A 199,238-nucleotide genomic window follows, 5' to 3' on the forward strand; every position below is an offset into this window, starting at 1 on the left:
GTTTGCGTTCGGGCAAGTTACATCGTCAAATATTTTTAACTGGTTTACACACTGCTGTTATTGTACCTCATCTTTTTCGAGAAAGGCTATATAGCCTTTCTTAAAAAGGTGAGGTACGAATTTTGACCTGGAAAGCTTGACAATACAGGGTTCCTGTATACCTCTTTTATCTGAGAATCGCTATATATGAATCAACTAGCTCCCCGCAAGTGATTGCGGTGATAGCGACTATCTCCCTAGTAATTTGCACAATTAACTTTGGAGCAGGTAGAATTATAGGAGGAAATCAATTTGCTTTAGAAGCTAGCCAATCACTAGGTCAAAAAAATGCTACGTTCACTATGTGGCTAACGCTGTCATTTTTAAGTCCAATAGTAGCACTAGGACCCATGTTTTATATAATTTTTCAAAATTTATACACTTCTTATCAACTAATCAGCCTGAAAGACTCTAAGCAATAAGTCTTCATAATATCAAGAGTTACACATTCGAGCTGAGAATGTGGTAAAAAAGAAGGTATGCTTACTTGAAGGGTGATCTTGCCCTAAATATTTCTACTTAATCAAAAAGTGAGATGCTTCCGGCGACTTTTTTCTTAGGGAGAGCAATACTGAATCTTCAAGGAATATTTGAAATGAATATAGTTTTTTTGGATTGGTTAACGATGGGTTTAGATATTAGTCATACCGAATTGGCAACACTTGGAAATTTTGAAGTATACTTAACTACCAATTCAGACCAAAGATATGAGCGCATAAAAGATGCGGATATTGTGATTACCAAGAAAGTAATTTTAGATCAACCATTATTAGAAAAGTGTCCAAAACTAAGGTTGATTTGTTTGGCTAATACCGGAATGAACAATATAGATTTACAGTATACCAAAGAAAGAGGTATATCTGTAATAAATGTAGCGGATTATTGCACAGAAATTGTTGCTCAACATACTTTTGCCATGCTATTTTGGTTGTTAGAGAATTTGGAATATTATAATTCGTATGTGAAATCTGGTAGTTATATTCAGAGTCCTATTCATACACACTTAGATCGTACTTTTTGGGAATTATCTGGTAAAAGATGGGGCGTAATTGGCTTAGGAAATATAGGTAAGCAAGTGGCAACAATTGCGAAAGCATTTGGTTGTGAGGTAGTTTATTTTTCTACTTCAGGGCTAAATAATAATGTAGATTATCAAAAACTAAGTTTATCTGAATTGTTGCTAACTTCGGATATTATATCTATTCATGCTTCACTCAATGAAAAAACCATGAACCTGTTGAATTATGATCGGCTAAAGATGATGAAATCATCAGCCTATCTGATCAATGTCGCCAGGGGAAATATTGTGAATGAAGCGGCTCTTGTAAAAGCATTAAATGAGAATAGATTAGCGGGTGCAGGTTTAGATGTACTGTCAGTAGAGCCGCTCAAAAGCGATAACCCATTATTGGCTATTAACAACAAAGAAAAATTGTTGATTACTCCTCACATTGCTTGGGCCAGTATTGAAGCACGTAATCGTTTGGTGAAAAGAGTTGCCCAAAATATCAGAAATTTTTTGAAAGATGATTGAAGAGAAATTTGATCTCATTACTATTGTTAAATACTATCTTTGCATTTGTGTTGTTTAGCAAATTTATCCATGAATTCAATCAGAGTTTTCACAGCATCCTTGGTAACACCATTATAAATACTCACACGACACCCTCCCTTAGTTCGATGTCCAGCTATCCCAATCATACCTGCTTCAGTAGTTTCCTGAATAAATTGTTTTTCTAGATTTTCATTAGGAAGTGTAAAAACAATGTTCATTTTAGAACGAAAATCTTTGTCTATAGAACAATGAAAGAAAGGAGTTGAGTCAAGAAAATCATAAAGTAAATTTGCTTTGTCATTGTTGATATTTTCCAATTGTGTGATTCCACCCAGCTCTTCTTCAATCCAACGCAAAATATGCCAGGTTATATAAATTGAAAAACAGGGAGGAGTGTGGTAGTTAGATTTTCGTTTAATATGAGTACGGTAGTCTAAAAATTCAGGTAAATTATCCGTCATTTTATTTAACATTTCTTTCCGAATCAGAATGATTGTAGCCCCTGCTATTCCAATATTTTTTTGAGCATGAGCATAAATAAAACTCAAATTATCAGTATCAATTACTTTGCTCATAAAGTCAGAAGTCATATCAACAGCGATCGGGATTGGAAGTTTAGGAAAGTTATGAAATTGAGTACCAACCACCGTGTTATTGCTACAAATATGTAAAAACTTAGCTTGAGGATGAGCATCTTGGTAGATCTTGGTTAAATCAGGAATATATGTGTGATTGCGATCGGATGATGAAGCAATAATTTTTAGCTCTCTATCTAAACTTTGTGCAGCTTGAATGGCTTTATTAGCCCAGTATCCAGTATCAACATAATCAATTTCATCACCTGGATGAGAAAAATTCATAGGAAGCATCAGAAATTGCAGAGAGCTACCCCCTTGCATAAAAATGACTTCAAATTGATTACTCAGTCCCATTAATCGCTTAATGCGTTCAACACTATCATCAATAATATCCTGTATTTCTTCACTGCGATGACTCAACTCCATCACACTCATTCCTGTACCATTAAAATTAAATAGTTCTGCATGAACTCGTTTAAGTACAGGTAGAGGTAAAGCACCGGGACCTGGATAAAAGTTGATCACCCGTTCTGCATGGAAACTTGAAGGCTCAATAAATAAAGGGCTATTCTGCATAATACTCATTTGAATTATTTGGGTTAAAGACACTGAACAGTGAAAAGTTTATCCCTCAACTAAGTATTATCCAGTTTTTTAGAGCAACGAGAAATAGATAAAGTTGGTATGTTTGTGTAAAGTTATATTGGGACAAGCCCAAAAATTCATAATTAGTTACTTTTGTCAATATACTAAATTGGTCAATTAATCCCCCAACTAGAATCTCAGGTTGATTCCGATAGGCACTTCGGACGAATTACAGATACTCGCGTCAGCAGTCGTTTAACCTCTGTTGGGGCGATCTACTGCTATGAGCGATTGCACCCCCTTCCCCTCACACCCAATTAATCGGAAAAGTAGAAAAAGTAGGAGAAATATATCTACTTGGCCGGATCTCGCAGAATCGCTGATATTATCCAAATATCTTGAAAAGCTATCAAAAGAGTGGGAACTATGATTGAGATTGCACAATTCACCACTGAGCAGGCAAAGATTTACTGGCAAACTCTAAATCAGCTAAATCTTAATTTTATTTGCCAAAATCAACCATTTCAGTATGGCTTTCCGCTCATCATTTCTGCGGAACTTGCTGACCAACTGTACCAAGCTTCTCAGGAAGTTGAAGATTACATACTAGCCTTGGCAACTGATGTTGATGCCCTTAACGAGCGGATAACTGAGAGATTTAATAGCGTTGTGGGACAACATCTGAACCTAAAGACTATCAACTCCCAATTAGTTAAACATCTTCAATCAGGCTTAGGAATTCCTATAGCGTATGATGTACTCGTCAGCGACAATTGCCAGAATAGCTTAATTATAAAAGCTACTGAGGTGCAAGGTGGGATTACTTATCTAGGTTGGATACGTCTAATTTTACAGGCGACAAGAACAGCACTAGGGGAGCATCCAGAAGAGTTATTGGATAAACTTTTTGAGCCAGAAAAAGGCTTAGAAGCTATTAATCGGCTAAGCCAAACCCCTGAGATTTTTATCGTTGATGTCGATCCGGTCAGACAAGCTAGTAAAATAGATCTACAAGCCATGTCAGACTTAGTATCTGGATCTAGTTCTCATCTAGTGTCGATTTACGAGATTTATCGTCAGGGAAACAACTGGCTAGCTGACATCCATGATGGCGCAGGTAGGTTGTTAAAGACTGTAAAAATCGTTAATATCATCTGTCGGCTGGTGCCTGATGAAATCAGAGAGGTTCTAAGTACGCTACAAAACCAACCTGATAGAATCCAAGAAATTTTAGATTTCTTTTCAGACTCAAGCTTAAATTGGATCTGGCATCCAGCTTGGCAGAACATTTTTGATAAACGAGATTTAGGAGTCCTAAAAAATTTGCCAACGGCTCGCCAGCATTATGTAGAAACTATTCAACAAGGTGACGTTCCCTCTGGAGTATATTTCCAAAAATCAGTGGATGGTCATGGGGGTGCAAATCAGTCAATAGTCAAAGTCCAAGATAACTATTCAGTACCAGAAGGTTTTATCCTACAGCCCTATCTGGTCAAAAAGCGTTTTGAATATATTGTCCCCGAACAGGGATTGAATTTTAGCTGTTCTGTTGAATTGCGAATTATGCGGAATTTATCATTAGGTACTCCCCGAAATCAGAGCGGAGCTTACTTCATGGCAAGAATTGCTCCTTATGAAGTAGAGGGTGAGAGTGTGAAAAACGGTATGAAGGAAATTCACAAGGCTGTGTCTCACATTCTGGACCAGTATAAACAAAGCTCCAGAAACATACACCATTGGCAGTTGCCCTGCGGTATGAGTCCGGTTCTAATTCAAGCATAGACTTTTGCCAAATGCCTGTTGACTACCAAGGGTAGCAATTCTATTCGTGCAAAAACATGGGCATCGCCCAACAGTTCTCCTTGGCAACTCTCTAGGATTTGTTGGAATGTCTTAAAATTTAATGCGATCGCCCTTATAACTTCATTAAAAAATCAGGAAACGAATATTACCCTCTAACCCCAAAGTTCGTCCAGCTTCATGTCGTTGATATCTATTGGGGAGATCGATCGCACAAATGTCTATCCCCCTCCACCACCTCCGCATTTGTCCGCAGATAATCTCGCACCCAATCGCAACCCGCCGCCACCACCTGATCTAGCTCTACAGACTGCTCTAAATTCCACAAAATTACCGTCTTGTCCTCAGAAGCCGAAGCCAGAGTTTTGCCATCAGCAGCAAAAGCTAATCCCTTAACCCCAGCACTATGTCCAATCAGATTTGCCAGGAATGTACCGTCAGACTTCCAGAGTTTAATCATCCCATCATTACTCCCTGTAGCAATTATCTGGCCATCAGGACTAAACGCTACACTCCAAATCCCAGAATCATGTCCCTTCAAAGTATGCAGTAACTTGCCGTCACGACTCCAAAGTTTAGCAGTCCTATCTTCACCCACTGAAGCAATGAATTCACCATTAGGGCTGAAAGCTACGTCAGTGACTACATTATTATGACCTTGAAAAGTCTTGAATAAGCTATCTTCACTTTTGACCTCTGATTGAAAATCTCGCTTTCCCTTGTTATTCAAAACTGAAGTCAAACGCCAAAGCTTTACTGTCTTGTCGCCACTGCTGGATGCAAGTGTTGAACCATCGGGACTAAAAGCCAGCCCCCAAACCCCAGCCTTGTGCCCTCTAAAAGTAGCGATTTCGGTGCCGTTGACGCGCCAAAGTTTGACTGTGCGATCGCTACTTGAAGATGCAATCATATTACCGTCAGGGCTAAAAGCTACTCTCCTAATACTGCCCTGATGCCCTTGGAGACTCCTTAACAATGTACCGTCCGGACTTCTAAGCTTGATTGAGCGGTCTGCACCAACAGTAGCGATCGTTTTCCCATTTGGACGGATAGCAACTGAACTAAGCTCCAGGTTAGACCCTTTTAAGCGCCTATAGCTAATCCCGTCCTTACGCCAGAGGATTGTCTCATTCAAACTTGATGAAGCCACGAACAGTCCGTCAAGGCTAAAAGCGACTCCCCAAATTCCAGCCGTATGTCCCCGCAGAATAGTCAACAACCGATTGTGTAATTTCCAGGCTTTGACAGTGCCATCCCAAGATGCAGAGAAGAGGGTGTTGTCGCTGGCACTAAATGCAAGATCTTTAATTGCACTGTCATGGCCTTTAATGGAATTCAAAGCAGTACCGTCCTTGCTCCAGAATTTTAGCATCTTATCGTTAGAGCCAGAAACGATGATCTGCCCATTCGGGCTAAAAGCTAGCGCATTAATTGCAGTATCGTGTGCGATAAAACTCCTTAACAAACGACCGTCACGCTGCCACATTTGCAGCTTACCGTCTCCATTGCCTGCTGCCAGGGTTTTGCCGTCAGGGCTAAAAGCAATGGATAAAACAGGAGGTTGAATATCTAAAAGTGTTTTCAGCAATGTACCATCCCGCTGCCAGAGTTTGATAGGGCCGTTATCAGAACCAGAGGCAATCAGTTGTCCATCAGGGCTAAAAACGACTTGCGTAACGATCTCGCCATGCCCTGTCAAGGTTTTTACCAATGTGCCATCGACACGCCAGAGTTTTATCGTACCGTCCGTATCAGACGAAATAATCTGTTTTCCGTCAGGGCTAAACTTGACTTTACCAGTTGCAGCTTTAAACCCTGTTAAAGTTTTCACGAGAGTGCCGTCACGCCGCCAGAGTTTGACGGTTGTATCTCCGCTTCCTGAAGCAATTAACTGACTGTTGGGGCTAATGGCTACTCCTATAACTGGGCCTTGATGTCCTTTGAGAGTACCCAGCAACCTGCCATCACGATGCCAAATTTGGATGCCATCTTGCAATGTTGCTACAACAATTATCTCGCCATCAGAACTGACATCTAATGCGTTATTGGCGGCACCATAACCCGAAAAGCGGTTAGATTCAACAGCTCCATAAATTGACCGCCGCAAAGCTAATTCCACCATTGTTTCTGTCTGCGGGTCGGTTGATGCCAAATGTTTTAGTTCTCTTCTTGCCTTAAGCGCTTCAATTAAAGCATCTAGCTTTTTATCTAAGGCAAAGAGAGCTGCCGAATATCTGGCCCTTCCTTGAATTTTTTCAATTTCCTCATTGCGTTGGCTAACAACCGCTTTTTGGTACTGGAAGAAAGCAAATATTCCCGCTGCGATCGCTCCTGCTAAAGCGAACGAAAGTCCCGCAATCAAATAAGTTTGGCGTTTGATACTTTTTTTCTTTAGCGCCAGCCTAGCTTCTACTTCTTTAAGACGTTCTGCTTCTAAAAAAAATTGCAATTCTTGTCTATCTACTTCTTGGCTAGCGGCTAAAAACTGATAGTCCAAATCGCTTAAACTTTTGCCCTGCGCCCACATTTGAGCATCTTTTAATGCTTGTACACGCAAGAGACGGGATTTATCCTGCTGCCCTGAACCTACCCAAGCCTCTAGCATCTGCGAGTAAGGCCGCAGGTTCCCTAATTTTTTTTCAACCCATTGCAGATTAAATACTTGTTGATAAATGGGATTTTTTACCTTTAATATTCCCTCGTGTCTAACGACTAAGCCACTAAGTAACAATTCAATTTGTTCTTGACTATCATCACTTTTTATGTCAATTCCTTGCAAAATCTTTTGATATATGCCTAGAATTCTACCAGCCCGCTGACCGTTACGTTCAATGCGATCGCGAATAGTTCTCAGGTGTTCCGGTTCATCCTGCGATTCCCAACGCTCAATAATGCGAGTCTTGACCAAGTTCTCAATCCAGAACGATTCCGTACCTGGTGGAATACTCATCTTGCCACCGTCCCCCATTGTCCCCTGACTCAATTGCACGACTAAATGACACAACTTCTGAGTCAAAAACGGTTGTCCAGCCGTCCAGTCTAAAATCGCCTTCACAACCGATGCCGACTGTTCCACCGTCTTTTCCAAACCTTGAATTAAGGGAGTCACTTCCTCCCACTCAAACCCTTTTAGTTCTACAGCTTGCCCAATATTGAACGGTGTCTTTGTTCTGTCTCGAATTAGATCCGAGGGAGTTGCCACCCCAAAAATGGCAAAGGTAATGCGTTGATATTCGGGGTTGATTGCCCGTTGGTTATAGCAGAAGCGAATTAAGGCAAAAAAGTCATCAATCGAAAAGTTAAGACCTAATAGACTGTCGATTTCATCGACAAAAATAAACAACCGTTGTTGGGGAAACTGCACCAGTAGCAACTCTTCAATAAACCACCGCAGCCGTTGCAGTAAACCCAAATCGTTGCGTTCTTGCCACCAAGTTTTCAGGTTCAAGGTTTCCAGTAGCCCCAATTGTAGCCATAAATCACCGACGAATCCCTTGTACCATTGCAGTGGAGTAATTTGTTCGCTCCCCACGACACTCAAATCGACGGCGGCGCAGCGAAAGCCATCTTTTTGAAGGCGATGCTTGGTTCGCACCAGCAGTGAGGATTTGCCCATTTGTCGGGAGTTGAGTACATAGCAGAATTCTCCTTGCTTCAAGGCTTCATACAGTTGGGAGTCGGCTTGGCGCTGTACGTAACTAGGTGCATCAATGGTTAAACTGCCACCGAGTTGATAGCTATCTTGGGGCATAAAACGTTGATTATTACAGTCAATGTTGAAACGTTTGTTGAAAAAGAAAGTTGAGGATATCTGTGAGAAATGAACCCATCCATTGATATTGAAATATAGGCAAGTTTTCTCAGGTTCGCAACAGTTCAATATATATGGCAACTTCACTCATTTTTGGGAGACGGTAATAACAATCAATCTAGGATAATAGGGCACATAGGTATAGTCAAATACCTTATAATTCTAAGCGACTATTCATCCCAATCTGGGAAAGCCCTTTACCCGTCTCTTTGTAGAGTTCATTTGTTGCATTCAGTAAGTTATTCCATAACCATCTGGCACAGCCGAAAGCTTGTGATAGTGCTTCCTTCTGCTCATTGGTTGGATAAATTCGTACTTTTGCAACGTTTTTCATTTGTCTAGTTTAACACGAATTGCATTCACCCTAAATCTAACAAACCCTAAACCACTTTGGACAAGCCTATCCTGAAGTTGCCGTGCGTTTCCAGGAGATGCCGCCTAGCGAACAAGTTAGAGCATTGCGAAATGGCTCGATCGATATTGCTTTTATGGGCAATCCACCTGATGAGTTAGACTCCGGGTTTACAGTCAAATGCGTTAAGAAAGTGCCGATCGCTGCTGTATTACCGGATACGCATCCATTGGCACGTGAATCCTCAATTAATCTAGCTTCGCTGGCATCAGAAAAATTTATTGGGATGTCTGAAGAACTCTTTCCAGGGCAGAACGATCGCATCTGCGATACTTGCCGACGTGCTGGCTTCATGCCAAATCTGCACCTGGAAGCTGATAGCCATGCCTCAATGATTGCTCTGGTTGCCGCAGGACAAGGGGTAGCAATCATGCCGCAGGAGGCAGAAGCACTGCCTCATCCTCAAGTTCTGTTTGTGCCGCTCCACCATCCCGTACACTACGCCCGATCAACTGCCATGTGGAGAAAAGAAACACCTCATAAATCTTTGGATAAATATCTCAAAATTCTGTTTGAGCATATTCAAGATTAATTGAAAATCTCCCGAATTGAATTCGCAAGATTCCTGCGGTAAAGGAGTTTTCTGCTTAACTCCTGGGTTGGTATCGATCGAGAGCTGTTTTGAAAATTAATAGCTCAGGTCGAGTCGCTTTATATAGTCGCCCAAGGAATCTTCCTACTTTTCCTACTTTACTTATTAAACAATAAGGATTAATATCCTTAATAAAGGTCTTCAAAATCCCGTTACCTCGGACATGATTTTGTAAAAAAGAGCCAAAAATAGCGAAGACCTCTCAATTGCGTTTCTACGCGATCGCACGGGAGGGCAACCCTTGACCTGGAATCGATTTATTGAAGTGCTGCTCGTGACTTAAAGAGCGATCGCCGCTTTAACATCATGCTAATTGTTGATTATTCAGGAGAACAAGTATGGATTCTTTGCTTCAGGATTCGCTCATAATAGAACAGTCTTCCCAAGAATACAAAGCAGACCTTCTCGTTGTTGCCGCTTTATACAAAGAAAAAAAATGGGTTCAAAAAGTTTTTGATGTTGAATGGATAAATGTTGAAAGAGAAGGGGTGATTTATCAAGTCGCCAACTATAAAATAGACGACAAAACATTCAAAATAGTTGCAGTCTCACAACTACACATGGGAATGCCGCAAGCCGCAATTTTAACGACTAAGAGTATTATCTTGTGGTCTCCTTCAGTGGTTGTCATGACAGGAATCTGTGCCGGAGTGGAAGGGCAAGTCACAATGGGCGATCTAGTGATTGCTAATAAGGTATTTGACTACGGCTCTGGTAAAGTTGTTAACGGAAAACTCCGACCTAATTTTGAACCTGTTCAGATTGATGCTTGGATTTGGCAACTTTTAGAACTATTCAGACATGATGAGGCTGTCATTGAAGAAATTGATCGAGAATATCCTCTCGATGATGGTCATCCTGGCAGTCCTTTAATTGCTCATATAGGTTCAATGGGATGTGGATCGGCTGTTGTGGCAGATGCAGCAATGATTGAAGAAATAGTGCTGACCGAAAGAAAACTATTGGCTCTTGATATGGAGTCTTATGCAGTTGCTTTAGCAACGAGCTTGAGTACAACACCAACAAAAAGGGTCGAATGTTTTATTGTGAAAAGTGTTGTTGATTTTGCCAACAGTTTAAAAGGAGATACTCATCATAACTACTCATGCTATGTAAGCGCCGCTTTCTTAAAAAAGTTTGTGGATCGGTATTATCGTCAATTGTTTTTGGACAATTCCTGAGATGTAAACTAATTGTGATAAGTTTAACTTAACTTCTGTCATCGCCAATAACACCTTACTTGAGTACCTTAAAACTAGGAATAGGACAATCTGCCAATGAAGTTAGACAAGTTTTTATTAGCCCAAAATATGGCATTTCTCATATCCATTTCACCAGAAAGTAAGTTAGCAAAATTGCTTTCATTTTGCTTGGCGACAAAGGTGAGAAAAAATATGACCGGAACAGACATCTTAAAGATTACCTGCGAACTAATGGAAAACCCCTCTAATTTGCCTTATTGGACGCAAGACGTGATGGGACTCGATTTAGATTACAGCAGTGAAGAGTGGAAAAAATTGGGAGAAATGGAAATCAAGGATGCAGATAAGTTTATGGCTACCCTGTGGCAAGAGTTGGAAAACTTGAGTTTGTAATATTTTGCCCTAGCGTAAGCGAAGATACTCTTAGATTCCCAACACTCTGTCAAAAGCATTCATCTGAGCTGTATCATTAAAAAACCCTGTCTTTATTAGATAAGGGGTTATCAACTTTCAAGTAAGGAACACGCATTATGTCTTTAAATGTTGAATTTTTAGAACAAAGTTTCGAGAAAGTTAAACCTCGTGCTGATGAATTTGCCGCTAGCTTTTACGATAATTTGTTTGCAGCTTACCCAGAATTGAAACCGCTGTTTGCCGAAACTAATATGGCAAAACAACGGAAACTTTTGTTAGCTTCTTTAGTGTTAATAGTACAAAATCTTCGCAAGCCAGAGGTTTTAGAGAAGGCTGTCAAAAATCTAGGAGCAAAACACGTTGGATATGGGACAATTCCCCAACATTATCCCGCCGTTGGAGAAGCCATACTGACAACTTTTGAACAGTATGTTCAGCAAGATTGGACACCTGAAGTAAAACAAGCTTGGGTGGATGCCTTTGGAGCAATTAGCACTTTGATGTTAGATGGTGCAAAAGAAGATTCTGCACTAGAAACTGTGTAAAAAGCATTAGTAAGCGCTCGACAACTCAGATATCCCTGTCTTACAACAGGGGAAAATTTATTCGTGATTTAGGGGGAAATATGTCATTAAATGTAGAACTTTTAGAACAAAGTTTCGAGAAAGTTAAACCTCGTGCTGATGAATTTGCCGCTAGCTTCTACGAAAACTTATTTGCAGCTCACCCAGAATTTAAACCGCTGTTTGCCAAGATTGATATAAAAATCCAACAGAAGAAGCTCATTAATGCTCTGGTTTTAGTAGTAGAAAATCTTCGCTCTCCAGAAGCTTTGGAACCAGTTCTCAACGCCTTGGGAGGCAGACACATTGGCTATGGGGTAATTCCCAAATATTATGATCCAGTTGGAGACGCACTGCTGATGGCTTTTGAGCAGTATCTACAGCAAGATTGGACTCCAGAAGTAAAGCTGGCGTGGACAGAGGCTTACAGAGCAATTACTGCTTTGATGCTAAAAGGTGCAGGTGTGGAAACTATACCAAATGTTGTCCGAGATGAAAAAGAAGTAACTCTTAAAAATACTTCAGCAACTCAGACACAATTAATAAACGAATCCCAGCCACTGCCACCACAAACAGAGCAACATAAAAAGCCTTTAGTATCCCTTAAATTGGATGGTGAAGTTATTCAAAAAATGCTCTCGAAAATAACTGATAGTTATCAGCAATTTCAGGGTCGATCGTTCATTCAACGACTAGGTGAAGTTCTCAAAGGAATTTTAGAAACATTTATTGATAATTTTTGGGCGCAACCAGCTTGGTTAGTCGCTAGTGTTTCAGCCATCTTGTTCCTCGTAATTTATGTGGGGGCGGATGATAATTCTTTACTTGCAGAGATTCTAGAAGGTGCTGATGCTCTCAGTCTTGTCGTTGCTTTAGTTTTATTTATTAAAGAAGCGCCCGATCGCCGCAAGCAATTTCACTACCAAGCTTGGAGTACAATTGATGCAGCACACGATGTCAAAGTTAGCTATGCCAGAATTTTGGCACTCCAAGATTTAAATGAGGATAATGTTTCTCTTAGAGGTTTAGATGCTCCTGGTGCAGAGTTAGTGGATATCAATCTTCCTGGTGCCAATTTGAGTCAAGCTAATTTGAATAAAAGCGATCTCAGTAATGCTAATTTGAGCCACGCCAATCTCGATAATGCAGTCCTCTCCCACGCTAAACTTAGCGGAGCAAATCTTAGTTATGCCAAGCTGAGTTTTGCGCGTTTAAATAAGGTTAATTTTAGTAGTGCCGACCTTAGTAGCGCCAACCTGATTTGTGCGGATTTGAAACAGGCTAACTTGAGCGGTGCGATTTTGAAAAATGCCAGTTTGAGTGGTGCAAACCTTGAGGGTGCTTACCTCACTGGGGCAAATTTAAAAGATGCTAAAGTGAGCGTTTCTGAACTCAGTGGTGCTTTCCTAGAAGGTGCAATTATGCCTGATGGCTCAAAATATAGCGATCCTAAAATTTCAACTTAGCTGATTCTCTCTTAATTAGGGTTCCTTGAGTTTCCTAGCTCAAATGAACGGATGGTAAGTCTTATGAAAATCTTTTCAGTCTACTGACAGTCCTCAATCAAGAACAATAATTGTGGAATAACTCTCGATATAGCTCGCAGCTAACAGTTGCTTGACTATCGATAAGATGCACCAATCCTAAACTTTTTAACTTAAACGCTACTTCACTCTCTAACTGGATTGGAGCAGTTAAAACCTGTTGAAAGGCGATAGCAAATTTAGGATACTGTTGAAGGTTCCACAACTGAGAACGATCTTTTCACCTATAGCGCTTTTGTCTCTCCTCCAACGCTATATATGGGAATTTATAAATTAGATGCGTTTACCCTGCCTACTCTTTTGGCATTTTCCTAAAGTTTCAGCCCAGTAAGTACGGAAGAACCTATTTTTTAGGTTAATCAAGTTTATTAATTCGGAACAATAAGGTAATATTAGCAGCAATGACTAATTTTTTTGATAAAACCCTGAGCCAAACTGCACATAACTCAGAATCACTTTATTCCCAGGATAAGTGTATCCATCAGTTATTTGAAGCACAGGTAGAGCAGAATATTAATGCAGTGGCGGTGATATTCGATCGCCAGTCCTGGACTTACCCTGAACTCAACGCCAAGGCAAACCAGCTAGCTAACTATCTCAAAAAGCGAGGCGTAAAGCCAGAAGTGCGAGTGGGAATTTGCGCGGAACGCTCCCTAGACATGGTTATAGCAATTCTAGGTATTCTCAAAGCAGGTGGTGCCTATGTTCCTCTAGACCCAGCTTATCCAAAAGAGCGCCTAGACTTTATTCTTAAAGAAACTAAAGCGCCATTGCTGTTGACTCAAAAGCATCTGGTTGAAAAGTTTATCCAAGAAGAAATTCAAGTCGTTTGTCTGGACGCAGATTGTGACACTATTGCCCAAGAGAGTGAGGAAACACCTAACACCGAGGTAACAATAGAAAACTTGGCTTACATCATGTACACTTCTGGCTCCACTGGCAAGCCAAAAGGAGTACAAGTTACTCATGCCAACATCTCGCATTATATTCCAGCAGTCAGCCAAGTGATGCAAATTCAGCCTGAAGATGTCTATCTCCATGTGGCATCTTTCTCGTTTTCTTCCTCAGTCAGGCAATTAATGGTACCTCTGTATCGAGGAGCCACCAGTATTATTGCCAATAGCGAACAAACCAAAAACCCCATCAGTTTGTTCGAGCTGATCCAGAAACAAGGAGTAACTATTGTTGACAGCGTACACTCAGTTTGGCGCTATGGACTTCAGGCATTAGAAACTCTCGATCAAAGACACACAGAGGCACTCACCAAATCTAAATTACGCACGATCGTGCTTTCTGGTGACTTACCGCCAGTTCAAATTTACAAGCAGCTACGAGACCTGTTTAAAGAGCGCTTAGACATTTTCAACGTTTACGGTCAAGCAGAAACTATTGGTAACTGTGCTTATTCGGTTCCAAAGGACTTTGACCCTGAACGAGGATACATTTATATACCCGTAGGCTATCCTTATTCCCATAACCAAGCTTATATCCTCGACGAAAATCTTGAGCCTGTGACACCAGGAGAAGTCGGTGAGCTTTATATGAGTGGTGCTTGTTTAGCTCGTGGCTATCTCAACAGTTTAGAGTTGAATGCCGAAAAATTTATCTCAAATCCTTTCAATAGCGATCCTGTTGATACGAAGGCAGGAGGCAGGAGGCAGAAGGCAGAAGGGAAGAATTTGGTGAGGGATTCAGACCCCCACCAAATAGATGCCATTGAAATCTTTGATTCAGTGGAGGACTCAAACCCTTGCTCCCGTTGGTCGCAGCAGAGGGCGCAGAGCAGTATTCCTTCTGCCTCCTGCCCTCTGCCCTCTGCCTTTCTTGTTCAGCGATTATTCAAAACTGGCGACTTAGCGCGCTACTGGTCGGATGGTGCTATTGAGTTATTAGGTCGTACAGATTTTCAAGTCAAAATTAGGGGGATGCGGGTTGAACTAGGAGAAATTGAGTCTACACTGGGACAGCATCCCAGCGTCAAAGAAGCTGTGGTCATAGCAGCAGAGAATGAACTAAAGGAAAACCACCTTGTAGCCTATGTAGTTCCCAACTCATCTTTATCCAAAATTACCCAAACAGAACTGCGCGCCTACCTCGATCGCAAGTTACCAGATTATATAGTGCCTTCTGCCTTTGTGCTGCTTGATTCTTTACCTCTAACCCCTAACGGCAAAATAGATCGGCTTGCTCTACGCAGTCGCAAAATTATACATCCAGAACGAGAAGCTGCTTATGTAAAACCTCAAACCGAGACAGAGGAAATCATTGCTACGGTTTGGCAAAAGGTACTTCTCTTAGAATATGTTGGCATTCACGACAATTTCTTTGAACTGGGTGGACATTCTTTACTTATGGCTCAGGTTTACAGTAAATTGTCAAGCATATTAGAATTGTCAAATATATTAGGACAACAACTATCAATTGTTGAACTGTATCAATACCCAACAATACACTTGTTAGCTGACTACTTAACCCACAAGCAAAATCTCCAATTAAATTCCTCCAAAAACCATGAAAAAGTACAAATGGGTCGCTCAAGGAAAGCTGCTTTAGAGCAACAGCGAGAACGAAGACAAAAATCAAAACAGGGATAGGTAAGTTCAGTCCTGATAGCGAAGCGTGTCGTCAGCCATAGGAATACGCTCCACTGCATACCAGAAGGGTTGTTAGCGAATAAATTTAATTAATTTAAGGACAAGCAGATGCAGGAATTAGATTCCCTTGATTTAGTTGATCGGTCAGCGATCGCCATTGTGGGGATGGCAGGTCGCTTTCCAGGGGCGAACAATCTCGATGAATTTTGGCAGAATCTTAAAAATGGGGTGGAATCTATTTCCCAATTCTCTGATGAGGAACTTCTAGATGCAGGGATCGACCCGACGTTGTTGAGTCAATCAAATTACGTTAAAGCTAACCCCTTTTTGTCAGATGTTGACCTGTTTGATGCTCGCTTCTTTGGCTTCAACGACCAAGAAGCTGCCATAACAGATCCGCAACACCGGATTTTCCTAGAATGTGCTTGGGAAGCTATTGAAAGCGCTGGCTGCGATTTAGAAACTTACGAGGGTTTGATTGGTGTTTATGCCGGTTCGTGCATGAGCACCTATATGCTCAACAACCTCTATTCAAACCCTGACCTAAAAGACTCATTTGACAGTTTCCAATCATTGAGCAGTTTCCAAATGAGGATTGGAAACGATAAAGATTCTTTGCCCACACGGGTTTCTTACAAACTGAATCTCTGTGGACCTTCTGTCAATGTTCAAACCGCCTGTTCGACTTCTTTAGTAGCTGTTCACTTGGCTTGCCAAAGCTTGTTGCAAGGCGAATGCGACATGGTTCTAGCTGGTGGGGTTACAGTCCGGTTTCCTCAAAAAGCAGGTTATCTCTATCAACAAGGAATGATTTTTTCTCCCGATGGCCATTGTCGCGCTTTTGATGCCAAAGCCCAGGGAACTGTATATGGCGATGGTGTAGGAGTTGTGGTCTTGAAACGGCTCACAGACGCGATCGCTGCGGGTGACTGCATACACGCAGTTATCAAAGGAACAGCTATTAATAATGACGGTTCCAAGAAAGTTGGCTACACAGCTCCTTCTGTCGATGGTCAAGCAGCAGTGATTTTGGAAGCTCAAAACTTAGCTGAGATTGACCCCGAAACCATTAATTATATAGAAACTCACGGCACTGGAACACCTATTGGTGACCCAATTGAAATTGCAGGTTTAACAAAAGCTTTTCGTACCAGTACCCAGAAAAAGGGTTTCTGTGCAATTGGTTCATTGAAAACAAATGTTGGACATTTGGTTTGGGCATCTGGTGTAGCAGGGCTGATTAAGACTGTCCTAGCACTTAAACATAAATTAATTCCGCCCAGCTTGCATTTTGAACAACCATTACCGAATATTGACTTTGCCAATAGTCCTTTTTATGTCAATACGAAGCTGTCGGAATGGAAAACTAACGGGACTCCCAGACGCGCTGGAGTTAGCTCCTTTGGCGTTGGTGGCACTAATGCCCATGTAATTTTGGAAGAAGCACCTGCGGAAAATGACGAGCAAAAGGCTACTGACGAAATTAATTCTGCTTTCCAGCGTCCGTTACATCTTCTAACTTTATCAGCAAAGACCCAAAAAGCGCTGCAAGAATTAGCACAACGCTATCAGGAGTTTTTAGGTAAAAATCCGATGATCGCCCTGGCAAATGTCTGTTTTACTGCTAATACCGGGCGCACCCATTTTAACTACCGCTTATCAGTAGTGTCTGAATCGATCGCACATTTGCAAGAGCAACTTGGTGCTTTTGCGGTTGGGGAAGAAACAGTTGGACTGGTAAGCAAACAAGTAAGCAGTCAGAAGTCTGCAAAAATAGCGTTTTTATTCACGGGTCAGGGTTCCCAGTATCTCCACATGGGAAGGCAACTCTACCAGACTCAGCCTACCTTCCGCAAAAGTCTCGATCGCTGTAACGAAATCCTGCGTTCCTACCTGGAAAAACCCCTGCTTGAAGTCTTATATCCAGAACCTGGAGAAACTTCACCCATCAACGAAACAGCATATACCCAACCCGCTTTATTTGCCTTGGAATATGCTCTGTTGCAATTGTGGAAGTCCTGGGGGATAGAACCTGATGTCGTTATGGGTCATAGTGTTGGCGAATATGTAGCTGCTGTAAGTGCAGGCGTATTCAGTCTCGAAGATGGTCTGAGGCTAATTGCGGCTCGGGGACGCTTAATGCAGGCTCTACCGCCTGATGGCAAGATGGTATCACTGTTGGCTTCCGAAGCGCAGGTGCAAGCGGCAATTCAACCCTACACAGATGAAGTTGCGATCGCTGCTGTCAACGGTCAAGAGAGCATCGTCATCTCCGGTAGAAGCCAAGCCATAGAAAATGTCTGTGCCACCTTAGAAGCTCAAGGGGTGAAGACCAAAGCCTTAGAAGTTTCCCATGCGTTCCATTCGCCCTTAATGGAACCAATGCTAGCGGAATTTGCACAAGTCGCCAAAACGATCGCCTACTCGGAACCGCAAATAAAGTTAATCTCCAATGTCACGGGAGAATTGGCCACCTCTGAAATAGCAACCCCCGAATATTGGTGCCGTCACATCCGCCAACCCGTCAAATTTGCAGCGAGTATGGAAACACTCGATCGACAAAGTTTTGAAGTGTTTGTGGAAATAGGACCGAAGCCAATCTTGTTGGGAATGGGTCGTCAGTGCATACCAGAAGTCGGGAGAGTTTGGCTTCCTAGTTTGCGTCAAGGACAGCAGGACTGGGAGCAAATACTCCACAGCTTGGGCGAATTATATGTGCGCGGCCTTAAGGTAGATTGGTCGGGTTTTGACAGTGATTATTACCGCAGCAAGGTAGAATTGCCAACTTATCCCTGGCAGCGACAGCGTTATTGGATTGAACCGACACAAAAAAATGCGATCGCGCCTTCCCCATCTTCGCTACCCAATTCATATCATCCTCTGCTCGGTCAACGGCTGCGATTACCATTTTCTCAAGAAATTCGCTTTGAATCCCTATTTAGGCTTGATCGACCTTCATATCTAAATGACCACAAGATATATGGAACAGTAGTCGTTGCTGCGGCATCCCATGTTTCAATGATTTTATCGGCAGTTAAGGAAGCTTTTGGCACCCAATCCTGCGAAATACAGGAGTTGTATATACCACAACCTCTGATCCTATTAGAGCAAAGTCATCGGCTCGTGCAATTGGTTCTAACGCCTCAAGCTGAAAAAACTTCTTTCCAGCTAGTCAGCCTCAAAGCAGGGGAAGAACAAAACGATAATGATACTAATTCCTGGATGTTACACGCAACTGGAAAAGTTCGGATTGCTGAAGAAATGTCAATTACAGCAGCGAGTTGGCTGAGTTGGCAAGAAATTAAAGAGCGATGCGATCGAGAGATGTCTGGACAAGAATTTTACGCAGCTTTTGCGAGGATTGGATTCAACATTGAAGCTTCGTTTCAATGGATGGAAACGATCTGGCGCAAAGGGGGAGAAGCTTTAGTAAAAATGCACGTTCCTGATTTACCAGAGGACGCTTTAAGTGGTTATCAGCTTCATCCAGGTTTGATTGATTCTTGTTTTCAATCGTCGGCTGTATGCTGGTTTGAGGAAAAAACCAGTAGCGATGCTATTTATGTTCCTTTTCAAATAGCGGGCTTTAAGTTCTACAAACGTCCCAGTAATTTTAGTCAGCTTTGGTGTCACGCTCAAAAGCGGGAAAAAGACAGAGCGAATCCTCAAAGCTTGGTTGCAGATGTCACTCTGTTCGATGAGAACGGACTGATAATCGCAGAAGTAATTGGGTACGAGTGTCGCCAAGCAAGTCGTGCTGTATTGTTACGCAGTCTCCAAAACAAGAATTTAGGGGACTGGTTGTACGAGTTTGCTTGGCAACCCCAGCCGATCGATCGCCCTTCAGAGCCGCTACCGACGGAGGTACTGGGCAGTTGGCTGATTTTTGCCGACGCAGCCGGGATTGGGATCAAGCTCGCCGAACGGCTGACAGAACGGGGCGCGTTCTGTGTCCTGGTCTCTGTCGGACTCGCTTACGAGCAGGTTTCGAGAGAGCATTATCGCCTTAATCCTGCCAATCCAAACGACTTCCAGCGCTTGCTAGAGGATATCGTCGGCGACAGTCAACCTCCTTATCGTGGGGTAGTTCACCTGTGGAGTCTGGAAGAGACACAGGCAGACTCCCTGGCGGCTTTACAAAATGCTCAAGTTTTGGGCTGTGGCAGCGTGTTACCTCTAGTGCAAGCGATAATCCAAGCTGGGTGGTCTGCTCTTCCCCATTTGTGGCTAGTAACTCAAGGATCTCAGGCTGTAGAACCAGCGCTAGGTTCCCTGCAAATACAACAAGCTCCTGTGTGGGGATTAGGTCGCTCCATTGCAATGGAGCATCCAGAACTGCACTGCACGTGTCTTGACTTACCGCCATTATTTGAGGAAAGCGACATCCAACTCCTGTTAGAAGAACTGTGGTTCCCAGATTCAGAAAACCAGATTGCTTACCGTCAGGGAGTCCGTCACGTTGCTAGGTTAGTGCGACGTACTTCTGACAAAGTAGAAACTGCAAGTAAAACGCCTCCGCTTTCCCAAGAGCCTTTGCAAGTGAGGATATCCAATTATGGGAGTCTAGAAAATCTTTCCTTGGTGCCAATGAAGCGCCAGCCACCTGAGCGGGGAGAGGTAGAAATTCAAGTCTGCGTCACTGGACTTAATTTCCGAGATGTACTCAACGCCTTGGGAGTGCTCAAAGAATATTATGCAAAGCATATGGGCATCTCTTGTGCTGCCGACATGACCTTTGGGTTTGAGTGTGCCGGGAAGATAGTGGCAGTTGGAGAAGGAGTTAAGAACCATCATGTGGGCGATGAAGTAATGGCAGTGATGCCCGTTCACAAAGCTTTAGGAAGTTTTGTCACGGTTCCTGCTGAGTTGACCGTCCCCAAGCCAGAGAATTTGAGTTTTGCCGAAACAGCCACTATCCCTCTAGCCTTTTTGACCGCTTACTACGGGTTAAACTATCTGGCGAAAATCAAACCAGGAGAGCGAGTGTTAATTCACGCTGCTGCTGGGGGTGTAGGTCAAGCAGCAGTTCAATTGGCTCAACGAGCAGGGGCAGAGGTTTTTGCTACGGCTAGTCCAGGCAAGTGGGAATTCCTCAAGTCAATGGGAGTGAAATGTGTAATGAACTCCCGCAGCTTGGATTTTGCTGATGAAATAATGACCATCACTGCCGGACAGGGAGTGGACGTTGTTCTCAACAGTTTAAATGGCGAATTTATTGCAAAAAGCTTTGAGGTGTTGGGAAAAAATGGTCGCTTTGTAGAAATTGGGAAAATTGGCATTTGGGATGAGAGCCGAGTGCTTCAATTTAGACCCGACGTTTCCTATTTTCATTTTGATTTAGGCGAGGTGAGGCGGCAAAACCCTGACTTCATCTCGACGAGGCTCCGGGAATTGATGCACGAGTTCAAACAAGGCCGTCTGAAACCGTTACCGTATAAAAATTTTCCTGTATCTGATGTGGTAAGTGCCTTCCGGTATATGGCAGGTGCCAAGCATATTGGCAAAGTAGTAATTTCAATGCCAGAAATTGAGAAGAGTGCTGATTCAAAGCAGTTTTCTATTAAAGAAAATAGCAGCTATTTGATTACTGGTGGTTTGGGAGCGCTAGGACTTAAGGTCGCTCAGTGGATGGTAGAGCAAGGAGCGAAGCATTTAGTCTTAATGGGTAGAAGTGGGGTAACGGCGATCGCACAAGAAGCGATCGCTCAAATAGAACAATCTGGAACTCAAGTTAATGTTGTCAAGGGCGATGTTGCTAATCCTTCAGATGTAGCTCGGATACTGGCGGAAATTCAAGCAAGCGGGATATCGCTGCGCGGGATAGTTCATGCTGCCGGAGTTCTTGACGACGGGGTGTTGTTGCAGCAGAACAGGGAGCGTTTTACTCAGGTAATGTCTCCCAAGGTGGAAGGAGCATGGAATCTGCATACCTTGACTCAGAACTTGCCCCTAGACTTCTTCGTCTGTTTTTCCTCAGTCACGGCATTGCTGGGCACGCGGGGTCAAGGAAACTATGCAGCAGCCAATGCGTTCATGGATGCCCTAATCCATTATCGTCGGGGATTGGGACTGCCTGGATTGAGCATCAATTGGGGGGCTTGGGCAGAGGCAGGAATGGCAGCCAACTTGGCGAGTCGCGACCAAATTCGCAGATCGGCACGCGGATCGGGCATGATTCCCCCCGAACTGGGATTGCAGGTGTTGGGAGAGTTGTTGGAACAAAATGCTGTACAAGTTGGCGTGTTTTCGTATGATTGGTCGAAGTATCTCCAGCAATTCCCAAATCATGCTTACCCAGCTTTATTCTCGGATTTAGCTCGCCAAGAGGTGCAGCAGCTAGAGAAAAGCAAGCAACTGCGAGTTAAACAACTTGAATTTTTGCGTCAAATACAACAGGTAAGTCCAGAAACACGCCTGGAACTTTTAATTGCTCATGTTCAAGAGCAAGTTGCTAAAGTTTTGGGGTTGAGTTCATCCCAACAAATAGCGATCGAACAATCATTAAATGAGTTGGGTCTCGACTCTTTGACCCTCATAGAGCTAAGAAATTTGTTGGAGAGCAGCTTGAGTGTTGTGTTGCCACCCAGGAAGTTGCTTGAAAATCCCAACATCGTTGAACTGGCAAAAGAGCTAACCCAGCAATTGACACCAAAAGGTTCATTAGAATCAATTAAACACTCAGTTGTAGTTAAACAGCCTGCAAGTAACTGGATAGCTTACCGTAAGTCAAAGCCAGATGCTCGTTTACGTCTGTTCTGCTTCCATTACCTAGGAGGAGCTGCTTCCGTATTTAGAGAATGGTCAGACCACCTACCACCAGAGATTGAAGTTTGCCCGATTCAGCTACCAGGGCGGGAAAATCGCATTAGCGAACAGCCCTTCACTCAGTTTGCGCCACTTGTGGAAACCCTGGCACAGGTTCTTATTCCCCATCTCGACAAACCATTTGCTTTCTACGGTCACAGCATGGGAAATTTGATTGGTTTTGAAGTTGCCCATCTACTTCGCCAACAGTATAGTTGTAGCCCAATGCACTTGCTCGTTGGTGGACTTTTCGCTCCTCAAGCTGTTACTGCTCACTGGCCCAAGGACAAGTCTTTTTCTGAAGAACGAATCCTGAAATCGATAGAAATACCTCGCTTTGTTCAGGAAGATCAACAGTTCATGGAGCATTTTATGTCTATTTGCAGATTAGACTATCAACTTGTGCAGAGTTATATCTACTCAAATAAAGAGCCATTGGACTGTCCAATTTCCGCTTGGGGTGGTGAACAAGATTCTTTGATTAGTCAGGACGATATCTCAGGTTGGCATCAGCATACCAAGAACACATTCCAACTGCATATGATACCGGGCAAACACTTGTTCCTAACAACCAATCGAAAACTGCTTTTGGAAACCATATCCCAAGAACTAATCTCGGATTTGTCACAAGTGAGAAAAAATCACTGGGATTAGCCAAATGTGAGATGATTTAACGTGAAACAATTTCTTTAAGTCACAGATAATGCTGCTCAAAAACAAAAAAAATAATGGCGGAAATAGTCGCGATATAGCTCACAGCTAACAGTTGCTTGACTATCGACAAGATGCACCAATCCTAAACGTTTTAACTTAAACGCTACCTCAGTCTCTAACTGGATTGGAGCCGTTAAGACCTGCTGAAATGCGTCAGCTAATTTAGGATGCTGTTGAAAATTCCACAACAGAGACTGAAGATGTTTTTGATAAATTCCCCTATCAATTGTAGCATCTTGCAGTAAAGTTTGCAGAGGGAGTTTCAAGCGAATACTGTGATACAATGCCAGTCGAATTAAATACGGAAAGCCACCAGTCAGCTTCATTAACTGATCGAGCTCAAGTTTCGTGAGTGGAAGCTGGTGGCGTTGAGCTAAATCCTGCACCTGTTCTGGGCTAAATGTCGGCAGTTCGATCGCCAATCCTACATTAAACGGAGAGCGATTAGTGGGTAACGGAATGTAAACCTCAACCGAATGAGCCATCACGACTCGTAACTTCTGCCAAACCGAAGTGTCCTTTGTTTCCTCATACCAGGAACGCAACAAAACGAAAAAATCACCAGCGAGTCCTGGATACTCAAATAATTGGTCGATACCATCTAGTGCTAAAATAATAGGGTTAGAGGTTTCCTTGAGGATATAACCTTGAAAATAAATCGTGCTGTTCATCAAGGCTCCCATATCCTCATCCCAGTAGTCATTTAATCTAGATGCCAAACCCAACTGTTGAGTGACATTGGTACAGAACCAGCGTAAGAAGCGATCGCTCGAAGCAAACACCTCTGTACCAGCGCAATGTAAGCTAAGTCTTACTGTGTGGTAATTCTGACTGCTCCCATAATCCAAAATGCGTGCGATTAAGGAAGTCTTTCCCATTTTTCGGGGTGCTTTAATACGAATAAATGCACGGGGTTGAAGAATTTCTTGATAACAGGTTTGTTCAATAGTCGATCGCTCAACGTACAGGCTCGAAGCGAGGGGAACCTGTCCTTCTGGAGATTCTAAAACGTAGTGTTCAGCAGTCAAGCCCACCCCAGACATTGCTGTTGTTGTCTCAGTCGGCGAAGGATTATTCTGATTTACCAAATGCTGTTCTAGCAGCGCCAAGAGATTCGTTTTATTAACTTTTTCACCAATCGCTTGTGAAAGCAACTGCCATAGTTTAGGGGCAACTGAAAACTTAATATAGCTTTCGGAGTAGTGATTTTCTTCAGCTTGTTGAGCGTAAGTTTTTTTGTTTTCAAGTAAAGATTCTCGCAAGATTACCTTTTGAATAAAGTTAAGTGAAAACCCTGTTTCTGTAGCAACTAACCCGATCGCAAATTCAACAAGTTCTTCAATATTTTTCATTCAAAAAACAATTTGCTAGTACATCACGGCGGAAATAACACCAGCTCAAAAAGGTTAAAAAGCTTACTGTACAAGCTTTCTTCCTTTTTGCCTCCTGCTTTCTGCCTCCTGCTTTCTGCCTCCTGCCTCTTACCTCCTGCCTCCTGCCTCCTATCTTCTGCCTCCCGCCTCCTGCCTCCTTGCACTAGGTTGGGATATTCAACGCTCCATTAGCTCTGAGCCACTGCTTCTGTTGGCAAGTTAACCCTTGAGCCTCTGTAAAACAGGCTTTTTTGACGCGAGAACCAGAGAAATCAGCACCCATTAGCTGAGTATCTTTAAAATTGGCGTGTCTGAGATCCGTCTCTCCGAGATTGGTATCTCGTAAAACTGCCCCCTTTAGATCAGCTTGAAATAGAGAGGCTCCTTTTAGAGTAGCACGGCTTAAGTCAGCGCCCACTAAGTTGGCTAACTCTAGAGCAGCTCGGCACAAAATTGCTTCTGTCAAATCCGCATATCTCAAATCAGCCCTCACCAAATCAGCCTCTGTCAAATCAGCTCTCTTTAAAATTGCCTCATTAAGCTGGCTCTCCTCCAGATCAACTCGCTGTAACGAGGCTTGGCTTAAGATAGCACCTTCCCAATTTGTCTGACGCAGATTTGCTTCATCAAGATTGGCTGCCGTAAAATCCGCCCCTTTCAAGTTTGCTTTCAATAAATTGGCTTGACTCAGAATTGCTTCAACCAAACAAGCGCCTTCTAAAGACGTTTCACTTAAATTAGCACCCTTTAAACAAGCCGAAGTTAGATTTGCATGATTTAGGAGAGCATGACTCAGGTTGGCGTTAACTAATGTGGCTGCCTTTAAATCCGCCCAAAAAAGGCTGCTGTGGAGCAGACTGGCTTTACTTAAGTTTGCCTGTTTTAAGTTGGCTCGATTCAAATCAGTCCAAATCAGATTTGTATCGCTTAAGTTGGCGGAACTCAAATCGGCACTATTAAGATTGGCATAACTAAAATCAATTCCCTGTAGGTTAGCACCCTTCAGGTCAACTCGATTAAGGTTAAGATTTTGAAAATTTCGTTCCTGCTCGGCATAGCGCTTAAGAATGTCACTTGAATTAATTACGTTCATGAGCATTAACGAGGCATTGCTCGGCTTAAAAATTATTTTTAAAGAAGCTGGCTTCTGAGGCTTTATATTCATACCTTTGTCATCTATACTAATACTTTGTTGTCGCTTGTTCCCAAGACTAAGGCTAGATTTAAGATTTTCATAACTTTTCGCTCAACTGGGCTGAATTTAGGGAGCGCTCTGTCTCGATTCACCAGCTTGATCTCCTCCACAAAGAAATTGATCTTGAACTGGGGAGCATCTCATATTTGTAAAAAGACTTCTTCGGGCTCCTTCCTTCTTCCTCCTGCCTCACAGCCTCGGGCCTCAAAAATCCAATTTTTAGGTGGGCTGCTTTCATTGAGATGATCCCTTGAACTGAACGCAAATTATACCATCACTATAATTCTTTGTCAAAAGTATACCTAATAGTTACATCAGGTTTCCTAGTGATTAGTCAGAGATTTACCGACTTTTTGTCAACCCCTCTATCTGATAGTTCCCGGCGAAAATTTTATTGTCGTCAATGCCAAAGGTATAACACAGAATGCTTAGAGTTTTTTAAGGGTGGCGTCTTGATACTAAGTGCAATAAAAAAAATAGGAATTCAACCAAAACCGGGAAAATATCTAGGGAGCATCTCATCTTTGTAAAAACGCTTATTCTGGCTCTTTCCTTCTGACTCTTTCCTCCTGCCTCAAAAGTCCAATTTCTAGCTTGGCTGCTTTCATTGAGATGCTCCCAATATATATTAGGGTAACTATCGAATATTCGTTTTTTATTTTTTAAATATAGATTGCCGGGATTGCAGATACAATTTGCCTGAGAATCCGATGACTTCAGATTCTCAGGCAACATCTATCTGCGCTCTGAATCCTTAAGTGTCAGCTTACTCGTAAGCACCAAAGAACAAGTTACCGGGCGCTTGTGGGTTGTCACTCAAGTAGAAATCAGCAACTAAATTCATGGCATCATTTTTACTGATTTTGCCATCCCCATCAAAATCCAGCTTTGCAAAAATTTCTGCGGCTAAACTTTCATCACCAACCCCGTGAATTTTGTACATAACTTTATATTCATTAAGGCTCAATGTACCGTCTTTATCGACATCCTGAACGTCGATAAACATACTTGCTACTTTGAGCCAGAGAAAGTCGCTTTTGGGATCGGTCAGTAACTTGTCTTGATAGGAAAGCCACTCATCTAAACTCACCTTATTGTCGGCATTTGTGTCTGCCTCTTTGGCAAGAGCCTCCCAGCGCTTACCATAGGTTGAGGAAATATATTGGTAGGTTTCTGAATCCTGTGCGATGTTGTAAGCTTCTGCAAAGCCACTGACAATTTTATCAAAATCCGACTTTTCCAAAGTCCCATTTTTATCAGCGTCAAATGTATGAAAGTAATAAGTCAATTTCTTTTTTTGAAGTTCAGTTAGCATGGGTTGACCTGTATTGTGAGAACTAAACCCATAATAAGCTACTTTTTGATTTTTTAATCGTGCTTAGAATAAGTTCCTACCTTTCCTACCTTTCCTACCTTTCCTACTTTAACAGTCAGAATAATTTACCTCCAAAAATCTTGGAAAATGGCTTGACTTAAACAAGTTAACGTGATATAGATAAGTAAGAATTATACATTCCCCACTAAAAAGCTTAAACAAGCCTAGAAAAAATATTGAATTTCTTGGCTTATTGGTATCTACATCACTATTTCTAGCTAGTAAAAAAGATGTTAAATCCCCTAAATCGCTTGCGTAAATTCCGTAATGACTCTCTAGGTAATCTAAAACTGGGTAATCTCCAACTACTCGGCGACTGGACAATTCAATCCAAAATGCAAGCATTGCTCCTAGGAGTTAGCCTCGGTTCTGTAGTGGTAGTTAGTGGGATTGGTTGGTATCAAACACAAGCGACCCTCAGAAGCAAAATCGCCGAGCAACTTGCAGGTATCAGCAGCACCAAAGCCGAGCAGTTTGAATCGTACTTTGAAAATTTGAACAACCAAGTAGGAATGCTGGCAGCAGACAGCAACGTTGTTAAAGCGATGGTGGATTTGAATGGGAGTTTCCGCAACCTGGAGCGCAACTTTGTTCCCGTCGAATGGGATACAGCGCTGGATACTTACTACACCGAGCAATTTTTCCCTAGGTTGAAAAGTAATCTATCCCCACAAGAACTCAACCCCAGTGTCTATCGTCCCACCGGACAAGCAGCTCGCTATCTCCAGTATCACTACATTGCTTCTAATCCCAATCCAGTCGGCAAAAAAGACAAGCTACTAGATGCTGGTGATGGCAGCGATTACAGCAAAGCTCATGCCAAATATCAAAAAATATTTGCAGGAATTATCCAAAAATTCGGTTATTACGATTTATTTTTGATTAATCATAAAACCGGGGATATCATCTATTCCTATTTTAAAGAAACAGATTTTGCCACTAATCGACTACAGGGTTTTTACGCCCAGAGTTCACTAACTGATTTGCTGCAGAAAGTCCAGTCAAATCCTACACAAGGTAGCATTCAGGTTGCTGATTTCCAACCTTACCGCCCCTCTTATAACGCTCCAGCCGCTTTCTTGGCAACGCCCATTTATAGCGGTTCTAACATGATTGGCATTTTAGCAGTGCAAATTCCCATTGAAAAAATCGACCAGGCAATTAGCCGGAGTAATAATTGGGAAGCCAGTGGTTTGCAGAAAACGGGGGAAGCTTATTTAGTAGGACCGGATTCCTTAATGCGTTCCACATCCCGTTTTTGGGTTGAAGACCCCAAAAAATATCAAAACGTGGTTCGTTACACGGGGACTGACCAGACAACTCTGCAACTGATGGAGAACTTCAACACTACCATTGGCTTACAGAAAATCAACTCTCCAGCCGCCCAAGCTGCCTTAGCAGGAAAACAAGGCATGATGGTAGACCGCAACTATCGGGGGGCAGAGGTATTGAGTTCCTACGCTCCTTTGAAGTTGAACGGCTTAAATTGGGCGATTCTGGCAGAAATGGAGGTGGGCGAAGCTTATCGTCCGCTTTACACTTTACAGGTGATTTTGTTGATTGCGGCGGTGCTTTTTCTACTGGGAACGGCGTTTTTAGCAGCAATTGCTGCAAAGATTTTTACCTCTCCCCTGCGTCGCTTGACTGATAGCGCCCGGAAACTTAGTGCCGGGGAAATGGATGTGGAAGTTGACGTGAAATCCCAAGACGAGTTTGGGGAATTGGCAACAGAGTTCAAAGAGGTGGCGAACAAATTACGCCAAACCCAGGAGCAACTGGAAACCAAGAAGCAAGAGAATGATATTCTCTTGCATAATATCCTACCCAGCGCGATCTCCGATCGCCGGAACGAAGGAGAGTTAGTAATTGCCGACAGCCTCAAGCAAGTAACCATTCTCAATGCCCATGTGGCAGGTATTGCTGAGTTGAGCAAGCAAATGTCACCGATAGAGGTAACAGAACTGCTTACGAAACTATTTGATGAATTTGACCAAACCGCAGAACATTTTGGCATAGAACGGCAAAACACTCTTAGTACAGATTACGTAGCAGTGTGTGGACTCACCCAAATCAGATTTGACCACAGCAAACGAACGGTTGATTTTGCTCTAGCCATGTTAGACATTATCCAACGCCGGGAAAATGGTCGCCGTAATTTTGCTTTGGGTTTACGCATCAGCATTCATGCAGGCCCAATCACAGCAGGAGTAGTCGGAACCCAGAAATTTGGATATAGCATCTGGGGCGAAACGGTATATTTGGCAAGCCGCTTACAGAGCAAAACTGAGTTGAACTATATTTTGCTAACTCAGAGTGTGTATGAACGGGTAGCAGATAGCTATACATTCGTGCAGAACCCATCGGTGAATATTGAAAACCTAGGAAATGTAGAAACCTGGACGTTAGTAACCACCCAAAAGTTGGCTACAAGTCAGGTGGACTTGGTTCAGTCATCTTTCGCCAAAGTCAAGCCTATTTCTGATAAGGCTGCCGAACTATTCTACAACCGGCTGTTTGAATTAGAACCTTCTTTTCGTTCTCTGTTTAAGGGGGATATGAAAGAACAGGAACGTAAGTTAATGGCTACGCTTGCTCTCGCAGTGGAAGGTTTGCGTCACCCCGATAAAATTATCGGTCCCGTCCAGAAGCTGGGTCGCAGCCATGCGGGCTTTGGCGTCAAGGCTGAATACTACGATATTGTCGGGGAAGCGTTGCTGTGGACGTTAGCGCAAGGACTGGGTGAAGAGTTTAGTACGCCAGTGCGAAAGGCATGGGAAGAAGCTTATAGGTTCCTGAGCGAAATTATGAAAGAAGCAGCAGCAGAACTTGAGTTGGAAAAAATAGGTGTGTAAAGGAGGCAGGGAGCAGGAGGCAGGAGGAACCCACTTTTAAAAACGTGGGATTCAAGCAAGGAGGATGCCACTTCACTCAAGTCAGGAAACCCGCCTACCTGAGTGGCTCATTTGTATCTCGTGGCACTTTCCGCTCGATATCATGCAAACTATCCCTATCTTCGTTGTTTATAGCAATCCTAAATCATTATCAAGACTATGATGCAATTATATGCAATACTTGATTGTAGTCCTAAAAAAAAGAATAACTTACAACAGCAACAAAAAATAGGGAAAAAGAATTAGCTCCTTTAGCAGCTTATGAGAGAATCTTTCATCAAAAGCGATATCGATATTTAGAGCAATCCATCTGGCGATAAAAAATCAACATTTAAATTCATAAAATACTTACCAAATAAATATAGAAATCGCAAGATTATCTTGATTTTGGATGGAGCTAGTTATCATAATTATGGAAAATTTAGAGACTTTTTATTAGAAGTAAATGGTGACAAAAAAACTGATGATTGGTCAATTACTTGTATTTTATTTGTTCCCAATGCTTCCCAACAGAATCTCGTTGAAAATATTTGGTTACAAGCTAAAAACTTTTTAAGAAAGTATTGGTATTTATGTAGGTCTTTTAAGATTGTCAAATTTTTGGAGAGAGTTTTTTACTAAGGAACATAAATTTGATTTCCCCAAAATACGTCAATATACTTACACACAGAAAATCATTTATGATTGCTCTAGATATAGAAAATCATTTATGATTGCTCTAGAGATTGTTGATAATAGCTAATCTCTCTTTTTTTTTTACCATAATTCGGTTCAACCTTTACATCACTTAAATTACGGGGCGCGTGTCGCTCTCCCAGAAAAATCCCACCATATCTGGTAGAGATCGTAGAATTGCTCCTCGTTGATCGAACTACTCTTTATATCGATATTCCAGGGCTTGTTAATGATATAGTGAAGATTATGAATATTCTGTAAATTCCATAAATCTGGATGAGCCACTTTCATTGTTTTCATAGCGTTATACACATAAGGGAGTCTGAGCCATTGGCTTTTGAAGTAATCATTCAGAAAATCCTGGTCTGGAAATAGATAACGGGATAAGTTTTCTGATGGGGTCTGTATCTTATTAACCATGTCATTTGCCATAGCAACATTGGGGTGAAAAACAAATAGACCACTGTTGAAGTACCCTGGGTTGGCGAGCGGTGTTATGCCTGATGTGACATGACTGTGACGACAATTTTCTGGCACCCACCAGGATGGGTAGTTGGGACGACCAAGGGGATTACACACGCAAGCATCCACCGCAGCCAAGAAAGGTAAGTTTGATCTTATTTCCGTTGGTAATGTCGAGTTAGAAAACACGAATTCATCTGAAGGAACTGCTAGTTCGATTTCAAACAGATGATCCATATTACGCAGCACCAACATATCTGCATCTAAGAAAACCAGTTTTGCGAATTCAACGAGTTCCCAACAGCGAAGTTTCGTCCACACCTCGCTGAACGTTGCATAAGCATACTCAGTATGTGCCTGTGGACTTGGCTGAATCGGAGACACAAGACGTTGGCGAATGTTAGGTTCTTGCGTCAGCGCACTGGCTGCTTCGTCTATCAGGAGGTCGTGGGTCACCATTACAACCAAGGGGTATCGCGATTGACATTGACGCAATGAGCGGGCTAACACAAGGATACCAGGGAGGTAAGATCGAGTTGTGCAAAGCGTGACCCAAGCGAATGAAGGATTGCTGGTAGATTGATTGATTTTAGAAACTATCATGGCTATCCTCAAGTTATATCAAGTACGGGAGCATCATTCTTGTATGTTACGTAGTCGCAAACAACTCTTTTTTCCCAAAGACCGATCATCTTACTGTTGCTATTTCAGATTCAAACTGAGCTTGGATCAGGTTAGGATTGAACTCACTCTTAGCAACAATTTGAGACTGATGTGCCATCTGAATCCATTTTTCTTTCTCTATAAGCTGATTGATAATTTGGAAGAGTTTTTCTTCATCCATTCTACTTAGATAGCTGTACCAGTTATGCTTTGTTGCCCAACTTCCCAAAGCTGTATCTGGGGGTGCCAAGATAAGAACTGGCAGACCTAAATGAGAAAACTCAACTAACTTACTCGGAAAAGAAGTAGCTCCCCAAGGAAACTCAGAGAGATTAAAGGGATAAAGCACTAGTATGCAACTTGCTTGATTTTTCAAAAAACTGATGACATCTGCATTTCTTGGAAATGGTTCTTGATACTCAATGTTGGGAAAAGCATTGAGCAACTCTACTACACCAGGTCTATTTTTGGGGGTAACTAGTAAAAAAGTGCCGTTGATTTTTTGTAAAGTAGAGGCAATGCTATAAATATAAGAAATTTGACTTGGATAGATATTTCCAGCGTAGGCAACGACAGGAGAAGCTGTAAATTTATCTTTCCATGTGGCAAAGCTTTGATTACTACCCTCAGGAATTGGAATCAGAGTACTGATTTTATCAGGGTTGTTCACTTTGTACAAATCACCGAGTTCTTGTGATACTGACCAAATTTTAGTAGCTTGGTTCAAAACACTTTTCCAGTTTTTTCTAATTAAATGGTGTTCCACCTCAGATTTGGCCCTAACTTCTTCTTGATCGTGAATAATTACAGACAGAGGAACCTGCCACGTTTTTGCAAGGTAAGCAGCAAATATAGAATAAATATCGTAAAGGACGGTGACAATTGCTGTTGGTCGCTTTTGTAATAGAACTCTCTCACATTCAAGTTGCCAATACCAAAAGCGAATTTCAAGTAATTTGGATATTTGAGGACAATAAGGAAGCCACCACCATCTACGCATTGGTAAGGGGATAGGCTGCCAAAAGTCTGGAAAATTTATGCCAGTAAAAGACTGTTGTGGTGCAACAATAGATATTTCCCAGTTGCTTGAAAGCCGCCTTAGATGTCGATTAACAATGATTGGGCTACCAAAACCTTGTTTTGGAGGACAACCGTATGAAAAGAGAATGTGCTGTTGTTTTTTCATTAAGAAAGAAGTTTTCCCGTGCAAATGTACTAAAATTTCCCTGAATTACTTGCTACCCAATAAATCTAGCTGGTAAACGCTAATATAGCGTACACAAAGCTGTCCAATTAGTGTCCAATACTGTTTCAATGAGGCGAGGAACAGTTTGAAGTAGCTTTACCCAGTCAGCGCTACTACTCCTTTAATATAGTCCGGTTCTAGGTGATCCTTAGTAAAGGCTTGAGGAATAGCTTCAAAGGACTGGTAACAATGGGTAATCCAGGAAGTCACATCGATGTGGTTTGTTGCAAGGAAGCTAAGTGCCCTTTCGTAAATTAATGGGCGTCCGTCACTACGGAACCCTCCTGACGCCCCGGTAGCAGCAACCAGCGTTGGTTCCATAAACTGCAAGTTATTGAGCACTCTCAAATCTACACCTGCATGACCGTAGCCGTACAGTAAAACGGTAGCCTGTTTGCGGATTAAGGCAGGAATAGAGTTGAAGATGGAACCAGCGCCGCAAGCATCAATTAAATACTCCACTCGCCGTCCACCAGTCTTTTCTTGCACAACTTCGACTAAATCAACAGTTTGGGGGTCAATAACTTCCGCACCGAAACTTTTAGCTAACTCCTGCTTTCGCTGATTCGGTTCGCTGACTAAAATCAAGCCATCATATCTCAGAACTTTGTAAAGATATTGAATGAATAATAGCCCTGCTGGTCCTGCACCAAAAATTAGGATTGACCGCACACGTTTATTACTATCTTCAGCGTTGATTTCATAACGTTTGTAACAGCGTGCAACCCTATCTGAGGCGTGAATGATACAACCAAGGGGTTCTGTCAGGGCTGCTGCAATATCTTCCAAATCAAAAGGAATAGGGATGGTATTTACAGCAGGAATCGCTATGTATTCGGCTAGTCCTCCTGGTAACCCAGTGATGCCATGTTCCTTGTAAAACTGACATTGATGGGAATCGCCACTGGTACAGTATTCACAATTCGGCTTTCGCCGTCTGCTAATGCAGTTTAACCCCTGATCAATAATTACATGATCGCCTACCTGTAAATCTTTAACTTCGCTCCCTACTGTTTCAATAACACCAACAATTTCGTGGCCTAAAATCTGCGGCTGTTCTATCAGTGGAATAACCTTTCCTCGCCGATCTATATTATAATTGGCTTGACCAGAAAAAATGTGAAAATCTGTGCCGCATAGTCCTACTGCTGAAACACGTACCAAAACATCATGTTCTTTTGCTTCAGGACGAGATATTTCACGCAATTCTAGCTGATTGATATTGCATAATACTAACGCTTTCATACTTATTTCCCTTCTATACTATTATCTATGATTCATCAAAAAATATCCTTTCAAGATAGTCATTGATAAACATAGATTTTGGATCAAGACTGTTACGTATAGTTAGGAATTCGTCCCACTTTGGATACAGTTTACGGAAATGATTTGTACTCTGATAATGGATTTTTCCCCAATGAGGACGCCCTTCCAAAGAAATCATTAGCGCATCCACCTGCTGAAAGTAATTATCATAAGGAATCTCCTGCCCAAAAGGGCGATAGATAATAACCCCTATGAAACAAGTTTCTCTTCCATAAGAAAGACTCAGCCAAGCATCATCTTTGGCTGAAAAACGAACTTCGATAGGGAAATGAACTTTAAATTTTGCCTCATTAATCAAATCACGCAGCTTACGAATAGCTGTAGCAGTATTTTCGATTGGAATAGCATATTCCATTACATACTGACGGAGTAGAATAGTTAGGTTAAAAATTTGGTAACTCAGAGCAATCCGCTCTCGTTGACTGCTAAAAAACAAGTAACGAAAGCATTGATTAATTGTTGGGACGATCCCAGGAACATGAACTGATAACCAGAGAGCAACTTCATGAAGGTAATTTCCCAATATTACGTCTTTAAACCAAACAACAATAGCATTTTTGGGAGGATCGATCGGTTGAGCTGTCCGATTACTACTCATCAAATAAACATAATTCGTATGAGGGAACCACCAAAATGCAAAGTGTTCCGATTGATTTAACTCTTCGAGATGTTCTAGTGCGTAGTCTAAAGTAGCTGGACTCCCCAGCCAACGTAAATTAAAAGCAGATTCACAAGAAATAGTTACTGTAGAAATAATTCCCAGACACCCCAAACTCACCAGAGCTGCTGCAAAAAATTCCGGTTCTTGTTCTTTTGACAAAGAAATTACTTCCCCATTAGCACATACCATAGTTAGAGCCGTTACCTGTTGTGAAATACCACCAAAGTTGATACCGGTTCCATGAGTACCTGTACTAATAGCCCCTGCAATTGTCTGTTCTGAGATAGTACCAATATTTGAAAGAACTAATCCGTGATGTTCAATAAAATTATTAATTTGTTTTAGGGTAATACCCGCTTGAACGGTAACTGTACAAGCTTCACTTTTAATTTCTAGTACTTTGTTATATCTGACTAATGAAACTAAATGAACTCCATTAGAAGCAGCAATTCTAGAACATGAATGACCAGAGCCAACTACCTTAATGCGCTCACCAACATTAGCTATAGACTTAACCAAAGAGACTATTTCATCTTCAGTCGTTGGCTCATGATAAGAAGTCGGTTGAGAAGAAACATTACCAGCCCAATTAACCCAGTATCTTACAGAACTCATAAAATAATTAACTCAAGTTGCTAGTACAGTTTGACAGCAAGTGCTGCCATGTCCACCTAGAAGCAAACACCGCGAGAGCGATAATCACCCAATCCTCAACAAGTTGCATCAACCCCTGCCAATTATCTAGCTCAAAGCAATGATTCAACTCTCTCGTCTAAGACTTCCCCTTTGGGATGTTGTGCGATCGCCACCTCAAGGGCTGACAGTAAGTTGTGAGAATCAACTGACCGTTCACCAGGGATGAACAACGCTTGGTATGCTGGACAGGAATTGTTGGCGTCTAAACCGGGAACGTCGTCTGGATCGACCCACTCATGGGGTTCATTATAGGTTTCTAGTTGGGCTTTCATGCGCTTGAGATTGGCGCGATCGCGATCGCCTGCACTGTTACCGATAATAAATGTCCCTTGTGTGGTAAATACCTCTTGCCCCGATGCCTCCCTCACGCTATCGAGCCAATCAGGGTAAATCTTCTGCGCTTTGATCCGAAACTCCAGTTCAAGCTGTTCTTCGAGAGTCTCTTGGTCGGCAGTAATCTCGCCGTATGCGCCCAACATAGCACCACTAGCCAGCGAGGCTCCATCACTATTCTGCTGTTGGAGATAGATCAGCACCACCTTCAAACCGGAACGGGCTAGTTCAAAGGCGATGGATTTACCAATAATCCCACCGCCAACAACCACAGCATCGAATCAGAGGTGACTGGTATCGTTGTCCTGTAAAGTCATTTGTTTTTTGCCATTTTTATTCTGCGTAACATTCTAGTTCCTTTAACCAACATCTCGATCAAGATTAGGTTTTTTTGCAAGCCTTTGTCAAGGCTATTAATCCTGATCGTCTAACAAATATACTAGGTTCCTACTTTTCCTACTTTTCCTACTTTTCCTACTTTTCCTACTTGGCCTCACAGAATAATTTACCTGCAAAAAACTTGAAAATAGCTTGACTTAAACAACTTAACCTGATATAGATAAGTAACCAATATAAATCCAGCAAGGTCTGGGTGAAAAGTTTACTACGCCCGTGCGAAAAGCATGGAAAGAAGTTTACATATTCTTGAGCAAAATTATGATACAAGTAGCAGAAGTTGAGTTGGGAAAAATAAGCGTTTAAACAGTAGACACTTGACTGTTGAGAGCGAGATGTTTAATACGGAAATTTAACCCTCCGCCCAGTTCTAAAAACAATCCGCCGATGAGAGGGCGTGACTAATCACCCTTAATATTCAGTAAAGCCAAATTCTAACTAATCGAAAGCTGCTGAAAAATACTTACTAATCACTGTGTATCGTTGGTTAAAAAACAGTCATGGATAAATCACTTCTGGGATGGTTATTGCTTTTAGGATTGGGATTCCCCTTGTTTGGCATACTGCTTGGCGAAGCCGCCTCAAGATTGGAACGCGAGCAACATCCCTTAGCCGTTGGTCTGCGTCAGGTGCGCGAGTATCTGTTACCGCCGTTAGCCGTGCTATTGGTAATGCGGCAGCTTTTGAACGTCGCTGGCAAAGATTCCTGGGCACGTTTTGTCGAAACGTTAACTTGGGTTGCCCTGATTGTAGCGGGACTTTCTTTAGTCAACGCCCTACTTACTACAAAAAAAGAAACTATCAAATGGCAAATTCATGTCCCTAACCTGTTCTTTCAAGTAGCTAGGGCTGTAGTAATCTTAGCCATTGGCTATCACATTCTCAATGGAGTTTGGGATATAAGTTTAAGTGGTTTGGGTTCCAGTGTGGGGATAGCTTCAGCGGTAATTGCCCTAGCGCTGCAAGATACCCTCAGCAACTTGGTATCAGGATTGCTGCTGCTATTTGCCAAACCATTCAGAACGGGTGACTGGATTGAGTTCGACGGAAAGCAGGGGCGGGTATTCGAGCAAAACTGGTGGTCGGTTACTATTGCATCTCCTGGCAAGACATTCAACGTTCCCAATGGAGTGTTGTCGAAGGCAAGCATTATCAATTACGGTCAGGGAGCAATTTGGAAAAATATTTCCGCCAGCTTTTCTTATGACGACTCTCCTAATCAAGTAATTCCAGCACTAAATAGTTTGGTGGAGGGCATAGATGCGATTGAAGACGAAGGTTTGGCTCAGGTTAGTTCCTATGGAGACTCCTGTATCACCTACGACCTTTACTATAAATTACTGCCTGAAAAAAATTTTGGCGTTTCTGGGCAACTCAAATCCCGACTTTACTATCTAACTCAACGTTATGGTTTTACCGTTCCCTATCCGATCGCAGTGCAGTACGACGTGGATACTAAAGAAGGAGTACCAAGCCGAATTCCTCAAGTATTAGAGAACCGCCAAGAGGAATTGGCAACGTATTTGCGATCGCTCCCATATTTCCTAACGCTCAATGACAATCAAATTGAAAAATTGGCCCAACGAGCTAGATTTAAAAGCTACGGCCAAGGTGAGCTAATTATTCAGGAAGGCAAAGAAGACGAGGGACTTTATATTATGTTCAAGGGGACGGGAGAGGCTTACCTAAAAGATGAAAAAGGCGATCGCAAGGTAGTGGACGAGCTTGAACTTAACGAAGCCTTTGGTGAAATGGCTATCTTTCCAGGAGAGGTCAGTCCAGTTACAGCGATCGCCCGGGAAGATGTTGAGGTTGTAGTGATTCCCGCCGAAAAGATTGTCGAAGCAATTGAATCTAACCACAAATTTGCCTCAGAATTTCTTCAATATATCGAAGAACGCAAAAAAATGGTTCTAGTTGCCAAAGGAATTAAGGAGGATGTAAAGCCACCGAGCAATAACAATGGTAGCCGAGTGCAAGTGAGAAGATAGTTAAACTGTTGACGGTGGACTCTTGACTGTGGACTGTTGACAGATAAAGCGTGAGGTCTTTCGGATGGATTTACAAAAACATTCCGCCCTGAAAGAGAAGTTTTTAACCCTGAATTTTGATAAAGTTATAGCAGCCACAAAGGGGATGCCGGACACGAGCGATCGCACAAACAGGTAGCTCTTATTACTTCTGTTTCCTTCCTCCTACCTTCGGCCTCCTGCCTCTTCCTATCCTTAAATTAGCGCTAAAAATAGTGATTTCTTTGGTAATTTTAGGCTTGACTTTTCCGGCTAAATAGTGTAGATTTTGTTTATGGTAAAGTTAAAATTTTACTTCAAATAAATACGCTACCTTCAGGTAAAGCAAACACTAGATTCTCCCGGAAAGGAGACTAAAAACACACTAAAATATTTGCTGTTTTTTTCATTTTTCTTCCTAACCACCTGGGTGGTTCCCATATATGTCATCAATGAACATGAGGAAAACTAGAGCAAATAATTACATAAATTACTTATTTTTGCTCAACATAGTTTTACTATTAACAGCCTGCGCTGGTCAATCCAAAACCTCACAAGCAAATATTGACAATAAAGCTAGTGGGAATCAAGCTTCCAAAGAAAACTTGGGTATTGAGAAAGTCGAGGGGAAATTAGTTAAATCACCCTCAAATCAAGACTCCGCTAAACAGGGAATTGTGTTACCCGAAGTCACCCCCCTGGAACTGGAGGGGACACTGGCGATATCGGGAAGTCAGGTAGTTTTGCCGATTAGTCAGGCTATTGCTCAACGCTTTATCCAAGACGGGTATCCCAGCAAGATTAATCTCGCTGGTATTGATACTCAGGTTGGCTTCAAGCTATTTTGCGAGGATAAAAAGGTAGATATTGTCAATGCAGTTCGCCCAATTACCAGTCAGGAGTTAGCAGCCTGTGCCAAATCAGGTGTTGAGCCGATCAACTTTCAAATAGCCACCGATGCTGTAACTATTGTAGTCAGTTCTCAGAATAGTTTCCTCCCAAACAGTCTGACCCGCGATGAACTAGCAAAGGTATTTACTGTTCAAAAGTGGTCAGATGTCAATCCCAAATGGCCAAAAGAGCTGATTAAACGCATTGTTCCAGCGGGGGCTGGTACTGGCGGCTCTGTTGACCTGCTTTCCCAAGCTATTTTCCAAGGGAACGTTAGCCAACTTACTAATGCTCCCAATACGGTATTTTATGAGTTTGTAGAGCAGTTGCACTCAGAAGCTTTAATTAATCCCTATATGATTGGCTTTTTAGAGTATAGCTCCTATCAACAAAACCGCGACAAGTTGAGGGCGATCGCTATTGATAGAGTAGACCCTTTTCTGTCAACATATCCGATCACTCGTCCGCTGTATATTTATGCGGATGCCAAAGCGATTCGGCAACGACCGGAAGTAGCAGGCTTTGTTAACTATTACTTGACTTATGTAAACGAAGAAATTTATAGTTTGGGCTACTTCCCAGTTAAACAAACCGTCTTGGATGAATCAAAAACTAAGCTGTTGCAAGTGAAGGCTAATTAATAGTTAACGATTGAGGAAAATGCAGATGGATAATGGTTATACTGGTTCCGAGTTTACCGATATTTTAGTCAAGATGATTGGTTTAGCAGTCAATCCCAGCTCCCTAAACAATATTCTTGGAATATCTGAGTCAGTCAGAGATACTGTCATTGAAAGAAATAAAGAGAAAGCGGAAAAACTCATATACGATAATATCCCTGGTTTAGAAGAGCTATTTCAAGAAAATTATAACCCCGTGCATCCTCTTGAAAGATTAATTAAGATGCCAACCAACACTCTCGGCTATATTTATGCTGAACACATGGCTCGTAATAACTTAGAAAATTTTCCTTTTATTTTTCAGCAAGAGCATGATAAATATCATTTTTTTTTCGGGAGGATCAGACAAACTCACGATATTATTCACGTTGTTACGGGATTTAAAACGGATAACTTGGGAGAAATCGGTATAGAAGGATTTTATCTCGGTCAAGCGACGATCGCCAATATATATTATCTGCTGATAGCGAGAATGTCTCATATTCTGTTTGACGATAAAATCTTTGACGGACAACTATATTTACAAAACCTAACCAAAGGTTTTCAAATGGGACAAAATGCTGAGAAAATATTAGGTTTAAGATGGGAAGATATGTGGCTGGAAGATATGGAAACGTTGAGAAATAAATTAGGAATAATTGGCTAATTGTGGTATGATATTAGAACTTTTTCCAACCTACTTCGACAAATGGAGCTAAATAATGGAGCTTAGTAAAGTGTCCTCAAAAATTTCACAAATTATCAACCTTGATAAATATCCTATCCACAACTTAGAGAGTGAAGCTGGAAATATCTTGCTCGAAAAAGCGCGTCAGGAATTCAATAGTAATAGTTTAACTGTCCTCAACGACTTTTTGCGTCCAGAAATTGTCAACCAGATCGCATCTGAAATACAGTTTGATGATGTAACCAAGAGCTTCTGTTTTACGGGGTCTAATAACGTGTTTTTAGGTACTGAGAATGTACAAAATCTTTCTCCAGACCACCCAAGTTATCTTCAAAAAATCTATACTAAACGTACCCTAGCATACGATCAAATATCTTCAGATTCTCCCCTCAAGGTATTGTTTCAGTGGAATCCTCTTGTTGCTTTTGTCTCATCTGTAGTTGGTCATGAAGTCTACAGATCCGCAGACAAACTTGGAGCAATGACAGTGCATATTCACCACAACAATGACGAGCAAGACTGGCACTTCGATGTGTCAGAATATACTATCGTCCTCCACATCTTGGCTCCACAGAATGGAGGAGTGCTAGAGTATGTACCTTGCTCTCGTTCGGAAGTAGAAAAAGATACAGAAGCACTGGCAAAGATTATCAGAGGAGACAGACATTCTCTCACTACAGACCTTCCCACGATTCCTGGTGTCTTTGTATTGCACTCAGGAAAGCTTTCCATGCATCGTGTGACTCCTGTAGAAGGCACTATCCCTCGCATCAGCGCTACCATGTCCTTCAATCGCCATCCCAATTTTCAACTAAACGAATACACCAGACAGTTGTACTTTGGAAGAAATGAATAATAAATGCAATCGGTATGAAGTTAACAAAATTTCCTTCGATCTTGCACAACTTAGATCGCAGAAAAAGTAGACATATTTCTCCTAATATTCCTACTTTTCCTACCTTACTTCCTTGGGTGTGGCGATGACATGGAAAGAGGGGTTGGTATCGAGATCAGTTGTGGCAACTGATAGATCAGATCGAGTTGCTGTGGAGAGTTTTCCTGAAGAATTTTCCTACTTTTCCGACTTTACTTATTGGAAAATACAGATTAAGATATTTAGCAAATACATTATATAAACATCTCGTCAGAGTAACGAAACAGAGGTTACTTGACTGGGTTAATGCAGGAGAGAAGGAACTGAGTGGCCGAGGATTTTTGCAGTTTAAAAAATAATGAACAACAACCAACACATTCAAAAACTGATGACTCTCTACACAACTACTTGGCGGAAATTGTTGACAATTACAGGAGTAGCCATGCTCACCACATCTGTTTATTTGGGTGATGCTCAGGCTCAGTCTTTCACTGACAGTGGAAGTTCATCTCCGAAAGCAGAAGGCAGGAGGCAGGAGGCAGGAGGAAAACGCATTGTAGAAATTCCTGCGCGACTTCTAGGGAGCAAAGGTTTAGGAACCCCACTGAAGGAAAGTTCAGTGGCTTCTTTCTCAGTGGGAGTTGAATCCCCTACTGAGAAAGCTCATAAGCCCTCCTGCCTCCTGCCTCCTGCCTCCTGCCAAGAGCCTGTTTCATTAATAGCCCAAAATCTAGGAGGAATAGTCCGAAAAATACCCCTGGAAGAAGTAGCACTTCCAGCAATGTCTTCAGCAAAGACAGCGACCAATGCGGCATTTAGCCAAGCTCGAATTGAACTAAAGTCAGATGGTTCATTAATATACATACTCAGAGGTAAAAACCAACAAGGCTTTGAAGTTGAAGTACAAGTTACTCCCAGTGGCACTCTGATTCAAGTTGACGAGCAAATAGAGTCCAGTGGAGTCCCTGAAATTGCTCTAAAAGCTTTCAAAAAATGGGCTCCCAATGACCCACTTATCAGCACTTGGCGGAGTACCCGTCTTGGCGAATTTTTCTATCAATTTGTCATTCGGGATTTTTGGTTAGAAATTGCTGCTGATGGTAATAAAGTCGTCATTTACCGCAAGAAAATCAATATTTAGCACATCAACAGTCAAAATATGCAATTTGGTGGCACAGATCCATGAAGACATTTACGATCGGTAATTGGCAGAGAATTATCGCTGCCACACTAACTGCAACAACAATTGCTTTCACTACTAATGCTGCTTTTGCTCAATTACTTAAGGGTGCTGGTGCTTCTTTTTCCGAACCTCTTTATCAGCGTTATAGCGCCGAATACGAACGGGAAACAGGCGTCAAGTTCAACTATAGTTCCATTGGCAGTGGAGGTGGCATTCGGTTGTTCATCAATAAAACACTGGACTTCGGAGGTACTACTTTAATTCCTACCCCAATTGAGAAAAATCAGATGGAAGATGGGCTGCTAATGGTACCCACAGGAGGAGGGGCAATAGCTATTGTTTACAACCTTGAAGATGTGACCTCCGATGTCAAGTTATCTCGCGAGCAACTGGCACAAATATTCACAGGTAAAATTGCCAATTGGAACCAAGTTGATTCTCGTTTTCCTAGCAAAAAGATTCAAGTTGTAGTTCAATCAGATAGTAGCGGTACTACCTTCACGCTCACTAAATACTTGCGAAAAATTACACGTGGAAAGATAGAAGCGACGCGGGAACCTAATTGGGGATTTCAGGTTTTCGCTGCCCTTCCTCAAGATAGTGCAGTGGCTGGAGAAGTACGAAGGATTGATGGTGCGATCGGCTATGTGCAAACAAGCTTTGCTCGTAAGAACAATCTCGCTATAGCTAGGATTGAAAATCGGGCTGGTCGTTACGTGGAACCGACTTTGGCAGAGACTGAAAAAGCCCTAGCTAATATAAAGTTTAACGATGACTTCACGACGGAAGATATTGATGACCCAGAAGATGGCTACCCCTTGGTTAGTTTGAGTTGGCTACTATTTTATGAAAAGTATCCCAATGAAACTCTTGTCCAAGCTAATAAGAACTTGTTGACATGGATTTTAACTAAAGGTCAAGCATTTAATCGAGAGCTAGGGTATACTAAAATCCCCGAAGATGTAGCTAATAAAGTGATTGAAACTGCCAATAATGAATTTAGAGTTCGTCCTTAATTAAGGAGGCAGAAGGCAAGAGGCAGGAGGCAGGAGGAAAGAGGAAAGAGGAAGAAGGAAGGAGCCAGAACAAGTGTTTTTACAAATATGAGATGCTCCCTAAGAGGCAGGAGGGAAGAGGCTTTATGAGCTTTCTCAGTAGGGGATTCGACTTCTCCTGCCTTCGGTCTTAAACCCTTGCTCCCTCCGATGTGGCAGGAAACAGAGGGCAGTTTTCCTTCTGCCTCCTGCCAAGAGCCTCCTGCCTTCGGAGATAAAAAGGTTTGTTATCCATTGTATGTACGATCGCAAAGAGAAATTATGAGCAAATTGAGTCTGCCGTTGCCGTTAAGCTCATTAATACTGGGTTGTAACTTGTTAATATTACCCCCTGTCTTGGGGCAAGCAAATTTTGCCGATATTCCATTACCAGACTTTCAAACGACTACAACTGCCAACTTGCCAGAGAAGAATGATGCTACTGAGCAAGTTATTAGATTGGCAGATACTTCAGGTGTTATGGTTACATCAACTGATGAAATTAACACGACTAACGAATCTCTGCGTCCATCATCTGTAACAACGTTCAACTCAAATAATTTTGGGGAAGAATCCCAAGACTTGTCGGTTAGTAATATTGAATCGTCGAATATCTCCCCAACTCCTATTGGAAAGGAGGAGGACTATGTTTCCCCCTCGTTAAGCCCGACCGAAGGTGAAGAAGTTAGGGAAGATCGAGTCTTATCCGAGAAGTATTGGGAAGAATTATTGAGTAATTCAAAGGTAATTTCTAACACATTAGAAAACCAAGTATCTTCTGGTAATAGGTTGCCCTCAGTCAACGCGGATGATGAACCTCAAGTCCCAAAAGTTCCTACTAACCAATTACAACCGCCCCAACTATATAGCCAACCACCCGATGCGATGGATGAAGTTACCAGTGTCACAGATTTGCGAGATGTTAGTCCGGGGGATTGGGCTTATGAAGCGCTGCGAAGTTTGGTAGAAAAATATCGTTGCATTGCTGGTTCTGGCAAAGCTACTTTCGAGGGTAATCGTGCTATAACCCGTTATGAATTTGCTGCTGCCTTGAATACTTGCTTGATTAAAGTTGGACGTATAATTTATAGCTTGAGCAATACATTCCCCAATAAAGAAGAGTTGGCAGTTGTACAAAGGCTACAAGCAGACTTTGCTACTGAATTGAAAACCCTCACAACTAAAATAGATAATTTAGAACAGCGAGTAACTTCTCTCAACGACAATCAGTTTAGCACTACTACAGTCCTCCGGGGGACAGTAGATTTTAATTTAATTAGTGCTTTTGGAGACGAGAAAGCTGTTCCTTCTGGGAAAAAGCCCAGGGAAGATTTGAATGAAAATCTCACCTTATCAGCGCGCCTAAATCTCAACTTTGATACCAGTTTTACAGGTCGAGACAGATTACGCACTAGCATTCGAGCTGGAAATGTCAGCAATTTTGGTAGTAGTGTTACTGGAACAGATATGACTAGCCTAATTGGTGCCGTTAACACTAGCAATAATCTTAGGGTGGGCTCGTTGTTTTATGAGTTTCCTATAGGTAAACGCGGTAAAGTAGCGATCGCACCTCTTGCAGATTTTCCGACTCGCATTTTTCCGGCCCTGAATCCTGTTTCTTCTATTTCCAATTTTGGTGCTGAAAGTCCTATCTATTCGTTTGCTTTTGGTACTGGTGCTGTAGTCTACTATAATTTCACCGATAAAATTGCCGCTGGTGTCAGTTATTTAACTACGAGTGGTAGCAATCCAGTTGAGGGACTGTTTGGCGGTCAATATACTGCTTTAACTCAGTTAACTTATACTCCATCTAATAGGTTAGCGATCGCTTTTACCTACGGTCGTTACTACGCTCCAGAACCGGGTTCAACTGTTAATGTAACTGGGAGTAAGGGCAGTAGATTTGCTCAGTTGCCTTTTGGAGAAAATACGGCGACTTCTTCTAACGCTTTTGGCTTACAGTCTACTTATAAGTTGAGCAATAAGTTGATTTTAGGCGCTTGGGTTAGCTATTTTAATGCCAGGGCTGAGTCTTCGCCCCGTGTTAATGGTTTAGATGGTTCAAAGGGATCTAGTGCGGACATCTGGAGTTGGGCAGTTACTGCGGTAGTGCCTGATTTGGGTAAGTTGGGGAGTCAGTTAAATTTTGTTTTTGGTATGCCTCCGAAGGTTACAAGTAATGATGTTTCTTCTCGCTTAGACCGCGATAGTTCGCTGCATTTTGAGTTGTCTTATCGTTATCCACTTACTAACAACATTTTTCTAACTCCGGGAGTTTTGTTGATTACTAATCCTGAGCATAATGCTGCTAATGATAGTATTTGGATTGGATTATTCCGAACTACTTTTACGTTTTAATTAAAACTAGGGTATTGCAAACGCTGAATTTCGATAATCGCTGCAGCGGCGACTTCTCCTGCTACTCGTTCATGAGTTCCTGTTGGTTGCATCTGGACAGCTACTCCATCACCTAATTCCAAGCGGTCGTAACCGTCTGGATACCAGTCCATAAAATCGTCTAAAGTAATTGTCATTAATTTTGGTAGGGCTTAAATCATCTATCATTCCTTCCTTCGAGCGTTGATGTCTTTTATTTTACCGACTGGAAGGGCGGATAAAATATTTAGCACGCCCTGAGAGAGGTTGAACAATCAACATTGTACCTATACGCTCCGATGAAACTTGACTATTAATTCAATTCAGATGCCACAACTTGACTATTAATTCAATTCAAATTTTGTTAAAAACGCTAAAAAATAGCTAATTGTTGCGGAGCGCTAAAGTCAGACATTTGCTGTACAAAATCAGGTGTTTGCTGTACAAAATCATCGAGAATACAGGTATTTGCAGGGACTGTACCATACCTGTTTCGATCTGAAAATGTCCAGCAAGAGCCGGCATTTGCGTGTCAAATTACTACTTTTTTGTGCCGAGAGTGCATTTGCTTGTTGAGGCTGGTTATAGCTTTTTAGTTTTGGTAGCAAGCAATGTTTTTGTCCGTACAAAACCTTTTGTTCAAATTGCTCCTACTGTTGTGACAACTTCGTAGCAGCGCTGGCATCAATTGCCGCAACTGTCCCATTGAACTTGGGTAGCGTCGGTACGGTCTTGAACTTAGAGTAGTTTGACGATCGCGCTCTCTCTAAAATCAAGTACAACTTTATCAATGCGAACGCAATTGTCACTACCTCCAAAGTGCCTAGTTTAACAAGTCAAGACTTACGCAACTGGCACACGGTGATGAGTACTCACGCTCCTACCTACAACGGCTTCAAGCAACCGGGGCGAGCGCTGTATTCGCTACATGGCTCACACCCTTCAATTAAGCCTTGCGGTAAATTAAAGTCGCCACCTCTTGAGTATTCGCTATTCGCGAATGTAGAATAAAGGAACAATGCGCTCGCTCATCCGCTATGCTAAAACCCCAAGATATCCTTGCAATACTCAAAGTCCACAGTTGGGATTCAACGAACTGGACGTACAGTTCTCTCGCTCAAAGCTTGGGCATGAGCGCATCAGAAGTTCATGCTGCCCTTGAGCGTTCTGAAGCTGCGGGTCTGTATTATGGCTCCGAGCGGAAAATCTTGAAGCAAGCGGTGTTGGAATTCTTGGTTCACGGGCTGCGCTATGTATTCTACGCCCAGCCAGGCCCCAAGCAAGCGGGGACTGCCAACTGCACATTCTGCGCTCGCCATTGAAAAGCAAGCTGGTTGCCTCACCGTCTGAGGTTTACGTCTGGCCTGACCCTGGCTGGTGTCGTGAGAGGGCAGGCAATCGCGCCTCTGTACCGTTCAGTCCCACAAGCTGCCAGTAACGATCCAAAACTTTATGCCTTGCTCAGCTTGATTGACGCTATTCGAGTTGGTCGGGTGCGGGAGCAACGTGACGGCCGCTAGCGAACTTGAAAAGAGGATCGTCGCTGCTCTATGAACCCGCAGATACTCATGCTGGAAATAGTTGCCAGGGTACTCTCTCAAGTACGCACTACCATGTAAGCCTTACACTCGCAAACAGCCTCAACGGAACGCAAAAACCAGATAGTCCAGCCTCAACTTTATTGCTGGCATAGTGGGTACTACGCTACAAAATCGCTTCATAAATTTTAGCTACCTGCCAATTTTCTCACACTTGCTCAACTTGATTTTTTATTCAATTCCGATGCCACAACTTGACTATTAAATCAATCCACTTGTTGTTAAAAACGCTAAAAAATTAGCTAATTGTTGCGTCAGCTAAAGTCAGGGATTTGCAGTATAAAGTCAGGGATTTGCAGTATAAAGTCAGGCAAGTGCAGGTATTTGCAGGAACTGCACTTTACCTGTATTTACCTGAAAATATCCTGCAAACGCCTGACTTTTTCGGTCAAATTACTGCTTTTTTGTGCTGTTCGTGCGTTTGCTTGTTGAGGTCGGTTATGGCGGTTCTTCCTCGGTAGCAAGCAATGGTTTTGCGATCGCAAAACGGACTTTTTCGTGCAGAAATAAAAACAATGCACCCTTATGAATGGGGAATCTTAGGTATCAAGGCGCTTGATTTTTACCCGATATTCGACTGTGCCGATTGCTCACATTGCTCCTGCTGTTGTGGCGATTTTTGTGGAGGTGATCGACGCCGACAACTGCCACAACAGCCGATGTTGTGGCAGTTGTCGGCGAGGCAGAACTTGCCCGGTTCAAGCGGAGTGCCGCTCGTTGCCCCGTTTTTTGATTTGTTCGTGCTGACACGGAATGAACCAGGCGATCGGGTTGATGTGAAAGCTCGATCGCCCGCCAGCAGACTTATCTGTTCGCGACTCGCACCGTCAATCGAAGCCGCCACCAAAAAAATTAGCTAATTTTTGTGTGTCCTAAAGTCAGGCAAGTGCCGTATAAAATCAGGCATTTGCTGTACAAAAGAGCGTGAGAATGCTGGCATTTGCAGGGACTGCACTCTACCTGTATTTACCCGAGAATGTCCGGCTTTCCGCCTGAATTTTTCGGTCAAATTGCTGCTTTTTTGTGTCGAGCGTGCATTGATTTGTTGAGGTCGATTATGGCTGTTCTTTGTTAGTAGCAAGCAATGGTTTTGTGATCGCAAACCGGGCTTTTACGTGCCGACAAAAAATATCCACCCCCCATCAATATTGAGCATATTGTTTACCCGCAGTTCAAACCTTATTGATATGGAATAAGGAACGACTCGCGAGTGGCTACTGAAGCCCAAATGCCTCAATAAGAGCGGTAAGGTATGGGACAGGCACTGCCAACTATTTTTTTGTGGGAATGTATTAGCGATCGCTCTTTACGCCTAGAGATTGCTGCCTGTATTAATCAGGTGGAGAATTATAACCGCCATTAATAGGTGGGAGTCGAGCGACTGCTGTAAACCGAGCGACTGCTGTAAACCGAGTCAGGCGGTAAATTTTTATCCGACTGTCAAGTTTTGTTAGACAACAACAGTTTAGCCGATTGCTTCATCGCGAGTCCGACAACAGCAATTTACGCGACTGTCAAGGCTGGTATAACGGCTGCTGTGTTGCCAATTTTCTCGCACTTGCTCAACTTGATTCTTAATTCAACTTACCATACTGTAACTTGACTATTAAATCAATTCACTTGTTGTTAAAAACGCTAAAAAATTAGCTAATTGTTGTGTCAGCTAAAGTCAGGGATTTGCAGTATAAAGTCAGGGATTTGCAGTATAAAGTCAGGGATTTGCAGGTATTTGCAGGGGGTGCACGTTACCTGCATTTACCTGAAAATATCCTGCAAACGCCTGACTTTTTCGGTCAAATTACTGCTTTTTTGTGCTGTTCGTGCCATAACCTGTTGGGACTGGTTATAGTTGTTCTCTATCGGTAGCAAGCAATGTTTTTGTGATCACAAACCGCACTTTTACGTGCAGAAAGAGAAATAATGCACCCTCCTTTTACGGAAGCCTAACCGTAAGGTCGGGTTTAATACTTTTTTAAGCTTTAATGACAATTGTAACTATTTGTACTACGATTTAAGCTGAATATTCTATAGCTCTAAGAAATTAGAGGGAGAAAATACTTCAAAAGCAATTCAACAAGCTCATCACTTATTCAAGTGCGATCGCACCTAAATCCACTATTCTATACAAATAAAGAAAATTATAGTCAGTCTCTACCTTAATAAACTGTCTAAACAGCCCTCTCCAATTGGGGGGGATAAATTCACCTGAATAGCGCTTGTCGATTACAGTTGTTAACTTGTATCTTGGCAAGAGGTTTTTACTGATTAAAAACTATGAAGACTTTACCGTCCGTCAAACCTAGAGAGCTGCTATCCAACCATATTCACATTCGCCTAACTGACTCTGACTACAATCAAATCAAAGCAAGAGCAGAGCAAGTCAATTTGAGCATGAGCGACTTCATGCGGCGTGCAGCTTTGAGGAGAACCATGCCGCGCCCTCTAGCTGCATTTGACTTGAAAGCCTATCAAGTGTTATGCAAGATTGATGCCCAACTTAGAATTGCCGGAAACAATATTAATCAGATTGCTAAAGCTTGCAATAGTGCTGTGGTATTGGGAGAACCCGTTATTGTCAATAGAGGACTCTTAGAAAGCGTACAGCACCTCATTCAACAAAACCAAACTGCTATTAAAACAATAGTTGCAAACCTTGCCAATTCTACAGTCCGCTAATTTTTAACCAGCCTGAGCAATTGATGTAATAAACCTACTGCGAAACGGTTATGATCGGCAAACAAATCAAAGGTACAGGCTTTCGGGGCTGTCTGAACTACGTGCTGGGCAAAAAAGACGCCGCTCTAATTGGCGGTACTATGTGCGGACAAACTCCTGAAGAACTCGCTGCTGAATTTGCCATCGCCCGACAACTAAGACCTAACCTGAAAGTAGCAGTTTTTCACGCCACTTTATCTGTCGATAGCACCGAAAAACTAGAAGATTCTGAAGAAAATGACCAACGCTGGCTGGCGATTGCAGCCAACTACATGAAAGCGATGGAATTTGACAACAACCAGTACGCAGTTGTCAAGCACAGCGATACAGAACACGACCACATCCACATCGTCGCCAATCGCATTTGCCTAGATGGAGGTGTTGTTGACGATAGCTGGGATTATTACAAAAGCCAAGAAACTATTCGCCAACTCGAACGGAACTACAACCTGGAAACTGTTACACCCAGTTGGGAAACAGACAAGCGGGCTCAGACTACAGGAGAACACAGGCAATTAAAAAGCAAGGGAAACAAGAGCGTCAGGGTGCAATTGCAAGACCTAATTGATGAAGTCACCCAAGACAACCCAAGTATGCCAGAATTCGTTGAGCGGTTGCAGCAACAAGGCGTAGAGGTGCAAGTCGGATTGACTCGAACTGGCTTCAGTAAAGGCATTTCTTACAATTTAGATGGAGTCGCTTTAAGTGGCACTCAGTTGGGTAAAGCCTACACTTTTTCTGGATTGCAGAAGCATCGAGGCGTTAGCTATGACCAAGGGCGAGATAACGCCCTAATTGAGGCTTTAATGCAGCCACAACACTTAGCTATCGCCCCCAGCGAGGCAGAGGCAAATGAGTTAGAGTCGTCACAATCTGAGCTAGAAACAACCGCACCTGCTACTCCTGCAATAGCAAATGAGTTAGAGTCGTCACAATCCGAGTTAGCAGCAACCGCGCCTGCAACTCCGGCAACAGCAAATGAGTTAGAGTTACAACTGTCAATCCTGCCTGAAAGGAATGAAACTCAGTGGCAAAAAGTGCGATCGCATCTAGCAGTCGAGTACAGTTTACCTTTAGAATTGCTTAATTTATTGCACTCTCATTCTTGGCTGTATGCCGGCTCAGAAAAGGCTATCTTCACGGCACGGACGCTTGACGGGGAAGCCCGGTTCGCTTTTGTTCTCGATGAAAGAGGCAACTTTAGTACAACTCATCCCCTATCATCTGAAGCTGCTTTCTGGGTAGCCACTACTGGAGAAATTGAGCGAGCTGTGATTGCCTGTAACCCAATAGAAGCCCTTTCAATTTTGCTTATTGAACAGGAAAATAACCCGGATAACTGTGCAACACCACCACCCACAATTTACCTAGGAATTGAACTAGCTTCACAACTTCCTATAGAATTCTTACAAGAACTCGATAGCGTTATTATAGCTATCGCAGAAGATTCTCATCTCGCTCGAAATGCACTCGCGCTACTACCGGATGCAGAACTTGTCAATCCACAGTCAAGTTGGAATGATATCTGGATACAATTAATTGAGCAAGAACAGCAAACTCATAAACAAAATAACCAACAGTATAAACAGCACACCCAAAACCTCGAACTGGATTAGTTATTGCCACTTAACAATTTGACTTTTATTAAATAAAAGCGCTAGCTAACAAATTTCCTGGTTGCGACATAAATTACTGGGTAGTTCGGCCATATCAGGGTTTTGATAACGGTGGGTCAACCGTTTTATCCCCCCAATTATTCTTACCAGGCAGGAATACCAATTACTGATATTGCTGCCACTAATTTTGACAGCTTTTTTAACGTATTTATCCACTATTTTGGCGTAACTATTAAGTAAATTGAGGCCGTGCTTGCTCAAATAATTTGTGAGTCAACATGGGTAAAAATAAATTATTTATACATTTTAGCGTACTCACTAACATTTACGAAAAAACCAACTTATGAGCGCTGTCGCGCCCAAAAATAAAGCATCGGAAAAAAAAATGGAACTATCGCAAACCTACACCTATTACTTCAATAATTTAACCTGCGTCCACCAAACAGAAAACGAACTGTACATCATGGGCCGGGAAACAACACTTGTACTGAATTTTCAACAAACAAGCTATCAAACGCTCGACAAAATAATCCACGCTCTGCGACTTGTGAGAGACAAAAAAGTCCAAGACCGAAAGTCAATTATTGAACAAGAACTGCTGGCCTTAAACTTCCAATTCCCTCTCGAAAGCAGCAACCGTAGCAACAACGACACCAACAATGGTAGCAGCAATGGTAGCAGCAATGGTAGCAGCAACCAAAACTGCGAGCTAAAAATCGACTGGTAATTCAATTATGCCGGAGAGACAAGTTTGTTTCTCCGGCAGCCAATAGCAAACATTAAAACCACATTCAAAAATGGCAAACAAAATGGCAGGATACGTGTATCTTCTGCACTTTGAAAAGCCGATATGTTCAACTCATCCAGCCCAACACTACGTCGGCTGGACAAAAGATTTGGACGAAAGGCTTTGGAAACAGAAAAAAGGCAGAGGTGCTAAATTTTGCGCCGCTGCCCGAGAACGCGGAATAAACTTTGTCTTGGCAGAATGCTGGGTTGCAGACAAAAGTTTTGAGAGGAGAATCAAAAGGCAAAAAAACCACAAACGTTTTTGCCCTCTGTGCAAAAATTGAAAGGACAAATCAGCTTTTTTGTAGGAAATGCAATTCCAATAGGAGGAAATATAACAGTTTTTAAACATTGTCAAATACAAGTGACCGATTACCTTTTATCCATTACCAAGAAGCTAATTTCCCGGTCTACACCGCTTTCATTAGCTTGCATAAATAGTTAGAACTGGGTGTTAGGTTTTGTACTTCAAGTCAACATCCAGTTGCTTGTGCCTAATTCCTGTATCTATTGCTTTCGCCAATGCGCCTCCACCCCTCGTCCCCGACATTGCAAACGTCCTGCATCCCTTTCCCGGCGCAATAGACGGCGAATCAAATCAATTCCCACTGTCGGACACCGTTCCTGCAATTCCCTAATAGAGAATTCTTGAGGCAAATTGTTAATCGCATCCAATACGATCGCCGTTTTAGTTCCTTTTGCGGATGTAACATATCCCACCCGCTGCTCAAACTCCCGATAAGCTGATAGCAGCATGACTCCCAAGAAATACTCCCACCAAGGTAACAGGTTATGCTGCCCTTCATGCCATCCTTGGGAAGATTGGTAAAGCGTATCATAATAGCTTTCCTTAGTTCTCTCTACAATCCGTTCCAAACTAATAAATCGCCCCACTTCATAACCGGCTTTGTATAGCAGCAACAAAGTCAGCAACCTTGCCATCCGTCCGTTTCCATCTAAAAATGGATGAATGCACAAGAAATCCAAAATATAGGTTGGAATCAGCAATAAAGGTTCTATTTCGCCCGATTCCCAGAGGCGATTAAACCGTTCTTGCAGGCGTTCCATTGCCGCAGGAGTAGCATAAGCGGGAGTAGGTTGAAACCTCACCACTTTAGTCCCGTCAGGATAAGTAGCGCTAATTTCATTATCCACTGTTTTCCAGCGCCCGCCTGTATTAACAGCAAATTGGTAAAGGTCGCGGTGCAGTTGTAAAATGACACCTGGACTAAAAGGAATGTGGGTATAACTGGTGTGAATTGTAGTTAGCACGTCCCGATAACCCGCAATTTCTTGTTCTGAACGATCGCGCGGCGTTGTTTTTTCTGTTACTAATTTCTTAATCCGTTCGAGCGGCACAGTAATGCCTTCAATGCGGTTAGAAGATTCGGTACTCTGAATAACTGCAGCTTGGCGCAAAGTGCCTAAAACTTGTGGGGCTTGTTGTTTGAATAACTCCTGCTTTCCCTTGTACTCTCCAAGCAAACGAATTGTTTGCAGAAGTCTTTGGTTGAGCTGTTGACTTTCAATGAACTCCTCTTCAAATGACAGCATATCTATTTTATCTCCTTTGTATTAATTATAAACATTTATTGCAGTCAATAAGTCGGATATTGCGTGCGCTCGCATCAAAACTTTGAAACCCGATCGCAAGCAGAACCGACGCCAAATCCAGATAAATAAGTAAGGCGATAGTTGCTTTTAGCCATAGCCCTTGCCTCTCTTGTTGTCCAAGGTTTGACGCTTAGCAAATCGGGCTCAGTTTCCAGTTGTTTTAAATAAGAGCGATCGCCCGTTACAAAGGCGATCGCAATCGCCAAGAACTTGCAACAGCTCAAAGGAGCCTGAACCACCTGCTTTTCAGTAAACCTAACCACAATCCAATTCCACTCTAAGAATAATTGATTGCGGCGCATATCCCTGTCAGCATCGCAGCAGTGAGTGGGCTTCTTAGATTTGCCAGAATAAGGTTCATCAATCTCGACATCAATTCCGAGTCCAGATGGAGTGTGAATTACAGTAAAATCTGCTGAATAGCTCCTCTGAGATAACGGAATTTTAAACTCTGCTGCTTGGACAACTTCCTCGAAATATTGCTGTAAGTATTGCAAAAAGCGTTGTTCACTCACTCCTTGCCGAGCTTGAGATGTGCCATTAGGACTAACGCGAAGTGACATCAAATCCTTGAGCAATCGATTTCTGGAATCTAACTCAAGTTTTGCGATTTTTAAACCTGTCTGCAACCCTTCTTTTTCCACCTTAAAATTAGAAAATTCTTGCTGTTTATTCGAGGATAAATGTTGATGGAATAATATATTTTGTTGCTTGTACTCAAGAATTTGCTGTTTATACCTGGATAGCAGTTTTTGACGGCAACCAAACACATAACTATAAGCAGCCGCAATTAAACATGAATAAGCAGCTACTACCAACAGCATTTCCCACCACAGCCAACCCCAAGAAATAGCTAATAGCGGAAGTGCGATCGCACCATAGAGCCAAAACACCCAAATTAACCACAGCAACTTGACAGGTAACACCACAGGTGGTTGAGGCGGAGTCAGCAAAACAACAGGTTGACCGAATTGTTGAGTTTCTTGAAGTTGGGATGAGGTGGCACAACTAGAAGTTGCCTCTGGCAAAGGATATTGATGGCAGAACTGCATTACCACTTTTGGGTAAAAAACTATAGGATAATTCATAACTTTAAATACTCCTTTTTTTAAGAGCGCGGTCGCGCTATTTTTAAGAAAGTTTTTTGAATTGTATGCAAAAAATTACCCAGTCAAACTCACAAAATTTAACTCATTCTCAACCAGGTAGCCGGATTCAAAAGGACAAACAAATCTCTCTTAAATCCGACCCGGAAACAATGGCTGCGCTTACTCAACTCGAAGAACGCCGCGATTATTATCACACCTGCATCAACGGAGGATACTAAGCATGAATTTAGCCACAGCGACGCTTGCTCAAAGTTCAATAACTGCGGCTCAAGTTTGGCATCAACTAGAATCAGCAGAAAGCTCAGAAGAAATCGATCAACTGCTGCAATCCCTTTGGCAAACCCAAGAAACCCAGGAACTCGCTGTTGATGCCCATGCCGACTTAGCCGACCAAATTGATGCCGAAATTGCAGGAATTACAGCCAGGATGCAGTATTTGATAGAACTGCATTCAAAAGCTATCAACAAACTCCAGGGGTGGAGAGAGCGCTTAGACAAAACCGTTCTCTACTTCAACGAGTGCGGCGTGTTAACTTCCGAAGTTATTGGCAAACACCGCCGCATTACTGTCAAGGAAAATCCGCCTACCTGTGAAGTTTTGATTGACCCATCTCAACTGCCAGAACCCTATCGCCGAGTCGAAACAAAAACCGTAATTTCTGCCGACAAAAAGGCGATTGCAGACGCTTGGAAACAAGGAATGCCTGTAGATGGTACTAAGGTTTTCCGCAAGCGCAAAGTGGTTTACAGCTTGCTTCCAGGTAACAATTTGCACTCTCTTCAAGCCAACCAGACGCTTGAGAGTCGTTCTTCGGATAAAACGCAGTCCAAAAAACGGCGTTAGCCATCTTTTCAGGTGTCAGAAATGCCTTGATTTGACACCTGAATTATTAGACATATCCGAGTTAGACACCTCCGAATTATACCATTTATGAAAAGTCATGCAACAGTAGCAACAGTAGGTTGATTTCGTGAAATAAACCCAACGATGCAAAGTGTAGCAAGACTTTTTAGAAATGGTATTACAATGTGACACGTTGTGACACGTTTGTTTTGTAAGAGCGAAGACTTAATTTCGGTCGGGATCTCTTATAAATCAATCCAGTATTGAGGGTTCTCCACTTGTTCTTCGGTGACGTTGAACAACGTTGATGCTCTACCTTTAATAACCCCGTTAGCGTCGAGGTTCAAACCTCCGAATTGCTGGCTGTTTTCACCTTCTCCAAAAGCAACGCGGGCAAGTGCATCGCTATCAGAGAAATAATCCCGTTGGCTTTCCATAGCCGTAGTTGTGCGAACTACTTTCACTTTTTTTCTCCACATTGGGATTGTCATCCTGATTGTAACACGCTACTTCTTTCTTCTAAACCCCTCCAATTGGAGGGGGTGAATATCACTCAGTAGCAGGAATTTGTGAAGCAACACCCTTGTCAAAATCTGGACTATTACTGTGCGTAAGTCCTAAAAATGTAAAAACTAGGATTCAGGAGCTAATCAATGAGCAGAAGAAAACTTACCCCAGAACATCGCTCCACAGAATGGGTAGCTGGGGAAGGACTAAAAATCCCAGTCTTTGATATGTCCTTGACTGACGGTAGAGCAAAGGGGCGGTATCAAGCTGAATCAGAAGTGCTGCGTAACTCCCTGCTTGAACTGCTTTTTGAACCTGAAGAATTAGCATCCCTAAGCATCGTTAAACCAGACCCAAATGATAGCAGCTTCGACCCTCTGAAAAACATCGATTTCGGAGATGGTATTACCAGAAGAGTTGCTTTCAGCTCCGGCAAAAATGTGTACTTTGCAGACATGGAACTCTCAACCAAACTGTTGAGCGTATTCAAAACCCAACCCGACCACGCCTGTCGCTACGGCTCACTGCTAGTTAGCAGTTGCAACCAAGGAGCCAAATTGTTAGATAGCTCCCTTGACGGCGAAACCTTGCGAGTCAAAATTGTTGATTCTCAAAGCGATGACCCGAGTGAAAAAGCGAAAGCTCATAAGTGGCAAACCGGAGACTGTCACGGTAAAATTTCACCGGCACTAGCCCAACAATTAGGAGGGAATTATAACCGACCTTTTCAATTCAGATTTGCCTGGATGCAGGAATGGGAACAAGAAGACTGCCGCACTCCAGAAATTAGCTTTCTTGCCAAAGGAACGCTGTTGCCTGATGCTAATTTAACCTCCGAATTGGATTATGATATCATCATGGATCGCTCCTCTATCAAAGGAGTTGCTAAAGAGCAATTAGCTGAACTTATCCCCTGTGGCGACTACGAATTTCCCAAAGCTATACTGGGAAATCGAGGCAACGCCAAAGTAACTGAATACGAAAATTCTTGGCAATTTTCGATTTGGTATTCCGAAGCAGCTATTGGGGCTGACATAGCCACACCGACCAAAATTGAAGCCCAAAAGCTAGCTGACTTGCAAAATAACCGACTGCAACTTGCCAAATACTTAGTAGAGCAACACGACAAAAAAGCTGCTTTTCAATCTAGCCTTCACGAAGACAGCAGCGGATTAGAAGATGAAGCAGATGAAAAAGCCCAGCGCAACGAATCCCGACTAATTTCAATTTTGAGGAACGACAAACTCGGTCAACTCCTCGACTTTCCCAAAGTCGTCGATTTCATGCAAGAACAACTGGCTAAAAAGTGGAAAGACTTAGCAATTAAAGGAGCAATTCATCACGGTTCAGCAATGGCTCAACCTTGTGAAAACCTCAAACCCGGTACAATTGTTGCCCCCCACTTGCGGCACGGCACAGAAGTTATCGTTACCCGATACCCAATTGTCAGTAAAGATAACATCCGCCGCTACACAGTAGACAACAAAATCCAGCCTGAATTAACGCAGTACAAAGGGTGCGTTTTCATTCGCTCTGACCAAGCCATGCAGCATCACCAATGCGATTTTGATGGCGATCAATTAGTAATTACGCCTGCTTCCCGAATGCCGAATATCGCCTCTGAAACCAGGCACGCTAATCAAGAGAATGAGTACGATGCTGTTGAGAAGCGAGAGAAAGTTGACTACAATAAAGCTACCGATAGTGATGGCGATCGCAAGTATACCAAATTGCGGCAAATTGCCGTAGCCATCGCCCAAAATAAAATCGGCTGGGTTGCTACCTTAATCGGGAGAGTGCAATCGTCAGCAGCAGAACCGGGACAGCCAGAAAGTTTATTCAATCAACAGAAGCGGCAGCTTCTTGGAAAGCTGTTTGATGCCCTGCAAATTGAAGTGGACAGTCCCAAAAGTGCTACTCGCACCGAAGACCACCACCCCACCTTGTTGTCCAAGGCTAAGCAGTGGTCAGAACAGCACCCAAGCTACCTATTTGACTACAAAGACGACCCCAGGCTTTACAAAACCGTGCCATTACCTATAGGAGACGGCACCGCTATCAATTGCATTGCTAGGGAGGCTGTTAACCCAGAGTGGGAACCGACTCGTCTAAAAAGCCGCCACCGCGACGAGTTTCGCTACTTGTTTGAGTCTCCTTCTGACTTAGATGAGCAAGAAAAATGGGAGAAACATTATGTCAGGTGGGCGCAAGATATTAAGGAACGTTATCGAGAAAGGATGGGCGAAATTCACTTGGAGTGCGGCGGCGATTCTAAGGCAATTAAAGAAGCCGTCAGCAAGTTATACGAGAGCTTAAGAGCCGATGTGACCGAAGCTTGGACTGACCCTGAAGAACGGTTTTTAGCTGCTAGTGCGATGTGGCACGTCGAAACCGCAAATCCCAACTTAGAAGTTCCTCGCAAAGCTTGTAAGGAACTTTCTCGCCAACTGCTGATTGAATTCAACCTTGAACCTGAGTACGAGCGACTGCACGAAGCAATGCCAAAAGACACTTACGTTCTGAGCGTCCCTTTCGAGGAATTGGAACGGGACAATAACGGTAAAACTGTCAGGGATAAGAAGCGACAGCCAGTTGGCAAAGACTTAGCTGGACATTGGAAAGAATTGTTAGACAGCAAAGGTATTAAATATGAAGCAACTTTGCATCCGAGCCTGCCAATGGTCAATTTTGCCTTAATTGAACCCAGCGACAAACTGGTGGGAATTCTTGAGAAGAAGTTTGGCGGCAATGCCAATGACATCGACAGTTTAGACTTAACTTACCGCGATGGTCTTGGTCGCACCAAAGATGTCAGTTCACGTATTGTAGCTCCTGCTGATTATACTTGGCTTGATTCCCAAAACCAAACACCTAAAGCAGCATTGGTTCTCAATTTGTTTACGGATGAAATTTGCCAGCAATTGCAAACCTTTCAGTTTGACAGAGCTGAACTAATTGGGCAGAAGTACAATGACTTAAAAGATGTTGACTTTAGCAGTCCCAAATGGAGGCAGAAAACATTGACTTTTGAGGTGGGTTCTGTTAGCGGTAGCGGTTCGAGGCGCGACGGCAGCCCTATTGTCCTCCTTGACGGACAAGAATTAGCTATGTTCTCTGCTAATTCACCTAAATTGCCGATCGGCACTACCTTTGAGGCCACTATTGAACCCTCGCATAAAGGCAGCGCTCTGATCTTAAACATCAACCCTAGCTCTGTGCAACTAATTGAATCAGTTGAGGAACTTTCAGAAGTCGCGCCAACCCCTACCCAAAAGCGATCGCAATCTGTATCGCCAACCCCTCGTCAAGGGCGATCGCTTGTATCGCCAACCCCTACCCAAAACAAACCGCCATCTCAACCCGAAGACATTGCTGCCAGCCTCGCCCACCTCTCAGAATTGCTGAAAGATGCGATTTCTGAAGCATATAACCAAACTGGAGAAACTAAAATCCCTGTGGGGAACTGGACAGCTTTTATTAGCCAATCTCGCAATAATGTTAGGTGTTTAGTCAGAGATGAAGCTGATAATCCGGTCTTGGCTGCTGACTTAAAAACAGGTCAAATCATTAAGGAGCTTTCTGAAAACAGCAGCGCTCACTTTCTCAAATACCTCTTAAAAGTAGATGCTGAATTAGCAGCCACATCCTCAAAACATAGAGTTGCCGACGCACAACTTTAACGTAATTTAGAAAGTCATATTATGTCCCCTAACTAGAACATAATTGCAATTCTATTACTTGGCTGTGGGGAATTCACAAATACCCGCTCACGCAAATCATAGAAAAAGCGCAAACCTTTTCAATACGTGTTGTCTAAATATGTCTTGCTTGTCGGAGGTCAAAGTCGAATGAGGCAAGAAAAGACACATTCGATTTTGACCTCCCTTGAGGACATTCGTACAACACACATTGAAGCCTGCGGTTTTATGGGGATTTTGACGGACATGATATGACACTTCTTTTGCTTCCGCTTAATTAATACCTTCCCCCTCCGATTGGAGGGGGTCAGTTTAACTCCCCAAAACCGCTCTTCCGAGTGAAGTCAGTAGCCATACTGCTCGAATTTCATGGGAAATATCCACTCACGCCGCCACAAAGATTATGGCTACAAAAACAGCATACCGAAGCCGAAGCCAGGGAAACTACATCACCCCTAACACAGCGGAGGGCAAGAAAATCCTCAACTACCTAAGAAATCGCTGCGAGAAAGCTTTAGATTACTGCCTGGACAACGGACTCACCAGCGTAGAAGATTTTGCCGATGCAATTGAAGAACTAACGGAAGCAGACGGCAAACCTGGCATTAGCGTGGAGGTCAAGCACAACGGACTCGTCCTCAGTTTGAGCGATCGACCCGAGTACGGCTCTACCACAGGAAAGTACATGATGGAGCACTTGGGAGAGCCGGACGACAACCGATTTACTAAAACAGGAATTGAAGCATTACTCGATTCGCCTCGAACTAAAACAAGGTCTAAGAAAGACGATTTACTAGATGAATTGGATGATGAGCAACCCTCCCCCAAGTCTAAATCTAAAGTTGCAACTAAGTCTAAAAAAGACGATTCACTAGATGACTTAGAGGATGAGGAATCGTTGCCCAGAACGAAATCTAAAACCACTACCAAATCTAAAAAAGATGAAATAAAAACTTGGGAGGATGACGAACCCTCAGCCACTTCTAAAAACAAAAATAGACATCGAAAAGATGACCTAGAGGAATTGGAGTCGGAGGAACTACTGCTTAAATCTAAACCCTTAACCCGCTCTCCGAGAGATGAACTAAGTGAACTAGATGAGTTTGAAGTCAAAGAACCTCAACCTAAAGCTAAGCCTCAAACTAAAAGCCACCTTAAAAACTCTGAGCGAGAAGATTTGGAAGACGAAGAATTATCAGCTAAATCCCAAGCCAAAAGAAAACTTCAGACAGATGAAGCGGTAGAAGTTGCTGAATCCTTAGCACGCACACCCTTAAAAAACCGAACGAGCCAACAGCGACCTCAAGGCAAAAAATCAAACGACCACAACATCGATAGTATCCTCGATGCTGCTGTACAAGTTAGTGGTAGAACAGCCATTTCTGGAAGTGAGGTAGAAGGTACTACTGTCAGCGGCCTGAGCGGTCAAGTTGCGGTTCTCGCTACTCTGATGGGGAAAAAAGCAGCTTCTCAAATTATAGAAGCTGCTCTTGGGGCTGGAAAAGAGCGCCAAGTTGCCGGTATTGTCAAAAGGCTCCAAGCTCAAAGCCAGCGAGCTGACTCGCTCTCGCAGCGGGTTACCAACTTGGTTGAAGCGGATTCAGTTGCAGATGCAATGGTCGAATCCGAAGCTTTACCAATAGCTGAACCGAAGCCAGAACCGGAACACAACATTTTACCTGAACCGGATGCCAAATTTGTCTCAACACCCGGTATGCTCTTAGCTAAAGCTGTTAGCAAAATCCACGAAAAAGTTGATAAAATTTCCGGTCCTGTGAGAGACAACAATTCTGAAAAAACGGCTTCTATTAAGATTGACACAGAGGCGAGTTTTGAAGAACAGCTCGTACAAATAAATGAAGCACTCAACCGACTTGAAAAGCGACTCGATACCCTAGAAGAGCGAATAGAAGCTTTAGAGAACAAACTTTCTCTTCAAAAAAGCGAGACAGGCGTTCAAGCTGGCGAGGCAAAATTAGAACCGCCCGACAGCTCGACTCCATCCCTCAGCGACCAATTCGTACAAAACGCAACAGAAATAGATGAAAAAATTTCATTAGAATCAACAATCCCAGCTAGCAGCAGCGCTAGCGCTACTGCTAAAAAAATCACTGTGACAGCCCAAAATCTTACTCAGGATGCCCAACTTGCAGCAACACTGGCAAAAATTTACAGCCTAGCTGAAGAAGAAGCAAATGCGGAAGGCATTGCATTAGAAAACGGGGTTGATTTTGGACAAGCCAAACTTTATGTAACAAATTTTGACTCCTCTACCGCTGTCAGCTTAAAAACTAAGGAAGGCGAGGATCTGTTTTCAGCAGTACAGGATAAAACTGGAGAATGGGAAGTTACAAACGACTTCCTGAAACCTGAAGAAAAAGAAGAACTCGACCGCTTAAATATTTTTCAACAAGCTCTCAACCAAGAGCGTCTAGCTGAAATGGTAAAGAGAAGCGGTCAGGATGAAATCAGCTTTACCGATTCCCAAGGCTCGCGCCTCGACTTTGAAGTCGAATTCAGCGATAAATCCAAGTCGAAGGGTACTGTCAAAGGCTTTAACTCTCACAGCGAGATAGTTTTTGAGGCCAGCCTCCAAAAAGGTAATGTTGAGGTTCTTCTGTGCGACATTCCACCCGAAGAAGTAGAAAATCTCCTCTCCCAACAACAACTCGCTCAAAACCATAACTCCAACAAGCAGGAAGCTAGAAAAACTGAAGCCGAGATGGAGATTTGAAATAACTTTTTTCACTTGCACCCTCCATTTGGAGGGGGTCACTGTCACTGTATAAAATCACCGTTTTTGGTGATTTTGCAGGCAGTAGATGCAGCTTAAATTAGCATTTAAGCAATAAATTTAGCGAGCAAGTGACATGGCTACTTACTTAGACAAAACAAGACATGAACGAAATCAAAACTCATTATTACGCTGGTTAAAACAACAGAAAATCAAACTGGGCGACATTCCCTTCATCGGCATTTGCCTGGCCTCACTCATCTACTTCAGCCTTCACGACCCGCTCTTAATTGCAACTTTAGGCTGCTCCAGCATAGTCTTTTTGAGTTTGTGGCACACCGCTAAAGCAATTCCAATTGTAGAGCGATATATCGGCTGCAAAATTCGATTTTGGCACGTTGCTACTGCCATCATTACCTCCACTGCACTGTGCTCCGTGCTCGATTCCCCCGCCAACGCCATCTTCCTCTCCGGCTTAGAAGAATTTATGACTGAGCTAGCAGAAGGAGCGGCTTCCGCAGGAGGTGAAGCTATTGATGCCGAAGTCATCGAACTGATTTTCAACTTAATTCGCGGAGCCTTCCTTTTGTTAGTAGCAGCCGCGTCTCTTTTTGCTTACAACCAAGCGCAGCAAGGCAATGACTGGCGACCAATTGTGACTCAAGTTGCCTTAGCTTTTGCCATTGTAATTGCCATTGACGTAATAACTTTCCTCTTCATTGGCAATGGCGGTGGCGGAGGTGGAGCTTAATTATCCAAAGGGGAAGGGTTTGTCTTCCCACATCTCAACCTCAAATCTAAACCCTTTAAATTATGCTCAAAGACCCAGATAAAGACTTTATTTCCGTCAACAAAATTCTCGGCAAACAAGCCAGCATCGGCATCATTCCAGCGGAACAGCTAATTCCCTGGATGCTAATAACTGTAATTTCCTACATCCTCACCAACGGCCTATTCAGCTTAGGAATGCCTTGGTTTTTCATCACTACTTTCTGGCTAATTGTAAGTTGGTGGCTCCTGACAGGTAACAAACCTCACCTTTTTGTAGACAGGTTTAGACCTCCGCCGGGGAATGAGTGGTACAACGGTAATCTTTTATACCTTTCTCCCGTTCCCCAACACCGACCAAACCCGATTCGCCACCGAATCAGCGATTCACAAGTCCGAGTCAAACTTAAACCCAAAGTTGCTCCCACTCAACAAGGAGGTAACAGCCGACTTATGCCCTTCCAAAACTACCAAAACCTCCTCTGTTTAGTCACTATCAAAAAGGATGGTCGGGAAGTTTCTGGTTACTTACTGAATGAAGGCAGTCAATACCAAATTGTATTCGGATTCGAGACGGCTGGCTTTCACAACATCCTGTACCGCCATGAAGTAAACAATGCAGCCACCGCCTTAGAAGAAGGGCTAAAAGACATTCCCCCAGGCGAAAAAATGACCTTTCACACCGGCTGCTACAGCAGCGATTGCCTTCGCCAGCAACAGTTAACTGAATTGGCTGACAACTGTCACCTCAAACCCATTTCTGTACTCGTTCGTAACGAACAGAAACGCATTCAAGAACTCAACTTAGCAGGCACCCGACAACTGTGGAACCAAACTATTTTCTGCACTTGGACATTCAACGCTCAATCTGGCTCCAAATCCAACGACCCTCTGAGTAAATTCATCAATGGAATTGTCAACACAGCCAACAGCATTGCTGCACAATTTACAGGCAACCAGCGCATCTACTCTGAACGCTTTTACAAACAACTGCTGCTCGACGCTTTCGAGCAAGGCTATATCCGGTGGGAACTCTTGCTAAACACCAAAATTGGACTGGAAATTCAACCCATGAATGCCCAAGCATTGTGGGGATGGCTGTGGCAAAAATTCAACAGCGCACCCGTACCCCCTATTCCCCAACTTCTCACCTTAAAAGAAACCGCGTCGGACTACAAACTAACCGAAACCCTCAACAGTCACAAACACGCCTGCACCATTTTAATTGAAGGTATGAGCGGCCGTTCGAGCTGCCCGGAACACAGAAAAGCTAGCTCACGCATTTTGCTTCCCGGCAGAAACGCAGAATGCGGCGTGCTAACAATGGAAGAGGGCCCCGGCGGCTGGCTCAATACCAGAGAGCAACTGCAATGGCTCTGGAAAATTATGAGCAACAGCTACGTCCGCGATACTGAAGCCGTTGTCGAAATTAGCGCCGCTCCCAACTTTATTATTCAAGACAACTTAGCAAGGCAAGCTAAACAATCTAAAAGTGCCAAAAAACGCGCTTTAGAAAAAGGTCAAGGTCGCGATGTAGGAGCAGAAGTCAAACAGGAAGAATCCTTTGAAGCCCAGAAAAAAATGTACAAAGGTGCAAGAGCAATTCACGCTGCTGTCACCTTCTTAGTCTACCGACCAACCCCGGAGCAACTAACACACGCTTGCCAAATGCTCTCTCACAGCTTCGGCTCTGCCAAGGTATTAAGAGAGCGCAATATTGCTTGGCAACTCTGGCTAGAAACTTTGCCCATTACTGTAAGCTGGCTGTTGCACAGCAGTTCGCTAATTAACGAACGCCGCCTCACCTTAGACACCGAAACTGTCCCCGGTATTTTGCCCTTAACTGCTGTAAGGGACATCGACTCAAAAGGAGTTGAATTCATCACCAAAGGCGGCAAACCCGTGTACGTTGACCTCATGCACAACCAAACCAGTCGCGCTGTCATAACAGGTGAATCCGGTTGCGGTAAAAGCGTTGTAGGATGGCGATTTGCCGTCGATGCTTTAGCCGCTAATATCCCTGTAGTCGGTATGGATATCTCAGCAGGAAGTGGTAGCACCTTTGAGACAGCAGTAAAACTGTTAGGCGACGACGGTGCGTACTACGACATCACCTCTGGCAGCTCGAATCTACTTGAAATACCCGATTTGAGGCGTTTTGACAGAGAAGAGCGATCGCGCCGACTAGACCAATGGAAAGAGTTTATCAGAAAAGCGCTGACTATTATCAGCATGGGCAAAGTCCGCGACCCAAAATTAGCGCAGCGAGTCGATGCCATTTTGCTGCTAACTCTGAAAAAATTTCTAGAAGACCCAGACATTATCGAGCGCTACAATACGGCCTTTGAAAAAGGCTGGAAATCGACCGCGTGGCAAGAAATGCCAACCCTCAAAAACCTCCTGAAATTCTGCACAAAAGAGCAACTAAATCTGCCAAACTTTACCGACTTCGACCGCATTGCCATCAACCAAATTACCACTCAATGCAACGCCTTACTAGCGTCACCTTTAGGGAAAGCAATTGGCAGACCGAGTACATTTTCACCCGAACCCGCTGTTAAGTTTTTTGCCCTTAGCGGTCTGGGCAACGAACAAGACCAGTATTTAATGGCCATTAACGCCCACGCTGCTTGCATCCGCAACGCACTTTCTCACCCGAAAAGCCTATTTATCGGAGACGAACTTTCGATTTTGTTTAAAAAAGATGGATTTGCTGAAGTAGTAGGCGAGCTCTGTGCAGTGGGTAGAAAGAATGGCATTTCAGTGCTCTTGCTATCCCAAGATATCGACAGTATTTGCGATTGTAGTGCGGGAACTATGATTATGCAAAACATGGTGTATCGAATTACCGGAAGATTGACATCAAACGGAGCCACTTCTTGGATCAAAAATTTGGGATATCCGGCTGAAATTATTAGCCAGAATGCCACAGAAGCTTTCCTTCCCAGAGCTGCCGACCTTTATTCCAATTGGCTAATTGAAAAAGGAGGTCGTTTCTGGCAAAGCCGATACTATCCAGGCGAAATGATATTAGCAAGTGTGGCTAACAATCAAGCTGAATTGATGGCTCGTGCGCGAGTGATGGCTCAATATCCCAATACGTTAAAAGGGCAACTGCTAGCACTCAAACAATTTGCCTCTGAATACGTACAAGCTGTTAAAGAAGGACGTTCATTAACCAATATTGGCAAGAATGGAGTCACTGATATCAATGGACACAAATCCCCTCAAGACCTTATTGCTAGCTAGACGGAGAAAAACCGATGAAATCACCGAAATTTCTTGTCAAACTTGCCCTCGGCATTCCTGCAATTTGGCTGATCTTAATACTAAATTCTGTTGAAGCAAAAGCTCAAACCTCTGACAGCAATCCGACTGCAACACAGCTTCCCACCTCAAACAATCCTAACAGCAGCACTTTCAACCGCTCCAGCTTCACAGTTCCCAATCAACAAATAGAAAGCCAAATCCAACAATCAGCTAATAACTTCTTGAGCAACCCGAAAGAAATAGGAGGTATAGAAAACACAATTAGCAACATAACAGGCGAAATTTCAGATACCATCTCCACCATCTCCGACAGCATTTCAGGCATCTGGGACAATTTGTTAAACCAAGTCGAAAAATTCAGTAGTGAAATAGAGTCAACCCTCTCTTCATTCCTGGGAGAACTGAAAGTTCCAGACCTAAAAGAAGCAGTTAAAAGCATAATGGACGGCAACACCTCCGAAAGCGAAGGGACAAAACTATCCGCTGCTTTAGAGAAGAGACCGCAAGATTCTTACAGCCTCAAAGAGAATACCGCAGAACTAGCAGAAAGAGAAAGTGCTGTCAGTGAAGCCAATAAAGCCACTCTCAGTAAAGAAGCTCAACAAAAGCAAGCGACTCTGAAAGAAATTGTCCAGCAAAACGTAGAGCAAACTAATCGCGAGAGCCAAAATTCAATGGAATTGGGTGCTGATTCAGAAGGTCAAGATGTCACACAGAACATTATGAGAAACATATCTCAACAAAGTGCGATCGCAGCTAAGCAAGCAGCCTTATCAGCAGAAAATCAAAGTGCCTTAGTCATGCAGGGCCAGCAAGCGCAAATTGACCGCAGTCTTGCCAACATTCTCAACGCTCAACAGGCAGAAGAACTTAACGAAATTAACACCGCCCAGAGACGGCAGGATGCTGCGGCTGCTACCGCTTCTTCTACTCAAGCTGGATTGTTTCAAATGCCGGGAGGCATCGCTCTAGGGGCAAACGAAGACTGAAATCACAGCAAGGAGACACCGCAATGCTAATACAATTTATTGCCCAAAGTAGCACAGCAGGACAAGCCCTCGACACTCTCTCCGACGCCGTAGAAGTCTCTCAAAAAACTGTCGAATCGTGGAATTTAGTTTGGTTTAACACCTTCAACACTCAAGAATCATCTCTCTGGATTGCCTTAGTCAAACTCGGACTAATTCTTGCCGGAATATCTGTTACTTACCTCGCTGTCACCAGTGGCAAAGAAATCATTGAAAAACAGTCTTGGTCAGAGCTAGTAGCCATGTTTATCTGGCCGCTTGTGATTGTAGTATTTCTGAGCAATAACGGCAAAGTTTTGGCTGAAAGTGTCAAATTAATCAAAGCTGTAGGCAGCACTCAAGTTCAAGAAATTATGAAAATTCAAGTCGGAGAAATGACCTTCAGAACTGCCCTGAGTGACGTTAACCTCACCAGTGCTGGAAAAGAAGAGATTGAGAAACTCTACAGCGAATGTCAGGGCAAAGTTGGAGCAGCTTTAGTGGAATGTTGGAACAGCAAAAAACAGCCAGCTCAACAAATCCTTCAGGCAGCCGAACAGCAAAATGGAAGACCTCTCAAAAGCTTGCAGCGATTTGTCGAAAACTTAGGCAATGTTGCCAATCTTCAGGATATAGGAAATGGCGATTTTGCAGGACAAGTTTTTAGGTCTACTGTCTTGCCCATCATTCGCTTAATTCTTAGAGCAGTACAGTGGGCATTTGTCAATATTTTAGAAGCAGCATTGTTGCTAACAGCTTTATTCGGACCTCTGGCAATGGGTTTATCACTATTGCCACTACAAGGAAAACCTATCTGGGCTTGGCTAATAGGATTTATGTCGTTATTTGGAGTGCAATTGGGGTACAACATCGTCGTTGGATTAGTCGCTGTAGTGATTGTCAAGTCCGATGCAGAGTTAGTTACAGATATCGCCTTTTTATTCTTTTTAGCTGTGTTTTCTCCCGTTCTAGCCGTGTTAATAGCCAAGGGTGGAGGAACTGCTTTGTACAGTGCGATCGCCAATAGCACCAAACAGCTTACAGATATTGCCAGTAACGCGATCGGCGTTATTGCGGGAAAACTGATCTAGGGGAAGGAAATTCCGATAGCTTTTTCTTCACCGAACCGAGTTGTTACTCACTACTCAAACCCAGTTTCCCAATCCATTCCCTCCCTATCTCCCTATTCTCTATCCCCCATCTCCCCATCCCCTTCGATAATATGAAATTTCCACAATCACAACCCTTACTCCCTGAATCTAAAAACACCTTAGCCTTGTGCTTTGTCCTGCTAACAAGCTTTGTTTTTCTCCTGACAATTGCTGTTTTAGTAAATACAGTCAGTTTGAGAGCCTTATCTCAAAGAAAAGTTACCTTTGTCCAGTTAAAAGACGGAACCGCAGCACGAATTGCAGAACAAGATGAACTGTACAGAGAGCCGAAAATCATCCAAAATTTTGTATCCAGTTGGGTAAATTTAACCTGGGCTTGGTCAGGCAAAATTCCCGGCACAAATGACCCCGACCCCGGCATTAAAGTTAAAGGTTCCCAAGTTCCTACAACTGCTTGGATGGGTTCCTTGATGATGGAATCAGAGTTTGGTAAAGCTTCCCTGGTCGAACTTGCCAAACTCGTTCCCAACACCATCTATTCAGGAAAAACCCGCTCTGGAGTCTATATCTCTCACATGGGGGAACCCAGAGAAATAAAAAGAGGAGTTTGGGAAATAGATGTAATTGCTACTCGCGTAGTGCTAGAGCAAGGCATTGGAGAAAGCCGAGAACAGTTTAATCGAACCTTCACCGTCAAAGCCGTAGAAATCCCCAAATCCCCTCTCAAAGAAAACGCTAATGAATTAGAGAAGACTATTCACTCTTTGAGAGCAGCCGGATTAGAAATTTCCCGAATTGTCGAATTCAAACCATAGAAGGGAAGAGTAGAGGAGAGGGGAGTGGGGGAGACGGGGAGTGGGGGAGAGAGGGGGAGTGGGGGAGACGGGGAGAGGGAGAATAATTGACGGTTTTTCCCACCCATTACACCAACCAAATCTGCAAATTTAATGCACGGCAGCTTAGAATTTTTAATTCCTTTGATTGAAAAGAGTTGCTATCTACTGCAATCTACTTAAAAACGGGAAATCTTCCTATTTACAGCATACCTCTAATCACTTTTCTCCCCCACTCCCCCACTCCCCCACTCCCCCACTCCCCCAATCTCCCACTATTCCACTCTCCCACTCCCCCACTCCCCCCCTCTTCCACTCTCCCTCTCTCTCCCTCTCTCCCCCTCGCTCCTCAATCTTCTATCTTTCGTTTTTCAAGTTGTTTGAAAACACAAAAATTTTAATCAGCAAATCATGAATAATTCAACAACCCCACCAGCCGAAAATCCAATGAGTATCAGCCCCGACAGCCCCAATTTCCACACAACAAAAAGTATGAATAACCATGCGAGTGCATCAGTCGAGACAAATAAAACTGACGGCAGCAACACAAACCCCCCACTCTCCCCCTCTTCCTCTCCCCCACTCCTTCCCTCTCCAAACCCTTCCCCTTCTGACGATGATATTGATGAAAACTTCATTGCTAATTTCGACCCCAATGCACCCCTAACACTTGAAACTCAATATCAACTCGCTCAAGATGAGGAAAGCCCACTGCCCCCGCCTGTTTCCGAAAGAGGCGTTCCTAGAGCAGTGACAATACTGCTATTGACTGGTGGAATACTATTGCTAGGACTGCTGATTTGGCAATTTATCAAACCTAAATCACCTCGCGAACCTATCGCACAATCAACACCAAAAGAAAGCTCTTCTGGCACCATTAAAGATGAAAAACCGGAGTTACTGGCTAAATTAGCTTACCAAGACCAACAAAAACTGTTAGCCGAAAAACCGCAAAAAACCGCAAAACCCAAAACAGAACCGTCGCCCAAACCGTCAAGAACCCCACGAACTCCGCGAACTCCGCGTCTAGTCGCTACCCGGAGCGCTGCACCGCCACCTACTCCTCTACGCGAACCCCTACCCGCACCCCGAACAGTAGTGCGGACGGTAACAGTACCCGCACCCATACCGCAAAGAACACCCGCGCCCCCACCAGCCCCCATACTCAAACCGTTAGTACCCCCACCTTTAATTCCAACTCCAACATCCGAAAAAATCGACCCGTTTGAGCGGTGGAACCAACTCGCCCAACTCGGACAAATTAGGGGAAATTTTGACCCTAACCGAATAGCGAATGCCGTGAGTGCAACACCAAGCACTTCAGCGACAACAAGGGCTACCGCCGCCGCTAGTACGAACCCAGCTCCAACAACTGAATTCCTAACAGTCAATATCGGCAACCAAAAGTCGCCACCCTCATACGTTTCTTTCGAGCAAATCCCAGAAAAACTATATAGCCACCCAAATAACGCCAGCGGGGAAAGGCTACACCCGGAGTTTCCTTATGGAGGGGACAGCCTCGAAACCACCGACAACTCCCAAAACCCCACTAACCAATTAACTCCGGCTCCCCTTTCCCCCCAAATAAGTTCCGATTCTACTGATAACCCAATCGAGACGGAGGCTCGACTGAGCGCTCGTCCAACGTCCTTGCCCGCCGATACAGAATTTCAAACCCTTTCCCCAGAAACTGCTCCAGAGGCTTCTGCCTTAACAAACTCCCCAACCCTAGAACAAGTAAATTCCCCAGGGGCAAAAGGCATTCTCAACCGCACGCCCCAAACAGCTCAGGTTCCCCTTGGAACCACAGCCAACGGCATAGTTTCGGTTCCCCTGTTGTGGGATGAAGGCTCAGGCAAACAGCTTTACGACAAATTTGCCGTCACCCTCACAGCCGACGTAACGGCAACTGACGGCTCTATTGCTTTTCCAGCAGGCACGGTTGTCATTGCCAAAGCCAGCACCGTCAGCTTGACCAATCGCATGGTACAAGCTACTGCTGTGGCGCTCGTCTACTCTGATAGAAACGGTCAGATTAAACAGCAGCCCATTCCAGAAGGCGCAATTTTGATTGCAGGAGAGGGCGGAGGGCCACTGATTGCTTCAGGCTACTTCGACCCAGGTTCAGATATTGCCGGACAGGATATCCTTACCGCAGTGCTGTCGGGAGTTGGACGAGTCGGTCAAGTATTCGCAGAGCCTAAAGTCAGGAGTTCTAGCAGTATTAGCGGTAGGTTTGGGGGCAGTACAACCACCGTTGAAAGTCGAGACCCGCAAATTTGGTCAGCCGTCCTCGATGGCTTCTTCAGCCCCCTGGCAAAACGGATGGAAAGCCGCTCAGATAGAGCAACTGAAGAACTTTTAAACCGCCCTAATGTAGCTGTGATTAACAAGGGAACCCCGGTTTCTATTACTGTTAACAGCTTTCTCAACATTTACCGATAACCAAACCGTTGGTAAACGGTTAAGTCGCCCCAACGCGACTGCGATTAGTAAATAAAATCCCCGTTTCTACTGTCAACAATTTTCTCAACATCAACGAATAACTGCCATGACGAATCGCATCCAATCTCCAATAATGCTTTCCCTCGGAGGGCTTTTGTTCACAGCAGTGTTCGCTACTGCAAGCTACCCCGACTGTGCTTTTGCTCAATCAAGAGTAACAGGCTATCAAACTGTGGGTCGAGATATTGCCGTCAATAGTGCGATCGATATTTTAGTCTATCCCGGTCGCGCGAGTGCGATCGACTTCAGCTCAACCGATGAAGCTCTCGCCTACGTTTTAATTGCCGACCCCTCAAAAATAGTTTTCAGCACCGACGCACAGTTGGCAAGTGGCCAAGCCAAAACTGTTTTCTTGCGTCCCATTCAAGCGCTCAATTTTCCGGGAGCTACCACAGCTACCATCACTAACCTTTCAATCAAAACTGTAGATTCAAAAGGGAAACAGCGACTTTACAACTTCAACATCGTTCCTACCAACAAAGAACCAGAACACTTAGGAATTCGCATCGCTCCCGTCACCCCAAGAATGGAGCCGACTGTGAACGTTGATAGAGGTCGCGCCCCCGCAGCATCAGATGTCGAAAAAGGATTGCTAATTGCCATTCAAAAAGGCTACACAGCAGCCAACGACCCAGTAGTCTACAGCGTGCGACAATTTTTAGCTCTGGTAAGAAATCAGAATCTATCGGCGGCCGATGCTGCTGCACGAGCCGGAGTAGACTTGTCTGTGATTATCGAACTAGCCAAAATAGTTTTTGAAGAACCAAACTAGCGCTCACACAAGCCTACTCATATCTAACTCATGTTAGACAGAGTTAGGCAAGTGCATTCGTTCCGGGGTCAAGCACAGAGCGGGATAAACGGCGAGCCATCAATTTAAAATCTCAAATCTCAAATCTCAAATTGTTCCAATTACCCATTACCCATTACCAGTCAAGAGTGGTTTTAAGCACGCAGCTTGGGTTAGTTGAGATGCCAATCATCTCCTTAATACTGCCCGCGCTGAGTCAGGCAGAAACCAGTTTTCCTAACCGCTCGCTCTGAGAATTTATGGCTTTTGACTGATTCAGATTCGTTTGAAGCTGCGCTACTAATAGGGATTAGTCAAGCAGCATAACGAGAGTGAGCGGGGATGGTGACCCAGAAGAGGAGAACTCTTCTACGGATGGTGTTACTCCCCTCTGAAGAAGAACGTTTTTTTCCTCATTCTCCACTCCTTTGTTCAACCAATGTTCCGCCCAAAAAGCTCTGTTCAAAAAAAGTCTGCCCTCCCGCTGCGCGTTGTGCTTACAGTCCCCAACGCTCTTTTGATTTCAATCTTACTAGCTCTAACGGGGTGGCTTTCTTTTCAAACAGGGCGACAGACAATGAATGACGTAGTTGCACACCTATTGGGAGAAGCAACGAGCCGTATCTCTGACCGCCTTGACAACTACTTAACAGAAGGGGTTGGGAAAGGAGAAGGGACTTACAATCAAATTCCAATTGGTTCGGTAAACCAACTTTCCCCAAGTCAAACAGCCGGAGTCACAATCAAACCAAATGGGGAAAGAAATGGGTCAGACTCTCCAAAAACAATATTGCCTCAACAAAAAACAAATTCTGCTTTTCCCACCCCAACCTCAACATTCAACTTGCACGATTTCCTCATTAGCCCTAACTGTCAAGCCTTTATCTTAGACCGTTCGGGACGTTTAGTGGCTCGGAACGAGGTAACTGAACCAAAACCGTCTATTTCTGTTGACGGACTGCAGCGAGAAAGCATCCAAGCTCTGCAACAAAAAGTAATCCAGCTTTCAACAGAGTATTTGCTTAAACATTATGGCAGCCTCGCTGCTATTAACAGCAGCCAAAATCTTAACTTTACTGCCAGCAACTCACTATACTTGCTACAAGTCAGACCTTTTAAAAACCCGAAAGGCTTAAATTGGCTGATTGTGGCAGTTGTACCCGAAACCGACTTCACCCAAAAAGTTCAGGCCAACACCCGCAACACTATTTTGCTCGTGCTACTGGCTTTGGTTCTTTCTATCTGCCTTTTGCTGTCCATTTCCCTAAGAATAGAACAGCGGCTGCTGCGGTTAATTTCGGCAACAGAGGCGATAGCTGGTGGCGACTTCGACTCAACAGTTTTAGGTAGCGGTATTGCCGAACTCGAAGCCCTAGCCTGTGCTTTCGAGCGCATGAATTGCCAGTTAAAAGCATCTCGCCAGCGGTTAGAAGAATATTCTGGCGATTTAAAGCGGCAAGTTGCACAGAAAACAAAGGAACTAAAACAAGCTAAAATTGCAGCCGAAAGTGCCAATCGCGCTAAAAGTACCTTTCTGGCCAATATGAGCCACGAATTGAGAACGCCTCTGAATGCGATTATCGGCTTTGCCCACCTTCTTGTCCGCTCCAAACAAACTGCCCCGGAACAGCAGCCGAGTTTAAATATTATCAATCGCAACGGCGAGCATTTGTTGAAACTAATCAACGATATTTTGTCGCTGTCCAAAATTGAAGCAGGTCAAATCACCCTCGAAGAAACTGCTGTTGACTTGTACAGTTTGCTCGATGACTTAAAACTTTTATTTCAGCTCAAAACTCAGTCGTCGGGCTTGCAACTTGTTTTTGAACGCAGTTCTGATGTGCCGCAATACATCCGAACTGATGAAAGCAAGCTGCGTCAAGTTTTGATTAATTTGTTAGGTAATGCTGTTAAATTTACTGAGGCGGGTAGGGTGAAGCTGACTGTAAAATGCCTTCAGCCACTGGCAAAAAAACCGTTACCCAAATTCTTTCTCCAGTTCTCAGTGAAGGATACAGGTCCTGGGATTGCGCCTGACGAGCTTAGCAGTTTGTTCAAGCCGTTCGTGCAAACAGCAACTGGCAGGAAATCACAAACGGGAACGGGCTTGGGATTGCCCATCAGCCGCTCTTTCGTCAAGCTGATGGGTGGCGATATCAAGGTCAAAAGTTCTGTGGGGAAAGGAACGGTTTTCAGTTTTTACATTAAAGTGAGTCGTGCAACACAGAGCGAAGTCCGTGACATCCAGCCTCAAAAACAAGTGAATGGACTGGCACCCAACCAACAAAATTATCGCATTCTGGTAGCGGACGATGAGTCTGCAAATCGGTTGCTACTAACTCAGATATTGAAGTCAGCCGGCTTTCTTTTGTGGTTTGCGGATAACGGAACTGAGGCTGTTAAATTGTGGCAAAAGTACAAGCCGGATTTAATTTGGATGGATTTGAAAATGCCGCTTTTAGACGGCTTTCAAGCTGCTCGAAAAATTCGTTCTCTGCCTGACGGCTCCAATACAAAAATTATTGCTTTGAGCGCTAATGCGTTTGTTGAAACCAAGAAACTCGCTTTGTCGAATGGCTTCGATGACTTTGTTGCCAAACCGTTCCGAGAAACAGTAATTTTTGAGAAGATGGCGCTTCATTTGGGTGTTCGCTATATCTATGAAGAGGAGTCGCCGAGAAAGTCCGAACAGGATGAGCCTTTTGTGCAACTGACTTCTGAGTCGCTGTCTGTGTTGCCGAGGGAGTCGATTGAGAAGCTTTATAAAGCAGCCGCTTGTGGAGATGAGCAAGCGGTAAGGCTGTTGATTGAGCGAATTCCCCTGTCGCAGAAGCCTCTTGCTGTGGCTCTGACTAAATTAGTTGACAATATGAGCTTAGATATTATCAGCGATTTAACTCAACACTACCTTTGAACGAACCCCACCCAAATCCAAGATTATGGGTAGGGACTGCGCTGAACATCTCTAGTTCAATGATAACTGCGATAGTTCAATGCTAACTGCGATCGCAGTTATCAGAGGCGGTTCTCAAAGTTATTTCAAAGATTAGCCTAGAATAAGCCGCAGTCCACTAATATTGTTGTTGAATCAACACGTTTATTGCGTGCTTAAAAATAGATGAGCAAAATTATTGCGCTGTTCAACCAGTCAGGTGGCGTCTCCAAAACCAGTTTGACAATGAATTTAGGCTACCATTTGGCGAAGCGTTCGCAAAAAGTCTTGTTAGTAGATATGGACCCCCAAGCCTCACTTACCGCCTTCATGGGCTTGGAGCCATCTGAGTTGCAGGAAACTGTCTACGAGTCCATTATGAACGGTTCTGACGCGGCGCTCCGCAAAAACCTTCACAACATGGACTTGCTCCCTTCTAATATTAATTTGAGCGGAGCAGAGCTGGAACTGGTGGTGGCTGACATGAGAGATAGTCGGCTAAAAGAAGTCATTGACCCCCTTAGCTCGAACTATGACTTCATATTGATAGACTGCCCTCCTTCGCTAGGCATCCTATCCTATATCAGTCTAGTTGCATCCACTCACGTCTTAATTCCGATTCAGACTGAATATAAAGCTCTCAAAGGAACCGAATTGCTGTTGCAAACCATTGCTCGCGTCAGGAAACGCGCTAATCGGAAATTGCAGATTGCCGGAGTGATTCCGACGCTGTACGATACCCGTACTGTACAGGCCTTTCAAAGTTTGCAGTCAATTACTACTTCTCTGGAGAAGATTGGTGCGATTTACCCTGCCGTGCCTCGGACTGTCGCTTTCGCCGATGCGTCACAGCAACACGTACCTCTGGCCGTGTACAATCCAAAACATCCAGCCGTCGCCGTACTCGATACTATTGCACAAGGACTCTTAGCTCTGGCATGAATCAAAAGCGCGACAGTCAGCCTTATCAAATCAAAGGGGTTGAGGCTCTATTAGGAACCAGCGACAGCGAAGATGCCGCATCCTCCCTTGTCTCAATACACAAAATTGTCTTGCCCCAGCAGCAGCCACGCCGCTATTTCGATCCGACAGCTATGCAAGAACTGGTGGAGTCAGTCAAGCAGCTAGGGATTCTGCAACCGCTCCTGGTACGCCCAATAGATGGCAACAAGTACGAATTGGTAGCGGGAGAACGGCGCTATCGAGCCGCTTCGTCGTTAGGTTTGACTGAGATTCCTGTTGTGATTCGGGAACTGACAGACACAGAGGCTCTGCAAATTGCACTGCTGGAGAACTTGCAGCGGGAAGATTTGAATGCGATTGAGGAAACTGAGGGAATTCTGCAATTGCTGGCAATGAAATTGAACTCTACCTCTTCGTCAGTTATTGCTTTGCTCGGAGCGGCCGCGCACCCGGAACGCGCCGGTGTGGATAACGTTATCCACAGCTCGGAGTGGGAAATAGTAAGCGATATATTTGCACTCGTCGGGAAGTACACTCCAGAGAGTTTCCGAACCAATCGCCTCCCGTTGCTGAACCTGCCAGATGATGTGATTGGAGCGCTGCGGAAAGGACAGATTGAGTATACCAAAGCCAGAGCGATCGCCCGAGTTAAGGATAGCTCAGAGCGCTCCCAATTGTTAGAAGAGGCGATCGCTCTCGACCTCTCCCTGACCCAAATCAAACAGCGCATTGCCGATTTAAAAGCCCAAAATACAGGGGAGGCGACTGCACCGGATCGCTCGCTTAAAAGTCGCGTAGATGCAGCTTTGCAGCGAGTGAAAAAGTCTAAGGTTTGGGATGACCCCAAAAAGCAAAAGAAACTAGAGAAGCTGTTAGCTGAACTGGAAGCTTTGGTGGGTGAGGGATTGGAAAAATGAAGCTGATTTTAAAGTAAAACTACATGAACTACCTACACTGTGCCTTGCGGGTACAATGTAGGCTTCTGTTGTTTTAGGAAAACTCCAAAAACGCTCTAAATTCCTTGGGCTGAACACGCCTTTGAGGCGGTTTTTATGGGTTTAAAGCGAACGACCTCAAAAAAGAGCTTTTCGAGGCGTAAGGTTGCTGCAATCCGATCGGCTGCTGGTGTCCGATCGCTACAATATGTCAAATGGGTTCTATAGCAGTCGTCATACTGCTATAGACAAGGTAGGGTTCATTCATGAACCCTACCAGACTTTGTGTTCTAACCGACGAAAGCGGTTGCTATATTTGTGAACTGCGAGTGCGGCGAAAGAAATAGGTTGAACAATTTATGCCTGATGAATTTCCCATCATTATTGTCACCCCTCAAGCTTACGAACTCTCCAAGACTGAGGCAATGGGAAGCAAGTATAAGTTTTGGTTTGAACACCCAGAACTCGGCCGCTGCCTGTACAAACAAGCAAGACTTGATTTAGGCGAAGATTGGGCAGAAAAAGTGGCCTCCGAATTGTGCGAATTACTGGGAATTCCTCATGCTAATTATGAACTGGCCGCCACGAGTGAGGGGAATCTCGGTGTAGTCTCTTCTTACTTTTTGCCTAACGGTGGCACCCTCGTTCACGGTAACGAACTTCTTACTCCCATCGTGCCAAATTACCCGACCTTTGCAACCTACAACCTGTCACAACATACAATTGATCTAGTGTTGAGAATTATCTCTGATGAATCTGTGAACTTACCCATTGGTTGGACAGTACCCAGTGGCATCCAAAAAGCTGTAGAAGTGTTTGTCGGCTATCTTCTGTTAGATGCGTGGATTGGCAATGGCGATCGCCACCACGAAAACTGGGGTGTTGTCCGAAATAAGGCAGTGCCTACTACATCCGAAACAGCACACCTAGCACCCATTGCATCCGAAACAGTAAATCTAGCGTCCACTACATCCAAAACAGCACACCTAGCACCCAGTTACGATCATGCTTCCAGTCTGGGGCGCGACCTCTCAGATCGACAAAGGCAAAAACGCTCAGTTGAGGCTTATGCTAACAAATGTTTCTCGGCGTTTTATGGCAGCGTTGATGATAAAAAGCCTCTCAAAACAATTGATGTATTTGACTGCGCTGCACGTCGATTTCCGAATGCAGCGCATATATGGCTTGAGCGACTTGAAAGTATCTCAAAGGCGAGTATAGTGGATATTTTTCATCGAATTCCTAACACTCGTATCTCACCGATTGCAGCCGAGTTTGCCCAAAAAATTATTGAATTCAATCAACACAGACTGCTTAACTTGAGGAAAACGCTACCGTGAAAACACACTCAACGCTTTTTTTGGCTTGGCAAGACCCAAATAGCCGCTCCTGGTTTCCCATTGGCAAGCTAACATTTGACGGAACCAACTACCAATTTACCTACACGCAAGGCGTTTTAGAAGCTCAACAGAAGTGCGGTTTTGAACCTTTACCCTCGTTTCCGTGCTTAGGTGAAGTATATACATCAACCTACTTATTTCCCGTATTTGCTAATCGGTTGATGCCGAAAAATCGCCCCGATTACTCAAGTTTTTTTCACTGGCTAAATCTGACTCAACATGAAAGCGATCCAATTGCCATGTTAGCCCGCAGCGGTGGGCGGCGAGAAACAGATACTCTAACTGTTTTTCCCATTCCTGAGCCAGATTCAGAAGGGCGGTATCGCCTTCACTTTTTCTTGCACGGACTGCGGTATTTGCCACCCTGTGCAATTGAGCGAATTAACCGCTTAGAGACAGGAGAAAAGTTGTGGTTAGCTCACGAATTTCAAAATCATTATGATTCTAAAGCCTTGACTTTAAATACAGAAGACCACTACATTGTCGGGTATTGTCCGCGATATTTGAAGAGTGAGATTTTTGAACTTCTCTTGAGGGATCCTAGTTTTGTAGAAGTGCGTGTAGAGCAAGTAAATCAACCGCCAACACCGTTTCAGTTTCGCCTGCTGTGTAATATAACTACTCAATGCTATAATGACTTCCGCCCATTTTCAAGTCATGAATATCAGCCCCTCAGCAGCTCTTAGGTACTGGAAAACCCCCGCAACTTCGAGTTAGACTCCTCTTGCCAAAGTTGAGCCAAACATTCATCACCGCAAGTCGCTCAGGAGCCTTTTCGCAATCCGGCCTGCTCGATCAGCGCTTTCTTCCCCAATCCGGTCTCACCGGAGTGCTACTGATGTTGACTCCCGCTCCCACGATCCATTCGTAGCAGACTTGACCCTCAAAGAGGATAGCTCTTGGGTGCTGAAAAGCCCCTGCAAAGATCGGGATTTACTCAGTTGCAGTTCTTTGCCCCACAATGTCCGACCTCTTTGCTATTATATGAGGGCGTTGGTTGCTGACCCTGCTGTTGCTTGAGATGAGGGTAAAAGGAGAGTCGGATAGCGAGTTTGTAAACCAGTTTCGTGGGTGCTTGGGATTAAAGTATACTCTATTCACCTGCAATCTGTTATAACTGTAAGCTCGACACCGACCTCCAGAGATGGTTTATTTTTGCGAACATGAAATGATATTTTGAATCATTCTACTTGTATGAGAATAATTTATCCCCTTAACCAGTGAACAATCCGCAACCATTTCTCATAAAAGAAGGAGCTAGTTCCCGTGAAAAATGAGTTAAAAGAAGACAGGAATGAACTGGCGAGGCTGGATTATAGCGACTGGCTAGCAAAAACTATTAACGAACTGAATCGAGAAACCGGAGCAGCAATATTTTGCTTAAAACAAGATATCCCTTCAGGAAGATTTAGGTTAATTATAGACATTCATTGTTTGGCTTTTCAACTCGCAAAAAATCAAGAATTAAGACCTCCATTAGAGCCAGGAGAAAAAGCCTATAAAGCGACAATAAACATGGTTGAAAAATGCCGTGAAACCTTCGGAGAAAAAATTCAAGAAATCAAAACGGCTTTATCAAATAGATTAATCGAGGCTATTAGGAAAGTCCACGGCTCAGAGCCTGATGAAGAAAGCTCAGAGCCTGATGAAGAAAGCTCAGAGCCTGATGGAGAAAGCTCAAAGCCTGATGGAGAAAGCTCAAAGCCTGATGGAGAAAGCTCAAAGCCTGATGGAGAAAGCTCAAAGCCCGATCGAGAAAGCTCTGAAGTGACCATTGATGAGTTAATCGAGTCAATGCTTGTACCCCTGGCATCAATGCCAAAGCAGCCCTCCTTGTTTGCTTGGCACTTCCCTTCGATGACTGGATTGAGTTCGCATGATTTGACCTTAGCTTCTGAATTAGCGACTCCTACAATCAGAAGTCACAAAGTAACAATAGAGATAAATAGTGCAACTCGCTTCCGCGAATTTGTGGTGACTGGGCTGGAAAATTATGTTCAATTTGTGAAAACAAAACAGGACTTGGATTATCCTGATTATGTAATTCAAAATGTGAGAACGAGCATCGAGTCACTCAAAACTAATGGTTCTAATGAATTATGCCAACTTGAAAAGTTACTCAATCAAGAAACAATCGGTCGCCTGAAAAGAGAGGCGGAAGTAATTTACTTGGAATCCTGGGCAAATATAATTGGTGAAGATTGCGATCGCGTTAGAGACTCGAAGCCAAAAAGTAAGTTAATACATCAGTTTGCCCTTAAAGGGAAACAACAGCCACGCGGAATATCACTCGACGAAGCCTCGTTTTATTTGAGGGACTACAGCCGGCGTCTTAGATCACTGGAAAAATTCATCAACGACAAAAAGAAACCAGAGGCTTATTACGAAGTAACATACCAGGGCGTACTTGTAGACATCCAAGAATTATTCTCTGGGCGGGATGCCTTCTCGGAGTTACCTCTTTTAGGTAAAATCGATGGCTGTATTGGAGAAACAGACGATCCACATCAGAGCATTACCTCAATAACTTTTGGACTCAAATTCAAGTTAAACGGGCGCGTCAGTAATCCGGTTCTTTACGATTCTTCATTTGTGTATGGGCTTGAGATGATTAAGCCGGATTCAAAGTTGCATAACATAGATTTGGACGATCTAACGCAGGAGAGGCGCAAGAAACACATTGAGAAAATACTTAAGTTTTTCGTTCTTTATTACTTTGCATTTGCTTGTCCCAACCCTCTAGCGCCAAATTATTGTTACCAGGAGGTGATCAATTTTGATGTAATCAAGCAATTTACCGAAGAAGTATTACCTCAGTTGAAAGAAGACTCTCTTAAGAGTGATGAGGCTAAGAAAGATTTAATGAGAAAGTTTGTTGGTGAAATGAGTGAATACTTAGTTGCTGACAAACTGGAAGCTACGGTCAAGGCTCTTAAGGAATACTTAAAAACGGAAAAAATTGGGTTTTCTGCCGAAAAAAATGTAAATATAGGGCTGTCACGAAAACTGCTCCTGTCAGACTTGAGCGAAATCAGCAATAGGAGTAGATTCTTCGAGAATGAATTGTCGGAAGATCTGAAGAAATGCCTCAAGTATGTTTTCATCTCCGCACAGGGGGCAAATAAAGACGCCATCATCCAGTTTCCTGTAGCGCTGACATTTGAGACGGATAACTTCTACCGCACGAGTAAGAAGCGCGAGTTCGACATGAGCTATCAAATTGGCGACATTCAAATGCTTCCCGTGTTCTATAGTTTTGCAAGTCAAGATCCAAGCAAGCAATTTGCTCGCGATAAAAAGAACATCGAAATGCTCGCACCCTTATTAGGGGAAAAACCTAACTTCCCCAAAAATGCTGATGAAGCATCGGAATACATGAGTAGCCTTGTATTTCCTGGCTCACTAATAGAGTTTAAAGTGACTGAAGTACCTTTAGAAAAAGCCACAGAACGGGGGCGTTTTATATACGAGCTTACTTGGCGGACGCTTGGCTTCATAATATTAGATATTCTGACATCTCAAGCGCGAAAAAATAAAAATATATTTGTAGGTCAGTGGCTGCTGCACCAAACACCAGAAGCCCAAACAACGCAGCAGGAAACATTGATTCATCAAATAGTGGAGGAATGGAGTTATGTATTGAGCGACTCCTTGTTGATGAATTCTCAAGGAATAGTGATGCCGAATATTAACCGTTATAAAATTCCCAATGCCAAGTGTTCGCTCTACTCAATGTTGCCACAGGAATACAAAATTAAGAACAATAACAATAGAACCATAGAGCCATTGTTAATAGTGATGGTTTCAAGCAACAAATGCGACGCCCGTTCCTCACGTTGGGGAGAAAACTACATTGCCAATTTGACGGGTGAAGTTGTGGCAGTGGAGCCTACAGAAACAGGTCTAAAAGTGAGGATGGTGAAAAGTCTGGCGGGAAATTACAGAGGGGATGAACTGCATCGCTGTCCAGCAGTGCTGGGCGACACAATTAGCGATATGTATCTCAAGGGGTTTCGCCACGTTATATACATAGCTAACACTCCCTTTTCTGAACACCTGCGCGTGACTGACCAACAAAATGAATTGTTCTTCATGTCGCAGGAACTCATCAAATACCTCAAGATTGCTGATGATCTGGTAATATATCCGGTTCTGTACGACAGTTACAGCGCCTTGCGGATTGATGGGGAACTGAAAGAAGAGACTTTGTACGTTCAGGACGTGCGCCAGTTGAGTAACGTATTTAATGACCCCAATCGTTCCCAGGTAGTATTTTTCAATTTGTTCACCGGAAAAGCTGTAGAGCGAGATCGTATTTTCTACAACACTGTGACAACTTATTCTACCTTGCTCAACGCCCACCCTGGCGACGTAATTGACGTGAATAAGGTAATGGACGGTCTCATCAAAGAGGGAGAACTAAAAAATAACCTCATGCTTGGGTTAACGCTCTTGCATTATTCAAAATACGAAAAAAGCCAAACTAAGGCAGAGAAATCGTTCCTCAAACTCGACCCCCTAAATGATATTATCGGCGACAATGCAATTGGCAGGTCAGCAGCAAAAAGTCGGCACTGCATCTCTTCGGTGCAAATGAATTCTATCGCATTTCTCACAGAAGTGTACAACGCATTGAGCGTTCCCATTTCTGAAGAGAATGCGATTAATAGCAACATTAATCTATCTCACTCCTCTCTCTTGCTTCTCGATGAAATTAAGAATTACTTAGTAGATCGTGAAGTAAGCGCTCCCGATGAGCTGCCTCAACATTATGTTGACTGCTTGGTTGAGTCCTATTCCAATCCGATGCTTAAGGAGCGAGTTGAATCGATAATCGCTCCCCAGTGGTGGGTTATTAGCAACGGCGATATTGTCCCGTTTTAAAGGATCTGTAAGTTTTAGAGGATCTGTAAATGCAAATAAGAGAGGCACAAGGACATCTTTTCGAGCTAGCATTTAACGCGGGAATATTGACGGCCATCCATCAAACAGGGATAAAATACGCCCACATGGGTTTATTCATTGATGATTTGAAAAAACTCAATCATCGAGGCGTCATCAATAGCCTCGTTCAAATGAAATTGAAAGAGGGATTTATTGACGCGGAGAGTCAGCGAATATGGGCAACATGGGGCAAGTTGTTACTTCTGCGGGGTCATCTTGGCGGTTTGGGTTTATGGCACGAACTGATGGATGCGTTCGGGTACTCCTCTAATACAAGCAGATATTGGGAATTGCTGTACGTGCAGTGCTGTCTTTCGGATGCAACCAGCATGAGAACGCTGGAAAAAAACGAATATGACCGCTATTCTCAAATCCTTTCCCAGTTGGACATTACCCCTGATCAGGTTTTCCGATACATAAATAAATACGCCACAACGGGGGAATTTTTAAAGGCGGACACATTAATGCTGATGTCGAAAGAGGGGGAGGGAGGCGGAAAAAAGGAATATCGCATCGTCTGCGTTGATTTGTCTGCATTCACCGTTGATAGCAATGACAGCAGCGAGTTGAACGAAGGGGAAAATCAGGGTGCAACTGAGGAACGAGAACATTGCGATTTGTGGAATTTATCGAGTGCTTTATCAATCCTTGAGTCTCTCGGAGTGGAACTGCATCGTTTAATGTCCAAAAGTGTTTATCATCACTTAAAAATTGACACAAAGGAAGGAAGCAATCGAGAATTAATAATTGGGCGTGACATAAAGGATTACCTGACAGCTTTTTCTTATTACGACAAGGACTTTGTTAAGTTGGTGCAGGCGGCATCGTACTCCGCTAGTTTTGTCAAGTTTCTCGAATCAGAGAACAGGATAGCAAAGGATGCAACTGTCCAAGTCACGGCGATCGGTTACACGACGCAGGGAATTAGCACTCTGAATGTCGGACGGGAAGATTTCGACATCCTTGATCGTTGCGCCGAAGCATATAAGTCGATGAAGAGACAGGAAAAGTCTGACACAGAGAATTCAATCGATAGTTATAAGCGGACGCTTGTTAAGATGCTCAATTTAATCAAGCGAAGTGTCGCCGATAGTTTATTGTACGCACCTGGTGGAATGGGAGTCAGCGTTGGAAACAGTGCAGCAGGAGAATATGAACTCAAGAGCGATCGCCAGGAACAGAAAGTAAAAGAATTTGTTGACTCGCTGTGCGATATGAATACCACTGCGGACAGAACCGTGTCTTTCACTGAAATAATTAGTAATTTTCACAATCCATCGGATTCTCTGGATGATTCGATTACTTCAAAATACAACCTCCCTCAGAAAATTACGCTAAGGAATGCTCATGCCCAAATAATAAAGGAACAACTGTCATCCGCCTGTCGCTATCTGTTCCTGACCGGAAATCCAGGTATTGGGAAAACAACGACAGTGGTGGATTTTCTTCGCGATCGCGTTAACGAGGGCTTCCTGCTGTTCTACGTCAGTCCGCGGCTATCGGTTAACGAAGACACAATCAATAAATTTAGAACTGAATCGCGGCGTTTGTTTGCTGATGACCTGTACTGCATTTATACAAGCCACGCTATCATTGCGGCCAATAACGGCTTGCCAACAGTCAAATATTCTTCTAATGCCGATACTAATACTTTTAATTGGTCAGGGGTAACTTTTATTGGCGTTGGAGATGAGGGAAAGCACCTCACAAGAGCGAGACAGGAAATAAGTCGTCTTTCAGGAAATTCGCTTGGCTACGATAAAAAGTCAGGGACGGGAGTGATTAGGAGCCTGTGCGATGCTGGTCACGTTCTCATCAATAAGGGCGTGAGTAAAATTGTGATTACCTGCTCTACTCAGTCCCTCCGTAAAGTGAATAAATACGGAGACTCCTTAGATAACTTTCATAGACTATTCCGTTCGGTTACAAATCAGAGTGAAGTGATTTCAGAGGAAATGATTAAATTATCTTCACGCCTGAGAAACATCATTGTTATGGTTGACGAAGTGACGGGCGATAGCGCTGGGGTTGAGTGGTTTCACGCCATGCAGAAATGGCTGGATAAAAAGCTTGAACTCTTCGATAAATCGCACGGTTTTAACACTAAACTGATTGTTGCTGACGCTTCCCTAATAGGTGTTGAAGTTGTTAAGCCGCACCTCGGTACAAGGGAAGCGGAGCCGGCTAAGATTTACTGTTCTCCTGTTGAGAATGAGCGAGAGCCACTAGAGCTTAGTTTTCAGTCGTTTACTGATGAGTCAGCACGGCGAGGAATTATTGATTCCACCATTATTAACGCCAACTCATATCCAGCAAGACTTATTGAACTCACTTACAAAGTTTTCTTCGAGACTTGTAAAATTAATGAGGATGGCTCCCTTAAAAATAAACTGGGTCAGTCAGCGCGGGACGATTCCCTAGTAACCGAAATAATCCACCACGTCTCTGAGCAAAATTCAGACCAATTACTGGTTTACATTCAGGACAAGCAACGTCTGATACAATTAATAGATTTGGTCAAAAAGAGGCGGCCTCGATTCGATAAAAATAAGGCTTATCTGGAAATACATTCCCTTTCAGATCCAGACAAGGAAAGCCGCCTTGAATGTAAAGACCAGGTTAGAGTAGTATTTATGACATCATCAGCTTCTCGCGGCATTTCCTTTCCTCATGCAAAACACATAATCGTCGAGCTACCTAGGTTTCAGATAGAAAACAACCTGATGGAAATTATTCAGACCATCTATCGAGGTCGGGGCGATTTTGCCGAGGGAAAAAATAACGATCGCGAACCTAAGAAAGTGACGGTGTACATTGTTGAAAAAGTATTCACCAATGTACCCAGCAAGCAACAAAGTCAGATCACTCGCGTCGCAAATTTGATAGGTTCCTTGCTCGTCTTGCGAACAGCGATAATGACGAGAATTACGGGTGCAGGATATCTCTGCGGACGCAACACAGCAATGATTCCCATTGGCGGAAAAGGGATGTATTCGGGGGGCGAGACGTTTAGTACCCGTATCAAGTCTCTCATGCAGCGGCTGCGGAGCCATCAACGTCTACATCCAGAAGATCGAGATGTTAAACTTGCTCTCGAACATTTGCCTTGTTTTTTTGAATCGGCGAAATTCTTTATACAGAAGTCTACTTGCTCACCCAATTCTGCTGTTTCCTACGAACAGACAAGGAAGAAAATCAGCTTACCGTCTCTATTGGAGTTAGGCGTTGATTTCTTATTTGACCAATGCTCTTGCATGGCTGACTTGTTGGAGATCGAACTCAGCCCGCAGGTTTTTTATGTGGATGGTTCACTGTTGCTCGTCCCAATGAATAATAACACGGTGACATCTCTTTACAGGTTCGACCCTTATTCCCAAGTCAGTAAATACGCGACACCAGAATTCATAAATGCTTTGGAAAATATTATGCGAAAAAATTACCCCGAAGATATAAAAAATGAAATTTACTTCGCTCTTGATTTTATCCAAAAGCTGAAGCAAAATGAGGAGACTACGCAGCAACTTAGCGACTCTAGCAATTTCAGCGATCAGTATTTCGCTGTCCCCCTACATTTCTTAGTCGCTGATGAAACTCTCCGACGCTCATTTACAGAAGAGAGTGAAAACTCGCCTGTGAGCCACAGGTTTCGTATGTTACTGGAGCGTTATGTCAAGGCTTTGTACCCTGCTACTGATTTTCTCCCCATCGGCAATGGCTTCGTTGATTTTCCTTGGGTGATTTTTAAAAGTTATGACTTGGCGCAGATTCGTCGGGGTTTGTTCAGAGCAAACTACTTTCTTAACTCTCGCTCCCTGAATCTACTCAATCTTATTTTGTTCAGGGGGTGACAAGCGCCTTCTGAATTTTAGTCTAACTGCTTTGCTGCATTACCTGCAACCGTCGCTCGTTGACTTGCCCCGCATCCCTTCTATCAGCTTGCCTGCTAATAACGCAGTTATGCACTGCTGTAACTGGTAAAGGTTCAGCCAGTCGCACCCAACTAATCTTAGAGTGTGAGACGAGAGTTAACAGTTTCGGTAAGTTTCCCCATAGTCTTGTATTCGATTATTATCCGAACATATAAATCTAAACTTAGCGCACTAAACTAGCCAGCAGCCCCGACGCTTCCCGCTGCAAACTCTGGCGATTATCATCGTAGCAATTAAGGACGTTCGAGCTGGTATGGCGGCTCAACTTCTGCGCCATTCGCGTATTACCGTTGCTTGTATCTAACAGCGTCGTAATTGCAGCGTGGCGTATTCTGTGCGGGCTGATTCTTTTAGGAATTCCCGCAGCGGAGCAAGTTGAGAAAACAAGCTTGTAAATAGCGTACCCGCTCAACCTCAATCCGTATTCACGCTTTGTCAAAGCGATAAATAAAGGATCGAGGGGCATTGCAGTTCCCCGCACGCTCAGCCAATCAGAAATCGCATCTGCGGTCGCGTTGTGCAAGTCAATTAGCTGCGCTTGAGTTCCCCTACCTTTGCCGTAAATGTTCAGAGTTCGGGCTAGCGGGTCAAAGTCGCCTATATTGGCTCCGCCGAGCTCCCCCCGGCGCAACGCATTGTCCCACAGCAGCCGGAGAACTGCATAGTCGCGCTTTCCCTGGGGTGTACTCCTGTCAGGAATGGACAACACCGACTGCATCGCCGCCACATTCTCAGAAGCAACTCGGCCAAACCCTGTAGTATCCCGGTAAGGAACCACCTTCTCTCCTTCAACATCTACCAAACTCCACTCGCACTCGCCCACCTTCCGAGCAAAATTCACCAAACTTTTGATAGCCGCCAGCCGCCGATTAATCGTCGCTTCCTTAAGTCCCTTGTCGATTAGTTTGGCTTTATACTTGAGAACCACCGCGACAGCGGCGAAGCGGTTCAGCCGTAGGAACTCGCGTACCAATGCCGGGTGAGGTTCCTGCCCCGTCATTGTCGCAAAGAAATCGTACAAGTCTTTCTCATAAGCACGCCTAGTGTTGACAGAGCGCTTGGCAGCTAACAGCTCTGCCACTAGGTCGCGCGTCGAAGCTATTTCTCCAAAGGAATTAGCAGCGTGTTCTAAGTCCATAGCCGGTCTGATAATTTGTCTTTCCAGACCAGATTACCCTCATTAGGGGTGCAAAAAGATGGATAATTTACCAGTCCGTTCGGCGAGCGTACTAATGATGAGCGGCGGGCTCCAAAACCTTGCAGGCGCAGCGGCGATCGCTGCAATTGAGTGAACGAGCATAAATTTTGATGGTCAAACAATTAAAGCTGCCTCTTGGGGAAGTTCTGCCGCTAGCGCCGCCCCCTGTCTCTCAAGAGGGCAACAGCACCTTTTCAACCTTTACAGACAACATCAAGTTGCCCGTTCACCGCTGGTGCGAGATGAGCGTGCGGGTTTCTCGGCCTCTTGGGTCGAAACCGTTATTGCTAGAGCTTTGGAACGGGGGAGTGCGACTGTCTTCGATCCATTTGCCGGTGCGGGGACGACGCTGCTTGCTGCTGAGAAAATGGGGGTTGAATGCTTGGGAGTAGAAGCTCATCCCTTCGTTGCTAGGATTGCTTCAGCCAAGTTGTTATATCGAACTGACCCCGCTCTTTATTTAGAGCATATAAGAAAGGTCAAAATACGTGCAGAAAATTTGTCGGGCTGTGTAGATAATTATCCGGCTTTGATTCGTTCTTGTTTAAGCGATCGCTCCCTTGAAGGCTTAAATCGATTGTGGCAGGCTTGGAAACAATTAGCTGACGATTCTCCTCAATCCGAGTTGGTATGGCTGACAATTATAGCCATTCTCTGCCATGTTTCCTGCGTTGGAACTGCCCCTTGGCAGTACATCTTACCAAACCAAACCAAAAAATCTGTATTGTCGCCGATGTCAGCTTTTGAGCTAATGGTTCAAACCCAGGTTCAAGACATGAGAATTGCAGGAAAAACAGCAGCTAATACTGCTAAGAGCGTTCGCTCTGATGCTCGGACTTGTCTTGGCGTACCGGATGATTTTGCTGATTTAATCATTACCTCGCCGCCCTATGCTAATAACTATGACTATGCCGATGCTACGCGCTTAGAGATGTGCTTTGCAGGAGAAATTAGTGGAAAAACCGGAAGCATAACGTCCCTCTGTGCGAAGGCTGTTTGTGGGTTAGGGGATGATCGAGATTTGACAATAGCTTGTATCAACAGTTCTTAGTTTCGGGCACAAATTAACAGCGATAAAGCAGGAAATTATTACTGGAAAATGTTAAAATAATAGCGTTATGGTAAACTGTAGTAACGAGCGAATTGGGACAGTATATGGGAGAGCTTTCGATCGTGAATTTAGTGAAAAAACATATTATTTCTCGCCACCACTGGAACGCAAATGCTTTGGGGATACAGGGCGTGGTAGTACGGAAAGTTCGGGTTACTCCTTACAAAACGGTTCGATAAAGCAAGTGAGATATTTGTCTATCAAACCTGTAACTATTATTGGCATGAAGAGGCTAGGCTATGGAGTTATCTACTACCACCACCACGATAGATGGCGAGCGCATTCAAGAGTACGCCAAGAAGCTACGCCAAGGGAATTTTTTAGAAACTTTGGCCTTGAATGTAGCAATGGGGATTCATACCGAAATTACTAAAAGGGATGAAACATTAGAAGGCTTTAGTCCTAAGTGTGTTGATGAACTCGAAAAATTTCTCAAAGAGCAGATAGTTGATGATGCTTTCTACTTGACAAAAGCAGAGGAGATATTAAATCATCTGACCCTCTGGCTTGAGGCAGGTAGAACCGAGGAAAATTTATGGAAAAACGTGGCACTTGATTCAGCTTTAATTTTTCTAGAGCCACTCGATTTATCCAATCGGACACTAGATGAGTTAACCGCTATGCTGGGGCTGGCTTCAAAAACAGTTCCCGCAACCGAACCCCAGGTATTTATCAGCACCACAATCACTCAAATACTCACCTCAGCCCCTCCTAGAACGGCTTGCAAGTCCTTATTACGAATTTGGGATTGGCAAGAAGATGCCCATAAAAATGTGTTTTTTCGAGATAATTACAACACGGGTTTTGTTAAGTTAGCCTTAAAGGATAAAGACCCAGTTACTAAAGAATATTTTTACTTTACAGGCAAGGCCGCCTGGGGAATTATTGAGGAATTTGGCAATTTGGGGAAAGATACTGCCAAACTCCACTGTTTACTATCTGCCTATGTTTTTCAACAAGCTGTGCCTTGGAGAACTGAAATTAAGCTAGCTGGAACTGGGAAAAATGGTGGCACTAACCTCATAGACTTAATGGGTTGGGGTGAGCGTAAAGATATGACCACTTCCCAGAAGTTACTCAGGATAGAGCAATGCCTGAAGCTTCTGAGAAGGCTGGACGCTACCATTAAATGGAATATCGGGAAGCTAGGATGCGATATGAATTCCCTCATTTGGGACGTTGCTGTGGAGCGCTACGGGCAGCGTAACATTTTCACAAATGAAATTGATGAACCAACAGAAATAGTAGCCTTCATTCGGGCGGGTAGATGGACTGAGTTTTTCTTTAATAAACCTGGCAAGAATGCCAAGCCTCCAGTGGCCTTATATGAGTTTGGTTGGATTTCAGAATCGACGCTCAAAATGAACCCCTATCATGATGAGCTAGCATTTTTAATTGCCATCAATATAACAACAGAAAGCGCCATTCATACAAATGGCAAATACACGGTTAAGACCGTCCTAGAGATGGTGATGCCGAAAAATCAAATTGAATTAATGCGGTCTGTTAAATACAAAGCTCAAGATATAAAGGAGCGGTGGGGTAAAGCTTTAATGCGATTGATTGAGTTAGATTGGCAGATTATATATGACTCTGAAACCTACCCTGAATGGTTGCGTCCTGGAAGTACAACAGGTAAACCCAAAGATTGCAAAAAAAGAATTATTGATTTACTGCTAGAAGCTGGCGTCACCATCAAGCCTCCCGGTAAAATTCCTGCCTTGATAGCTGCTAAAAAATCAGCATCTTTGCCCCGGAAACGGAAATCAGCATCTGCTGCCCCGTTAGAGTGGGAACCGATACAGAAGGCTTGTGAAGCAAAGGGTTGGACGAAGCAAAGAGCCATCGCCGAAAAGCTGGGCATATCTCAGCAGCTAGTCTCACAGCTTCAGCGCGGCAAGCCAATTAGCCCCAAAACCGCCGCCCACCTCAGAAAAATCTTGCCTAAAGTGCTACCGGAACTGTCAATCTAGCTTCCCATCCCTTTAACTCGAACTCCAGCCCCAAGCGTAGTAAGGCTGGAGTTTTGCGTAGTAAGGCAAAAATGACCTCAAAATCACCTTCAAACTATTATCAGGCAAGGCTTACGACTTTACTACGGACACACCCGGATCTAGCTACCAAAACACCCGGATCTAGCTACCAAAACACCCGGATCTAGCTACCTTTCAAATTTGAAACCGTTTTACAGCAAGCGTTTCAGAACTTTACTACGCCTGGATTATCTTAATTAATTAATTATCTTTGATCGGCGTGCAAGCAGCGATTTTCAGAACATGAGACAAAGGGATGTTGCCCACTCAAGGAATAGCCCGGTGAAGATTTATCGAGATAGCACAGGCATTGACCTTCAAAATCAGTCCTCACAGAGACTCATAGTCCACTTAACCCCATCTGACCCGTTCATGAGGCGCTCTGGCGGTAGCCAGATTCGGGTGCAACTTGGAGTGCCTTTCGCATTGCTACTAGGCCAGAAGGTCAACACAGCCAACATGGGGGTGCGTTATGGTCTTGTCTAAGTCCGCCCTCACTGAATGGCAAGAAAGCGGCGTAGACTCCGCCATCTTCGCCCTCAACGTGCAAACTCTTAGTGGCGACGCCCCCTACGCCTACCTCCTCTACGAAATTAACGCCGCCTCCGGCAGAGTCCACCCCGACGCACAATGGCGGTGGGCCAGAAAACACTACAGCCACATCGAGCACGGTGGTTGGTGGTGTTCGGGCCTTGACCCCCTCAACAACTGGCAGCCCATGTATTGGGGCTGCTTCAAACCCTATCAGCCCCGAAATGCCTTTGACCCAAACGGTAAAACCAAGCCCGTAAAATACGAACACCCCCCCAAAACCCCCACCAGAGCCTTCTTCCTGCAAGTCCCAGACCACATCTGGGCAAAAGTCGCAGAACGCCACGGTGTCCCCATCAACCCAGAAAACCCAGAGGACTTAGAGATGGGGAGCACAGGAACGGGGGAGACGGGAGACGAAAATCTCCCCTCTGCCCCTGTGCCCCTCCCCGGCGTCACGAACCCGCCTCAATTCTGGGAATGGGTTTGGCTCAACAACATCCCCGTCACCATCGTCGAAGGCGTAAAAAAAGCCGCCTGCCTGCTCACAATGGGCTACGCGGCCATTGCCCTCCCCGGCGTCACAATGGGTGTCAGAACCAAGAACGCGCTAGGGGAGAAGTGCAACCCCTATCTCATCCCCGAACTCCAACACTTCGCCACCCCAGGGCGGGAAATCTACATCGGCTTTGATCGCGACAGCAAGCACTCTACCGTCCTCAACGTCAACCGCGAGATTGACAAACTCGGCCGCCTGTTCACCACCGCCAAATGCTCCGTCAGCGTCATCACTCTGCCAGGACCGGAGAAAGGCATCGACGATTTCGTGGTAGCCAGAGGCGAGGATGCGCTCATTGCCCTCAAAAACGCAGCACGAGGCTTCCAATTTTGGCAGGATAGGGAATCATGGCTTTTAACCTATCCCGCGTCTTTAACGCTAAATTCTCGCTATCTGGGAGAACTCCCCTATCCAGAGGCCGGCTTAGCCTGCATCAAATCCCCCAAAGGCACCGGCAAAACCCGCTCCCTCGCCCACCTGGTTTCCCACGCCCTCAACACGGGCGAACGCCGCGTGCTAGTCATCACCCACAGGATTCAGCTCGGCCGCGCCATCTGCGCCGGGTTGGGAATCAACTACATCGACGAAACCAAGAACTCGCCGGAAGGCAAATTATTCGGGTACGGCTTGTGTGTAGACAGCCTCCACCCCCACTCAATGGCCCGTTTCAACCCCGAAAACTGGTCTGGGGCGATCGTCCTCATTGATGAGTGCGAACAAGTCATCTGGCACGCCTTGAACTCCAGCACCTGCCGCGAAAACCGCGTCGCCATCTTGCAAACCCTGCAAGAACTCATTCGCACCGTCTTAACCACCGGCGGCTTAATCGTTGCCCAGGATGCTGATTTATCTGATTGCGCGATCGACTACTTGAAGGCGCTTGCTGGCATCCCTCTCCAACCTTGGATTGCCGTCAACGAATGGAAACCTAAAAAAGAGCGGGACGCGATCTTCTACGCCACTCAAAGTCCCGCACCACTATTCGCTCAAATGGAGCAAATTCTGTCGCGAGAAGTCACCTGCTGCGACCTTGAAAGTCGCGCCCTCTGCTGCCCGCTCGATCGAAACAGGCCCCACATTATGGTTGTTGAAGACTCCCAAAAAGTCAAAGGAAAATGGTCGTGTCGCAACCTAGAAACACAACTGCAAAAACGATTTCCCAACAAGCGCATTCTCAGGATTGATAGCGAGTCAGTAGCCGACCCCAACCACCCTGCTTGTGGCTGCGTTGAGAAACTTAATGCCACCATTCAAAACTACGACATCATCATCGCTAGCCCCACCATTGGCACAGGAGTTAGCATCGACATTCGCGGTTATTTTACAGCCGTATTCGGCATTTTCAAAGGAGCAATTGCCGTCAACGATGCCTTGCAAGGTCTCGCTCGCGTCAGGGATGAAAATGTTCCAGTCTTTGTTTGGACAGCGCCCTTTGGCATTGGCAAAATTGGCAACGGCAGCGCTTCTTACCGAGCTCTCCTCGCTTCCCAGCAGAAGGTTATCAAAACCAATATTCGCTTGCTGCAAGGAGTTGACTTCGACATCGACGCGGCCCACGACCCGGTTCACCTGAGAACTTGGGCAAAAATGGCTGCTAGAATTAATGCCGGAATGTGGCATTACAGGGAGGCGATTAGGTACAGCCTAAAAGCTGAAGGGTTTCAGGTAAAACTGTGCCGAGAAAATCAGCTAGAACAACTCCTTTTAGAGGGATTAGCGCAGCAAATAGCAGCCAGCGCGGTCAAAAACTGGAAGCTCTTGCAGCAGCTTGTCCGGGAGGTTGATGCTCGGTTAAATGAATTAACTCTCCGAAATGTCGGAGCTGCTCTGGTTAAGGAAGAGGCTGAGTCAATTCAGCAAGAGAACCGCAGGGTAGAAGCGGATGCTGTTGCTGGTGCTCCTGATATTACTCTGTCTGAGTATCTGAAGTTGAAGGACAAGCGCTCCAAGACAAACGGCGAACTCAATCAAGAGCGCAAGTACCAACTGCAAGAGACTTATGGTGTGTCGGTGACGCCCGAGCTGAAATTGAAGGACGACGACGGCTGGCTGCCTCAAATTCGCCTGCATTACTATTTGACCCATGACCCAGAGTTTGTCAGGAAACGAGATAAAAATCACTTGGCAGGCCATCAAGAAAGAGGTCAAGGGAAGGTTTGCCCGCAAGATTTGCGCTTCCTGAAAGCTTCTGTGGAAGCTCTCAAGAAGTTGGGGCTGATGGAGTTCTTTGACTCAGACAGGGAGTATCGAGGGACTGACCCGGAGGTGATAGCCTTTGCTCAAAGGGTCAAGCAGTATTCTGCGGATGTGAAGGATTTTCTGGGTATCAGGGTTCACCCTAATGCCCAGCCAATGGAGGTGGTTCAGTACGTTTTGAAAGGGAAGCTAGGCTTTACCCTGCGACGGGTTCGCCAAGAAAGGTCGGAGGAACGAGATGCTTTGGGCAAGTCCAAGCGCATTCGAGTCTATCAGTTCCAGTTCCCCAACGACGACCGAGCGGCGATTTTTGCAGCTTGGCAGCAGCGGGATGAGAAGGCTATCTCTTTGGCAGAAGCCGTGGCTCCCTGTTTGGAAGGGGTTCCTGGCGGCACAGGGTCGGATAAAGATATAAAGATATCGGAGGGTGTGCCACCAATTGATGAAGCTGCGAACGCAGGACACTCATTGAAGGTGGGCGCGCTTGTGCGGTTTGTTGGTGAGGTTCAAAAATATGTGGTTAAAGCTGTCTCAGGCGCTCGAGTGATGGTGGAATCGTTGCTTTCGGGTGCTATCGTCCACACTTGCGATCGCCGCTTAGAGCTGGCGGATGGAGGAGCGACGTGAGAACGCTGCCAAAAAGTGTGATTCGTTTTTAGTCCAGCGCGACCTGAAAAGGGTCATCTGTTCTGCAGAGCCTACTCTGCTAAGGTATTGACAATCCTTACCCTCATGTAAAAGACTCATCTGAAGTCCGGTCGCGTCTCAGTACAGTATTGGACGCTCGCGGCGCCCGCTCGCTGAAAAAATACTCTTCAAACGTCAGCTTGACGGGAGCTTACGGATTGAACGATCGCCCTGGCAATTGTGTGCGGTCTTAGACAATATTGCCTTGAAAGACAGCTATACCCCTGTCGCAGGAGTTCTGTGGAGGGCGCAGTTCGCGCTGTTCAAAGTAAGTAATGCTGTGAGCGATCGCCAATAAACATATCTCAAGCCAATAAATAATAACTCCGACAGGTATCCGGTAAAAATTTGAAAAATTTCAATCGATCGCAAGTTAAATTAGAGATTTGTTTGATAGAGGATATTGTCTTTCCAAACGCTTCATCTCGGTCGGCATATCTGTCAGTCGTCGCGCGCTCAGCAATCGATGCTAACCTCCCATCATATCTTTGAATCGCGCGAAGATCAGACGATTGTGGTTGCATCCACTCGCGATCGATGCAGTATCTAATATTAGAGATTCCAATTGATTGATTTAAGGAAATATCGCGCTGCAATTTCTTTATCAAGAAATTGGCCTAAAAACCTATCAAAACAAATCTGTTGCAGTCGATGCACAGTTAAAAACTCATGTCAATCTCAAAAGTAAAGCGAGATTTGATTTCGGCCCGACCACTAAAACATTTGAATGATATACCACCTTCAATTGAGCTGCCTGCAAGTTTTGCCAAAATTCATCCCCCGCGCTTTGAGTGTGGCGAGATGGTGCGCTGGATCGATGTTGGCGAAGAAGCCGATTGGGGAATAGTTATCGGCCAATTTTACAACTACGAACCGCGCCGTTGCTGCTGGATGTGGTGCTACATAATTTGGCTGGCTCCTAATTCCAAGAGTACAGCTTGGTGTCAATTTGACACGGCGTGGGAAGAAGATTTAGAGAGGTATGAGGATGAAAAAGCCGCCTACTTTGACAGATAGAGAACGCAATTTGATTGCAGTTTACAGCCAATGCCAATTGGGAATGACGCCGAAACAGTTTTATGTCAAGTGGGGGGTAAGTTACGAGCAAATTGCCTCCATTTGTTCCCGCTCTGATTCGACGGTACAGGGTTGGTTTAAACGCGGAAAAAATCGAAGATTTCCTACTGCTGTTGATTTGCGCCATTTGGCAGTAATGGATTTTCTGCTGGAACACTTTGAGGAGATTCCCGACGTACTGGCGAACTTGCTGTGTCCGCATTCCGAAGATAAGAAGGTGCGTTAGAAGAGAATTGGAGCGGTTTAAAGCACAAACCTAATTAATTGTCAAGGTCAGCGTGACCTGTCTTGAAGAATATTCTCTCAACTAGCGTAATGGCAAGCAAGGAAAAAAGAACGCAACCTGTTACTGTCGCTGGTGAGGTTAAAATGACTTATTTTGAGAGATTGCATCCGTGGTGCATCATTAAGCTGCTTCCTAATTGTCAGCGTATTGTTGTGGCGCGATTTCGCAGGAGGAGGGATGCAGACGATCATTTTCGGGTTTTGCAGCGGTTTGTCAAAGAATTCACATTTGTGATTGTTTTTGACATCCCACCAAAGCCTACTTTGCCTAAAGAATAACGACACAGCTCTGTTTGAAATCGAATTAATCGATATAGCTGTGTTAGATTAATATATCCGCTTTCGGGCGAATTACCCCAGCTACAGCTCCTACTGATAGCTGGGGTAATTTTTTATCTACTGGGGGCTGTTAACTGGAGTGATAAATGCTCAAAACCGGGTTTGTTAAACTCTACTAACTAGAGCTTGTTATTAAACTTTTAATTGACGCAAAGGAGCCATCGCATTTTGTATCGATTTCTCTAATTATATGAGTAATAATCCTAAAGTTGATAGCTGTACGCTCCTAGGGCTGACTGATACCAGTATAGTTGGCGATTGCAACAGAGTCTCCCCTCTAACAACAGCTAAGTCATTTCCGGCAATGCAAGAAGCAAGAACCATTGCTTGAGAAACGCTCTAAGTTAAAAGCTACCCCCTAGCGGGAGAAGTTAAGAGCTCACCACTTCTTACCCTTATGAATGCTAACAACTCTAATATCAACCCCCACAAAACCTTTCCTGAATCAGCAAGCCAGCACTCCCCTCAAATTAAAGAAGTGATTGCAGTAATTTTTCCTTTTCTCGCGGATGCACCTGCTGAAGAACATCCCTTCAAATTAAACGATATCGTAAAAACAGGCAACCAATACGGTATTGTTACTTCTCTCAACAAAACTGAAAAACCTGTGACAATTACTTGGGACGCAAGTCCCGGCGAAGATTCATTTTCTTGGACTTATAACCTCGACGAAATCCGCGCCCTTAAAATCTCCATCGTGCCTCAGTTTATCCCTAAAAAGACTGCTGGAGAACTTCCAACTTGCACAACCATCGTACTGGCTAATTCCGACCAGGTACAATTCAGCAATGCAACTCCTTTCAAAGTAGAATCGCTTACTGAACAGCACATTCTCATCTGGGCTCTCGACCAATTGTATCACTTTCCCATCAACTTGTTTCCCGGCTACCCGACAATTTGTACCATAGATATCCCGACACCCCAACAATTAAAAGCCGCCAGCTATTTATCTGTTACCGATATCAGAATCCGAGCTAAAACGCATTTAGCTCTCGAAGTACCCGACAACTTTTTAGAATTCGCTATGCCAATCCACAAACAGCAGTTAAAAGAAAAACTGGATCGACAATTGAGCGAAGAAAATTACCAACTTTTAGACTTTGACATAGCTTGGGAAGAAGCCTGGAAGCAGCAGTTAGAAAACCTAACAAAGAAACAAGGCTTCTACGGATTTAGAGAGGGAGATTGCATTTTACAGCACCGAGAAGGATTTCAACGAATGGGGAGAGTCCAACACTTGAACGTTGAAGAGCCACGTCCATTTCACATCCAGTGGAACAGCGGAGAACTCCTAAGTTACAGCTTGACAGAACTCAAAGGTTTGGGTATTGCCCGCATCGAACCTATTGTTAAATTATCGCCCAATGTGGCTTATCAAATTAGCGAAGACGGCTCCTACTTTACAGCTTGGATTGGGTTTCGTACTAAAGCACTAGCTAAAGCGTGGCTAATACCTGTCAAAAAGCTAGTCGGCAACTTGAGCAACTTAATTGAGTGCCAAATTTATGAACTGCAACATACAGGTTCTAAATATGAGTATGCTGTAGAATGTCCCCGACATAAAACATTAAACAAGCGTCTTGAAGCTCTGGAAAAAGTTGTTAAACTTGATTTAGAAAGGACGCCATTTACGAGATGAGTGGGAAGTAGCGAGCACTTTGTAGGGTGTGGACGGTGCTTTTTTGCGGGGACAAAATACAGAAAAATTTCCTATTTGTCTTAAAGTTTTTATTAACACGACTTACGAATTGTAAGGGCAACATAAGGGTTGGGGATTTGGAGTTTACTTGCATAGTCCTGGACGCATAAATACCAAACAAACTGGTTTTTTAACTCCTATTAAATACTCAAATGCAGTATTTTCCTAAAAAAACCCGGTTTTCGCGTAACGTAACTCCTATTGCAGAACGCAGTGAAAGCCAACACTTGTGAATGACAAAAAATCATTCTCGCTGCGTAAATCATGAGCGATTAAGAGGGATTATCGGACTACTTAATAAGCGTCCATTCCCCTCTCCCCTCAAGGGTAGGTTTTTTACAATTCAGAAATTGAGGGCAAGCAAGAGGCATGTTTTAAAGGCATAACAAGTCGAAATCCGGGCTTTTTCGCTTATCCCTCTCTCCCTCTCTCCCTCTCTCCCTCTCTCCCCTCTCTTCCTTGCCCGAAATCTACAAAACCTACTCTTGAAAGACTCCCCCGTCAAGCTAACGCTTAATCAGAGGTTGATAAAATTAGTAACGGACGCTAACTAATGATTCAAACCTTACTCGAACAACCCCAAAAACTTACACAATTTCCCTTCACGCTCAAACCGCAACAGCAGCAAGCCCTCGACAAATTGAGAACCTTTCTAACCACTACTGAGTCATTCTTCTTGCTGTGCGGCTATGCAGGAACTGGAAAATCCACAATCGTCTTTCAAATTATCCAAGAACTCTTGAGTCAAAGCAAACGCATTGCCCTCACAGCACCTACTAACAAAGCAGTCGGCATCCTCAGAAAAATGGCAGCGTCTCAAGGCATTTTCGGAGTAGATTTTATGACAATACACCAACTTTTAGGATTAGGCATGGTCAGAAAAGAACAAGAAAAAGCCTTGTCACAGACAAGTTCCAGCAGCCTTCACCTCTACGATATCATCTTCCTCGACGAATGTTCGATGGTTGGAAGCGAATTGTGGAAATGGATAGAACGCAATTTTGAACGCACATTCTTCAATCACCGCAAGCTAATTTTAATGGGCGACCCCGCTCAACTCAATCCTGTAGGAGACAAAAAGTCGCCTGCTTTCAGCATTACCAATAAAGCTGTACTGACCAAAGTTGTCAGGCAAGCAGGGGAAAGCCCTGTGCTCGATTTCATAACAGAATGCCGCTCTTTTGTCAATAGCAAAGCAGACATATTTTTGCCACACTCTAAATACAAAAAAGGAGACAAGTCAAACGGTGCATTCAAAGTTAAATCAGAAACGCTGCTACAATATGCCGTCAAAACGATCGATCTAGAATTTAGTCAAAATCCCGATCGTTTCAGAATTCTGTGCTGGACTAACAAACGAGTCAGATACTACAATCAGCTTATCAGAGAACAAGTCTACGGTCAAGCTGCACCCCAATTTGTACCGGGAGAAAGGCTAATTACCAAAAAACCCGTCATGGCACCTGACGGCAAAACCGTAATTTTGCCGACTTCAACGGAATTTACCGTCAAGGAAGTTGAGATTAACCAGCACGGAGGCTATCGAGTTTGGCTGCTAAAAATTGTGACTGATGACGGTTTATTTCGGCAAATCTTTGTCCTGCACGAGTCTGAAAATAAGCGCTACCAGGCTGAACTTAAAGAAAAGCTAAAGAGTGCTAAACGCAATGGATTTCTTTGGAAGAAATATTACTGGTTCAAAGATGACTTGTTTGCTGAAATTAACAATTGCTTTGCTCTGACTATTCACAATTCGCAAGGCAGCACTTTTGATGAAGTTGGCATTGACGGAAGCGACCTTTTCAGCAGATTGTTAATCGGTCAAGATTTGAGCCGTCAACAGAAACTTAAAGAGTACCATCGACTTTATTATGTCGGTGCAAGCCGCTGCCGATATCGGATATTATTTGTTGCCCCCAATGACTCGTACTCAAACAATAAAATTCTCAAGTACAATGTAAACTTCTCAACCAAGAAATAAAGTCTTCAACCAAGAGGCACATACGTTTGTAGAAAACAGTCAGTAACACTCAACTTTCAAAAAGCTTCTCCATCGGGACTTAGGCTGCATAAATCAATTTTTACGCTATCTGTAGTAGTAACGTGTGCCATCAGCACCTACAAGTACAGTCCTGGGCGCAACTGGCACAATTAGTAAGGTACGTTACTATCCCAAACCCTCGATAATCGCCTTATAACGAAAGTCTGACGCACCCTACAAATCGATTGGACTATGCCAGTTGCGTAATTCCTAAAGTAGAGTCTGTGCGTAAGTCCTATTTATCAAATAAGGCGAACAAGGAAACGAAAGGGCAAGGGGAAAGAGAAGATAAAGATGGAGAAAAAAACTTTAGTTGTGGGTTGATAGCAACGCTCAAAAAATCAATAATTGTATCGATACCCACCGAGTTAGATACAAAATGTCCACCTTTCAATCCTATGCTTTTAAGCGTGGGTTCCTTCCCCTTCTCCTTCCCCTTCTCCTTCTCTTTCTCCTTCTCCTTCCCCTTCCCACTCCTCTTTCTCAACAACCTGAATAAGTGCTGCTACCGCAGCGGCCAATCGCACCCCTGACACCAGGCTAATTATGGCAAAATCTCGACTAACAGGAACACCGCCTCAAGAGGAAAATTTGGAGAGAACAGTTAAGAAAAAACGCTCGACTGCCACAGCACATAATTCTGCCAAAACTGTGAAGAAATCCGTCAAACCAACAACTGAAACTGACTCGGTTTGCGAACCCTTAACAATCTCTCCACAAAAAGTAGAAGCTTCGCAAACTTGCACAAATTTTGCAGCACTTCCAGCCGTCGATGCTCCTTCTCTAGAAACATTGTCAAATGAGGCAATATTGCCTTCCCCTTCTACTCTCCCATCAGCTGTTGAACTTGCCTGCAATTCAAGAGAATTCAACGATTATATACAAGCCCTGAAAGGCATCATTCCCAGCAATAGCAGCCATCCCATTTTGTCCAATATTTTGATTGAAGCTGATGCTGAAACTCAACATTTGCACCTGACTGCTTACAATTTAGAATTTGGAATGCAAGTGAGCTTTGGTGCGAATGTCAATCAATCTGGAAAGCTTACCCTCCCCGCACCCATACTTGCTGACATTCTGGGAAAATTTCCTAACGGCAGCCTTACCTTAAAGAGTTCTTCTGAAATTATTAAAGGAAGCGACGTTCCATCAGTCAGTGCCACTCTGAGTGCGTCAAGAAGCAAGCACGCCATTCGCGGGCTAGCTGCGGACGAATTTCCAGCTATCCCCAGCGTTAAACAAAAACTTGTAACGCTTCCTGCTAGCGTGTTAATTGCTGTACTCAAAGCTAGCTTATTTGCTGTCAGTGCGGAGGAAAACAAACGCATTTTAACTGGAGGTAATTTTCAACTCAGCCGCGACGCAGACAGAGGCCTCGATAAACTGAGAGTTTGGACGACAGACGGGCATCGGGTAGCAATGGTTTTAGGATTGAACGAAAGCAGCAATTCCCACCTTTTGAGCAGTCAAATAATTAATTTTACTGTCCCTGCTAAGGTACTCCGGTTATTGGAGCGTTCTTTGAATTCTGCTGACAAAGTTACGATTTACTATGAAGGTTTGCCAGAGCAACCTAGTAATTTTGTCGCATTCGAGTGGAATAATTGGCGGTTGACAACGAAGTTGCTAGAAGGGCAATATCCAATTTGTGACCAAATTATCGCTCCCTATCGACATCAATTTAGCCATCAAGTGGTGGTTGAGAGGCTGAGCTTTTTAAAAGCCTTAGAGAGGTTAGCTTCTCACAGCGACAAGTCTCACCTAACAGCTATTTTAGAATTCGATTTAGATGCCCAACAAGTGCGAGCATCACTCAACAATACTCTCAGTTCAGGAACTGAAACAGTTGATGCTAAATTCTGGGGCTGTGAGTTTTGTCTCAAGTGCGACATCCGCTATTTGATTGATACAGCTAAAGCGATTTCCAGCTCTGATTTGCGGGTGTTAATGGCAACTCCTACCGCTCCCTTACTGATTGCACCGTTTGGAACGCCTGCGTCGGGTACAGAGGCTTTAGAGTGCGAATATATTGTCGCTCCGCAAGAATAGTCGTGCATGTGGGAGTGGCATCTAAATTTGATGCCCTCTCCTGCAAAAAATCGGAGCCTATTGCTGTATAAATTAGGAGGCATTAAGTGGTTCTTTGCCACACTAAATTGTCTACAATCCTCACATATATTTTACTACTTTTTTTGGATTTAAGCAACGTTGTTGCTGGTAAATTAGTGAGTTTTAATCTTTCTCTCCATTGGTTTAAATAAGCTCGCAACCGCCGACAATTTTGCATTTTCACAACTCCCAACACTGCAAGTAAGCGGGGTGTAAATTGCCCCAGTTTTGCGCTCGGTAATCAGTTTCCACTCGCTTAAACTTTTTGCTTTCGATTTTTCCTTCATGCCGCAATACGCTTGGGTTAATTTTTTTGTGTCCGAAGAGAGCGAATAGCGAAGCATAAGCCCTTCGGGCAGGCACGCGCCTTCGCAGTATCTATTTTTCACAGTGTTTTGTCTCCATGAGTGTCTTATCCCAAGCGTATTGCTTCATGCCGTGCTTTTTTGCTGTATATCAGCAGCAGATGGTTTAGCAATTTTTCCTTGCGGTAGTGTGTTCAGCACGATCGCCAGCGCCAACAATTGAGCCAGGACTTACGTACGCAAAAAATACTTGGTAACACTATTGGTAGCGGTAAAATGCACAATTTTTATACTACAGATAGAGCTTATGCGTAAGTCCTCTGAGTTTAACTTCAGGCACGGCTCACGGCTCCCCTATCGGGGAATAGTTACCAGAAGTATTCTAACGACTCAAAATGTACCAACCACTGCACCTCAAATACCGCCCCAAAAACCTACAAGAATTAGTGGGTCAAGACACCATCAAAACAACCTTGACCAATGCCATCACCTCCAACAAAATTGCTCAAGCTTACCTATTTACTGGTCCCAGAGGAACAGGCAAAACTTCAACCGCTCGCATTCTTGCTAAATCCCTCAATTGTTTGAATAGCAAAAAGCCAACCGCCACTCCTTGCGGAGAATGTTCAAGCTGCAAAACTATTGACTCCTGTTCAAGCTTAGACGTAACTGAAATCGATGCTGCCTCTCACAATGGCGTGGATGATGCCAGAGAATTAATACAACACAGCAACTTTGCCCCAGCGATGAGCCCTTACCGCATCTGGATTTTAGACGAGTGCCACCAACTCAGTACCAGCGCTCAAAATGCTCTCCTCAAATGCCTTGAAGAACCTCCGGCTCATGTGGTATTTATTCTCTGTACGACTGAAGCACATAAAGTCCTGCCGACAATTATTTCCCGCTGCCAAACTTTTAACTTCCGAGCCTTGTCAGTTGATGCTATTGTCGGACAATTGCACAAAATTAGCTCCACTGAATCTATTGAGATCGCAAGTGATGCCATGCGGGCGATCGCTCGCACCTGTGACGGGGGGTTAAGAGATGCCCTGCAATTACTTTCTCAGCTTTCACTGCTAAACTCAGAGATTACCCTAACTCAAGTTGCAGAAGTATCTGGCAGTATCAGCGAGCAAGAGTCGATCGCCCTTCTCAAAGCCATTCATTCTGGCGATACCTTAAGCGTACTGCAATCTTCGAGAACGCTCATTGACAGCGGCAAAACCCCTAAACTTATTCTCAGCAGCTTGCTAGCAGCAATGAGAGATTTGCTCATTGTCAAATCAACGCGCCACTGCCAGAATTTAATTGCAGGGCCAGTAGGCTATTCACAACTGCGCTCGCTCGCTCTTCATCTCGATTTTGAAACAATTGATGCGGCTTGTACACAATTGCAAAAATCAGAATTTCAATTGAGAACTAGCACCAATGCTGCTACCTGGTTAGAAGTCTGTCTGCTGAACTTGATGCTGTCAAGCAAACCCGCTGCCAAGGAAACGCGATTGCCGGCAACTTTCCCATCTAATCAGCCTGACAATTTTGATAAAACCCCTCAAAAAATAGAGGCAGATTCTCCTGACTTTGAGACAACTTGGGCGCAAGTAGTAGCAGCAGCGAAACCAGGCAATCGTAGCCTCTTAAACCGCGCTCAAATTGCCGAACTTTCTGCTGATTCATGTGTGTTAGCAGTAGAAAGAAAATACGCGAACAAGTTTCAGAGTCACCTTGAATCCGTGCAGCGGATCGTTACTAAAGCTTTAGGCCGCTCTGTTACTGTAACTGTCAAACAACAGGAGGAGTTAGCAGCATGATTAGCATCCTAATTGGGAATGATACCTACGCAATTGAACGAGAAGTTGAAAATTTTAAGACTCAAACTCATCCTCTCTGGCGAGATTTCAACATCCACCGCTTCGATGCTTCTTCCCTAGATGCAGCCCTCTCTGCTGCTGCTTCAGTTCCTTTCGGCGGTGGAAACAAACTTATTGTCGTTGAAAATTGCGATTTCAAGCAATTTGGAGAAACGGGGCTAGAATTGCTGCAAATTTTGCCCCAATTACCTGCTACAACGCATTTAGTCTTCACTGCTGCTGTTATCGACAAACGACTCAAGGTAGTCAAGCATTTGTTGCTGTTTGGTAACCTCAAGGAGTTTACTCTCATTCCCCCTTGGCGTACCGATTTGATTGAAAGTGCGATCGCTACTACTGCTAAACAAAAGAATCTCTCAATTGCCAGAGATGCTGTCAGCTATCTAGCAGTAGCAATTGGCAACGATTCTGCTAGAAGAGTCAGTGAACTAGAGAAATTAGCCATTTATGCAGCAGGCGCTCGCATTACGAAAGAAGCTGCTAAAATCCTCGTTCCAGCTACCACAGCCAACTGTTTTCAACTTGCCGAAGCTCTTTTAAAAGGTCAAGCAGTGGCGGCAATTAAGGTGCTTGATGAATTGCTATCTCGGGCCGAGTTTCCTTTAGCAATTATTGCCACTCTCCAAACTCAGTTTAAAACTTGGCTGTGGGTAAAAGCTACTATCAATTCCGGCCAACAACGTTCTGATAGCGAAATTGCTAGTATGTGCGGAATTAGTAACCCCAAACGGCTGTATTTCCTTAAGCAGGAGGTTAAGGAAGTATCTGCGAACTTCTTAAGTCGAGCGCTCTCCATTTTGTTTGATTTAGAAATTGCTCTCAAAACAGGAGATAAGCCTGACTCGATGTTGCCTGCTTTGCTCAGCATCACTCAACTCACTCACCTTAAATAACAGGAAAGCGCTGCCGAGTTAATTCGGCAGTCTTTCATTAACAATCCTGGAGGCAAAAACTGCTTTGCAACACTATTGGTAGCAGTAAGGTGCGCGGCGGCGTACCCTACAGATAGAGTTTATGCGTAAGTCTTAATTAGCTGTAGTGATAAAGAAGTTGTTTTTCTCATTAATTTTTCCAACAAGTTTTTAAGTTTATTTATCGCACTAGGTCGCTATTTCTGTTTAATAACAGCTCATCTTTCCTGCATCATCCAAACGAGAAAGCCCAAGATTTGCTCAACCGGAGGAAGCGGATAATCTGTAAGATCAATGGACGCGCATTGCTCTTCTAGTTTAAGAAACCGCCAAACTGTACCGCTAGTAACCGTTCCATAAATCGTCGATATCGGCTGTTGCTTTTGTTGGTTAAAGCGTTGAGCTGCAACCATTTCTGCAAGGCATTGCCCAAGAGCCGGTTTAAGGTCTTCTTTCTTGGCTTCCACCAATATAACCGCAGGGGCTTTGATAAATAGTTGCTCCGGGGAACGACTAAGAAGAAAGTCAACATACCCTGTGAGTTCAGCCTCCGGTTCTACATTGAATTCTTCGCCTGAAAAAACGCTAATCTGTCCTTGAAGTTGGCGTTTTACTTCTAGTAACACAGGATTGATAATCCCCTCCGAACGAGCTTTTTCGCTACTCACCGCGATCGCCCAGGGAATCGTTTCTTTAAGAATATCCTGTAGTAAAGGGCTAGGAGTGACAGGGGAAATTTCTGGTAAGAAACGCGAGCCTTCAATGATTGTGAGATGGAAATCATCTACAGCTTTGCTGAGAGTAAATTTACTGTAAGGCATAGGTTTATTATTCTTAATTGGATACTATAACACTTCTGCGTTAAATGAGGTACATCTGGTAATTGGTAATTGGTAAGCTGTCGCGTCTTTAAATTATATACTTCAATCCTTGTAGAAAAAGCGTAAAAATTTCTCCCTCTCTCCCCTTCTCCCTTTCTCCCCCTCTCCCTCTCTTCTTTGCTACATTCCAACCTTCAACTCCGAACAGCACTCTCTTCCCCTCTCCCTCTCTCCCCCTCATTCCCAATAGACACTTTAAATGCGTAGCAGCTTAATGGGCAGTTGACGCCTCACTTGCTTGAGAACCGCTATATACATAGCAAGTGTACTGTGTTAATGCTAGCGTCTCACGGGGCAGGGTAATCGCGCAGTGAGCCAGAGACCTAAGGTGTTACGCATTTAAACCATTAACGATCCAGGTAAGGTGCGTCAGCTAGAACACTTACTATACATGGGAAACGCTTATTTGCTGACGCACCCTACTATCCTCCTTTAAATGCCGAACAGCTTACCGTTTCCCTAGTTCCTGAACCCAAACCCATAATTGCCACCAAATTCAGTCCGACTCCCAGTTGGTTTTTTGGGAATTTCTTCTCTCGTTCTTTTTCCTACCTATCGGTAGTAAGAGAGAAAAGATTCATTCTTAGAGTGACCAATGCCTCCCAATTATATCAACCTTCTTTCCCAACTAATAGCCAGACATGATTTTCACCAAAATAACTTCCCAGAAGCAAGCCACTTGCAGCCAACTGCAACAGCCGATTTGTGTGAGTTTTTAGGCGAAGAGGTTATTTATCAGACAATCGCGACTGCTATAACTCCTAAGCTCTACAAAATTCCTCAAGACTTGCCGCCTTCAATAATTTCTGCTTTGCACAGCCAAGGCATTCAACAGCTTTATTCGCACCAAATTAAAACACTCAAAGCCGTGCGCCAGGGCAAAGATGTCATCCTCAGCACAGCAACAGCTTCTGGCAAATCTTTAAGTGCGTACTTGCCTATTTTAGAGGGCATTCTCCAACATCAATTTACTGCACTCTCTATTTATGGCTTGAAAGCTTTAACAGCCGACCAAAGTCAAAAACTTGCCGATTTGCTCCAACTGATTCCTGAGCCTGCCCGCCCGCGCCTTGCCCTTCTAACTGGGGATACTCCTCCCAAAAGCCGAGAACAATTATTAGCTGCAAACCCTAGCATAATCAGCGCCACACCAGAGTTAATTCACTATGCGCTGAAAGGCGTTCACTGGAGTCAGCCTTGGCAGCATTTTTTAAGTCGCCTCCGCTATATTGTCCTAGATGAAGCTCACACTTTTAACGGAGTTTACGGAGCTAACATGGCTAGCTTAATTCGCCGCTTAAAATTGGCAGTAGACGAGCGCGGAGGTTCTTCTCAAAAACTGCAATTCCTGATATTGAGTGCTACCGTTGGCAATCCCGTTAAATTAGCGAAGTTACTATCTGGTAGAAGTCGAAAGCGAAATATCAATAAACCCGAGCGGTTAGTTTGGATTAACTCTAGCGGAGCTGCTGTCCCAGAACGGCAATTAATTGTTACTAAACCGACTCATGATGCTAATTCAGATGTTGCTCGCATCATTATGTTTTTGTTGCAGCAAGGGCAAAGCGGAATTTGCTTCGGTAACGGCCGACAAGCAATTAAGAACTTGTGGGCAACTTTTAAGCAAGAAGCTGTAACTCAAACTAACTCGGGAATTGAGTCGCAAGTAGCAATTTTTTACGGCAGTTTAACAAGCGAGCGCCGCATGGAAATTATTAACTCTTTGCAGTCAGGAACAGTTAAGTGTATCCTCAGCACTAGCGCTCTCGAAGCGGGTATTGATTTGCCTCAACTTGATTTTGCTATTATTAGGGGATGGCCAGGAAGCTTGCAAGCTTTCAGGCAGAGGGCTGGTCGGGCTGGTCGCGCAAACTCCGGTTTAATTGTGTTCATTCCCATTGCACAATCACCTTTGGATAACTATTTTGCCGAGCGCCCTGAATTGTTGCTGTCGGCCGAATCTGAATTGGTGAGCTTTAATGCCAATTATCCTATAGATATTGCCAAACATTTGATGTGCGCGGCTGTCGAAACAGGCATTCGGGCCAATAAGCTCAAGCACTACTTTGGCAAGAGCGCTCATATAATTGCAACGGCTTTAATTGAGCAAGGTGTTCTTCACAAAAGCCGGGATAAATTATGGGCTAAAGGCTTTCCGCATAAAGATGTGAACTTTCGAGGGGGAACGGGTGCTAGCACGATACAACTGGTGGATGCGGATACTCAAGAAGAGATTGAAGTCCTCAGTGCGGAGATTGCTTATCGAGAGGTATTTCCTGGTGCTATTTACCGCACGCAAAACTCAGACGGCTGTTTGGTGACTTATACTTCGCGCTCACTCTTGAATGGCAAAGCTATTTTGCAAAACACCCCTGAAACTCGACTGTTTACTGTAGCGATTAGCCACACTCATACCAGCCTCAAGCAGAATTTGAGTTTGCCTCAACAAATCCCGTTGGTTATTCCAAAAGTTGAAGGAAATGTTCAAACCAATTCAACGGATAGTAATGCAATTCCAGCTCAAGCTATTCTGGAACTGGTTTGGGGAGAAATTAGCCAACTTGTCACTGGTTATCAATTATTAACTCGCAATTACGAGTTAACTTGTCTCAATAGAAAGTGTGTCAATTACAAAGAGCATTTACCAAAATGTACTGCCTGTCCTGTTTGTGGCAAGAGAACTCGCTCGGCTGAGCTAACATCGGTTCTTAATGAGGTAAACTTTGAGCAACCTTACGAAATCAAATTTGCGACTCCTGTACTGCAAATTAGTTTTAATTCCCCAGTTGAATGTTATCTGCAACAGGTAGTAACAGCTACTCGCCAGGAATTGCTTCAATCTCAACAGCCGATTCCTCCCGGATATCAGCAATTGTGGGAGTACCCCGCGAATTTGTTGGCTATTCACAGTTTCGGCCATCAAATTTTAGCAGCTTTACCTCTGACTATTTTGGCTTCAGCTAATGATGTGAATTTTCTGGTAGAGAAGAGAGGTGCAAATGACTATGCAGGACTCTTTTACGATCTAGCAGAAGGGGGTTCGGGAACTTCGGAAGCTATTTTTCGTTCTCTCCCTCAATTAGCTCATGCGGCTGCTGAGTTAGCCCGCAGTTGTTCTTGCAGTTCTGGATGTCCTAAATGTTTGATTCAGTCGGGATGCCCTGATGGTAATAAAGCTTTACTCAAGCAGGTGGGACTGCTGCTGTGCGAAGCATTTTCTACTCCTTAAATATCAAAAAATTGGTGGAATAGACGGCTGAGAAAGGGAAAGGGGGAGAGAGAAATAGGGAAAATGGGAGTGGGGAATAGAGTGTAGCTTTTTTCAAACAAGAAAGCTACGCTCTATTCCCAATTTGTTTTTACTGTTTTCATTAAACAAGACGCTGCTTGCATCAACATAGAATTGTGCGAACCGCTACTGCGGTTTTTAGGGGTGCATTTTTCAGACTTGCACTCATGAAAAACAAGCTTGTCTTGCCAATCATTGACTCCAAAACTAGAGAGTCAATGCTGTTACATTTCAGAAAGCAACCCTATAAACCAAAGAAAAAGCAAGCTTTAATTCCTAACCTCAAACGAGATTTAAAGCATGGCTGGCTTTTAACAATTCTCGCACAAATAGACCGATGTTTGTGGGGAAGGTGGGATTATTGGGCTTTGTGTCAAGCTATCCCTAGTCATGCCTGGATGCGGTGGAAGATGGAGCCAATGCTAGCCATTCTGGAGAACAGAAAACCCGAAAGCTTACCCAAATTTGTAATTGAGGAAACTTTGCCAGCAGAACCGATTCCCCAAATTGAATGGCAGCATTCTCCTGCCGCAGAAGCCATGCTAGATAACACTCTCAATTGCATTCCTCAACATGGAGAATGGAAAACTTGGTCAGCTTGGGACTATTTGGAGTTTTTCTTGGACTGGGTTTTGTTCGCATTCGGACATCCAGCTTACAAGATTTTACCCAAAGAACCTGCCGGCTGTGAAGGTGCATCAATGCGTCTTTATCAGATGTTTGACCTGTCAATTCTCATGCTGTATCCTGAAGATTATATGGGCAGACTGCTACCCCAAATTTGCGGAAAGACTGCTCAAAAAAGTTCAGGGTTTTATCCGACACCTTTAGCTTTGTGTCAGTTGATATCTAAGTTAGTCAGTGGTGATAAGACAGAGCGAATTTCCAGCTTCAATGAACCTGCGTGCGGTACGGGTGCTTTAATGTTAACACAGTCGAATTACTGTCTGAGCGGTATCGGTCAAGATGTAGATCGTACTCTATTAAAATGCGCTTTGTTTCAGTTTTATATGTTTTCACCTTGGCTGGCTGTTCCGATTTGGTGGTTGGGTCAAACTGATTTGCTCCTTGGCAATACTTTAAGTAGCGAGCGACCCCAATCAATAAACGCTGCTTACTGGTATAATGAGTGGTTTGAGCCAGTCGAGTTCCCGGCTGAAAATCATACTGATTGTCCAGTTGAACATGAAATAAATTCAGGAGAAAGCTCAGAAGTTATTGACTTGAATGATCAGACATCAATTCACTCAAATCCAGTAGTTCAAGAAGTTGTTAATGGCAAACGCCGATCCCGAAAAACGACAACATCTCCTCACCAATTTACGCTGTTTAATTTGGACGATTTTTAGCCCAATACCTACCTATCGAACGATTGTTACGGTGCAGGTGAAGAGTTGAGTTCAAATCACCTTTAACCTTAGTCTCATTGTTAAGAACCAAGCTACCGATATCGTTGGTAAACTATCACGCATGAGTTCGGAATTTGGAAAGCAACAAGCCGAATATAGCGCAGTCAGACACTCAGTTGCGAGCGCGACTACACAACCAATTTAGGGTGCATTGACACCAGAACCTCTATCTGTCAAGGCAGATGCGCCCTAAACGCCTGCTCGCTTTAGAGTAAATGGATGCCAAAAACTCTCATTTGTCAAGGCAGATGCACCCTAAACGCCGATAATTTAGGGTGCATAAACGCCAAAACCATTAATCTATCAAGGCAGATGCACCCTAAACGACTCGCTCGCTTTAGGGTGCAGATTCGATAAAAGCCTTAGTTAGTCAATGCCTATGCACCCTAAACGCCGATAATTTAGGGTGCATAAACGCCAGAACTATCAATCTATCAATTGCTATGCACCCTAAACGTCCGCTCGCTTTAGGGTGCATAAATGCCAGAACTATCAATCTATCAATTGCTATGCACCCTAAACGCCGATAATTTAGGGTGCATAAACGCCAGAACCACTAATCTATCAATCGCTATGCACCTTAAACGACTCGCTTTAGGGTGCATAAACGCCAGAACCACTAATCTATCAATGCCTATGCACCCTAAACGCCGATAATTTAGGGTGCATAAACGCCAGAATCACTAATCTATCAGTTTCTATGCACCCTAAAAACTTAAGGCTTGAGCTTGCCCAGATAGAACGAATGATGCGTGCCGCCCTTACGAAACCTTAAGTAGGCATAGGGGCCACATCCTTTGATTGTCTTGGATTCGATGTATCCCCTACTACCGCGCGCACCGGTAGCAGCCATTTTTTCTTCTCGTTTATCTTCCCAGTCTGAGTCGGCTTCCAATTCCGACAACCTTTTCTCTTCAGCTTCAATTAGCACGTCAATTGCATCCTTCAGGTACTTGAGGTCTTCCAGCTTGAGTTGATAGCAATCCTGCAACACACTGTGCAGCGTTGGAGTTTTCACGGAACAACTGCGCTTTTTGGGCATAACCAGTCAAATTTAGGGGGCAAGCAATCGCACACTCCGCAAACCTTGAGTCAATGCACCCTAAACTGATAGAGCGCAAGCGGGCTGAAGTTTCCACTCAAACCTCGTGTCTTGTACAATTTTTAGTATTGGCTTACTGCTTGTTAAAACTGTAGCACAGATATAAGGTCGAACATGGGACGGAAACAGAAATCGCCTTCAGGTATTATTTTTCGGGCGAGAGTTGCGCGACAGACACCAGAAAAACTTGAAAAGCTTGCAGCTTCGATGGGTCACTTGTACGGAGGTAAGGGGAAACCCGGTGCCATACTGGATATGCTGGCATCTGGAGATTTGGTTCTCGTACCCAAAACCGCAACAGATGTCATAAAATCTGTGGCACAGTTTTTGGAAGAAACCTCGCCGTCGGCCGTCAAATTGGATCGTAAGCGGGGGGACGGTACTCAAACAATTCCTGCGGGGTCACAGCAAATCTAGACCGGTCTGTCCCTGATGTTGGTAAAGCAAACGATGCTTGAGTGCGAATTGCTTGAATATCCTCAGAACTCCGTTCAAAAGACAGCACATACTGAGTCCTTTGATAGCGCAAGTCAGCAATTGTTACCTCCCCGGGCTTCCCTTTACAGATGGTGAGTGCTTGGGAAACAGCTAATCGTCTCTAATCTCACACAAGATTGGATTAAAACTGTGCGTTTTTTTCCACCTGCTTATAAGCGGGTACTACTTATTTAGTTGAAATACCTTGCTTGAATAACACTTCAGTTAGTGGCAAAAATGCTTTTTTAAAGTAAAAACAACATAAATTTGGGCTTGCTTTCAACTAGGAAATTGGTAATTTTTTTTCCATGATTCTACAAGAAAAGGCGAGGCAGTGTCAGGCGATCGCCTGACCGGAGTATTTTTGCTTAAAGACTATCCAATCGAACGCAAGGTATAAATATTCTCAACATTGCTTCATACTCTGTGACAGTGGAGGGTGCAGGATGTGGGCTATAAATTTTTAATCCCATTCCGCACTCGCGGGCTTTTTCTGTGGCGATCGCCGCTATTGCTCAGTCTTTTATGCTCTGAGCAATGTACCTCCTTACTCTATCAGACCTCAATCAAACTATTCATACTAGCCCACTACAAGAGCCGCCTCTTGTTCCTTCCTATCTGCAAGAACGCTTGCAACTGCTTATCAAGCAAATTTTAATGGGATTACCTGTCGAGCCAATTCTCAACAGTCACCCCCAGTTCCAGCAGTGGGTTTTCCAGCTCCAAGAACTATCGCCCTCACTATTTTTACCGCAGCGAAAACTGTTTGTTGACATTCCAATTCAAACAAAACTAGACCGAACAAAAAGAGGAGTGACAGAAGAAAATTCTTCCCCTTCTCCTCCATTTAAAGTGATACAAGTCCGTACAAATGTGGGTTTAGTCAAAGGAACACCCAAACTATTTGAGTGGGCGATTCGCCATCCTGTACTGACTTGGCAAGACCGAGTTAAGTTATGGGTAGCTGCCGAATTCTTCGAGATCGAGCCTCACAAGCTGCAACTGATTATTTTGGCACTGCACCCGACTCAACAAGCAGAAAAAGTTCTGTTTGCCTGGGACAGCAAGCAACACCGACAAACTCAAAATTGGCTTTTGACTACCATTGAACGAGAGACAGAACAAACAGTTATTAAGCTCAATGGTTATCTAACACCTCAACCGAAGGAAGTAGCAACAGCTATCAATTTGGATGAAATCAACGAAGTATCGATATAATCAGTTCACATTTTATTGCCATCCTCCTATCGAGAGATATCCACCCTATTCACGACGCAATCGCCAAAAAATTAATACGTTTCTTCTGTCCATAGGAGGATGGCACTCTTTAATATGAGAAAAAACAATAGGTATGGATAAAATGTAGTAGGAATCTTAATCGTGACTGCAACTACCGCCACCCAACCAAAAACAAGCCAACTAAAAACCATCCTGATAGTTGAAGATGACCCGATGATGCAGCTCGGTCTACAGCATATCCTCAATAACCAACCCCATTTAACAGTTGTCGCACAAGCTGTTAACGGCAACGAAGCCGTCAGTGCTGCACTGCAACACCAACCAGACATCGCCCTGATGGACATTGACTTGCCCGGAATCGACGGTATTGCAGCCGCGCAGCAAATCAGAGCCGCACTGCCGCATACTCGTATCTTGATGCTCACCCACCACAGCAATCCAACTCAGGTAATGGCGGCTTTGTCAAGCGGCGCTCACGGCTACTGCGTTAAAGGCACTAACGCAGAACAACTTCTAGCAGCGATTACGACTGTGCAAGAAGGTGGCAGTTACCTAGACCCTAAGATTGCCGACTGCGTGCTGCAAAATCTCAAAACGCCACTGCCCGAAAGCTATGGGAATGACGACATCAAGCTGACAGAACGGGAAATGCAGGTTTTGCAGCAGCTAGTTGAGGGTAAAAGCAATAAACAAATCGCCGCTGAGCTAGGCATGAGCGTCCACACCGCCAAAGGTCATGTAGAGATGATTATAGCTAAATTTGAAGCGAGCGATCGCACCCAGGCTGCCGTTAAAGCACTGCGTTTGGGGCTGGCTTAACCTTTGGAATGCAGCTTCTAATTGTTCTAAAATAAGTGGTTTTTGAGGCGTAGCTATCGCGTAGCAAATTCTAACAGCTTGTCAATCTTCAAACTTTGGCAATGTCAACCAAAACCTCGCTCCTTTTCCCAATTCGCTATCAACGCCAATCTCTCCGCCGTGAGCCTCAACAATTTGCCTGCAAATGTAAAGTCCCAATCCCAATCCTTGCCTTAAACTAACTCCAACTCCCCTCGTATAAGGCTCGAATAATCTTGCACATTGCTGAGGAGAAATTCCGGTCCCATTGTCTGCAACCGTACAGCGAACCATCTCACCTTCCTTTTTAGCTTCTACCGTCAAAATAAACCCAGACTGATTGTATTTAACAGCATTGTCGATCAGATTGCCAAACACCCGCCATAGCTGCTGGGCATCAGCATTGACTAAAGGCAAATCTGCTGCAAAAAGCTGCTTAACCTTGACTCGATGCTGGCTGAGAATTGGTAATCTTTCAATAAGAATATTTTGGACTAAAGTGGGCAGCGACAGCGGCTTCATGGCTAAAGAAGCACTTTTCACATCAAACTGTTGTGTTGCTGTTAGTGACTCAATCAACTGGAGTTGGCGCGAACAACTTTGCACCATAACCTCCATAGTCCGCCTATCAATAGCAATGTTACTGCCAGCATCATTGAGGCGACTTCGCAGCAGCAGCGACATTCCCGATAGAGGCGATCGCAAATCGTGCGAAACAGCGTGCAACAGCATTCTTAAATTGGCTTCTGCTTGCTGTCTTTCTTGAATTTCCTGGCTGAGCTGAACATTTTGTGTAGCCAATTGCACGTTAGCGCAGCGAAGTTGCTGCTGCAAACGCTGCATTTTAAGTTGGGCAGATACCCGCGCTAACACTTCAACAGGCTCAAAAGGTTTTATAATGTAGTCAGCACCGCCCGCCTCAAACCCTTTTACTTTGTCAAATACGTCATCTAAAGCGCTGATAAAAATTATAGGGATATCACAAGTAGCTTCAGATGCTTTAAGTTGACGACAGACTTCATAACCATCCATACCTGGCATTTTTATGTCTAGCAAAATCAAGTCTGGCGCTTGCAACTCTACTGCTTTTAAAGCTCGCTCTCCACTAATCAACTTCCTGACTTTGTAACCGTTTTCAATTAGCAATTGAGAGAGTAGTTGAATGTTAGCAGGAATATCGTCAACAATCAAAATATCAGCCAAAAATTGTTTAGTTTGCTCCATCATCTATCGCCACCAAAGGACAGAGTTTTGAGTTTTTTCCGAATATTGCCAACCGCTATTTTCTCAGCCGCACTGTTCGCACTAGCAGCATTAACAGGCGACTTAACATCAGCCACAGTCACGGGTTCTTCTGGATCGTTCGGATGTGGCAGCAATTGGTAAGCGAATCGAATCCGCTGATCCAGCTCTTCATCTATATTGAGCAGTTTACCCGTCTGCTGCTCTACTGATAAAGCTTTCGCCCGCCTTTCAAGCTGCGGTCTAATGCTGCTGTCCCACAGTTTTTCAGAATCTTTAGCTCGCTTTATGTCGCCGGGCCGCACCGGAATCTTGAGAGGGTAGGGAAATAAAGCTTCCGTCCCCGTTGCGTAGGCCGGTGAAGTGATGACGCACTTGCCTTGAGGAAATCTCAGAATTTCGTCAGGACTAATCAGCGGTTTCTTTTGCAACTGTTCGCTCCAGTTAACAGAACGGCTCGTTTGCTGCCCCGTCGAGCTGCCGGTCGATCGATTTTTTACCAGCACTTCCACTTCCCCGTACCGCTTAGAATATTTCTCGGCTGTCTCAAAATCGCCGGGGTTGAAGAGGACGTGAGTTGACAGAGCACTGGCGATCGCAGCCCCTTTTTTATCCCCATAGAGATTATAGAGTTGATTGAGTGATTGAATGCCAACAATCGGTACGCCGCCAGCAGAACGATATTCGTTAGCCCACTGATCCATTCTGTCGAACTTGAGAGACGGAAACTCGTCTAAGCAGTACAAAAATGGGTCAGAACGTACCCGACTCAAATTAGACACCACACATAAATGAATAGCAGCAGCTAACAGCGGCCCCACTACAGTGCGCCTTTGGTCATCTAATTTGAAAATAATGCACTTTTTGCCTTCTAAAGCAATCGGAATGGTGCTGCGACCAATAAATGCCCGCAGCAAATCTTTTTGAATGAAACTGGAGTAGGTTGCCTCTGCGGTTGCCTTGATGCCCGCCACTGTTTTTTCAGCATCTTTTGAACTTAATAACTGCGAAAAACTAGAGGCAATCCACCTGTCCATTTTGAGGGGATGACCGTCGGGCCGATGAACGGCGTGGTCGATGCGCTTGACCAAATCTGGCAGTTGAATAATTGCGTACACAAAAGCTAAATCCGGGTAAGGACTGCTTTTTGCCAACTGCACTAAACCCTTCGCCATCAACTCGCCTGCTTTCTCAAAAAACTCATTGCCTTTACTCTCCCCCGGACTAGCATTTCGAGCAATAACTTGTCCAATTTCTGCTGCCATTACTGCATCTTGTGCATCTCTCATAAAATCCAGAGGATTAATAGTGCCGCTGTAAGCTTCCCCCGGTGCAAACACTTGTACGTCGTAGCCGTAGCGCACTGCAAGGGGCGCAAGCAGTTTCATTTGGTCTCCTTTTTTGTCGTAAATAATGACAGGAAAGCCTTGCTGAAATGCACTTTCAACCATGCGGTCAATGACGCTGAATGTTTTGCCAGAACCCGGAGCGCCAATGACTAAAGTGCCGCGTTCTGCGTGGGGAAACCAAACTGTAGGAGATGCACCTAATAGCGTTTGCAATCTAGCGCTCAATCCCTGACAACCTTTAAACCAATAAGTCGGCGTACCGCTCCACAAAGTGACGGGCTGCCGTTTTTTTTCTTTCATTTGTTTGAGAGCACAACCTGTAGCTGCCAATTTTTCAGCCGTCCCGCACAGCCGCCCGGAGGTAATTTTACCCTTTCCGTTTCCAACTAATTTGGAAACAATAAGTAAGCCTGCCATTAGCCCTAACATTGCCAGTCCCTCTGGCTTCATAAACTGACCCAACAACCCCCCAAAATCTATGCTAGTTAACGAACGTTTAGGAGGTTGAACTGCCATTGGTACTAAGGTAGCTTTGTTAATTTTAGGCAGAAATTGCAAATTGTTCATTTTTTTTAGCTCTTAAAAAAACTAAAGGATTCAGATAGCGGCTATCGCCTCAAGGGGGAGACCATTACAAAAATAGGTAAACAATGGTAAGAAGCAATAACGCGAAATCTCCCAGTAAGACAGTACAAAATTCTAGTGGAAAGTCCAACACGCAAAAGAACAAGAGTGCTGATTATTACGAGATAGATCCGGAGCTATTCAACAGTGAATACAACCAAACTCGCAAGCCCTCTTTGCCCTATGGAATCGTGATTAACGATAACCCAGCAGGTATTTTGCTCCCGAACGACCAGCTTGTCAAAGCGGAATGGCACGTAATACCTAATGTTGAGGAATTGACCACGGTCGAACTAAGCGAAGAAGTGACAGGCTTACTGCTCCAAAAAGCGAGAATGTTGGTATTAGCTTTTGTGCCTGAGTACATCCGCTACAAAGATATTGAAGAAAATGGAGAATTAGCAGGTACTTTTATTGGGCTTTACGACGAATATCGCGATGCCCTCGATAAAAAGACGCAGGAAGTGTGTTCCGAACATGCTCTCATCTTTCTAAATCCCAAAAACCAACCCCTGCATCAGATACCGATTGTTGTCCGCTTCAAGAATGTAGCCCTATGGAGCTTCAAGAGCGCTAGAGAAGAATTTTACCGCAATTTGGAACGGGCATTTGCTGATTGCTTTGGGAGAGATTACAGCGGTAAAAATGACAAGTGGCGCTCTTTGGGAGTGTTGAATGTCGAGTTTAGAGCTATCAAAGAAGGGGAAGGCAAAAATAAATCATTTTGCTGCAAAACTCACAGCATTACTCAGCCAACTGATGCTAATTTTCATAAGCTATTTCTCGGTCAAAAACCACAAAAGAAATTGATTTGGGGACTGCACAATAGCATTGCTGGTTTCATAGACGCTAGCGATGCCGGGTTGCCAGCTATAGCCGCTGGTGCCGAACCTGAAGTCCAGGCGTTGCCAGAAAGTGTAACTAACCGCAAAAATCGAGGTAAATTGTCGCCCCCTCGCAAAATTGCACAAGTTGAAGGAGGAACAGACTCAGAATTAGAGGAGTTAGATGAATTTTCCGAGGCGGCTGAGGTTGAAGTTGAGGTTGATCCAGAAGAAAATTTTGACTTCGATGAACCCGCAGATTACTAAACACTAACCCTCTTTGAAAAGCTGGCTGTCAGCAAGTTGATAGGTAAGGCCGTCGTAGCAAAATTGAAGCTGGCGGCGGCCTTCTTTGGAAAGCTGATTCACTCCTAGACAAGGCAAACCCTCGTGCGAGGAACTGTCAGCCTTAAACAAAGGAGTTTTCGGCGGTTTATGGGGGTCGAGATAAGCTGCAAATACTTCTGTTGGCATTTGACTTGAATCATTAGGAATTAAGTAGCCAACATAAAGGCAGCCTTTTGTACCGCACAGAGCGGAATTATTGAGATCATAAAGGTTCAGCCGTCCTACCGAGCCATTAACTTGCCACACTCGCATTCTCTTAATCGCTTCTGCCGCTGCACTTTGCCCAGCCGCTACTTTGAGTTCTGGAAGGCTGCTGTGTTCCTTTACAATTAGGGTTAAAGTTTCTTTTGGAGTGACTCGCAAAGCTTGTTGCCAAGAAGCTGGTGCGGTTGTTGCTGAACTAGAATTCGTGCAAGCAACTGTCCCCAATAATAGCGACAGGGAGGTAAAAACTGTCAAACCAATGCGAAACCAGTAACCAAGTTTATTTAACCAAACCGGGGGTTTGACAATCTTTTGGGTGCCTGCTGTTTGTTGCTTAACTCTATTTTGTTTAACCATTTGTTAGTCCCACCCTACAAAATAAAAGAAAAAAAAGGACAATAAAGCAGAAAAAAAAGACAATAAGAGAGAGAGTCTTTTGTTGAAGTAAGCTGTTGTATCTCTAAATCTTACCGTCAATTTTTATGACTTGCTTCGGGGAATACAAAACGACTCTACAATTTATATCGTGCACAGCTTAGGGACAAGTCATATCTAATCCGTTGACATCGGAATTATTATCTCTCTCTTCTCTTTCTCTGTGTCCTCTGTGCCCTCTGTGGTTTAATCATTCGGGAGCATCTCAATGAAAGCAGCCCAGCCCAAAATTGGAGTTAGGAGCCAGGAGCCAGAAGTCAGGAGGAAAGAGTCCGAAAGAAGAAGGAAGAAGAAGTGTTTTTACCAATATGAGATGCTCCCAATCATTCCGATACAACCGGAATTGATATTAGTGCTATAAAATCACTGCTTTCAGCAATTAAAAACGTCCTGATTGCGGAGAAGGTTGTTAGAGTTGTTAATACCTTGCTTTTCCACCTCCTCTTTCCCCTGGTTCAATGGGAGAGCGCAGCCGTGCCAAGAGTAACTGCTATCCCCAAACCGATTAGTATCAAAAAAGTTTGCTGCTTTCGCTTATGAAAAAGTCGAATTAAAAACCACAATCCCACCAAAAAAGAGCTGAGGAAGGGCGCAACCTTAATACTCCAACTAGCATTTAAAGTAATGCCGGAGCCGACCGAGTTGCTGATGCCATTGCTGTCACCAGAATTAGCTTGGCAATTGTCGCTGGTATTGTGGTTATAAAGCTCTCGAACTTTTTCCCCGTACTGTTTGAGAGAGTAGCCACCTAAAATGTTGGAATAGCTGGCATCAATTTTACTGCCCGAACCCCCAAAGTGTTTCTGTGCTACTCGCTCAATTAAGCGATCGCCCTTGAACACCTGCCCAGTTTTAGGGTCAATTTCCTGTTGGCTGCGGACTAAGTTCTCAGCTAGAGAATTTTGCAAGACTTTATCCTGAACAGCAGGAGGAAAATATTGGAAGAGTTCCTCTCTTGTAGGTTTTTGGCCTTTGTTGACGTTTAGGATAAAGTTAGGCCCCCCTGGAATTGAGCTGACAGCACGCTGCACGTCTTCCCGGTAACTCATCAACTGATAGCGACCGATCGCCCGCCCGCAGTTGCGAGATCCTTCGGTACAAACCATCTCGCCAATGGCTTCGTAGTCGCCACTGGCTGCACTTTCCAAATTGGCGATTCCTTCAGAAAGCTTCGCTAATGCCTCCCCTAATGAAGCCACATCCACACCGCTCACGTAAGTCGCTGGGCGCGCGCACTCTCGCTTTGATTCAGGTAGAGGCTGAGTTGGTAAAGTGTTTTCTTTAGCTTGATTGGAACTCACTGGCTTTGAAGGTTTTGTTTCGGATGCGACGCCTTTTGAACGCGAAATACTGTTAGAAGAACCACCCTCCAATCGACCGACAAACATAGGCGAATTAACGCTGTAACTGAGAAACGGAACGGGGCCAATAATGTAAGGCGATTTGCCGCAGGGCAAACTAAACCTGAAGTACAGAGCCGTGTCAACACTATCGCTGGTTTCTGACGGTTCCATTACCACTACTTTAAACACTTCCCCAAAAGGATGCCGGCCCGTCGGTTCCCAACCGCTCAAACAACCAGAACCACCTCGCACTTCCTGATATTTGCCGCTAATCCACTGCTTGCCTTCTAGTGGCCCTGTGGCGCGGCGACCGACGTTTTCCATGTCGTCGAATTCGATATAAGCGCAATCTTTCTCGCAGGCTACCGCAAATCCTTCTACATCAGAACCAGAAATTGTGTTATTGCGCTTGCTCTCGTACCGACTGTAAATCATGTCAATTCGCATAATTGTGCTGCCAATAGACGCAATAGGAACCGGAAAGCTAGAAAGCGGGACTTGACTCAGCAGCGGAATATTGCTGATAAGTTCCTCTGACCAGCCAGAGAACTGTTCTAAATTTACGCTATTAAGGTTGGGGATTTGGGCGATCGCAAATTCAGATAGGTCAATTTGGTTAAGTTTTGCCTGCGCTAATTGCGGTACTTGTTTTACAGCTTGACCAATTGGCAATTGGCTGATGTTAGGGTTCACTCCGGCTATTTGAGAAGATAAAGAAGCAATTGGAGGAACATCGCTCAATTGAAATTGACCCAGATTCGGAACAATTTCAGCCAAGTGACCGACAGTTTGCTTACCAGCTAAGGGAAATGTTGACAAGCTGATATTCTCTAAATTGATATCCCCTAGTGCCAATTGTTCAATTGCTTGCAAAGATAGAATTTCAGGTTTTACATCGTTAATGTCCCCCAGCTTCAAGATGTTGTCAACAGTAGTGCCGGCTTGCCAGCTTCGACCGCCAGAACTTCCAGAACTAGCAACGGCGGGCAGGGAACTAAAGGTAATCTGGCTCCAATCTGGCTGCAAAACTCTAGATTGTTCTTTTTCCCAAATTTTAGTAGGTAAGGAACTAGCGCTAGCAATTGATGGAAAGCTGAAGAAAGTAATGCAGATGAAAGCAAAAATTAGGCAGAGTGTACTGGCAGCTATTAAGGCAGAGCCTATCTGGCTTGATTTTTTTAACGGCTTGGGACTGTTCATGGAAATCCTCTTGATGTTAACTAAAATCGCGAAAAAGAAAGCTGCTCTATTTTTTCTGAGTTGATGCGTCCAGGACTGCATTTCTCGATCTTCGCTTTTTTCTTTAATCAAGCTCCAGTTCCAACTGTGGATTCGACCGGACTGCTGAATCTGTCCAAGGAGTATCTGCTAAGTTGGACAAATCATAAACATTTTCTTGGTAAGCGTCGTCAAAATTACCTTGACGAACTTCCCTAGGTGATGAGTAACCGACAGTCAAATCGGGTTGCGATTCGTAACCGGAGTTGTTATAGCCGGAATTAGGTTCGCTCGATGAATTGTGCATGGTTTTTCTTAGTTTATGTGGTGAATAGTTTTAACTTAAATCGCATTTAGTTTTTGCAACTTCATCCCTGTGAGCGATTTCGTTCAGTAAAAATTACCCCCTCCATTTGGAGGGGGCAGCTCTATGAAAGTTGTTTAGAACGCCAGTTCAGTAAAAGAGGTTGACAAAAAGTATCAAGTATAAGCGCTCGCCTCAATTTAAGCTAGTAATTCAACTTGACATTCATATTTTGTAGTTTCTCTTTTAACCATTCCTCAAACAGAAGATTTTCCAAATTTCGCTGATAAATTTATCAACGTTAGAAACTGTATTAGGCTATAATCTAGTTATCGAGTTAGGTGTTGCAATTGAATCGCCCCATCCAGCTTCTTCGAGTTCGAGATATGCAGGTGGTTGATGCCATCCTGACCTCTGTTGCCCAAAAGCATTTAGATGATGCCGCAACCCTTTGGGAACCAATATTGAGGGGAAGCGGGGAAGAGGATGAATACTGGGATTGGGTGAGCAAAAGCTATCGAACTAAATTTTTACCGGGAGATGAACTATATGCCATTGAGTGCGATGGCACAACTCAGGGTTTAATGACAATTGATATCCTAAAAAAACGCTGCTATATTGAGTCTCAATTAAGACGTAGATTGGTGTATGTCAGAGCCCTAGCAACGGCTCCTTGGAATCGACATGCTATCACCAATCCTCCTACTTATAAAGGAGTAGGTGGAACTCTGATAGATTTTGCGATCGCCCGCAGCGAAGAATTAGGATATCTAGGAAGGATAGGTTTGCACGCTCTGCCGGGTGCGCTACCATTTTATAGAAAGTTGAGAGTGGGGCTGTTGGACTGCGGCCCAGATCCTGAAGAACCCGACAATCTTAATTACTTTGAAACATTAAGGACAGAAATATGAGTAAATCAATTCCCTCCGAGCCTCAATCCACAATAAATGATACAATCCGCCACCAGCGTTTGATGGAACTGGTAGAAGCTGAAGATGCAGCTAACGGAGAAGTTGGCTGTGGTCGGAATTTAGGAGATCGACCTTCAGTTTATCTAAAAACCTGCGGCATCAATATATCTGATGAGAAGTTAAGAAATTTGTTGAGGGAGTATTTAGGTCATTTATTGATGGAGGTAGATTTTGACTCGATCGTCACCCAAGTGAGTTATTTTATAGAATCGCTAGTAGTGCAAGAAAGCACTCGAACGTCTAATCCACAACCGAAATTAACGCCCTTTGAATCAGTTGCAGAATACATTCCGGCACGAGAACTCAAACAGTGTATTGAATCGGAATTGGGTGAGTTTTGTTCGTCAAACGCGATCGAGCAAATTGTTCTGTATACTTGCCAAGTAATGCACAATTGTGTTCTACAACCCCGACATAAGTGGCCCCAACCTATTTGGGTGCTAAGCTCTCTGGAAAAAGTGTATATTGCTCAGGCTTCTAGTTTAGATGCAGCAATTGCCCGAGTGAAAGCACAGTATCCGCAAGAAACCGGAGAATTGCAACTAATAAAAGTCGGAGGTCTTCTTGCGCCCGATCGAGTTATTTCCTTGGACTTAACTGACGATTTTAAATAAAAAATTTGGATAAGAAATATCGTTTTGGTTTTCGATCCAATCCAGGAGATCATTGAAAGATGGATAAACTCGAACGCTACCGAAGCTTAATCTAAAAAATCCTCGAAGAATACCAGCAGCTAACTTCGGGCAATTCCGATGTCGAATCTGTTTTGCTGTTCGACCCGATTCGCGAGCACTAAGTAACCAAACAAAATTAATTACATAAAGACTCTTTACGCTTGTAAGGGTTTGAGCCGAGAATCTGTGTAATTAATTATGTGCAACTACTTATCTTCTCATGAAAATGGGATGGCATCAAGATAACCGCATCAACCGCAATGTCATTCACGTTCGCCTGAAAGACGGAAAAATCTGGATTGAAGAAGACCGGACTGAGGACGGCATCGCAACCGATTTACTGCAAGCGGAGGTGTCTTGTGAAGATATTGTCCTCGCCTTTCATCCACCGCGTTTGCGTCAGTTTACGGAATTTGCAACTGCATAACGCGATCGCTCTTATGGAGAAAATAGCACATCGCGCATCAAGAGCGATCGCGCACTTGTCTAATTCGCAGCCAACAAACCCGACATATTCAGCACTTTTTCTGACCAGATTTTTACCTGTTCGCTAACTTTTATTCGTTGCTGAACGTTCGATCGAATCTCAGCCCAAGAATACTGCCAGCAAGCTAACTGAACCTGCAACTCAACTAACTCAGCAGCTATTTCTATCTCTGTATCGGCAGCAGTCCATTCAATAAACAGCTTGCTTTCTTGCAGTAAATCTTCAATTATTTCGCCATGAGCTGTATTTTGACAGCGGGATTTGATTCGCGCTAAATTTGATGCTAAATTTCCCAGACGAACCGGCAGTTCGTCTCGCAAATAGCGTGACTTTAAAGCATTCCAATCTCTCATAACTCTCCTAATAGCCGTTGAACGATCTGAGCAACTCGATCTCGAATCATCGGATCTTGAATTTCCATCGAACGATTGTTTTGGCGGGGGCGGATATTGATGAGAGATTCATAACCTACTTCTTGTGTCAGCGGATACCAATCTGCTCCCCAAATATCTACTTGCTTGCTCCCATTTTCCAGCAATACAGCTTCGCAGTCAGCGTGAAGCTCTCCACCACCAGCTAAAATTCCCCGTTCGATATCCACTGCCAGTTTAATATAACTGCTCAGGATTTCCAACATTTCTTCAAGTTGCTCTTTGGTAGCACGCTCTTGTATCAGATTAATCATCTTTGTCTGCGCTTTCGATAAACTACTTTTTAAGTTACGTTAACTGTGCTTGCCTCAAAAGCAATTGCTTGCCAAACAATACAACATTTCCCCCTGGATTTAGGAACATCAAATTGATGCTTGATAAGTATCATTGTAGAATAAACTTAGTTATATTTATCCACAACTCGGTAAATTACTGTCATATGCTAAATATTCTATCAAATAAAATGATGCACTTTCTATCTCCCAATCCACCCATTCTAATGGGTTTTCAAAAACACCTTCTAGTCCAAATAAGCTGACAGTTTTACCAACATTTGGAAAATCATCATCTATAACTGTTCTAGAGGTTTTTTCGAGAGGCTTGAAATCATGGGAGCCGGGAGGCTCTTCTACATATCCGGTTAATTGGCGTACCGATGTTTTGACGCCATCGAAAATTAGGTAAGATTTTGGCAGAAAAGTTATTTCATTTTGGGGATTAAGTGGATGATTTGGTAGCAAGCCGAGTTGACGGGTGGGAATGACAATTTTTGAATCGCGGATTAAAGGTCGATCTAAATTACAATTTGTGAAATAGAGTAGGTCAAAATGATTGCTAATTACAGTCATTAAATTTTCTCCAAAGTAATCGTTTCTATGCTTGCTAGCGGGATTTGTAAAGTGCCATAGCTTATAGGGTTTCCCTGAAAAATTTTATCTTAAATATAACATAAAAAAGGTTTTTTTACGTGCAGTTGGAGAGTTTTTGCTGCTGTCGTTTGCTGCCGCCTCTGTTCCGATTTCAGGATTGTTAAGATTGCGATAATTGTCAGTTCGATTGACGGCGCGGATCTCGGGTTTACCCCAATTACTTCTGTTACTCATTACTCATCACTCATTATTTGGTCAAGATTGCGCTGCTTCAACTCGATCGAGTTTATTTTTTAAACCGCGATCGCGATCGCAGCTTTGAAAATTTTTGGCGATCGTGCAATGAAACCGCTAACTCCACAAGACATCCTCAAGCGTTACTCAAAACACCGGACAGGTATTGACAGCCCCGGCTCCTTTTACTCTCCTTTGGAAACGAAAGTAATGATGAGAGCTAATCCGCCCCTTAAGCCTGAAATATTAACAGCTATTCCAACTATTTTAACCGATAACAATCAAAAACCTCAGTTGCAAGCTACACTTAAAACTCCTTACCAACTAATCGATACTGCTTTCAATCTTGAAACAGCCCTTCAACCATTCCAACAAGCAAAAATCATCGGTATAGACTGCGAAACGACAGGGCTTGACCCCTACAAAGCCAAAATTAGATTGTTACAACTTGCCATTCCTGACCATCCAGTAATCATTGTAGATTTATGGGCCATTGAACCGAGTTCTCTCGAACCATTACGCTTGCTCTTAGCGAGTCCTGCACTGAAGGTAAGTCACAACCTCAAATTTGAATGGCAAATGCTCACTTTTGCCGGACTAGAACCATCCAAACCCTTTTTCGATACCTATTTGGCTTACCGAGTGCTAACGGCTGGACTAAAACGCCATTTGTCCCTAGAGGCTGCCACTGAGAATTTGTTGAAAGTAAAGCTAGACAAAACGCAGCAAGTTAGCGATTGGTCGGGAAACTTAACACTCGCTCAACTGCAATATGCTGCTACCGATGCTGCAATCTTACTCCCGCTGGCTGCTGCTCTGCAACAAAAACTGAAAGCTTCTAAGCTTGGCAAAACTGCTTTACTAGAGTTTGCTTGTCTGCCTGCGGTGGCTTCTATGGAACTCAACGGAATGCTTTTAGATAGAGAACAGTGGAAAGTTTTGGGAGCCAAGCTCTGTCATCAACGCGACTCTCTTTTAAAAGAAATTAATTCACAACTCCATCGACCTAACCCTCACCAACAAATCTCTCTGCTGCCCGAATTTACGGATACAATTAATCCTCGCTCTCCCAAGCAAGTCTTAGCGGCTTTGCAAGAAAAAGGGATTCCTGTTACTTCCACTAGCTCTCAACATTTAATTCCTTTGCAAGGCGAGTATCCTGTGATTCAAACACTGTTAGAGTACCGCAGCTTATCTACTCGTATCGACACTTTTACTCTGGGTTTGCCAGAACACATTCATCCGATTACAGGGCGCATCCATCCCAATTGGTTTCAGATTGGTGCTAGATCAGGACGGTTTAGTTGTCGAGAGCCAAATTTAACGAATATCCCCAGAGATAAGGAAACCCGACAGTGTTTTAAAGCTGCACCCGGTTACGTCCTGCTCAAAGCCGATTACAGCCAGATTGAACTGCGAATCATGGCGAAGGTTTCGGGCGATCGCACGATGGTGAAAGCCTACTCTCAAGGGGAAGATTTGCACTCTCTGACAGCTTCTTTGGTGCTGGCAAAACCCTTATCTGAAATTACTCTCGAAGACAGACAGCTCGGTAAAATCATTAACTTCGGTTTAATTTATGGCATGGGAGTTACGAAATTTAAGAATATGGCTCAAGCAGAGCATGGAGTCACTTTAACGCTGCAACAAGCTTCACACTTTCGTAAGAAGTTCTTTGAATCCTATACAGGTATCAAACAATTTCACAGCAAAGTTCGGAGCGCCTGGAGCCGAGGTATTCGAGAGAGTCGGACAGTCTTAGGCAGAAGGAGATTATGGTCAAAAGATACTAAACCGCTGCTTAACGAAATGCTAAATAACCCAATTCAAGGGATGAGCGCTGACATTACTAAACTCGCTCTTGCTCTCATTTTTTCACCTCTAAGCTGCACGGATGCTAAACTGATTTGTGTGGTTCACGATGAAATTTTAATAGAGAGTCCTATCGAAGAAGTAAACCACGTTAAAGCAATGCTTAAAAAATGTATGGTGAGAGCCGGGAATAAATTTCTCTCTCCGATTCCTTGCGAGGTAGAAATTAAGGTGATGGAAAGTTGGGGAGGGTAAGAGATTAACGGGGAAAGATGGGGGAGTGGGAGTAGGGAGAAAACGAACCGATGCTATTGCGATTTATCATGCACTCAAGTTTGATCGTAAGCAGATGGCCGATACTCGAATAACTCTTGCTCTGCAGCCGCAAATTTAGACCCATCCCTCCCAGTTGCAGGTCGAGCAAAGGACGCTTTGTTGCGAATCCCCTGGATATCTTCAGAAGAACGCTCAGACGACAGCACAAACTGAGTTCTCTGATAACGCAGATCGGCCAATTCAATTTTACCAGGTCGCCCTTCACAATAAGCTCGCTGGGCACAGCGTTTAACTGCGATCGCAATTTCAGCACTCGTTGCTCCGGCATAATCAGATAGTAATGAATACCACTGCCTGTCGCTCCAAAGATTCTCTTTTCCTTCCCCGAATTGCTCTGGGAAATACTTAGCTAAGTGCAAATTGAAAATCTCATAGCGAGCGCCGCTGTGTGGCAAATCCACAAACCAGATTCCGCCGTCGTCAAATCTGCGGATAAGTTCAGCCGGCAGCATTTCTAAGCGGTTAACAGTAGCTAACATTAACACGGGGCTCTCATGTTCCTGCATCCAGGTGAGCAATTTCTGTGACAGCCGCCTAGCTACACCGCCATCAGCATTTGATTCCCAGCCAGAAAAACCCTTGTCAAAATCGTCAAAAAATAGCACGCAGCCGCCCAAATTATCCGCTGTATCCAGCATTTTGTTGAGAGCGCGATCGGGATTAGAGGAACCTAGAATATTGCCCCAACTTGCTGCTAAAAGCGCATAACCTAGCTTCTTAGCAGCTAGCTTTGCACTCAAACTTTTGCCCGTCCCCGGCGGCCCCCACAGCAGCATTCCTTTGGGAGGTCTGAGGTGGTATTTCTTGGCATCAGCTTCTGACAGCTTTACGACTTCGCTCAAATAAGCGTCTAATAAATCTAAACCGCCAGCATGAGGCACGTCTGGAGAAGCAATGAACTCCAACCCCTGGTCTCGAAGTTGCGATATTTTATGCTCCAATACCAACTGTGCGATTTGGACAACTGAAGCGGTCACAGAGAGCGATCGATCTAACACTAATTCAATTTCAGCAGTTGGCAGCCCTAGACTAGAAACAGCCAGCCGTTTTTTAGCAGCTACCGCATCTGAACCAAAATCAAGGGAACAATTGCGATCGCAAAAATTATCCACAAGAACTTCGACTTCAAAGCGATCTGGTAACGGACATTTGAGTAGAGGAATTAATGGACTTAGCTTTGATGGCAGTTGGATGTACTCACCCAGCAGTACCCAATATTGGTTGGCCCAACGCCCTTTCAGCTCGGCTGAACGCCCTTTCAGCTCAAAGAATGCGTTAGCCAATTGAGAATAACGGCGGATAAGAGGCTGTTCGGTACTGTCTGACTCCAAAATATCCTCTAACAAAAAGATACCGGGATAGTCATTTTCCAGCAGAAATTGCAGGACATCGCTTTCGACAGATAGCTCAGTTTTGCAGAGGACGCATTCACTATTATACATCTCTGAAAAAGCATCTGAAACGCTTGTCATGTTTGAGTGAAAACCTAAATTTGGGAGATGTTTATCGAAACACTGCACCTGTTGAAGAGTTGACTGCACCTGTTGAAGAGTTGACTGCACCTGTTGAAGAGTTGCATAGCCCGGATTCCAATAATAAACAGGTAAACAACACTCATTAGCGTACTGATGAAATGATGACAAGATTGTTTGGCGATCTGCACTGTAATATTCGAGGGCAATAATGGGAGTTTGAATAACTCTTAAGTTAGACCAGTTATTGAAAATTTTCATGCGTTATACACCACTACTTACAGGAGATTTAACATAAAATTTAACTAATGTAATTAAAATTTAACTTCCTGCTAATGAGCGAAATTCTCCCCCTCAACTGGAGGGGGTAATTGTGCCTAACGGCACTCATAAATTGATGTTATGTAAGTTAAATTGTCAATCATGGCCACAACTAAAAAACAAACAGCAGCCACTCCAAATCGCTCTCAGTCACCAGTGCCTGCTAAATCAAAACCGCCCGAAAAACAGAACAGTCAAACAGTCGGCAGTAACAATGGAGCTAAATCAAAACCTCAACCTAACCTCAGCTCCGAGCAACTTGCTGTCGAGCTAGTCAAACAGATTCGCAATACAATTCATAAGAAGTACGGTGTGACAATTCAGCGTCGCGATAGCCGTATTTCGACAAAGGTTGGCCACGCAATTCGCGAAAAACTGGGATTGGATATTCAAGCTCAGTTGAATAAGCGCAACGGTAATGGCAATGGTAAAAAGTTCGACTGGCAAGAGTGGAACAATACTGTGTTTCCCAAGCTAGTTGGCCGACCCGATGAACTCAAGTATGATGTCGAAGTTGTTGCCTTAGCGATGAGCCAACTTTACGATACAATTGCTGACAACCCGCAAGCTGCCATTGCCGATTTAATGGAGTTCAATGCTCAAAGCTTAAAGCGTCGCAACGAGTTAGCTAAATCCTCTGAAGAAGATACTGAAGAACTCGATGACGACGAACTCGATGATGAAGATGATGAAATTGATGACATACTCGATGAAATTGATGAGGATGACGATGACGAGGAAGGCGATGAGGATGAGGATGAGGATGATGACGATGAGGAGGATGATTTTAGTTTAGACGAAGACGAAGAATTTGAGGAAGACGACGAATAATTGCTAAAGTTTGATTAGAAAGCTCTGCTGAAAAAGCAGAGCATTTTTTTGCCTCTATCGAGGCCTTTTCCACGAATCGCAATTCATTTAATAAGGGGAGGGGGAGGGGGAAGGGGAAGGAACGGAAAGGGTAGAAAAACTTGGGAGAAAGGTAGAAAAACTTTAGTAAAATTGCGTTATTACTAAAAAAATTATCCTTCCCCTTCCCCTTCATTTCAGGGTAATGATTGTCGCCACCGTCCGAATCAGGGCGCTCTGGGAAGCATACCCAACAAATTCACAATCAAGGAAAATTGAACCTTGGTTGTGAATTTAATTTTACCCACTCACCCACCCACTAATTTTTTTTAATTAATTGTAATTAGCAGACTGCCGTCGCTTTAGTTGTGAAGAAAAAACACGCTTGAGGCTTAATCATGGCTAATCGCAAATCCGCTCCAACTCCGATGCAAAAGCAATTTGCAGAAACTCTTGAAGAACAGCGCTTCGAGATGTTTTTGCACGTTGCCCGCGAGTTAACGGGACGTGCCAAACAACGACAGTTGCAGAAAGGTAAAGCTCTTGACTGGGAAGCGTTCAACACTTGGTTTAACAAGCAATATGAAGGCTACTCGGCTGACGAGATGCTTGAAGAAATCTTGAGCAACGTTTACTGGCTTTCATCTGAGCAAGCAGTGATTGACTTGCACTTCCGTTATATCGAGTCGGCAGTCAAAGCTTCTCATAAGAAAAAGGCAACTGACGATAATGAAGAGATTGATGATTTTGTCAAATAATCAATGACGACCCCCGATAAAGGGGATAAAATCCTGCTTGGAGCAGGATTTTATTTGCCCGCCCACCCACCGCATCAGTTCGATTTGCCACATTTATGATCGCATTCTCAGAAGGATTTAGTTAATAGCGCTTGGAGTAATAACTTAAATGTCATTCTGAACCCTTGACGGAGTTTACCATCGAGCGTAGGAAAGCTTCCGCAAGTAATGTGAATAATCTCAAACCTTTGCAACACAGTTACAAACCGTAAGTTATGGTTAATTGGTTTTATCCGAGAATGTAGGTTACTCAATAAGTCAGCGTAAAACCGTTTTGCAATAAATTAAATAACTGTTTTTGTTAAAAAGCTTTGATATTAAACGCGAGCGCGTTTGAGAGATGTTCCACTTGCAAATTATAATCATGTACGAACATATTCAGCATTTTCTCACCCTCACAATTGAAATTGTGGTAATTTTTGGTTATGGTGGCTTAATTGTTCACTATATCGCTACGCTGTTAGCATCGAAGCGAATGAATCCTTCTGAAAAACTCTCAGCAGAACTTGCCCCCGATTTTGTGCCTCTTCTCAATGAAATTGCTTCCTTTCCTGCTGTTACCGAATCGGCAGCAACTCCAGAACCCACAGAAGAACAGCGCCTCACCTCTTCGCTACAAGTTAAAGCAGAATTTGCTTCTAATATTCAACTCGATACCGACACATTAAATCTACCCTTCATCCAAGTCGATAGCCTCACTCTCCGACAATGCCACACCGTTATTCGAGCGCTCAATTCCACTCTCCCACGAAGTGAGCATATTCGCCTGAAACTAAACAAAAAAGATGTGCCAGCAGATTCGTTAAAATTTCAAATCAAGAAGCATTTTCAGCATCGACCGCAGCAAGTTGTCTCCCTAATTGAGCAAATTTTGAGAGTTAGTTAGCACGCTCGGAGAATCAACAAGCCAATTAGTCTTTTATTTCAAAAAAACTTATGGTAACGATTTGATAGAAAGTTTTTTTGAGTGAATCCTCCTTTTCCTACCAATTCACTATGAAGATACACTAATTGAGGCTGATGTCTTTCTGGTTGGAACTATATCCTTAGCGTTATATTAAATGCAGCTTCATAGTGAATTGGTACCTGACCAAGCTATTAGTTACTTTCTTCAGCGCCAAGGGGAATCAGACCCTTGCCAATCTGTTCGCTCAACTCATTGAAACTCAATCCCCGTTCAATTGCGACCGCACGAATTCTCTCCATCCTACCGACGTTACCTGGATATAAGCTAGATAGCAGCATATCTGCCTGCCGCGAAGATTTGTTGCGTTGTTAATTGCAAGTCGGGAAAGATTGAGGAAATAAGTCGATCGTCATTTTGAAACAACTGTTTTTGATACTCGTCTTCTCGCAGCGTACAAATAGTAACTGTCGGTTGTTTTGGTTTGCCAATATATTCTCTGCCACCAATACCCAAATAGTCAACAATCCAATACTCAGGCACTCCTAGCAAAGCATAATCTTCAACTTTGCGGGCGTAATCGTTCTGCCAGTTGGTACTAACAACTTCAGCAATCAGTTTAATTGAAGAACCTGATGTAATTACAGGTTCTTGTTGCCACAAAGGTTCATTAATTAGTCGAGTTTGGTCTAATACAAGCACATCGGGGCGAAAGGCTGTTGCTGTTCCTAATAGTTTGATGAGACAGCGAGGGGGGATAAGGTAGGGTATATCTAAGCGGTCAATTTCTACATTCAGTTTTCGTCCCAGAAACCCGGATACTTGTTCGTGTGGCCCTGTTGGTTCCATTTCGGTTAATTCACCATCAATGAGTTCGTAACAACCGCTGTCGCCGTAGTTAGTAATAAATTCATCAACAGTTATAAGTTTTGGAAGTGATTGAATCATTATATTTTATTCTGATACATTTGCACCGCACAATACCGTAAATTTTAACAATCTTTGACCGATAAAAACACCGTTATTACTATCAATAAAGCTTCTAGTAACGAGTTGATAGAAAGTTTTTTTGCTCTAACCTCCCTTTCCATATCTGGCAATTAGTTACTTTTTTCACCAGTGTCAAGGGGAATCAGACCCCTGCCAATCTGTTCGATCAATTCGTTGAGACTCAATCCGCGTTCAATGGCGATCGCGCGAATTCCTTCCCATCCTACCGACGTAACCTGGATATTTCTTTGCTTCTTGGGTTCTTCATAGCGAGGTTGTCCCCCAGAGCGGTTGAGGTTGGCTAATGAGTTGGGATGGGGGTGGATTCCTTTCCTAGGTGGCATAGCGTCGATAGCATTTCCTTTTTTTAACTATTTTCGCATTTTCTGGAGGCTTCTCGACGATAACTATGTTAGTGTTGAATAGTTCAAGGAAATTTCTGCCCGCGCGTAGCCGCTTGCGGAGCACAGGAGTCAGCGCGGGCGAGCCTTGCATTCAACAAACTCGCCAGGAATACGTCAAATGCAATCAGGAGCAGACGATCGGGAGCCGCAAGCGTTAATTGTTTTGCCGGGGGGTATTGGGGGGCGTATTACCTCCTGTGCTGCGAAACAACTGCGAATCGACCCTGAATTCCAATCCCTCATCCCTCCCCTGAGTAAAGATGAAAAAGCTGCCCTGCAAGCGAGCATTCTGGAGGAAGGATGCCGCGACCCGTTAGTAGTCTGGGCTGAGGAAAAGCTTCTCATCGACGGTCATAACAGGTACGCTATATGTACCGCGCACGACATACCCTACCAGATTATAGAGATGTCTTTCGACAGCCGGAATGCAGTCAAGGTCTGGACGATCGCCAACCAACTGGGACGGCGCAGCTTGACGCCAGAATCCGTTAGCTACCTGCGCGGCACCTGGTACGAGCTGACCAAGGAATCTCACGGGGGCAAGCGTTCGGCAAACTGTCAAAATGACAGTTTGACAGACAAAATATCGCCAGATAGAGCAAGCTGTCAAAATGGCAGCTTGACAGACAAAACAATGCCAGATGAGGCAAGCTGTCAAAATGACCACTTGATAGACAAAACAATGCCAGAAGGAGCAAGCTGTCAAAATGTCAGCTTGACAGACAAAACAGCACGAGAGTTGGGAGAACGGTTCAAAGCTTCCCCCAGAACGATTTACCGGGATGCCAAGTTTACTCGAGCTGTGGATGCTCTTAGTTCTATTGGAGGAGAAGATGTGAAGTGGAAGATTCTTAACCGCTCTGCTGGGCTGACAAAGAAGGAAGTTCTTGCTTTGGCCAATGATGCTCGCAGTCGTCCGGCTCAAGTTGCCAAAACTTTACAGGGGCGATGCCGGAAAGTGAAACCTGAAAAGCAACCTGCCATCGCTCACCACCTAACGCTCAAAATTGGTTCGTTAGTAGAAGTGTACGCGCCAGATCGCGAAGATGTTAACGGCAGGTTAGGCCGCATTCAGTCAGTGGGCGAGAAAACGGCCACTGTGTGGATGCGACACATCCCCACCGTTACTATGCAGTCATACACCTTCAAGCACTCGGCTCTCACTGCTGTACCGCTAGACAATCAACCCGGACTTCAAGAAATTTGCGATCGCACTGACCGACTTCACAAATTAGGAAATCTAGATCCGTTTGAAGTCGAAATTCTGAACTTGTTAGAAAGAACAACGGCTCTTACTCCCACCGAATTGCAGTATTTAGAACAGATTGAGAACAAACACAAGCTTGATTGAGTACCTTGCAACTATTTTTCCGTTTGGGAACAGCAATAACTTCGGAAATTTTAGTTGATTCACTTGACAGTTCAAACACTGAGTCAATCAATTTTTGTTGAGCTGCTAATTGTTGCAGTGAATAACAAGCTATTGCTCGCACTCGCTCGGGAGACTTGCTAGCATTTTTGGCAGCAAACGGTCCCCAGAAAGCACTCAGTACAATCTTAATCTGTTCCGATATTGGGTATGTTTGACTCAAACAGTAATCCCAAACCATCTCATCGAATGGGTCGTTTAGTGCAACTAAAACACCCGATATTTGCGACTGCACTTGCTTCTGATTTTGGTCAGGTAACGGCTGATTGTTCAAATTGGCAATCATAGATTTCTCCTGGTAAGCTAACTTATTTACATCCCATTCTCGATTTTAGTATTTGCCCTCAAGGAACAAACTGTCGTTCTTGAGGGGAGCGAATCCACAAAGTACAAAATCCTTTTTGTGCAGGTTTACCTTCTACTGTCAGCGTCACCCCCAATCGATTTATCTCAGTTTCACACAGTTTTTTGCCGCCTTTTTCGCTCAACAAAGCTTGATTCCAGCTCATAAATTGGCGAGCATATTTCCCTTCATTGCTTGTTGCCCACTGAATTGTATCCGCGTTCTTGCGAGCAAACTGACCCTCTTTGCTCAGCCCCCATTCGAGCGCTACGGCTTGTTCTAAAGTGAGCTGGCGCGGCCCTTTTGGGTCGAGTTCAGGCGCTGGAATGAACCGGGGCACCGCTAACCCGATAAACGCGCCAATCGCCATCGCCCCTAACACTACCCCGCTCCCAAAAATCACCGACCAAATATCGTGAGCAACTTTCTCTAAAGCTGCTTGTCGCACTAGAGTGTAAACTGAGTTGGAAATGTGGCGATGTTGCACCTTAACAGCCGCTTTTCCCTGCCGTTCTAAAAACTCTCTGCTTTCTTTTTCCCAATTTTCAGTAAGCTGGCGAACTTGTTCCAATTCTTGAGAGATGACAGCTTGAGAATCTTTCAAATCACCTTGCCATTGAGATTGCCAATTCTTGAAAAACTGGTCAATCTCTTGCGGTTTTTTTTCTAACAGCAGTTCGAGTTGACCTGTAGCCATCAATACGATAAAAAGCGGGTCATTTTTATTGAGACCGTATCGGTAAGCTGTCTGAATAATGTGAGAGCGAAATTTGGAGTCTTTTCCCTTGAGTACCTGGCTGATTAGTGACTCAGTATCTCTCTCGTACATGGGAGGGCCAGATAAAGGATCTCTGTTCAGAGCTTCTCTTTCCCTCGAATCATCGTCTATGAGTTCCCAAAATTCCTCTTCATTTAGCTTACTCCCATCTAATTTCAACTTTTCTTCTACTGCATCTTCTGGAAATGTATCTGGAGAATCGGGCAAATTTTGCGAATTTTCAGTGGGTTGTATGGAATTTTTTTTGGTATTATTAAGTCTGCCCTGTTCCCTTGGCGTTTCCAATATCTCGCCAAACTCTTCAGAGTCAACTTCGGAAAGTTCTTCTAAAAGTCGATCGGACATTTAACCTCCTACCTAATCAAAATCCTAATCTTTATGCTGTTCTGCATCGCGCATTCTATAGTGTGAACTCATATTTTGTCCGTCTCCTAACGAGTTCATCACCCATTGATATCGTTTCCGGCTGCATCGTCAGGTGATAAATTAGAGGGCAATTCATGAATGATTGTTACAAGTCGCCACCTATCTCGGCGCAATTTTCAGTTGTTCGATTCACAGTCAACAGCGTCGCCCTGAGCGTAGTCGAAGGGTCAACAGTCAACATCATGTCTGAGTGCAACCGGAATTGATATGACTGTAAAATTTACAGTAATACCCGCAAATTATCGGTTTAGACACTATCTGTAGTATTAAGATGTGTTTCGGCACACCCAGCCCGCTGGCCCAGTGGTGAAGAAGTTTTTGAAACCCTGGAAATCTCGTAGCGGGCGATCGATCAATCTTCTTCTTTTCAGAATTTAAACGCAATAAACAACGTTTATTGCTAATATCCAACGCCTGAGATCACACAACTGCGTTGATTGCACTCAGCCAGCGGGCTGGTTTCGGCACACCCTATCATTAGAGTGTGTGCGTAAGCCTTAATTTAGATTCTTAAAAGCTTACGATACCTTTTTTACAAATTACAGCCTCCTGAGACTTTACAACCTGTTGCTTATTTGGTTACTCATTTTGTTGCTCATTTTCTATCTGCATTTCCTCATTTTTTTTTTGTTCATAGGGAGCGATGACTTCTTTTTTATTGCGATTGGGTGCGTTGTTAAACAAACCTACATCTTCTATCAGACGGAAACAGTCTTCCAGAAAAGTATGCAATCGCTGCTGACTAATCAAGAAGAATTCTGAGTGTTTCATTGCTTGAGAAAATGACAACCGCTTCGTATCAATAAACTTGCGCTCTCTTGCACTCAGAGCCGGCAAATCTACCACAGGAATTCGGTAATTATTAATGAGCTTGTTCATTTCCTTATGGCTTTGTACGTGCGACCAATCTTTGCAAACTCCAAAATTGCGGACAAAAATGTGATTGAGCTGACCTTCAAAGTAGTTGAAAGAGTCAATAAACATTTCAATGCTGTCCGTCGTACCCCCGCAAATAAACCACTTGCATACATCAACTCCTGACTGCTCTTTAAAATCAGGAGAGGTTAAATTAGCTTCGTCAATCCATTTGTTGATAATGCTGTAAACCCGAGCTGGTAAATTGACAATCACAGGAGTTTCTACTGCTGTTTCAAAAATAATATCGATATCGAAAAACTTCTCTTCATCTTCAACTAAAGCTACGATTTTTGCATTGTGTTCAGGATAGCGCTGCTGCACATCAGGATTTTGAAAATCACCATCAATTAACGTGTACAGCAGTTCATACTTCTGATTGAATTCAACCAGAATCCGAGTTAGCATCGACTTGCCAACGCCACCTTTCTCGCCGTCAACCAAGTGAATCATGTTAGTCATTTCATTCCTCCTTGCTGGATGTCGGTGTCTATTCAAGACTTAATAATTTTTAACTAAAGCTAGGCCCGACCATTGCCGGATCGAAACCAGCTAAGTTAAACGCGCTGTTTTCAAACTCAACTTCTCCCGAAAATTCCTCTGCTTCTTTTTCTTCGGGCAAACTTGCTGGATTTGAACTCTCAGGGGCCGTTAATTCCGTAGCAATAGATGCACCTGGATTCGATAAGTGAGGGAAAGTAGCTAAAGGAATTAAACCCGAAGAAATACCAGGGGCAATTACTCCTAACTCGGTACAGTTAAATCCCGCATCTCGGCAAACTTCATCTATCTGCCTGAGCAAAAAATTAATGCTTTCTCGCCTCAAATACTCTAAGTCTGGGCTAGAATGACTACCGCTATTGCGTAAAGCTGCTAACAGCCACCGCGCTTTGATTAGAGGTAAAATCGTTTCCTGGAAACTAAAAAAAGGATGATTTTGCAGGTAAGATAGCAAGATAGCGTCTTCGGAATCTGGCAAAACTTGACAGCGCCAGCAAAATTCCTTGTAACGTTTTCTAGGCATAATTCCTCACCTTCTTTCCAGCACCTCGGTAGGGCCCTCCCAATAAGAGAGCTGCATCTAAGTTTCCTTCTGATTCCTCTAATGAAGGTTCTGTATTCGACGACGACTCATCACTCAATTTATTAGAATCATCTAAGCAGCTATGTTTGATACTTGAATCAGCCTTTGGTTGAGCGCAATTTTCAGTGTTTTGTTCAGTAATATCTTCAGTATTTTGTTCAGTGGGTTCCTCAATTTTTTGTTCAGCGGGTTCCTCAATTTTTTGTTCAGTAATATCTTCAGTCTTTTGTTCAGTAGATTCCTCAAATTTTTGTTCAGTAGATTGCTCGGATTTAGCGTGAGTAAATTGCTCAAGTTTTAATTTAGTAGGTGGCTCGGATTTGGGGTGAGTAGGTTGTTCAGATTTTGGTTTGGTAGATTGTTCAGATTTTGGCTTGGTAGATTGTTCAGATTTTGGCTTAATAGATTGTTCAGCACATTCTTTTACACTCTGTATATCAGTCGTAGGGACTGGAGCATCTCCTGAACTGGAAGTTGTATCTTCTGCCCTCTGAGAAGTTGCCGCAACAGACCTTTGCCTCAGTACCTCAAACTGAGATTTGAAGTAAGAAAATAGTCCGTAAACATCAGCGATGCGGCAACCTAAACCATCAGGATCGAGCGTTTTTGGCACTGTTATACCTGCGTGCCAAGATAGCGAATAATGAGAAAACTGATTTCGCAGTTCTGGCTTCATATATTCAGAAGTCCCCCCGCAAAATACAATTTCATCTAAATCGGGCGGCAGCACTTCATTAATCCAATGAGATAGCATTCGAGCGTAGTCGAAGCGAGACAGCTTGACTGCTTCAATCAATTGGTCAACTTCTCGATCTTTCGCTGTTTCCTCTCGATTCCGAACAATTCGGTAAAAGTAAGGGCGGTTGTAGCTTACGCCGGCTTGAGCGATTGATAAAGCCAAACGGGAAGCATCGTAGTTAGAGGTTCGCTCTTGAACTAGATCCACCAACCTTACCATTCCTAAGTCTGAAGTTTTGCCCTTACCGACAGCACCGCGTGCCGAAACTATTACCGAAGCATTGCGAAATCCTACCATCACAAAGGCAGTTACCCGCTGCTTGAAGGCTGAACCTAAATTACTGTTGTGGATCAAAGCAATGCCGCCACCTTCTTGCAAAGCTTGGGTTTTGTCCAGGGTGACGGATAGCTTGCCGGTGGGTGTTTCAAATGAAGCAGAGTATTGACTTAATAGCTCAAAAAATTGCTTGGAGTCATTAAATTCGCCTGGGGGCAAGAAAACGGAGATCGCAGCGCTAAATTGACTGCCTAAATCTAACTTCCGCGACACTACCCACAAAGCTGCTAGAGCTTTGTACAAAGCGCTACTGTACTTCAGTCCCGCTAAACCGATGTGAGCATTGAATTGCGCTGCTGCCAAGTAGCCAACGGCTCGGCATTCATTACCAATTGCCACCCAAGCAATATTTTCGGGAGATGCTGATGCGAGGTTGGGTTGTGTGAAACAATTGGCTATGTCTTGGCTCACCGGCCCCACCTGCGATTCCATTACAAAGGAGCTTGCTTTACTGCCTGCTTGCGAGCTTTGGCAGAAAACTCTAGTAGATAAGCCTCCAAAATCTATAGCCAGAATTGCATCTGGTATTGAGGATTTTTTCTTCATAAACGCTGGCTTTTATTACGTTATAAAATGATAGTATTGGCTTCACTTTAAGTCTGACCTCACCAAATCCGGTGGTTTTAGATAGTTAAAATAGCCCCCTCCAAATGGCGGGGTACAGGCTGCCTTGCAAGGAAAAAATCTCGGTTTGTGTCGGTTGCTTTGCGCTTCCTACAAATAGCAACTATGTCAAGGTTAGGCTAAGATGAAAGGCGAAAGATGGATTTTGATAACTATCCTGTCTTCGTTTAACTCAAGCTGAGCGGGGAGTTCTGGAGCTTCAAAGAAATAAATTGGGTACGGTAATCTTCGGGCAGCTTGATTTGATGTTGCCGCTCGAAACTTTGCAACTCGGCTTCCGCAAGCGTTTGCCTCAGTTTGTATTGGTGAGAATCGGCGCGTGTTCCGTGCAGATTTTTATCTTCTTGCTGCAAGGGTTGAAGCAGTTCTGCTAATTCTTTAATATTCTCTGATATTTTCAATTGCCGATTCCAGAGAGCAATCCATCATATCCCAGTCAATGCCATCATCGGGGAACAGCGATAATTGTCCAGGCGAGACGTTGGATTGCCCGCGGTTGTGATAAGAAAGGTGACACGCAGTACAAAGGGCTATTAAGTTTTCTGGACGGTTATCCTCCGGTATCCGGTTGCGGTGGTGTACGGTCAAAGTTAAGGCACAGCGTTCGGACTTGGTTAAGCCACTTTTCTTACCGGGTCGGAGGCATTGTTGGTTGCATTTAGCACAGCGCCAGAGCGCACTTTCTTTCACGGATAACGCAATCTCTCGCCAATTCTTTGGATACCTTTTGGGTTTTGCCATAAACGTCAAAGCTCATCTCTCTATAGGGTGATCGCTTTTGTTCCCATTACTCAGAATACCGTCTTCTCCTGGCATAAAAGCGATCGCACTCATGGATTTTGGGCATGGCCTACCTGTGGCGGTTGTGGGTTGGGTTTGGGTTTTTGGTTCGGTTTTAGTTTCCCTCACAACAGAGGCGAGCGTATCCTTGGATAATACGCCTAATTTGCTGGGGCGATCGTCCCTCCTCAAATCATGAAAAAATCGTGTGCCTGGTTTGCTCAGATCTTCCTCGCTACGGGAGCTGTGGCTGGCTGTTCTCAATCGATTCAACAAGTATCAAACACCCCTACACTTCCACCGCCAGCAGTGGAATCAGCATCTCCAAGCAATATTACTTCGTCGAAGCCGATATTAGGCACCAACGTAGCTGCTGGCAAACCAGTGATTGCCAGAAACGGAGGGATTACCTATCCTGGCTGGAGCAATGCTAACGATCCGGCTGATTATCAAACAACAACGAATTATCCAAAACTGGGGCGGTGGGGAAACGGAACCAATCAAGGTACTGGCACCTTTCAAATTGTCGATTTAGGTGCGGTTTATTCACTCAACGGTGTTGGCTACAATATTGATTGGGATGGTGCCTTTAAGAATTCACTAACCTTTCGCGTTGAGGTTTCAACAGATAATAAAACTTGGCGATTAGCTTCTGAGATAGTCCATCCTTACTCTCCACAGACCAGTTTCAATAAACTTGATATTGATGTTGCAATTCCCCCGATGACCGCTCGATATGTCAAGTATTGGGAGCCACCAGACGGCCAATGGAATGGTTGGGGGACGTTCCATCAACTCCGGGCTTACTCCCCAAAAAAGTAAGAGGTTCAAGTGTCTTTTAGGAGAACCCAGAGCTGAACTCGGTGCGGTAGCGATGCGGAGCGACTAAACTTAAATTCAAACACACAATACTAAAGTCTTCTTCTTCTAGCAAATCTGACCTTGCTTAGCAGCAGTAGAGTGACCGATAGGGTTACTGCCAACCCACCTTTCATCCACTGGTTCCGATGCCAATTGATAACGGCTGTCCGAGGAGAGTCGAATAGAAGGAGAATGGTTATCCAAACTGGCATGAATGGTAAACATACCAAAAATCAGAACATCTCCAGCCTCGAATTCGGAACTCAACCAACGTCCTCCGTATTTACAGCGCAAAGAAACCGGGTTTTTCGATAAGGCTCCATCCCACGATTTTTGATTGGAGGCATACAAATAAGCCGTTTTTCTGTTGGCACAATAGCGATCGACATCTTTACATCCATAGCTATTTTTAATAGTCTCTAGATGATGAGAATTTTCCAAAATCATTAACCCCCCTAATTCCCAAGGAATATCGCCTAACGGAGTCCAAGCCGTGTAAAGCTTGTCAGTTCCCCGTCCCATATACACAATGTCACAATGAGCGTAAGTTCCTTTTCCTGGAGCGACGGCTCTAAGCCAGGTGTAATCGTAATGCCGGACTTGACCGCCTAAAAAAATTCCAAAAAATTCCATCATCCGTCCCGAATAAAGCAGTGTTTTCAGTGTTGAACTCCTGCTTGCTAAATCGGGACGGAAATTCATGCTTAATCCCGGTTTAGCGATGCAATCTAGAACAGGGCTATCAAGTTCCAAGCTTCCCTCAGCAGCTAAACAAGCTGCAATTTCCTGACGAGCTTGCCAAACATCTTGAGAGTTAAGAAAGGCTTTTAAGTATAAGTAACCCTCTTGTTGCATCCTCCGTCGCAATTGCTCTGGCTGTCCGAGTACATCGGAGGAATCCCTTAGATAGCCAAAAGCCTCCTCACGGCAATCTAGTTCATAACCTAGGGAACTTAGCGCTGTTTTTGTTTGCTTAATCAGCATCGTGGCTACCCGTTTAAGCCGGGACAGTAGAAACTTCAGTATTCAAAAGATGTGCTGGATAACACCTTTACTTCCGGTGGATTATCCGTCAGATATGCTAGATAACGCCCTAGTTTTAAGGGATTAAACAGAAACGAAAGCAGGTTAAGTCCGGGTTCTTGGGTGCTATCCGTCACTTTTGCTGGATACCACCACCTATATCGGTCTTCTCCAAGATTAACCTATGTCGCAACCTACCGCTCCGATGCGGCTTTGCCGTTTGCTTGAGGCGGAGCCTTCGCAGAGCAGGAACGAGTGCGCTCGCCTGTCGCTGTAGGTTGGGTTGGGCCTGTCAAATCCTTGCTTGTGGCTCACTAGGTAACGTGAAACCAATATGACTCGATTGGGCTATCGCACTGCTGGTTGAGGTGGAAGGGAACGCGAAAGAACAGATCGCTAAGTATTACCAATGGCTAGCAAAGCAGCTAGGCGATCGCGAATGGTTTAACGGTGCCAATAGTTGCATTTGGGATGGCACCAGAAACAGACTCTTGGCTGTACGGAGAGAGTACAACACCTTTGTGCAACGATAGCTAACGGTTCTGGTCAGCGGTGGTTGGGATCTCTGCATCTCACCTAAGCAGCTTCAGGCAATCCGCTTCACCAGAATGTTATATTTCTTTTGAGGCGATCGCCTGAACTACTGCGCCCATGCCAGTGTGATAAATACCTTCTACTACGTCACGCTCAAGCTCAATTAGATGCCTAAACTTTAAGCCAGCCAACTCAAGGCTTAAAGATTCTTTAGATTGCATCACGTCTACTGAATTTCCGCCGCCAGTACCATACTTCAACTGATCGGGTGTATAAGCCTCAAGCAGAAAAACACCGTTTCGCTTTAACGCTGCTTCAACTTTTTTATGAAGTTGTTTCCTTGTTGAAGAGGGCAATGGACAAAATATAGATACAAGGCCGTCCCATTTATTTTCGCCTAAATCATACTCTGCTAAATCAGTATGAATAAACTCAACAATCACCCCATTGTCTTCTGCCAACTTTCTGGCCTTATTCAAACCAACTAAAGAGGCATCTACAGCGGTTACAGAATAACCCTGTTTCGCAAGGAAAACGGCATTCCGCCCTTCTCCTTCGGCCAAGCTCAGAACTTTACCTTTTGGAATAGTGCTGACGTTTGCTTCCAAAAACTTGTTCGGGTTTGTGCCATAGGCGTACTCTTGGGCACTGTATCTTTCATCCCACATCTATTTTCTCCAATTGTTGCTGTTGGCACTTTTGACACCAAAAAAATATAACTATGTATTCAACCGCAGATGTGCTGGATAATACCCTTACCTTCCCGGATATTCGTTATATCTGCTAGATAACACGATACCACCCCCTACACCGGTCTTATCCAGTATTAACCTCATGTCGCAACCTACCGCTCCGATGCAGCGAGAGTCGTTTGCGGGCGAGTATGTCAGAGCGGAGCAGGAACGAGTGCGCTCGCTTCTGGCTGTTAGGTTGAGTTGAGTCTGTCAAATCCTTGCTTGTGGCTCAGCAGGTAACGTGAAACAAAACATGATTCGATGGGACAACCGCACAGGGTTGAGGTGGAGAAGCAGTGATGAGTCTCGGGTTTCATCCTTCAAGCCGACCTACAAGATCGGGCATCGCATTAAGTTGAAGGATACAATGCGGTCGCGAAATCAACACATCTGCGCTACCGAGCTTCTTGAAGTATCTGGCAACTGGTAACAGCTCGCAGCCCATTTTTTCATAGGTGTGACGGGTTCTTTCACGACCGGGATCGCCTCCAGTCTCAACCGTCGCCACAGACATCCCAGCAGTGGGGGGAACGGAGGATTGAGGGATTTCAATGTTCCTGGGTTCACGGTTGGGTATTCTGCTCGCCGTGCTCTATGTTGCATTTACGGGAAGCGGGCCTTGTAAGCATTGCTGAAATCACTGCGGGTTCAGGACAGTTGTAGGTAGCTTTCTAAGGCTTTCCCAAATAAAGAATACCGAGAGCAAGTGTAGCTCCCGGCATCAGCTTTTCCAGTTCCGTTGTTGTTAACTAAATCCAATCAGGCTCAATGAAAGGAAAATTTGCCTCACTCCATTAAGCACAGCAGATCGTTATTGGTTAGCCTGTTCCAAAGCAGGATTTGTTGTAGCTCCAGCAATTTCAGCTAAGTTAATCTTGACGACTTTATTACGGGCTTCAGTCACTTTGGGCAGCGTTAGCGTCAGAATGCCATCTTTGCATTCAGCTTGCACAGAGTCGTTTTGAATGTGTGCGGGCAAGGGAAGCACCCGGTGGAATTTGCCATAGCGGAATTCAGAGCGGACGTAGCCAGATTTCTCGTTTATGTTTTCGTAGCGGCGTTCCCCAGAGATAGAAATTGCTTCGCGACTGACTTGAACGTCAACGTCTTTGGGGTCAATTCCAGGCAGTTGCGCTTTTAATACGAAGTTGTCCCCAGCATCAACCAATTCTAGAGCGGGCATCCAAGTGGTTTCTGAGTTATCTCTCGTTGTTGCCCGTTGGTCAAAAGCTTTATCGAGTTGCTGGCGGATGGTTTCAATTTCCGTGAAGGGTTGCCAGTAGCGCATCAACATAATCTGTCACCTCAAAGATTGGTAATGCTTTATAAGGAAAGTTTGGGTTGAAGCTCATTGCTTACAGTTATTATGATGCCCCTTTCTAAGTGGGAAGAACAGTCAGGAGAACCCCACTGAGTTGGTCGTATTTTCCAGAATTAACGTGAAACAATCAGGGGTAATTGGCATTGAAGAAAACCGTACCAAGCTATTCCTAGAAACCGAAAAGTTGTGGCAATGCCATGAGCTTGCCTCGCCTGTTCTGCTGGCGTGTGAGCGTCGGGGGAAGGATCGGCGGTGTTGCCAACCGTACCAACAATGCGGTGCGGGTGATGTGTAGCAGTGTAAGGAGGTGCAGATCGGGCGTGAGCTGCTTCCCCATAGCCATCGCTGTATGAGTGCGCTCGCATAATCCCACTCTTAAAAACAAAGTTTTGATATAGCTAGCTGCGGGAGTGGGAGTCCCACATTAACGCCTCCACAAGCGGGGTGTTAAGTAACCACACAAAATTAATTACATAAAGACTCCTTGCTAGGCAAGGGTTTCAGTAGAAATATTGTGTAATTAATTCGGAACTACTACTTACCCACAGCTAGCTAACAAATTCTCCCAAGCAGTAATTCAAAACAGCCAAGACACCTTCATTGTCTAACGACCCAATGTCACCTGCTTGAAAATGCCTAGTAAAATGTTATGCAGAAACAGAAAGTAATAGATACCGAAAGCAGCCAAGCCCCCTAAAAGCATTGCTGGAGATTGCCGAAACTGGGCTATACCAATGAAAACACCAAGGAAAATTGACACAACCATAGCGGTCTGAAGGTCGAACATGAGGAAAAAGACTCCTTTCTCTGAAACTATTGCAATCCAGCATAGGTGGACTGCCCAAGCGTCAGAGGCAATGCGATCCAGATTTGAAGTTTTATTAAGCTTTGCGGTAAATGCCGCCTGCCTTATCCGTGCAAAGCAATTCCCCTTTGTGCCATGCCCAGCCGTGCAAATTGCGGCTAGCTGACACTCCTAAACGAGCGTGCTTCCCACAGCGATTTGTTGTAGACAACCAATTGCTTTCTGAGCAATGGGTCATTTTTGGCCTCCATTTGGCACGTCCACATAACCATCCCAATCCAAGAAAAACCCACTTTGTGCCAAACTAAGTTTGTTTTTAATCTCTGCTCCTCTACCTTCTTAAGTTCTGGGTAAGTACCATCCAACTTGGATCGAGCCAGAAGTTGAGTGTACTCCTTACCTACTTGCCTCCACTTTTTCATCGGAACCTCATAGTAGGGTTCCAGACAGACAGAGAAAGAACTGTCCACATCTTCTTTTAAAGTTTCCGCAAATAAATCATAGGCTGATTGAAATGGATATTCTCTCAGGCTAGCTTGGCGAAAAAATTTGTACGAAGAATGGGCGGATGCCCCGGGAAAAAGCCCCACATAACTCGTGTTTTGAAGTTCGATGTGGAGTTTTTTGACATATTTTTCGGCTACTTCGCAAAGCTCCCACCGAGCTTTGTACTCATTAACGCAGCAGTTCATTAACTCAGCTTTTCGTTGAGAAATCTCTTGCCGTTTTACAGCTGCCTCAAGTGGGTAATAGTCCTTCACAAGCCACTTAGATTTCCAGCACTCAGCCAAAAGAATCTGGGTTTGTCTTGCTTTGTGCCATTCCTCTATCTGAGCTGGTGTCTTAGCTTGCTGTAGGAGGCTATCGCTGGGCAAGCTAGCTATAAGTTGAGCAATTTGCTCATCTATTTCAGAGATTTTTTGATTCATTAGGTAATTCGGGATGAAGTGGAGGACTTCGGACGGTACAGACTAAGCGGGGATTGCTCCCCGAGCGAGGAGGCAGCGATGGCTCCGCCCCGGCTTACGCCTACGCACTCGGGAAGTTTGAGCATGGCGGCATGGCGGGGGTGTTGAAGTTTTGGTCTGGGTTTAGTTTTCCAAAAATTGGGATGTTGGGAGCGATCGCACTCGCGTCAATCCAGCGCTGCCTTACCTTTGTCAAGGATATCTCGCAAAAATTGGGCTAGATCGGCAAAGTGTTCTGGGTTATTTTCAAGCAGCCATTCCGTGAGCATTAGTGAGTGCGAGGTTTTTTTAAACTGGACCCGCGCTTCTGATAACTCGGCAAATAGCGCAGCGAGCACTTTTGCAGCATCAATTTTGTCAATCCATTTGGCATTAGCTAGATGTTTTGGAGTATCGTCTTTTGAGCGCTGAATATCGGGTTTTGGGAAGTAATTCTTATTTAATTTATGGGTTTCGAGCCGTTCTCGAACTTCTTCGCCACTAACCGGTTGTTCTCGCCCCGCATCTTCATAATTGAGTGCGGCTGCTATAGCATCGGGATGGAGCAGGTAATTTTCATACATTCGCCTTTTGATGAATTTAATCGGATGCGGCTTCCTTCTCCGTAGATCCTCAATATCCAGCTCCGACAAACACTCTTTATCGAATACAAAACCAACAGCAGGAGGGTACAAATTATTCCCACCGCTGAGCCGTTGGTATAGGTCAAACATCACATCAGCAAAGTGAGCTTTCTTTCCCAATAAATCCCCCGTGTTTTTGATGCTGACAATTTTAGTTCCTGTCGAGAGTTTTGGAGCTAGCTTTTCCAATATGAGCGGAAAGCACTGCTCTTCGGTGGGCCCTTCCACCCAGAGAATGCTGTCGGCACCAAAAACATCAGACAAACTCACTCCCAGTTCAGCTAAAAGAGAGCGCTGTTCCCTAATATCTCCCGCATTCATCGTTGATGCTTGGGTTTCGCCATCCTCATATCGAAGCTTCACGATAGTTGAGGGATTGGCAGCAGCAATAATCTCGGCCGAATGAGTGGCAATAAAATATTGGTGCTGCGGAAACTCTTTGAGAATTTGTATCAGCTTCTTGGCCGCCCCTGGATGCAAATAAGATTGGGGTTCGTCAATAATTATTGTTCTAGGAGTTGGGGAAGCCAACACCGCGTAAAGAATCGCCAAAACCTGTCCTGTCCCCGTTCCGCACTCTGACAAGGGAAATGCTAAATCTTCTTTATCATTTTCAGCCGCTTCTTGCGACCAGATTAGAATTTCTAATTCGCGGCTTCTGCGACTCGTATCACTTCCGGTAAAATCTTTGAGGTTTGGCTTAGGTCTGACAGAAACTAAACCTATTTCTGGAAAAATAGCGGATACATAGGTTAAGAAACGATTAAAAAGTTTCTTTTTTCCAGAAAGTTGAAGTTGATTCAGGACTTCAGCCAAATTCGAGCCGTCAGGCTCCAGTTCAGACCGATCGCCAAAAAAGCAGCTTGCCAAATTGGGGCGTTCGGCATAAAGCCTGTATGTGTGGCGGCTAAAATATTCGACAAGTCTGGTTGTTATTTCGCTGTCTACAGTACACCTATTAAACTTAGTGCCAGCTATTTTATCAATATAATAGTCTTGTTTGTTGATACAATAGACGTTAAAGGTTAGGTCATTAGTCAAGCTTTTTTCAACTTCAACAACCTTGCAATCACCCAATAAGCATACTCTAGTTTCGACCGCAGCAGGAGCATCAAACCAATCTAAGAAAAGGCGGTGCATAGTCTCAGCCGTTAGGTTCCGGTCTGTTTTGTTAGCACTGTAAACGAACTGAAAATCGCTTGATATTATTTGAGCGACTTCTTTAATTGCCGACTTATCCGCTACTAGAGAAACTTGGACGTGCGAGGATGGATCGGCATCCCCTGCTGTTTTTAAACTTCGGTGGGGGATGTCCTTAAAACTCAGGCTCAGAGCTTCCAGCAACGCTGTTTTCCCTGAATTGTTGGCTCCCACAATAATGTTGATGCCGGGTTGGAATTCTAACACCCCAGAATCCCGGAAGGACTTGTAATTAAGTAACTGAAGACGGGAGATGTACATAGCTGTGTTTCGGGGCAAACTTTAATCAATAAACTAGCGTAGCTGTAGGAACGATCGCACTTCTGGTCAATTAATCCCATCTGGCAAGTACAAATCGTCACCGGGCAATCTCCTGTTCGTAATCTCTTGCCGGTTCTCCAACATAACTGACTCAACGAATTCACCAAACCGCACATTGTACTCTGGTTCAGTACGCTTGATGCTGAATGCTGCATCAGCCCGCCGTTCGATAGATTCAGCCATGCTGGCTTGAACTAAAGCTTGAGCTTTTACGTTGCATGAAGGTTGCTTCATTGAGCCAGTATGCTGTAGCTAATGCAATGGGAATGGGCTTGATTAGTTGAGCGTTGCCTTCCACTGGAATGCTTTGAGCTTGCGTAAAATTGTATCCGCCAAAAGGCAGAGCTAAAGCCGATTTCCCAGTAAGAAACCGGCTCAAGGCACTACCCTTTTTGTCCACCGCATTCATAACTCCAATCGCATCGACTTTGTAGCCGCCGTCGGGTAACTGGTAAACATGAAGCGGAATTACACCTAAAAGGATGGTGGCGGAAATAGCTTTAACTGTCATTTCTTAGTTCAAATAATTTACAATTGCCAAAGATTAGCCTGTTTTTGACTAATTAATCAATAATATCTCTGAGCAAAGAATTTAGTTTGCGGACTACCGAACCTAGCAAGTAGTGTTTGCTCTACATAGAACAATCCACCGTTGAGAATGATGACGCGAGAACTTCGTATTGGCTGTCCTAGGTCGCAGAACTTCGACATTCAGCTCTAGTTTTTCTCCCAGCCACAAAGAATGTGTTGTATGGTCTGCCACATCATCTCCTGTTTCGGGATGGACGAGAATATTTAGTTCCTCGCGATGGAGCATCAACCAGGGAACGACTTTGCCAAACTGCGAGGGTAAAAAGGCAACTTGATACATCGCTTGGGGGTGGGGGCCTATGGGTTTGTCGTGCCAGCGCCCTAGCTGCACCTCAAACTGAGTCAATCCTTCTCGCACGCACGCAGCAGCATCGCGACTATCATTGTCAAAGTAAATATGCGCGTGAAAACCAACAATTTCGATGGTGTCTGCTTTCATGATTTTCAGTAGGTTATTGAGCCGACATTTGCACAAAACGGCTGTTAACTGAGCGAGTAACTAGACTTATAGCAAACTGCGGAATTCAGCCATCCGTGTTGTTCGCACTCGCTCCGTTAATTGCATCCACCTCAACAGCCTACAGCACTTTGGGTTCCATTGCGTACAAATCGTTCAACACAACCTTGACATCGGGAAACACAAAATACGAACGTCAGGAGAGCCAATTCGATAATTAAAAGAACGATTGCCAATTAGAGCAACGATTAAGGATGTAACAAGGGATTGTTTCTAATTTCCGATAAACATTCTTCTAAAGACAAACCATGCAGAATTTCCCACCATTGCCCCGTATGTCTCATGTAGGCCACATTAAAACAATCTGGCCCAACATATTCTAGGCGGGCGGAGCGAGACTCAAAAGACGGGGAAATCGCCCTCGGACTCGGACAATTGTAAGTTGAGCAGAAGTAAAAGTAGTTGCGATACCACTTGCCAAAGATATCCGTTCGATAGTTGAAATCATGGTCTGTGGGTGGAGATTCGATATATTTGGGATTGAATTCTGTTTCAATTAACTCATTGCATTTTTGTTCGATTAATTGTTTCTCAGTATCAGGCACTGTAGGTTTAGACTGTTTGCCAGAAGAAGAAAGCCAGAGTTTTTTTGCTTTTTTTGCCATTGAATTTGTTCCCCTGATTATTCTAAATTTTCTTTAAAGTGAGCGGGGTAGAACGAGGAGTCTGACCCTACATTATGCCCCCACCGCTTCGAGCGAGCAAGGATAGATTTTATGGATTTGGTGGGACACTCTGCTCGTATCCCTTAACTCAATTAATGGGATAGGTTTGCAAAGCCCGTGCGAATGCTGTAGATCGATTAATTGGCAGCGGAATCTGATTGCTCTTGAATTTGTCTGAGAACCTCCACCTCAATCTCACTCAGCAGTTTGGGTTCCATTTCATACAAATCATTCAAAATAGCCTTGACGTTCGGAAACACAAAATACTCGGTCAGTTTGCCAATACGGTAGTTAAAGGGTTGATATCGGTGTTTGAAATACAGCTCCACATTCCCCCGATGTTCCCACAACCCTAGCAAATTGACAACCACATCCGAGTAATGCGCTTTCACATCCCGCTGCACCTCGGCGATGCGTTCCTCGATCGCTCTAGTAGTAATGCCAATTTTATAGAACGTGTTCCCGTCCGCTTTTACCTCAAGGAAATAGAGCGAGTTCACCAGAATCCGACGAAGCTGTGCTCGATAAATCAGCAAATCAGCCCGCCGTTCTTCTAAGCAAGATAACCCCGCAGCTTCAGCAATCTCTACAGAGCCTTCCAATGAAGCCAACTCTGACACCAGCAGGGGTTCTTGGACTCGGTTGAATAACGCCAGGGGAAGCGCACCCACTGGGATTTTACCCAAGTCGGTAAACTGATAACAGCGATCGCCCGATGATTCCAGCAATCCTTTGAGCTCCCACCGAAAGTTTACCAAGTCTTTGGGAATCGATCGCTTTTGGGCTCCGTACTCTGGTTGAGTCGATGTGGGGTATTATCCCCAGCACCTCTCAGTTAATTAGAGTCGATGCCTGTGTTACCACGGGACACCTCTCCTTCAGAACGCGGACGTGCAGCTTTCACTGCATCCGGCTCCTAGTCTGACACCTAATAAGTCGGGTTTAACCCGCTGTTCGGACTCTCACCTGACCGTGAACGGTCTGATGCTGGTGACATTCACGATGTAGAACTTCCAAATTTATAGGTTTCCAATTGTCATGGTTGCCGTCGATATGGTGTAATTCTGCAATATCACCTGAAATGAACGATAGATTACATTCTGTACATTTGTGATTCTGTTTCTTGAGAAGTCGTGCCGTTATCCCATCGTAGTGAGCATTCTCTCGTTTTGACCAGTAAACAAAATCGCCATCATAGGGTGATTTATCTCCCTTGACAATGACAAACTTGCAGGCTGACCAACTAACTGCAGGAATTGCTCTTTTTATAACCTTATTGGTTTGATAACGATTGTATCTTCCTTGTTTCCGAATGAATTTCCATAACCAATAGCGCAGTGACCACAGGTTGTGTTGACTCATATCGCAGAATCTATGGTAATTTCTCCACCCTCTTACTACCGAACCACACTTGTTGATGCGATGTTCGAGAGTGAAACGACTATCTTTTATCACTTCTTTAACTTTTGCCTTAATGCTAATTGTAGCTTTTTGACTTGGTGTTGAAATGAATTTACCATTGGGTTTAACTAAGAAGTTCCACCCAAGGAAGTCGAAACCATCTGTACTATGTACGACTTTGGTTTTGGCTTCTTTAACTTTTAATCCTCTTGTTTCCAAGAATTTATCAATGTGTCCTCGGAGGGGTTCAGGGTCGTCTTCTGGTTTCAGAATAAACACAACGTCATCCGCATAACGAAATCCAGTAATAGTGTCTATATATCTGCCACCATTTCTGATTTTTAATCTGACCTCATGACCAACATTCTCTAATCCGTGAAGGACTATATTTGCTAGTAATGGGCTGAAAACTCCCCCTTGGGGCGTACCGGATTCTGATGAAGGAAATTCTCCTCTGACTCCAGCTTTTATTGCCCGAAATATCCCTTGTTTTGCTGCCTTTGGTAGTTGGACTGATTGCATTAAGAATTTGTGGTCAATCTTGTCGAAACATTTTTCAATATCCAATTCCAAAATTCTTTTTTCTAACCCATTACTGCTAGAGTTTAGATTATTGAATAATTGTCTCTGAATATCATGGCAGCTTCTGCTAGGTCTAAACCCATAAGAATGAGCGTTGAACGTAGCTTCTGCTACTGGTTCCAAGGCATATTTGATGAGACATTGATATGCTCTGTCGCTAATGGTCGGGATTCCTAGTCCTCTTTTAGTTCCGTCTACTTTGGGGATGTACACTCGCTTTAGGGGCTGATGTTTCCATTGCTTCCAGTTCTTAACTAACACTTCAAATAGTGCCAGTCTTTGTGAGGGTTCGAGGGCTTTCTTTCCATCCACCCCTGCGGTTTTCCGTCCAGTATTTAACTGTGTCACTTGCCGAACAGCAAGCAATTTCGCTGCTCTGGAGCTTAATAAAAGTTTCTGAAGCTTACGCACTAGGAACACGTTACCGTTCTTCTGAGCCTTGAATATTCTCACTTGTAGGCGAAACACAATTTTCCGCAGCTTGCGCCAAGGAATTGATTTCCATTTATCAACTGGATTTAACTCCGTTGCCATAACATTCTCTACGCCTGAATGAACATTTTCTATGTAAACCGTACCCAGTTTTCCAAGAGTCCTTATTTCTTGAATTTTTGAGTACATCTTACCAACTCTACCCGCTAACCCTTATTTAAGGAGTCCACAATTTGAAAAGTTAATCTTCTAAAATTGAAGGTTGAAAGAGCAGTTTTATTCGTTCCTCTGTTGAGTTATTTTGTAGTTTTAGGTTCTCTCATTTCGCCCACGATTTCCCAGAATTGCATTTATCCAGTTCAAAATAATGCGGGTATTTTCACACTTGAAGTGTTATGTTGTGTCGTTGTTCGACCTTGATTTCGGTCGTTCACGCTCAGACGCTTTTTCCGAGAGTTCAACTAATGTTTAACCTTGACTACTTACCTATACGAGTTGCTCCCATCTCAGGTTTGTTATTCTCGTTCTGTCCCCAGCTTCATTTTTAGAGTTTGTTCTCTATCCATGTGGGCAGTTTTGGCATCACGCCATTCCTAGCGGGTAAGACTTGTCAAATTTGAGTTTGACGCACTCACACTCAACTGAAGTTACCTTTACTATCTTTTAGGGCTTGCACCCAAGGCGGCGTAAAGGCTCTAATCCCCTAACCCATACAGGCTAGTTTCATAGAAACGAACCGCACGAACTGGACGTGCCCGTTTCCGTGCATCCAGCTCCCGATATTCTTAGGGAGTGACCCTTTTGCTCATGTGTGAATAGTCATGACAGGATTCGTGGATTGCTAGAAGATTTTTAGGTTTCCAGTTATCATGATTCTCGTCGATGTGATGTAGATTTACTCGCTCGTCGCTCATAAATTTCATCCCACAATGACCGCATGAATGGTTTTGCTTTTTAAGGGCTTTAGAGGTCAAATCATCGTATAACTTACTATTGCGTTCGCTCCAATAAGTTAAATCTCCGTCATAGGGCGATTTATCCCCTTTGACGGAGATGTGTTTGTTTTCGGAGTAAGGAACCGTTGGAAATGCCTTCTTAACAAGCTTAACGCTTGATTCTCTGGTATTTTTGGATTCCTTGTTAAATACCGTGTATGTTCTGTGATTTAAGAACCAAAGTGAAAACCTTGCTCCTGACATATCACAGAACCTATGGTAATTTCTCCATCCTCTAACTATTGGTGCTAGCTTTTCGGCTTTTACCTTAGAACCATAATTCGAGCAATTAACGATGTTCTTTACCTTCAAACGGAACTTTTTAAAGTTATCCACAGAGGGGTAGCTTTTAAATCTTCCGTCGCTTAACACTTTAAAATGCCAGCCGAGAAAGTCGAAGCCATCTGTCGCGGCGGTAATCTTGGTCTTTTTAGCACTTACCATCATTCCTCTTGCTGCTAAAAAACTATCAATGTCGGCAAGTATTTTGACTGCATCGTCTTGAGGTCTAAGCATTATCACCATATCATCCGCATAACGGATTGATGTTTCGACAATGTTTGACGCTGGGGTTTTGTCCGTTATTCTAAATCCATCCTTATGGTATCTGTGAATACTTTCAATCCCGTTAAGAGCGATGTTGGCTAATAGGGGACTCACCACCCCACCTTGAGGAGTTCCTTGTTCCGGGAAATCGGGGTTGACCCCAGCTTTTAGGCATCGGAAGATTCCGAGCTTGATACCTTTGGGCGCAATTAAGTTGTCCATTATGGTGGTGTGACTAATCCTGTCGAAGCATTTTTCTATGTCGAGTTCGATCACTCGTTTTTCCATTCCATTACAGTAGCTTCTTAGATTGTTGAACAGGATTTTCTGTGCATCGTGCGCGGAGCGTCCGGCTCTGAACCCGTAGCTGTAAGCATGGAATGTTGCTTCGTGTGCTGGTTCTAAAGCGTATTTAGCGAGGCATTGCCAAGCTCTATCCGCGATAGTTGGGATTTTTAGCATTCTGGTTGTCCCGTCCTTTTTTGGGATTGGGATTTCCCGTAGTCCTTGATGATGCCAATTACCTGCCGACTCTTTAAGTATTGTTTCTAGGTAGAAACGTCCTGTAAAGCCGAGAGATTTTACACCGTCAACACCTGCTGTTTTCTTGCCAGCGTTTAGCTGTGTTACTTGTCGAATTGCTAGGAATCTAGCAGCTTTGGATTTCAGAATAAGTCTTTGCAGAGACTGCGCTTTCCGCTTGTTTCCTGCTTGAACCGCTTTGAACACTCTCTTTTGTAGGCGAAATAAATCTTTGCGGAACTTCTTCCACGGTAGATTCTTCCAAGATTCACTGGTATTACTACTGTGTCTAATCATGCTCTGCTCTGTTGAGTGTTTTCTGAATACCTTGCGAAAATTACTTCGCATCCTACCCGTCTTGAGAGAGTTCCGTATCTCATCTTACCTACATGGAAATCGACGTATCCATGACTCTCAAGTCGTTTTTATTCGTTCCCTCAGATGATTGATTGTTCCATTAGGTGTAGCCATTTTAACTATCAGAAACCCAAGATTCTGGACGCTATTGTGGAAATGATGCGTCGGGCTTTAGCTCTGATGAGGTCAGGGTTTTTTAAGTTATGCCCTGCCTAGGTGTAAGTTACTTTTTTAGGCTCGGTTTCACCGTAGGAACTCCCTGTTAGCACCAGTGTCAGCCCATAACAGCCGTCTGATTGTGCCCTGTTCCCAGCTTCACTCTCCAAGAATTGAGCTTGGTCGGTGTGAGCAGATAAGGAGTCACGCATGAATCTTGCGGGAAGGACTTGCACCTTCATCAATCTGAGAGTTCAGTGCTCAACCTAGGGGTCAAGTTTCACTGGATTAGTTATTTACGGATTGATTACCGAGATTCACTAATCAACGAATCGCACTTCCACAGCACCTTCAACTGTTCCAATTCCTCACCCTTGAGTTCGATGTTGAAATGCTCGTAGAGGGGCAGCGAGGGAAACGCTTTGGTTTTAATCCGCTGTGACACGGGCTTGCAAGTCTCCCCGGTGTGCGCGAAGTGGTGCTCTTTCACCGAACCTTTTTTTGCTGTCAATCCGCCACCGCAGTAGAGACAAGCAAGGTTAGTTTTTCCACGCGCAACATCATCAATGCCCGTCAGTTCGCCACTGAGAGCAACACCAAATTTAAGCCACATTGTCTGTCAATTCTCCTTTGAGCCGGTTTCGTAGATGCACCTGCTCCACATGACCAACGATTTTAACAAATCCAGGGGTGAGGGCTTCTGCCTTGGGAAAGAAAGCGATCGGCATTCGATGCTCTTGATGCGCGAGTGTCAATCCAAAATCTAAAATCTAAAATCTAAAATCTAAAATCTAAAATCTAAAATTGCTCGTCACCAGTCGGGAATTTCTTGGGCCGAGGAGTCTGCTTGGCCTTGTGACAGTTGGTGAGGGGGCAACGGATTTTCTGGGGTTGAGGGTGCTATATCAGGATATGGAATTTTCCTGACGTAGGAAAGGGTAGAAAGTGCAGAGACGGCTCCCCTTACTTGGTCGGGCCGCACTTCTAAGTATTTCTGTAGCTGTTCTAAGTTGCGGTGTCCGCTGATTTCTTGAATAATCCGCAATGGGATACCCGCGTTGCTCATCTGAGTGAGTGCCGACCTTCTGAGGCTGTGGGTGGAAGCGCCGATGATGCCAACTCGTTCGCAGGCTTCTTGGAACAGGTGAGAGGCGGCTTCCGGGTTTGCGTGTTTCCAGCGGTGATTGAGGTGGCGGCTGGGGAATAGGTAGGGGTGTGAGGGATGTTTGTAGGTTTCTAACAGCAGCCTCAACTCTTGAATGATCGGGATAGTGCGGGTGCCGAGCTTGCCTTTGGTGTTGCCCTTGCGGATGATCATTTCGGAGCGGATGACATTCGCCGGGGTGAAAACATCGATGACTTTCAAGCTGCACGCTTCGGCAATGCGGCAAGCGGTGTACAGACAAATCCCAAAGAGGGTGCGATCGCGATCGCTTTGCAAACCTTCGTTGAACAAAAGCTCGATTTCCTCCTGCGTGAGTATCTTGGCCTGCCCGTGTCCCTCTATTTTCATCTTGGTGTATACCGACCCGATACCAGAGAGTTTGCCACAAATACTGCACTGCTGCATCGGTCGGGGGAATTTCTTAACGTAGCGCTCGCCCGAATCAGCAAGTTTAGTTCGGGCGATGGCAGCTCCGGTGTTGATACCTATAGCGTGTTTAAATAGTTAAACTTTGGCTTAGGGTAAGATTTGCTGTTGAGAGTTATAAAGTCATACTGGTAAATCGTAAAAAGCTTTTGCGGAGGTCTTGATTACTACAAGGGTGAGGGAAGCTGGGTTGCTTCGATAGCGGAAAATTACTTTAAGGACTTGGAGATATACATTGCTGGTGATGTGAATGAACTTAATCCAACTCTCGAAAAAACAGCAGTTCGCTTTTTCAACAACTTTAGTGCCGTTGAGTCAACTTAAAACTGATAAAGTTTAAATCAAAGATAGAATAATGCTTCAATTACTTTTGCTCACACCCCACTAGGCAATCTCTAATTCTCTATCTTACTGACGCACAACGAGATAGCCGCGTGTCTTTTTGGAAAATGAATCAGTAGTATTCATCGCTTTCCAAAGATTCTCCGTAGAAGCCCATACAGGCGGATATTTATAACTGGCTACGTCTTCAATCAGAAACCGATCGCTTTGCTCGTGATAGGCAGCAAGGGGAGAAATATGCCCGCTTTTACCCTGACCTAAAACAGAGCGTTGGTAGTTCACAATTATATAGTCGCCAGAACGGGCAAGATTGGCTTTAGCTTGGGTACGAAATTGGTTAAGTGTTGTCTCCGACGCATAGTAGACCTCAACTTTGACGTTGTGACTTCTGAGCAAAGCCGCTAATTCATCCAGAGTCATCCCCGAAAAAGTGACTGCATAAGAAGAACGGATATTCTGGGTTTGACCGTTAAAAAAGGTGTCTTGGCTTAGGGGGCGATATCCCTGTCTTTTGCTGCCGAGTGCATTCAGAACCGTCACACTGCTAGCCACACCACAATAGGCTGGACGTTTTTGAGTTTCAATGTGGGTGCTAAGCGGTTGAAAATCCTGTTTGCTCTTGCTCTGGTTCAGTAGCTGTTGTCCTTGTGGCGACTCTAAAGAAACCAAAGTTTTGGGAAGTGGTAGCCGGTCAACAGAAGGTGGCGAGAAGAGTTTCCAGGTAAAAACGCTTAAACCTGTGCCGAAGATTAGTAGAATACCCCCTCCAGCTTTTATTAGTCGGCCTCGCCATCGCTGATTGCCAGACGTTTGATTTAAGTCCATATCTTCATATCTCTCAAGAACAGTTGTGTAAAAAACTCTTAGTCAGAATTTGTAGTTAAATAATTAAACCTTACAACGTCTAAACCTTGCCACCTGGTTAGTGGCTCTGGTAACTATTGCTTTTGCTTTGGACATCATTATAGCAAGTCTTTTCATGGTTAAAATTTCATTATAAGTAAGAAAAAATATCATTTTTATAAAGCGGTCTGAAAAACTTGGATTCTGTAATATAATTTTGAAATCTATGCCTGGGAGCAAGTTTGCATCATGCCACCAATGCCAACAGTCACAGTCAAATCAGGATACAAGCCCCAATCTATTGATACCAGCATTGAGGCGGATGTGCTGATGTTTCAGCTATTGCGACAGTTAACGCTCCCACAAAAAGTACAACGGACTTGTGCTTTCAATCAAGCGGTGCGAAGGCTGGCAATATCTGGAATAAAGAACCAGTATCCCAATGCTACTGAGGCAAAAGTTCGACAAGAATTTATTAAAAGGTGCTTGGGTGCTGAGTGGATAGAAGTTTTATCAGACAGTAAAGATTGGGGTGAACTCGTGATTGCAGATCCGATCGAATTAACGCAAAAAATAGCCAGCATCTTGCTACCGCTGAATATTCCCTATGTGGTTGGCGGTTCGGTGGCAAGTTCGCTGTTGGGAGAAAACAGATCTACGCAAGATTTGGACTTAGTGATTGACCTGGAATCGCGAACAGCACAGAGGTTAATTGATGCCATGTCAGGCGAGTTTTACATCAGCGAGTCGGCTGTGACTGAAGCAATCGCTAAGTCAAAAACAGCACCCCGTGAATCATCGTTCAATGTCATATATTTGCCTTCTATGGAGAAAGCGGATATTTTTGTGATGGGCAGCGATGACCCTTTTTCGGCTTCGGTGATGAGTCGTCGCCAACTTTACCCTGTTAGCGGCTTACAACAAGAGGGAATTTACATCTACTCGCCCGAAGATATCGTCCTGCAAAAACTCAGTTGGTACAAACTAATTCCTGGCGGTTCCCAAAAGCAGTGGAGGGATGTGTTGGGAGTTTTGAAGGTGCAAGGGGAACGACTCGATCTTGTTTATATGAACCAGTGGGCTGTTACACTCAAAGTAACAGATTTGCTTTCTGGAGCGTTGCTTCAATCAGGATATTAACAGTCGGCCATTACTTGTGACCCCAGGAAATGACAAATTCAAAACCCAAAATTTGCATTGAGCATCTCATCAAAATTTATGGAGAAAAACCTCATGCTGCTCTCAAAATGTTTCGAGACGGCAAGTCTAAAGATGATATCTTGCAAGCAAGGAAGGATGGGGATGACAGATCCACGACCACCCAGGGTCACTGTGTCATTCGTAGACTCAGATTGTGCGCTCGATAAACCGCTGTTTGAAGACGAGAAAATTCGCAATGCTATTGAAGGAAAATTTGGCATCTCGAAGCGAAAATTTAGCCTAAATCGAGTTATGGCTAAGCTGCCTCATACTTCTTTCGCCAGCTATTGCTATCACTTTTTTAGTCACGAATCTTTCTACCCTGGCTCAATTTTACTCAGACGACAAATTTTAACGACACTCAAAATAGAGCAATAAGCAAAACTACCAAATCATTACTATGCGCTACTACTCTAAATTTTTCTTTAAGATATGGAGGATAGATCGCTCTGCTATTATTTCTTCCCCTTGTAGTTGAAATTTGTTATTCTCGAACATTTGTTTGAGATGTTCCGGACTGTAAAAATAATCGGTTATAACTAGATATCCTTTTGGTGTGAAAATTCTATTTTGGTATGGACTTCCTTCCTTCTGCTCCTGTGGTAATTGGCGGAAAAAACTTTGGTAACTACGTCCTAGTGTCGCTACATTGGTGTTAACAAAGCAAACAATCCCACCTGGCTTTGTATAGGCGTAAATATCGTTTACAAGTTGAAAGGCTTGAGCTTTTGGATTACACAGTAAGACCATGATACAAATAACAATGTCATAGTAATTCTCTTGTAATTCTTCTTGTCTACTCAAGTATTCTATATTCCTCTTACTATCCTGAGACTTGGCAATCTCCAGCGCTTTAGGCGATAAATCATAACCAGTCACCATTGCTCCCATATCGTGCATTATTCTTGAGAATCGATCCATAGAACAACCGAAATCTAGCACTGTTTTCCCCGATACTTTACCTAGTATTTGTAAAATTCTTGGGAAAACAGTTGTAGACAAAACTTTCTCGGACGGGTCATCCAAGTAAGCTTGATATAGTTCCGTATAATCATCCCATTCAATGTAATTTTCTGTGTTAGACATAAAATCTCCAGTTTTGAATAATTGATTTTCACTTGCTCTTCGCTGTACATCTAATAAGTTCACCTACTTCCAAAAGACACTGCTTCAGAAGGAAAATAAATTTTTCCGGCTGTAGATGTTTACTCGTTACAGCAAAGGCAATCTTGTTTTGATCGATTACATAGCCGATTCCATAGTCGCGATATGGACTGGGGCAGAGTATCTCTACGCCCATTTTATTACTTAGAGTAGAAGCGGAGAAGCTTGGGTCTAAGATAAATTCTTCAAAGGTTTTATCTTGAAAAATATCGGGAACACCGCTACCTTTATGGCGAGCTAAGCTATAAAGTGCATAAAGGTGCATGACCACTCCCTGCCCGTTTTTAGCGTCAAACACTCGCGAGAAACGAGCGTTAACAGCACGTTTTAGGGACTCATATCGCACTTCGTCTGAAGCTCCCTCAGTAAAGGCTTGAATTAGTTCTACAGATTCGGGTGTAACTACCAATGCATAGTCGTGCCGCCCGTACCGGAAGCCTCTGTTGTGTACAGCTTGCCAAGCGCCAGTAGGAATCTTACTATGCAGGCGAGTGTAAGCAATCTGTAGCGACAGGAGAAACACAGCATCAGCACTTAAACCATGCTGATGAATAAAGTCTGACCCAAATTCGTTGAAAATTCCTATCCCCATCTGAATTTGTTCGCTCAGACTCTCTGCATCTGTTAATGCCTGCGCTACTTCTTCTAAGAGTGTTTGGTCTAATTTCCACCACAGTTGCTGTGGCGGTTCAAGTTCGATTGAACTGGAGGTTGTTAGGGATTCTTCAAGAGATTCAAGCTCCCGGTTGACCTCGTTTATCAACCGCGCTACCGGATAGCCATCGACATTACTGTGTTCAATTGTTACAGCGAACTGACCCTCAGAGTTGAAACCGAGTCGGATCGGTTTATCGAACCAGCGGTTTCGCCCACCATCTCCAGTGAAGGCAGTTCTTGCTAGTGTTTCCAAATCGGGAGGTGTTATTTCGTCCAAACAGACGACAAACAGGGCGCTATCCAATAGTTCTAGAGAGCGAGCGTTCTCTGCATCTAGGTTCGTGAGGTAAGAGCGAACTGTTACCCACCGCTCTCTGGGGAGGGCTGTCAGCACTCCCACAGGCGGTTCCCCTTTATGAGTATTTTCTACAATCCAATCAATTTGCTGTGCTAGAGCTTCCACCGTCGGCAACTTATCTCCTGGGAGCAACTTTAAGGTGTAAAATGTATCCCGTCGCATGACCACAATATGCTCGGAATTTTTCGCCCTTTGAAAGCTGTCGCACCTGATTCCTGGAATTCGCGCAGTGCCAAACAAATTGTCATACTGAGCCATACAAAGGGGCGGTTTGTTTCCTCGAAAGACATCCCGATCTGGCTCTAGTTCCCGATATTTGATTTTCAGGTGGAATTGAAGGGTCTTAAAAATTATGATGGCGACAATCTGGGTGAAGGGATATTTCGAGGTTGTCAAGACAGGCGAAGCCACCCCTGTGGTTCTCATATTTAGTTGTGAGGACCGCATTTCTAAATAGGTTTCCTCTTTAAATTGTTGTAAATAGTTAGTAGTAGTTGAGCGATCAACCATTTCCAACTGTTGCTGTAGTTCGACTCCGCTCCCTTGTTGAAATTCCCTTACGGCTGCCTTGGTTCGCTCTAATTCTGTTTCACTCAACAGCGGTGTCACCATCTCGATATAACGATCGCAGGTGTCTGAGAGTTTTGGCAAGGGCAGTTTGGGAAGAGACTCTTGGAATTGATACATTTACTTACACTTACAGCTAAAGTTATCAGAAATTTGACAGAGAAACCAAAATTTTCCTCGAACCAAAAAACGGTCTTCGTCCATGACAAACCAACATATTATCTATGACGAGAACGTCACCCTCCTGCCAAGGAAAAAGAACAGTTTGTTTACCAATAGTTTCTCTAATCTCATCTAGCATTGAAACATCAATTGGAGTATTGTCGCCAAAGCAAGCATAGTGAGGGAGTTCCTCTTCCTTCCCCTCAAAATAAAACATCATAGCTTCGTATATATTTTTAGGAAGAGTAGATGGATGAAATAGCTCGGCTTGATTAAACCAAACTTGTTCATCTGTATGAGGATGAGTTGCAATAGCAGGGCGAATCTGGCTTAATCGCAATCCACCATCCTTCTTCCACTCAAATTCCATGCCAGCTTTTCTATTATGCTCTTCTACTAGGGACTTATCTGAAGTTTTAAAAGAATCTTGCCATGAAACTCCCATGCCATTACTACTAGGTAAATTGCGGATATACTTCACTTGTTTAAGTGTGAATTTTTCCACAATCTTTGGGTTAAGACTTTTTAGGATTTGACGACTATCAGCAATCGGTGTTTCTCCGCCATCTTTAGGCGCAGTAATACAGCAAAAATAGAGTTGGTCTGGCCATTGGCTAGAGTAGGATAACTCATTATGCAAACTAATGGAGTATTCAGATGGATATTCGGTTGAAGTATAAATCCCACTAGCTAGTTGGGTTCGGGGAGAATTTCCATCAACATAATCCATTAAATTACCTGAAACAGATTTGACAAATTTTCCAAAAGCCAAGATTGTGTTGACACCAAAGCCTCGAAAAATAATCGCTCCGTGTTTAAGAAATTTGTCTTCTAAAAGTTCACTATCTCTGTACCATGAAAGAAGATAGTCAAGATTAGACGATTCGCGTTCTGTTTCAGGTTCTACTAGCAAGGGTAGATTGTGATTCGAGTCGAGAATTTCTATTTTCATAATGATTGAGCTTCTTTAGTCAAATGAAGGAGCTTGTTAATTATCTCAAGATGTTTCTACTTAACAGACCAATTACTAAGCCAATGGAGCCTGTGCTTGCTCAAGGTAAGAGAGCAGTTGTGTGGCTAACACCTGTACGTGCGGCTGTTGCATCATCGTGCTATGGTTCCCTGGAACAACATGAATGTGTATAGTAGAAGAAAACTCGTTCCAGCCCAAGGCAGGTTCTTTTCGCCTTTGTGTCAACTCTTCTGTATCACCCTCAAATACATCAACCTCGCTAGAACGGAAAAGAGTAATTGGAATCTGTTGCAGCCCCGAAGGCAAATAAGCACGATGAGCTTTCAGGGACGCAATGTATACTTGCACTAGCCCCCGTACTAACCTTATTCCCGCATCAGGGGGTAACAAGTTGACCCGTATCAACCGTTCTTTGAGATAGTTCAATTGCTCCTCCTGAGATTGGGAAGCGAGAGTTTCTTTAGATACCTCCAAGTTTAAGGAGAACATATATTCAATGTAGCTGGCAAAATCAAAAAGATATGCCGCCTCATCTTCATCAGAACAATTCGGCTTATTACCAACAATTGGCGCAACAACGTCGATAATCGCAAGTAGAGCGACCTCATGCCCCTGTTTGAGCAACTGAGTTGCCATCTCACAGGCAACTACACCTCCAAACGAATGCCCTCCCAGAAGGTACGGACCAGAGGTCTGAACTCTCTGTATTGCTTCAATATAGTAGGTGGCTATCTCTTCCAAGTGTGTAAAAGGCTCTGATTCCCCATCAAGTCCCCGTGCTTGCAAACCGTAGAAGGGTTGCTCAGATCCAAGATGACGCGCTAGCTCATATAAGTAAATCACATTTCCCCCAACTCCAGGCACAAAGAAGAAAGGTCGCTTCTCGCTGCCAGACTGAATTGCTACCAAAGGAGACCAAGGCAAGGAATGAGTTTCGGATCGAAGACAACTAGCTAGCTGTTCGATAGTTGGGCTAGAGAAAAGTGTTGCTATGGGCAGATTTTTCCCAAAGTGCCGCGAAATTTGAGCCATTAAGAGTACAGCTAAAAGAGAATGACCTCCGAAGGTAAAGAAGTTATCCTTCACTCCAACAGTGGGAAGCTTCAAAACCTCTGACCAAATTTGCTGTAGTTGTTGTTCAACTGTGTCACGAGGAGGGACAAAGCCAATTGAGTTACTTAGTTCCGCATCTGGTGCCGCGAGGGCGCGACGATCTACCTTACCATTGGGGGACAGAGGTAGCGTTGATAGCATCACAAAGGCGACTGGCACCATGTAATCGGGGAGCTTTTGTTGGAGGAAGTGCCGCAGTTCACTGGTGGCAGGAGCTTCATGGTTGGGAACAACATAAGCTACCAGTCGTTTGTTATCTGGTTGGTCATCCCTTGCTAAAACTACTGTCTCCCGTACCTCTGGGTGTTGAGCTAGCGCTGCTTCGATTTCTCCGAGTTCAATGCGGAAACCGCGAATCTTCACCTGACGATCCAGCCGACCAAGGAACTCAATGTTACCGTCTGGAAGGTAGCGGGCATTGTCCCCGGTTTTGTAGAGGCGTGATCCTTCTTCTTCGCTAAAGGGGTTGGGGATGAACTTTTCTTTTGTCAATTCTGGGCTGTTGAGGTAGCCTCGCGCCAGTCCAAAACCACCAATATGCACTTCCCCAGGTACACCAACAGGGACTGGTTGCATATGGCAGTCGAGCAGATAAATTTGTGTGTTGGCGATCTGGCGACCGATAGGGACAATTTTGATTGGCTCATCCTGTTGTGCCGGTATTGGATAAGTGGCAACAATTCCACAGGTCTCAGTTTGACCAAACATATTGATTAATCGTGCTTTGTGCTGAAAACCAAACGTCCACTGAGTAGGAAGATCGGACAGCAGTGGTTCGCTCGCCGACACAATTAAACGCAGTTTGTTATCTAACAGTGCTTGTTTCGTACCAGGTTCTAAGCTAGCAAGTGTATGAATGCAGTTACGCCAATAAGAGGGGACAATATCAATAACTGTCACACTATGTTGTTTAATTGTCGCAAATAGTGACATCGGGTCTTTTCTCTGTTCAGAAGTTGCAATTTTGACAGTAGCGCCACTAGCCAGAGGCACGATCAACTGTCTGACAGAAGATGAGAAAGCAATCGATGCGGTGTGCAAATATACATCTTCTGCTGTGATATCTAGTGCTTGACTCATTGCTTGGGCGTAGTGACACAAATTAGCGTGTGTCACCTGGACTCCCTTTGGCTTTCCGGTTGAGCCAGAGGTATAAATGACATAGGCTAAATTATCAACTGTTGCTGTTTGGTTTAAGTTTTCTTCTGAGTGTTGAGCAATGAGATGCCTATCTGTATCTAAGCAAACAACTTGTGCCGTATGTTCAGGTAGTTCTATTATCAAGCACTCCTGAGTCAACAACACCTTTGGCTGTGAGTTTTGCAACATGAACGCTAAGCGCTCTTTGGGATACGATGGGTCTAAAGGCACATAAGCCCCTCCAGCTTTGAGGATGCCAAGCAGGCTCACTACCATCTCTAAGGAGCGCTCCACGCAGATGCCTACCAGCACTTCTGCCTCCACGCCTAGAGTTTTCAAGTGATGTCCTATTCTGTTCGCCCGTTGGTTCAGATCTTTGTAGGTCAGTTGCTCCCCTTCAAAAACCACCGCAATAGCATCAGGCGATCGCGTAACCTGTTCCTCAAATAACTGGTGGATACACTTATCGAATGGATACTCTTTTGTGGTGTTGTTCCACTCTATCAGTAGCTGGTGCCGCTCTCGCTCTGTGAGCAGCGGCAATTCTGAAACCTTCTGTTGAGGATTAGCTACAATTCCCTCCAGTAACGTCTGGAAATGTTGGGTCATTCGTGCGATCCTATTGGCATCAAACAGGTCAGTATTGTATTCCCACGTCCCAATTAGTCCAGAGTCGGTGTTGACGAAAGCTACAAACAAATCCAACTTCGCCGTACCTGTTTCTACCGCTACTGGACTCACCGTTAAGTCTTCCAGGTCTATCTGCATCGGTGGGTGAAGCGCAAACCTCACTTGGTACAGCGGTGTGTAGCTTAAGTTACGCGCTGACTGCAATTGTTCTACTAACTTTTCAAACGGTAGGTCATGATGAGCGTATGCTCCCAACGCCACTTCCCGGACTCTCAAAAGTAGCTCCTCAAAACTCGGATTACCCGATATATCAGTCCGCAGCACCAGCGTATTGACAAACAATCCAATCAATCCCTCAATTTCAGCGCGATCGCGGCCTGCGTAAGGCGTGCCTACGCAAATATCGGTCTGCCCTGTATAAAGGTAAAGCAATGTTTGCTGCGCCGCCAACAGCGTCATAAACAGAGTAACTCCTTTGCGCTGACTTAAAATCATCAAAGCCTCTGTTAGTTCTTTTGAGAGTGCTTGTCGGTAACACGCCCCCCGGAACGTTTGAGTTGCTTTTCGCACTCGGTCAGTTGGCAGTTCCAATACGAATGGCGCACCCGCAAGTTTTTGCTTCCAATAAGCGAGTTGAGATTCTAGTACATCTCTCTGTAACCACTGGCGCTGCCAAACAGCAAAGTCTGCATACTGAATCGGTAGCTCTGGTAGCTCTAAAGACAAGTCATTGCAGTAGGCTGTGTAGAAGGCTGCTAACTCCCTAACCAATACGCCCTCTGAAGGAGCATCCCAGACAATGTGGTGTATTGTTAGTAGTAAGATATGTTCTGTCTGTGTTAGCTTCAGCACAGAAGCTTTAATTAACCCAGAGCTACTGAGATCAAAGGGTTGCTGGACTTGTGCTCTTGCTTTTAGCCCCCAAGCAATTTCTCTCTCACGATAAGGTAGCTCACTCAAATCTAAAACTTGCACACTCAAGGTCAAGCTTTCAGCAATAATCTGAACGGGTTGCCCCTCAACTGTTGTGAAGTTGGTACGTAAGGCTTCGTGACGTTGAATAATCTTGTTAAGGCTTTTCTCTAAAGCGACAACGTTCAGAGAACCCTGAAGTCGCAGAGCTAGTGGTACGTTGTAGAAGGGGTTAGTTGGCTCCAACTGGCTCAAGAACCACAGTCCTTCCTGAGCAAAAGAGAGAGGCAAATTCCTCCGGAGCGAAACAGGTATCTGGGGTATGGAAGTATCGCTTGCGTTGCTCTTTTTTTGCAACAACTTTACAAGCTCTGCCTTATACAATGCCAGTAAATTACGTACCTCTGGTGTCAGTACCTCCTTTGGCGCACGCACGCGCAACTGGTCGCCTTCGACCCACAACTTCACACCAGCTAGGGCGAGTTCAGCTACAAATTCCTTAAGATTCATAGAGCGATTTCCTCCATAGTGTCATCAAGTTCAGTGGATGGAGACGCTGACTGGATCTGAGTCAATGCCCATTGCTCTAGCATTACCTCTGCTAGAGAGGAAATGCTCACACCCTCCATGATTTTCATAACAGGCAAGTTTACCCCCATCTCATTATTGAGCCTATTTCTCAACTCGATCGCCATTAAAGAGTCAAGTCCCAGATTGATCAGCGATTCTTGCCTATCGAACTTAGTAGTAGAAAACCCTAATACTCTCGCTACTTGTTCTGTAATGCCAGATTCCAACAACTGCTGGCGTTCCGCTGGTATTCCAGACCAGATAGCCTTCTTCAGGGAATCTCCCTCCTGTGGTGTCACAGATGTAGACCGGAAACCCAATTGCTGAATTTCTGCTGCTAAATCGGTGAAAAACGGCGACAACGCCTTTCGCTGTTGCAAAAATCTCGACCAGTTAATAGGCATGACTCCCACTTGAACGGGTGGATTTAGCAACAACTGCTCCAAAACCTGCAATCCCTGTTGTGGAGCGATACTTTCCTCTCCTTTGAGGCTTAACTGCTCCACTAGCCCCATTCTCGCCGCTGCTCCTACTTCTGCCCAAGTCCCCCAATTGATACTCAAACCCGGCAGTCCTAGCATCCGACGATAAGAGGCTAGTGCATCCAGAAAAGCGTTTGCCGCCGCGTGATTCGCTTGACCTGCGTTACCTAGCAAGGACGTGGCAGAGGAGAACAACACAAAGAAGTCTAAAGGCCGATTCTGGGTTAAGGTATGTAAATTCCACGCTCCTTGTACTTTGGGTGCTAAAACCCGATCAAAACGCTGCCAATTCTGTTGTAGGAGTACGCCGTCATCTAAAACCCCGGCAGCGTGGATAATTCCGCGCAAAGGCGGTGAAAATAGCTCAATTTCACTCCAGACTCGATCCAGTTGTTTGTTGTCAGACACATCTGCCTGGACTATCTTGACACAAGCACCAGCTTGCTCCAATTTTTCCAATCGCTCGCTCGCACTCGGATTGAACCCACTACGACTGAGCAAAACTAAGTGTTTTGCCCCCCGTTCAACTAGCCACTGCGCTACCAGTAATCCCAGTCCTCCTAAACCGCCAGTAATCAGATAAGTGCCATCGCTATGTAAAGACATTTGACCTAAAGTTTTTTGGCTTTGGCGATGGTTTACCAGTCTGGGTACATAACGATCGCGACCGCGGAAAGCTATTTGGTCTTCAGTGCCTTCTGCTGACAGGGAAGAAATAATTTCCTCAAATAGGATTTGCGCGTCATTTCCTGTCGCTATTGGGTCTAAATCCACCCGTACACACTTCAATTCAGGGTGTTCCACGGCGATAACTTTCCCCATCCCCCATAAGGGAGATTGAGCCACCTGTTCAACATGGTGCCCGTTCACTGCTTGCGCCCCTCGCGTTACCAACCATAGGCGAGGAGTCTTAGTATAGTTATTAACAAGCGCTTGCACTAAGTGCAACGTACTGCCACAGCAAGTTTTGGAGGTCTCCTCTAAGTCAGTCACACTTAGGATTTCGGGCGCATCTAAACTCCACAGATGTACCACTCCGGCTACAGTCGGTATAGCCTGCAACAACTGCTGAAAATGGCTGGGATTAGCTGGATTTATTCTGAACTCTCCTGAGGCTATCTGCTCGTATTCTTCGCTTTGAAAAACTAAAGTACAAACCTCTCCCCAAGAGCGCATTATTTCACCCAACTGCTGACCAGTGCCTTGAGTATCAGCTAGAATCAGCCAGTTCCTTGGCGTGCTTATCTGAGATTCAGCTTCAGCGCGTGCCACAATCACCGTTTCTTGTGGCAGTAAAATTGCTGGCTCGCTTGCTTCTTGATTGGTCGAAATGGTTTCAACTTGTGAAAATCCTGTTTCTCGTAACAGTTCCCGCCACTTTTGCGGTGGGAGTAACAGGTAGTTGGGTCGCAAATCGCGATCGCTAAATTTCCACCACCCTTCTGTTAACCCAAATGTTAAATCCATCCAACGCTGGGGGGCAGTATCCTCCATCAGTACCAGCATTCCTCCTGGAGCCAACAATTGCTTAACGTGCCGCAATGAAGAGCGCAAATTGGTGGTAGCGTGCAACACATTGACGGCGACAATTAAATCAAAGTGTGATGGTTCAAATCCTTGAGATTGTGGGTCTTTTTCAATGTCTAAAACTTGATAGCTGACAAATGGGTAATCTTTAAACCTCTCCTGCGCTTTGGCAATAAAAAACGCTCCGATGTCAGTAAAAAGGTATTCTGTTTGATAGGTAAAAAGGTGGGGCAGAAGGTAATTAGTTGTACTGCCAGTACCAGCTCCAATCTCTAAAATCCTTAAGCCTCGTCCTTGAGGCAAACGTTCGAGAGCAGATAACACGGCTTCTTTCACCAGAGTATTCGTCACCTGCATAATTGGAGAATCCTGATACAGCTTAATCAAAGCCGTCGTATCACCATTGGGAAATAGTAGCTGCAAAGGATCGCACTTTCCTGTGAGTACCTGAGCTAGATTGGAGACACAGCGATCGAGCAACGTTATTTCTGCTTCGGCTTCTGGGTAAGACAAGGAATCAATCTTAGCTATTGAATCATGAATTTCCGGAGACGAAACTACTTCCCATCCTTCTTCAAATCGTTGCAGTATTCCAACTTCCACTAGAATTTCTAGTAACCGATTTAATAATCGTTTGTGCTGAGTGACAATACCCAAGCTTTCTACTATTTGCTCTGTGGAAAAAGTAGCTCCTTGCTGGAACTCCCACCCCATTTCCTGTAAGGTTGCCACAATATAAGTGACACAGAAAGCTTCCAGGTGAGCATAAGCTTGACCATAGGCTGTCAAGCTTGGGTGAGCCCTCAACTGGGTTAATCTGAACTGGAGACGCAAACCAACTTCTGCTGAATTAGGAAGATAGTTTGGGAAAAGACCATAACGTGCTTGGGGTCGCCACTCCACCTCATATAGCCAATCTTGCCAAGACTTTTCTTTCGTGCCTAACATCGCATCACGAGGAGCGTGTTTCAGTTGGAACCCTTCTACGAGCGCAATTAATTCTCCATCATCAGCAAACAGCCGAAAATCCGCGCTGATAGTTTTTTGGCTTCTATCTTTTCCTTGGCGCAACTGAGCACAGCACCAAATGTCAGCGCTAGGACGAGAGTAGAAAAGCAATCGCTCAACACCGATCGGCACATAAGTATTTTGATAATTATCCTCCAAAAAAGTGGCGTCTAAAACCTGCAAGGAAGCATCCAACAAGACTGGATGTAGCTGGTAGTCTTCTACTTCCGCTCTCAACTTTTCCGCTAAACAGATTTTACCTAAAGCTACTGTTCCCTGTCTCCAAACTTGAGCGAGTGCCCGGAAACTTTCACCGTAATTAATGTTTTGCTCTCGGTGGCGCTGGTATAATGCTTCGGTAGAAACTTCTTCTTTACATTGGCTTTTTAAGGTTGCCAAATCTATCGTTTCTACTTGATACTGATTATCTTTAACTAACAAATTTCCCGAAGCATGAAGTATCCCTTGAGGCTCCTCGTTATCTTCATTCGGGGTCGTTTCAAGGCTAAAAATCTCGAAAGTATAAGACAAATTTAGTTGGGGAGTTAACACCAACTGAATTATCTTATCAGAGCCATCATCGGGTAAAATTAGTGCTTTTTGAATGATGACATTCTCTACGGTGATATTTTCCGTCTTCCCCACTGCCACCCCAGCAGCTAAAGCCATTTCTATGTAAGCCGTCCCCGGAACGATTGTCGTTTCAAAAACGCGATGGTCCTGAAGCCAATTTGGGAAGTTTTTGCTGATTTGACTCTGGAAACGAATTTGCTTAGTTCCCAGCAAGCATAACTTTTGTCCGAGTAGAGGATGCTGTCTAGAACTTGTCAGATTGTTGGTGAGGGCAAGCGCCTGAGTTTCCTTGTCGTTGGGCGCTTCTACCCAATAGCGCTGTCGCTGGAAGGGATAAGTTGGCAGAGGAACGCGGCGACGAGTATAGTCGAGATTGAATCCCACCCAATCGATTGGCACTCCATGCACATATAGCTGTGCCAAACTGCTTAATAGTTCCTGCCAATCTTCTTGGTCGGGATGCAAGCTAGGTAGCCATAGCCCCAAATGTTCGGGTAGGCACTGACGAGCCATTCCCAATAGGATAGGCTTGGCACCCATCTCTACAAACACATTTATTTCTTGCTCTTCTAGGCTTTCTATACAACGCGCAAATCTGACGGGCTGCCTGATGTGACGGCACCAATATTCTGGGGTTGTTATCTCAAGAGTCGCCAAAGTACCAGTAACATTAGAAATCAGCTTAATTTTTGGCGAAGAAAAGTTGACTTGTCGGGCAACTCGTTCAAATTCTCCTAACATGGGTTCCATTAAGGGTGAATGGAAGGCGTGGGAGACATTTAGTTTTTTAGTTTTAATTCCCGAAGCTTCTAAAGTGGCACAAATGGCGTTTATCGCCTTGCGCTGACCGGAAATAACGACACTGTTGGGAGCATTAATGGCTGCAATTGAAACATATGTGCTGTAGGGTGCGATCGCAACGAGTGCTTGTGACTCACTCGCCAACAAAGCTACCATCTCCCCATCTTGGGGCAAGGCTTGCATTAATTTACCCCTAGAAGCAATCAGTTTCAAGCCATCTTCCAAGCTGAAGACTCCAGCGACACAGGCAGCGACATATTCCCCGATACTATGACCCATGACTAAATCAGGTTCTATGCCCCAAGATTTCCATAACTCAAACAAGGCATATTCCAGAGCAAATAAGGCAGGTTGAGTATATGCGGTTTCGTTGATTTTGGATTGATAATTCTCCCCTACTGCGTTAAGGTCTGGATACAGAACTGAGAGCAAAGGCTTTTCTAGATAGGGACGCAGTATTTCATCGCAGCGATTCAGGGTTTCCCGAAACGTCGGCGCTTGTTCGTAGAGTTGGCGACCCATATTGACATACTGTGACCCTTGACCTGTAAACAGGAAAGCGATCGCCTCTGGTGATGGGGTTATTTCCCGCGATGCCGTTGCACCAGTCTCCAATTGCTCCAGAAGCTGCTTGACAGATTGCGCGACAAATGAAGAACGATGGTTAAAATGCTTGCGCCCAGTGTTGGCGGTGAAACAAATATCTGCCAGCTTGGCGTCTAGATGAGATTTCAGATAAGCTACATAGCGCTCTTGCTGTTCCTGCAAAGCCTTCTCGGTTTTTGCCGACAAGCACAGAATATGCCAGTCTTGCTCCAAGGTATTGGTGGCTGGCTCTAGTGAAGGTGCTTCTTCCAGAACAACATGGCAATTAGTACCTCCCATACCAAACGAACTAACCCCAGCGCGGCGAGGAGTTCCATTGGTTTTCCATTCTGATAGCGCTGTATTGACATAAAAAGGACTGTTGGCAAAATCAATCTTGGGATTGGGTTGTTTAAAATGCAAACTGGGTGGTATACATTTATGTTTGAGTGCCAGTACCGTTTTAATCAGACCCGCTATCCCCGCTGCTGCATCGAGATGTCCTAAATTAGTTTTAACCGAACCAATTGCACAAAAGCCCTTTTCATCAGTATTTCTGCGAAAGGCTTGTGTCAGCGCAGTGATTTCAATGGGGTCGCCTAGAGCCGTTCCAGTTCCGTGGGTTTCTACATAGGTTACTGTACTCGCATCAATTTCTGTGATCGCCAGTGCGTCGGAGATTACTGCTGCCTGACCCTCTATACTGGGAGCCGTAAAGCCCAGTTTCAAAGCGCCATCGTTATTAATCGCTGATCCTTTGATCACAGCATAGATGTTATCGCCATCGGTAATTGCTTCTCGCAGCAACTTGAGAACAACAATTCCAACTCCACTGCCGAATAGAGTTCCCTTAGCTTGTGCATCAAAGGCTCTACAGTGTCCGTCGGGAGAAAGCATCATGTCTTCTTGGTAAAAATACCCCGTCTTTTGGGGAACCGAAATGCTAACGCCTCCCGCAAGTGCTATGTCACATTCACCATTGAACAAACTCTGGCAAGCCATATGAACCGCCACCAGTGAAGTTGAACAAGCGGTTTGAATGTTAATGGAAGGTCCGGTTAGATTCAATTTATAAGAAATGCGTGTGGGCAGATAATCTCTTTCATTCTCCAAGCTCAGCCCAAGAGCGAGTGCTGGTTCTTTGAAAATGCTACTTGGAGCAAAGCGCTGGTTGGTATAGATATTGTTGATTAGGTAACTGTTCGTGCCAGAACCCGCATAAACCCCCACCAATCCCTTATAGATTCCTGGGTCGTAGCCAGCACTTTCTAAAGCTTCCCAAGCGCATTCCAAAAAAATACGCTGTTGGGGGTCGATTAGTTCGGCTTCTTTGCTGCTGTACCCAAAGAAGGAAGCGTCAAATTTATCGATGTTGGGCAAAACAGCGCCCGCTTTTACGTAGTTGGGATGACTCAGCACAGAGCGTTCGACTAGCTCCAATTCCTCATCAGAAAAAAAGGAAATAGATTCTATCCCCTGGAGCAGATTTTGCCAAAAAGCATCAATGTTATCTGCCCCTGGGAACCGGCCTGACAGACCGATAATCGCTATGTCTGAATTGTTAATAGTCATAGTTAATACCTGGATAATGGAATATTTGTACTATTTCGTAGGGCGATTCTTTTGCCTGCGTTGCCGTTGTTCCTCTGCTATAGACTTCCGGGCAAGTCTACTGTTTTGCTCGCGTCCGTTGACAGCATATTCTTCTTTGTCTATCTGGCTTAAGTGTTGGGCTAAAGCGTGTATGGTCGGATATTGCACCAGAGCCATAATTGATAGTTCCGACCCAAAAATTTCAGCTAGTTTGTTATGAATCTGAGGCAAGAGCAAGGAATAACCGCCTAACTCAAAAAAGTTATCATGAATTCCCACAACATCTAATCCAAGCACTTCAATCCAAACTTGGGCAATCTGTTTTTCCGCCTTGGATTTGGGTATGACAAGAGTTGTTGCCAATTCCGGACGAGACTTGTTTGGGGCAGGCAGTGCTAAACGATTTACCTTCCCGCTTGGTGTCAGTGGCATTTTCTCAAGCGTGACAAAAACTGCTGGCACCATATAGTCGGGCAAACGTTCTCGTAAATAAGTTCGCACTGCCAGTTCGAGCTTTTTAGCTAGCTGTTCCTTTAGAGAAACTTGCTCAAGCTCTGCTTCCAGATTTAAGATACTGGTAGCATGTTCATGGGGCACCACATAGGCTACTAAGCGTTTGTTACCTAGTATACCTTCTTGTGGTACAACTACACTTTCCCCAACTGCTGGATGTTGTACTATCACGGTTTCAATCTCACCGAGTTCAATGCTGAAACCGCGAATTTTTACCCAATTATCTGCACGACTCAGATACTCGATATTACCATCCGATAAGTAGCGGGCGATATCGCGAGTTCTTAAGAGGCGACCTGAACCAAAAGGGTTGGAAATGAATCTCTCTGACGTTAACTCGGGCAGGTTAAGATAGCCTCTGGCTAACCACTCACCGCTAACGTACAACTCACCGGGAACGCCGATAGGAACGGGTTGAAGGCATCGATCTAGTATATAAACTTTGGCATTTGTAGTAGCAGAACCGATAGAAGGCAGCGCTGACCAACTGCTCGTTTCTCCAGTGAGGGTAAACTGCGTTATCGTTGGATTCTCAGTTAGCCCATACTGATTGTAGAGAATGCCATCTGTTTGCTTGAATAAGTTGGCAATAGCGGGTGTAATTTGCAACTGTTCGCCAGTGACCATGATTTCGCGCAAGGTGGTAAGAACTGGTCTGCCGTTATTAACCACTTCTGCCAGATTCCGTAAGGCCACACAGGGAAGAAATGCTCTTTCAATCCTTTTTGAAGCGAGGAAACTGGCCAAAGCCATAGGATTGCGTCGGACTTCCTCTGACAGCAGCACCAGTATTCCGCCAGAACTCCAGGTGGTGAATGATTCCTGTAAGGAAATATCGAAGCTGAGAGGAGCAAATTGCAGAGTTTTGGCACTGTTGGAAACGGTTGTGGAATGCAGTTGCCACCAGATGAAATTGCAGAAAGCACGATGCTCCATCGCCACCCCTTTGGGTCTTCCTGTAGAACCGGAGGTGTAAATAACATAGGCTAAGTTGTCAGGCTGAACCTGAGTGAGTGGATTCTCGGAGTTCTGCTGAGAGATAACCTCCCAGTCTCGATCCAGGTAGACTATCTGCCGTCCTTGGGCACAGAGCGCTAGCTGCGGTAAGCTGCTTAGCGTTTTTTCTGTAGTTAGCAAGACTTGCGCCTGTGAATCTGACAGCATATAAGCTAGGCGCTCTTCGGGATAGGTGGGGTCTAAGGGAACATACAGGCCATTAGACTTGAAAATGCCCAATAATCCGATTACCCTGGCTAGGGTGCGCTCTACGCAGAAACCAACTGGTACTTCTGGTTTTACTCCGAGCGATCGCAGATAGTGCGCCACTTGATTCGCTCGTCGATTCAGTTCCCGGTAGGTTAGCTGTTCTTCTTCAAACTCCACTGCTATCGCATCCGGTGTGCGTTCTACTTGGTCTTCCACCAACTGATGGCTACACTTAGAACGAGGGTACTCTGCATCGGTGTTGTTCCACTCGACCAGTAGCTGATGCCGTTCCGCTTGAGTCAACAGGGGTAAGGTGGATATATCCTGCTCTGGATTGGCAACGATACCCACAAGCAAAGTCTGGAAATGCCCCAAGATCCGCTGAATTGAGTCTGACTCAAACAACTCTGGGTTGTATGAGCAGCTTACTGTTAAATTCCCCTCTGACTCCGCTGCCAAAATAACAAAATCGCACTTAGCAATGTGTTCCTCAATATCCGCAAGATGCTCTTGTTTTATCGACGTTTCTGAAATACAAAACGGTACGTTGCACAGGACGAACATCACCTGAAAAATCGGCGCTCTAGTTAAATCCTCACTTTTTCCTAAATTCTCAACTAGCTTCTCAAATGGGTAACCCTTATTTTGTACTGCCTCTTCAACTGTTGCGGCAACTCGCCTTAAAAGTTCTTTAGCTGTTAGTTCGCCTGCTAGACTTGTCCGCAATGCAATTGGATTGGTAAACGTTTCCTGCTGACTTGCTCCTTTTCCTTCTCGGCGACTATCGGCACAGAGGGAACCAACAATAATATCTTCTTGCTCTGTGTAACGCAGCAAAAGAATTTTAAGTGTAGTTAGCAGGGCGATGAATAAAGTAATATTTTCGCTCTTGCAAAACTTATCAATTTCTAAACTTAGCTTCTCATTTAGCTTAATTGTTTCCTTTTTTCGGAGGAACAATTGTTTCGATACTTTTGAATGCTTGAAGCTAATTTCTAATACCGGCAAAACAGTACCTAACTGCTTAAGCCAATAGGCTTCTTGTTGAATCATACTGCTTTTACCCGAAAGATGTTGAGACTTACTCATAGGGGACAATTTATTGTAACTTTTAACGAATTCGGCTATAGTCAGAGCCTAACAATCTCGATATATAGTCATAATATGTCTCAATGCTTTGACTCTAGCCTCAAGTAACCGTGACACAAGACTTGAATCGTTACATATAGGACTTACGCATTGACAAAAAACATCATCTATGAATTCTAGATAATGATATCACATATCACTGCTAAGGTTGGCAAAAATATGCTCACGTACAACTAACGTGAACATATTCCGTTGTACTTCATACCAATTGCTAATTATCTTTTCAGAGCGCATAAACTCCAATCTCACAAATGCTTGAAGTGAACAAAATATGTGAGTTTTGATTGCTAATGTATCTCTAACCATGAACCGACAAATTCCACATACTTGTTTTATGGCTCGATGAAAAGTTTCAATGCCCCAATGGGTATCATGAATTGTGATAAATTCACTTCTGCTGATCGCTGAGATTTTTGACTCATCTGGCAGATATAAAATATAGTGTCTAGAGTCTTGTTTTTTAAAGTCGCACCTTTACAACTTTATAAATCCAAATTCTTTCAGATGAGTTCTTAATCCTTCTTCGGGAATAGCCAGGGTGCTTACTTGACAATACTTCTGTGGCTCATTTGAGACGGTTCTATTTTTTTCAATCCCAAATAAAAAACCCAATTTCTGGTTTTTTAGAAACTTTAAGTTTTCTACTCCTGAATATCAACTATCTCCTGTTACTATTCTTGGCTTGACTCCCCAGTTTATTATTTCTCTCACCATTTATCTAAAATAATCGTTTTTTGTTTTCCCCTCCTTTTTGTCATATATTCTGTAATTTATTGGGACTGAATTACCATTAATGTCGCTGTAATATAGCGTAATTAAATTCAAGCCAATAATAGTTTTGTGGGCTTTTCCTGACCAAAAATAACTGATTAATTCGGCATTTTTGGGATCGCTGTAAATCTTTTCTATGACTGTATCGTCTACACTTAGTATCCCTCCTACTAAGTTAATGATTTTCACGCATTATGTTGAATAAATCTTTCGGTTCGTATCTCTCTCTCAATAAAAAACGGTTGACGCCCTGAATGTGAAACATCTCCTAATACCTCTGCTAGCCGACTGCACCCCCCCAAACTTTGGCTCTGACAGCAAAAATAAGGTGTAGAGGTCTAGATTGCATTGTGCTGTCGATGGTTTAGTAATTTCTCTGATTGTCCGATACCTAGAAAGTAAACGACCCATATTTATCAATGCACTATTTTGTTATTCTGTCAATGCGTAAGTCCTAACATATTTAAAATCCTGCTAGGTTGACACTAAGAAATTAGATTTTCTATATCTCCTGGATTTGTGGTGGAAACGGTAGTGTGAGCGTCTCACTTACGCAGGCTTTCCGGCTTGTACCACGGGAAGTTTGATTTTTATTATAATCTAAAACTCAGGAGAGCCGATTTCCTTTGAACACAAAACCCAATTTTACCATCCTTTGCTCGATTTTCCAGGAAAAATTTCTACTTTTACTTTCTTCACTACCAGAAAGAATTGTAACACTACTTTAACTTTTGTTCTTCACTACCAGAAAGAATTGTAACACTACTTTAACTTTTGTTTAAATTTAATTTATTAACTTACTAAAATCTATTTTTGCCATATCATAGTAACTTGGAGTATAAAAAAATATTCTGATTTTCTCAAATAACAATTGCTGTTCGGAAGTCTAGGTAGTTAAATGGGCATACTTAATAAAGTAGAATGTATCCGACTTGAACAAGACAAAGAGGATGTCGTAAAATTCTTCACTCCTCTAGTTAGCAACGAGACAGTACTATTTGAGATTCCTCCACAAACGGCTGATGAGGCACTATTTTGCCACCACTTTCAGACCGATCAGTTAGTAGTTGTGCGAGGTAGCATGGTCTTAGTATTTTTACAAAACCGTTATTATGATTACATTTTGTCAGATCAGCACCAACTGCTCCTTATCAAAATTCCTCCTGGCATCCCCCACGCATTGATTAATTTTAGTTCTGAACCTTGCTTGGTATTGAATGCCATTATCCGTCACGGTACCCCTCATCCAAAAGATTACCAACCCATTAAAAAGCCTTTTCCCTTCGACTTTGAGCGAGTCAAAAAGTTACAGGAAAATCCGGTAGGGAAATAGAAGTAAAAATCATGGAAGGAACTTTGTAACGTTTGGCTATAATCTATCTGCTACCTAACTGATAACTGAGGGAAATACTAAGTATGAAAATGCAATGGAAAGGCGTAATGCCAATAATTACTACTAGCTTTAGGAAAGACTTATCCATAGATCGGGAATTTATGGCTAAACATACTTATTGGTTGGTGGATAATGGTTGCACGGGTATTGTTGTTAATGGTACGCTTGGCGAAGCAAGCACTTTAAGTTTTGATGAAAAAATACAGAACATACAAACGTGCGTATCCGCAGTAGGCGATCGCGTACCTATCGTTTCTGGAACGGGAGGTATCAATACAGCCGAAGCGGTAGCTTTTGCTAAACGATCGGAGGAAGTAGGCTGTAGTGGCTTAATGATTTTACCTCCCTATCAATACAGCCCAGATTGGCGTGAGATGAAAACACATCTTGTTGCTGTGATTGAGGCAACAAAACTTCCCTGTATGTTATACAACGACCCCTCTAGCTACCAGAGCGATCTTCTGCCAGAGCAGATTGCCGAACTCGCTAACGAGCATTCTAATGTTCAAACTGTTAAGGAAGCAACTGGTGATGTACGCCGAATCACTGCCATTCGCGCTTTGTTGGGAGAGCGTCTTTCTCCTACTGTTGGTTTAGATAGTTTCCTGGTTGAAGGTATAGCAGCAGGAGCAATATGCTGGGTGGCAGGACTTGCCAACGCTTTACCAAAAGAATCTGTAGCTCTTTATAATTACGCTGTGCATGGCGACTACGAGAAAGCATTTAATCTCTATCGGTGGTTTCTTATCTTAGCAGGACTCAATGTCGGACATAAGTTTGTGCAGACAACTAAGCTGATTCAGGAGTCCGTTGGTTGGGGGAATACCCTTGTACGCCCCCCACGATTAGAACTCGTTGGCTCTGAACTGGAGGAAGCTCACAACATCATTAAAACAGCCTTAGCTAATCGTCCAAAACTTTAAGGACACCCTATGGAGGAAAATAAACTGATTGATAGATAGGGCTGTGAAAGGCTTAGGGGGAAACCCTGAGCTTTTTTCGCTCTCCATTAGTGCCGGGGTCTAGAGGGTGTCCTGCATTAACAGCGAGGTTCTCAATATCAGGCTTAATCTGCATAATTAGTTCTTCAAATTACTGGGTTTATTTGATTATGATTGGGGCAAGCATCACTGGCTTGTCCCAATAGAGGCAATCCTTTGGTGGGTTGACCGAGCAAAGAGTACTGCTAATGTTAAAGAACCCTGCCTTATTTAGGCGTTGGCGGTAATCAGGTGTTATTTCAATTTCGGACATGAATCGAGAAAAAATACCTCCTTTTTTGAGAAGACGATACGCCTGTTCAAAAAATGAATTAGGCATCACTGTGGCATCATCTTCAGTTATTGGGGCTGTATCGAATAAAATTCCGTCGAAGCTATCATTTGGTAATGAATCTACAACATCTTGCCAAAGTCCAAATATTGGTGTGACTTTGTGTTTAGCTTGTTGTGCAAACTCTTCAAGTTTTACAAAAACGTCAGCGTTGCCTTCTATGATAATATGCTCCTCTATTTCATGTTCTTGTAAGTAGTAGAACACAATTAATTACCCAAAACTATGGGCTACAAACCTTGTCTAGTAAAAAATTAGCAAATAATCAGTGTGTAATTAATTCTGTCCAATTACTTATGTATCTGGCTGAGATTCCCATACCAAACCCAACCTCAAGGATCTTCCCTCCATTAGAAGTCACAATATTGGCAAGTTCTTTCATGTAAGGATCTTCCCATTTTTCCATCACGGGACGGCCAAATATTTCCAGTTTCTCTTCAGTAAATGTAGCTTGTGCGTCTTTCCATTCTCCGATATGTTTAGCAAATTTTCCTCCAGCAGCTTTAAGTCGGGAAAAAAGGGTCTGTCGATCCATCATTTTCTTTTCCTCAATTCGGTAGTCTTAAAATTTTGAACAATTTTCCACGATGGGTTTTGTGAAGCTAATCCGAATCCGCCTGTGCTTGCTTCAAGCTTGCCCGCAGTTGCGCGGCTAGCACCTGTACGTGCGGCGGAGCTATCAATGTTTCCGTCGTGATAGCTGGCATTACACCCTTCCATTGCATTGTCTTACCTAGTATCTCATCAGTTTGTTAGTAGCAATGGGTTTTCACACTCTAAAAATCTTCTTTCCATTAATTTTCTCGCGTTTACCCCCCTGACGGTGAAAGCTGTGGCACTGCTGCTACTTGAGCAGAAAAGTTTTTATCTAGCCTGTCTAGTATGCTCTTAATTAAAGACATACCCTCAGTAAAATTATCAGTATCTCGCGCTAGAGCTATTCTGATGTATTTCTCTCCTTGGTTATGATTGTGCCAGAAAAAGTACGTTCCTGGTAAAACGTAGACCCCCTCTTTATATAAGATTTTTTGCAGTTCAGTCGCTTTGAGATTAGGCTCCCGAATTTCACACCAAGCTACGCTTACTTTACCCTTTGGTTTGAGCGGTGTCAAGATACTATTCTGAAATTTTTCTGATAAAATCTCCCTGTTTGTATTTAAAATACTTAGGGTGGAAGCAAACTGGCATTTTTGTGAATCTAGTAAGTATTCTGTAAGGAAATTGAGAATGAAGGGAGATACATTAAGAATATAGGCTGTATAAATGCTGTACATCTCTTCATAGAGATTGTCGCTGACTTTCAGCATGGCTATTTTGGCATCTTGAATAGGCCAGGTTTTTCCTGTGTCTTCAATAGCCATATATTTAATCCCCGATTCCTTTAATACCTTATAGGTATCATAGAGTTCAAATTCCTCATCGTTCATCAAAAAATTGGCAAAGCAATAATCCACAATGAGTATTTTGTCATAGTCTTTACAAAACTGGACCACCTGTTCAAAAGCCTTTTTGTTTTCCTGACCCAACAGAGTGAATCCTGTTGGGTTATTGGGATCTACAATAAATATCGCATCACTCTTGACATGAGTTCTGAGATTTTCATAAATCTTATCGACATCGTGGAATAATTCCTCTTTCAAAGGAGAAATAGGAATTTCCATGTGCATCAATATTTCATAGAGATTATCAAAACAAGGCTCAAGTAAACTAACGCTATAGCGTTTTTTCAAAAGATAGTTAGCTATATGAATGGTTGCGATTGAAGCCGCATAATAAAGCATGACATTGTTGGGGTTTAAGGCGGCTGACAAGCCCCTCATTTTATAAAAGGTTTCTATAAACTTATTATTTAAGGTTTCTTGCTGAGTTTTTTCGGCTTCAAGCCATAACTCAGGCAACCTTTTAACAATCTCCAGTTGGGAATCAGATTGGGATTGATGAGTATGGGCATCAGCATAGTTATACTTTTGCTTAAGTGCTTCAACTTCGTGTTGAGTTAGGTCTTGAAACTTCTGCATTGTTTTCTGTCTTAATCTATGAGTTAGAAATGGTATTTTCCGATCTTACCATCAATGCTCGCAGATAGTACGCCACTTGATGTGTTCGTTCATTCAGTTGGCGGTAGGTAAATAGTGTATTAGCCATCTCAAAATAGATATTGTAGTTGCAAAAGCTACCCATATTCCCGATACTCGTTCAGCATGAGATTGAAATTCAACTGCCTGCTGAGATTAGCACACAACCAGCCCAAAAATTGATTGAGTTTGGCAGAAACGGTAACGTCTGCTTCCTGAAAGTCCAAGTAGACAGTCTTGTATCCACAATGCGTGGCACGATTCAGAATCCGGGAGAGTAGGGAATTTTTTCGCGGCAGTTTGGGTGCTTTGATGCGGCTCGGGCATCCAGGTTGACTAATTTCAGTGCACGTAAGTTCTGCGATCGGAGGGCGATTAATGTAGAGAGGAAAGTCCAGCGGCAAACAACCCCTAGAAATTGTTGGTTCGCTCTGTGTGACTGGGGCTTTTAAATTATTTTCTTCCTCTGTACTATCTGTATAAGTTTGGCACTTCTGCTGCACTCTAAAAAGCCACTCATCTTCTTCATTTACCAATTCGTTGCGATCGCTCAAGCGTGATAATTGCTCGCTATCCCCTGAGTATGAAGCCTCCATAAAATCAGTGGTAACTGGTAACTGATTAGTGGTAGGCGTTAGTGGTGGGTCTATTACTTCTACTAACGAAAAGGTCACTGGTAACTCGTCACTATTGACTGTTTCACCTATCCGGGAGAACAGATATTGCTTCAGCACTAAAAACAGATTTTTTTTCGTTACCCTTTCCCCTAATGTTTTTGAAAAAACCTGCCACAACTGAGAGCCAATATCCTTGATGTGAGCGATACTATAGGCACAATCGGCTGCCATCTCGCTATAACCGCGTCCCAGCCATGACTGACACAGGATGAAGCGCTCAAGGGAACTCAGTTGCCTAGAGAGCAGACTTTGTTCTACAGTGTCCAGAACTTCGTCAACATTCATGTAGTGACTCCATTTGAGTAGTATGCACACAGCAAGGAACGCTAAGGATTTTTATGCCCCAAAACCGGCCGTTAATAAAAGAAGGCTTTTATGCAGATAGCAGAGGGCAGAAGGACAAGGGCTCAATTACTGTAAGCGGGCATTCACCAAAAAGTTCCTCTATTATTCAATTTTTTAGATCAACGAGAAATAGATAAAGTTGGTATGTTTGTGTCAAGTTATATTGCTGTAAGCCACAAAGTGCACAAGTAGTTAATTTTGTCAATATCCTAAATTGGTTAATTAATTGCCCAACTACAGCAATCCTTGCATGAGTCGTAAATTTTTTACCCCACCCCAACCCACGCCGAACCCGCTGGGAGTCCGTAAGAAATTCACAAATGATGGGAGGATTGCTATATAGCTAAACGTTGGTTCCCAGAAATACCTTTTTGTAAAAATACGGTCTGTGGGGGAGCGGCGGAATCCAGGAGTGGGGAGCATTTAGATATAAACTCTCCTCACCCTTCTTTAAATTTGCACATTTGGGATGGTCGCATATAATCGCAGATAGACTTGTGCCGAAGTCTACTACAATGAAAAATGGCACACCTAAAACTCAAATTGTGCGCTTCTTAAGATTGTATGTACTTAATAAATTGGAAACACAAAATACTAAGTGCATCTGAGTTAATTCATTACACTTCATGGTCTGCCATCGCTTCCCTTCCGCAAAATACGGCTACCCAAATATCGACACTAATTGGCAAGGTTCTCCCGTCTGTTATGCCTAACATAGATGGAGAGTTAGGGGGATCATCTCATATTTGTAAAAACACTTTTTCTGGCTCCTTCCTTCTTCCTCTTTCCTTCTTCCTGCCTCAAAACTTAGATTTCTAGCTTGGTTCCAAAAGTGAGATCCTCCCGAGTTAGGCACAACGGCGTTAGATTTTCCTCACTCAGATTTACCTCATCAAGCCAGGACACCTGGGCTTCTAACTTGTCACAACACTGGCGCACTAGACGCAAACCTGCATCTAATGGAAGTCGATCGCTTGTTGGGGTAAATTCTTGCAATATTTCGGCTTCTATCGTCTGATAGTGCTCCATGTCTTTGCTCAGTTGTGCCAGAAAATTTGCTTTTTCACCAGCCTCTTCCATAGCAAATTGCAAAATTGAATCGACGTAAACCTTAACCTTCGGATTTTTGACTCCCTCTGTAGCTGAGGCATAGAGTAATTCCCCATTGAGATAAGCAAAATCTGGCATATATAGGCGATCGCCTACTAATTCAAATATCTGCATTCCTTTAGCTGGTCTTACTGTTAAGTTCTCGCGTCTGACTCGATTAGCCAAATTTTCTAGCAATATAATTACAGCTAAAATTACGCTGGGATAGTTACTATCTATAGATCTTACTTCTACTGTGCCGTGATTGTTGAGTCGAATGGGATTCCACGCTGACTTGAGTAAACTGCCTCCGGCTTCTTTGAACAGGTGAGGTTCAATTCCAGCTTTTTCCATTGCTTGCAACCAAGCATAGTAACGAGCAAATTGCTGTTCAACTAAATCCTCCACAGTCTCGGCATAAGGCATGAGTCCGCCCACAGACTGTAAATTAGTGTAAACTCCTTCCCAACCAAAGGTTTCACTACCTCGATAACGAATTGTGTGGGCCGCGAGTCCGATCGCTTGTCCTTCATAAAAGGGGCAAGCCCGTGTCAAAGAAATAAGTGCTGAGTCGCAAGCAGTAGCTAAATTGTAGATATTTAGTAGCTCTTCTCGCTCTGCTGATGTGGAATTGTAAGAGACTCCAACACGAGGGTCAATGACTCCAGGCGGGACTTCCAAATGCAGATGTGTACCCGTACATTTTCCGGCGTGCAAAAATTTATCATAGCCGACAGTCCGGGCTTGGATATGGTAATTGGGGCGATCGCGCATCACTGGCCTAATATGCAAGGGATAGCTAGACAGAGGATAAAGGCGTAAATTCATCTGTCGCGCCACAGCCAGCGCCAATTTGAGATTGTTGAGGTATTTTCTGGCTAGTTCTGTACCCGTGTAGGCAGGTGGTGTGTTAATCTCCACTATACTTTTGACGAACTCCGCCACAAAGTAATTGGGGTTTAAGCCTTGCGCTTGCGCCATTAAGTGACAACCGTGCAAAAACTCATCAGCGCGATCGCTCAAATAACCAGCCTCATCTACCAGAAAAAACTCTTGCTCAAGACCGATACGACGCTTGACTACATCCATATGGTTAATAAATCCTATGAGGAAAAAATCTAGCTTTGCTTCCCAGGATAAAGTGACACGGGGAATATACCGCTACAGAAATATGCCTTAGCCTCGCGCTGCTGCTGTTAAGATCGCACCTTCTCACCCTCAAACCCAATTCATACGGGATTGCTCTTTAGCTTCATCGAAAATTCGTGAAGCTCTCGCTATCCCGTAAGGAATCGCTCTCCTGATTATGGCTTCAGGAATCTCTCTGGACTTTTGGAACAAACGAAAACGGCTCGGTGACTACAAACTTCTCGGCCACATTGCCAGCAAAAACGGTATTATCCGTCAGCGTCAGCTTTTTCGTCGGTTCTCCTGCTGTGAAATTCATATCTGATAAGTTGACCCAGAATACATTCGGATAGCGGGTAGATTCATAGTAATAACGCTTGTTTTTGTGATCCGCTACGACGCGCCAAAGAGTGGAAGAGATATTGGGTTGGTCTAGTGTACTTATGCCCAAAGGTACTGACACATTACGAATGACCGAAAAGACACCGGCGATCGCTTCATTGATCTCAGACTTTTGCGGAATCGCTTTGATGTAGAACGAAGCTCGAACAAATCGATCCGCTGCTCGATTGGTGCCAGGTAGCATTGTGGTTCCCCCAATCTCCTCCCAATAACGATTCAGCGCAAGTTGCTGGTCGTAAGTCGGTGAGTTGGTCATTACCTGATACTTCCGATCGTGGTGAATGTTCAACTTGCCCTCGATGTACTGGAAGATGGCGGAGTCACCTGTAGGGTCAGAAATCGATAGGTGGATAGTTCCTTTCGCGTTCGTAGCATCGGGTGCATCGCTTGGCACGATGTAGAACGGTTCGTTTCTTAATTCCTTAACTGCCTCGTCAACGGTGGCGTAGTTGTCCAAGACGTATTGCGCCCAAGCTGAAAGGGCTAGGGCTTGGCGCGGGTCGTTTTCGATGGGGGTCGGATACTCGGTCTCAGCAAGATAGAGCATATTGGCGACCAGTCCTGCCTCGTTCATGCCGTCAGCAGAACCATTATCGAAGCAAGTCGTCACGACACTGCCATACTTGGAAGTCCATTCAATGGAGTTAGGTCCAGCCGCGCCATCACGCTTGATGCCTCGTGGAAATGCCCAGAGGTTTGTCTTCATGTCAACCTTCCAGTCCATGCTGCGTGCAGTGATGATGGTGTCTTCTGGCCCAAGATAAACAACTCTAGTACACATTGCTTTATTTTCCTGAATTTTCAGTAGTTAGTAGATAAAATCAGCTAATAAGCCTTACTGGGTAAGACTTAGAGCTTATAAAACCTGGGTAAGGTCGTGGCGGGGTATTAACCCCGCCACGCCTTGCTTTTTGCCCGATGGCTGGTTTATTTTCCTTCAAGCAGTCGGTTCAGCTTACTGTCGATGCCCTCCAGTTTCGTAGTAAGTTCGCTGACCTGGCTACGCAGTTTCTGCATTTCGTCAGCAACTTCGACGCGCGGGGGCTGCTGGCGGCCAAAGCCCATCAGAGCCGGTCTTTCGACATAGGTGACACGGTGTAGCACACGCCAGACCTGGTTTGGCAGGGCGTTTTGCGTCTGGCGCAGCGCACGCGCCTCTTCGTCGTTGCTGGCGAGCCATTCGGGATCGACCACCTGGTTGAAGAAGTCGTGCCAGTGGTCAACATTCTTTTCCAGGAAGAAGCTCATAAAGCGGTAACGATCGACCTTTTCGCCGGGCAGGATAGGATAGTCGCGGTGGTCGGTGATGCCACGGCTCTCTACCCCGTCGAGATTCACGCGCAACTCCATACCCTTGCTGCCGGCTTCTTTCTTGCTCATGGTCTGGGTCAGTTTGGTCGTAGCATAGACACTCGACCCTACCATGACCTTGCTGATGGCAACCTCTGCCCTTGCGCCCAGCGCAGTGCTCAAGTCGAAGGAACCACCGATGCTATGCTCGACTGTGCTGGCGAACTGCTGTTCTTCGGCATGGAAGCCACCGTCAGCATCCCAGATGTAGGTGTTGACGATATTGCGCTTGCCGGCGCGGATTTGCAAGCTCTCCATTGTGCGCTGCCAAGCCGCAAAGCTGGTGGACGCATGTTCCCGCGCCGATAGGTCGGAATGCACAGCCTCAATGTCTTTTTGGCGTTGCTCGGTTTCCTTCTGGCGCTCTCCTTGTTCCTCTTCCAATAGTTCCTGTTTTTCCGCCTCAAGCTCCTTCACTTCGTCCTCGAGATCCTTCACTTCGTCATCGATATCCTTCACTTCGTCATCGATATCCTTCACTCTGTCCTCGAGCTCCTTCACTTCGCCCTCGAGTTCTGTCTTCTTAGCCGTATCATTTTCAGCTTTAATCTTCGCCTTTTTGGTTCTAATATCTGCCTTTTTGCTTTTAATCTCCGCCTTCTCAGGTTTAATCTCCGCCTTTATGCTTGCAATCTCCGCCTTTTTGGTTTTGATTTTCTCTTGGAGAACCTCGACCTCCTCGCTACTGCTGGCAATGGTGCTTTGGCTCAAGCCGACGGTTGCTCCATCCAGACTCGAATCGCCCACTTGATCGTTAAGCGATTTTTCGTCAACTAGCCCAGCGTTGAACTGGTTGAAATAAGCTTGGTGCTGTCGATCCTGGTTGTCGATCCGCGTCTTCAGGTCATAGGCTTCTTGCAAGCGGAAATAGCTGGCGGGATAAAGCGAGCCGTACTGGGCGCGCATCTCCGGCACCTGCCCGAAGACACGCTTACTGGTGGCGTGAGTGCCGGTCATGCCGTCCAAGCTGCCGGACATGGTGTAAGCCGGATTAATCATAAATGTGATCGTGTTGACATCGATCGGCACGCCTTCCACTGGCAGCACCTGATAGCCAACCATGCGCCCACTTTTCCGCAGTTTGCTGACAAATACATCCGCCAGTCCGCTAGTGACGAGGGCATAGCCGACATTTTTGGGGACGAAGCGCTTGCCCAAATGGGGGAAGTAAGCATCCTGTTCATGGTTGCCGCGCAATTCGAGTTTGTCGCTTTGCGACAGGCTTTGGCCAGCCCCGACGTTGCTGGCGTTTTGCCAGTGATAGGCATAATTCATTTTTACGCCAGCGCCTATAGCTGTATCTTCCATTGAGGTCTCTATAAACACTCCAGCAGAGGTTTGTGACCTGAAACCTAGCATCGCCTCGCCTTCTGACCCCAGGCTTGCATCCTGCTCGCGTGTCCAGCTATAAGACACATCACTCGACTGCATCAGTTCTACCGAGGTCGCACCGTTGTAATTGTCATTCTCGGTCAGATTTTCGCTGGGCAACGGCGGCGCGCCTTCGATGTAGCCGATCAGCGTGGGATCGATCTGGGCGTTGCCGATCCATTTCATCTCCAGTTCTTCAATGCGCTGTTCGTCAAACAGGCGCACGCCACCCGGTTCGACCAAGGCTAGGCAGCGCATCATCATCGCTGTTTTGCGGCGCTGGGGATCGACAACCACCCGGCTATATTCGGTACCGATCAGGCTGTCAATGCTTGTCGTGATTTGCCGACCCTGGAAACAGTCTCGGATCTCCTGCTGGGTAAGCGCTTTTTGCCACACGCGCACATAATCCATCTCGCCTTTAAAGAGTGGATCATTCGGCCAATTGTTCTTGCCGATAAAGTTACTGGTGCGTAGCATTTTCTGTGGCGGTTGCTTATTCATCTCCTTTTTCTTTTCGCCGTTCACATACAGCTTGATTGTCCCATTCGGTTCAATCGTGGCAGCCACATGCAACCATTCATTTGCGCTCAGAGCATCGGCATCTGTCCCAACCTCCTGCCATGTCGTGCCGACGAACACTGTTAAACTGAGTTTCCGTGTGTCAAGTTGTTTCAACAGAATATTGTGGTTATTGTTCCCACAGCCCAAATCAACAATGGAACAATTATTTTTGAGTTCCTCAAAACGCACCCGTGCTTCAATCGTCAATCCCTGTGAGAAATCTAAATCGAGGGCTGGCAGTTGCACGAAGGTGCTGGTGCCGTCGAACTTCGTCGGGGTATTAAGGAGTTCGATCGCTGACGACAAACGTCCAATCGGGGCAGTGCAGGGCGTCCAGACGGCATCGGCGATGGTCAGTTTATGGGCAGCCGTCCCAGTGAGATCCCGGATCTCATTGCCTTTAGCCTCATTCATCGGGTAATAGGCGACCAGCCCCGGCTCATTGCCGCTGAGAGTCAGCAAGCTGTTGGTCTCCAACTCGCGTTCGCCTAGCGCCACATTCCAGATGCGTAGTTCCGCGATTTGGCCAGACCAGTTGACGTTGGTAAAACCAGGGAAACCACCAAGTCTCGCCTCCGTCACGCCGACGATGGGCTGTTTGAACACAACCGGGTTTTGTTTGGCTTTCGGGTCGTTCTTGTGGAAGAGCTTGCCGTTGCGATAGATGGACATCTCGCCCTTGTCGCAGTTTTTGACAAAAGCCCAGTGCGTCCAATTTTCCCGGTAGAAACGGACTTCCGTTAGCACTTCTAAACGGTCGATGGTTGTGTCGCCAGAGGGGGAGCCTACCTCCCAAACTACCTCTCCCTTTTCGTTGGGCAGTTGAATACGCAAACAGGTAGCATTAGCGGTATTGTGCGCGCCTAGGAAGGTGACATCCTTGGGCAGACCATGGCCACCCTTAGCCCAAAACTCGATCGTGATTTGGTTGCTGAGCGAGCTGAATATCGCCTGGGGCAGGATCGGTGCCGTTTTGGTTTCCTCCAGCTTCAAGGCGACGCGATAGCCCTCGGGCAGCCACTGCTCGCCCTGGCCGTCAGCACCGTAGGCGCTGTCATAATGGGTCTGGCGCAGATTGCCGGCACTGTCCTGGTAACTGAGGGTGACGCGGCCGGTGCAGCTTTCCAGCGCGTGCAAGCGGGTCGCGGCTTGGGCGAAAGGCAGCAATGCACCCTGTACCTTCAGACCACGCGGATCTGCCTGGTTATGTAGGTCAGTCATGCTCTGTGCTGTACTGTTGGCTTTGGATACCAGATTGAGATAGGTGATGGTCAGTGTGCTGATTTGTTTTTGCACACTGTCAAGCTGATCCGTGACAGTTTTCAATTTTATTTTTAATTGAGTTTCACCCTGACTCGTATCCTCCAATCTTTTATTCAGATTTGTGAGTGTGGCATTTTCAGCGTTGTATGTATCCCGCTTTGCCTGCCAGAGCTTATAGGCATCGTCGATCTTGGAATTGGTCTTCTCTTCGCCTACCTTTTCAATTTTCCACTTCTGGTTGTCTGAACCCAGCCAATTATGTTGAATGATCGAGGCGAAGTTGTTTTGCGACTGGTAATAAACATCAAGGCATTTTCCACTGTGTTTTGCCTTGATTTTGTAGGTATTGTTTTCACTACTTTCTAATAACCACTTTTGATGGTCTACGTTTGCTAAAGAGTGTTGCCAAACGATCGCGAAGTCCTCCTGCGAAGACCTAGAAACATCAAGGTATTTTTGGCTGTGTTTGGACTTGATTCGGTAGTAGCCGTTTTCAATAGGTTCAAATAACCACTTTTGGCTGTCTGTATCTCGCCTTTTGTATTGAACGATAGCTATTCTGTCTTCCTTAAATAACGTGGGATTGTATTGAGGAGTCAATAAAGCTGCGGTAACTACGCTCAAAATCGAAATTTGGTCACTTACACCTGGGCTCGCAACTTCAAAAATATTTCCAACAATATCGAGGCATTTCTCGCTGTGTTTGGCTACGATTTTGCACCAGTAGTTAAGAGGATTGTTCAACTCAGTGTTATACGTATTTTCCAAGGTATTTACCTGAGCCGATAAATCGTCCACCTTTGTTTTTTGAGCGTCGCGCTGCGATCGCAGTCCTGGAATGTCTGCCAGTGCTGCGATCGCAGCATCTAACTCCTTCTTGCGGGTGATAAGCGGGGCTTCCTCTTTTTCTTTGGCCTCCAATTCAGGCAACTTGGATACAGGATCGTTCTGCCCTGTGACACCAGCCAGCGACTTGAGTTTGGCAGTTTCGTCAGCATCGCTGCGCGTAACTGTGTCCGACACCAGCTTCACAGAATGGCGGCGGATTTCCAGGGTTTTCCAGTTGCCCTGCACATTGCTAACTTCAAAACAGCGCACCAGCCGCACCCCCTGCGGCACTATAAAGCGGCAAGTGGCGCGATGCCAACCTGCTTCTCCGGCGGATTCAAATTGGTAGTTTTCACCGGACAAGGGGTTAAATTCCTGCTTATCCTCGGCGGTGCGGCTCAGGCGACCCCACAATGCAGGCTTGAAGATGTGACCGTTTGAGCTGTTGACGACGTTTTTGGGGTCATTAACTGCTGGGTCGGTGCGGAACTCAAAAGTTTCGACATAAGTCGCGCCCTCACTAACCGCAAAAAGCTCGTCATTGCTGTATCTCGTTGCTAGGGTCGTCCCGTCGCCCAATTTGCGTTCTAGGGTGATGCCACCGCCATAGGGTGCGCCGTGCGCTACGCCGTGGTTAGCATTCACGCCAAAATCGTAGACGTGCTGCACACCCTCATCATCTGTCGCTACCCCGCCTAAGCGCCAATAGCCTTCGAGATCCGTTTCCCGCCCGGTCAGTTGCAAGTGCATATTGTTTTCGATGTCCTTGGCCTTGCGCGCACTTGTCCAGACGCGCACATCGGCAATTTGACCTTTCAGGAGTTGGACAGAGGTGGGGGCTGAGGTTGTCGCCACGCCGATTGAGGACTGCCCAGCTAAGGTGAGTGTACGAGCGTTGCTCAGGGGGATGCGCGGTATCGTAGCGAGGGCGGCATTTAAGGCCGTCTGAGCGCGTTCCAATTTTTTTACTTCCTCGCCAACCTGGAAAAAGCTCCAAAGCGAACCGTCTGTTATGTCTCTACTCAAGGCGATTCCGTTATCGGTTTCTTTCAGAAAGTCGTAACCATCTTGTATTAAATAGCCGCCCCTATAATTGTGGCCAATCGACCATGTCTGACTAAAAAAACTTTTAGGTGGCTGTTGTCGTTCTCTTAGCTTCCCGTCTGGTTCTAAGACTAGTTGAGTGGCGATATGACGAATAACACAATAATAGTTTATACCCTGTTTATCGTACAATTCAATGCGCCATGTTTGTTCCGGCTGTTGATTTAAGGGAACTAAGGCTACCGTATTACCCGCTCCGGCACTACTTAACGCCTTCCCGGCACGCGAAATTATTGTGACAGCTTCAGAATCGGAAGGATGTTGTGACTTCAACCATATCAGGTAGTTCACCTCGTCTCTAAAGCTCTGAACCAACGCGCTATGCTCGGTGTCCGACAGATTATCGAAAGTCAGCGTGGCGGTGACATTGCCGTTCTCTAGCAAACTCAGAAGCCTGCCGTCGAAAGTGCAAGCCACATGAACCCACTTGTTAAGCTCCGCCACCCTGTTAGAGTTCAGCCGCCTCTCCGTCTTGCCCTGCAAGTTAACCGGCACATAAGCAAAGCTGAATTTGCCTTCATGTACGCCCAGGGTCGCCCGCCATCCCCTGCTGACGGTCTTGGGTGCCGAAGGTTCAAGCTCAGTGGCCAAAATTGTTTGGTTCTCAGCACCGTTCAACTTAACCCAGGCTTCCAACGTAAAATTGACTCCCAGTTTCAGCGGTTCGTCCAGCGGAATCTGAATCCAATCCTTCTTTCCGTCAAACACCAATCCTCGACGTTTGCGCGATTCGAGCTTCAGGTTGACCGCCTCGCCGTTGACCCACATCCGCTGCACGGTGAAACTGTTGTCATCGTGCTGCAAGATCGGATATTCGCCACCCAGGTCGGGGGTATCGACGATCTGGACCCAATCGCCACTCTCCAGCTTGTGGTTTTGGGCGTGAACTTTCAGCTTGCCGCTGTCTGCTTTTTCATAGCGGGTTACTATGCCATCGAACACCAGCCCGGTGTCCTCTTCCTCCATGACCTCCCATCGGCCTACCTCGTCGAATTTGAACGGGGCATTAATCGTAAAGCTCCCGTTTTCCACACTACCGACTTGGTAGAGTCCGTTGTAGCTGGTAGTGTCGGACAGTTTGACCATATCGCCGAGGTTCAGTTTGTGTACTGCCTCAAGGTCGTTATTGCTGGCTTGCACGCGCACCCGATCGCGGGTGAGGTCGTCGTCAGAACGGTTCATACCCAAAATCGTTCCCTTCGGGGCTGGGGCCGCGTCGCCAACTGTGCGGATATTATCGAGCAGGTCGATCGGCAACAGCATCTCGCGCTCTTTGCTGCGTAGCGTCTTGGTACTCCGCTGCTGGACAATCTGCGCTAGGGTGCCGTCAGCGGCAATGGCAAAGCTCAACGCAGCAACGCCTTGGGTGGTAGGAACGGCGAGCATGAGCTTGCTGGAATCGCGCATCAATTGCGGCCCCGTCTTGGTTTCCTGTTCGATCTGGACATCGTACTTGACAACAGCCAGACCGTTGCTGACTGGCAGTGCCTGGCCAGCTTCGTTCTGCAAGTTCAGTTGGCGGCGGATCAGTCCAGGGATGCTGTTGTAGCTGACTGCTTCTGTGTCGGCATCAATGCGACGGAACCAATAATCCTGCACCGTGAACATCGACTCCTCGTCGGCGCGCATGGTGAGCAGGTCGATTTTTTGGCTATCTGTGTTGTAAGCGAAGATATGCCAGCGGTAGCGGTCTGCCTCATTGGTGGCGGTGACTGCCACGCCAAAATTGCCATTCTCCAATTTGTTGAACAAGTTCGGGCAAATCTCGGTGCTAGGTTCGTGAAAAGGCTGGTTCTCCATGTCACGAAAATCTGGCGAGTCTACCGACTCTATCTGCCCGTCGCCGTTAATCTTCACATCCTGGATCGGCTTGTAGCGCTGGCGACTGCGCTTGTAGCGCACTTCTAGCTTGGGGTTCAAGGTGTTGGTCATGCCGTCTAGCACGAAGCGATCGGCCAGCAGGGTGTTCGTGGTGGATTGGCGGAATATATAGATATAGCCGTCATGAGAAATTAATTGCACTGGCGCATTGGCAGTGAGATTGGTGCTGTCGTAGACCGATCGCAGCAGGAGATTCCCATCCTTGTCGGTCAGTTCGGCCAGTTCCTTGGCTGCAACCGACGGGTCGCCGTTGCTGTCTTTAGGCAGTGGGACTTCTGTGAATGTCTCCCAGCCGATGCCACCCGGATTTTGCAAGGCAGTGTCTTCAAAACCGTCCTGCTTCATGGTGTAGAAGAGTTTCACCGGTTTTTGGGGTTCGGCTACCGTGGCTACGATCAGCACTTTGCCTTCGTGGGTGACGGTATTAATGTGAGTGATGTTGTTTTTTGTAAGAAGCATAATTGATAGCAAAAAAGGGTTAGTAATCAGCCTGTTCGAGTCATCTAGGTTTGCCTCTATTATTCTGTTGTTTAGCTCAACAATAAATAGATAAAGTTGGTATGTTTGTGTAAAGTTATATCGCTGTGAGGCGCAATTTTCACAAGTAGCAACTTTTGTCAATATACTAAATTGGTTAATTAATTCCCCAACTAAAGCTACAGTTTGGTTCCAAGAGGCGTGATGACGAATTACAGATACTCGCATCAGCAGCCGTTTCACCTCTGTTGGGGCGATCGCCCTTATAAATTCATAAAAAAATAATAACTAAGCGCTGCTGCTCTTCAGATCGCACCCCCTTCCCCTCAAACCCAATTAATCGCAAAAGTAGGAAAAGTAGGAGAAATATATCTATAGCGGTTCTCAAAAAAGTGAGGTATGCCCTATGCCCTATGCCCTATGCCCTATGCCCTATGCCCATGAGTACCTCATCTTTCTGAGAAAGGC

141 protein-coding genes and 3 pseudogenes are annotated in these 199,238 nt (G+C 44.3%); 73 read left to right on the top strand and 71 right to left on the bottom strand.

Annotated features, from left to right (window positions below):
- Positions 1-574: 574 nt before the first annotated feature.
- Positions 575-1,573, top strand: coding sequence for a D-2-hydroxyacid dehydrogenase (locus QUB04_RS03420; protein ID WP_333281033.1), 999 nt, complete (start codon positions 575-577; stop codon positions 1,571-1,573).
- Positions 1,574-1,599: 26 nt separating this feature from the next.
- Here the strand turns inward: QUB04_RS03420 and serC are convergent, their stop codons facing one another.
- Complete coding sequence (gene serC / locus QUB04_RS03425) at positions 1,600-2,757, bottom strand: 3-phosphoserine/phosphohydroxythreonine transaminase (RefSeq protein ID WP_333281036.1); 1,158 nt, start codon at positions 2,755-2,757, stop codon at positions 1,600-1,602.
- Between the two features lie 426 nt (positions 2,758-3,183).
- On the opposite strand from serC, the gene QUB04_RS03430 reads away from it, so the two are divergent.
- Positions 3,184-4,539 carry a hypothetical protein gene (locus tag QUB04_RS03430; RefSeq protein WP_333281039.1) on the top strand — a complete coding sequence of 452 codons (1,356 nt, stop codon included), beginning with the start codon at positions 3,184-3,186 and terminating at the stop codon, positions 4,537-4,539.
- A 211-nt stretch (positions 4,540-4,750) separates the two neighbouring features.
- On the opposite strand, the gene QUB04_RS03435 is transcribed toward QUB04_RS03430, so the two are convergent.
- Entirely contained in the window at positions 4,751-8,308 is a 3,558-nt protein-coding gene (locus tag QUB04_RS03435; RefSeq protein WP_333281042.1) for a WD40 domain-containing protein, read from the bottom strand.
- Between the two features lie 214 nt (positions 8,309-8,522).
- On the bottom strand, positions 8,523-8,702 hold the full coding sequence (locus QUB04_RS03440; RefSeq protein WP_333281044.1) for a helix-turn-helix domain-containing protein: 180 nt from the start codon (positions 8,700-8,702) through the stop codon (positions 8,523-8,525).
- Between the two features lie 55 nt (positions 8,703-8,757).
- Here QUB04_RS03440 and QUB04_RS03445 point away from each other — a divergent pair.
- The 5 genes and pseudogenes from QUB04_RS03445 to QUB04_RS03465 form a co-directional block, all read left to right on the top strand.
- Positions 8,758-9,312: pseudogene (locus QUB04_RS03445) on the top strand (LysR family substrate-binding domain-containing protein); the annotation flags it as partial.
- 398 nt (positions 9,313-9,710) lie between these two features.
- Complete coding sequence (locus QUB04_RS03450) at positions 9,711-10,553, top strand: phosphorylase family protein (protein WP_333281047.1); 843 nt, start codon at positions 9,711-9,713, stop codon at positions 10,551-10,553.
- Positions 10,554-10,649: 96 nt separating this feature from the next.
- Complete coding sequence (locus QUB04_RS03455) at positions 10,650-10,967, top strand: hypothetical protein (RefSeq protein WP_333281050.1); 318 nt, start codon at positions 10,650-10,652, stop codon at positions 10,965-10,967.
- 137 nt (positions 10,968-11,104) lie between these two features.
- The gene (locus QUB04_RS03460) at positions 11,105-11,533 is read left to right on the top strand and encodes a globin family protein (protein ID WP_333281053.1); all 429 of its coding nucleotides are present in this window, start codon (positions 11,105-11,107) and stop codon (positions 11,531-11,533) included.
- An 80-nt stretch (positions 11,534-11,613) separates the two neighbouring features.
- Complete coding sequence (locus tag QUB04_RS03465; RefSeq protein WP_333281056.1) at positions 11,614-13,017, top strand: pentapeptide repeat-containing protein; 1,404 nt, start codon at positions 11,614-11,616, stop codon at positions 13,015-13,017.
- 97 nt (positions 13,018-13,114) lie between these two features.
- Here QUB04_RS03465 and QUB04_RS32470 read toward each other — a convergent pair whose 3' ends face one another.
- Positions 13,115-13,300 carry an AAA-like domain-containing protein gene (locus QUB04_RS32470; protein WP_445301030.1) on the bottom strand — a complete coding sequence of 62 codons (186 nt, stop codon included), beginning with the start codon at positions 13,298-13,300 and terminating at the stop codon, positions 13,115-13,117.
- Positions 13,301-13,496: 196 nt separating this feature from the next.
- On the opposite strand from QUB04_RS32470, the gene QUB04_RS03470 reads away from it, so the two are divergent.
- Both QUB04_RS03470 and QUB04_RS03475 read left to right on the top strand, forming a co-directional pair.
- The gene (locus QUB04_RS03470; RefSeq protein WP_333281059.1) at positions 13,497-15,689 is read left to right on the top strand and encodes a non-ribosomal peptide synthetase; all 2,193 of its coding nucleotides are present in this window, start codon (positions 13,497-13,499) and stop codon (positions 15,687-15,689) included.
- Between the two features lie 108 nt (positions 15,690-15,797).
- Positions 15,798-23,147: an SDR family NAD(P)-dependent oxidoreductase gene (locus QUB04_RS03475; protein WP_333281061.1), complete on the top strand. Its 7,350-nt coding sequence runs from the start codon at positions 15,798-15,800 to the stop codon at positions 23,145-23,147.
- 56 nt (positions 23,148-23,203) lie between these two features.
- Here QUB04_RS03475 and QUB04_RS03480 read toward each other — a convergent pair whose 3' ends face one another.
- The 3 genes from QUB04_RS03480 to QUB04_RS03490 all read right to left on the bottom strand — a co-directional run bounded on the left by QUB04_RS03480 (position 23,204) and on the right by QUB04_RS03490 (position 27,090).
- Positions 23,204-24,559, bottom strand: coding sequence for an AAA-like domain-containing protein (locus tag QUB04_RS03480; RefSeq protein WP_333281064.1), 1,356 nt, complete (start codon positions 24,557-24,559; stop codon positions 23,204-23,206).
- A 184-nt stretch (positions 24,560-24,743) separates the two neighbouring features.
- Positions 24,744-25,745, bottom strand: a complete 1,002-nt coding sequence (locus QUB04_RS03485) for a pentapeptide repeat-containing protein (protein WP_333281067.1) — start codon at positions 25,743-25,745, stop codon at positions 24,744-24,746.
- A 796-nt stretch (positions 25,746-26,541) separates the two neighbouring features.
- Positions 26,542-27,090, bottom strand: a complete 549-nt coding sequence (locus tag QUB04_RS03490; RefSeq protein ID WP_333281070.1) for an EF-hand domain-containing protein — start codon at positions 27,088-27,090, stop codon at positions 26,542-26,544.
- A gap of 290 nt (positions 27,091-27,380) precedes the next feature.
- On the opposite strand from QUB04_RS03490, the gene QUB04_RS03495 reads away from it, so the two are divergent.
- The gene (locus QUB04_RS03495; protein ID WP_333281073.1) at positions 27,381-30,002 is read left to right on the top strand and encodes an adenylate/guanylate cyclase domain-containing protein; all 2,622 of its coding nucleotides are present in this window, start codon (positions 27,381-27,383) and stop codon (positions 30,000-30,002) included.
- 831 nt (positions 30,003-30,833) lie between these two features.
- Here QUB04_RS03495 and QUB04_RS03500 read toward each other — a convergent pair.
- From QUB04_RS03500 to QUB04_RS03520, 5 genes are all read right to left on the bottom strand, one after another.
- Complete coding sequence (locus tag QUB04_RS03500) at positions 30,834-31,781, bottom strand: glycosyltransferase family 8 protein (RefSeq protein ID WP_333281076.1); 948 nt, start codon at positions 31,779-31,781, stop codon at positions 30,834-30,836.
- An 85-nt stretch (positions 31,782-31,866) separates the two neighbouring features.
- Positions 31,867-33,027: a hypothetical protein gene (locus QUB04_RS03505; protein ID WP_333281078.1), complete on the bottom strand. Its 1,161-nt coding sequence runs from the start codon at positions 33,025-33,027 to the stop codon at positions 31,867-31,869.
- 156 nt (positions 33,028-33,183) lie between these two features.
- Positions 33,184-34,332, bottom strand: coding sequence for an alcohol dehydrogenase catalytic domain-containing protein (locus QUB04_RS03510; protein ID WP_333281081.1), 1,149 nt, complete (start codon positions 34,330-34,332; stop codon positions 33,184-33,186).
- A 25-nt stretch (positions 34,333-34,357) separates the two neighbouring features.
- Complete coding sequence (locus QUB04_RS03515) at positions 34,358-35,689, bottom strand: D-arabinono-1,4-lactone oxidase (protein WP_333281084.1); 1,332 nt, start codon at positions 35,687-35,689, stop codon at positions 34,358-34,360.
- Positions 35,690-35,820: 131 nt separating this feature from the next.
- Entirely contained in the window at positions 35,821-36,375 is a 555-nt protein-coding gene (locus tag QUB04_RS03520) for an FAD-dependent oxidoreductase (protein ID WP_333281088.1), read from the bottom strand.
- Between the two features lie 624 nt (positions 36,376-36,999).
- Between QUB04_RS03520 and QUB04_RS03525 the strand changes: the two genes are divergently transcribed.
- From QUB04_RS03525 to QUB04_RS03555, 7 genes are all read left to right on the top strand, one after another.
- Positions 37,000-38,490 carry a cyclic nucleotide-binding domain-containing protein gene (locus tag QUB04_RS03525; protein ID WP_333281090.1) on the top strand — a complete coding sequence of 497 codons (1,491 nt, stop codon included), beginning with the start codon at positions 37,000-37,002 and terminating at the stop codon, positions 38,488-38,490.
- Positions 38,491-38,951: 461 nt separating this feature from the next.
- Positions 38,952-40,040 (top strand): substrate-binding domain-containing protein, encoded by a 1,089-nt coding sequence (locus QUB04_RS03530; protein ID WP_333281092.1) that lies wholly within the window; start codon positions 38,952-38,954, stop codon positions 40,038-40,040.
- Between the two features lie 25 nt (positions 40,041-40,065).
- Positions 40,066-40,725 (top strand): Coq4 family protein, encoded by a 660-nt coding sequence (locus QUB04_RS03535; RefSeq protein WP_333281095.1) that lies wholly within the window; start codon positions 40,066-40,068, stop codon positions 40,723-40,725.
- 55 nt (positions 40,726-40,780) lie between these two features.
- Positions 40,781-41,602 carry a HalD/BesD family halogenase gene (locus QUB04_RS03540; RefSeq protein ID WP_333281099.1) on the top strand — a complete coding sequence of 274 codons (822 nt, stop codon included), beginning with the start codon at positions 40,781-40,783 and terminating at the stop codon, positions 41,600-41,602.
- 376 nt (positions 41,603-41,978) lie between these two features.
- On the top strand, positions 41,979-42,761 hold the full coding sequence (locus QUB04_RS03545) for a hypothetical protein (RefSeq protein ID WP_333281103.1): 783 nt from the start codon (positions 41,979-41,981) through the stop codon (positions 42,759-42,761).
- Positions 42,762-42,802: 41 nt separating this feature from the next.
- Entirely contained in the window at positions 42,803-43,819 is a 1,017-nt protein-coding gene (pstS, locus tag QUB04_RS03550) for a phosphate ABC transporter substrate-binding protein PstS (protein ID WP_333281106.1), read from the top strand.
- Positions 43,820-44,119: 300 nt separating this feature from the next.
- The gene (locus tag QUB04_RS03555; RefSeq protein ID WP_333281109.1) at positions 44,120-46,195 is read left to right on the top strand and encodes an iron uptake porin; all 2,076 of its coding nucleotides are present in this window, start codon (positions 44,120-44,122) and stop codon (positions 46,193-46,195) included.
- Here QUB04_RS03555 and QUB04_RS03560 read toward each other — a convergent pair.
- Positions 46,192-46,371, bottom strand: coding sequence for a hypothetical protein (locus QUB04_RS03560; protein WP_333281113.1), 180 nt, complete (start codon positions 46,369-46,371; stop codon positions 46,192-46,194). The two genes, QUB04_RS03555 and QUB04_RS03560, sit on opposite strands and share 4 nt — an antisense overlap.
- 879 nt (positions 46,372-47,250) lie before the next feature.
- Here QUB04_RS03560 and QUB04_RS03565 point away from each other — a divergent pair.
- From QUB04_RS03565 to QUB04_RS03590, 6 genes are all read left to right on the top strand, one after another.
- Positions 47,251-47,535, top strand: coding sequence for a hypothetical protein (locus QUB04_RS03565; RefSeq protein WP_333281115.1), 285 nt, complete (start codon positions 47,251-47,253; stop codon positions 47,533-47,535).
- A 791-nt stretch (positions 47,536-48,326) separates the two neighbouring features.
- The gene (locus QUB04_RS03570; protein WP_333281118.1) at positions 48,327-48,671 is read left to right on the top strand and encodes a hypothetical protein; all 345 of its coding nucleotides are present in this window, start codon (positions 48,327-48,329) and stop codon (positions 48,669-48,671) included.
- A 796-nt stretch (positions 48,672-49,467) separates the two neighbouring features.
- Positions 49,468-49,677 carry a hypothetical protein gene (locus tag QUB04_RS03575; RefSeq protein WP_333281121.1) on the top strand — a complete coding sequence of 70 codons (210 nt, stop codon included), beginning with the start codon at positions 49,468-49,470 and terminating at the stop codon, positions 49,675-49,677.
- Positions 49,678-50,085: 408 nt separating this feature from the next.
- The gene (locus QUB04_RS03580; RefSeq protein ID WP_333281124.1) at positions 50,086-50,487 is read left to right on the top strand and encodes a plasmid mobilization protein; all 402 of its coding nucleotides are present in this window, start codon (positions 50,086-50,088) and stop codon (positions 50,485-50,487) included.
- Between the two features lie 50 nt (positions 50,488-50,537).
- Positions 50,538-52,142, top strand: coding sequence for a relaxase/mobilization nuclease domain-containing protein (locus QUB04_RS03585; RefSeq protein ID WP_333281127.1), 1,605 nt, complete (start codon positions 50,538-50,540; stop codon positions 52,140-52,142).
- Positions 52,143-52,485: 343 nt separating this feature from the next.
- Positions 52,486-52,869 (top strand): hypothetical protein, encoded by a 384-nt coding sequence (locus QUB04_RS03590; protein ID WP_333281130.1) that lies wholly within the window; start codon positions 52,486-52,488, stop codon positions 52,867-52,869.
- A 569-nt stretch (positions 52,870-53,438) separates the two neighbouring features.
- Here the strand turns inward: QUB04_RS03590 and QUB04_RS03595 are convergent.
- A complete protein-coding gene (locus QUB04_RS03595) occupies positions 53,439-54,485 on the bottom strand; it encodes a Fic family protein (protein ID WP_333281133.1) in 1,047 nt (348 codons plus the stop codon).
- Between the two features lie 74 nt (positions 54,486-54,559).
- Positions 54,560-55,633, bottom strand: coding sequence for a hypothetical protein (locus tag QUB04_RS03600; RefSeq protein ID WP_333281136.1), 1,074 nt, complete (start codon positions 55,631-55,633; stop codon positions 54,560-54,562).
- A 65-nt stretch (positions 55,634-55,698) separates the two neighbouring features.
- Here QUB04_RS03600 and QUB04_RS03605 point away from each other — a divergent pair, with 65 nt between their 5' ends.
- The gene (locus QUB04_RS03605) at positions 55,699-55,872 is read left to right on the top strand and encodes a hypothetical protein (RefSeq protein WP_333281139.1); all 174 of its coding nucleotides are present in this window, start codon (positions 55,699-55,701) and stop codon (positions 55,870-55,872) included.
- A gap of 2 nt (positions 55,873-55,874) precedes the next feature.
- Complete coding sequence (locus QUB04_RS03610; RefSeq protein ID WP_333281142.1) at positions 55,875-56,498, top strand: siphovirus Gp157 family protein; 624 nt, start codon at positions 55,875-55,877, stop codon at positions 56,496-56,498.
- 245 nt (positions 56,499-56,743) lie between these two features.
- Here the strand turns inward: QUB04_RS03610 and QUB04_RS03615 are convergent, their stop codons facing one another.
- Positions 56,744-56,962: a hypothetical protein gene (locus QUB04_RS03615; protein ID WP_333281145.1), complete on the bottom strand. Its 219-nt coding sequence runs from the start codon at positions 56,960-56,962 to the stop codon at positions 56,744-56,746.
- Positions 56,963-57,151: 189 nt separating this feature from the next.
- On the opposite strand from QUB04_RS03615, the gene QUB04_RS03620 reads away from it, so the two are divergent.
- The 16 genes from QUB04_RS03620 to QUB04_RS03695 all read left to right on the top strand — a co-directional run bounded on the left by QUB04_RS03620 (position 57,152) and on the right by QUB04_RS03695 (position 88,744).
- On the top strand, positions 57,152-60,685 hold the full coding sequence (locus QUB04_RS03620) for a hypothetical protein (protein WP_333281148.1): 3,534 nt from the start codon (positions 57,152-57,154) through the stop codon (positions 60,683-60,685).
- Positions 60,686-61,106: 421 nt separating this feature from the next.
- Complete coding sequence (locus QUB04_RS03625; protein WP_333281151.1) at positions 61,107-63,437, top strand: hypothetical protein; 2,331 nt, start codon at positions 61,107-61,109, stop codon at positions 63,435-63,437.
- Positions 63,438-63,573: 136 nt separating this feature from the next.
- Positions 63,574-64,188 carry a hypothetical protein gene (locus tag QUB04_RS03630; protein WP_172189735.1) on the top strand — a complete coding sequence of 205 codons (615 nt, stop codon included), beginning with the start codon at positions 63,574-63,576 and terminating at the stop codon, positions 64,186-64,188.
- Between the two features lie 62 nt (positions 64,189-64,250).
- Entirely contained in the window at positions 64,251-67,454 is a 3,204-nt protein-coding gene (locus QUB04_RS03635) for a hypothetical protein (protein ID WP_333281153.1), read from the top strand.
- Between the two features lie 14 nt (positions 67,455-67,468).
- Positions 67,469-68,464: a hypothetical protein gene (locus tag QUB04_RS03640; protein WP_333281155.1), complete on the top strand. Its 996-nt coding sequence runs from the start codon at positions 67,469-67,471 to the stop codon at positions 68,462-68,464.
- Positions 68,465-68,487: 23 nt separating this feature from the next.
- Positions 68,488-69,573, top strand: a complete 1,086-nt coding sequence (locus tag QUB04_RS03645; RefSeq protein WP_333281158.1) for a hypothetical protein — start codon at positions 68,488-68,490, stop codon at positions 69,571-69,573.
- 131 nt (positions 69,574-69,704) lie between these two features.
- A complete protein-coding gene (locus QUB04_RS03650) occupies positions 69,705-70,409 on the top strand; it encodes a hypothetical protein (RefSeq protein WP_333281161.1) in 705 nt (234 codons plus the stop codon).
- A 429-nt stretch (positions 70,410-70,838) separates the two neighbouring features.
- Positions 70,839-72,872 (top strand): hypothetical protein, encoded by a 2,034-nt coding sequence (locus QUB04_RS03655; protein WP_333281164.1) that lies wholly within the window; start codon positions 70,839-70,841, stop codon positions 72,870-72,872.
- 106 nt (positions 72,873-72,978) lie between these two features.
- Positions 72,979-73,704, top strand: a complete 726-nt coding sequence (locus tag QUB04_RS03660) for a hypothetical protein (protein ID WP_333281167.1) — start codon at positions 72,979-72,981, stop codon at positions 73,702-73,704.
- A gap of 595 nt (positions 73,705-74,299) precedes the next feature.
- The gene (locus QUB04_RS03665; protein ID WP_333281170.1) at positions 74,300-76,636 is read left to right on the top strand and encodes an ATP-binding protein; all 2,337 of its coding nucleotides are present in this window, start codon (positions 74,300-74,302) and stop codon (positions 76,634-76,636) included.
- Positions 76,637-76,840: 204 nt separating this feature from the next.
- Positions 76,841-77,596, top strand: coding sequence for an AAA family ATPase (locus QUB04_RS03670; RefSeq protein WP_333281173.1), 756 nt, complete (start codon positions 76,841-76,843; stop codon positions 77,594-77,596).
- Positions 77,593-78,534 carry a ParB/RepB/Spo0J family partition protein gene (locus QUB04_RS03675; protein WP_333281176.1) on the top strand — a complete coding sequence of 314 codons (942 nt, stop codon included), beginning with the start codon at positions 77,593-77,595 and terminating at the stop codon, positions 78,532-78,534. Before QUB04_RS03670 ends, QUB04_RS03675 begins: the two co-directional genes overlap by 4 nt.
- A 377-nt stretch (positions 78,535-78,911) precedes the next feature.
- Positions 78,912-79,892, top strand: a complete 981-nt coding sequence (locus QUB04_RS03680; protein WP_333281178.1) for a hypothetical protein — start codon at positions 78,912-78,914, stop codon at positions 79,890-79,892.
- Positions 79,889-80,638, top strand: coding sequence for an HIRAN domain-containing protein (locus QUB04_RS03685; protein ID WP_333281181.1), 750 nt, complete (start codon positions 79,889-79,891; stop codon positions 80,636-80,638). Before QUB04_RS03680 ends, QUB04_RS03685 begins: the two co-directional genes overlap by 4 nt.
- A 580-nt stretch (positions 80,639-81,218) precedes the next feature.
- Positions 81,219-84,836: a hypothetical protein gene (locus tag QUB04_RS03690; protein WP_333281184.1), complete on the top strand. Its 3,618-nt coding sequence runs from the start codon at positions 81,219-81,221 to the stop codon at positions 84,834-84,836.
- Positions 84,837-84,865: 29 nt separating this feature from the next.
- Positions 84,866-88,744 (top strand): hypothetical protein, encoded by a 3,879-nt coding sequence (locus tag QUB04_RS03695; protein WP_333281187.1) that lies wholly within the window; start codon positions 84,866-84,868, stop codon positions 88,742-88,744.
- Positions 88,745-88,766: 22 nt separating this feature from the next.
- On the opposite strand, the gene QUB04_RS03700 is transcribed toward QUB04_RS03695, so the two are convergent.
- Positions 88,767-88,892, bottom strand: a complete 126-nt coding sequence (locus tag QUB04_RS03700) for a hypothetical protein (protein ID WP_333281190.1) — start codon at positions 88,890-88,892, stop codon at positions 88,767-88,769.
- A gap of 96 nt (positions 88,893-88,988) precedes the next feature.
- Positions 88,989-89,963: a tyrosine-type recombinase/integrase gene (locus QUB04_RS03705; protein WP_333281193.1), complete on the bottom strand. Its 975-nt coding sequence runs from the start codon at positions 89,961-89,963 to the stop codon at positions 88,989-88,991.
- A gap of 295 nt (positions 89,964-90,258) precedes the next feature.
- On the opposite strand from QUB04_RS03705, the gene QUB04_RS03710 reads away from it, so the two are divergent.
- The 8 genes from QUB04_RS03710 to QUB04_RS03745 all read left to right on the top strand — a co-directional run bounded on the left by QUB04_RS03710 (position 90,259) and on the right by QUB04_RS03745 (position 102,521).
- Positions 90,259-91,074: a DNA methyltransferase gene (locus QUB04_RS03710; RefSeq protein ID WP_190739201.1), complete on the top strand. Its 816-nt coding sequence runs from the start codon at positions 90,259-90,261 to the stop codon at positions 91,072-91,074.
- Between the two features lie 299 nt (positions 91,075-91,373).
- Positions 91,374-93,107 (top strand): helix-turn-helix transcriptional regulator, encoded by a 1,734-nt coding sequence (locus QUB04_RS03715; RefSeq protein WP_333281200.1) that lies wholly within the window; start codon positions 91,374-91,376, stop codon positions 93,105-93,107.
- A gap of 532 nt (positions 93,108-93,639) precedes the next feature.
- The gene (locus QUB04_RS03720) at positions 93,640-97,080 is read left to right on the top strand and encodes a plasmid replication protein, CyRepA1 family (protein WP_333281203.1); all 3,441 of its coding nucleotides are present in this window, start codon (positions 93,640-93,642) and stop codon (positions 97,078-97,080) included.
- 729 nt (positions 97,081-97,809) lie between these two features.
- The gene (locus QUB04_RS03725; protein WP_333281206.1) at positions 97,810-98,157 is read left to right on the top strand and encodes a hypothetical protein; all 348 of its coding nucleotides are present in this window, start codon (positions 97,810-97,812) and stop codon (positions 98,155-98,157) included.
- Entirely contained in the window at positions 98,129-98,443 is a 315-nt protein-coding gene (locus QUB04_RS03730; protein WP_333045410.1) for a helix-turn-helix domain-containing protein, read from the top strand. Before QUB04_RS03725 ends, QUB04_RS03730 begins: the two co-directional genes overlap by 29 nt.
- Positions 98,444-98,532: 89 nt before the next feature.
- Positions 98,533-98,781: a hypothetical protein gene (locus tag QUB04_RS03735; RefSeq protein ID WP_333180743.1), complete on the top strand. Its 249-nt coding sequence runs from the start codon at positions 98,533-98,535 to the stop codon at positions 98,779-98,781.
- Between the two features lie 457 nt (positions 98,782-99,238).
- Positions 99,239-100,480, top strand: coding sequence for a hypothetical protein (locus QUB04_RS03740; RefSeq protein WP_333281209.1), 1,242 nt, complete (start codon positions 99,239-99,241; stop codon positions 100,478-100,480).
- A gap of 613 nt (positions 100,481-101,093) precedes the next feature.
- Complete coding sequence (locus QUB04_RS03745) at positions 101,094-102,521, top strand: DEAD/DEAH box helicase (RefSeq protein ID WP_333281212.1); 1,428 nt, start codon at positions 101,094-101,096, stop codon at positions 102,519-102,521.
- Between the two features lie 464 nt (positions 102,522-102,985).
- Here the strand turns inward: QUB04_RS03745 and QUB04_RS03750 are convergent, their stop codons facing one another.
- Positions 102,986-103,108, bottom strand: coding sequence for a hypothetical protein (locus QUB04_RS03750; protein WP_333281215.1), 123 nt, complete (start codon positions 103,106-103,108; stop codon positions 102,986-102,988).
- 19 nt (positions 103,109-103,127) lie between these two features.
- Between QUB04_RS03750 and dnaN the strand changes: the two genes are divergently transcribed.
- Positions 103,128-104,630 carry a DNA polymerase III subunit beta gene (dnaN, locus tag QUB04_RS03755; RefSeq protein ID WP_333281218.1) on the top strand — a complete coding sequence of 501 codons (1,503 nt, stop codon included), beginning with the start codon at positions 103,128-103,130 and terminating at the stop codon, positions 104,628-104,630.
- 173 nt (positions 104,631-104,803) lie between these two features.
- Here the strand turns inward: dnaN and QUB04_RS03760 are convergent, their stop codons facing one another.
- Positions 104,804-105,079, bottom strand: a complete 276-nt coding sequence (locus tag QUB04_RS03760; protein WP_333281221.1) for a hypothetical protein — start codon at positions 105,077-105,079, stop codon at positions 104,804-104,806.
- Between the two features lie 311 nt (positions 105,080-105,390).
- On the opposite strand from QUB04_RS03760, the gene dnaX reads away from it, so the two are divergent.
- Positions 105,391-106,806 carry a DNA polymerase III subunit gamma/tau gene (gene dnaX / locus QUB04_RS03765; RefSeq protein ID WP_333281224.1) on the top strand — a complete coding sequence of 472 codons (1,416 nt, stop codon included), beginning with the start codon at positions 105,391-105,393 and terminating at the stop codon, positions 106,804-106,806.
- The gene (gene holA / locus QUB04_RS03770; protein ID WP_333281227.1) at positions 106,803-107,759 is read left to right on the top strand and encodes a DNA polymerase III subunit delta; all 957 of its coding nucleotides are present in this window, start codon (positions 106,803-106,805) and stop codon (positions 107,757-107,759) included. Before dnaX ends, holA begins: the two co-directional genes overlap by 4 nt.
- A gap of 236 nt (positions 107,760-107,995) precedes the next feature.
- Here the strand turns inward: holA and QUB04_RS03775 are convergent, their stop codons facing one another.
- Complete coding sequence (locus QUB04_RS03775) at positions 107,996-108,598, bottom strand: hypothetical protein (protein ID WP_172186646.1); 603 nt, start codon at positions 108,596-108,598, stop codon at positions 107,996-107,998.
- Between the two features lie 655 nt (positions 108,599-109,253).
- On the opposite strand from QUB04_RS03775, the gene QUB04_RS03780 reads away from it, so the two are divergent.
- The gene (locus QUB04_RS03780; RefSeq protein WP_333281229.1) at positions 109,254-111,887 is read left to right on the top strand and encodes a DEAD/DEAH box helicase; all 2,634 of its coding nucleotides are present in this window, start codon (positions 109,254-109,256) and stop codon (positions 111,885-111,887) included.
- A 227-nt stretch (positions 111,888-112,114) separates the two neighbouring features.
- Complete coding sequence (locus QUB04_RS03785) at positions 112,115-113,296, top strand: hypothetical protein (RefSeq protein ID WP_333281232.1); 1,182 nt, start codon at positions 112,115-112,117, stop codon at positions 113,294-113,296.
- A 775-nt stretch (positions 113,297-114,071) separates the two neighbouring features.
- Here the strand turns inward: QUB04_RS03785 and QUB04_RS03790 are convergent.
- Positions 114,072-114,398, bottom strand: coding sequence for a hypothetical protein (locus tag QUB04_RS03790; RefSeq protein ID WP_333281234.1), 327 nt, complete (start codon positions 114,396-114,398; stop codon positions 114,072-114,074).
- A gap of 174 nt (positions 114,399-114,572) precedes the next feature.
- Here QUB04_RS03790 and QUB04_RS03795 point away from each other — a divergent pair, with 174 nt between their 5' ends.
- From QUB04_RS03795 to QUB04_RS03805, 3 genes are all read left to right on the top strand, one after another.
- The gene (locus QUB04_RS03795) at positions 114,573-114,875 is read left to right on the top strand and encodes a hypothetical protein (protein ID WP_333281238.1); all 303 of its coding nucleotides are present in this window, start codon (positions 114,573-114,575) and stop codon (positions 114,873-114,875) included.
- Positions 114,876-115,472: 597 nt separating this feature from the next.
- The gene (locus tag QUB04_RS03800; RefSeq protein WP_333281241.1) at positions 115,473-116,153 is read left to right on the top strand and encodes a hypothetical protein; all 681 of its coding nucleotides are present in this window, start codon (positions 115,473-115,475) and stop codon (positions 116,151-116,153) included.
- Between the two features lie 162 nt (positions 116,154-116,315).
- The gene (locus tag QUB04_RS03805; protein WP_333281244.1) at positions 116,316-116,993 is read left to right on the top strand and encodes a response regulator transcription factor; all 678 of its coding nucleotides are present in this window, start codon (positions 116,316-116,318) and stop codon (positions 116,991-116,993) included.
- Positions 116,994-117,074: 81 nt separating this feature from the next.
- On the opposite strand, the gene QUB04_RS03810 is transcribed toward QUB04_RS03805, so the two are convergent.
- Both QUB04_RS03810 and QUB04_RS03815 read right to left on the bottom strand, forming a co-directional pair.
- On the bottom strand, positions 117,075-118,238 hold the full coding sequence (locus tag QUB04_RS03810; RefSeq protein ID WP_333281247.1) for a hybrid sensor histidine kinase/response regulator: 1,164 nt from the start codon (positions 118,236-118,238) through the stop codon (positions 117,075-117,077).
- Positions 118,235-120,169, bottom strand: coding sequence for a type IV secretion system DNA-binding domain-containing protein (locus QUB04_RS03815; protein ID WP_333281250.1), 1,935 nt, complete (start codon positions 120,167-120,169; stop codon positions 118,235-118,237). Before QUB04_RS03815 ends, QUB04_RS03810 begins: the two co-directional genes overlap by 4 nt.
- A gap of 83 nt (positions 120,170-120,252) precedes the next feature.
- Here QUB04_RS03815 and QUB04_RS03820 point away from each other — a divergent pair, with 83 nt between their 5' ends.
- Positions 120,253-121,317, top strand: a complete 1,065-nt coding sequence (locus QUB04_RS03820; protein ID WP_333281254.1) for a DUF5895 domain-containing protein — start codon at positions 120,253-120,255, stop codon at positions 121,315-121,317.
- Positions 121,318-121,320: 3 nt separating this feature from the next.
- Here QUB04_RS03820 and QUB04_RS03825 read toward each other — a convergent pair whose 3' ends face one another.
- Positions 121,321-121,959: a hypothetical protein gene (locus QUB04_RS03825; RefSeq protein ID WP_333281257.1), complete on the bottom strand. Its 639-nt coding sequence runs from the start codon at positions 121,957-121,959 to the stop codon at positions 121,321-121,323.
- Between the two features lie 286 nt (positions 121,960-122,245).
- On the opposite strand from QUB04_RS03825, the gene QUB04_RS03830 reads away from it, so the two are divergent.
- Positions 122,246-122,398 (top strand): hypothetical protein, encoded by a 153-nt coding sequence (locus tag QUB04_RS03830; protein WP_333281260.1) that lies wholly within the window; start codon positions 122,246-122,248, stop codon positions 122,396-122,398.
- Between the two features lie 94 nt (positions 122,399-122,492).
- Here QUB04_RS03830 and QUB04_RS03835 read toward each other — a convergent pair whose 3' ends face one another.
- Both QUB04_RS03835 and QUB04_RS03840 read right to left on the bottom strand, forming a co-directional pair.
- The gene (locus QUB04_RS03835) at positions 122,493-124,580 is read right to left on the bottom strand and encodes a hypothetical protein (protein WP_333281263.1); all 2,088 of its coding nucleotides are present in this window, start codon (positions 124,578-124,580) and stop codon (positions 122,493-122,495) included.
- 103 nt (positions 124,581-124,683) lie between these two features.
- Positions 124,684-124,905: a hypothetical protein gene (locus QUB04_RS03840; protein WP_333281265.1), complete on the bottom strand. Its 222-nt coding sequence runs from the start codon at positions 124,903-124,905 to the stop codon at positions 124,684-124,686.
- Between the two features lie 338 nt (positions 124,906-125,243).
- On the opposite strand from QUB04_RS03840, the gene QUB04_RS03845 reads away from it, so the two are divergent.
- The 3 genes from QUB04_RS03845 to QUB04_RS03855 all read left to right on the top strand — a co-directional run bounded on the left by QUB04_RS03845 (position 125,244) and on the right by QUB04_RS03855 (position 126,974).
- Entirely contained in the window at positions 125,244-125,813 is a 570-nt protein-coding gene (locus QUB04_RS03845; protein WP_333281267.1) for a GNAT family N-acetyltransferase, read from the top strand.
- On the top strand, positions 125,810-126,487 hold the full coding sequence (locus QUB04_RS03850) for a hypothetical protein (RefSeq protein WP_333281271.1): 678 nt from the start codon (positions 125,810-125,812) through the stop codon (positions 126,485-126,487). The genes QUB04_RS03845 and QUB04_RS03850 overlap by 4 nt, the downstream gene beginning before the upstream one ends.
- 280 nt (positions 126,488-126,767) lie before the next feature.
- Positions 126,768-126,974, top strand: coding sequence for an element excision factor XisI family protein (locus QUB04_RS03855; RefSeq protein ID WP_333281274.1), 207 nt, complete (start codon positions 126,768-126,770; stop codon positions 126,972-126,974).
- A gap of 59 nt (positions 126,975-127,033) precedes the next feature.
- Here the strand turns inward: QUB04_RS03855 and QUB04_RS03860 are convergent, their stop codons facing one another.
- The 3 genes from QUB04_RS03860 to QUB04_RS03870 all read right to left on the bottom strand — a co-directional run bounded on the left by QUB04_RS03860 (position 127,034) and on the right by QUB04_RS03870 (position 128,313).
- Positions 127,034-127,387 (bottom strand): hypothetical protein, encoded by a 354-nt coding sequence (locus tag QUB04_RS03860; protein WP_106331790.1) that lies wholly within the window; start codon positions 127,385-127,387, stop codon positions 127,034-127,036.
- The gene (locus QUB04_RS03865; protein WP_333132781.1) at positions 127,384-127,719 is read right to left on the bottom strand and encodes a DUF5674 family protein; all 336 of its coding nucleotides are present in this window, start codon (positions 127,717-127,719) and stop codon (positions 127,384-127,386) included. The genes QUB04_RS03860 and QUB04_RS03865 overlap by 4 nt, the downstream gene beginning before the upstream one ends.
- Positions 127,720-127,875: 156 nt before the next feature.
- Entirely contained in the window at positions 127,876-128,313 is a 438-nt protein-coding gene (locus QUB04_RS03870; protein ID WP_333249260.1) for a hypothetical protein, read from the bottom strand.
- A 363-nt stretch (positions 128,314-128,676) separates the two neighbouring features.
- On the opposite strand from QUB04_RS03870, the gene QUB04_RS03875 reads away from it, so the two are divergent.
- Positions 128,677-130,635, top strand: a complete 1,959-nt coding sequence (locus QUB04_RS03875; RefSeq protein ID WP_333281277.1) for a bifunctional 3'-5' exonuclease/DNA polymerase — start codon at positions 128,677-128,679, stop codon at positions 130,633-130,635.
- 74 nt (positions 130,636-130,709) lie between these two features.
- Here the strand turns inward: QUB04_RS03875 and QUB04_RS03880 are convergent, their stop codons facing one another.
- A complete protein-coding gene (locus QUB04_RS03880; RefSeq protein WP_333281280.1) occupies positions 130,710-132,449 on the bottom strand; it encodes an ATP-binding protein in 1,740 nt (579 codons plus the stop codon).
- 162 nt (positions 132,450-132,611) lie between these two features.
- Between QUB04_RS03880 and QUB04_RS03885 the strand changes: the two genes are divergently transcribed.
- The 3 genes from QUB04_RS03885 (at position 132,612) to QUB04_RS03895 (ending at position 135,041) form a co-directional block, all read left to right on the top strand.
- Positions 132,612-133,340: a hypothetical protein gene (locus QUB04_RS03885; protein WP_333281282.1), complete on the top strand. Its 729-nt coding sequence runs from the start codon at positions 132,612-132,614 to the stop codon at positions 133,338-133,340.
- Positions 133,341-133,756: 416 nt separating this feature from the next.
- Positions 133,757-134,116 carry a hypothetical protein gene (locus QUB04_RS03890; protein WP_015179737.1) on the top strand — a complete coding sequence of 120 codons (360 nt, stop codon included), beginning with the start codon at positions 133,757-133,759 and terminating at the stop codon, positions 134,114-134,116.
- Positions 134,117-134,519: 403 nt separating this feature from the next.
- Positions 134,520-135,041, top strand: a complete 522-nt coding sequence (locus QUB04_RS03895) for a hypothetical protein (protein WP_333281284.1) — start codon at positions 134,520-134,522, stop codon at positions 135,039-135,041.
- A gap of 345 nt (positions 135,042-135,386) precedes the next feature.
- Here QUB04_RS03895 and QUB04_RS03900 read toward each other — a convergent pair whose 3' ends face one another.
- Positions 135,387-136,007 carry a Uma2 family endonuclease gene (locus QUB04_RS03900; protein WP_333281287.1) on the bottom strand — a complete coding sequence of 207 codons (621 nt, stop codon included), beginning with the start codon at positions 136,005-136,007 and terminating at the stop codon, positions 135,387-135,389.
- Positions 136,008-136,159: 152 nt separating this feature from the next.
- Positions 136,160-136,393: a hypothetical protein gene (locus QUB04_RS03905; RefSeq protein ID WP_333281289.1), complete on the bottom strand. Its 234-nt coding sequence runs from the start codon at positions 136,391-136,393 to the stop codon at positions 136,160-136,162.
- 178 nt (positions 136,394-136,571) lie between these two features.
- Between QUB04_RS03905 and QUB04_RS03910 the strand changes: the two genes are divergently transcribed.
- Positions 136,572-137,804, top strand: a complete 1,233-nt coding sequence (locus tag QUB04_RS03910) for a hypothetical protein (RefSeq protein ID WP_333281292.1) — start codon at positions 136,572-136,574, stop codon at positions 137,802-137,804.
- Here QUB04_RS03910 and QUB04_RS03915 read toward each other — a convergent pair.
- The 7 genes from QUB04_RS03915 to QUB04_RS03945 all read right to left on the bottom strand — a co-directional run bounded on the left by QUB04_RS03915 (position 137,746) and on the right by QUB04_RS03945 (position 143,868).
- Positions 137,746-138,168 carry a hypothetical protein gene (locus QUB04_RS03915; RefSeq protein ID WP_333281294.1) on the bottom strand — a complete coding sequence of 141 codons (423 nt, stop codon included), beginning with the start codon at positions 138,166-138,168 and terminating at the stop codon, positions 137,746-137,748. The two genes, QUB04_RS03910 and QUB04_RS03915, sit on opposite strands and share 59 nt — an antisense overlap.
- 58 nt (positions 138,169-138,226) lie before the next feature.
- Positions 138,227-139,348, bottom strand: a complete 1,122-nt coding sequence (locus QUB04_RS03920; RefSeq protein ID WP_333281296.1) for a DUF6753 family protein — start codon at positions 139,346-139,348, stop codon at positions 138,227-138,229.
- Between the two features lie 660 nt (positions 139,349-140,008).
- On the bottom strand, positions 140,009-140,806 hold the full coding sequence (locus QUB04_RS03925) for a mobilization protein MobD-like protein (protein WP_333249232.1): 798 nt from the start codon (positions 140,804-140,806) through the stop codon (positions 140,009-140,011).
- Between the two features lie 49 nt (positions 140,807-140,855).
- Positions 140,856-141,368, bottom strand: coding sequence for a hypothetical protein (locus QUB04_RS03930; protein WP_333281299.1), 513 nt, complete (start codon positions 141,366-141,368; stop codon positions 140,856-140,858).
- Positions 141,361-143,049, bottom strand: coding sequence for a hypothetical protein (locus tag QUB04_RS03935; RefSeq protein ID WP_333281302.1), 1,689 nt, complete (start codon positions 143,047-143,049; stop codon positions 141,361-141,363). The genes QUB04_RS03930 and QUB04_RS03935 overlap by 8 nt, the downstream gene beginning before the upstream one ends.
- Before the next feature lie 245 nt (positions 143,050-143,294).
- Positions 143,295-143,528, bottom strand: coding sequence for an SMI1/KNR4 family protein (locus QUB04_RS03940; RefSeq protein WP_333281307.1), 234 nt, complete (start codon positions 143,526-143,528; stop codon positions 143,295-143,297).
- Positions 143,506-143,868: an HNH endonuclease gene (locus QUB04_RS03945; RefSeq protein WP_333281308.1), complete on the bottom strand. Its 363-nt coding sequence runs from the start codon at positions 143,866-143,868 to the stop codon at positions 143,506-143,508. Before QUB04_RS03945 ends, QUB04_RS03940 begins: the two co-directional genes overlap by 23 nt.
- 37 nt (positions 143,869-143,905) lie before the next feature.
- On the opposite strand from QUB04_RS03945, the gene QUB04_RS03950 reads away from it, so the two are divergent.
- Together QUB04_RS03950 and QUB04_RS03955 are read left to right on the top strand one after the other, a co-directional pair.
- Positions 143,906-144,106 (top strand): hypothetical protein, encoded by a 201-nt coding sequence (locus QUB04_RS03950; protein WP_333281310.1) that lies wholly within the window; start codon positions 143,906-143,908, stop codon positions 144,104-144,106.
- Entirely contained in the window at positions 144,103-144,729 is a 627-nt protein-coding gene (locus tag QUB04_RS03955; RefSeq protein ID WP_333281311.1) for a discoidin domain-containing protein, read from the top strand. The genes QUB04_RS03950 and QUB04_RS03955 overlap by 4 nt, the downstream gene beginning before the upstream one ends.
- Positions 144,730-144,834: 105 nt before the next feature.
- Here the strand turns inward: QUB04_RS03955 and QUB04_RS03960 are convergent, their stop codons facing one another.
- From QUB04_RS03960 to QUB04_RS04040, 17 genes are all read right to left on the bottom strand, one after another.
- Complete coding sequence (locus QUB04_RS03960) at positions 144,835-145,752, bottom strand: phytanoyl-CoA dioxygenase family protein (RefSeq protein ID WP_333281317.1); 918 nt, start codon at positions 145,750-145,752, stop codon at positions 144,835-144,837.
- Positions 145,753-146,402: 650 nt separating this feature from the next.
- Positions 146,403-146,993 carry a class I SAM-dependent methyltransferase gene (locus QUB04_RS03965; protein WP_333281320.1) on the bottom strand — a complete coding sequence of 197 codons (591 nt, stop codon included), beginning with the start codon at positions 146,991-146,993 and terminating at the stop codon, positions 146,403-146,405.
- A gap of 877 nt (positions 146,994-147,870) precedes the next feature.
- A complete protein-coding gene (locus tag QUB04_RS03970) occupies positions 147,871-148,353 on the bottom strand; it encodes an Hsp20/alpha crystallin family protein (RefSeq protein WP_333281323.1) in 483 nt (160 codons plus the stop codon).
- A 140-nt stretch (positions 148,354-148,493) separates the two neighbouring features.
- Positions 148,494-148,745: a hypothetical protein gene (locus QUB04_RS03975; protein ID WP_333281326.1), complete on the bottom strand. Its 252-nt coding sequence runs from the start codon at positions 148,743-148,745 to the stop codon at positions 148,494-148,496.
- A 598-nt stretch (positions 148,746-149,343) separates the two neighbouring features.
- On the bottom strand, positions 149,344-150,114 hold the full coding sequence (locus tag QUB04_RS03980) for a hypothetical protein (protein WP_333281329.1): 771 nt from the start codon (positions 150,112-150,114) through the stop codon (positions 149,344-149,346).
- A 206-nt stretch (positions 150,115-150,320) separates the two neighbouring features.
- The gene (locus tag QUB04_RS03985) at positions 150,321-152,237 is read right to left on the bottom strand and encodes an AAA family ATPase (protein WP_333281332.1); all 1,917 of its coding nucleotides are present in this window, start codon (positions 152,235-152,237) and stop codon (positions 150,321-150,323) included.
- 66 nt (positions 152,238-152,303) lie between these two features.
- Positions 152,304-152,480 carry a hypothetical protein gene (locus tag QUB04_RS03990; RefSeq protein ID WP_333103583.1) on the bottom strand — a complete coding sequence of 59 codons (177 nt, stop codon included), beginning with the start codon at positions 152,478-152,480 and terminating at the stop codon, positions 152,304-152,306.
- Positions 152,473-152,808, bottom strand: coding sequence for a hypothetical protein (locus QUB04_RS03995; protein ID WP_333103582.1), 336 nt, complete (start codon positions 152,806-152,808; stop codon positions 152,473-152,475). The genes QUB04_RS03990 and QUB04_RS03995 overlap by 8 nt, the downstream gene beginning before the upstream one ends.
- A gap of 102 nt (positions 152,809-152,910) precedes the next feature.
- A complete protein-coding gene (locus QUB04_RS04000) occupies positions 152,911-153,327 on the bottom strand; it encodes a DOPA 4,5-dioxygenase family protein (RefSeq protein WP_333281335.1) in 417 nt (138 codons plus the stop codon).
- A 266-nt stretch (positions 153,328-153,593) separates the two neighbouring features.
- Complete coding sequence (locus tag QUB04_RS04005; protein ID WP_333281338.1) at positions 153,594-154,010, bottom strand: DUF3024 domain-containing protein; 417 nt, start codon at positions 154,008-154,010, stop codon at positions 153,594-153,596.
- A 197-nt stretch (positions 154,011-154,207) separates the two neighbouring features.
- On the bottom strand, positions 154,208-154,828 hold the full coding sequence (locus QUB04_RS04010; protein ID WP_333281341.1) for a GIY-YIG nuclease family protein: 621 nt from the start codon (positions 154,826-154,828) through the stop codon (positions 154,208-154,210).
- A 184-nt stretch (positions 154,829-155,012) separates the two neighbouring features.
- Positions 155,013-156,674 carry a group II intron reverse transcriptase/maturase gene (gene ltrA / locus QUB04_RS04015; protein ID WP_333281344.1) on the bottom strand — a complete coding sequence of 554 codons (1,662 nt, stop codon included), beginning with the start codon at positions 156,672-156,674 and terminating at the stop codon, positions 155,013-155,015.
- 596 nt (positions 156,675-157,270) lie between these two features.
- Positions 157,271-158,845, bottom strand: coding sequence for a reverse transcriptase domain-containing protein (locus tag QUB04_RS04020; protein WP_333281347.1), 1,575 nt, complete (start codon positions 158,843-158,845; stop codon positions 157,271-157,273).
- Positions 158,846-159,117: 272 nt separating this feature from the next.
- The gene (locus tag QUB04_RS04025; RefSeq protein WP_333050788.1) at positions 159,118-159,273 is read right to left on the bottom strand and encodes a hypothetical protein; all 156 of its coding nucleotides are present in this window, start codon (positions 159,271-159,273) and stop codon (positions 159,118-159,120) included.
- 95 nt (positions 159,274-159,368) lie between these two features.
- The gene (locus QUB04_RS04030) at positions 159,369-159,674 is read right to left on the bottom strand and encodes a hypothetical protein (RefSeq protein ID WP_333281350.1); all 306 of its coding nucleotides are present in this window, start codon (positions 159,672-159,674) and stop codon (positions 159,369-159,371) included.
- A 198-nt stretch (positions 159,675-159,872) separates the two neighbouring features.
- A complete protein-coding gene (locus QUB04_RS04035) occupies positions 159,873-160,631 on the bottom strand; it encodes a site-specific integrase (protein ID WP_333281355.1) in 759 nt (252 codons plus the stop codon).
- Positions 160,632-161,060: 429 nt separating this feature from the next.
- Positions 161,061-161,819 (bottom strand): phytochelatin synthase family protein, encoded by a 759-nt coding sequence (locus QUB04_RS04040; protein ID WP_333281358.1) that lies wholly within the window; start codon positions 161,817-161,819, stop codon positions 161,061-161,063.
- Between the two features lie 267 nt (positions 161,820-162,086).
- Here QUB04_RS04040 and QUB04_RS04045 point away from each other — a divergent pair, with 267 nt between their 5' ends.
- Both QUB04_RS04045 and QUB04_RS04050 read left to right on the top strand, forming a co-directional pair.
- Positions 162,087-162,977 carry a hypothetical protein gene (locus QUB04_RS04045; protein ID WP_333281360.1) on the top strand — a complete coding sequence of 297 codons (891 nt, stop codon included), beginning with the start codon at positions 162,087-162,089 and terminating at the stop codon, positions 162,975-162,977.
- 240 nt (positions 162,978-163,217) lie between these two features.
- Positions 163,218-163,392 (top strand): annotated as a pseudogene (locus QUB04_RS04050) (transposase); the annotation flags it as partial.
- Between the two features lie 53 nt (positions 163,393-163,445).
- On the opposite strand, the gene QUB04_RS04055 reads toward QUB04_RS04050, so the two are convergent.
- The 7 genes and pseudogenes from QUB04_RS04055 to QUB04_RS04085 all read right to left on the bottom strand — a co-directional run bounded on the left by QUB04_RS04055 (position 163,446) and on the right by QUB04_RS04085 (position 181,872).
- Positions 163,446-164,123 (bottom strand): methyltransferase domain-containing protein, encoded by a 678-nt coding sequence (locus tag QUB04_RS04055; RefSeq protein ID WP_333281363.1) that lies wholly within the window; start codon positions 164,121-164,123, stop codon positions 163,446-163,448.
- Positions 164,124-164,151: 28 nt separating this feature from the next.
- Positions 164,152-165,903, bottom strand: coding sequence for a choline/carnitine O-acyltransferase (locus QUB04_RS04060; RefSeq protein WP_333281366.1), 1,752 nt, complete (start codon positions 165,901-165,903; stop codon positions 164,152-164,154).
- Positions 165,904-165,928: 25 nt separating this feature from the next.
- The gene (locus QUB04_RS04065) at positions 165,929-166,897 is read right to left on the bottom strand and encodes a TauD/TfdA family dioxygenase (protein WP_333281370.1); all 969 of its coding nucleotides are present in this window, start codon (positions 166,895-166,897) and stop codon (positions 165,929-165,931) included.
- A 75-nt stretch (positions 166,898-166,972) separates the two neighbouring features.
- The gene (locus tag QUB04_RS04070) at positions 166,973-171,223 is read right to left on the bottom strand and encodes an amino acid adenylation domain-containing protein (protein ID WP_333281373.1); all 4,251 of its coding nucleotides are present in this window, start codon (positions 171,221-171,223) and stop codon (positions 166,973-166,975) included.
- Positions 171,220-177,831, bottom strand: coding sequence for a type I polyketide synthase (locus QUB04_RS04075; protein WP_333281376.1), 6,612 nt, complete (start codon positions 177,829-177,831; stop codon positions 171,220-171,222). Before QUB04_RS04075 ends, QUB04_RS04070 begins: the two co-directional genes overlap by 4 nt.
- Positions 177,832-177,861: 30 nt before the next feature.
- A complete protein-coding gene (locus tag QUB04_RS04080; RefSeq protein ID WP_333281380.1) occupies positions 177,862-180,660 on the bottom strand; it encodes an amino acid adenylation domain-containing protein in 2,799 nt (932 codons plus the stop codon).
- A 189-nt stretch (positions 180,661-180,849) separates the two neighbouring features.
- Positions 180,850-181,872: pseudogene (locus tag QUB04_RS04085) on the bottom strand (IS701 family transposase).
- A 517-nt stretch (positions 181,873-182,389) separates the two neighbouring features.
- Between QUB04_RS04085 and QUB04_RS04090 the strand changes: the two are divergent.
- Positions 182,390-182,824: a dTDP-4-dehydrorhamnose 3,5-epimerase gene (locus QUB04_RS04090; RefSeq protein WP_333150309.1), complete on the top strand. Its 435-nt coding sequence runs from the start codon at positions 182,390-182,392 to the stop codon at positions 182,822-182,824.
- An 83-nt stretch (positions 182,825-182,907) separates the two neighbouring features.
- Positions 182,908-183,807 carry a dihydrodipicolinate synthase family protein gene (locus QUB04_RS04095; protein WP_333281383.1) on the top strand — a complete coding sequence of 300 codons (900 nt, stop codon included), beginning with the start codon at positions 182,908-182,910 and terminating at the stop codon, positions 183,805-183,807.
- A gap of 178 nt (positions 183,808-183,985) precedes the next feature.
- Here the strand turns inward: QUB04_RS04095 and QUB04_RS04100 are convergent, their stop codons facing one another.
- From QUB04_RS04100 to QUB04_RS04130, 7 genes are all read right to left on the bottom strand, one after another.
- Positions 183,986-184,423, bottom strand: coding sequence for a hypothetical protein (locus QUB04_RS04100; RefSeq protein ID WP_333281386.1), 438 nt, complete (start codon positions 184,421-184,423; stop codon positions 183,986-183,988).
- A gap of 58 nt (positions 184,424-184,481) precedes the next feature.
- On the bottom strand, positions 184,482-184,754 hold the full coding sequence (locus QUB04_RS04105) for a hypothetical protein (protein WP_333281391.1): 273 nt from the start codon (positions 184,752-184,754) through the stop codon (positions 184,482-184,484).
- Between the two features lie 271 nt (positions 184,755-185,025).
- Positions 185,026-186,234 carry a pyridoxal phosphate-dependent aminotransferase gene (locus QUB04_RS04110; RefSeq protein ID WP_333281394.1) on the bottom strand — a complete coding sequence of 403 codons (1,209 nt, stop codon included), beginning with the start codon at positions 186,232-186,234 and terminating at the stop codon, positions 185,026-185,028.
- 155 nt (positions 186,235-186,389) lie between these two features.
- Positions 186,390-187,253 (bottom strand): AAA-like domain-containing protein, encoded by an 864-nt coding sequence (locus tag QUB04_RS04115; protein ID WP_333281398.1) that lies wholly within the window; start codon positions 187,251-187,253, stop codon positions 186,390-186,392.
- Between the two features lie 867 nt (positions 187,254-188,120).
- Entirely contained in the window at positions 188,121-189,491 is a 1,371-nt protein-coding gene (locus tag QUB04_RS04120; RefSeq protein WP_333281401.1) for a glutamate-cysteine ligase family protein, read from the bottom strand.
- A gap of 223 nt (positions 189,492-189,714) precedes the next feature.
- A complete protein-coding gene (locus QUB04_RS04125; RefSeq protein ID WP_333281404.1) occupies positions 189,715-190,713 on the bottom strand; it encodes a linear amide C-N hydrolase in 999 nt (332 codons plus the stop codon).
- 146 nt (positions 190,714-190,859) lie between these two features.
- Complete coding sequence (locus QUB04_RS04130) at positions 190,860-198,752, bottom strand: LamG-like jellyroll fold domain-containing protein (RefSeq protein ID WP_333281407.1); 7,893 nt, start codon at positions 198,750-198,752, stop codon at positions 190,860-190,862.
- Between the last annotated feature and the right edge of the window lie 486 nt (positions 198,753-199,238).

It is taken from the genome of Microcoleus sp. D2_18a_B4 (genome assembly GCF_036702475.1).
Lineage (GTDB): Bacteria > Cyanobacteriota > Cyanobacteriia > Cyanobacteriales > Microcoleaceae > Microcoleus.

Bases quoted from the DNA above. Each gene is read 5' to 3' on its own strand.
- QUB04_RS03420 (WP_333281033.1), top strand. From the start codon at position 575: ATGCTTCCGGCGACTTTTTTCTTAGGGAGAGCAATACTGAATCTTCAA.
- serC (WP_333281036.1), bottom strand. From the start codon at position 2,757: ATGAGTATTATGCAGAATAGCCCTTTATTTATTGAGCCTTCAAGTTTC.
- QUB04_RS03430 (WP_333281039.1), top strand. From the start codon at position 3,184: ATGATTGAGATTGCACAATTCACCACTGAGCAGGCAAAGATTTACTGG.
- QUB04_RS03435 (WP_333281042.1), bottom strand. From the start codon at position 8,308: ATGCCCCAAGATAGCTATCAACTCGGTGGCAGTTTAACCATTGATGCA.
- QUB04_RS03440 (WP_333281044.1), bottom strand. From the start codon at position 8,702: ATGAAAAACGTTGCAAAAGTACGAATTTATCCAACCAATGAGCAGAAG.
- QUB04_RS03450 (WP_333281047.1), top strand. From the start codon at position 9,711: ATGGATTCTTTGCTTCAGGATTCGCTCATAATAGAACAGTCTTCCCAA.
- QUB04_RS03455 (WP_333281050.1), top strand. From the start codon at position 10,650: ATGAAGTTAGACAAGTTTTTATTAGCCCAAAATATGGCATTTCTCATA.
- QUB04_RS03460 (WP_333281053.1), top strand. From the start codon at position 11,105: ATGTCTTTAAATGTTGAATTTTTAGAACAAAGTTTCGAGAAAGTTAAA.
- QUB04_RS03465 (WP_333281056.1), top strand. From the start codon at position 11,614: ATGTCATTAAATGTAGAACTTTTAGAACAAAGTTTCGAGAAAGTTAAA.
- QUB04_RS03470 (WP_333281059.1), top strand. From the start codon at position 13,497: ATGACTAATTTTTTTGATAAAACCCTGAGCCAAACTGCACATAACTCA.
- QUB04_RS03475 (WP_333281061.1), top strand. From the start codon at position 15,798: ATGCAGGAATTAGATTCCCTTGATTTAGTTGATCGGTCAGCGATCGCC.
- QUB04_RS03480 (WP_333281064.1), bottom strand. From the start codon at position 24,559: ATGAAAAATATTGAAGAACTTGTTGAATTTGCGATCGGGTTAGTTGCT.
- QUB04_RS03485 (WP_333281067.1), bottom strand. From the start codon at position 25,745: ATGAATATAAAGCCTCAGAAGCCAGCTTCTTTAAAAATAATTTTTAAG.
- QUB04_RS03490 (WP_333281070.1), bottom strand. From the start codon at position 27,090: ATGCTAACTGAACTTCAAAAAAAGAAATTGACTTATTACTTTCATACA.
- QUB04_RS03495 (WP_333281073.1), top strand. From the start codon at position 27,381: ATGTTAAATCCCCTAAATCGCTTGCGTAAATTCCGTAATGACTCTCTA.
- QUB04_RS03500 (WP_333281076.1), bottom strand. From the start codon at position 31,781: ATGATAGTTTCTAAAATCAATCAATCTACCAGCAATCCTTCATTCGCT.
- QUB04_RS03505 (WP_333281078.1), bottom strand. From the start codon at position 33,027: ATGAAAAAACAACAGCACATTCTCTTTTCATACGGTTGTCCTCCAAAA.
- QUB04_RS03510 (WP_333281081.1), bottom strand. From the start codon at position 34,332: ATGAAAGCGTTAGTATTATGCAATATCAATCAGCTAGAATTGCGTGAA.
- QUB04_RS03515 (WP_333281084.1), bottom strand. From the start codon at position 35,689: ATGAGTTCTGTAAGATACTGGGTTAATTGGGCTGGTAATGTTTCTTCT.
- QUB04_RS03525 (WP_333281090.1), top strand. From the start codon at position 37,000: ATGGATAAATCACTTCTGGGATGGTTATTGCTTTTAGGATTGGGATTC.
- QUB04_RS03530 (WP_333281092.1), top strand. From the start codon at position 38,952: ATGTCATCAATGAACATGAGGAAAACTAGAGCAAATAATTACATAAAT.
- QUB04_RS03535 (WP_333281095.1), top strand. From the start codon at position 40,066: ATGGATAATGGTTATACTGGTTCCGAGTTTACCGATATTTTAGTCAAG.
- QUB04_RS03540 (WP_333281099.1), top strand. From the start codon at position 40,781: ATGGAGCTTAGTAAAGTGTCCTCAAAAATTTCACAAATTATCAACCTT.
- QUB04_RS03545 (WP_333281103.1), top strand. From the start codon at position 41,979: ATGAACAACAACCAACACATTCAAAAACTGATGACTCTCTACACAACT.
- pstS (WP_333281106.1), top strand. From the start codon at position 42,803: ATGAAGACATTTACGATCGGTAATTGGCAGAGAATTATCGCTGCCACA.
- QUB04_RS03555 (WP_333281109.1), top strand. From the start codon at position 44,120: ATGAGCAAATTGAGTCTGCCGTTGCCGTTAAGCTCATTAATACTGGGT.
- QUB04_RS03560 (WP_333281113.1), bottom strand. From the start codon at position 46,371: ATGACAATTACTTTAGACGATTTTATGGACTGGTATCCAGACGGTTAC.
- QUB04_RS03565 (WP_333281115.1), top strand. From the start codon at position 47,251: ATGCTAAAACCCCAAGATATCCTTGCAATACTCAAAGTCCACAGTTGG.
- QUB04_RS03570 (WP_333281118.1), top strand. From the start codon at position 48,327: ATGCACCCTTATGAATGGGGAATCTTAGGTATCAAGGCGCTTGATTTT.
- QUB04_RS03580 (WP_333281124.1), top strand. From the start codon at position 50,086: ATGAAGACTTTACCGTCCGTCAAACCTAGAGAGCTGCTATCCAACCAT.
- QUB04_RS03585 (WP_333281127.1), top strand. From the start codon at position 50,538: ATGATCGGCAAACAAATCAAAGGTACAGGCTTTCGGGGCTGTCTGAAC.
- QUB04_RS03590 (WP_333281130.1), top strand. From the start codon at position 52,486: ATGAGCGCTGTCGCGCCCAAAAATAAAGCATCGGAAAAAAAAATGGAA.
- QUB04_RS03595 (WP_333281133.1), bottom strand. From the start codon at position 54,485: ATGCTGTCATTTGAAGAGGAGTTCATTGAAAGTCAACAGCTCAACCAA.
- QUB04_RS03600 (WP_333281136.1), bottom strand. From the start codon at position 55,633: ATGAATTATCCTATAGTTTTTTACCCAAAAGTGGTAATGCAGTTCTGC.
- QUB04_RS03605 (WP_333281139.1), top strand. From the start codon at position 55,699: ATGCAAAAAATTACCCAGTCAAACTCACAAAATTTAACTCATTCTCAA.
- QUB04_RS03610 (WP_333281142.1), top strand. From the start codon at position 55,875: ATGAATTTAGCCACAGCGACGCTTGCTCAAAGTTCAATAACTGCGGCT.
- QUB04_RS03620 (WP_333281148.1), top strand. From the start codon at position 57,152: ATGAGCAGAAGAAAACTTACCCCAGAACATCGCTCCACAGAATGGGTA.
- QUB04_RS03625 (WP_333281151.1), top strand. From the start codon at position 61,107: ATGGCTACAAAAACAGCATACCGAAGCCGAAGCCAGGGAAACTACATC.
- QUB04_RS03630 (WP_172189735.1), top strand. From the start codon at position 63,574: ATGGCTACTTACTTAGACAAAACAAGACATGAACGAAATCAAAACTCA.
- QUB04_RS03635 (WP_333281153.1), top strand. From the start codon at position 64,251: ATGCTCAAAGACCCAGATAAAGACTTTATTTCCGTCAACAAAATTCTC.
- QUB04_RS03640 (WP_333281155.1), top strand. From the start codon at position 67,469: ATGAAATCACCGAAATTTCTTGTCAAACTTGCCCTCGGCATTCCTGCA.
- QUB04_RS03645 (WP_333281158.1), top strand. From the start codon at position 68,488: ATGCTAATACAATTTATTGCCCAAAGTAGCACAGCAGGACAAGCCCTC.
- QUB04_RS03650 (WP_333281161.1), top strand. From the start codon at position 69,705: ATGAAATTTCCACAATCACAACCCTTACTCCCTGAATCTAAAAACACC.
- QUB04_RS03655 (WP_333281164.1), top strand. From the start codon at position 70,839: ATGAATAATTCAACAACCCCACCAGCCGAAAATCCAATGAGTATCAGC.
- QUB04_RS03660 (WP_333281167.1), top strand. From the start codon at position 72,979: ATGACGAATCGCATCCAATCTCCAATAATGCTTTCCCTCGGAGGGCTT.
- QUB04_RS03665 (WP_333281170.1), top strand. From the start codon at position 74,300: ATGAATGACGTAGTTGCACACCTATTGGGAGAAGCAACGAGCCGTATC.
- QUB04_RS03670 (WP_333281173.1), top strand. From the start codon at position 76,841: ATGAGCAAAATTATTGCGCTGTTCAACCAGTCAGGTGGCGTCTCCAAA.
- QUB04_RS03675 (WP_333281176.1), top strand. From the start codon at position 77,593: ATGAATCAAAAGCGCGACAGTCAGCCTTATCAAATCAAAGGGGTTGAG.
- QUB04_RS03680 (WP_333281178.1), top strand. From the start codon at position 78,912: ATGCCTGATGAATTTCCCATCATTATTGTCACCCCTCAAGCTTACGAA.
- QUB04_RS03695 (WP_333281187.1), top strand. From the start codon at position 84,866: ATGCAAATAAGAGAGGCACAAGGACATCTTTTCGAGCTAGCATTTAAC.
- QUB04_RS03705 (WP_333281193.1), bottom strand. From the start codon at position 89,963: ATGGACTTAGAACACGCTGCTAATTCCTTTGGAGAAATAGCTTCGACG.
- QUB04_RS03715 (WP_333281200.1), top strand. From the start codon at position 91,374: ATGGAGTTATCTACTACCACCACCACGATAGATGGCGAGCGCATTCAA.
- QUB04_RS03720 (WP_333281203.1), top strand. From the start codon at position 93,640: ATGGTCTTGTCTAAGTCCGCCCTCACTGAATGGCAAGAAAGCGGCGTA.
- QUB04_RS03725 (WP_333281206.1), top strand. From the start codon at position 97,810: ATGTCAATCTCAAAAGTAAAGCGAGATTTGATTTCGGCCCGACCACTA.
- QUB04_RS03730 (WP_333045410.1), top strand. From the start codon at position 98,129: ATGAAAAAGCCGCCTACTTTGACAGATAGAGAACGCAATTTGATTGCA.
- QUB04_RS03735 (WP_333180743.1), top strand. From the start codon at position 98,533: ATGGCAAGCAAGGAAAAAAGAACGCAACCTGTTACTGTCGCTGGTGAG.
- QUB04_RS03740 (WP_333281209.1), top strand. From the start codon at position 99,239: ATGAATGCTAACAACTCTAATATCAACCCCCACAAAACCTTTCCTGAA.
- QUB04_RS03745 (WP_333281212.1), top strand. From the start codon at position 101,094: ATGATTCAAACCTTACTCGAACAACCCCAAAAACTTACACAATTTCCC.
- dnaN (WP_333281218.1), top strand. From the start codon at position 103,128: ATGGCAAAATCTCGACTAACAGGAACACCGCCTCAAGAGGAAAATTTG.
- dnaX (WP_333281224.1), top strand. From the start codon at position 105,391: ATGTACCAACCACTGCACCTCAAATACCGCCCCAAAAACCTACAAGAA.
- holA (WP_333281227.1), top strand. From the start codon at position 106,803: ATGATTAGCATCCTAATTGGGAATGATACCTACGCAATTGAACGAGAA.
- QUB04_RS03775 (WP_172186646.1), bottom strand. From the start codon at position 108,598: ATGCCTTACAGTAAATTTACTCTCAGCAAAGCTGTAGATGATTTCCAT.
- QUB04_RS03780 (WP_333281229.1), top strand. From the start codon at position 109,254: ATGCCTCCCAATTATATCAACCTTCTTTCCCAACTAATAGCCAGACAT.
- QUB04_RS03785 (WP_333281232.1), top strand. From the start codon at position 112,115: ATGAAAAACAAGCTTGTCTTGCCAATCATTGACTCCAAAACTAGAGAG.
- QUB04_RS03790 (WP_333281234.1), bottom strand. From the start codon at position 114,398: ATGCCCAAAAAGCGCAGTTGTTCCGTGAAAACTCCAACGCTGCACAGT.
- QUB04_RS03795 (WP_333281238.1), top strand. From the start codon at position 114,573: ATGGGACGGAAACAGAAATCGCCTTCAGGTATTATTTTTCGGGCGAGA.
- QUB04_RS03800 (WP_333281241.1), top strand. From the start codon at position 115,473: ATGTACCTCCTTACTCTATCAGACCTCAATCAAACTATTCATACTAGC.
- QUB04_RS03810 (WP_333281247.1), bottom strand. From the start codon at position 118,238: ATGATGGAGCAAACTAAACAATTTTTGGCTGATATTTTGATTGTTGAC.
- QUB04_RS03815 (WP_333281250.1), bottom strand. From the start codon at position 120,169: ATGAACAATTTGCAATTTCTGCCTAAAATTAACAAAGCTACCTTAGTA.
- QUB04_RS03820 (WP_333281254.1), top strand. From the start codon at position 120,253: ATGGTAAGAAGCAATAACGCGAAATCTCCCAGTAAGACAGTACAAAAT.
- QUB04_RS03825 (WP_333281257.1), bottom strand. From the start codon at position 121,959: ATGGTTAAACAAAATAGAGTTAAGCAACAAACAGCAGGCACCCAAAAG.
- QUB04_RS03830 (WP_333281260.1), top strand. From the start codon at position 122,246: ATGAAAGCAGCCCAGCCCAAAATTGGAGTTAGGAGCCAGGAGCCAGAA.
- QUB04_RS03835 (WP_333281263.1), bottom strand. From the start codon at position 124,580: ATGAACAGTCCCAAGCCGTTAAAAAAATCAAGCCAGATAGGCTCTGCC.
- QUB04_RS03840 (WP_333281265.1), bottom strand. From the start codon at position 124,905: ATGCACAATTCATCGAGCGAACCTAATTCCGGCTATAACAACTCCGGT.
- QUB04_RS03850 (WP_333281271.1), top strand. From the start codon at position 125,810: ATGAGTAAATCAATTCCCTCCGAGCCTCAATCCACAATAAATGATACA.
- QUB04_RS03855 (WP_333281274.1), top strand. From the start codon at position 126,768: ATGAAAATGGGATGGCATCAAGATAACCGCATCAACCGCAATGTCATT.
- QUB04_RS03860 (WP_106331790.1), bottom strand. From the start codon at position 127,387: ATGAGAGATTGGAATGCTTTAAAGTCACGCTATTTGCGAGACGAACTG.
- QUB04_RS03865 (WP_333132781.1), bottom strand. From the start codon at position 127,719: ATGATTAATCTGATACAAGAGCGTGCTACCAAAGAGCAACTTGAAGAA.
- QUB04_RS03870 (WP_333249260.1), bottom strand. From the start codon at position 128,313: ATGACTGTAATTAGCAATCATTTTGACCTACTCTATTTCACAAATTGT.
- QUB04_RS03875 (WP_333281277.1), top strand. From the start codon at position 128,677: ATGAAACCGCTAACTCCACAAGACATCCTCAAGCGTTACTCAAAACAC.
- QUB04_RS03880 (WP_333281280.1), bottom strand. From the start codon at position 132,449: ATGAAAATTTTCAATAACTGGTCTAACTTAAGAGTTATTCAAACTCCC.
- QUB04_RS03885 (WP_333281282.1), top strand. From the start codon at position 132,612: ATGGCCACAACTAAAAAACAAACAGCAGCCACTCCAAATCGCTCTCAG.
- QUB04_RS03890 (WP_015179737.1), top strand. From the start codon at position 133,757: ATGGCTAATCGCAAATCCGCTCCAACTCCGATGCAAAAGCAATTTGCA.
- QUB04_RS03895 (WP_333281284.1), top strand. From the start codon at position 134,520: ATGTACGAACATATTCAGCATTTTCTCACCCTCACAATTGAAATTGTG.
- QUB04_RS03900 (WP_333281287.1), bottom strand. From the start codon at position 136,007: ATGATTCAATCACTTCCAAAACTTATAACTGTTGATGAATTTATTACT.
- QUB04_RS03905 (WP_333281289.1), bottom strand. From the start codon at position 136,393: ATGCCACCTAGGAAAGGAATCCACCCCCATCCCAACTCATTAGCCAAC.
- QUB04_RS03910 (WP_333281292.1), top strand. From the start codon at position 136,572: ATGCAATCAGGAGCAGACGATCGGGAGCCGCAAGCGTTAATTGTTTTG.
- QUB04_RS03915 (WP_333281294.1), bottom strand. From the start codon at position 138,168: ATGATTGCCAATTTGAACAATCAGCCGTTACCTGACCAAAATCAGAAG.
- QUB04_RS03920 (WP_333281296.1), bottom strand. From the start codon at position 139,348: ATGTCCGATCGACTTTTAGAAGAACTTTCCGAAGTTGACTCTGAAGAG.
- QUB04_RS03925 (WP_333249232.1), bottom strand. From the start codon at position 140,806: ATGACTAACATGATTCACTTGGTTGACGGCGAGAAAGGTGGCGTTGGC.
- QUB04_RS03930 (WP_333281299.1), bottom strand. From the start codon at position 141,368: ATGCCTAGAAAACGTTACAAGGAATTTTGCTGGCGCTGTCAAGTTTTG.
- QUB04_RS03935 (WP_333281302.1), bottom strand. From the start codon at position 143,049: ATGAAGAAAAAATCCTCAATACCAGATGCAATTCTGGCTATAGATTTT.
- QUB04_RS03945 (WP_333281308.1), bottom strand. From the start codon at position 143,868: ATGGCAAAACCCAAAAGGTATCCAAAGAATTGGCGAGAGATTGCGTTA.
- QUB04_RS03955 (WP_333281311.1), top strand. From the start codon at position 144,103: ATGAAAAAATCGTGTGCCTGGTTTGCTCAGATCTTCCTCGCTACGGGA.
- QUB04_RS03960 (WP_333281317.1), bottom strand. From the start codon at position 145,752: ATGCTGATTAAGCAAACAAAAACAGCGCTAAGTTCCCTAGGTTATGAA.
- QUB04_RS03965 (WP_333281320.1), bottom strand. From the start codon at position 146,993: ATGTGGGATGAAAGATACAGTGCCCAAGAGTACGCCTATGGCACAAAC.
- QUB04_RS03970 (WP_333281323.1), bottom strand. From the start codon at position 148,353: ATGTTGATGCGCTACTGGCAACCCTTCACGGAAATTGAAACCATCCGC.
- QUB04_RS03975 (WP_333281326.1), bottom strand. From the start codon at position 148,745: ATGCGAGCGCACTCATACAGCGATGGCTATGGGGAAGCAGCTCACGCC.
- QUB04_RS03980 (WP_333281329.1), bottom strand. From the start codon at position 150,114: ATGAATCAAAAAATCTCTGAAATAGATGAGCAAATTGCTCAACTTATA.
- QUB04_RS03985 (WP_333281332.1), bottom strand. From the start codon at position 152,237: ATGTACATCTCCCGTCTTCAGTTACTTAATTACAAGTCCTTCCGGGAT.
- QUB04_RS03990 (WP_333103583.1), bottom strand. From the start codon at position 152,480: ATGGCTGAATCTATCGAACGGCGGGCTGATGCAGCATTCAGCATCAAG.
- QUB04_RS03995 (WP_333103582.1), bottom strand. From the start codon at position 152,808: ATGACAGTTAAAGCTATTTCCGCCACCATCCTTTTAGGTGTAATTCCG.
- QUB04_RS04000 (WP_333281335.1), bottom strand. From the start codon at position 153,327: ATGAAAGCAGACACCATCGAAATTGTTGGTTTTCACGCGCATATTTAC.
- QUB04_RS04005 (WP_333281338.1), bottom strand. From the start codon at position 154,010: ATGGCAAAAAAAGCAAAAAAACTCTGGCTTTCTTCTTCTGGCAAACAG.
- ltrA (WP_333281344.1), bottom strand. From the start codon at position 156,674: ATGTACTCAAAAATTCAAGAAATAAGGACTCTTGGAAAACTGGGTACG.
- QUB04_RS04020 (WP_333281347.1), bottom strand. From the start codon at position 158,845: ATGATTAGACACAGTAGTAATACCAGTGAATCTTGGAAGAATCTACCG.
- QUB04_RS04025 (WP_333050788.1), bottom strand. From the start codon at position 159,273: ATGCGTGACTCCTTATCTGCTCACACCGACCAAGCTCAATTCTTGGAG.
- QUB04_RS04030 (WP_333281350.1), bottom strand. From the start codon at position 159,674: ATGTGGCTTAAATTTGGTGTTGCTCTCAGTGGCGAACTGACGGGCATT.
- QUB04_RS04035 (WP_333281355.1), bottom strand. From the start codon at position 160,631: ATGCAGCAGTGCAGTATTTGTGGCAAACTCTCTGGTATCGGGTCGGTA.
- QUB04_RS04040 (WP_333281358.1), bottom strand. From the start codon at position 161,819: ATGGACTTAAATCAAACGTCTGGCAATCAGCGATGGCGAGGCCGACTA.
- QUB04_RS04045 (WP_333281360.1), top strand. From the start codon at position 162,087: ATGCCACCAATGCCAACAGTCACAGTCAAATCAGGATACAAGCCCCAA.
- QUB04_RS04055 (WP_333281363.1), bottom strand. From the start codon at position 164,123: ATGTCTAACACAGAAAATTACATTGAATGGGATGATTATACGGAACTA.
- QUB04_RS04060 (WP_333281366.1), bottom strand. From the start codon at position 165,903: ATGTATCAATTCCAAGAGTCTCTTCCCAAACTGCCCTTGCCAAAACTC.
- QUB04_RS04065 (WP_333281370.1), bottom strand. From the start codon at position 166,897: ATGAAAATAGAAATTCTCGACTCGAATCACAATCTACCCTTGCTAGTA.
- QUB04_RS04070 (WP_333281373.1), bottom strand. From the start codon at position 171,223: ATGAATCTTAAGGAATTTGTAGCTGAACTCGCCCTAGCTGGTGTGAAG.
- QUB04_RS04075 (WP_333281376.1), bottom strand. From the start codon at position 177,831: ATGACTATTAACAATTCAGACATAGCGATTATCGGTCTGTCAGGCCGG.
- QUB04_RS04080 (WP_333281380.1), bottom strand. From the start codon at position 180,660: ATGAGTAAGTCTCAACATCTTTCGGGTAAAAGCAGTATGATTCAACAA.
- QUB04_RS04090 (WP_333150309.1), top strand. From the start codon at position 182,390: ATGGGCATACTTAATAAAGTAGAATGTATCCGACTTGAACAAGACAAA.
- QUB04_RS04095 (WP_333281383.1), top strand. From the start codon at position 182,908: ATGAAAATGCAATGGAAAGGCGTAATGCCAATAATTACTACTAGCTTT.
- QUB04_RS04105 (WP_333281391.1), bottom strand. From the start codon at position 184,754: ATGATGGATCGACAGACCCTTTTTTCCCGACTTAAAGCTGCTGGAGGA.
- QUB04_RS04110 (WP_333281394.1), bottom strand. From the start codon at position 186,234: ATGCAGAAGTTTCAAGACCTAACTCAACACGAAGTTGAAGCACTTAAG.
- QUB04_RS04115 (WP_333281398.1), bottom strand. From the start codon at position 187,253: ATGAATGTTGACGAAGTTCTGGACACTGTAGAACAAAGTCTGCTCTCT.
- QUB04_RS04120 (WP_333281401.1), bottom strand. From the start codon at position 189,491: ATGGATGTAGTCAAGCGTCGTATCGGTCTTGAGCAAGAGTTTTTTCTG.
- QUB04_RS04125 (WP_333281404.1), bottom strand. From the start codon at position 190,713: ATGTGTACTAGAGTTGTTTATCTTGGGCCAGAAGACACCATCATCACT.
- QUB04_RS04130 (WP_333281407.1), bottom strand. From the start codon at position 198,752: ATGCTTCTTACAAAAAACAACATCACTCACATTAATACCGTCACCCAC.